The 230686-nt window shown below is 40.4% G+C and carries 183 protein-coding genes, 1 other RNA gene and 1 pseudogene (2 of these 185 cut by a window edge); 96 read left to right on the top strand and 89 right to left on the bottom strand.

What is annotated here, in order from left to right; all coding sequences use genetic code 11:
* Positions 1–615, bottom strand: partial view of a hypothetical protein gene (locus tag RCC89_16370; GenBank protein ID WMJ74730.1) — the beginning only. Its footprint begins 975 nt before the window's first position; the window shows 615 of its 1590 coding nt (coding positions 1–615); the start codon lies at positions 613–615; its stop codon lies beyond the left edge, outside the window.
* Between the two features lie 42 nt (positions 616–657).
* Here RCC89_16370 and RCC89_16365 point away from each other — a divergent pair, with 42 nt between their 5' ends.
* Entirely contained in the window at positions 658–1323 is a 666-nt protein-coding gene (locus RCC89_16365; protein ID WMJ74729.1) for a TlpA disulfide reductase family protein, read from the top strand.
* 40 nt (positions 1324–1363) lie between these two features.
* Here the strand turns inward: RCC89_16365 and rlmH are convergent, their stop codons facing one another.
* From rlmH to ilvB, 3 genes are all read right to left on the bottom strand, one after another.
* A complete protein-coding gene (gene rlmH / locus RCC89_16360; protein WMJ74728.1) occupies positions 1364–1837 on the bottom strand; it encodes a 23S rRNA (pseudouridine(1915)-N(3))-methyltransferase RlmH in 474 nt (157 codons plus the stop codon).
* A 350-nt stretch (positions 1838–2187) separates the two neighbouring features.
* Positions 2188–2478: an ACT domain-containing protein gene (locus tag RCC89_16355; protein ID WMJ74727.1), complete on the bottom strand. Its 291-nt coding sequence runs from the start codon at positions 2476–2478 to the stop codon at positions 2188–2190.
* Positions 2479–2522: 44 nt separating this feature from the next.
* Positions 2523–4235, bottom strand: a complete 1713-nt coding sequence (gene ilvB / locus RCC89_16350; protein WMJ74726.1) for a biosynthetic-type acetolactate synthase large subunit — start codon at positions 4233–4235, stop codon at positions 2523–2525.
* Positions 4236–4538: 303 nt separating this feature from the next.
* On the opposite strand from ilvB, the gene RCC89_16345 reads away from it, so the two are divergent.
* Positions 4539–6053 carry a hypothetical protein gene (locus RCC89_16345; protein ID WMJ74725.1) on the top strand — a complete coding sequence of 505 codons (1515 nt, stop codon included), beginning with the start codon at positions 4539–4541 and terminating at the stop codon, positions 6051–6053.
* On the opposite strand, the gene RCC89_16340 is transcribed toward RCC89_16345, so the two are convergent.
* Positions 6054–6941, bottom strand: coding sequence for a DUF6089 family protein (locus RCC89_16340; GenBank protein WMJ74724.1), 888 nt, complete (start codon positions 6939–6941; stop codon positions 6054–6056).
* 383 nt (positions 6942–7324) lie between these two features.
* Positions 7325–8455 (bottom strand): OmpA family protein, encoded by a 1131-nt coding sequence (locus tag RCC89_16335; protein ID WMJ74723.1) that lies wholly within the window; start codon positions 8453–8455, stop codon positions 7325–7327.
* 313 nt (positions 8456–8768) lie between these two features.
* On the opposite strand from RCC89_16335, the gene RCC89_16330 reads away from it, so the two are divergent.
* Positions 8769–9197: a hypothetical protein gene (locus tag RCC89_16330; GenBank protein WMJ74722.1), complete on the top strand. Its 429-nt coding sequence runs from the start codon at positions 8769–8771 to the stop codon at positions 9195–9197.
* Between the two features lie 118 nt (positions 9198–9315).
* The gene (ttcA, locus tag RCC89_16325; protein ID WMJ74721.1) at positions 9316–10134 is read left to right on the top strand and encodes a tRNA 2-thiocytidine(32) synthetase TtcA; all 819 of its coding nucleotides are present in this window, start codon (positions 9316–9318) and stop codon (positions 10132–10134) included.
* A 24-nt stretch (positions 10135–10158) separates the two neighbouring features.
* On the opposite strand, the gene RCC89_16320 is transcribed toward ttcA, so the two are convergent.
* From RCC89_16320 to RCC89_16310, 3 genes are read right to left on the bottom strand one after another with little or no spacing between them, the layout of a single operon-like run.
* On the bottom strand, positions 10159–10593 hold the full coding sequence (locus RCC89_16320; protein WMJ74720.1) for a DoxX family protein: 435 nt from the start codon (positions 10591–10593) through the stop codon (positions 10159–10161).
* 28 nt (positions 10594–10621) lie between these two features.
* Complete coding sequence (locus RCC89_16315; GenBank protein WMJ74719.1) at positions 10622–11839, bottom strand: glutathionylspermidine synthase family protein; 1218 nt, start codon at positions 11837–11839, stop codon at positions 10622–10624.
* Positions 11793–12428, bottom strand: coding sequence for a hypothetical protein (locus tag RCC89_16310; GenBank protein ID WMJ74718.1), 636 nt, complete (start codon positions 12426–12428; stop codon positions 11793–11795). Before RCC89_16310 ends, RCC89_16315 begins: the two co-directional genes overlap by 47 nt.
* Before the next feature lie 314 nt (positions 12429–12742).
* Between RCC89_16310 and RCC89_16305 the strand changes: the two genes are divergently transcribed.
* Complete coding sequence (locus RCC89_16305) at positions 12743–13732, top strand: hypothetical protein (protein ID WMJ74717.1); 990 nt, start codon at positions 12743–12745, stop codon at positions 13730–13732.
* Between the two features lie 11 nt (positions 13733–13743).
* Here the strand turns inward: RCC89_16305 and RCC89_16300 are convergent, their stop codons facing one another.
* The 3 genes from RCC89_16300 to RCC89_16290 all read right to left on the bottom strand — a co-directional run bounded on the left by RCC89_16300 (position 13744) and on the right by RCC89_16290 (position 16504).
* The gene (locus RCC89_16300; protein WMJ74716.1) at positions 13744–13950 is read right to left on the bottom strand and encodes an RNA-binding S4 domain-containing protein; all 207 of its coding nucleotides are present in this window, start codon (positions 13948–13950) and stop codon (positions 13744–13746) included.
* Positions 13951–14305: 355 nt separating this feature from the next.
* Entirely contained in the window at positions 14306–15166 is an 861-nt protein-coding gene (locus RCC89_16295; GenBank protein ID WMJ74715.1) for a hypothetical protein, read from the bottom strand.
* Between the two features lie 93 nt (positions 15167–15259).
* A complete protein-coding gene (locus RCC89_16290) occupies positions 15260–16504 on the bottom strand; it encodes an S-adenosylmethionine:tRNA ribosyltransferase-isomerase (protein ID WMJ74714.1) in 1245 nt (414 codons plus the stop codon).
* 213 nt (positions 16505–16717) lie between these two features.
* Here RCC89_16290 and RCC89_16285 point away from each other — a divergent pair, with 213 nt between their 5' ends.
* Complete coding sequence (locus RCC89_16285; GenBank protein WMJ74713.1) at positions 16718–17476, top strand: oxygenase MpaB family protein; 759 nt, start codon at positions 16718–16720, stop codon at positions 17474–17476.
* 119 nt (positions 17477–17595) lie between these two features.
* Here RCC89_16285 and RCC89_16280 read toward each other — a convergent pair whose 3' ends face one another.
* Both RCC89_16280 and RCC89_16275 read right to left on the bottom strand, forming a co-directional pair.
* Entirely contained in the window at positions 17596–18153 is a 558-nt protein-coding gene (locus RCC89_16280) for a hypothetical protein (GenBank protein WMJ74712.1), read from the bottom strand.
* 105 nt (positions 18154–18258) lie between these two features.
* Positions 18259–18954 carry a methyltransferase domain-containing protein gene (locus RCC89_16275; protein WMJ74711.1) on the bottom strand — a complete coding sequence of 232 codons (696 nt, stop codon included), beginning with the start codon at positions 18952–18954 and terminating at the stop codon, positions 18259–18261.
* A gap of 128 nt (positions 18955–19082) precedes the next feature.
* Between RCC89_16275 and RCC89_16270 the strand changes: the two genes are divergently transcribed.
* The 3 genes from RCC89_16270 to RCC89_16260 all read left to right on the top strand — a co-directional run bounded on the left by RCC89_16270 (position 19083) and on the right by RCC89_16260 (position 21561).
* Complete coding sequence (locus RCC89_16270; GenBank protein ID WMJ74710.1) at positions 19083–19355, top strand: hypothetical protein; 273 nt, start codon at positions 19083–19085, stop codon at positions 19353–19355.
* A 220-nt stretch (positions 19356–19575) separates the two neighbouring features.
* A complete protein-coding gene (locus RCC89_16265) occupies positions 19576–20115 on the top strand; it encodes a DUF4468 domain-containing protein (protein WMJ74709.1) in 540 nt (179 codons plus the stop codon).
* A gap of 171 nt (positions 20116–20286) precedes the next feature.
* The gene (locus tag RCC89_16260; protein ID WMJ74708.1) at positions 20287–21561 is read left to right on the top strand and encodes a hypothetical protein; all 1275 of its coding nucleotides are present in this window, start codon (positions 20287–20289) and stop codon (positions 21559–21561) included.
* A 737-nt stretch (positions 21562–22298) separates the two neighbouring features.
* On the opposite strand, the gene RCC89_16255 is transcribed toward RCC89_16260, so the two are convergent.
* Entirely contained in the window at positions 22299–22619 is a 321-nt protein-coding gene (locus tag RCC89_16255) for a hypothetical protein (protein ID WMJ74707.1), read from the bottom strand.
* Positions 22620–22746: 127 nt separating this feature from the next.
* On the opposite strand from RCC89_16255, the gene RCC89_16250 reads away from it, so the two are divergent.
* The 6 genes from RCC89_16250 to RCC89_16225 all read left to right on the top strand — a co-directional run bounded on the left by RCC89_16250 (position 22747) and on the right by RCC89_16225 (position 28531).
* Positions 22747–23124 carry a hypothetical protein gene (locus tag RCC89_16250; protein WMJ74706.1) on the top strand — a complete coding sequence of 126 codons (378 nt, stop codon included), beginning with the start codon at positions 22747–22749 and terminating at the stop codon, positions 23122–23124.
* Positions 23105–23557, top strand: a complete 453-nt coding sequence (locus tag RCC89_16245) for a hypothetical protein (GenBank protein WMJ74705.1) — start codon at positions 23105–23107, stop codon at positions 23555–23557. Before RCC89_16250 ends, RCC89_16245 begins: the two co-directional genes overlap by 20 nt.
* Before the next feature lie 64 nt (positions 23558–23621).
* On the top strand, positions 23622–25178 hold the full coding sequence (locus tag RCC89_16240) for a YdiU family protein (GenBank protein ID WMJ74704.1): 1557 nt from the start codon (positions 23622–23624) through the stop codon (positions 25176–25178).
* 218 nt (positions 25179–25396) lie between these two features.
* Positions 25397–25837 (top strand): hypothetical protein, encoded by a 441-nt coding sequence (locus RCC89_16235; protein WMJ74703.1) that lies wholly within the window; start codon positions 25397–25399, stop codon positions 25835–25837.
* Positions 25838–26071: 234 nt separating this feature from the next.
* Positions 26072–26524 carry a septal ring lytic transglycosylase RlpA family protein gene (locus RCC89_16230; protein WMJ74702.1) on the top strand — a complete coding sequence of 151 codons (453 nt, stop codon included), beginning with the start codon at positions 26072–26074 and terminating at the stop codon, positions 26522–26524.
* A gap of 417 nt (positions 26525–26941) precedes the next feature.
* The gene (locus RCC89_16225) at positions 26942–28531 is read left to right on the top strand and encodes a hypothetical protein (protein WMJ74701.1); all 1590 of its coding nucleotides are present in this window, start codon (positions 26942–26944) and stop codon (positions 28529–28531) included.
* Between the two features lie 502 nt (positions 28532–29033).
* Here RCC89_16225 and dinB read toward each other — a convergent pair.
* Entirely contained in the window at positions 29034–30176 is a 1143-nt protein-coding gene (dinB, locus tag RCC89_16220) for a DNA polymerase IV (protein WMJ74700.1), read from the bottom strand.
* A 65-nt stretch (positions 30177–30241) separates the two neighbouring features.
* Positions 30242–33211 carry a DNA polymerase III subunit alpha gene (gene dnaE / locus RCC89_16215; protein WMJ74699.1) on the bottom strand — a complete coding sequence of 990 codons (2970 nt, stop codon included), beginning with the start codon at positions 33209–33211 and terminating at the stop codon, positions 30242–30244.
* Positions 33212–34169: 958 nt separating this feature from the next.
* Between dnaE and RCC89_16210 the strand changes: the two genes are divergently transcribed.
* Both RCC89_16210 and tnpA read left to right on the top strand, forming a co-directional pair.
* Positions 34170–34736 carry a hypothetical protein gene (locus tag RCC89_16210; GenBank protein WMJ74698.1) on the top strand — a complete coding sequence of 189 codons (567 nt, stop codon included), beginning with the start codon at positions 34170–34172 and terminating at the stop codon, positions 34734–34736.
* A gap of 306 nt (positions 34737–35042) precedes the next feature.
* Entirely contained in the window at positions 35043–35507 is a 465-nt protein-coding gene (tnpA, locus tag RCC89_16205) for an IS200/IS605 family transposase (GenBank protein WMJ74697.1), read from the top strand.
* Positions 35508–35869: 362 nt separating this feature from the next.
* On the opposite strand, the gene RCC89_16200 is transcribed toward tnpA, so the two are convergent.
* The 5 genes from RCC89_16200 to RCC89_16180 all read right to left on the bottom strand — a co-directional run bounded on the left by RCC89_16200 (position 35870) and on the right by RCC89_16180 (position 41635).
* Positions 35870–36805: a DUF389 domain-containing protein gene (locus RCC89_16200; GenBank protein ID WMJ74696.1), complete on the bottom strand. Its 936-nt coding sequence runs from the start codon at positions 36803–36805 to the stop codon at positions 35870–35872.
* A gap of 179 nt (positions 36806–36984) precedes the next feature.
* The gene (locus tag RCC89_16195) at positions 36985–37350 is read right to left on the bottom strand and encodes a hypothetical protein (GenBank protein ID WMJ74695.1); all 366 of its coding nucleotides are present in this window, start codon (positions 37348–37350) and stop codon (positions 36985–36987) included.
* Between the two features lie 366 nt (positions 37351–37716).
* The gene (locus RCC89_16190) at positions 37717–39663 is read right to left on the bottom strand and encodes an OmpA family protein (protein ID WMJ74694.1); all 1947 of its coding nucleotides are present in this window, start codon (positions 39661–39663) and stop codon (positions 37717–37719) included.
* Positions 39664–39815: 152 nt separating this feature from the next.
* Positions 39816–40829, bottom strand: coding sequence for a PorP/SprF family type IX secretion system membrane protein (locus RCC89_16185; protein WMJ74693.1), 1014 nt, complete (start codon positions 40827–40829; stop codon positions 39816–39818).
* Positions 40823–41635 (bottom strand): hypothetical protein, encoded by an 813-nt coding sequence (locus RCC89_16180; GenBank protein WMJ74692.1) that lies wholly within the window; start codon positions 41633–41635, stop codon positions 40823–40825. The genes RCC89_16185 and RCC89_16180 overlap by 7 nt, the downstream gene beginning before the upstream one ends.
* A 91-nt stretch (positions 41636–41726) precedes the next feature.
* Here RCC89_16180 and RCC89_16175 point away from each other — a divergent pair, with 91 nt between their 5' ends.
* Positions 41727–46178: a PKD domain-containing protein gene (locus RCC89_16175; protein WMJ74691.1), complete on the top strand. Its 4452-nt coding sequence runs from the start codon at positions 41727–41729 to the stop codon at positions 46176–46178.
* Positions 46179–46509: 331 nt separating this feature from the next.
* Positions 46510–46953: a hypothetical protein gene (locus RCC89_16170; GenBank protein WMJ74690.1), complete on the top strand. Its 444-nt coding sequence runs from the start codon at positions 46510–46512 to the stop codon at positions 46951–46953.
* A 191-nt stretch (positions 46954–47144) separates the two neighbouring features.
* Here the strand turns inward: RCC89_16170 and pbpC are convergent, their stop codons facing one another.
* Together pbpC and RCC89_16160 are read right to left on the bottom strand one after the other, a co-directional pair.
* The gene (gene pbpC, locus RCC89_16165; protein ID WMJ74689.1) at positions 47145–49481 is read right to left on the bottom strand and encodes a penicillin-binding protein 1C; all 2337 of its coding nucleotides are present in this window, start codon (positions 49479–49481) and stop codon (positions 47145–47147) included.
* Positions 49482–49508: 27 nt separating this feature from the next.
* Positions 49509–55058 carry an MG2 domain-containing protein gene (locus RCC89_16160; protein ID WMJ74688.1) on the bottom strand — a complete coding sequence of 1850 codons (5550 nt, stop codon included), beginning with the start codon at positions 55056–55058 and terminating at the stop codon, positions 49509–49511.
* A gap of 214 nt (positions 55059–55272) precedes the next feature.
* Here RCC89_16160 and RCC89_16155 point away from each other — a divergent pair, with 214 nt between their 5' ends.
* The 17 genes from RCC89_16155 (at position 55273) to RCC89_16075 (ending at position 70559) form a co-directional block, all read left to right on the top strand.
* Positions 55273–56526: a hypothetical protein gene (locus tag RCC89_16155; GenBank protein ID WMJ74687.1), complete on the top strand. Its 1254-nt coding sequence runs from the start codon at positions 55273–55275 to the stop codon at positions 56524–56526.
* A 107-nt stretch (positions 56527–56633) separates the two neighbouring features.
* Entirely contained in the window at positions 56634–57140 is a 507-nt protein-coding gene (locus RCC89_16150; protein ID WMJ74686.1) for a transcriptional regulator, read from the top strand.
* Between the two features lie 75 nt (positions 57141–57215).
* On the top strand, positions 57216–58067 hold the full coding sequence (locus tag RCC89_16145; GenBank protein WMJ74685.1) for a DCC1-like thiol-disulfide oxidoreductase family protein: 852 nt from the start codon (positions 57216–57218) through the stop codon (positions 58065–58067).
* Positions 58068–58078: 11 nt separating this feature from the next.
* Positions 58079–58765 carry a DUF2071 domain-containing protein gene (locus tag RCC89_16140; GenBank protein WMJ74684.1) on the top strand — a complete coding sequence of 229 codons (687 nt, stop codon included), beginning with the start codon at positions 58079–58081 and terminating at the stop codon, positions 58763–58765.
* Positions 58735–59628: a hypothetical protein gene (locus RCC89_16135; protein WMJ74683.1), complete on the top strand. Its 894-nt coding sequence runs from the start codon at positions 58735–58737 to the stop codon at positions 59626–59628. The genes RCC89_16140 and RCC89_16135 overlap by 31 nt, the downstream gene beginning before the upstream one ends.
* Before the next feature lie 163 nt (positions 59629–59791).
* Entirely contained in the window at positions 59792–60172 is a 381-nt protein-coding gene (locus RCC89_16130; protein WMJ74682.1) for an SRPBCC family protein, read from the top strand.
* Positions 60173–60207: 35 nt separating this feature from the next.
* On the top strand, positions 60208–61149 hold the full coding sequence (locus RCC89_16125) for an SRPBCC family protein (protein ID WMJ74681.1): 942 nt from the start codon (positions 60208–60210) through the stop codon (positions 61147–61149).
* Positions 61149–61580: a DUF5519 family protein gene (locus tag RCC89_16120; GenBank protein WMJ74680.1), complete on the top strand. Its 432-nt coding sequence runs from the start codon at positions 61149–61151 to the stop codon at positions 61578–61580. The genes RCC89_16125 and RCC89_16120 overlap by 1 nt, the downstream gene beginning before the upstream one ends.
* Positions 61581–62113: 533 nt before the next feature.
* Positions 62114–63010, top strand: a complete 897-nt coding sequence (locus RCC89_16115) for an AraC family transcriptional regulator (protein ID WMJ74679.1) — start codon at positions 62114–62116, stop codon at positions 63008–63010.
* A 91-nt stretch (positions 63011–63101) separates the two neighbouring features.
* Positions 63102–64493, top strand: a complete 1392-nt coding sequence (locus RCC89_16110; GenBank protein ID WMJ74678.1) for a CmpA/NrtA family ABC transporter substrate-binding protein — start codon at positions 63102–63104, stop codon at positions 64491–64493.
* 1 nt (position 64494) lies between these two features.
* Positions 64495–65325, top strand: a complete 831-nt coding sequence (gene ntrB / locus RCC89_16105; protein WMJ74677.1) for a nitrate ABC transporter permease — start codon at positions 64495–64497, stop codon at positions 65323–65325.
* A 25-nt stretch (positions 65326–65350) separates the two neighbouring features.
* Positions 65351–66235, top strand: a complete 885-nt coding sequence (locus RCC89_16100) for an ABC transporter ATP-binding protein (GenBank protein ID WMJ74676.1) — start codon at positions 65351–65353, stop codon at positions 66233–66235.
* A gap of 102 nt (positions 66236–66337) precedes the next feature.
* On the top strand, positions 66338–66781 hold the full coding sequence (gene cynS / locus RCC89_16095) for a cyanase (protein ID WMJ74675.1): 444 nt from the start codon (positions 66338–66340) through the stop codon (positions 66779–66781).
* 26 nt (positions 66782–66807) lie between these two features.
* Positions 66808–67215, top strand: a complete 408-nt coding sequence (locus tag RCC89_16090; protein WMJ74674.1) for a nuclear transport factor 2 family protein — start codon at positions 66808–66810, stop codon at positions 67213–67215.
* A 161-nt stretch (positions 67216–67376) separates the two neighbouring features.
* A complete protein-coding gene (locus tag RCC89_16085; GenBank protein WMJ74673.1) occupies positions 67377–68141 on the top strand; it encodes a sulfite exporter TauE/SafE family protein in 765 nt (254 codons plus the stop codon).
* Positions 68142–68278: 137 nt separating this feature from the next.
* The gene (locus tag RCC89_16080; GenBank protein ID WMJ74672.1) at positions 68279–69667 is read left to right on the top strand and encodes a hypothetical protein; all 1389 of its coding nucleotides are present in this window, start codon (positions 68279–68281) and stop codon (positions 69665–69667) included.
* Between the two features lie 328 nt (positions 69668–69995).
* Positions 69996–70559 carry a hypothetical protein gene (locus tag RCC89_16075; protein WMJ74671.1) on the top strand — a complete coding sequence of 188 codons (564 nt, stop codon included), beginning with the start codon at positions 69996–69998 and terminating at the stop codon, positions 70557–70559.
* Positions 70560–70742: 183 nt separating this feature from the next.
* On the opposite strand, the gene RCC89_16070 is transcribed toward RCC89_16075, so the two are convergent.
* Positions 70743–72083 carry a sugar porter family MFS transporter gene (locus RCC89_16070; GenBank protein WMJ74670.1) on the bottom strand — a complete coding sequence of 447 codons (1341 nt, stop codon included), beginning with the start codon at positions 72081–72083 and terminating at the stop codon, positions 70743–70745.
* Between the two features lie 247 nt (positions 72084–72330).
* Here RCC89_16070 and RCC89_16065 point away from each other — a divergent pair, with 247 nt between their 5' ends.
* On the top strand, positions 72331–73083 hold the full coding sequence (locus RCC89_16065) for a LexA family transcriptional regulator (protein WMJ74669.1): 753 nt from the start codon (positions 72331–72333) through the stop codon (positions 73081–73083).
* A 135-nt stretch (positions 73084–73218) separates the two neighbouring features.
* On the opposite strand, the gene RCC89_16060 is transcribed toward RCC89_16065, so the two are convergent.
* Both RCC89_16060 and RCC89_16055 read right to left on the bottom strand, forming a co-directional pair.
* Entirely contained in the window at positions 73219–73572 is a 354-nt protein-coding gene (locus tag RCC89_16060) for a DUF3817 domain-containing protein (GenBank protein ID WMJ74668.1), read from the bottom strand.
* A 76-nt stretch (positions 73573–73648) separates the two neighbouring features.
* The gene (locus RCC89_16055; GenBank protein ID WMJ74667.1) at positions 73649–73882 is read right to left on the bottom strand and encodes a DUF3820 family protein; all 234 of its coding nucleotides are present in this window, start codon (positions 73880–73882) and stop codon (positions 73649–73651) included.
* Between the two features lie 583 nt (positions 73883–74465).
* Between RCC89_16055 and RCC89_16050 the strand changes: the two genes are divergently transcribed.
* The 3 genes from RCC89_16050 to RCC89_16040 all read left to right on the top strand — a co-directional run bounded on the left by RCC89_16050 (position 74466) and on the right by RCC89_16040 (position 76605).
* Complete coding sequence (locus tag RCC89_16050; protein WMJ74666.1) at positions 74466–75170, top strand: porin family protein; 705 nt, start codon at positions 74466–74468, stop codon at positions 75168–75170.
* Between the two features lie 116 nt (positions 75171–75286).
* Positions 75287–75940: an outer membrane beta-barrel protein gene (locus tag RCC89_16045; protein ID WMJ74665.1), complete on the top strand. Its 654-nt coding sequence runs from the start codon at positions 75287–75289 to the stop codon at positions 75938–75940.
* Positions 75941–75954: 14 nt separating this feature from the next.
* Positions 75955–76605, top strand: a complete 651-nt coding sequence (locus tag RCC89_16040; protein WMJ74664.1) for a porin family protein — start codon at positions 75955–75957, stop codon at positions 76603–76605.
* 90 nt (positions 76606–76695) lie between these two features.
* Here RCC89_16040 and RCC89_16035 read toward each other — a convergent pair whose 3' ends face one another.
* A complete protein-coding gene (locus RCC89_16035; protein ID WMJ74663.1) occupies positions 76696–77364 on the bottom strand; it encodes a TIGR02117 family protein in 669 nt (222 codons plus the stop codon).
* A gap of 259 nt (positions 77365–77623) precedes the next feature.
* On the opposite strand from RCC89_16035, the gene RCC89_16030 reads away from it, so the two are divergent.
* The 5 genes from RCC89_16030 (at position 77624) to RCC89_16010 (ending at position 81822) form a co-directional block, all read left to right on the top strand.
* Positions 77624–78469, top strand: a complete 846-nt coding sequence (locus RCC89_16030; GenBank protein ID WMJ74662.1) for an alpha/beta hydrolase — start codon at positions 77624–77626, stop codon at positions 78467–78469.
* Positions 78470–78592: 123 nt separating this feature from the next.
* On the top strand, positions 78593–79459 hold the full coding sequence (locus RCC89_16025; protein WMJ74661.1) for a DUF1571 domain-containing protein: 867 nt from the start codon (positions 78593–78595) through the stop codon (positions 79457–79459).
* Positions 79460–79524: 65 nt separating this feature from the next.
* The gene (locus RCC89_16020; protein ID WMJ74660.1) at positions 79525–80100 is read left to right on the top strand and encodes a GNAT family N-acetyltransferase; all 576 of its coding nucleotides are present in this window, start codon (positions 79525–79527) and stop codon (positions 80098–80100) included.
* Between the two features lie 302 nt (positions 80101–80402).
* Entirely contained in the window at positions 80403–81056 is a 654-nt protein-coding gene (locus RCC89_16015) for an outer membrane beta-barrel protein (GenBank protein WMJ74659.1), read from the top strand.
* An 82-nt stretch (positions 81057–81138) separates the two neighbouring features.
* Positions 81139–81822: a hypothetical protein gene (locus tag RCC89_16010; GenBank protein ID WMJ74658.1), complete on the top strand. Its 684-nt coding sequence runs from the start codon at positions 81139–81141 to the stop codon at positions 81820–81822.
* 116 nt (positions 81823–81938) lie between these two features.
* Here the strand turns inward: RCC89_16010 and RCC89_16005 are convergent, their stop codons facing one another.
* The 3 genes from RCC89_16005 to RCC89_15995 are packed head-to-tail and all read right to left on the bottom strand — an operon-like array spanning position 81939 to position 93527.
* A complete protein-coding gene (locus RCC89_16005) occupies positions 81939–85004 on the bottom strand; it encodes an OmpA family protein (GenBank protein WMJ74657.1) in 3066 nt (1021 codons plus the stop codon).
* A gap of 18 nt (positions 85005–85022) precedes the next feature.
* Positions 85023–85943 (bottom strand): type IX secretion system membrane protein PorP/SprF, encoded by a 921-nt coding sequence (locus tag RCC89_16000; protein ID WMJ74656.1) that lies wholly within the window; start codon positions 85941–85943, stop codon positions 85023–85025.
* 27 nt (positions 85944–85970) lie between these two features.
* A complete protein-coding gene (locus RCC89_15995; protein ID WMJ74655.1) occupies positions 85971–93527 on the bottom strand; it encodes a gliding motility-associated C-terminal domain-containing protein in 7557 nt (2518 codons plus the stop codon).
* An 871-nt stretch (positions 93528–94398) separates the two neighbouring features.
* Between RCC89_15995 and RCC89_15990 the strand changes: the two genes are divergently transcribed.
* Entirely contained in the window at positions 94399–96384 is a 1986-nt protein-coding gene (locus RCC89_15990; protein ID WMJ74654.1) for a DUF3352 domain-containing protein, read from the top strand.
* Between the two features lie 118 nt (positions 96385–96502).
* Here RCC89_15990 and RCC89_15985 read toward each other — a convergent pair whose 3' ends face one another.
* The 3 genes from RCC89_15985 to RCC89_15975 form a co-directional block, all read right to left on the bottom strand.
* Positions 96503–99379 carry an immunoglobulin domain-containing protein gene (locus tag RCC89_15985; GenBank protein ID WMJ74653.1) on the bottom strand — a complete coding sequence of 959 codons (2877 nt, stop codon included), beginning with the start codon at positions 99377–99379 and terminating at the stop codon, positions 96503–96505.
* Positions 99380–99679: 300 nt separating this feature from the next.
* The gene (locus tag RCC89_15980) at positions 99680–104320 is read right to left on the bottom strand and encodes an immunoglobulin domain-containing protein (GenBank protein WMJ74652.1); all 4641 of its coding nucleotides are present in this window, start codon (positions 104318–104320) and stop codon (positions 99680–99682) included.
* 420 nt (positions 104321–104740) lie between these two features.
* On the bottom strand, positions 104741–105760 hold the full coding sequence (locus tag RCC89_15975; GenBank protein WMJ74651.1) for a bile acid:sodium symporter family protein: 1020 nt from the start codon (positions 105758–105760) through the stop codon (positions 104741–104743).
* Between the two features lie 330 nt (positions 105761–106090).
* On the opposite strand from RCC89_15975, the gene RCC89_15970 reads away from it, so the two are divergent.
* Together RCC89_15970 and RCC89_15965 are read left to right on the top strand one after the other, a co-directional pair.
* Positions 106091–107296 (top strand): porin, encoded by a 1206-nt coding sequence (locus RCC89_15970; GenBank protein WMJ74650.1) that lies wholly within the window; start codon positions 106091–106093, stop codon positions 107294–107296.
* Positions 107293–107817, top strand: coding sequence for a hypothetical protein (locus tag RCC89_15965; protein ID WMJ74649.1), 525 nt, complete (start codon positions 107293–107295; stop codon positions 107815–107817). The genes RCC89_15970 and RCC89_15965 overlap by 4 nt, the downstream gene beginning before the upstream one ends.
* A gap of 7 nt (positions 107818–107824) precedes the next feature.
* On the opposite strand, the gene RCC89_15960 is transcribed toward RCC89_15965, so the two are convergent.
* The gene (locus RCC89_15960) at positions 107825–108004 is read right to left on the bottom strand and encodes a hypothetical protein (GenBank protein WMJ74648.1); all 180 of its coding nucleotides are present in this window, start codon (positions 108002–108004) and stop codon (positions 107825–107827) included.
* A 369-nt stretch (positions 108005–108373) separates the two neighbouring features.
* On the opposite strand from RCC89_15960, the gene RCC89_15955 reads away from it, so the two are divergent.
* Positions 108374–109249, top strand: coding sequence for a DUF72 domain-containing protein (locus RCC89_15955; GenBank protein WMJ74647.1), 876 nt, complete (start codon positions 108374–108376; stop codon positions 109247–109249).
* Positions 109250–109292: 43 nt separating this feature from the next.
* Here RCC89_15955 and RCC89_15950 read toward each other — a convergent pair whose 3' ends face one another.
* Both RCC89_15950 and RCC89_15945 read right to left on the bottom strand, forming a co-directional pair.
* Entirely contained in the window at positions 109293–109499 is a 207-nt protein-coding gene (locus RCC89_15950; protein ID WMJ74646.1) for a DUF3606 domain-containing protein, read from the bottom strand.
* A 122-nt stretch (positions 109500–109621) separates the two neighbouring features.
* Positions 109622–110344: an arginase family protein gene (locus tag RCC89_15945; protein ID WMJ74645.1), complete on the bottom strand. Its 723-nt coding sequence runs from the start codon at positions 110342–110344 to the stop codon at positions 109622–109624.
* Positions 110345–110763: 419 nt separating this feature from the next.
* On the opposite strand from RCC89_15945, the gene RCC89_15940 reads away from it, so the two are divergent.
* A complete protein-coding gene (locus RCC89_15940) occupies positions 110764–111186 on the top strand; it encodes a hypothetical protein (GenBank protein WMJ74644.1) in 423 nt (140 codons plus the stop codon).
* Positions 111187–111199: 13 nt separating this feature from the next.
* A complete protein-coding gene (locus tag RCC89_15935) occupies positions 111200–112015 on the top strand; it encodes a YoaK family protein (GenBank protein WMJ74643.1) in 816 nt (271 codons plus the stop codon).
* A gap of 203 nt (positions 112016–112218) precedes the next feature.
* Here the strand turns inward: RCC89_15935 and RCC89_15930 are convergent, their stop codons facing one another.
* Complete coding sequence (locus RCC89_15930) at positions 112219–113547, bottom strand: hypothetical protein (protein ID WMJ74642.1); 1329 nt, start codon at positions 113545–113547, stop codon at positions 112219–112221.
* 221 nt (positions 113548–113768) lie between these two features.
* On the opposite strand from RCC89_15930, the gene RCC89_15925 reads away from it, so the two are divergent.
* The 7 genes from RCC89_15925 (at position 113769) to RCC89_15895 (ending at position 124577) form a co-directional block, all read left to right on the top strand.
* On the top strand, positions 113769–113981 hold the full coding sequence (locus RCC89_15925) for a hypothetical protein (GenBank protein ID WMJ74641.1): 213 nt from the start codon (positions 113769–113771) through the stop codon (positions 113979–113981).
* Positions 113982–114069: 88 nt separating this feature from the next.
* Positions 114070–114477 (top strand): hypothetical protein, encoded by a 408-nt coding sequence (locus RCC89_15920; protein WMJ74640.1) that lies wholly within the window; start codon positions 114070–114072, stop codon positions 114475–114477.
* 137 nt (positions 114478–114614) lie between these two features.
* Positions 114615–115112, top strand: a complete 498-nt coding sequence (locus tag RCC89_15915) for a DUF3347 domain-containing protein (GenBank protein ID WMJ74639.1) — start codon at positions 114615–114617, stop codon at positions 115110–115112.
* A gap of 70 nt (positions 115113–115182) precedes the next feature.
* The gene (locus RCC89_15910) at positions 115183–118992 is read left to right on the top strand and encodes an efflux RND transporter permease subunit (GenBank protein ID WMJ74638.1); all 3810 of its coding nucleotides are present in this window, start codon (positions 115183–115185) and stop codon (positions 118990–118992) included.
* The gene (locus tag RCC89_15905) at positions 118989–120224 is read left to right on the top strand and encodes a TolC family protein (GenBank protein ID WMJ74637.1); all 1236 of its coding nucleotides are present in this window, start codon (positions 118989–118991) and stop codon (positions 120222–120224) included. Before RCC89_15910 ends, RCC89_15905 begins: the two co-directional genes overlap by 4 nt.
* A 12-nt stretch (positions 120225–120236) precedes the next feature.
* The gene (locus RCC89_15900) at positions 120237–121988 is read left to right on the top strand and encodes an efflux RND transporter periplasmic adaptor subunit (protein WMJ74636.1); all 1752 of its coding nucleotides are present in this window, start codon (positions 120237–120239) and stop codon (positions 121986–121988) included.
* 516 nt (positions 121989–122504) lie between these two features.
* Positions 122505–124577, top strand: coding sequence for a copper-translocating P-type ATPase (locus tag RCC89_15895; protein ID WMJ74635.1), 2073 nt, complete (start codon positions 122505–122507; stop codon positions 124575–124577).
* Positions 124578–124671: 94 nt separating this feature from the next.
* Here RCC89_15895 and RCC89_15890 read toward each other — a convergent pair whose 3' ends face one another.
* Positions 124672–126330 carry a tetratricopeptide repeat protein gene (locus RCC89_15890; protein ID WMJ74634.1) on the bottom strand — a complete coding sequence of 553 codons (1659 nt, stop codon included), beginning with the start codon at positions 126328–126330 and terminating at the stop codon, positions 124672–124674.
* A 766-nt stretch (positions 126331–127096) separates the two neighbouring features.
* Here RCC89_15890 and hflK point away from each other — a divergent pair.
* The 3 genes from hflK to RCC89_15875 all read left to right on the top strand — a co-directional run bounded on the left by hflK (position 127097) and on the right by RCC89_15875 (position 130882).
* A complete protein-coding gene (gene hflK / locus RCC89_15885) occupies positions 127097–128062 on the top strand; it encodes an FtsH protease activity modulator HflK (protein ID WMJ74633.1) in 966 nt (321 codons plus the stop codon).
* A gap of 2 nt (positions 128063–128064) precedes the next feature.
* Entirely contained in the window at positions 128065–129003 is a 939-nt protein-coding gene (gene hflC / locus RCC89_15880; GenBank protein ID WMJ74632.1) for a protease modulator HflC, read from the top strand.
* A 241-nt stretch (positions 129004–129244) separates the two neighbouring features.
* Positions 129245–130882, top strand: a complete 1638-nt coding sequence (locus tag RCC89_15875; protein ID WMJ74631.1) for a hypothetical protein — start codon at positions 129245–129247, stop codon at positions 130880–130882.
* Positions 130883–130943: 61 nt separating this feature from the next.
* Here RCC89_15875 and RCC89_15870 read toward each other — a convergent pair whose 3' ends face one another.
* The 6 genes from RCC89_15870 to RCC89_15845 form a co-directional block, all read right to left on the bottom strand.
* A complete protein-coding gene (locus RCC89_15870) occupies positions 130944–131711 on the bottom strand; it encodes a patatin-like phospholipase family protein (GenBank protein WMJ74630.1) in 768 nt (255 codons plus the stop codon).
* Between the two features lie 219 nt (positions 131712–131930).
* Entirely contained in the window at positions 131931–132971 is a 1041-nt protein-coding gene (locus RCC89_15865; GenBank protein ID WMJ74629.1) for a type IX secretion system membrane protein PorP/SprF, read from the bottom strand.
* A gap of 17 nt (positions 132972–132988) precedes the next feature.
* Positions 132989–136897 carry a gliding motility-associated C-terminal domain-containing protein gene (locus tag RCC89_15860; protein WMJ74628.1) on the bottom strand — a complete coding sequence of 1303 codons (3909 nt, stop codon included), beginning with the start codon at positions 136895–136897 and terminating at the stop codon, positions 132989–132991.
* A 789-nt stretch (positions 136898–137686) separates the two neighbouring features.
* Entirely contained in the window at positions 137687–139096 is a 1410-nt protein-coding gene (locus RCC89_15855) for a plastocyanin/azurin family copper-binding protein (protein ID WMJ74627.1), read from the bottom strand.
* A 281-nt stretch (positions 139097–139377) separates the two neighbouring features.
* Positions 139378–139656, bottom strand: coding sequence for a hypothetical protein (locus tag RCC89_15850; GenBank protein WMJ74626.1), 279 nt, complete (start codon positions 139654–139656; stop codon positions 139378–139380).
* 5 nt (positions 139657–139661) lie between these two features.
* On the bottom strand, positions 139662–140495 hold the full coding sequence (locus RCC89_15845) for a hypothetical protein (GenBank protein ID WMJ74625.1): 834 nt from the start codon (positions 140493–140495) through the stop codon (positions 139662–139664).
* Positions 140496–140627: 132 nt separating this feature from the next.
* On the opposite strand from RCC89_15845, the gene RCC89_15840 reads away from it, so the two are divergent.
* Complete coding sequence (locus RCC89_15840; protein WMJ74624.1) at positions 140628–142541, top strand: hypothetical protein; 1914 nt, start codon at positions 140628–140630, stop codon at positions 142539–142541.
* 68 nt (positions 142542–142609) lie between these two features.
* Here RCC89_15840 and RCC89_15835 read toward each other — a convergent pair whose 3' ends face one another.
* Positions 142610–143737 (bottom strand): hypothetical protein, encoded by a 1128-nt coding sequence (locus RCC89_15835; protein WMJ74623.1) that lies wholly within the window; start codon positions 143735–143737, stop codon positions 142610–142612.
* 291 nt (positions 143738–144028) lie between these two features.
* Between RCC89_15835 and RCC89_15830 the strand changes: the two genes are divergently transcribed.
* Positions 144029–144361: a hypothetical protein gene (locus RCC89_15830; protein ID WMJ74622.1), complete on the top strand. Its 333-nt coding sequence runs from the start codon at positions 144029–144031 to the stop codon at positions 144359–144361.
* Positions 144362–144452: 91 nt separating this feature from the next.
* The gene (locus RCC89_15825) at positions 144453–145346 is read left to right on the top strand and encodes an aldo/keto reductase (GenBank protein WMJ74621.1); all 894 of its coding nucleotides are present in this window, start codon (positions 144453–144455) and stop codon (positions 145344–145346) included.
* Positions 145347–145471: 125 nt separating this feature from the next.
* Here RCC89_15825 and RCC89_15820 read toward each other — a convergent pair whose 3' ends face one another.
* Positions 145472–145966, bottom strand: a complete 495-nt coding sequence (locus tag RCC89_15820) for a Smr/MutS family protein (GenBank protein WMJ74620.1) — start codon at positions 145964–145966, stop codon at positions 145472–145474.
* Positions 145967–146107: 141 nt separating this feature from the next.
* Between RCC89_15820 and RCC89_15815 the strand changes: the two genes are divergently transcribed.
* Both RCC89_15815 and RCC89_15810 read left to right on the top strand, forming a co-directional pair.
* Positions 146108–146623 carry a hypothetical protein gene (locus tag RCC89_15815; protein WMJ74619.1) on the top strand — a complete coding sequence of 172 codons (516 nt, stop codon included), beginning with the start codon at positions 146108–146110 and terminating at the stop codon, positions 146621–146623.
* Positions 146624–146776: 153 nt separating this feature from the next.
* The gene (locus RCC89_15810; GenBank protein ID WMJ74618.1) at positions 146777–147466 is read left to right on the top strand and encodes a T9SS type A sorting domain-containing protein; all 690 of its coding nucleotides are present in this window, start codon (positions 146777–146779) and stop codon (positions 147464–147466) included.
* Here RCC89_15810 and RCC89_15805 read toward each other — a convergent pair.
* The gene (locus RCC89_15805; GenBank protein ID WMJ74617.1) at positions 147447–148556 is read right to left on the bottom strand and encodes a glycerophosphodiester phosphodiesterase family protein; all 1110 of its coding nucleotides are present in this window, start codon (positions 148554–148556) and stop codon (positions 147447–147449) included. The two genes, RCC89_15810 and RCC89_15805, sit on opposite strands and share 20 nt — an antisense overlap.
* Positions 148557–148772: 216 nt before the next feature.
* Positions 148773–149918, bottom strand: coding sequence for a signal peptidase I (gene lepB / locus RCC89_15800; GenBank protein ID WMJ74616.1), 1146 nt, complete (start codon positions 149916–149918; stop codon positions 148773–148775).
* A gap of 340 nt (positions 149919–150258) precedes the next feature.
* On the opposite strand from lepB, the gene RCC89_15795 reads away from it, so the two are divergent.
* The 4 genes from RCC89_15795 (at position 150259) to RCC89_15780 (ending at position 154461) form a co-directional block, all read left to right on the top strand.
* Complete coding sequence (locus tag RCC89_15795) at positions 150259–151845, top strand: glycerol-3-phosphate dehydrogenase/oxidase (GenBank protein WMJ74615.1); 1587 nt, start codon at positions 150259–150261, stop codon at positions 151843–151845.
* Positions 151846–152450: 605 nt separating this feature from the next.
* Positions 152451–152762, top strand: coding sequence for a hypothetical protein (locus RCC89_15790; protein ID WMJ74614.1), 312 nt, complete (start codon positions 152451–152453; stop codon positions 152760–152762).
* Between the two features lie 68 nt (positions 152763–152830).
* Positions 152831–153697, top strand: a complete 867-nt coding sequence (locus tag RCC89_15785) for a M28 family peptidase (protein WMJ74613.1) — start codon at positions 152831–152833, stop codon at positions 153695–153697.
* Between the two features lie 68 nt (positions 153698–153765).
* On the top strand, positions 153766–154461 hold the full coding sequence (locus RCC89_15780; GenBank protein ID WMJ74612.1) for a DUF4918 family protein: 696 nt from the start codon (positions 153766–153768) through the stop codon (positions 154459–154461).
* A gap of 118 nt (positions 154462–154579) precedes the next feature.
* Here the strand turns inward: RCC89_15780 and RCC89_15775 are convergent, their stop codons facing one another.
* Complete coding sequence (locus tag RCC89_15775) at positions 154580–154831, bottom strand: BPTI/Kunitz-type proteinase inhibitor domain-containing protein (protein WMJ74611.1); 252 nt, start codon at positions 154829–154831, stop codon at positions 154580–154582.
* A 164-nt stretch (positions 154832–154995) separates the two neighbouring features.
* Positions 154996–155430: a DoxX family protein gene (locus tag RCC89_15770; GenBank protein ID WMJ74610.1), complete on the bottom strand. Its 435-nt coding sequence runs from the start codon at positions 155428–155430 to the stop codon at positions 154996–154998.
* A 165-nt stretch (positions 155431–155595) separates the two neighbouring features.
* Here RCC89_15770 and RCC89_15765 point away from each other — a divergent pair, with 165 nt between their 5' ends.
* The 4 genes from RCC89_15765 (at position 155596) to RCC89_15750 (ending at position 158566) form a co-directional block, all read left to right on the top strand.
* Positions 155596–156132 carry a DUF4136 domain-containing protein gene (locus tag RCC89_15765; GenBank protein ID WMJ74609.1) on the top strand — a complete coding sequence of 179 codons (537 nt, stop codon included), beginning with the start codon at positions 155596–155598 and terminating at the stop codon, positions 156130–156132.
* A gap of 67 nt (positions 156133–156199) precedes the next feature.
* Positions 156200–156700, top strand: a complete 501-nt coding sequence (locus tag RCC89_15760) for a hypothetical protein (GenBank protein ID WMJ74608.1) — start codon at positions 156200–156202, stop codon at positions 156698–156700.
* A gap of 63 nt (positions 156701–156763) precedes the next feature.
* On the top strand, positions 156764–157393 hold the full coding sequence (locus RCC89_15755; GenBank protein ID WMJ74607.1) for a protein-L-isoaspartate(D-aspartate) O-methyltransferase: 630 nt from the start codon (positions 156764–156766) through the stop codon (positions 157391–157393).
* Positions 157394–157420: 27 nt separating this feature from the next.
* Positions 157421–158566: a hypothetical protein gene (locus RCC89_15750; GenBank protein ID WMJ74606.1), complete on the top strand. Its 1146-nt coding sequence runs from the start codon at positions 157421–157423 to the stop codon at positions 158564–158566.
* 55 nt (positions 158567–158621) lie between these two features.
* Here RCC89_15750 and RCC89_15745 read toward each other — a convergent pair whose 3' ends face one another.
* Positions 158622–159101 carry a hypothetical protein gene (locus RCC89_15745; GenBank protein WMJ74605.1) on the bottom strand — a complete coding sequence of 160 codons (480 nt, stop codon included), beginning with the start codon at positions 159099–159101 and terminating at the stop codon, positions 158622–158624.
* 6 nt (positions 159102–159107) lie between these two features.
* Positions 159108–161012 (bottom strand): OmpA family protein, encoded by a 1905-nt coding sequence (locus tag RCC89_15740; GenBank protein WMJ74604.1) that lies wholly within the window; start codon positions 161010–161012, stop codon positions 159108–159110.
* Between the two features lie 252 nt (positions 161013–161264).
* On the opposite strand from RCC89_15740, the gene RCC89_15735 reads away from it, so the two are divergent.
* From RCC89_15735 to RCC89_15725, 3 genes are all read left to right on the top strand, one after another.
* Positions 161265–169739: a gliding motility-associated C-terminal domain-containing protein gene (locus tag RCC89_15735; GenBank protein WMJ74603.1), complete on the top strand. Its 8475-nt coding sequence runs from the start codon at positions 161265–161267 to the stop codon at positions 169737–169739.
* Between the two features lie 8 nt (positions 169740–169747).
* Complete coding sequence (locus RCC89_15730; protein WMJ74602.1) at positions 169748–170818, top strand: type IX secretion system membrane protein PorP/SprF; 1071 nt, start codon at positions 169748–169750, stop codon at positions 170816–170818.
* 136 nt (positions 170819–170954) lie between these two features.
* On the top strand, positions 170955–171419 hold the full coding sequence (locus RCC89_15725) for a hypothetical protein (protein WMJ74601.1): 465 nt from the start codon (positions 170955–170957) through the stop codon (positions 171417–171419).
* 93 nt (positions 171420–171512) lie between these two features.
* On the opposite strand, the gene RCC89_15720 is transcribed toward RCC89_15725, so the two are convergent.
* A complete protein-coding gene (locus RCC89_15720) occupies positions 171513–172577 on the bottom strand; it encodes a YihY/virulence factor BrkB family protein (GenBank protein ID WMJ74600.1) in 1065 nt (354 codons plus the stop codon).
* A 187-nt stretch (positions 172578–172764) separates the two neighbouring features.
* Positions 172765–173658: a sulfotransferase domain-containing protein gene (locus tag RCC89_15715; protein ID WMJ74599.1), complete on the bottom strand. Its 894-nt coding sequence runs from the start codon at positions 173656–173658 to the stop codon at positions 172765–172767.
* A gap of 334 nt (positions 173659–173992) precedes the next feature.
* Here RCC89_15715 and RCC89_15710 point away from each other — a divergent pair, with 334 nt between their 5' ends.
* From RCC89_15710 to RCC89_15695, 4 genes and pseudogenes are all read left to right on the top strand, one after another.
* Positions 173993–174607, top strand: a complete 615-nt coding sequence (locus tag RCC89_15710; GenBank protein ID WMJ74598.1) for a MarC family protein — start codon at positions 173993–173995, stop codon at positions 174605–174607.
* A 26-nt stretch (positions 174608–174633) separates the two neighbouring features.
* Positions 174634–175428, top strand: a complete 795-nt coding sequence (locus RCC89_15705; GenBank protein ID WMJ74597.1) for a hypothetical protein — start codon at positions 174634–174636, stop codon at positions 175426–175428.
* Positions 175429–175645: 217 nt separating this feature from the next.
* Positions 175646–178177: a carbohydrate binding domain-containing protein gene (locus RCC89_15700; protein WMJ74596.1), complete on the top strand. Its 2532-nt coding sequence runs from the start codon at positions 175646–175648 to the stop codon at positions 178175–178177.
* Between the two features lie 209 nt (positions 178178–178386).
* Positions 178387–178798 (top strand): annotated as a pseudogene (locus tag RCC89_15695) (GxxExxY protein).
* Between the two features lie 211 nt (positions 178799–179009).
* On the opposite strand, the gene RCC89_15690 reads toward RCC89_15695, so the two are convergent.
* The 20 genes from RCC89_15690 to RCC89_15595 all read right to left on the bottom strand — a co-directional run bounded on the left by RCC89_15690 (position 179010) and on the right by RCC89_15595 (position 202199).
* Complete coding sequence (locus RCC89_15690) at positions 179010–181001, bottom strand: sensor histidine kinase (GenBank protein ID WMJ74595.1); 1992 nt, start codon at positions 180999–181001, stop codon at positions 179010–179012.
* 414 nt (positions 181002–181415) lie between these two features.
* A complete protein-coding gene (locus RCC89_15685) occupies positions 181416–182054 on the bottom strand; it encodes a CPBP family intramembrane glutamic endopeptidase (protein ID WMJ74594.1) in 639 nt (212 codons plus the stop codon).
* Between the two features lie 56 nt (positions 182055–182110).
* Positions 182111–183952 (bottom strand): SLC13 family permease, encoded by a 1842-nt coding sequence (locus RCC89_15680; protein WMJ74593.1) that lies wholly within the window; start codon positions 183950–183952, stop codon positions 182111–182113.
* Between the two features lie 108 nt (positions 183953–184060).
* A complete protein-coding gene (locus RCC89_15675; protein WMJ74592.1) occupies positions 184061–188425 on the bottom strand; it encodes a CotH kinase family protein in 4365 nt (1454 codons plus the stop codon).
* Positions 188426–188534: 109 nt separating this feature from the next.
* Positions 188535–189635 carry an AraC family transcriptional regulator gene (locus RCC89_15670; GenBank protein WMJ74591.1) on the bottom strand — a complete coding sequence of 367 codons (1101 nt, stop codon included), beginning with the start codon at positions 189633–189635 and terminating at the stop codon, positions 188535–188537.
* Positions 189636–189848: 213 nt separating this feature from the next.
* Positions 189849–190334 (bottom strand): T9SS type A sorting domain-containing protein, encoded by a 486-nt coding sequence (locus tag RCC89_15665; protein WMJ74590.1) that lies wholly within the window; start codon positions 190332–190334, stop codon positions 189849–189851.
* The gene (locus tag RCC89_15660; GenBank protein WMJ74589.1) at positions 190327–190845 is read right to left on the bottom strand and encodes a hypothetical protein; all 519 of its coding nucleotides are present in this window, start codon (positions 190843–190845) and stop codon (positions 190327–190329) included. Before RCC89_15660 ends, RCC89_15665 begins: the two co-directional genes overlap by 8 nt.
* A gap of 530 nt (positions 190846–191375) precedes the next feature.
* The gene (locus tag RCC89_15655; GenBank protein ID WMJ74588.1) at positions 191376–191624 is read right to left on the bottom strand and encodes a hypothetical protein; all 249 of its coding nucleotides are present in this window, start codon (positions 191622–191624) and stop codon (positions 191376–191378) included.
* A 215-nt stretch (positions 191625–191839) separates the two neighbouring features.
* Positions 191840–192370 carry a hypothetical protein gene (locus RCC89_15650; GenBank protein ID WMJ74587.1) on the bottom strand — a complete coding sequence of 177 codons (531 nt, stop codon included), beginning with the start codon at positions 192368–192370 and terminating at the stop codon, positions 191840–191842.
* 13 nt (positions 192371–192383) lie between these two features.
* Positions 192384–192740 carry a hypothetical protein gene (locus RCC89_15645; GenBank protein ID WMJ74586.1) on the bottom strand — a complete coding sequence of 119 codons (357 nt, stop codon included), beginning with the start codon at positions 192738–192740 and terminating at the stop codon, positions 192384–192386.
* Positions 192741–192746: 6 nt separating this feature from the next.
* Positions 192747–192965: a hypothetical protein gene (locus tag RCC89_15640; protein WMJ74585.1), complete on the bottom strand. Its 219-nt coding sequence runs from the start codon at positions 192963–192965 to the stop codon at positions 192747–192749.
* A 243-nt stretch (positions 192966–193208) separates the two neighbouring features.
* Entirely contained in the window at positions 193209–194588 is a 1380-nt protein-coding gene (gene mnmE, locus RCC89_15635) for a tRNA uridine-5-carboxymethylaminomethyl(34) synthesis GTPase MnmE (GenBank protein WMJ74584.1), read from the bottom strand.
* A 2-nt stretch (positions 194589–194590) separates the two neighbouring features.
* Positions 194591–195109: a DUF255 domain-containing protein gene (locus RCC89_15630; GenBank protein WMJ74583.1), complete on the bottom strand. Its 519-nt coding sequence runs from the start codon at positions 195107–195109 to the stop codon at positions 194591–194593.
* 45 nt (positions 195110–195154) lie between these two features.
* On the bottom strand, positions 195155–196060 hold the full coding sequence (locus RCC89_15625; protein WMJ74582.1) for a metal ABC transporter permease: 906 nt from the start codon (positions 196058–196060) through the stop codon (positions 195155–195157).
* 25 nt (positions 196061–196085) lie between these two features.
* Positions 196086–197384, bottom strand: coding sequence for an iron chelate uptake ABC transporter family permease subunit (locus RCC89_15620; protein ID WMJ74581.1), 1299 nt, complete (start codon positions 197382–197384; stop codon positions 196086–196088).
* A 6-nt stretch (positions 197385–197390) separates the two neighbouring features.
* Positions 197391–198470, bottom strand: a complete 1080-nt coding sequence (locus RCC89_15615) for a hypothetical protein (protein ID WMJ74580.1) — start codon at positions 198468–198470, stop codon at positions 197391–197393.
* Positions 198471–198495: 25 nt separating this feature from the next.
* Positions 198496–199284, bottom strand: a complete 789-nt coding sequence (locus tag RCC89_15610; protein ID WMJ74579.1) for an ABC transporter ATP-binding protein — start codon at positions 199282–199284, stop codon at positions 198496–198498.
* A 67-nt stretch (positions 199285–199351) separates the two neighbouring features.
* Positions 199352–200299 carry a zinc ABC transporter substrate-binding protein gene (locus tag RCC89_15605; GenBank protein WMJ74578.1) on the bottom strand — a complete coding sequence of 316 codons (948 nt, stop codon included), beginning with the start codon at positions 200297–200299 and terminating at the stop codon, positions 199352–199354.
* An 11-nt stretch (positions 200300–200310) separates the two neighbouring features.
* Positions 200311–200988, bottom strand: coding sequence for a metal-dependent transcriptional regulator (locus RCC89_15600; GenBank protein ID WMJ74577.1), 678 nt, complete (start codon positions 200986–200988; stop codon positions 200311–200313).
* A gap of 98 nt (positions 200989–201086) precedes the next feature.
* On the bottom strand, positions 201087–202199 hold the full coding sequence (locus tag RCC89_15595) for a glycosyltransferase (GenBank protein ID WMJ74576.1): 1113 nt from the start codon (positions 202197–202199) through the stop codon (positions 201087–201089).
* A 52-nt stretch (positions 202200–202251) separates the two neighbouring features.
* On the opposite strand from RCC89_15595, the gene RCC89_15590 reads away from it, so the two are divergent.
* The 6 genes from RCC89_15590 to RCC89_15565 all read left to right on the top strand — a co-directional run bounded on the left by RCC89_15590 (position 202252) and on the right by RCC89_15565 (position 209664).
* Positions 202252–203070 (top strand): 2,3,4,5-tetrahydropyridine-2,6-dicarboxylate N-succinyltransferase, encoded by an 819-nt coding sequence (locus RCC89_15590; GenBank protein WMJ74575.1) that lies wholly within the window; start codon positions 202252–202254, stop codon positions 203068–203070.
* 242 nt (positions 203071–203312) lie between these two features.
* Positions 203313–203771, top strand: coding sequence for a MarR family transcriptional regulator (locus RCC89_15585; GenBank protein WMJ74574.1), 459 nt, complete (start codon positions 203313–203315; stop codon positions 203769–203771).
* Between the two features lie 75 nt (positions 203772–203846).
* Positions 203847–205163, top strand: coding sequence for a TolC family protein (locus RCC89_15580; GenBank protein WMJ74573.1), 1317 nt, complete (start codon positions 203847–203849; stop codon positions 205161–205163).
* A gap of 50 nt (positions 205164–205213) precedes the next feature.
* Positions 205214–206254 carry an efflux RND transporter periplasmic adaptor subunit gene (locus tag RCC89_15575; protein WMJ74572.1) on the top strand — a complete coding sequence of 347 codons (1041 nt, stop codon included), beginning with the start codon at positions 205214–205216 and terminating at the stop codon, positions 206252–206254.
* The gene (locus tag RCC89_15570; protein WMJ74571.1) at positions 206247–209369 is read left to right on the top strand and encodes an efflux RND transporter permease subunit; all 3123 of its coding nucleotides are present in this window, start codon (positions 206247–206249) and stop codon (positions 209367–209369) included. Before RCC89_15575 ends, RCC89_15570 begins: the two co-directional genes overlap by 8 nt.
* 1 nt (position 209370) lies before the next feature.
* Positions 209371–209664, top strand: a complete 294-nt coding sequence (locus tag RCC89_15565; protein ID WMJ74570.1) for a P-II family nitrogen regulator — start codon at positions 209371–209373, stop codon at positions 209662–209664.
* Positions 209665–209821: 157 nt separating this feature from the next.
* Here the strand turns inward: RCC89_15565 and RCC89_15560 are convergent, their stop codons facing one another.
* The 3 genes from RCC89_15560 to RCC89_15550 all read right to left on the bottom strand — a co-directional run bounded on the left by RCC89_15560 (position 209822) and on the right by RCC89_15550 (position 212482).
* Positions 209822–210910 (bottom strand): serine hydrolase, encoded by a 1089-nt coding sequence (locus RCC89_15560; protein ID WMJ74569.1) that lies wholly within the window; start codon positions 210908–210910, stop codon positions 209822–209824.
* A gap of 106 nt (positions 210911–211016) precedes the next feature.
* Positions 211017–211244, bottom strand: coding sequence for a ferredoxin (locus RCC89_15555; GenBank protein ID WMJ74568.1), 228 nt, complete (start codon positions 211242–211244; stop codon positions 211017–211019).
* The gene (locus tag RCC89_15550; protein WMJ74567.1) at positions 211244–212482 is read right to left on the bottom strand and encodes a peptidase U32 family protein; all 1239 of its coding nucleotides are present in this window, start codon (positions 212480–212482) and stop codon (positions 211244–211246) included. The genes RCC89_15555 and RCC89_15550 overlap by 1 nt, the downstream gene beginning before the upstream one ends.
* Before the next feature lie 542 nt (positions 212483–213024).
* On the opposite strand from RCC89_15550, the gene RCC89_15545 reads away from it, so the two are divergent.
* Both RCC89_15545 and RCC89_15540 read left to right on the top strand, forming a co-directional pair.
* Complete coding sequence (locus tag RCC89_15545) at positions 213025–215340, top strand: carboxypeptidase-like regulatory domain-containing protein (protein WMJ74566.1); 2316 nt, start codon at positions 213025–213027, stop codon at positions 215338–215340.
* Between the two features lie 8 nt (positions 215341–215348).
* Complete coding sequence (locus RCC89_15540) at positions 215349–216155, top strand: DUF4249 domain-containing protein (GenBank protein ID WMJ74565.1); 807 nt, start codon at positions 215349–215351, stop codon at positions 216153–216155.
* Between the two features lie 7 nt (positions 216156–216162).
* On the opposite strand, the gene RCC89_15535 is transcribed toward RCC89_15540, so the two are convergent.
* The 4 genes from RCC89_15535 to RCC89_15520 form a co-directional block, all read right to left on the bottom strand.
* Complete coding sequence (locus RCC89_15535) at positions 216163–216591, bottom strand: PAS domain-containing protein (protein ID WMJ74564.1); 429 nt, start codon at positions 216589–216591, stop codon at positions 216163–216165.
* Positions 216592–216826: 235 nt separating this feature from the next.
* Positions 216827–217684, bottom strand: a complete 858-nt coding sequence (locus RCC89_15530) for an SDR family oxidoreductase (GenBank protein WMJ74563.1) — start codon at positions 217682–217684, stop codon at positions 216827–216829.
* A 164-nt stretch (positions 217685–217848) separates the two neighbouring features.
* On the bottom strand, positions 217849–218889 hold the full coding sequence (asnA, locus tag RCC89_15525; protein ID WMJ74562.1) for an aspartate--ammonia ligase: 1041 nt from the start codon (positions 218887–218889) through the stop codon (positions 217849–217851).
* 215 nt (positions 218890–219104) lie between these two features.
* On the bottom strand, positions 219105–219992 hold the full coding sequence (locus RCC89_15520; protein ID WMJ74561.1) for a 3-hydroxybutyryl-CoA dehydrogenase: 888 nt from the start codon (positions 219990–219992) through the stop codon (positions 219105–219107).
* A gap of 194 nt (positions 219993–220186) precedes the next feature.
* Here RCC89_15520 and RCC89_15515 point away from each other — a divergent pair, with 194 nt between their 5' ends.
* The 5 genes from RCC89_15515 (at position 220187) to RCC89_15495 (ending at position 224682) form a co-directional block, all read left to right on the top strand.
* Complete coding sequence (locus RCC89_15515; GenBank protein WMJ74560.1) at positions 220187–221020, top strand: MotA/TolQ/ExbB proton channel family protein; 834 nt, start codon at positions 220187–220189, stop codon at positions 221018–221020.
* 13 nt (positions 221021–221033) lie between these two features.
* Positions 221034–221879 (top strand): TonB family protein, encoded by an 846-nt coding sequence (locus tag RCC89_15510; protein ID WMJ74559.1) that lies wholly within the window; start codon positions 221034–221036, stop codon positions 221877–221879.
* A gap of 4 nt (positions 221880–221883) precedes the next feature.
* Positions 221884–222087, top strand: a complete 204-nt coding sequence (locus RCC89_15505) for a hypothetical protein (protein WMJ74558.1) — start codon at positions 221884–221886, stop codon at positions 222085–222087.
* A complete protein-coding gene (locus RCC89_15500) occupies positions 222074–223009 on the top strand; it encodes a substrate-binding domain-containing protein (protein WMJ74557.1) in 936 nt (311 codons plus the stop codon). Before RCC89_15505 ends, RCC89_15500 begins: the two co-directional genes overlap by 14 nt.
* Positions 223010–223104: 95 nt before the next feature.
* Entirely contained in the window at positions 223105–224682 is a 1578-nt protein-coding gene (locus RCC89_15495) for a tetratricopeptide repeat protein (protein ID WMJ74556.1), read from the top strand.
* 130 nt (positions 224683–224812) lie between these two features.
* Here RCC89_15495 and RCC89_15490 read toward each other — a convergent pair whose 3' ends face one another.
* The 7 genes from RCC89_15490 to RCC89_15460 all read right to left on the bottom strand — a co-directional run bounded on the left by RCC89_15490 (position 224813) and on the right by RCC89_15460 (position 229227).
* The gene (locus RCC89_15490; GenBank protein ID WMJ74555.1) at positions 224813–226030 is read right to left on the bottom strand and encodes an ISL3 family transposase; all 1218 of its coding nucleotides are present in this window, start codon (positions 226028–226030) and stop codon (positions 224813–224815) included.
* A gap of 18 nt (positions 226031–226048) precedes the next feature.
* Positions 226049–226972, bottom strand: coding sequence for a glycosyltransferase family 2 protein (locus RCC89_15485; GenBank protein WMJ74554.1), 924 nt, complete (start codon positions 226970–226972; stop codon positions 226049–226051).
* Positions 226965–227672 (bottom strand): ATP-binding cassette domain-containing protein, encoded by a 708-nt coding sequence (locus RCC89_15480; protein ID WMJ74553.1) that lies wholly within the window; start codon positions 227670–227672, stop codon positions 226965–226967. Before RCC89_15480 ends, RCC89_15485 begins: the two co-directional genes overlap by 8 nt.
* Positions 227672–227881 (bottom strand): fructose-6-phosphate aldolase, encoded by a 210-nt coding sequence (locus tag RCC89_15475; GenBank protein ID WMJ75667.1) that lies wholly within the window; start codon positions 227879–227881, stop codon positions 227672–227674. Before RCC89_15475 ends, RCC89_15480 begins: the two co-directional genes overlap by 1 nt.
* A 23-nt stretch (positions 227882–227904) precedes the next feature.
* A complete protein-coding gene (fsa, locus tag RCC89_15470; GenBank protein WMJ74552.1) occupies positions 227905–228558 on the bottom strand; it encodes a fructose-6-phosphate aldolase in 654 nt (217 codons plus the stop codon).
* 85 nt (positions 228559–228643) lie between these two features.
* An RNA gene (ffs, locus tag RCC89_15465) (signal recognition particle sRNA small type) lies at positions 228644–228740 on the bottom strand.
* A 277-nt stretch (positions 228741–229017) separates the two neighbouring features.
* Positions 229018–229227 (bottom strand): hypothetical protein, encoded by a 210-nt coding sequence (locus tag RCC89_15460; GenBank protein WMJ74551.1) that lies wholly within the window; start codon positions 229225–229227, stop codon positions 229018–229020.
* A 397-nt stretch (positions 229228–229624) separates the two neighbouring features.
* On the opposite strand from RCC89_15460, the gene RCC89_15455 reads away from it, so the two are divergent.
* Together RCC89_15455 and ubiE are read left to right on the top strand one after the other, a co-directional pair.
* Positions 229625–229837 carry a hypothetical protein gene (locus RCC89_15455; protein WMJ74550.1) on the top strand — a complete coding sequence of 71 codons (213 nt, stop codon included), beginning with the start codon at positions 229625–229627 and terminating at the stop codon, positions 229835–229837.
* Between the two features lie 554 nt (positions 229838–230391).
* Positions 230392–230686 carry the beginning of a bifunctional demethylmenaquinone methyltransferase/2-methoxy-6-polyprenyl-1,4-benzoquinol methylase UbiE gene (ubiE, locus tag RCC89_15450; GenBank protein ID WMJ74549.1) on the top strand. Its footprint extends 428 nt past the window's final position, so only the first 295 of its 723 coding nucleotides appear in the window; it begins with the start codon at positions 230392–230394; the stop codon falls past the right edge of the window.

Here is a 230686-nt window from a genome sequence, read left to right as displayed (position 1 = left end):
CCAATGTTTGTTGGGAAATTCTTCAAACATCATTACCCGGTTGGCTACCAAATCCGCAAACTCGCCAAATCTTTCATCGTAGGGTACATAAAAAAGTTTTGGATTGGCATGAAGGATACCTGCTGCATCCGCTAAGGGAGGTACTACCAAAGCAGCGTATGGATTCATAGCAGAAGCTTGGTCTCTTAAGAAAAACTTTACCAGACCCAACCTATAGTTCTCAGGAACTACATATACTTGGTCTTTGTCCACACTTCTCAATACATATTGCCGTTTATTTTTGTCCTTCAGCCGGATATTCATAGTCTGTTGCCCGCCACCTCTTTTGACAGCATATAAGGAATCGCCCATTTCTCCTATATCAAAAACAGGCATTTTTACAGGTTCTGCCCAAAGAGGCCTATAGTGTTTTCCGAAGAAAAGGTTATGTAAGCCTCCTCTTTTGTAATGAGGGCCTGCGGCTACAGTAATGCTGTCTGGGGTATATACATCTGAGGTGTCTGATATTGCTAGTTGCTTGGGCAAGCTTTCATAATGCTCACATCCCTTTAGTGAAGTATAAAAAGGGAGTAGGAGCAAAATAAGTATTAAAGTGCGTTTTTGGGATAACTTCATTCCTCTTTCCATCCGGTACTATAAAATAACTGTGTGAAAAAGATGATTGTTCCGAAAAGGTTGACAGCTGAGGGGGGGCAAAAAATTATAAAAGAGTCAATAACATACTATAAACCATTTAGGTTAATTGTGAAAGATCAATGTAGTGGAAGGATGAAAACGAGGAGCTTTATTTTATTCAGGTTCGCCATTTTATCAGCATTTGCTTTTATAATGGCAGGTTGGCAGGTACTACATCCGGAAGATGATTCCGGTTTTGAGAAAGACAGAATGCCCTCCTTTACATACACAACTTTAGAAGGAGAAGAGTTTTCGAAAAGAGACCTTAAAGAAGGGAAGCGTTACATGATTGTTTATTTTAACCCGTTTTGCGATATATGCCTTGATGAAACTCAGGAAATTATAGAGAACCGCCATTTACTGGACAATGTACAGGTTATAATGGTAAGTCCTAATGAAAAAAAAGATGTTAATGCTTTTGTAAACAGTTTTAAGCTAGATAAATATGAAGAAATAACGGTACTTCATGATTCTAAAGATGTTTTTTACAAAGACTTTGGGGCAACGGGTTATCCTAATGTCTTTCTTTTTAATGAAAAGAAGGAAATGTTAATGTTTTTTGATTCAGGAGTCCATGTAAATGAGGTAATGGAAATTTATGACCAACAGATATTTTCCAGCAAGCAAGGTTCAAAAGAGAAAAGCTAAATTTAAAAAAAGCAAAAGGCGTGGTTAGTCTGCGCCTTTTTTATTCATGATGGTATTTTTCTCCTCTTAATATGGTAAAACCTCTATAAAGCTGCTCTGTCAGGAAAAGGCGGACCATCTGATGTGAAAAAGTCATTCTTGATAAGCAGATTTTTTCCTGTGCCCGCTGATATATTTCCTCTGAAAACCCAAAAGGCCCTCCAATGATCAATACCAGGTTGGCTGTACTCATATTCATCTTCTTTTGTAAATACTTTGAAAAACCTACAGAGGTAAACTCCTTGCCCTTTTCATCTAGCAGTACAACTTGGTCGTTATGCTCAATCTTTTGGAGAAGCATTTTCCCTTCCGCCTCCTTTAGTTGCTCAGGTGTCGTTTTTTTACCTTGTTTGACATCTGGCAGTTCTATAAGCTCTACCTGAATGTAGTGTTTAAGCCTGTTTAGGTATTTTTTAACTCCTTCTTTTAAATACGCTTCATCCGTTTTGCCTATGGTAAGGATTTTAATCTTCATATACGGTTTGTTCGGGTTTGGGCAAAAATAAGAAAAAATTGCCGTTGGGGGAGAAGGGGGGCTTGTGTGTGACCCCTTCAAGGGATTTTAACCACTTGGAGGGGGATTTTGACGGTATTTTTTTAACACAATATTTCACTCATAACTTAGCCATGCCGATAAAAAATCGGCACTACATTTATACCAGACCTGACGATTAGATTGCTTCGTCGTTCCTCCTATTATAATACCTCTCTGCAAAACTTCAAACAGATGCCGGAACGGGTCCGGCAACGTAATATTTATTCTTTTACAGTAAAAGGCAGATAAAATATTGGTTCATTATCAATGAAATAAACTGAATTGGTTGGTTATGCTACTGCTTTTTGCTCTATAAATGCAGGTGTTTTTACATGCACTGGAGAGCGTAGTTCAGCTTCTGCTACATCTACTACTTTTGCCAGTTGCTTTTCTATTTGCTCTAGTTTGGCTTCTTCGCCGTAAGCTTTAATGACCATTTCGTGCAAGCCTTGCTCTAACGCATCTTCGGCCAGTTCCATAAAGGTGATAGTAAAGCCACGACGTTCCAGTACCAATGCTACACGGATCATGATGCCTGGTCTTGGGTCTACAAGTAGTCTGAAAGTATGTCTGTTATCCATGTTTTATAAATATATTCTTTTAACTCGTTTATCTCTTTTAGATACTAGGTACTGCCTTCCGGCATTTCCATTTGACAGTCCGGCGGGGTAATGATCATATGTTTGGCCGATTTGCCTGCTGGGACAAATGGGTATACATTATCTTCTTTTACTACTTCCGCATGAATGAGGCAAGGGCCTTCATTGTAGTTAAATGCTTCTGTAAGTACTTTGCTTACATTGGATGGCGTGTCGATGTGGAATGCTTTTATCCCATACGATTCTGCTAGTTTTATAAAATCGGGATTGCCTACCAGGTCTATTCCTGAATACCGTTTGTCGAGAAATAGCTCTTGCCATTGCCTTACCATGCCTAGGTTCTTGTTGTCAATAACCAATATTTTTACCGGTAATTGATGGATGGCTGCGGTAGAAAGTTCGCAAAGGGTCATTTGGAAGCCACCATCACCAACCACGGCAATGACCATGTCGTCAGGTTTGCCTAGTTGCGCCCCTATAGCTGATGGGAAACCAAAACCCATCGTGCCTGCCCCTCCTGAAGATACCCATTTTTCAGGGGTATCTGTTTTGTAGAACTGCGCTGCCCACATTTGGTGCTGGCCAACGTCGGTGGTGACAATGGCTTTCCCTTGGGTTAATTTATAAGCTTCGTCTAGCACATGTTGCGCTCTCAGTTCCTTGTCTTTAGGGTAGCACAGTGGATATTCTTCCTTCAATGAGTCCAGTCTAGATATCCAAGAGCTGGTATTCAATGGTTGGATGTGCTTTAATAGTTCCTGAAGCACTACTTTGGCATCTCCAATGACATAGGCGTCAGGTTTGACAATTTTTCCGATCTCAGCCGGGTCAATATCTATATGGAGTTTTTTTGCGTCCGGGCAAAATTCCTTGTTGTTGCCATTGATCCTGTCGTCCCACCGGCTGCCGATGGACATGATCAGGTCACATTCTTGAATGGCAAAGTTTGCATAAGCGGTTCCGTACATACCGGCCATTCCCAAGGATAGCGGGTGAGTTTCCGGAAAAGCTCCTTTGCCAAGCAATGTATTGGTAACGGGTGCTTGGAGTGTTTCAGCCAAAGCTTTTACTTCTTCAGAAGCTTCTGCTATCAATGCGCCATGGCCAACCAGTAACAAGGGTCTTTTGGCTTCATTGAGCAGTTTTGCCATTTGTTGTATATGGTCAGGATTAGGCGTTCCTGGTACTTTATAAGCGTTGCTTTTATAGGACTCTTCTGTGTTGCCGGTAAAGTTGGCAGAAGTTATATCTTTAGGCAAGTCTATCAGGACTGGGCCAGGTCTTCCCGAGTTGGTTAAGTAGAATGCTTCTTTTACTACAGCGGGAATGTCGTTCGTTTTTTTCACTAGGTAATTATATTTTACCAGTGGCATGGTAGAACCAAAAATATCTGCCTCTTGAAAGGCGTCCATACCCAAAAGAGGGGAGATGGTTTGGCCGGTCAGCACGATCATAGGCACAGAGTCCATTTGTGCAGTCATGATTCCTGTAATGGTATTTGTTGCACCAGGGCCGCTGGTAACCAATACGACGCCAGGTTTTCCTGTTACCCGGGCATAGCCGTCTGCCATATGTGAGGCGCCTTGCTCATGCCTGGTGAGAATCAGCTTGATCTTGGAATCATATAAGGCATCGAAAATAGGTAATGCAGCTCCGCCTGAGTAACCAAAGATGTATTCAACACCCATGTCTTCAAGGCAACTGATTAAAATTTGTGCTCCGTTTTGCTTGCCGTTCATGCTTTATTTTCCTGAATTAATGACCTAAAGGTACTTTTTATTATGGATTAGGATTGTTTTAATTGTTTCGTTATTACGCATTCTGTGTTTATTGTGATGGTTTTAACGTGTTGTAATACAGTTTATTGTGAATTTTTTATTTACGATTTTAAAGGTATTTTTAAATATTTTTATAATTACGGTTTCTAAAGAGATTTTATGGTTTAAAATTCGTTTATTTGTGTGTCCGATTAAAGCTAGGAATAAATTTTTGTTACGATGTCAAGGCAAAATTCTCATAATCTATATGATTTGATTCAATCTATGTCAAGGAGCGAAAAACGCTACTTTAGGCTGCATAACTCTGTGTCTGGGGGTAATGACAATAAGATTATGATGCGCCTTTTTGATGAAATAAATGCCTGTCGTGGTAAGTATGATGAGAAAGCGGTAGTCGAAAAAGTTAAAGGTCTTAAGCCAGAGCAGGTTTCTAACATGAAGGCTTATTTGTACAACCGTATATTACAGGCCATGCGCCAGTTTAACGCATGCCGCATTTTAGATATTCAAATCAGAGAACAAATAGATTATGCTCAGTTGCTTTTTGAGCGGAGGTTGTATGCGCAAGGGCTTAACTGTTTGAGAAAAGCCCGAAAATTGGCCGCTACACACGATAATCCTGAGCAGCAACTGGAAATTATCAAACTGGAGAAAAGTGTTTTGATGAATACCATTGACCATGACACAGAAGCCAAGGTGGATGGGCTTATAAGTGAGGTGCGGGAGCTGATGAAAAAAATCAACAATATCTCCATGTTCTCCAACCTTTCTATAAAGTTAAACTCGCTATATACCCGAACGGGTTATATCAAAGACGAGGAAGACTATTTGAAGGTAAAGGCTTTTTTTGAGAACAGTTTGGCGCAAGCTAACCAGGTGTCGATGGGGGTGACAGAATATCTTCACCTTTACCGCTTATATGCAGGATATTACTTTTTTGTCCAAGATTTTGAAAATGGGTATCAATATGCCTGCAAACTTGCTTCTCTTTATCAAAAACAACAGTCATTGCGTGTGTCAGATACAGAGGGATACATTAAAGCTATCAATAATTTGCTTATTGCTCAGTTTAAGCTAAATAAATATGATGAATTTGTAGAGACTAATAAAATTTTGCAGTCGGTGGCGGATGATAAAAGCTTGAACATCAACGAAAGTACGAGAATTCGCTTGCTGAAGTATTATTACATGCATGAGATCAATAGGTTTTTTATGGATGGTAACTTTTCTATAGGCATCGAGGCGATTTTAGAAGATAACAATGAATTGCTTCAGCTTTTAGATTCCTTGGACCACCATTCTGGACTGATTTTAAGCTATAAGATCGCTTGCTTGTATTTTGGTGCTGGTGATTTCCATAAATCTCTTAAGTGGATTAACCGGCTTATCAATACACCTCACGACGAGGTTAGAGAAGACTTGCATTCTTTTTCCAGAATTATTCACCTTGTTTGTCATTATGAATTGGGTAACCGGGATCTAATTAGGTATTATGTTATTTCGACTTACCGCTACCTACTTAAGAAAAAGAACTTGCAGCAGTTTCAGCGTTACATTCTTTCTTTCTTAAAAGAGTTGACTCATGAAATTGAAGATAATCAACTTATTGAGAAGTTTCGTTTATTGAAAAGCAGATTATTGCCATTGGCGGATAATCCCTATGAAAAGCGGGCTTTTATTTATTTCGATATTATATCATGGCTGGAAAGTAAAATAGAAAAGAAAACGGTGGAAGAAATAATTGCCCAAAAAGCCAAGCTTCGCATGCGCAAGTGTTAGTTATTTAATAGTATAGCTTATTGCGAATGATACGATCAAAAACTGGTCACTTCTGTTGTTGCCTCTGAAATTTCCTTCGTCTGTGAGGCCAGGGATGTATGGGTAGCCATTTTCATCTACAGAAATGCCTCCGTAATTTTCTTCTATATATTGCATAAGCGCTTGGTCTTTTAACGCCGCTTCTTGCGAACGGTCGGTCAAAAAAGCTGCCAGTGGTTCATTGTGTTCATGAAGGTCTCCTCTATTGGGATAGACTCCCCCAACATCATCCAAATAATTGGTAGAGGTGAAGCGGTAGGCTATCTCAAACGCAAGGTTTATTTTCGGTGAAATATTATAACTGACTCCTGCGCCTATAATGCCTGCAATTGCCGTTCTCGAATATCTGGATGGATAGCCTTCTATCCCTTGTCCTTCTGTTCCTAAAGGCTGTAGCTGGACATTTGCTCCTTTGTACTTGGTGGTTGGATTGAAGTAGAAAACACCTATGCCGGCTTGGAGGTAGGGCGACAGCTTACGGTTGTACCGGTCTGTTAAATATACTTCTCCTGTCAGTGACAGTTCAGGTAAAACTGTTGTGAAGCTCAAGTTTCTGATTCTGTCTTCGATGTTTCTGCTGTGGGCATCATTTCCTTGAAGGCGGGTATAGAGCAAAGAAGTCCTGAGTGCAAGGTGCTTGTTGGCATTGTAGCGCAAAAAGATACCCCAGGCGGAATGTATGCCTGGTGAAAACAGACGTTGGTTCAAGTCTCCAAAATATTTTGATAGCCCAACAGTGCCTCCAATTTCTAAAATGGCCTTTTGCGCGTTTTGTGTGTAGGCGTTTTTAGGCAAAACTATTGAGCAGGCGATAACACCGATAAACAGCCAAATCTTTAGTCCATTCATATTTTTTTCCTACCGGTTGATGTTGAACAGGTTCGGTAGGGTATAGGTAAACTTGAAATGCCCCCATTCTGTTTAAAGGTTCAATAAAAATTATTTGTTGATTTGCCAGCCTGATCTGCTTTTATAAAGGTGTTATGGTTGATAGGCACTTTGGGGAATTGAGGGAGAAACTGTTGGGTGGTGCTGTCAAAAGGTGGAAGTTGAAAGTTGAAGCCCCCTGGAAAGTTTTGGGCGGAAACGGTTAGATGTATAAAAAAGAGAATTGGAAAGATTAAGTGTTTCATCATGGATTAAAACGGTTTGATGGTTGTGTAGGGGATTGGCCTTGATATAAACTAGGTCTTTGTTTTTACGGTTTATGTTTTTTTAAGGTTTAGTTTCTGTTATTCAATGATCTCTAATTCGACCCTCCTGTTTAAAGCTTGATTTTCCGGCGTATTGTTTTCAGCCAAAGGTTCAGAAGACCCTTTTCCTTCTATGAGAATTCTTTTGTTTGATACTCCTTGATTGCTTAGGTATTTTTGAACTTCTTGGGCGCGCTTTTCCGAGAGCTTGAGGTTGGCATCACGGCTGCCTGTGTTCTCTGTATGCCCGGTAAGTTTTATTTTTATGTCAGGATGCTCCAAGAGGAAACTGGCTAAACTGTCCAGTGTGTAATAGGAACTCTGCTTAAGGTTTGCTGAAGATTGATCAAAAAGGACATTTTTCAGAACTGTTTTTTCCACTGGCCTTAGCCTTATTTCCAGTACTTGGTCTTTCATTTCGTGATAAGTATACTGGTTGGTGTATGGCTGGTAGCCTCGCAAATATATAGACAAAGATATTTGGAACGGGTTTAAGGTGGCAAGTTGAAAATTTCCGTTCAAAGGGTCAGACCATGTATAGCCTTTGGTGCTTGTGTTTAATGTATAGTTTACCAAAGCTTTTAGAGGTTGCTCGGTAGCATGGTCAATAATTTTGCCAGTAATTAGGTGGATTTGTTTTTCGTCAAACTTATATTTTAGATTATGGGTAAAGGATATATCGTCTAAAAGCACCCCGTGTGTTGGATTTCCTGTCTTTCCGTAAACATAGAAACTGATGGTGGTTTCTTCGAGCTGTGCTGTATAGGTTAGTTCTTCGTAAGCAAACCCATGTTCAATTGTTTCTTTATTTACCAGTTTTTCAAAGACTTCCCTTCCATTTATAAGTACCCGAAACCAGCGGTCGTGGTTCAAGTTTCCTCTACGCCCAATGGCAAATCTTAATTTGTAGCTTTCTCCAGGATGAGTACTTACGGTTTGGCTGAAGTTGCTTTCGTGGTCTACCTCAGCAAAAAAAGAGCCTTCTGGAGCTTGCTCAATACCATATTTGTCATAATCTGCAGAAATATCAAAAACATAGCCCGTGGGTAGGCCAGGTGGCCTCCAGTTGCTCCAATGCTGAGCGCCGTTCTCAAAACTGCCGTTTTGGATAAGGCTTTCTGCATAGGCTGGCGTCAATGCAAGGATCAGTATGGCTAATATTTTCAGCATACTTGTAAAGATAAAGAAATTGGCCTGAATTTTGATAAGTGCATTGCTGGTTTATCCATGTGCGGAAACTTTGGAAGTTATAAAAATGTATGCTTTTTTAAAAAAAAATAGCTGTTGTTTTTCTTTTCATATGTTTAGATGCGTTTAAGACTTTTGAAAGATTTTGCTATTTTATTTAATAATACATATGGTAAGGTTGAATTGTACTTTATTTATTTATTAAGGTAATTTATTAGGTTGTTTTACTTTATTAATTGTATTATTTGTGATATTAAAGGTTAAAGGCTTATGTTTGTAAAAAATTAGATTATATATGGAACTGTTTGAGAGTAAAAAGACAAAAGGCATAAAAAGCCACATTGCCAATTTGGTAGCTATTGCTAAATCTGATGGAAAGTTTTCGGTAGGGGAAAAGAAGTTGGTTTTTCAGATAGGAGAGCGCAATGGTATTACTAAAGAGAAGGTGAAAAAAATTATTAAAAGTGATAAGCCTATAAAATTTAAAGTTCCAGACAATGACTCTGCCAGATTTGACAGAGTGTATGATCTTGTAGAAATGCTTTTGGCTGACGGGATCAATGAAGATGATGAGGTTCAGGCAGTAATCGATATTACCGAAAAACTTGGGTTTAGAAAAGCAATTTCCGGTGTGTTAGTAAATAAAATAATCAGGGGAGTAGACGATCCTGAAAAAACTAAAGCAGACGTAAAGGAAGAATGTGCTAATTTCTTAACTTATTGATCATGTGATCTGTATATAATTTTTTGAAAGGGCGGAAGCCCTTTTTTTATTGACCAGTAGGTGTTTTCAAATGTTTTTGTAAATTTATTTAATTTGAACCATTACATATTAAACACTAATGAGCCTTGAGTTAGATAATAATAAGCTTGTCAAGAAAATCAGGAAAGCTGTTTGGAGTGCGGCTAAGGATTTTTCAATGTTCGAGCCGGGAGATAAAGTAATGGTTTGTCTGTCTGGTGGCAAAGATAGTTACACTATGTTGGATATGCTGTTGCATATTCAGCAGGGGTATGACTTTGGAATTGTGGCTGTAAATTTAGATCAAAAGCAACCTGGGTTTCCGGAACATGTGCTTCCCAATTACCTAGAGTCTTTGGGAGTGGACTTTAAAATCGTAGAAAAAGATACTTATAGTATAGTCAAAGAAAAGGTGCCAGAGGGAAAGACCATGTGCAGTTTATGCAGTAGGTTGAGAAGGGGTAACCTGTATGCGGCTGCAAAAGAATTGGGGGCAACAAAAATAGCGCTCGGTCATCATCAGGAGGATATCATAGAGACGTTTTTTTTAAACCTGTTTTTCAGTGGAAAGCTTGAGGCCATGCCTCCCAAGTATGAGACCGATAACGGTGAGCATGTCGTTATAAGACCTTTGGCTTATTGTAAAGAAAAAGATATCCAAGCCTATGCGGATATCAGGCAATTCCCTATTATCCCATGTACGCTGTGCGGTTCTCAGCAAAATATGCAGCGCAAGATCATTAAACAGATGCTTGAAAACTGGGAGCAACAGTATCCTGACAGGAAAAAAATAATTATGAATGCACTGTCTAATATTTCACCTTCTCACCTGCTTGATCAAGAGCTATATGATTTTAAAAATCTTAGCCCTTTAGTCAGGAAAGATGATGCTAAATTAAGCTTGGACGATATGATATAAGCCAGGAGGTATCCCTCGTGCTGCTTAAAACCTGTATTTGTTTTTTGACGACTTTTTCTCAATAAAATAGTCGATGGATAGCTTGCCACTGCCAGTAATGAGCAGTGTGGCGTAAATCAATACATAGAGTAGCGGCAGCTCTTGTTTGGCAAATGGATCTGCTGCGTGAACTACAAAAGCGGCAACCAGCATGGTAATGATCAGGGGTATAACGGCCAGTCGTGTGCCTAGACCTAGAAGGATAAATATAGAGCAAAAGAATTCTGCAAATACTGTCAGGATTAATGAAACAGCAGGGCCAACGCCCAATGGATCCGCAAAAGTAAAATCACCCTCCAAAACCTTTATAAATTTTGGTGCGCCATGGGTAAGCATGAAAGCAGAAGCGGTAACCCTGAAAAACAATAGCCACAGGTGAAAAACTGTTTGATTATATGCAGTGCTAAAAATACTTCTCATCTATCCGTATGTTAATTGTTTTAAGTGGTTATTTGATAATGTGTCCGGTGAATTGGGCTGTGTTGCCTAATATCCTTCCACCACGACGGTAGCCTAAGCTACAGGCTTCATAAGTAAAGAACAAACCTGCCTGATAATAGTTTCCATGACTATCTTTAGGAAATTCGGTATATTCTTGATAGATTTTGTCATAAAAATCATATTCGCCAGCAAGTTCTTCTGTTACAAGCCCTCTTTCATTTAAAATTTTTACATTGGCACCTTCGCGGCCAAACATTACCTTTTCTACCTGTTGCTTAAAGTTTAGTTTGCGATCTCTAGTTTCCAATAATAAAGGATGATGCGGGAAGAGATCCCAAAGGACTTTCAGTATACCTTTTGACTGAAATAGAATGGTGTATGCCGGATTTACTATTACTGCCAGATCGTTTTCAGTAATGCTTGTGAGTATTTTTGCCAAGTCCGGTTCTTCTAAACCTATATATTCCCAAGGAACAAGTTTAAAACAGAAGTCGTATCGGTAGTATTCACCAGCGTTATTTTCAATGAAAATACCTTCTTCGGGTGAAAATTCCACTTGGTGGATATAATGGAAGTCGGCGTCAAAACCTGCTTCACGTGCAGCTTCCAATAAGACAGAGACATTGGTGTCGTCTTCAGGGCTGCCTTCTATAGTTGTAAATAGGATGGAAGGGTCTCTTTGTGGATGTCTGCCCAAGAGTCTTCTGAAGTGGTTGGTAAGGGACTCATAAAGGTTATTGAACTGCTTTGTGTCGTCCATGCCATTGGCTTTTAAATGTGCCCATTGCACAATGCCTGTTTCTGGAATTGCAGTAGGAGTGTCGGCATTAAATTCGATAAGCTTTATAGGTTGCCCATCTATGCCTCCTGCCAAATCAAAGCGTCCATACAGGTGCAGGTGGTCTTCCTCCCAACTGTGGTAAATCATCTTTTCCAGGTTGGAAGGTATTCCTAGCTGTGCATAAAGCTTTTTGTCAATGACGTACTGTGCGGCTTGCACAAACATATCATATAGTTCCTCCCCAGCTTTGTAATATGCTTCAGCTTCTTTTTCGGAAACAGTGACCATGTCATCGGTAATATAGGGCATGGTGTCTTCGCCCAGCATCCAGTTCCACTGCAAGTTTTTAAGTTGCTGGTCGGGGGCGGTAGGTAGTTTTTGAAGGTTTACCATGTTTTTAACCTCCAAACGACCTTCCAGTACTACTGTTGCCGCTTTTTCCAAAGAAACCTTTGCTTGAAGAAACAGGTCTTCTTACAGCAGAGTTTTTAAATGAGGTGTTGTTTGATTGGGCTTTTTGAAAAGTTTCCTTATTGGCATATACTCCAGGGTTAGGAGCTACAGCACCTGAACGCCCCATCATGGACCCCATGTTGCTTAGCAAAAGTAAGGTTCCAAGACCTCCAAAGCCAAATCCGCTTCTTTGTTGCCTTTGCGAGCTAGTATCAGGTTCTTGACCAGCGTTTGAAAGCTCTTGGCTCAAAGAGTCGATATTGGAGTTTGCATTTTCTTCCGCAGCCAGCTTTTTCATTTCTTCTAACGTTAGCGTTTCTGTGCGCCCGTCCAGATATGTTACATGGGCCATAGATTTGCCATCTGCGGATACCTCCTCGTCCATGATCTTGAACTCGCCCGGCTCTATTTCTTGTATGTAGGAGCGAATTCCTTTGGTATAAACTGTTTCGTACTCTTGTGAAGAACTGCCGCAAGACTGCATGAAGCCTCCACTGGCGATCACGCTAAGGGATATACTGCCGGCAATGGAAATGTCTCTTACTTTTTTTATAAATGTGTTTTTTCTCTTTATTGGCATGTCTGTAGGGGCAAAAGTTTAATTAGTAACAAATATATAAAAATATTTGACTTCTATAAATTCATTTTTTTGCATTAAATATTATAAAAAACACCATCTTTATTTTGCTAATGTTTAATAGCTAGTAGTTTAAGTATTAATAAAGTTGATATCTAAACTTGCCTTTAGAAGCGATCGTTAGTATACTACCTGGTTAATGTTAATATGATGTTTCAAGCTTTGATACATTGTTTATATTTTTACACGAAAGTTTTCAGGTTTATTGTGGGTGGAGTGCTTTTGTTTGACAATCGGTGCTTGTTAATTGTAATGTTGTGAGAAGATATAGTCGGAAAAGGGTTACTGTTATTCTTTTATATGCTATTATATGTGTGCTAGGTGTTGCTTGTGGCCCTGGTAGGCAAGAGTCAGAGGTTTTTCTTGAAAGTTCCTTGGTGACAGACACCATACCTTCAGCCTCTGGAATGGCTTATGTAAACGATACTGTTTATGTGGTAGGAGACGACTCTCCATTCTTATTTTTGCTTTCTCCCGATTTTACACCTATCGGAAAGCACCTGCTTCTGCAAGGCTATCCTGACAAGTTGCGGATACCTAAAAAAATTAAGCCCGACTTTGAATGTATTGCTGAATGGAGTCGAGATGGTCAGACTTCGTTATTGGTATTTGGATCCGGCTCTAAAGCAGAAACAAGGGATTCTTTGGCAGTTGTGCATTTGTCCCACCTTGACAATCCTGAGACATATTCGTTAACCAAGTTTTATGAATATCTTTTAGATGATATTGGTGAGGGACGGGACATGCTCAATATTGAAGGGGCAGTTGTGCATAATGATAGTTTGCATTTATTTAACCGTGCCAATAACCAAATTTATATTTTCGAGATGGAAAGTTTTTATGCTTTTCTTCAAGGAACTGATACTGTTGTTGACATTCATACCGTTCAGGTGACATTGCCAGAGGTCAGGGGCGTACAGGCTGGATTTTCGGGCGCGGCAGTTATTCCAGAAATCGATTATATTTTATTTTCAGCCTCTTTGGAAGCTGCTGATGACTGGATTGCCGATGGAGCTGTTTTAGGCAGTTATGTAGGCATGTTGAATGCCCAAAAACCTGAGGAGGTTATAAGTTTATCGCCTGTAACAGATAAAGATGGCCGGATATACTATGATAAAGTCGAGTCATTGGCTTTTCATGACTACCTAGATACAGGCGATGGGAAAGTGCTTGCCGTCGTTGACAATGACGATGGTACCTCGAAATTTTTGGAGTTATTGATCAAAGAAGGCTTTTTAAATAAGTAATTTGTTAATGGTTACCTGACTTGGATAGTCTGTCCATCAAACTCTACTGTATCGCCACTTCTTAACTTCTTTCTTTTTTGGGTTTCTACCTGCCCATTGACTAAAACTTCGCCGTCTGTGATTAGGACATTGGCTTCACCGCCTGTCCCTACTAAATTTGTAATTTTTAGGAGTTTGTTAAGTTCTATATACTCGTGGGTATTCAGTTCAAATTGCATCTGTTTTTTGGTGTTTTTAATTACCCTAAGCTTGAGCGATTGCAGCAAACTTTTCTTATTTTAAACCTGAAATATGCATTAGAACTTTCTATTGCGTGGCAAAATAACTTCAAATCAGACGCTTCACTCGCATTTGGTTTTTTCATAGAGCCACTATGCTTTGCAAACCAAATACGTTGATTTTTTGTTCTTTTGCCCCTCATAACGAAATCTAATGCATAATCCAGGTTAAAGCAAAATTAATCAATAAATTTAGCATTATAAGTTTAAAGTAGTGTTAATTTTTCAAACACAGGCTGGGGATTTTACTTAATGGGTTAAGGGGCTTTCTCTCAGACGAAATCTATTGTATAACTTAGGTTAAAGTATCTTTTAATTTGCTGAGTGCCTGCTTTACTTTATTGCTAAGGGAATATGGGTTGAAAAGTCTGTGGGTTTGTATTTTGTCGTTTTCGACCACATATATAGTTCGCTCATCCTTGCTTAGTGCGTCTTTGGGAGCATTGGTGAAATACTGCCCACTCCAATGAGAAATTTTGTTATTACCCATTTTTTTTGAATAATCTTGTTGGTCTTTGGTCATGCTCTTAGGGGTAATGTACCAGTCTAAGTGCAGAGCTTCGTAGGGAGCATAAAGTCTTACTCCTGTTAATAAACGGGTATATGTCTTTTCCGCTCTTAACATTCCAAAGGTTGTGTCTATTTTAGCAGGTTGGAAATAAACTGTTTTCCCGAAAATTATTTCTTGGGAAGGTTCTTTGTGCCAAAACTGGTCTACATGCCTTTTCCAGACGAATTCTCTTGCAGGATACTCTTCAGGAATATCAATAATCTTTAACATAGGCCCTACAATGTTGACTTCCGGGTAATTGTCTAAGAAATAACGGCAAATTTTGAAGAAGTCTTTATTTACCCCTTTCAAGCTTATGTCAGGGTCTGTTACGACATAATATTTACACTGTCTTCTTTTGTTTTCTGGATCTATAAACTTGCTTACCGAGTTTAAGTCATTGGCATGTTCAAGTTTTTGGTTGTAAAAAATTTTTGTGCCTCGGTCTTTAAGTGTTTGGTAATAGTCCAGCAGTGGCTGGTAGTCAGAGGTATTGTCTATGATAATTAAATCGGAATAGTCAACAAAAGGTAAAAAAGACTGTATGGTTTCTTTTAATACATTTAGTCGGTTATATGAAATAATATAAATTGGGATGTTTTGCATTGGTAGATAGAATAGCCATTAAGAATGCAAATATAGAAAGATAAGCCCTATAAAAGTGCTATCCTCATAAGTCATTCTAGTTTACGAAGGCTGTTAAGTTTTTCTGAATAATAAGGAGCCGTCTCCATAGCTCAGGAAGCGGTAGTTTTCCTTCAGGGCATGGTCATATATTTTTTCCCATTGTTGTCCAACAAAAGCAGCAATTAATAAAATAAGCGTGCTTTCAGGTTGGTGGAAATTAGTGGCCAGTCCGGTAATAAACTTCCAGCGATATCCTGGGGCAATCATTATTTCTGTGCGTGCAATGAGCGTGTCAGCACCTTTGTTGTCCAAAAAGCTAATAAGTATCTCCAAAGCTTCTGCTGGCGTTATGAGGTCTATCAGGTCATAAGGATCAAACTGCCCCACTACCAAGGGGCTGTCTTCTTTATACAGTCCGAGTTTGATTTTTAGCCCAAACCAGTACAAGCTTTCAATCGTTCTTACTGAGGTGGTGCCTACTGCAATTACATCCTTGTCGAGAGATGCTTTGAGCTTTTTAAGGAAAGACTTTTCTACAACTATTTGCTCACTGTGCATTTCATGTTGGGCCAGAATTTCTGCTTTAACAGGCTTAAAAGTTCCGGCACCTACATGTAGGGTAATATAATCAATATCGATATGTTGTTTTTGTAGCTGCTCAAATATACGAGGGGTAAAGTGAAGCCCAGCCGTCGGAGCTGCTACAGAGCCATTGTGCATAGCATATACCGTCTGGTAACGTTCTTTGTCACTACTGTTGGTGTCTCTTTTGATGTATGGAGGCAAGGGGACTAGGCCCGCCAAGTGAAGCACTTCTGCAAATGTTTTGTCTGAGGGTGTCCAGCTAAATTGTACCTGATATATTCCATTTGCTTCACCAACTATTTTAGCAGTTAGTTGAATTGGATCTTGTCCGTTGGGGAGGAGCGTGGTAAATTCTGTTTCTTTACTTTTTTTGAGACGCTTGGTCATGCAGTTCCATATAACTTTATTGGTTTGCTGTAGCGCCTGATTGATTTCAGTGTTTTGATTGGCAGGTTCAAGGCAGAAGAACTCTACAGGTTTACTGCCGCTGCCTGGGAATAGTAACCTGGCTTGCACCACCTTGGTGTTATTGAAAGCTAAAAGTGCTCTTTTGGGAATATAGTTGCCAAAGTTCTGGTATATATCATCTTTTATTTCTCCTTCTTCGTAAACGAGCAGTTTTGCACAGTCCCTTTCAGGTAAAGGGAAGTATGCTATTTTCTCATCAGGAAGCTTATAAGTGTAGTCCTGAATTTGAATGTCTGAAGGATGTTTTGTTTTCGGTAAAGCCATTTGTACAAAAATATGGTAGCTGTATTCAAACTGCAAAGAAAATTATGAATCAGTCACAAATCTTTTTAGTAAGTTTATTACTTGCCTAGTAAGTTTTGTGAAGATACGCTTAAGAGTATATTGGTCGAAACATAAAAAAGACCGTATAATACACCTAGAGTTTACAGACTTTAATAATACTAATATAATATTGCATAATATTGTTATAAGGGTATGGAGTTTTTTGTAAAAGAACAATCTATAGTAAGGAAAATCTGGGGCAAATCAGATACTGTGCTTTTTATATTTGCAGGCGCAGCGGCTGAGTTTGCGCTCAATAAGGCTGTGGACTGGCTATATTTTACAGGGCGGTTGCCTAAGGATCCATTGGGGCGTCTTTTTTCTACTGTTGAATATGCTCGTAAAATAGTATTTTCAGAAAGAGAGGAGGCGCTAAAGACTATAGATATGATAGCTTCTATTCATAAAAACGTGGAGGAGAAAAGGGGAAAGGAAGTCCCCGATTGGGCTTATCGCGATGTACTATTTATGTTGATTGATTATTCGATCCGCTCATGGGAATTATTGAAGAGAAGGCTGTCTAAACAAGAAAAGGAGGAGGTTTATGCAGTGTTTTATGCTTTAGGCGATAGAATGGGAGTTCCTGGACTGCCTTCTTCTTATAATGAATGGTTGAAGGCGAGAGCAGAACACTTGGATCATGACTTGGAAAGAAGTGCCTACACAAAAGATCTTTTTAAACAATATAGAAAACACTTGGGAGGGTTTAGGTTTTGGCTGGTTTTGCATGCACAGCGGATGCTGTGTCCTGCGAAAGTGCTAGAATTGCTGAATATGGGAAGGTTCTCTGTATTAAAACCTATAGTTTTTTTATATAGACCTATTTCAGAATTTAAAATAGCCTGGTATATGAAAGTGTTACTACTGCCTGTAAAGTACAGAAAAAGGATAAAAAGGTTGGACATTGAGTAGCATGTCTTTTTAAAAACAGGCAAATAAAGTTGGCTGTGATTCTAATAATTTGAAAATATTGGGTGGCAGGAGAAAAAGACAAACAGTTGCCGTTGTACTAGCAACTGTTTGTCTCGTTGTTAAAATCCTCCAGTTCCGCCACCGGTCGTTCCACCGCCACCGGTAGCACCTCCGCCACCTGGTGGGGGTGCGGTCGTTCCTGCTGTTGTACCGCCGGCAGTTGCCGTTCCTGCCGTAGTGGTACCAGCAGCCGTTCCGCCTGTAGCTGTTCCTGTAGTGCCCGGTTGACCTGTAGTAGCTGTTCCAGTGGTTCCCGGTTGTCCTGTAGTTGCAGTACCTCCCGGCTCACCAGTAGTCGCAGTCCCCGTGGTTCCCGGTTGCCCAGTAGTAGCCGTACCTGTGGTTCCAGGTTCTCCTGTGGTAGCAGTTCCAGTCGTACCTGGTTGTCCAGTGGTTCCTGGCTGTCCCGTAGTTCCTGGCTGTCCCGTAGTTCCTGGTTCACCAGTTGTAGCGGTACCTTCTGTAGTGGTGGCTGTAGCAGCAGTAGTACCGGCAGTTGTTGCTGCTGTTCCTCCGGTAGCTGTCTGTCCAGTGGTTTGTGCGTCGTCTTGTGGGGCACAGGATACTATGTAAATTAAGCTTCCTATGCCTATGAAAGTAACAAATAGTTTCCTCATGTTTTTACTTTCTTTGAGACAACTAATTGCTTTGCTAATTGTTTTCACTTTTTTGAACAAAAATTCCTCTGGCTGATATTGGTAGTATATGAGACACAAAGGATGCTAAAGGGTAATCCTGCCTAAATATTGATCTTCGGTATTTTTATATAATATTTCTAAATTCATATTAAGGCTCTTACAAACTTCTAGAAGTGTTGCCTCGTCTACAAACAGCCAACTAAAAGGTGGGTCTTTTTTACCTTCATATTCATATTGGTAGCTAATTTCACCGTAATAATGAGCGGTAGGTTTCTTCTGATCAAAATATAGGTAGTTAATGTCGCTACTGTCGAAAAGTATTTGCCCTTCAGGGTTAAGCAAGCCCTTAAGCTTTAGTAAAAGATCTGGGAGTTTGTTTAACGTTTCGGCAATGCCTATACCATTCATTATTAATAGGATGGTGTCAAATTTTTCTCCCGAGAATGTCCAAATGTCTTCTTGGCGGATGTCTTGGACGCCCATCCTTTGCATAATATCACAGCAAGAAGGGTTTACTTCCAGTGCTGTAATTTGGAGTCCGGTATCTTCCAACTCTATGGTAAATGCACCTGCGCCAGCTCCTACGTCTAGTACCTTTCCACGGCAAAGAGACAAAGCTATGTTTTCCAATTTGGAAAAATCTTCGCGATTGCGGAAAAAGACTTCTACTGGCATTTCTTCTACCGTGCCATAGCTTGTGTGCAGCAAAAGGTTTACGTCATCTTTTTCGCCAGAAAAATAATCTAAAAGGGCTTTACCGTAAATGTTGTTTGGAACCATGGTAATATGAATATTTACAAAGGTAGAAAATCAGAAATGATTTTTTTGTCTTTTAATTTTGTTATATAAACAAGTGGGTTTTTACATTGAAGTAACTTATAGTTGTTGCTTAAAAAAAGGAGATATTTATGAGTATGAAGAATGTTGATATTCAGGCAGGAAGAACATGTTCGTTAAAGTTGGATCCTGAGTCGTCTTCAGCTATTGAGTACGGAAAAGAAGTTTCAGGCAAAGTGGTGGGGCGTGATGTAGTGGACGCTGACAAAGGTACTTTGGATGAAATGTATCCAAACCAAAATAAGTTGCCTGTAATTGTGGTTGAGGATGAAGCCGGACTCCACTGGAACGTTCCTGAAAGGGATGTTGTGAAAATAGTTTGTGGAGACGAAGAGTTGTGCTAAAATATAGTTTGCACCAAGAAAAAAGAACCATCAGAGTGGATGGTTCTTTTTTTTGTGCTTTACTTAAGGCTTAGTGCCTTGGTGTACAGCATGAATGTGGATGGGGAAAACAAACTTGAAAAAACGTGATTGGAATTTTTGTTTTTATTTAGGGGATTTTAGCAGGATTTTTTATAACTTTAGGTATACTTGGGTATTTACGTTTAAATCAAATTTATTCATGAAAAAGATTCTGTCAACTTTTGTTTTACTCCTATCTGTTCTTGTTGTAAAGGCTCAAGAGCTGCCTATCAATGATGCTACAGAGAAAGTTACCTTTATGGAAGTGGTGGATGCTACTGGGCTTAGTGCAAATGATATCTATACGACAATGAAAACCTGGGCAAAGTCAAACGGCCTAAAAATTACAGAAGATAAAGCTGATGAAAAAGAGTTTGTGACTACAGGTATACTTCCTGCTCCATATGAGCGGGCAAAAGGCCGTACAGAAGTGAGCAACGTCAATTATAAGTTTTATTTTTATGCTAAAGAAGGAAAGTACCGATTCATAGCAACAGACTTTGTGCATGAAGGTTCTGATAAAACAATGAGTGGGGGCGAGCTAGAGAATGAAGCTCCTGAATGTGGCCCATCTGTAAGTAATGGTAATTGGAACTTGATCAAAAAGAAAACAAAAAATGGCATGGATGAGCTAATCGAAGACTTGAAGAAAAAGATTAAAGTAGCTCAAAATGATCCTACAAAGAATAGTGATTGGTAACAGGGTTGTTTGTAATAAATAAGTGTAGTCCGGTCTTTTGGAAACAGAAGGCCGGATTTTTTTTGAAAATATCAGCAGGAAGAAGAAATCTTACATGGTAGGGAGCGTTAGAGAAAAGTGCAAATTGGCTTTTTCTAGTTATATTTAAACCGGATTTTATAAATACTGTATATGGCTTTCTTTTCTGCTAAACAATCCAAAGGACTTCAAATTGTTTTTTTACTGTCAGTTTTTGGATTGCTTTTGGATTGTGTGTTAAATGATCCTTTCTACTTTGGAATGGCAAGGTTTGTCATTGGGTTGTCGGTATTTCTTGTTTTTCCTATCATTCTTAAAGATGCACGCTCTGCTGTATTGGCAACAGTTTTGTATATAAGCGGTTATTTTGCTCACAAGACATTTTCAGCTTGGGGTGACTTTTGGGAGTTCCTCCTTTATATTGTCAGTTACCCTCTAGGCCTTGCTTTGATTGGGGTTGCAGTAGCTTCTCGCAATATGCGGGTTTTCCTTTTTACTGTTATTTTAGGGTGTATATTAAATGGAGCTTACCATGGAGCGCAAGATTTTTATGAGTTTCTACTGATTCAGGATATTCCTATAGGTATAATACTATCAGTAAACAACATCATATTCTTTACATTAGCTTTGGCTGGTTATTTTATAATACACAATCTGGTTTGCGTGCCCCACAAGGGACTAGGGGCTGCCCAGTATATTTCCGGGAATAGCTTTTTTTTCATATTTGGTCTATTTTATTTGTTCTTGGCAGTGCTTTCTGCAGCTTTGATTAATTACCCGTATCAATACTCTAGTTTAGGAACGTTTTTGTCAGAGGTGGTTTTTGTATGCATGTTGGCTTTGTTGATACCGGTTACGGTATTCCTTATTAAGTTGGTTCAAGACAGGCATTTTTCCTTAGAGTTGCAACCAGGATGGCTGTATTTACTCAGTTTCGTCCCCTTTGTTAACTTTGTAACTTTGACCATACTGGCACTGGAAAAGCCCGTGAAGAAGAGTAGTGTTGATGAGCAACAAATAGCGTCTAAGAAAAAGAAGGTGAACCTTTTTGTAATGGTGCTGTGCGTGTTGGCTGGTTGTGCCACAATGGTGTACTTAGGTTGGCAACAGGTAGAATCAATAGAAACCGGGTTGGATGCCGGTGACTTTTTTATGTATATACTTACCGTGTTTTATATAGCTATTCAGTTGGTAAACCTAAAAATAGCTCAGACCTCTTTTGATGGGTTTAGGAATATCATTTTGGTGGCATTCGCTTATTACCTGTTTAAAGTGATTGCCTATGATTACGATTATATGCTCTTACTGCCTTCTTTACTGTTTACCTTCATGGCTAGCTTTGTTTTTTACTCATTTTTCTGGAAAATAGCAGCCCAGGGGCAAGAGAAGCACGAGGAAGCCCATGCTGAAGTAGCTGAAGTCGATTGAAAAGGGGCAATTAGCTATTGGGGCGACTTAAGGTATAGTAGAAATAGCATGATGTAAGTCAAAATTATGCCAAGTAGTACCGTAATAATGATTTTCCAAGGCCTTGGAATAGCGGTAGTGACCCATAGCGCATAAATACCTACCGGAAAAGATATGATGAGAAGTATTGCGACGGTTAATGGATTGTTGTATCCTTTAACCTTTGCGTGTTTAGTTCTTTTTTGCATGTCTATCTGGTTTAAACCTGAAATATGCATTAGAACTTTCTATTGTGTGGCAAAATAAACTTCAAATCAGACGCTTCGCTCGCATTTGGTTTTTAACCATAGGACCACTATGTTTTGCAAAACAAATACGCTGATTATTTGTTCTTTTGCTCCTTATAACGAAATCTAATGCATAATCTAGGTTTAATTTTCCCAAAAAGCACCACTTAACCATGATACAAAAGGAAAAAGGAAGATTAGTATTGCTAGAATAATGAGAATAATGACTATAGTTGATCTTTTCATAAGCTGCTTTTTGGGTTTAAAACCTAAAGGCAGTGGAAGTGTTTGAACAAATACCTTTTTATTGAAACTGTAATGGTACATGCTGTTCTAATTGCACAAAAATAACCGAAAGCTTTGAGCTATTATATTTATCTATTACAGGAGTGTGTGGGGGGCTGATAAAAAAACGGTTCAGATAGAATGTTTAAGGGTAAAAACGAAAGGGAGCTTTACGTCTCCCTTTTTTTATTCTTCCCCAGGCCCCCATTTGTCTACACCTGGTACCCTTTGTTTATTGGATCCTGTAGTACCAGTAGGTATATTTTCATATTCGGGCTGATACGGTAAGGTTCCAGGAGTACCTTCTGGTTCGTTTTTATTAATAGACTCAGGGTTCCCAACAGGTTTTTTTATTGGTTCTCTTTCAGTTTTGTGCTTACCCTTTTTGTTTTCTTTTTTGATCTTTCCTTCTCCGACAAAGTCTCCAGCTTCCTCTGCTTCTCCTGTGCTAAGGCCTTTGTTCCAAAGTTTGTCGTCTTCTGGTCTTTTATTGCTGTCTTTGTTCATAAACCCTCCTTTGTTTACTTCATAACATAGTGAAAAAAGGATTGATTCGATAGACGGGGGCTGGACTTTTTAACTTGAACAATTCCTTTGTGACTCTGTAATGATATGGGACAAACTATTTTCTAATATGCAGTTAAAACATACCGAAGACGAGTATCTACCTTATCATATATCTTGTGCGGATGTGTGTTATGGTGATATAATTATGGCACCTAATGTGTTTTATGCGAGCTATTTACTGTGGAACTGTATTAACGGATTAGTGCAACGGCAAATTCCTCCTGCACAGCTAAATGAGTTATTAGATAGATTGCATGAAAGGATAGGTTCCCATTATAGGTCTCCTGGGAGTGTGAAATTTGGACAAGGGTTTGGAGAACTTCACGGAGAATTAAAGAATGCAGAAAAGGTTTCTAATACTTCTAGCAGCATTTACTACCAATATATTTTACAGCAATTAGAAATAGTAAAAGCAATAAACCTAAATGGTGGTGATCAATCCTGAGTGGATTACTGCCGTGTCCAGCCTTATGGGGGCATTTGTTGCTTTAGGGGCAGTGCTTGTTGCATACTTTCAGCTCAAGGGCTTGAGGAGAAGTATCAATAATGAAAGCCTTATGGTAATAATTTCTTTAGAAAATGAAGTTTCGGTCAGGAAGGTTCGAATGTCTAAAGTGTTGTTTGAATTGAAAAAATCTCATGTTATGAGTAAAGATAGAGAACTGTTGAAAGCGGAACTGAATACAACAAAGGAGGATTACCTCAATGCCCTTGATCGTTTATGTTATGTGATATTAGAAGGTTTTTTGTCTGAAAAAGATTGGAAAAAAGTGTATCATACCTACCTTAACCATGTAACGGAGTCTTTGCAGGACTTTTTTGTTAGTGGCGCTTATCCTAATATTGTCGAATTAAAGAAAAAGTGGGATGAGCAGTGAGATGAATATGGCATTTTTATTATATAAATATATGTGGCTAGATACCGTTTTATAAGGTTTTTTTATGAATAAACTTAGTTCAAAAACATACAAAAATGAATTTGTCAACCTGTTTCCAGGTGATGAAAGTGGAGATTTAAGGCCGCGCCAGACGCCTGGGGTGTTTTATAGTAAGGTTCGTCCAACACCAGTAAAAAAGCCAGAGCTAATTGCTTGGTCAGATGATTTGGCGAATGTGCTGGAAATGGAAAAGCCTTCACATGAAGATATCCAGATATTGGGAGGAAATTTAGTTACCCCGTCAATGTCTCCATATGCCGCTTGCTATGCAGGGCATCAGTTTGGGCACTGGGCAGGGCAGTTAGGGGATGGGCGCGCCATTACTTTGGGGGAGTGGGAAACAAGTAAAGGCGAGACTTATGAATTGCAGCTCAAAGGGGCTGGCCCAACTCCATATTCACGCCGTGCTGATGGACGTGCCGTATTGAGGTCTTCAGTCAGAGAATACCTGATTAGTGAGGCCATGCATTATTTAGGTGTGCCAACTACACGGGCATTGAGCTTAGTAAGTACAGGTGAACAGGTCTTGCGGGATATGTTTTACGATGGCCGTGCTGCTTATGAGCCAGGTGCAGTAGTTATGAGGGTCGCTCCGTCTTTTTTAAGGTTTGGAAACTTTGAAATGTTGGCGGCAAGAGAAGATAGAAGTCTTCTGAAAAAGCTTATAAATTTTACTATAGATAACTATTATCCGCATATCACAGGGACAGACAAGATTGCTCAGTGGTTCGGTGAGGTGGTCGAGCGTACAGCAAGCCTTATGGTTGAATGGCTGAGAGTCGGTTTTGTGCATGGGGTTATGAATACAGACAATATGTCTATTTTAGGTTTAACAATAGATTATGGCCCATATTCTTTTCTTGATAATTATGATTTAGACTTCACGCCTAATACTACCGATTTGCCGGGCCGAAGATATGCTTTTGGCAAGCAGGCTTTTGTTGGTCAATGGAATTTGGGGTGCCTTGGTGGCGCTTTGACTCCTATATGCACAGAGACAAGTGAGCTGATAAAGATTATTGAAGGATATGAAAATATCTTTTATGAGAAATTTTACCAGATGATGGGGGATAAATTAGGGCTGGATCAGGTGAAGTCTGATGACAAAGAGCTTATCCATCTTGTAGAAAAGGTACTGCAAGATATTCAGCCAGATATGACCATGTTTTACCAGTTGTTGGCGGATGTGAGTTTGGAAACAAACGATGAGGGGGCGGTGGTTAGTCATTTTGAAAGTTGCTTGTACAAACCGCTTTCCTCTGAACAATCTAGCAAGTTGACAGAATTGCTTCATCTTTATATCAAAAGAATTAAGGCGAATCAAATATCACGAGAGGAGTCTGTAAAACGAATGAGAGCAGCGAATCCGCGATTTATCTTGAGGAACTACCTGTTACACCAAGCAATTGAAGAGCTGGAAGAGGGGAAAAATGACCTTTTTCGAAAGTTAGAAAAGGCCATCAAACAGCCGTATTCTACCGAATATGATGAGTTTTTTGTGAAAAGACCTGCGTGGGCTGATGAAAAAGCTGGTTGCTCTATGCTTTCATGTAGTTCTTAATGCAGAAGAACCAATGGTTTGATGCTCTTTTGTCAAATGCTTTTATGGCCTGCAATATGTTTTTCGTTTAAAGCAATATGAGGAAAAGTGCGTTAGTGACCTTTTTGTAAAGTTTGCAAGTAGAAGATTTAATAAAAAAGGTCTAATTTTTCTTGTTCTTTTTTTATAATTTTTATTATCTTAAAAGGATTTTTCAAAGTAAATAAACCATTTCTTATATGAAAAGAATTAAAAATTTCATGGCGACAGTATTGTCGCTTGTTTTTATGGCTTCTATAGCCAATGCTCAAACAATATCAGAGCAAGTTTCTATAATTTCTGGGGAACACGAAGCGCTTCTTGCAAAAGTTAATGAAGCTAACACTGGCTCGGTATCAGATTATAAAGCATGGATTGGAGAGGTGGAAGGTCTTTTTGAAAAAGTAAAGAAAAGCCAAGTAGCTCTTGGTAAAAAATTTAGACCTGCAGAAAAGAAGAAGTTTGAGGGGGCTTTGGCTGGAATGGAGAAAAGCTATGCTAATGCTGATAAACATTTAAAAAACCTTAAAACTGAAGCAGGTAAACCAAAGCCTTCCATTGGAAAATTGAAGCAGTCAATTAAGTTCTTTGTAAGTCAGATATCTGAGGCAGAGAAGAATAATCAGCAAATATCAGGTTAGTTGAAATCTAATTTAACTTAAATTTATTATAGACAGGTCTGGATGGTTTCAGACCTGTTTTTTTTGCTGAAATGTGCAGTAGATGGCTTAAAGTCAGTCTCTTGTCTTGTGGTTATTGTTTGCTCCTCATTATGAAACCTTTGGTGGTTTCAACCCTATATGTAAGAGCACTATTTTCGAGGTTTAGCAAATAACGCATAACCCAGACCCCGGTTAAAATAAGCCTTATGCTATGTGCGTTTTTTCTACATGAAAAGCACTGTTCAATATCTCCTTATAATATGTTTGGTCTTAATGGCTCGAATGCCTGCTTTTTCTGGACAACCAGTTGATAAAGATACTAATGCTCCATATGCCCAAAAGGGAGAAGCTTCATACTATGCAAAGAAGTTTGAAGGAAGGGTAACTGCTAGTGGTACTGTTTTTAGAAATGATAAGTTCACGGCAGCGCATAAAACATTGCCTTTTGGAACAGTAGTGAAAGTTACAAACCTGAAGAATAATCGTACTGTAACTGTGAAAATCACGGATAGAGGCCCTTTTGTCAAAGGTCGTGTCATAGATCTCTCCCAAAGAGCTGCAAGAAGGTTAGGCATGCTGGAAGACGGGGTGGTAAAGGTGCTTGTGGAGGTGGAAAAGCCGGCACCAGGTTACGCTATAAGTGACTCTGGTGTAAGGAAGAAATAGTCGTTACCTATACTTGTAAAGAATACATGTGTTTTTAAGTCAAGTTTTTGATGTTTTATGTTCCTTAACTGAGGGTAGGGGGGTAGCTTTTGTTTATTTTTAATTTTTTTTGGAGTAAAAAACTAAAAATAGTAATTTCGAAGTAGTTGTGTGTCCGATGTGTAAGGGTTAAACCTGAAATATGCATTAGAACTTTCTATTGCGTGGCAAAACAACTTCAAATCAGACGCTTCGCTCGCATTTGGTTTTTAACCAAACCACTATGCTTTGCAAACCAAATACGCTGATTTTTTGTTTTTTTGCCCCTCATAACGAAATCTAAAGCATAATCCAGGTTAAACATTTACTTGTTTTACCTTCTTCTCGTTTTTCCATATCTTATAAAAACGCTCTTAATAACCTCAAAATTTTATGTGTATGAAAAGGATTTTTACATTCTTGTTCTTATTAATACTTGCCAAAAGCTTATATGCCCAGGCTCCTGAAAAGATGAATTATCAAGCGGTTATAAGGGATGGTGATGGTGATTTGATTGCGGAAAAGGAGGTTGGAGTGCGTATAAGAATTCTCAAAGACTCAGAATTCGGGGGTGCTGTTTTTGTTGAAACCCATACAGTTCAAACCAATGCCAATGGATTAGTTTCTTTGCATATAGGGGATGGTGAGGCTGTGGAAGGTACGCTGGCAGATATTGAGTGGGCTGAAGGTGTGTATTTTATCCAGACAGAAACTGATCCTAATGGCGGAACTAATTATAGCATTACCGGAACAAGCCAACTGCTGAGCGTGCCTTATGCCCTTTATTCAAAGAAAAGCGGCGATAGCTTATTTGTTGAAAAGGGAGATGTTATCTATTCAAATAGAAAAGTTGGTATAGGTATGAATGAGCCGGAAGAGCAATTGCATGTGGACGGCAATGTTAAATCTAATGGGAGTATATCGGCTAGTGATGAGGTCAAGGCAGGTCGTTTAATTATAAACCCTGATCGGAGCGAGGGTAACTCTTTTATTGTTTTTGGAAGCGAAGACCATACAGAAGCTCCTAGGATGTTTTTTAGTGAAAGTACTCAACGTTTATATTTTGAGGATATGGAAGGAGTGAAAGTTTCAAGCGATCTTGATATTGAGGGGGATGTTCAAGCGACAGGTGATATACATGCCAGAGGTTTTAAGGTAGAAGGTGAACTTGAGGCAGAAGGGAATGTCAACTCAGGGAATAATCTTATAGCTCATAGAAAGGTTAAAGCTGGAGTAAGTGTCTCCGGAGAGCATTTTTATGTTAACCCTAAAGGGAATGGCCAATTTTCTCATGTGGTTTTCCGTAGTGACACAAGTATGGACAGTCCCCGGATGTTCCATAGCTCGATGGATGATAGGATACATTTTAGAGATATAAGCGGAATACGCCTACAAGGTGGGCTTGATGTTGATGAAGGTGGTGTAAGTGGTGAAGGTGATTTTACGACAACAGGACACTTGTTCATAAATACAGATGCTTCTTCAAATATTGGATATGTTATTTTCAGGGGTACCACACCTATTAACAATCCAAGAATGTTTTATAGGGAAGACCATGATCGTTTGGCATTTTCTGGAGCAGGTGAGGTAGCTGTGGATGGTGATTTTCTGGCTACAGGAACAAAAAACTTTATACAGGACCACCCCAGTGACCCTTCTAAGCAAATCAGATATACCGCACTGGAAGCTGGTGAAGCTGGCACCTACTGGCGTGGGTCAGCCAGGACGGAAAACGGTCGTGTGGAAATAGACCTCCCTGAACATTTTGGCTTGGTTACCAGTGAAGAAGGGTTAACGGTAAATTTGACCCCACGGGGAGGATGGGCACCATTATATGTTGAAGAGGTTTCTTTGACAAACCTAATTATAAAATTGGATGACCGTTTTTCAGACGGAGATGTGGAGTTTGATTTTATGATTAATGGTATCCGTCTTGGATATGAGAATGTTGAAGTTATAGAAGATAAAAAGTCAATAGGAGAGGATTAGTGCTTTTCCCCTCCAAAGGTTATACCCCCTTGGAGGGAAAAAATATTATATTCATGATTAGAGTATTGCTGTCTGTTATTTTCTCAGTATTGTTTTTGGGTGGCCTGGGGTATATGGATTTTGAAGTTATTACCCCTCTTCTGCCTTTACCGGAAGATATATGTTATTATCACTTGCATGAACCCCCTTTTTTAGTATCCCTTTTTTATCTGGACAGCACTGGTCATATAGATCCGTTTAATGGGCTACATTTAATACTATTATTAGTTATAAGTATAATATGTGGCAGTCATACAGCAGTTAGGGTTTGTAGGCTTGTGAGAAAAGGTTTTTAGTAGTTAAATAGTTATACACATCCCTTCATCGTATAATTAACCATGTGCTGCTAATGTCTGACAGGAAGGATAGCTGTCAGACATATCAGCCCTCCATCGTATCGTTATAACATCATCCAAAATTTTAAATTATCATCGAATCATCAGACCATCACATCATCAAAAAACTAAACAGCCCGTCCCACGCTGTCATCTCCGTATTTGTTTCTGATTTTGTCCAGTGCTTCGTAAAAACCTATTTTTTTGACAGGGTCGTCAAACAGGCTTATCTGGTAACTGCCATGTACCAGGTGACTGAAGCGCACACCTATCAGACGGATAAGCATACGGCGGCTGTGAAGCTGCGCAAACAGCGCTTTGGCCGTGTTGATAAGTATGTCGTCCATAGATGTGTAAGGAATGCTCATCTGGCGGGTGTGGGTATCGAAATTGGCGTATTTGATTTTTATGGTCACGCATCCGGTAAGCCAGTTTTCGCGACGGAGGCTCCAGGCCAGCCCTTCCACCATTTTGATGATGGTATTCTGAATCATTTTTACGTCTATGGTATCTGTTTCAAAAGTCGTTTCGTTTGATATAGACTTTCGTTCCGTATAAGGCGTTACAGGCGTGTCGTCGATGGCATTGGCGCGTTCCCAGAGTACAATGCCGTTCTTGCCATATAGCGATTGCAATACCTTTACAGGCATGGCTGCCAGCGTGGCCACATCCGTCACACCAAGGCTGTTGAGGTGCTCCGCCGTTTTGGGACCGAGCATGGGTATTTTCTTTATGGGCATAGGGGCGAGAAAGGCCTTTTCCGTGCCGAAGGGTATCTGCAGCTGACCGTCAGGTTTTGATTCGCCGGTAGCTACTTTCGATACCATCTTATTCAGCGACAGACCAAAGGAAATAGGCAGTCCGCTTTCTTTGACGATAAGCTGCTTCAGTTCTCCAGTCCATTTATAGCATCCGAAAAATTTGTCCATACCTGATACATCCAGATAAAATTCATCTATCGATGCTTTTTCAAACACCGGTGCTTTGTCTGCGATAATGTCCGTGACAAGCCGTGAGTACCTGCTGTACTTTTCCATGTCGCCATGGAGCCATATAGCCTGCGGACAAAGTTTGCGCGCCATTTTAGAAGGCATGGCTGAGTGTACACCAAACCTGCGCGCCTCATAGCTGCAGCTGGCCACCACGCCACGGTCGCTATGCCCCCCGATAATCAGTGGTTTTCCTTTTAGTTCGCTATGTTCCAGGCATTCCACCGAAACAAAAAACGAATCCAAATCCATATGAACAATATTCCGGTCGTTTGGCTGCATGAATAGTTAAAATAAAGGTTAAAACCTCCAAGGTTCCTAAAACCTTGGAGGCTTGTTATTAAGGGTTATACACCTCCAAGGTTTCCAAAACCTTGGAGGTGTATAACCTCTTTTCTCACCATCGGCAATTTTTCCATATACTCCACCTCCATGCTTGGGTGGCCGAACTCGTCCACGATTTTTCCCCGCAGCAGGTAGAAGCCCCGTCCCTGAAGCGGAAACCTTTTTAGTGATGGAGGAAAGTGCGTGGTGTCAAAAGTCTTGCCGTTTATGTCCAGAAAGTGCATAAAAGCCATGATATCCTTATGAACGGTATATACGTCTTTTGTTGTGACAAAATAGCCCGTCATGGTAACTTTTTTTCCGGTGTGCATCAGCATTTCCGATGCGGCAATTCCCTGTTTGTGTTCCTCTGGAAGCATATCAAAAGGGTGGCACAGCGGAAAACCCAGCAGCTCTATCTCGTCATACGCATCCTCATGGCTGAAACTGCTTAGCGGAGGCAGGTTCAGCGCTTGTTCTTCCTCAGCAAAGAGCTCCTGCGCCGGCATGCGGGTTTTCTGCTTGCTGAAGTACAGGGCTGATTCCAGCAATAAAACCTTTTTGCTTTTGCCGGTAAACCGCAGTCCGCCCGCACGGATAAGAATGTTCAACTGTTCCGGCGATACCGGCACACGCTTGATAAAGTCCGTCATGCTCTTAAAAGCTCCGTTTGCGTCTCTTTCGGCCGAAATGTGCAGCCCCAGCTTACGCTCAAAGTCCTTGATAAGCCCGAAGCCGATGTAAATCTGCCGGCCGTGCAGGGTCGTAAGTACATCGCTGTGGTTGACACACGGAGCCTGAATATCGGCACCGGCCATACGTGCTTCGTGTATGTAAAACTCCGTTCCGTAAAAACCGCCAAAATTGTTGATGACCGATACGCAGAACTCAAGCGGATAGTGCGCCTTCAGGTAGAGGCTCTGATAGCTTTCCACCGCAAAGCTTGCCGAATGCGCCTTGGAAAAAGAGTAGCCCCCGAAACTCTCAATCTGCCGCCACACCTCTTTGGTTAGCGCCTCGTCATAACCCTTTTCGCGGCACTTGGTAAAGAACTTCTCCTGAATGAGCTTAAATCCTGAGTGTCCGCGGTACTTGCCCGACATGGCACGCCTCAGCACATCCGCCTCTCCGAGGTCAAAGCCTGCAAAGTGATGCGCCACCTTGATTACATCCTCCTGATATACCATTACCCCGTAAGTCTCCTTAAGCAGTTCTTCCAGTTTTGGGTGCAGGTACTGTATGGTTTCAGGCTTGTGGAACCGGCTTATGTATTGCTGCATCATTCCCGACTGAGCCACACCCGGACGGATAATTGAACTGGCAGCTACCATTGTCAGATAGTCCTGACAATGCAGCTTGCGCAGCAGCATACGCATCCCCGGCGACTCTATATAGAAGCAGCCAATGGTGTTAGCCGCCTTAATATGTTCCCGTACCTTATCGTCCTTTTTGGCATTCTCAATGCTCAGGTCTACCGCCTTTCCCGTGTTTCTGCGAACCAGCTCCACGGCATCACGGATATGTCCCAGTCCCCGCTGGCTGAGGATGTCGTATTTGTAAAAGCCCATATCCTCGGCCACAAACATATCGAAGTGCGTTATCGGAAAACCCTTCGGCGGCAGGTCAGTGGCCGTATAGCAGGCAATCGGCTCCTCGCTGATAAGCACGCCCCCCGCATGAATACTAAGGTGGTTGGGGAAGTCCTGCAGGTTTTGCCCGTATTTAAAAATAGCCTTTACTATATCATCCTTCTCAGCCGACAGGGCAGGGTTACGGTGCGAGACAATCAGGTCTATTTCCGGTTTTGGCAGCCCGAACACCTTGCCCAGCTCACGGATGACCGAACGACCTTTAAAGGTGTTATACGTTGCAAGCAAGGCCGTATGCTTATTGCCGTAACGCTTAAATATATAATCCGTTACCTGGTCGCGTTCCTTCCATGAGAAATCTATGTCAAAGTCCGGCGGCGAACTCCGGTAGGGGTTTAGAAAACGCTCAAAGTACAAATCCAGTTCTATCGGGTCCACGTCCGTAATGCGCAGGCAATAAGCCACAATGCTGTTGGCGCCGCTTCCCCGTCCCACCCATGCAAAATTCCGGTTTATGGCATAGCGCAGAATGTCCCAGGTAATCAGGAAATAAGCATTAAATCCCAGACGGTTTATAATATCCAGCTCCTTTACCAGTCTTTCCTTTGCCACCTTGTTATAGCGCCCGTAGCGCTGCTCAAAACCCTCCAGTGCCAGCTTTTCCAGCAGCAGGCGGTCATCGTTCAGGTCGCCCGTCAGGTTTTTGCGGTTCTTGCTTTCGCCGTCAAAGAGGATGGAACAGCTTTCCGCCAGCTTCATCGTGTTCTGTATAATCCACGGAAACCGCCCGTAAGCAGCCATCAGCTTGTCCATCTGTAGCATTGCCTCGTCCTGAGGAGCCTGTTCCGACGGCGGCAGCATGCTTAGCAGCGTATTTTTGTCAATCGCCCTTAGCAGGCGGTGCGTGTTAAAGCCCTTCTTGTCGCGGAAAGTCACAGGGTGCAACATTACCAGTTTGCTCCTTAAAGAACCCTGCTGCATGGTCACCAGCTTGTTGAGCTCGGAGATTCTAATCCCAAGAAATTCATTTTCCCGCAGCACTTCCGGTTCGCGGCTTCCGAAAGGGTAGATGATATACACATCGTTAAATTCCGGTGCAATAGGAGGGAGCGGCCGCCCCACAGCATTATGCCGCGAGAGGAACGCGTTCAGTTCCGCAAAACCTTTGTTGTTAACAGCCAGTCCGGTATATAAGTGCTCACCGCCATTCCTGAACTCAATGCCCGCAATGGGCTTAATACCGTTTTTTATACACAGGCGGAAGAAGTCGAATGTCGCCGAAGTATTGTTTATATCCGTGATAGCCAGTACCTCTGCGCCCTTATCGATAGCCTCAGCCACCAGCTCTTCGGGAGAGAGCGTGCCGTAGCGGAGCGAGAAATATGTATGGCAGTTGAGATACATTTTGTTATTTTTAATAACAACAAATATACCAAAAGGAGGTGTGTTTTGTTAGTTTAAATAACAAAATAATTTTTAACATTCAGCAGAAGTGTGTATGATAAAGACGAAAAAACAGCCTTTCGAAGTGTCTTAGAGGGTGTTTTTAATTATTTGGGCGTGCCCCCGGCCACGCAAAACCGCCGCACAATCCGCCGGGGGCGGACTCTCCGCTATTACTCCTCGCCTCCTGACGTCGGCTGCGGGGTAACCGCTGCGAATTCCTCACACAAGACACGGGCTGCCTAGTTTTTAAGGTACAGCTTTCGGTTTCAACGCCATCGCTTGCCTTTGGCGAGTGATGCTTATCCGGTAGCCCTCCGGGCGGTTAATTAGTAGCTACCTGGTATGTGCATGAGCTTTTTGAGTCCTTTGGGTTGGCCTTTTTAATTTTCTGAACAGGTAGTTTTTCAGGACACCGCCTGTAAACCGGCCAGAGGCCTTCCGGATAGTGGTAACTCGCGAGGACGCGAGCTACAGCGAGAGGGCTGCCCGGTTTTAACCTGAAATATGCATTAGAACTTTCTATTGCGTGGCAAATAACTTCAAATCAGACGCTTCGCCCGCATTTGGTTTTTAACCATAGAACCACTATGCTTTGCAAACCAAATACGCTGATTTTTTGTTCTTTTGCCCCTCATAACGAAATCTAATGCATAATCCAGGTTTAAGGTACAGCTTTCGGTTTCGGCAGTAATTTCTGGTAATTCACATCTTTTACCTTTTTTATTGCAGAAGTAAGCTAAAATGGAATTAAATTTGAGTCTTTTCCCATGAATAAAAATAGCATAGATTCGGGGGGGTATTTTTTTAATGATAATCAGTGTATTAAGTTTGAAAGCGTAACATGTTGTAAACTGGGAGCTAGAGGATTCTGTGGATATGCTCTTTGTAGAACTTAAAAAATTAGGGGTAAATGCAAATGATTGAAAAACAACAAGCGATAGAGGTTCTGAGCAGATTAAAGGTAAAAGTATATCCACTTTTGTTTTTTATGGGAGCTCTGTATGGGACTCCGATATTTGCACAAACTGGTGCTGTTGAAGTTCAGAAGGTTGAATCTCCAAGGGTGGGTGGTTATTTAGGTGTGGTTACCTCTATGTTTGAAACTACTTTTGAAGCGCCAGATAGCAGGATACTTCCGCTACGCTCTATAGGTATTCCCTTCGGCGTTAATTTCTGGCTTCATGAAAAGCTGGCTTTTTCTATTGAATTTGTCCCTATACTATCCATACAGGCTGAAAATTTCAGGACGGAAGGCTTATTGGTGCATCCCGGGTTGATCTGGAATTTATCAGAGAAAACGAGCTTTTCTGGCAGAGTCGCATTTGAAAGTAATGGTCAGTTTGGGTTTACTCCTATAATTGCGCGCTCTTTATATACCGGCAAATATTCTTCCTATTCCATTGCTATACCGGTTCCTGTCCGTTTTGGAAATCAGATGCCCGCAAATATGGCCGTAGGGTTAGTGCTGGTATGGGGTTTTTAGCATAAAAATATTTTTTTAACAGGGGACACAGCCCTGAAGGGGCGTTATGTAGATTTTTATTAGTTGGTTTTGTTTTCAGAGTGTCATCTTATATGTCGCCCCTTCAGGGCTCATCGGTAATGAAAATGTTTGTTCTATAATCATGTCGCCCTTTCTGGGCTTGGGATATGTGCCTTGCCATCAAGAGTTATATAGTTCTTGTGTTGAAGAGTAATTTGGCAATACGTTAACTGTGAGTGTATTGTGTATGTTTTCTTTCTTCTTTATTTTTACAGGGATTGTTTTTTTTGTTTAATTTTTTTTAAAATGCCTGGAACTTTTTCTCAGATTTATGTTCAAGTTGTATTTGCTGTTCGTGGGAGAAACAGCTTACTCTTAAAACCTTGGCGTGATGATGTTTTTAAATACATGTCAGGGATTATTAAAGGGAAAGGACAGAAATCTATTATAGTAAATGGAGTGTCCGACCATGTTCATTTGTTTGTAGGGTTAAAACCTTCAATGCGTTTGTCTGATTTAGTAAGAGATATTAAAAGCATTACATCTGGATTTATAAAAGAACAGAAGTTTGTAAGAGGGAAATTTGAATGGCAGGAAGGCTATGGGGCTTTTTCGTACAGCCATTCCCATATAAATCAAGTTTATAATTATATTAAAAATCAGGAAGAGCATCATAAAAGAAAAACATTCAAAGAGGAATATGTTGAAATGTTAAGGAAGTTTGAAATTGAGCATGATGAAAAATATCTTTTTGAATGGGTAGGTACGTAATTATGTCGCCCCTTCAGGGCTCATCGGTAATGAAATGTTTGTTCTATAATCATATCGCCCCTTTCGGGGCTTTGATATATGTCCTTGGCATCTGAAAGTTGGCAGCCATTAAAGGTTCCAAAGTTCAGATGGAGAATGGATGAAGAGATATTTTTGGAGTGGTGCAGTAAGACAAAAAGTCCCGACGGGACGACATGATTGTAGCTTTTGGTTTAAGATTAGGCCTAGCCCTGAAGGGGCGTTATGGAGTTGCTAAGGCATATAATTGAGTTTTTTCAAGTGATAAGGAAAGGAAATAAAGTTTATTATTGTTCTTTCCCCGAATTTTAGCAGATAAGCTATCACAAAATCCCTTCCAATCATTACAGCTTTATCGTCCTTCTATGCTCCCAACGCTGTTTTGCCTGAAAAAGCACATAGGAAAGTCCCAGTATCAAAGCCACATCAATTCCAAACCGTAAAGCCGCGCCCCCTGCAAGCTCAAATTCTCCGGAAATCAGACAGACAGGTATCAGGCATGCACTAGGTATCAGTGCCAGTGCCACCATTACACCCGATGTAAAAATTGTTCTTTTGGTAGCCAAAAGCAGTACGGCCACAACTACGGCTGCTGCTGAAGAGAAGACGGACGACAGGGTGATCGACGTCCAGTAATCCACGAATGGATTGTGGAGTTGGTAATACTCTTCTTCGGGAAGCAGCGGGTTAGAATCCAAGAGCCAGAGTATGAAAGTTGTTAGGGTAGCTCCCAACATTAGGCAAAAATATCCTTGAAATGTATCTTTGATTCCATAGTACCAGTAAGGGTTTTTAGTTACCAGTCCCAGAGGTATGCGCATGATGGGCATAAATCCCGGTGCTACCAGCATACCACCAATTACTACATGGATGGTGCTTGTGGAAACTCCTATCATGGTGATAACGCCCGACATAGCCATCATAAACAGCGTATTGATGTTCATGTTGCTGTCTTTGCTTATTACCATCTCGGCTTCTTCCCATGTAGCATCCATACCGTCCTTTGCAATACGGGAGTCTGGCTTATTCGTAATTACACTGTCAGGCTCACTGGTGCTTAAGCTTACACCGTCCTTGCCTCCAATATTATAGTTCTCCAAAATGCGCATAAAGCTGTTCAGGGTGTTGTTCGTAACCTGAAATATCAGGATGTCTCCCGGAGGTTTTATAGATGCTTCTTTATGAAGTGAGATCGAAAGTAGCCCTTCTTTATCTTCTATATCTGATATTAATTTATTAATAACTTCTCTTGAGGCTGTTACAGTTAACTCTCTTGCCATAATTTGAAAATATCAGCTCTTTCTTTTTTAGAAGACTAACCTGACACCTGTAGATTTGTTACCGGTTGGGAGCCTGAGGTCAGAATTTAAGTAACTAAATAGCATATGGAACTGCTAATAAATGAGCTAAATTTGGATGCCAGGATGACGGTTAAAACGCTCCGTCAGAAAACATTTTTTTAGTCATCCAGTTCTAGCACCCTGATTGGTTCATCTCCACACCAAAAGTCAATTCTTTTTTTTGTTTTTAGAAAGCGCTCTTTTATGTTTTGGTCGTCAATCAACCGAATAGCTTCATTAATTTTATTTAAAGCGGTAGGACAATTTTCTAAGTACCTGTGGGCTAAAGCTAGATTGTAGTTAAAGTAGGCTCTATCGGCTTGGGTACTGGTAAATCTGTAGCCTTTTTCTAATAACGCAATGGCTTCATTGTATCTGCCTTCCTTGTTTAGTAAAAAAGAATAGTTTAGATATGTGGCTGTAAAAGAAGAGTCCAGTCTGAGGGCTTTTTTAAAGTACTGTATAGCATTGTCTGTTTGGTCCATTTCTCCAAATGTAATTCTCAGACAATTGGTGATAACCAGATTGTTGGGCTCTATTTAATCTGCCTCTAATAGAAGCTCATTAGCTACACCGAAATAGTTCAGTTTACAAAACTCTAGACTTTCTTGGAATAAAGTATTTGCTGATGAGTCTGAAATAGAGCTGGCTTCTCCGAACAGACTTATTCTGTTATTATCGAATCTAATATCGGTATTGTTTTCTGTTACTTCAGATGAGCAAGAGGTTAACAGTAAACAGAGCCAGATAAGTGTTTTTCTCATTTAAAGAAGCTGTAAAATCTTTCCAGAGGGATGAATACAGAAAAAGAGGCTTTGTTGAACCTCTTTTTTCTGAAGATTAGATTACTCTTATGGTTTTATCAATAGAAACTCCGTTCTACGGTTTATACTTCTGTTACGTTCGTTAGGTGTGCCGTCTGGGTTAAGGTTAGGAACCAACGGCTGGCTTTGCCCCATACCTTTGGCTATTAACCTATCTTTTTCTATCCCTTTTGATACCAGGTGACGTACTACATAGTCTGCTCTTTTCTGAGACAGTCTCATGTTGTATTTCTCAGTTCCTACATCGTCCGTATGAGAGGTTATCTCAACCTTGCTGTTTGGGTGAAGATTGAGGAATGGTAAAAGTATGGAGTCTAACGCTGCTTTGGCATCGTCGTTTAGCCTGAAGTCATCTGTGGCATATTGAACGTCGTCCAGCGTAAATGGTTTGTCCTCTACAGGCTTAGCGTCCAGTATAGGCTCTTCTATTTCTGGTTCAAATGGTTTCTTGACAAGCCTTTTGGAAATTGTTTTGGCAGAAGCCATTTCTCTGGTGTCGAACGAAAGTGTATCAGGTTCAAAGCCTTCTGGATTGATGCTGAATGTGTACTTTTTATTACGCTCAAGAGGTAATTTGTAGTTGCAGTCGTCTAAGTATATTGTATCTGTTATTTCAGCTTTTGTTTTTTTGTCCATGCTGTAGACATGCATTACAAGGCTGTCGCAGGTCATAGAGTCTTCGGGTGTTTCGATGGCTAATTCCAGCTCGCACTCAAAAGGAGGGGGAGGAAGAATTTCAAACATAAAGATGTCGTCGCAGCAGGTTTCATGAAAATATGGGGTTCCGCCTGGCCGGTTCGATACGAAAAAGCCTGTTTTCCCATCGTCGCTAAGCATAAAATCCAAATCGTCCTGAGGTGAATTTATAGGGAATGAAAGGTTTTGTGATGGGACAAACCTGCCATCCTCGGCCCTCCATGTTTTGTATATGTCAAAACCTCCTGCGGTAGAGTGTCCATTGGAGCTGAAGTATAAAGTTTGCGTCGGGACATGAAAAAACGGAGTGCATTCGTCCTCAGGGGTATTTATTCTGAAGCCAGCATTGGTAGGGTTGTTCCACGTTTTTCTTCTGCTGTTATATGTGGCGTACCAGATATCTAGTCCGCCTTTTCCTTTAGGGATGTCTGACACAAAATATAAAAACTCTTTGCCTGTAGTGTCTGTGACAATAGCAGGTTGGGTGGATGTATAGCCGTCCTGATTGATAGGTTCCGGCAGTAGTTCCGGTTCTGACCATTTGCCTTTTACCTTTTCAGTCATATAGATTTTACATGTGACTATCTCTTTATCATCTTTGTCGCACTTTGAAAAGTAGATCTTGTTTGTGATAGGAGAGTAGGTAAAGTTCCCCATTTCCATGTCAGGATCGTTTACTATATCAAACTTCCCTTTTTCTTTCCACTTATTATTTTTTTTCTCCGCTTTATAGATTTGTCGTAAAGGAATATTTGATTTGTCTCTGGTGCTAAAATAGGTTAATGAGTCCATCCGCAGCGACCCAAAAGCCAGCGTGGCGCTGTCTATTAGTATAGGGGAAAACTCAGTATGAGGGTAGTTTACCGATTTACCTGCATTCAGGACTTCTACATGCTCTGGAAATTCTTTAAATACCATTCCACTGTCACAACCTTGTAGCTCTTGTGTTACTAACCTTTTAAAGTTTTTATCTCCTAGCCTCGAACCGCCTTCTTTCCTAAAGGTTAAAATGTTTTTTTTAGCCTCTTCGTACTTTCCTTGCATTTTCTGCATCTGTGCTATATGAAAAAGTGTGTAAGGGTATTGTCCTGGTGCTTTTTCGTAAACATGTAAAAAGCTCTCTTCTGCTTTTCCGTAGTTTCTGGCTTTTTTGTGTAGCTCAGCCATTTTGTACCATGCGTCTAGGTCGCTAGGATTGTGCTGTGTTATTTCTTTATAATAAAACAGGGCGGTGTATATATCACCGGTTCTGTTTGCATGAGCAGCCCTGGCCTTCATTTTTTTCAAACTTATATTTGTTTCAATCAAATGACTGAAAGTTTGGGCTCTGCAGGTGAAACTCTCCATTACGAAAACTAATAGGAACCCTGTGATGAAGGTGAGTTTTATTCGTGTTTTTATGTTCAAGATTTTCATCTTTATATGCTGAGTTAATAGCGATGGCAAGGTATCGTTTTTTTGCTTGGATAGATTCCAGGTGTTGTGTAAATAATAGAAAATTCTGCTGCCGACCTATGTCCGCTGTGTTTGCTTAGTAGGGAAACATTAATGTCGTAGCTAAAGGCAAACTGCAGCCTGCCGTAAAGAAAACCTGCGGTTCCTATTACAGCATCTCCATTGGTGTCGCTTCCTCTGAACCCACCGCCAAGGATAATGCCAGTTTCATCGTTGAGCTGGTAAAGCGCCCTTGTTCCTGCTATAAAGCTCATAGCCCTTGCGGTGTGCATGTAAAAAATATGTGGTGTTACACACAGTTTGGAGGATGTGTTTATGGCGGCTTCTGCATTAAAACTATGCTTTAAAGGCAACCGGCGGTTTAGGGAAAATATGGCATCTTCAGGTCGAATGATATTGAACACAGCATATCCTGCGCTAACTTTAGTATTGCCAAAAGTCCTTATCCAGCCTGCTCCCGCATTGAAGTCGCCTAGCATATTTCTGTACCGTTCAAAAGTTTCCCCATGGCTCCCGCTATAGTCGCCTTGGGCATAATTCCATTGGTCAGGGTATGTCTGCCCTGCAAAATCATACCTTCTCGCAGTCATGCCTCCTTGGGCGCCAAGCCGGAACAGGTTTTGGCCAACTTTTAGTTGGTAGCTGATTGAAAATAGTGCCGCATGAGTACGTAAATATGCCATGTTGGCCCGGTCATCCATAAATATAACTCCAAAACTCAGTTCATTGGAAAAGTCAGGGATCTTTTTCTCTATGGCAAACATGTTAGTCTGTATAGGGGCAGATGCTATTTGCCACCATTGGGTGCGGTTGTTTGCCGTGAACCTTAAATCACCATCATAATTTCCTGTCCATGCAGGGTTCAGGAATTGGTTGTTGGTGTAATATTGTGATAGATGAAGGTCTTGTGCCTTTACAGAGCATGTATAGATTGAAAAAATAGCCATAAGAACTGTTCCTCTGGCTAAACGTTTTAGATAGTTTACCATGCCATTGGGTTACTTAAATAGAAATTAGCCATTCTTTCATATTGTCCGTGGGAAAACCGTGGACAAGGGCAGTTATAAAAACTCATAATGTTGCTTACATCTGGGTCGTAATAATCGCCATTCTCGTCTTTGCCTTTGTAAATAAACTGACAGTTGTCTGGGTCTATATAATCGTCCATGTCTTCTCCTGTATAAGGGTCTGCCGGAGTGTCACAGACTAAGTCACCGTCGGTTTCACAGTTGCTGCCATCTACTAGCTCGTTGCCTTCAAATGTTCTATGAAGACCAAAATAGAGTCCAAACAAATGGGCCAGTACCCGACTGTCGACGCAGTCTTTTAGCATTAGAATACTTGGGTTATCTATGCTGGATATTCCCCCGCGTGTTGCTCTTCCACAAAGGCTTGAGTCTGGGTTTGCTTTGATAAAGTACATGTTGATTCGTCTATCAATATTGTATATCTGTGCCAGCTCTTCTTGTGGAAGGGTTAAGGTTAGAGGATTTTCTTGCGAGCCATTATAGTTATGGTTTTCGATGTACCGAAATTCTGCTATGTCGAAATTTGCTGCTATAGGAGCAAAAAAATCATTTACACCGTTTACTGCTTGTCGTATAGTGTTTTCAGTTATACCAGGGTTACTGTCTTGGTTAAGTACAATATGAACTATGATTTTGAATGTTTTATTAATTTGCGTTAGGGGTTTTGTCGGGTCGTCATGTGTTTTTCCATGAGATTTGAATGTTTCTGTTGAAAGTGTTGTTATTAAAACGCTTAAAATCAGGGTTTTTAATAATGATAGTTTCATTATATTAAATTTGTACAAAAAACTTTTGAGCGAAATTAAAATAATTTTGTAGTTTTACCAACGAAAAATAAAAATAATCGAAACTTTCCTGATGAAAAAGAGTATACTACTTTTTGCCATTTTTCTTACATTATCTCTTAACAGCTTTTCTCAAACAGCCGATGTTACAGAAGGGTGCGTGCCTTTATCTGTTAGTTTTACGGGCCCCGACGATCTTGAATCTTATTATTGGGAGTTTGGAGATTTGGTGACTTCTCATAATCAAAATCCCTCAACTACCTATAGTCAGGCCGGAAATTATACGGCTGTCTTGAGGGAGCGACCTGGAGGGCCTATTATAGGCACAATACCTATTACAGTGCATGCCGCCCCAGTGATTGAAATAGATGTTGATAGATATGGGTGCAGGCCGTATAATGCCAAGTTTACTGATGTGACTGATTTGGGGGACGAATGGGAGATTAGTAAATATGTGTGGGTTTTTGGTGATGGGTCTAGGATGGAAGGGGAAGACTTGGAATATGTTGAAAACCGGTATGACAGCCTGGGTAGTTATAGTGTCAGTTTGCGATATGAATTTGCAAACTCAAATTGTAATGCGCATAGGTTTTTTGAAGATATAATAGAGGTGCTTCCTCCGCCTAAAGCAGACTTTTCTACCAATCCTGCTGATCCTATAACATGCCTTGATGAAATGGAGGTGTCGTTTATTGATGAATCTGAAGGTGTAAAGCCTCTTGAATATAGTTGGGAGTTTGGAAATGGAAATACTTCTGAAGACCAATGGCCTTTGAGCCAGACTTATGGTGTAGGTCATCATACCGCAACACTTTCTGTGGCTTATTTAGAAATTGGTAGGGATAATTGTGAGTCTTCTAGCTCTACAGAAATTAGTGTAGGTAGTCCTGAGCCTGAGATTATTGCTGAGAAAGACACGATTTGCTGGGAGGATTTTGGTATGTTTCGTTCTAATTCACCAGGCAACTATCAGTGGGATTTTGGTCCCCATGGCATCTATGAAGAAGGGAATAGTTCTTCTAGTGTGGTAAAAGTAGGGTTCTCAGAACCTGGGTATCATAAGGTGTACCTTACCGTCAGTTCAGAAGATGGTGTTTGTAGTGGAATGGATAGCGCAGAGGTTTTTGTTGACAAAGTTGATGTTGAAATGAGTATTGACCCTGACTTAGTATGTGAACTTCCGGCAACTGTAAATTATGAAGTGGTGGGCGATCGTGATGATCTCTCTATCCACTGGACTTCACCTGTAGAGGTTGAAGGCAATACGCTAACACATACATTTACCCCTGAAAGGTCTGAGTCAAATTATCATCTTAAAGAACCCTTTGTTCATGTTGCAATAGCACATGCGGTCTCTGATATATCTGGATGTGCATCTGAAGTTTCTGAAGCGATTTTTGTAGCTAAGCCCGTAGCGCGTATTTTGCCAGACCAAACAGGGGGGTGTGCCCCTCTTAATGTTGAGTTTAAGGATTTAACTAATTCTTCTGACAGCAAGGATATATCCAGTCTGAATCCTGTAATACATTGGGAATGGCATTTGGGTGATGGTACTGTAGTAGAACGTGACAATGCAGAGAACTTGACTCACACCTATACTGAAGCAGGGGAATATGAGGCTTTTCTTATTGTCGAGACAGAGTATGGTTGTAAAGATACGTCTTATGCAATTTTAATTGAAGTTGGGGAGAATTTGTCTGCTGAGATAGATTTTGAGATAAGTAAAACGGAGGTTTGCCCTGGTGAAGAATTGGAGTTTACTGTGACTGGGGAAACTTCTGTTGTAGATGCTTACAGGTTCAATACTGAAGGTGATAGAGGTGTATATGGCGCTGATGATTTTTCTGTTCCCTATGCTTATTTTCATGAGGCTGGCCCACAAGATGTTATCTTGGAAGTAGAATATAATGGGTGTCATTTTGAAATTGAGAAATTAGGCGCAGTTGATGTTATTGGCGCTGTGGCCAAGATCGACTATGAATACCTGTGTAGCGATCCTTTAGATTATACATTTATTAATAAAAGCGGTAATGCTACGTCTGTTACGTGGAACTTTGGAGATGGTACAACTCAGGAAACTTCTGATACAGAGACCTTGCATAGTTATGAGTCTTCTGGCGACTATTCTGTTTTATTGACAGCAAGCAATGAAAGTGGGTGTTCGCCTACAACCGCCCGGTTGCCTGTGTTGGTAAGGCAGGTTAAATCGGTCATAGAAGCAGACAGTTTACTATGTGCTAGGGGGGTATATGAATTTGAAGGGGAAGCCTCTGTTGACCATCATGTAGAATGCCATTCAGGTTATACGTGGCAGTTTCCTACACTAGACAAGCGCCCGCACACTTCGGGCAACAGTTCGACAGAGTTCTCTTTTTCAGAGCGTGGAGAGCATATTATCCACCTTATTACTACAGACATCAATGGCTGTAAAGATACGGCAAGTGCAATGTTTAAAGTGTTCGATATGGACCTTGAGCCTCTTGCGGATGATTATGAAATATGTAATCCTACAACTGTGCAATTTACGGGTAACTCTGTAGGAGATACCACTATTGTGGGTTGGCATTGGGACTTTGGCCATCGAGGCGAAACTTCAGAAGAACAGGATCCTTCTTTTGAATATACACTTCCGCCGGTTGGTATCCAAAACTATAGAGTTGAGCTGGAGCTTGTTGACGCATTAGGTTGTACAAAGGATACCGTTTTTTCTATTGCACATTATCGTCCTACTTCAAATATTTCGTTGTCTTCGAACGGAAGGATTTGTCTTGGTGATGAAATTGATATTACCGCCTCTGATTTTACCAGCAGAGGTAGCCATCTTGAGTTTGAGTGGGATTTTGGAGATGGAACAACTGGTGAAGGGCAGACGCACACCGTACTTTATGACGATTTGGGACCTTATGATGTTACATTGAATTTCGTTGAAGTCAGTTCTGGGTGCAGCGGTTCCCGTACCCGTACAGTTCAATTGCAGGAGTATCCTGTGGCCGCCTTTTCTTTTATAGAAGATACTTTGCCAGTATTTTGCGATCCTCAGAACTTTACTGCTATTTATGAAGGACAGAGCAGTGCCCCACATGATTACTTCTGGGATAATGGTAGAGGGGTGACGCGGAGCAATGTCCCTGCTTTTACAACTACCCTTCCTAAGGGGGAGTATGATTTCTCGTTGATTGTCCGAACTTCTTTTGGGTGTGCTGATACAGCTACCCGTTCGCTTAATATTTTCAGGCCTGAAGGGGATTTTGAAATGTCGACCAATACTATTTATCCTAATACTATATGTAAGGGCGATGAGATTACTTTTACCCTTATTGATACCTCTGATATTGACAGGTATGAATGGTATTTCGGAGATGGAACGGTAGCGGAAAATGTTCCTGAGATTACCCATAGGTTCGATTTTCACCCAGAGCATGGCCAAACCGTTGCCAGGCTTACTTTATGGGGTTTTATGAGGACGGGTTTTGAAGGTTGTACCAATATTCCGGAACAGAATATTTATATACGGCAGGTTGTAGCTGGATTTGACAGGCTTGATGGCCGAGATTCCACCTTGTGTTTTAATGAAGGGCCTTATCAGTTTACTAATACTTCCTTTGGTTTTGATGATTTGACCTGGGATTTTGGAGATGGAAACTCCTCTACAGAGATGAATCCTGCGCATCAGTATGAACACCCGGGGCATTATACAGCCACATTGCATATTTCTGGCGCATTAGGATCTACGCAAACATGCGTTGATTCTATGGAGCTGGATGTGATTGTTCATGCTAACCCTGAAGTGGAAGCTTTGGGGGATACTGTCTGTCAGGGAGAGGAAGTACAACTTGAGGTGCTTAATCCTAAAGAAAGTAGCCAGTTTTTATGGTCTCCGGGCAATTATCTTGAGAATAGAAATGTGCCAGATCCTGTTTCTTCAACTATGCACTCAATGGAATATAACGTATTGGAAACAGATAGTAATGGTTGTACCGGCACTGCAGATGTAATGGCAATGGTGGTTGAACCGCTTCCGCTTTTCAACTGGGACACAACTATTGTTATGGGCGATGAAATAGCCCTTCCGGTAGAACGTCCTGATCTTTATATGTTTGACTGGAAACCTGACGAGGGTTTGAGTTGTCTCGACTGTGATTACCCTCTGGTCAGACCTTTGGAAGACATTACTTATACGCTATTGGTTACCGACTCCATGGACTGCTTTACTTCTGAATTTGATTATGACATAGAAGTAAAACCTGAAACATTTGTAAAAATGCCAACTACCTTTACGCCTAATGGTGATGGAGCAAATGATGTTGTTTATGCTAATGGTCATGGCATTAAAGAATTGCTTGAATTTTCCATATTTAACAGGTGGGGACAGCTAATTTTTCAGTCCACAGATGTTAGTCAAGGTTGGGATGGCACTTTTAAAGGTAGGGTGCAAAATACAGATGTGTATGTATATAAAATCCGTGCTTTGACATGGAAAGATGAAGTGATTCAAGAAGAAGGATATATTAACCTTGTGCATTGACAGGGTTTCTTTAAAAAAGAGAGTTTTTCGGGGCTCTCTTTTTTTTTGGCATTTTTCTTGAACAGATACCTCTGCTATTTATGTTACGTTTGAGTCATAAGAGTATCGTTGCTATAGTGCATAGCCTCTTATTAAAAATTTTGCTGTTTAGGGCAATAGAATAAGCTTCTTAGTGTTAGTGTTATTAAGGCTTGATGTTTATTCCAGTCAATGGTGTCTTTGTTAAGGGCTGAATTAGATACATGATAATGATTTCGTTTCTGTTAAATACTTAAATTTAGATAGCATTTTTTCTAAAAGCACATTTGTTCATCTTAAAATAAATTGGATTATGAAGTTTCTTTTTCTAGTATTTGGCTTATTTTTTATTCAGTCAATGGTACATGGACAAAATGTTTTTGTAAGAGATGCGAAAGTGCATGAGATAGAAGGAGGGGTGATGGCGTTTGAGATATCTGATATAACTGCCGATCAAGGATCTGGCGAGGGTATAAGGGTAAACCATGATTCAGAGGAAGACGGTGATGATTTTTCGTACAATGTTTCTTTTTTTCCTAATCCTACTAAGGGAGGCTTTCAGGTGATTTTTAATAAACCTTACCATAATGTTGACGTGGTGATGAGAAATTATGCGGGACTGGTCAAAGACGCCCGTAAGTTTTGCGAGGTTCAGAGCTTTTATATGGACATAAAAGGGGCGGCAGGTTTATATTATGTTGAGCTGATGACTGATGAAGGTGATAAGATTTTATTGAAAGTATATAAAGAAGATTAAAGGGTTTCAGGGCTGATACTCAGTTTATAGGTATAGTTCAGTTGTGCTGAAAAACTTACAAATTTTTGAACCTCAATAGTTTCTTTTGGGCTACCCCCACAAGCACACATTCTGTAGCTGCAAGCTACAGTGAGCGTAGAGTTTTTTTAACCTGATGCTAGAGCGGATACCGTTTTCAGTAAGTAAGTGCGTTAGTGGTTCAATATTTCAAAAGCTACTTCTTTTAGTTCACCATCCATATCCATTACTGTAAGGGTGTGTTTCCCCTGTGTTGGTTGAAGGGCTATCTGGTGAACTTCTTTTGTTTCTCCAACATAGGTGGCATCTAAGTACCAGAAAATTTTAGCTTCAGGGTTGGTGTGGGCAACTTCGAACACAGTTTGTCCTTTTTGCTCATCTAGCTCTACCGGAATATGGATTTTAGTGCCTGGGTTAGGATATATGATATCCATAGATTTTGTATAGGCTGTAGTTTTACAGTCTGGCCTATAAGATGGTAATATGTCGTACCATGAGTTTTTTGGTTTGTAGTAGTATTCAATGACAGGAGGCAGTACAAACCAGCTTTTTCTTTTAATGTTACTGATAGATTCACAGTCGCTGGTCACTCTGTATGTTTCTGTTTGGTCTAGAAAGACATATTGGTGGTAAGGGCATGGGGAGGTTTGATTTCCCTTAAACTGTACCCATATGGTATCTATGGTTGTGCATATGTCAGATGCTTTAAATCCACTTTCTCTGCATAGCGGAAGTTGTTGCATATCATTAAATGGTTGCTGAAACCAACGTGGCGATTTTAAGAGTTTAAAAACATCAAACATAATGGGAGCTGCTGCGTCAAGGCCTGTCAGCTTTGGTCTTCCTTCACCATCGGCATTGCCGGCCCAAACGGCAACAACATGCTGAGGTGTACACCCGATGGCCCATGCATCCCTATGCCCAAAGCTAGTACCTGTTTTCCAGGCAATTTTATAGGCAGAGGCGTATTCTTTCCATCCACTTTCCTCCTCAGGACGGTTTACTTCGTTCATGGCTTCCAACGTAAGCCATATTGAGCTTGCATTAAGTATGGTCGCTTGTTTTCTCTCCTTGTTTTTAGAAGGGGATAAGGTGTAGGTTACTGGTTGATGATCCGGGTATTTTCCATAACTGCTATGGTAATAGTTTAGGGAGTATGCCATGTTTCTGTATATGGAAGCTAAGTCCCAAAGTTTTCCTTCGGCACCACCTAGAATAATAGAAAGTCCGTAATGAGCGGCAGGTCGCTGTAGGGTGGTCATGCCAAGTGCTTTTAAATTATGGTGAAACTGTTCAATGCCATAGCTTTGCAATTGTCGTACAGCCGGTATATTAAGAGATCTTGCAATGGCTTTTCTGAAAGGGACTGCGCCATCGTAGGAGAGATAGTAGTTCTTGGGAGCATATCCTCCAATGATGGTTGGGACATCCTTTACCAATGCGTTGGGAAGCAAGTGTCCATCATTGAGGGACATGGCAAACAATAAGGGTTTTAAAATGCTCCCTGTGCTTCGCGGTGCTGTGATCAAGTCTACATGGGGAGCGCGTACGGGGTTATCGGTTCCGGTTACATTCCCGCAGTAGGCCATGGTTTTTCCTGTAGCAACATCTATGACCAAAACTGCTGCGTTATGAATTCCATTGGCTACAAGGTTGTCGTGGTGAAACCTGAGAATTTCTGAAGTCCTGTTCTGTATTTGCGCATTTAAGGAGGATTGTATTCGCATACCTTTAGAACCTTCTTTTTCAGCCCTGGCCAGTAAGTGCGGGGCTATGTCAGGCAAAGGATGGGGTGGCCCCGGTACAGGTTCAGCAGAGGCTAGTTTCCAAGTTAGCTCGTCAATTATATCCTCTTCATATAGTTTTTTGAGCAGACGGTTCCTTTTACGGGTTAGTTTTTCTTGGTTCCTTCCCGGAAAAATCAAAGAAGGGCTGTTGGGTAAAACTGCTAAAGTGGCAGCTTCTGCCCATGATAGCTTGTCAGGACTTCGCCCAAAGTATCTCCATGAAGCAGCTTCGAGCCCTACTACGTTGCCGCCAAAAGGTGCATGAGAGGCATACATTTTTAGGATTTCTTTTTTTGAACTTGTACATTCAAGCTTTATGGCCAAGAGGGTTTCATAAAACTTCCCTATAAAAGTACGTGCTGGATTTTTGCGGCTCAACCTGGCTACTTGCATGCTCAAGGTGCTGCCTCCGCGGACTATTCTTTTGTATTTGATGTTTACATATATAGCTTTGGCAATAGCTCCAAAATCTACGCCTATGTGCCGATGGAAATTTCTGTCTTCAAAGGTTAGCAGCGCCTTCTCAAACCGCTCTGGAATAGAATCTGTTTTAGGAAACCTCCATTGCCCATCTGTGGCAATTCTTGCGCCTAGAAGATGCCCTTTCTGATCTTCCATTATGGTAGAGAAGGGGGCGTCAAAGCTAATCTTAGGTAAGAGGAAAAAGGTTACTAGCAATGCTATAAGGGCAACTAATAGAACCTTCTTCTTCTTGTTTTTCATAAAGCTATAAATAACTCCTTGTAAATTTTATTCCATATTTGATTTTGCACTTGGTGCTTCTCCTTTTCTCACTACCTCGACCCATTGACCAGGCACTACAGCGTTTACGGAACCATCGTACATTGCTTCAGCCAAAGTCATTGGGAGGTAAAACCTGCCTGAATAAGAAGCGTTTAATAAGACTTTAAAGGTTTTTTCTTCTTGTTCTTTTAGGTCAAAGAAAGTGTAAACCCTGTCGTCGCGGATATCTTGATAATCCGGTACATCAGATTTCAAGCTTTCGTCGCCAAATAACCTCGCATTATGAATCTCCCAACCAGAAGGGAATATCTGCTTTAAGGCGATGTTTTTGTAATTTCCCATCCCTTTGTGTGTAACTGTTACTTCGGCAATAAAATCTGAGCCTTGTTCAATATAGGATGGGTCAATGGCTTGTCCTGATTTAGTTTTCCAGTTTATCTTCAAAGCTAAATTGTTGCTGGCAGGTTCTTCGCTTCCTGTACTAGGTGTACCTGTCAATAAAACCCTGGCAAAAAGAGGCACTGAAGAGGTGTTTTTCACAGATACTTTTCCTGAAGGGTTCTCCTCAAGTGCTATGTCTGTTTGGGCAATTTTTCTGATCGTTGAGGCATGGACATTTTTCTGCCCGGGTGCAGAAAAGACATATTTCATCTCTTTGTCCGAAGTGCTATTGGAAGCATATTTTGAAACAGCCATTAAGCAAAATGCTGTTTCTTGTGTACTCATCCATTTACTAGAGGATAAAAGTTCGGCTATGCTCTTTAGCATTTTATGAGCTTCGGTTTTCATGCCTGTCAACGTCATTGTTTCTAGTATCATTGCCCTGTCTCTTGTTGCTGAACCATAGGTGTAGCTCATTTCTTTGTAATTACTAATATTAGTAGGAGCACCTTTTAGTAGCTCTTTGGCTACATCAGGGTATCCTGCTATTTGGTAAGCACTGGCAAGTCTCCAGCGGGCCGCTGGACTTAGGTCGTTGATTTCACGCAGCCTGTTCATAGCACCCATTTCTGCATCTCCGGCAAGGGAAAGGGTATATAGACGGTAAGCTTGTAAAAGGTCTGAACGTGTAGTTGTCGACCTCCAGTTTCTGGCTTGTTTTTTCTGATAGCTTTTCCAAGCATTTATAAAGCCATGAGGAAGGGTATAGCCTTTTTTCTGTGCCTCAAGCATGAAATGGCCAGCATAAGTGGTACTCCAATCATCATACGAGGAACTGCCAGGCCAGTAGCTCAAACCGCCTTCAGGCTTTTGAAAATTCCGAATACGTTCTATCCCCATTTTTATATTCTGCTCAACCCGCTTTTTCGTTTCCTCTGGCAATTCTATCAGATCTTGTACGAATAGTTGCGGGAATACAGAAGAGGTAGTTTGCTCCACACAACCATAAGGATATTGTATAAGGTATCTCATCCGGCTTTCTAGGTTAATGGCTGGAATGCTCGATACTTCAAGTACTCCGCTATTGCTACCTTTTACTCCAAAAGAAGCAAAGTTTTGTTGCCACTCTTTTCCGGGGTCGATTACCTCTTCTAGTATCTTGGTGACTGGTTGGTTAGGGTTCCTGATTTCAATATCTATATCGTAAGTAGCTTTTTCACTTCCACAGTTTGCTGTAACTGTTATAGTGCCGTTACCTGTTTCCGCACCAGCTTTTAGGTAAAAATAGACTATTTCATCACCAGGTTTGGAAAATCTGATGGTTTTCTTTTTGTCCCCAGCGTTTGACAAAAGCTTGTTGGACTGAATCTCTACCTGCACATTTTTCATTTCAGGGGTCATAGCGAATACATTGACCGGAACCGCTACTGTCTCTTCGGGGCCTAATACACGAGGCAAGGTAGCCAGTATCATTAAAGGCTTTCTTACAGGGGTTACTCTTTCGGCTTGTCCATAAGCACCGGACTTATTTCCTGCTACCACCATTGTTTTTACAGAACCTACATACATAGGCATTTTGAAACTATGGGTACCTGTTTTGCCAGCCTCAAGAGAAAATGGTCCAAAATATTTTACAACCGGTTTAAAACGATTGGTTTTTGACTTTTCAGCCCCTTTCAGCTCTCCATCTCCTCCAATGCTTAATACTTTTTCTATTCTCTGCCCGTGTGCTCCAATTACTTGGTCATACATATCCCAGGTGTTTACCCCCAGTGCTTCTCTGGCATAAAAGTGGTTCCAAGGCTGCGGGGTTTTAAAGCGTGTAATATCAAGAAGGCCTTCATCTACAACCGCAACCGTATAGGTCATGGGTTTTCCATGCTCCTCTTTTACAGAAACACTTACCGTTTCTTCTGGTCTAAGCTCGTCTTTCATAGCTATTACCGGGTTGAGCACCGTTTCCGGATTTTCTATTTTAAGAGGAATAATGCCGTATAACCTTATAGGAAGGTCGTTTCTGGTTTGAGCATGTGGTTGCACCAGGGTTACGTTCACATAAGCAGTAGGAGACATTTCGGGTGTGGCTGTAATGGTGTATTGGTTTTTCCCGTTTTCCGTTTCAACCCAATGTGTTTCTAATACTTTTGACCCAGTTTCGATGCTGACCAATGCTCTTCCTTGGCTGTTTCCAGGGATATTGAGTACAATTTTTTCTCCAGTTTTATAGCTTTCCTTGTCAGCAGAAAAAGAAAGTATAGAAGCGCCTCCTTGAAGTTTTTCCTGAGAGCTTCCAGCCCATCCTGGCCAATCCATGTAGAAGGTAGTTCCTGTACTATGTTTGCTTTGTTTGTCTGTAGCTTTAATATAATATCTTCCCCACTCAGGGTAATTAAGCCTTAATGTAAACTTGCCTTTGCCATTATTGGTTGTTATTGTCTGTTTCTGCAAGGCCTGACGGTAACGGTTGTCTGCATAGATAGAAAGATTGTCTTCAGACCTGTCCCACCACCATCTCCAATTGATTTTATATACCTCTACTTCAATCTCTCTATTATTAAGAAGTTTTCCATCAGGGTCGAGAGAAACTATATCTACGACATGGTTGGTATCTGTGAGCAACATATTTCTTGCTTTGTCTCCTTTGGGTATCCTTATTCCTGTAAAAGCAGTGTATGGGTAATAAGGAAGTGTGAATTTGTCGATACTGTAACCGCCACCTTCTTCATGAACCCTTGTTTTGAAGCTTGCGTTTAACACGCCTGGAGCATTGCCTTCTGCTTTTATCTTTGCTTTAATAATTGCTTCACCTTTATCGTCCAGTCTGTCTTTAAAAATCTCCATTGTTTCACTATTGAAGTTTTTGGCAGGGTCATCAAAAGAAAATTCTGGATAAGCTTCAAATTTTGTTGAACCTTTGTGTAAGGTCATGCTTATGTCTGTGTTTAGTTTTTTGGCAATAGCGCCATGCAACCATTTGACATTCATTTTAGCATCAAGACTATTGCTAAGTGCGGTTATTTTCGGGGTGTCAAAGTCTAGGTTGATTTTAAGCCGGTTTGGCATGATGGTTTCAACCTTTACCTGTCGAGTGAATTTTGCACCACCTACTTTTACTGTAGCGAGCCAATTGCCGGTCGGGGCGTCATCGGCAGTTTTGGTAGAAAACTTATAAAATCCTTTAACAGGGTTTGCGTTTACCATACGGCGAACAACTTGTCCCATAGGGTTGGTGAGTTCAAATACTACAGGGTGGTTTTCTGGGATGGTGTTGAGCTTATCTTCTAAAATAAATGCTAGATGTAAGGAATCTCCTGGACGCCATACACCTCTTTCTCCATAAATAAAGCCTTTCAAGCCATTTTGAACTTTGGCCCCGGCTACATCAAAATTGGTAACAGAAAGGGATGAGGGGTGATCTAGTTTTAAATAGCCAATTTGTTTGTCTTTTTTGACAATGACCATAAACGGCCTTTTCTTTAATTCTAGAGAAGCGATACCGGCGTCATTGGTGGTTAAGGTGGTAATCAGTTGTTGTTGGAAGTCGTATGCTCCAACTTCAGCACCCGCAATAGGAACGGTGGTTTTTAGATCTGTCACAAACAACTGGAAATCCCCGGATGAGCCAATTTTCCCTATTAACCCCAAGTCGGAAGCAAAAATGTTTTGGCTTACGCTCCTGTAACCTCCATAGTATGATTTGCTGCAGGGGTTATCTCTTTCCGTATGATTGTAGCCTGGTGCATAATAGCTTTCGTATGCATCCCAGTTCGAGCTTTCTTCTATAGAGAAATCTTCGTCCTCTGATTCAATGTCGGTTAAAGTTGCTTCGTCACTATTGTCTTCGCAGCTAAACATGCTGTCTTTTTTTCCAAAGCTTAGTTTTACTTGATACACGGCACCAGGCTCTGTGTTGATAAGTGACGACAAGTCAAGGTAATACTTTTTCCATCGGCTATAATCTGAAGGGTTAGCGTTGGTGAGTGGGACTGTTTTTGTTAAAACTACCTGCCCAACCCTGTTTAGCTGGTTGTTTTGGCTTAGGTTGTTAACCTGAAGGAACTGAATGATATTGTTTTCATAGATTTTGGTAATGGTTACCCTTACCGAGCGCAAGCTTACAGCCTCAAAAGGGAAATTGAGACCTTCGGTTGAAGGGAGTATAGCTCCTTTCCCGGAGAGCTTGACCTCAGGCTTTAGACCTTGGAAGTCAATTTGGGTACTTACACTTTTCCCTAATTGCCGCCCTTGTTTGTTTTTTATGGCACTGTTGACTTCTACTGTTCTGATACCGACTTGCTTCGTTGACGGGTAAACTTTGACAATGTTATTGTCCACAACAAGCCTTGGGTTTTGAAGATTGCTAAAGGAAATGAGGCCTTTTAGGTTTTGAGTAGCATCTATAGGGTCTGAAAACTCTAGCTTTGCATATTGCTCTTCTCCTTGTATGGCTAATGCAGAAACTAGTTTAAATTCACCCAAGGCCGGAACGTCATAGTTGAGTTCACCTTTATTGTCGCTGCCTATCGCTTCACCGTCCCATCGAATCTTGACTAAGCCGGAAGTTTCTTTCCGCTTTACATCTTCAATAAAGAACTTCCTGTATTTTCTGTCGTCTTTATGTTCCCAGTTAATGGTAAGCGCTTTACCATCTTGTGAGGCAGTAAGCACTTTTTCTATATCAGCATTTGGGGCAACGTCAAAACTCACCAGTGATCCTGTAAGTCTCATACGTGTCATGTCTGTATCGTCAGACATGCTAAGTCCTTCTGCTTGTACATCCACTGCCTGACGCATGGTTTCAAAACCAAACTTGAACTTTTTCTTATCGTCAGGCATGTTCATTACTTTGCCTATGTGAAATACAACTTTAAATTTTTTCCCTGAAGGAAGAACTTCATTGGGTTGAAACTGTACAGTGTTTTTATCGGCCCAGAAAGTTGTTCCTTTGATAGAAGGGGAGAAATCAAATAGGTCTTCAGCGGTTTTTCCTAATTGAGATTCGTCATTGATTACATCTGATGTAAAATGAATGGCAATGGGAGCTTCTTTGGAAATGGTGCCTCCTGTATAGGCTGAAATCCAGGTTTTAAACTCTGAACTTAAATCTTCCTCGGCTTCACTAAAAAATGTGTTTTGACAAGAAGTAAAGCTAGCAACAGCTGCTATAGCTGCCATAGTAAGCAGTTTGGCCGCCTGTGATTTTAACAATGATAACATAAAAGTCCTGTAATATTAAATGGTAATAGTTGGTGCTTTGTATAAAAGTGTTTTTGAGGTCGATAAATATAAGTAAAATTATGTTAGGCTGATGAAATTATTGCTGTTTTTTTGTTATGGAGAATCTTTATTGTACTCTGAACTAAGACGGTTTTTATGAGTTTTAGTTTCTATGAAATTCATATTTACGCTGATTTTAACTCTTGCTTTTTTTATTTGTGAAGGACAGCCTGTGCAACTTATAGAACTCAGTTCAAATAATGCGAAAGTATCTCCAATTAAAGATGATTTACTTATTGTTGAGGGTGATAGACTTGTAAGGTTCAGTCCGGAAACAGGTACTTCTTCTGTTTTGGCAGAGGAAAGAGGTCTGTCTTTGAAAGGTGTGCTAAAGGGTAGGTATGTATATTTTTCTAGTATCTCAAAGCGCTCATTTGACCTTTATTGTTACGACAATTACAAAGGAAGTTGCTTGAAATTAAAAACTTTTCGTAGTCTGGATAATTTTGTGGCTCAAGGGGGAGATATGTTTTTTATAGCAGATGATGGAGAAGTAGGCAGAGAGCTATGGAGAAGTAGTAAAGGTAGGTATCCTCAACTTGTCGCTGATCTGATACCAGGACAAGAGGACGGTTTTGATAGAAGCAATGGTTTATTAGTTTCCAGCGATAAGCATGTTTATTTTAAGACCAAAGATAATAGGTTGTGGAAAAGTAATGGCAGGAACCGTGGGACTAAGATCTTAGCGTGTTTTAACGAATATGGCCTGAATGCGAGAATCGGAACGCTAGGAGTGTTAGGAAGTAAACTTTATTTTTCAATAGAAGGATACAATAGGAAAAATTATTTCCGGGAACTGTGGACTTCAGATGAGAAAAGCAATGGTGCAATGAAAGTGAAAACCATTGATGACTTTTCAAATATAGGTGTTATTGACTGCTATACCAAAGGACATGATGGTTATGTGTATTTTTTTCACTATTACGACTACCATTCTGAACTATGGAAAACAAATGGCACAGCAAAAGGAACAGAAAAAATTAAAACACTAGGAGAGGGGGTGCCTTTTGAACTATCTGTAGTCAATGATAAATTGGTTTTTTACACATTAACAGAAGCGTCAGTTTTTGATATTTGGGTAAGCGATGGCACGGGCCAAGGCACTACTGTGCTTCAGTCGCTTCAAAATGTTCCAAGAAGTAGCATACCTTTGGCAGTTTCAGGAGATCGTTTTTGGTATGTAGATGATGGTAAGCTATGGGAAGCAGATCCCTTTGCAAAAAATATCAATGCCCTCGATGGTAAATTTGCGGCATTTTCGGATATATCAAATATTAAAATTCTTTTTCCTCACAAGCACGAGCTATATTTTACAGGTGAAACAAGTGCCGGTAACCTGTTTTTATACGTTTATAAACCTAAATAACCGAGATAATTTTTTTGAGTGAAATTTATGAATAATTAAACTTTCAATAAGTTTTGAAAGTTTAAAAACTTATTGTTAACTTTGGGGTATAATAAATAAGTAAGTTCATGAAATTTGAAGACGCAAAATCGGAGTTTATACAGGCCTGGGGTGTGCTAGCGACCAAGTGGGGCATAAATAGAACTATGGCGCAGATTCATGCACTTTTGATGATTTCACCAGAAGCTTTGAGCTCGGAGGAAATTATGGCAGAACTTACCATTTCACGAGGAAACGTGAATATGAATGTGCGTGAATTGATGGATTGGGGACTTGTGGACAAGGTGCATAAACAGGGGGAAAGAAAAGAGTTTTTTTGGGCGGAAAAAGATGTATGGAAAATTGCGCGACAGGTAGCAAAAGAACGTAAGAAAAGGGAATTGGAACCTATACTGTCCGTGCTTGACCGGGTCAGCCAAGTGGAAGGCGACCAAAATGATAAATCTGTGCAATTGTTTAAAAAGCAAGTTTCTGATATTAAGAGAATGGCATCCAACGCAGATAAAACAATAGATACTATGGTAAAAGCTGAAGAAAACTGGTTTTTCGGTTCAGTTTTGAAACTGTTTAAATAAAGTAGAAATTTTTTTGGTTTAAAGTTTCAATAATTTCTGAAAGTTTTGAATTGTTTAATATTAATACTTGATGATATGTATAGTTTAGGTAACAAGCTGATAATTTATGACAGCAACTGTAAAGTATGTTCTTCTATGAAAAAGGTGGTGACATGGTTGTGCAGTATTCCGGAGGAGAGGGTGCGGGCGTTGGCTGAACTGCCACCTGAGCACTATGTCAAAGTAGATTTGGCAAGGTTCCGGAATATGATGGCCGTAGTAGATACAGCAGGTGGGAGTACAATGTATGGGGCAGAAGGGGTTGCTTACATATTTTCTTGTAAATACAGATTTCTTAAATGGTTGCTCGACATTCCTTTGCTGTTTCGTTTGTTTGCGTTTTTGTACAATGTGCAGGCAAACAACCGCTATATAATGACCACTCCTAAAAGCACCTTTACCTGTGAATGTTTGCCGGACAGGATTTTAAGGTATAGGCTGTCTTATATCGGCATCGCTTTTTTGGTAGCTATTATTTTGACTGGTTTGCTGGCCTTGTCTTTCCGACAGTTTTTCTCTTATGTACCTGTAGGGGAATCCATAATGTGGGGCGTTTTGATTGCTGGCACAGGATGGTTGCTCCAGCTTGTTTTTGCAGGTGTTTTATTGGAAAGTGCTAAGTTTATTGATTATGCTGGACACTTAGGTACTATAATGGTTTATGGATTGCTGGTTCAGGTGCCATGGATTATTGTCAGCCGGTTTTCAGATCTGTGGATTGTTCCGGTGGTATCCCTTGTGGCTAGTTTTTCCTGTATGTTTTATATGCACATCGGTAGGGTTCAGTACTTGCAGTTATCAAAAATGTGGTCTCTGTGCTGGTTGCTGTTTCTTATTTCCGGGGCTGCTTTCGGTATGGTGCTTTTTTACAATTTTAATCCACTTTAAACCAAACTACTATGGATACTTTTAAGACACTTCCTATCAAATATTCTGGTGAATTGCATGACGTGCGCCTGGTGAATTTTTCTGTACGTAAAACAGAACTTGGTGAACATATAAACTATCCGCTCGATCCGGTGGAATGGGAGAATGACAGGGTATTGTTCTCTATGGTTGATGTTCGTCTCAGGCAGATGAAGCCAAGTTTTCTCCCTGAGGTATTTAATTTTGCTTACCGCCATATTGCTTTCCGGCTTCTGGTAAAAGATGCTCCTGTTAACGGAGGCGAAAACCAAGGTGTCTTTTTTTACAGGTCTTTTACAGACAAAGCTTTAGTTAAACTGGGAGGCAATTTTTTTACTAGCTATAAACTGGAAAAGGCAGAATTTACAGATAAGAATGGCGATACAGAAATAAGACAAGGCAGCAAATTTCTCAAATACCGGTTGGGGGAAGCGCTCGAAGAGCCTAATGAAGCTTTAGTGAACCTACAACGGAAAATTGGTGCGCTGGATCGTGCTTACAGTCTGGTAGACAATGAACTCATGGTAACACAAATACAGCGAGAAAAATGGCCGTTGTTGCCTGTTCTGCTTATTGATTTTCAAACCAACTTTTTTAAAACCGCCCGTTTCGAAGGGGCTTACCGGGTTCCTGAGACCATTTACTATCAATGGCTTCCGGCCAGAAAGGAGGAAATATGACTGTCGTAATATTAGGGGCTACAGGTCAAATAGGAGCATACTTGCAGAATTGTTTAGTCGCAAATAGGGCGTTTAATGTTCGGGGGACTTCCCGTAAAGGTGAGGCGGGAACTGTAAAATTTGATCCTTATAAAGATGACTGGGCTACGTTGGGAAAAATTGATGTGTTGATAAACTGCATTGGCTGCATTTTGGAAAGCCCAAACAATTCTTTTGAAAAAGTGCACCAAGGTTTAACAAGCTTGATCATAAAAAACAGGGAAAAGGTGGGTAACCCTCGGTTAATCCAGGTTTCCGTCCTAGGGGCTGATGAACATTCCTATAGCGACTTTCTTCGTACTAAAGGTTTGGCCGATAAAGAGTTGTTGAGCCATAAAAACTCGGTGGTGGTGCGGCCTTCTGTTGTTTGTACTCCCGGTACGGTCATGATCAAGAAGGTTCGGTTTTTGTCAGAAATAGCTGCTTATACCTTTGGTTGGTTGCCTGTTCCTGCTGGTTTCCCGACCCATAAGTTACAGCCTGTCATGGTGGATGATTTGGTATGGACAATTATGCATTTGTGTGAAAGCAATTATTGTGGCGTTCTGGAAATTTCAGGGCCTGAAGCTCTTTCTTATAAATCGCTTGTAAAACTGCTGTCTCAGGCAAAGGGGCGTAAAATTAAACTTCTCGAAGTGCCTCGTAGCGTGGCTGACCCAATTATAAGGAACTTATTGGCTGTATTGGTTCCGAAGCTGATTTCCAAAGGACAATATGATCTGCTATTTATGGATAACATAGCCAGTCCAGAACCGGCTCAGGCTCTAACAGGGAAACGACTCTCTGATACTATACCATTCTGGGAGAATGAATTTTCGAGATAGTTAGGGTGCGATTGATTTCAAGCTATTTTGCTATGCATTAGAAAATTCTATTTCAGGTTAAACTAAATAAATGATGCCACAGATAACTTTAAAAACTAAGATATGCGCACCAATTGACAGGTGTTTTGATCTGGCGAGAAGCATCGACCTGCATCAGCAAAGCATGAGCGAGAGCAGAGAAAAGGCGGTTGCTGGCGTTACCTCAGGGCTTATAAAAGGTGGGGAGGAAGTTACTTGGGAGGCGACGCATTTGGGTGTCCGTCAGAGATTGACTTCCCGTATTGAAATTTTTAGTCCACCTTTTCACTTCAGGGATGTAATGGTCAAGGGATTTTTTAAGACGCTAAAACATGATCATTTTTTTGAAAAGGCGCCGGAAGGTACCATTATGAAAGATGTCTTTTACTTTGAGTCTCCTTTTGGGTGGGCAGGTAAATTGCTGGACAAGCTTTTTTTAGCCACATATCTGCGTAAGCTATTATTGCTCAGGAATGAACATGTTAAAGCATCAGCAGAAGAAATGTTGAGTGCTGATATAAAATAGCAGGTGAATTTTTTAAAACTATTAATTATAAATGTATGAAACCAACTGATAGTGAGAAAACTATTCTTGTTATAAAAGGGATCTTTTATTCAAATCTATTGGCTTTTGCCGGTTTTGCGCTTGCGCATTTTATTATGCATCTCAATACAGGTGTGGGCGGGGTGCTTATTTTTTCAGAATTTGTGCTTTTGCCTATAGGAATGGGACTTGTGGCCGTAAAATACTGGCGCCGCTTTTCTGATAAAACGTCCTCATATTTTGTATGGTCTTTGGTGAATACCCTTACAGGAATTCTGCTCAGTGCCGTATTTATGGGCGAAGGTTATATTTGTCTGCTTATTGTGAGTCCGCTTATTCTGGGATTTATGTGGGTTGGGATAGCATGGGGAAAATATATGTATAAACAAGGCCGGGGAAAAATCAGGGCTAGTACATTTCTTCTGCTTCTGGGGATATTTGTTTATGATACTTTTTCTGAACACCACTATGAAAATATGGTCGGTGACGAAATGGTGGTAAATGCACCTCCTGAAGTTGTTTGGAGGTATATAGGAGCGCACCCTGAAAATAAAACAGAACCTGAATACTGGCTTTTTAAAATAGGGTTGCCTTATCCTATTCAGTCAACGGCAGGTGGAGATTCGATTGGAGTATGGAGAAAGTGCATTTTTAGCAATAATGCGGTATTTGATGAGGTGGTCTCTGAGTATGAAAAATACGCTCGTTATACTTTTGATGTGACCAAACAACCTGACGACCCTGAGATTGTAGGTCATATAGCTATTACCCGTGGTCAATTTATTTTGAAAGAAAACCCCGATGGCTCTACACTTCTGACAGGGATCAGTTGGTATAGGCTCAACGTATTTCCGGTTTGGTACTATGACCTTTGGGCAGAAGACATTACCAGAAAAGTACATATTCGGGTAATGGAGCATATAAAAATATTGGCAGAAAATGATAAAGAGAAAATCTGATGTTCCATTTTGTGGTCAAATATTTAGGTTGGTTTAAAAGGTTCCCTTTGTTCCCTTTGGTTTTTGACAGCTTGATGTGGATATGGTATATGTTGTTCCACAGGGAGGTGATTCAGGCTATAGAGGCTGTTGAAGAAACGCTTTTAAAACAGAAAGACATTTCAATCGGTCTGCATAGGTATGGCGGGCGTGAATTCCGTTTCAATGGAAAAGAAGTTGGACATATTCACAGCAATGGCCTTCTTGATGTACTTCTCTCAAAAACTGTCAAAGCTAAGCTAGTTCATCAGGGATGGGTAGTCGATCATCACGTATTCAGTAACTCCGGATGGGCTGGGTTTTCTATCAGAAAGTTGAAAGATGTTGAGCATGCAGTTTGCTTGCTCAATATGGCAATTGCTTTAAGAGCGGTGAATAATGATATAGTCTAAACAACAGTTGAAAACCAGTATTTTTAAGGATTGGATGACCCTTAACCTGAAATATGCAGGTTTTTAGGTTAAATGTTGACCGCTCTTTGTGTCTTCTTCATTTCAATAAAAGCCTGTAGGTGTTTTTTATCCCCATAATTAACTAAGAGGTTGCCGCTATTACTATTGTGGTAAGTGGACATAGTATTGTTGCTCCTATTAATATAGGACGAGAGTAAAGCTCATCTCTTTTACTCCATTGTCAACTTTATTAGAGTGGGTTCTTATATAATTTATATGTGAGGTGCTTGGTTTAATGATGTGTATTGGGTTTGTTTTTTAACGTTGTTTTGTTTTTAGTTGACGTTTTTTTGGTTTAATATTTTGTTTTTTTAACCTTAAAGATAAAAAATTGCACTTTTTTACGTAAATAAGGTTTGTGTTTTACCATTATTTTTAAAAATGTTATATTGATCCTACACAAGGGAGAAATTGTCCTGTCTTTAAAAAGTTAAAATATATAATTTTAAAACATACAAAAGCTCATGGGAACTGTGAAAGAATTTCCTGTATATAGAATCGATAATTTTGAAGATTACAACCAGTGTCAGCACTGTGGTAATAGCTTTTATATACGTGAGTTTGGGAAGCATATTCAAGAGCATAATTTTTTGGATAAACCACACGGCCATGACTTTTATATTTTGCTATTGATAACAAAAGGTAGCGGTATTCATAATATAGATTTTAAAACATATGATGTGAAGACAGGGGCTATGTTCTTTATCAAACCTGGTCAAGTACATAATTGGGAGCTGTCTAAGGATATAGATGGGTACATTATCTTCTTTACCAAAGAATACCTTTTGACAGAATTTCATTTTAACCAATTACAAAGACTTCCTTTCTTTTACACAAGGGTTCATGAACCAGTGATGATGTTGGATGAAGATTCTGTAAATACAATTTGTGCTACCTTTTCGAACATTGATAATGAATACTTGGGAAAGGGGAAATTCTATCATGATATAATCAAGCTGAATTTGAAAATCCTGCTTTTAGAGATTGAGAGGAGGTATGAGGACAATAGCACAGTAGAGGGGGTTTCTAAGTATCAAAACAATCAGTTTTATCGGTTTGAACAACTTGTGGAGGAGAATTTTAAAGATCATAAAACAGTGTCAGAGTATGCAGAAATGATGAGCCTTTCGGTAAAGCAGTTGAATGGTGTGTGTAAAAAAGTCTTGGGGCGTACCCCTGGCGATATTATTCAGGAAAGGATCATATTAGAGGCGAAAAGATTGCTTATTCATTCCGATTACCCTGTCTTTTCGATTTCTGAAACGCTTAATTATACCGATAACTCATATTTTATAAGATTATTTAAAAAAGCCACTAGTATGACGCCGGAGCAGTTCCGAAGTCGTGTTACCCTGCATAATGTAGCATAAGAGTGTGTAGGAGCATGGGTTAGCCAAAGGTAGTGGTAGGATTGGTCACAGGATAATATTAAATATTTGTACCACTTAAACCCATTGAACTATGTCAATTAATAGTCTCGATAACCCTTATGATTCAGAATCAAAGCTTAGCCACGGTTCTGGATGTGGCTGTAGTTCTTGCTCCCCTTCACGTGCAGATGCTGACATCCCTCAAACACAAGAAGAAATCATTGACCGTGCTGTTGAAAACGCTGTAGTGCGTTCTGTTTTTCCTAACGATATGGAGCGTCGGCAGTTTATTAAAGTAGTAGGAAAGTCTACATTCATGGCTGCGTTGGCTGCTATTTTTCCTATGGACGCTCTCAAGGCTGCTGTTAAAGAGTCGAACGGTAAACTGGAGAAGAAAAACCTTAAGGTAGGTTTCGTTCCTATTACTTGTGCTACCCCAATAATTATGGCGCACCCTATGGGTTTTTACAGTAAGTATGGCCTTAATGTAGATGTCATAAAAACTGCAGGTTGGGCTGTGGCAAGAGACAAATCATTGAACAATGAGTACGATGCCTGTCATATGCTCACCCCAATGCCATTAGCTATTACCATGGGTGCGGGTTCGGTTAAAGCTCCTTTTTTGATGCCTGCTGTCGAAAATATAAATGGTCAGGCTATTACGCTTCATGTAAAGCATAAGGACAAGCGAAGTCCTAAACAGTGGAAGGGCTTCAAATTTGCAGTACCTTTTGAGTACTCCATGCATAATTTTTTATTACGGTATCTGGTTGCTGAAAGCGGACTGGATCCTGATAAAGACATTCAAATTCGTGTCGTTCCTCCCCCTGAAATGGTGGCAAACCTGCGTGCAGGTAATGTTGATGGATATCTGGCTCCAGATCCATTTAACCAAAGGGCGGTTTTTGAAAATGTAGGATTTATCCATATGCTCACCAAAGAGATATGGGACGGACACCCTTGTTGTGCGTTTGCATGCAGTCAAGAGTTTGCCACATCTATGCCAAATACCTATGGTGCTATCTTTAAAGCTATTGTCGATGCTACTCATTATTCGGCTAAGCATGAAAACAGGAAAAGTATTGCCGAAGCCATTTCTACTACAAACTATCTTAATCAACCTCAAACAGTGGTGGAACAGGTGCTTACTGGGCGATATGCCGATGGGCTTGGCAATGTTAAGAATGATCCGGATAGAATTGGATTTGACCCTTTTCCTTGGAATTCAATGGGGGTTTGGATCCTTACCCAAATGAAGCGCTGGGGCTACATAAATGGCCATGTGGACTATAAAAAGATTTCGGAACAGGTATACCTAACTACTGAATGTGCTAAGTATATGAAAGAGCTTGGGTATACGCCACCTTCTTCAAACTATAAAACTCACTACATCATGGGTAAGAAGTTTGACCCTCATAAGCCAGAAGCTTATGTGGATAGTTTTGCGATCAAAAAGAAAGTTTCACTGACAAATGCTGAATAATATGAAGAGAGAAACAATAAATGCCGCTATTATCAGCTTAACGTTATTTGCCTTTGCTTTTATCCTTGGTGAAGTATTTACCAGTAAAGGGAAAAAGGAAACAAAAGAGTTGACAGAGTATGAAATTTTGATGGGAGCCTCAGAGGAGAAGGCTTCTTTGCCAGGCCCTATAGCAGTTTTTTCGAGAGCTTGGCAAGAGCTTAGCAATCCTTTTTATGATGCAGGGCCCAATGATAAAGGTATTGGAGTACAAATCTTTTACTCTTTGGGGCGGGTCTTGCTTGGGTACTTCTTGGCTATAATAATAGCTGTCCCTGCTGGGTTTCTGATTGGTATGTCACCGATTATGTATAAAGCTTTAGATCCTTTTATTCAGCTGTTAAAGCCCATTTCTCCTCTTGCCTGGATGCCTTTGGCGCTGTTTATTATTAAGGATTCTGCCATGTCTGCAATCTTTGTGATATTTATTTGCTCTGTTTGGCCAATTCTCATGAATACTGCTTTTGGGGTGGCGTCGGTTAAAAAAGACTGGTTGAATGTAGGTCGAACCTTGGAGATGAACGCCTTTCAAAAGGCTTTTCAAATCATATTGCCTGCAGCGGCCCCTACTATTTTCACAGGTCTTAGAATATCTATAGGGATTTCGTGGCTGGTAATCGTGGCTGCTGAAATGTTGGTAGGTGGAACAGGAATAGGATATTATGTATGGAATGAATGGAATAACCTGGATTTGGCAAGTGTGATTTTTTCAGTGCTTATGATTGGTGTAGTGGGCATGTTGCTCGACTTTCTTATCAATCGTGCTGGAAAGCTTTTCGTGTATACAGAATAAGATTTGAACAAAAACTACCTGACTTATGAATAATGAAAATTATTTGAAAATAGAGAATTTAGCTAAACGGTATCCTGCAGAGAAAAAGGGCGAACAAGGGTTGACGGTCTTTGAAAATATAAACTTCTCAATAGCAAAAGGAGAGTTTGTATGTATCATTGGGCATTCTGGTTGTGGGAAATCTACTATATTAAACAGTTTGGCTGGGCTTGACACTCCAAGTGAAGGATTGATTATGATGGAAGGTGTCAAGGTTCAAGGGCCTAGCTTGGATAGAGGTGTTATATTTCAGAACCATAGCCTTTTGCCTTGGTTGACAGTGTTGAAAAATGTTACTATGGCTGTAAAAGCTCGATGGCCTAAATGGAAAGAAAGTCAAGTTTTAGGTCACGCACAGAAATATTTGGAAATGGTAGGGCTAACAGGGGTGGAAGGGCGTAAACCAAGTGAACTTTCTGGTGGTATGAGGCAACGTGTGGGTATTGCTAGGGCTTTTGCCATAGAGCCAAAACTTCTTTTAATGGATGAGCCTTTTGGGGCTCTTGACGCTTTGACACGTGGGGTTATACAGGATGAACTTGTCCGTATTTGTTCCGAAGTAAATCAGACCATTTTTATGATTACACATGACGTAGATGAAGCGATATTACTGTCTGATAGAATTTTGCTAATGACCAACGGCCCTTATGCAGAAATTGCAGAGTCTGTCAAAGTGGACATTGCAAAGCCACGTGACCGTGAAGCTGTATTGAATGACTCCCGATATTATGAAATCAGGAATCATGTGATTCAATTCCTTGTGAAGCGCTCTAAAGATTTGGCTGAGGAGGCCCGGAAGCAGCGGGTCGGTAAGGACAGCCAGCCTAAGAACCAAAATAAAAGCTACAGCTTTCCCTCTGCTGCAATGTAATTAATTTTTATTTTTAATTACTTGTGAATCAGTGTTTTTAAATATTGGTTAGAGGAGGGGTTTGCCTTAACATTAAGTAAACTATTTTAAATTGTACATATTATGATGACTAAAACAGAAATGACAGAAGCCATAATTTTGGCTAAAGCAAAGAAGAAGTTGACTTGGAACCAAATTGCTGGTGCTGTTGGCCTTTCAGAGGTGTTTACGACATCTGCTTGTCTTGGCCAAAACTCTTTACCTTCTGAATATGCTGCCAAGTTAGTGTCTTTTTTAGACCTGAACTCTGATGTAGAGGCGGCATTGCAGGCATTCCCATTGAAAGGGAACGGGCAAGAAGTCCCTTCTGACCCATTAATTTATAGATTTTTTGAAATTTCTTATGTATACGGTACTACACTGAAGGAGATTATACATGAAAAATTTGGTGATGGTATTATGTCTGCCATAGACTTTTCTATGGATGTAGAAAAGCTCGAAGATCCAAAAGGGGATAGAGTAAAGGTAATTATGAATGGAAAGTTCCTTCCTTATAAAAAATGGTAATTTTTTAATCATAACCTCAGAATACAATGAAATTGGTGCCTCCATTTACGTATGAAACTGCCAAGGCAAAGGTGAAAGCCGCAGAGAGTGCTTGGAACAGTAAAGATCCTGAACGTGTTGCGTTGGCATATACAGAAGATTCTGTTTGGCGAAATAGAACCGAGTTTTTTCAAGGTAGAGACGCTATTAAAGAATTTTTACTTCGGAAGTGGGCTTTAGAAAAGGATTATAGGTTAATGAAGGAGCTCTGGGCTTTTACTGACTGTAGGATATCGGTTCGATTTGAGTATGAGTGGCAACATGCGTATAGTGGGCAATGGTACCGGACTCACGGTAATGAACATTGGGAGTTTGATGAAAGTGGGTTGATGAAACGCCGTGATATGAGCGCCAACGATATTCCGATCCAGGAATGTGAGCGGCGTATAGCATAGGGTTTTCTTGAGTCAGGTTATATATAGTCCGGTAGAGGGAGTTCTGCCGGGCTTTTTTTATGCTTGTAAAAATAACTTTGATAAGAGGCAAAAGAGGATAGAAGCTATTTAAACGATAACCTTTTTAGGTGGTTTTAAATAATAAGGTTTAACGCTTGCTTATGATTAATGGGCTTATCTTAATTTTTGGGGCATTCCTTATTTTTGTCTTGAGTACTTTAACTGGAGGTGGAGCCAGCCTGCTGCTCATGCCTCTAATTGCTTTTGCTGTTGGTGTGCGATCCGTGGCGCCTATAATGACTATTGGTATTGCCATGAGCAGTAGCTCAAAAGTGTTTTTCTTTTGGAAATATATTGACTGGAAACTGTTCAGTTGGTTGTTCCCTTCCACCATCGCTGGTTCTGTGTTAGGAGCTAATATGTTGGCGATTGTACCTGTAGATTTTCTCCAGATTGTAATTGGCCTTTTTTTAGTCTCTACTATCTATCAGCTTAGGGATAAGGGGACTGCAGGTGGTAAGAAAAAGTTTAAGGTCTGGTATTTTGTACCTATTGGTTTTATTATAGCTTTTTTGTCTGGGCTTATAGGAGGAGTAGGTCCTTTGATGAACTCAGCTTACCTCAGCTATGGTATTTCTAAAGAAGGACTAATTGGTACCAGGGCCGCAAATGCTGTTATTCTTCATGTTTCAAAAATTATAAGTTACACATGGTTAGGGCTAATTACTGAAGAGGTACTTGTTTACGGTCTCCTTACAGGTTCGTCTGCTGTTCTGGCTATTTATATAGGGAAATTAATATTGGCACGTATTTCCTATGCACATTTTAGGGTTATGGTAGTTGGTTTGATGGTTTTAAGTGGTTTAATAATGTTATGGAGCCATCGAAATATAATCTTGGACTTTTTGACCATTTTTTCCTTATGAATCAAGATTGTGGATCGGTTTACTAGATGTAGTGAGGGTGTTTTGAACATAACCTTTTAGACCTTGTTTTTTTATTATAAGGCCTAAATTCTCAATGTGGGGGAGAGGTGGTAGTAAATACTTGAAAAATATAGCCTATGCAACTATCTGTTTCGAAGAATGTGCATATTGTAGAGCCTGGAGATTTTGAGCCAACAGACCATTGGTATCCACGTGTGTTAAATTCAAATATCCATCCACTTGTTTCTTATTTTCTTAATCTTTCTACAGAGCAAATAATAGAGCGGTATAACCGCTTGCACCCCCAGTCTGATAGTGAGCTTTTAAAAGACATATTGTCTTATAAGCCTAGTTACCTGAAGTGGGCTGGTACTGATTTGATGTATGTTGTAAATAAGCTAGGGCAACGGAGGATTGCTTTGATAGAAACAAACTCTTGCCCTTCAGGTCAGAAAAGTATGCCTCTGTTGGATTTGAATGTAGAACAAGGAGGGTATAAAAGGTTAATAGAGGGGACTTTTAAACCCATGGTTGACAGTTGGCCGGAAAGTGGGGCTTTGGCAGTAGTGTATGACAAAAATGGGATGGAGAACATAGGCTATGCAGCTACCATTGCAGAGGTTTTCAACGAGCATGTTTACTTGGTTAACTGTAGCGACTTCAACGAAAGTGTAAAGTTTGAAGACGGTGTCATGTATGTCTGGGTCAATGCTTCTGGGTGGGTGAAAATTAGAGCCGCTTTTAGATATGTCACTCAAAAACCTTGGGAGCTAATCCCTGAAAAGTGTGGCACTTTGCTTTTAAATCCTTTAGAAGCTTGCCTTGCAGGTGGGAGGAACAAAGAAATGGCTGAAAAAGCTTATCTAAAGTTTAATGAGGTAAATGACCCTCTGGGGCTGCAAATCCTGACTCCCGCTACCTTTCTTAATGTGGAGTATAGTCAGCTACAGGAGTATTATCAAATGCTTGATAAGGCTATGGTCATAAAGGTGCCTACTAGTAATGCAGGACAAGGGGTAATGACTGTAACTAATGATAATGAGTTTTTGGATGCATTAAACAGGTTAAAATCTTTTCAGGATAATAACTTAATAGTTCAGCAGTTGGTAAAAGCAGCACCTGCTCATGCAGCTAAAAATGAGAAAACATGGCACCATGTGGGTACTGTGCCTGATCTAAAAGGCAGGAGCTATGCATTTGATATCAGAATGATGGTACACTATACCGAAAGAGGAATGAAACCTTTGGCTATTTACTCAAGGAGAGCTCGGGCACCTTTAAATATGGGTACTACTAATAACTCATGGGATGTTTACGGGACAAATTTATCTATAAGGCATGAAGATGGCTGGAGTTACGAAGATGAGCGACTTATGTTGTATGATGTTAGGGATTTTGGTTATATAGGGTTGGGCTTGTATGAGCTGATATCTGGTTTTGTGCAAAGTTGCATGGCTGTTTACGCTATTGATAGACAGGCTGTAGAAATGTTTTCTGAAAAAAGTAGGGTGTATAATGGAAAGTAGGTTTGAGACAGGCTCTTAAGTGGATGGTAGAAAAGCAGCTTAGGTCAACGGTTGGTTAGTTTAGTAACTTTTATTGGTTGAATATTTTGAGAAACTATTTCCTTTGACAAATAGAACAATGTCTAATATTCCGGCAATACAATTCCGGCTGCTGTAATGGGGAGGATGCCCCTAAAAGTATACAAGTGGCTGATTGGCAGTTTTTGTTACCCACAAATGGTTTCTGAATTTTGTAGATGATATTTTTTTGTTGTATGTGGTGTTTTTTTATAGTTTGTTATAGTATATTTATCCTTTGTAATATTAGATTCATCATAATTATAAAAAAATGAAAAGCATTTGGATTACTTGCCTGTTAGTAACGAGTTTATTTTCTATGGCTTTCGGCCAAGATAAAAGAACTACCGGTCATATTATAGATTCTGAAGGAAAAATCATAGAGGGGAAGTTCGGTACTGTTACAGCTAAAAAAGCTGTTTTTTATTCCAATGAGAACCTTAGAAAAGCACGTACATATAAACCTAAGCATATTCAAGGTTTTGTGTTGAACCAAGAAAATTCTCAGCCGCTTAAATTTGAGTCTGTAAAGTTCTCGAGTGTGGTCGAGCCAATGATGTATTCAGGTGATATATTTATGGGTGTAATATCTAAAGGTGAAAAAGTAAACCTATATTACCTTAAAATAGGCGATGGCGAATTCGGGGTTCAACGAGTGGGGATTGATGAAAAACCTGTTTCAATGGATGGGAAAAGGCTTTTTTGGAAGAAAAAAGGCGCTAAGTTTTTTGAAGATTGTCCTTCAGTGGCCGAAAAAATTTCTAATGGAGAATTAGGGGTAGAGGCAGATGATATAGTGAAGATAGTGGAAGAGTATGAGAATTGCGATAAGTAAAAATAGGACGTGCAGGGAAAATGCCCAAAATGTTGCCTTAAGCGACTTTTTTTGAAGCTTTTGTTGCGTAATACAAAAGTTTATATTGCATATTTCAGTTTAAAGGATAAGAAAAGAGGAACAGTTTAACTGTTCCTCTTTTTTTATTGCTATTTATTAAGGTAATTAGGTTTTTCGGAAACTTTAGACTTTTTCTTCCTCAGGTACCTTTCCTGCAATCCCTAGCTTTTTCTGAATATCTTCTAATGGTACCCCTTTGGTTTCAGGCATTACCTTCCATATAAAGAAAAACTGCAAAGCCATCATAGTCGCAAAGAAGGCGAAGACAGCCCCTGCGCCAAAGGCGGCAAGGGAAATGGGGAACAAGTTGGCAATAATGGCAGCAAAAATCCAGTGCGTAAGGCTACCAAACGATTGTCCGGCTGCTCTGACCACATTAGGAAATATCTCAGAAAGAAATACCCAAATAACAGCGCCATGGGACATGGCAAAGAAGGCAATAAATGCAAATATAAAAGGCGCTACACCTGCATAGTCGTCTATAAAGAAGGCTCTGGCAAGAAAAGCTAAGGACAAGGCCATGCCTATTGATCCAATGTACATAAGGGTTTTTCTGCCTGCACGGTCTATTAGTATCATTCCGACAATTGTAAAGAGCATGTTTACTAAACCGATTCCTGAGGTGCTGAGCAGAGACTCTTCAGAAGCTAAACCTGTCATTTCAAATATCCGTGGTGCATAATATAACACTGCGTTAATACCGGTTACTTGGTTAAGAAAAGCAAAAATGAAAGTAATTACCAGTAGTTTGGAGTATCTGGGAACAAATAGTTTTTCGTCTCCTTTGACATCTTTAGCTGAATATTTAATTTGTTCGAGCATTTCCTGCTCATTACCAGGGTTTACCTTGTTCAGTACTTGTAGCGCAGCGGTTTCATCGTGCTTTTTCAATACCAGCCACCGTGGGCTTTCTGCAATGACAAAAGCAAGACCTGTAAAGGCTAGTGCAGGCACAGCTTCTATTGCCAACATATACCTCCATGAGTTAGGTGAAACACCTTCTAGTGCATAGTTGCTCAAAAAAGCAATAAAAATTCCCAATACAATGTTAAGCTGGAAAAGCATAACCAGTTTTCCTCGTGATTTGGCGGGGGAAATTTCAGAGATGTACATAGGGGCTGTAACCGATGAGGCTCCTACACCAATACCTCCAATAAACCTGAAAATCATAAATGAATAAATCTCAGGGGCCATTGCCGAACCTAGAGCAGAAATGGTATAAATTATACCTATAAAAATCAAAGTTTTCTTTCTTCCGAACCAATCAGCAGGTTTTCCTCCTAAAAGTGCGCCTATAACGGTTCCATACAATGCAATGGCCACTGCTAGCCCATGCATCCAGTCAGTAAGATCCCAGCGTGCCTGGATAGCTTGCTCAGCACCTGAAATTACTGCGGTGTCAAATCCAAACAAAAAGCCACCCATGGCAGCTACTATTGCATAAAGAACAACTGAATTTTTCAAGATTATTTTAAAATTAAGGTTTAAAGTTAAAATAGGGACGTGCTTAAAGTTTTTGTAGTTTGAAAGGTGTCTTTACCTTCTATTGAGCTATAAAAAAACGCTTTGACGCAGTCCTGGTTAAAAGTAACTATAAATTTAGTAAAAAAGTACAAAGAGGAGGGTATAAAGTCCTACAAATTGGCCTTGTTTAAAATAAGGTTTACAATTAATAAATAAATTAGGAGTTTTTTGTTATTATTGCTAACAAATGCTTGTGCATAAAAATATACGGTTTCTTCGGGTACAGGCTGGTTTGACTCAGCAGCAATTTGCCGATAAAATAGGTTTAGGGCGGCCGTTGATCGGGCAGCTTGAGACTGGTAGAGTTGTGCCTACATTGGCACATTTAGAGCGATTTTCTTCTTTTTTTTCAGTGTCATTAGATCAATTGGTTAAAGAAGATTTGGAGGCACAGCGGGGAGATGGCTTTACGGACGATAAACTTAAGATACTGACTATAGCTGTTGATAAAGATGAAAATGAACTCGTTACACTGGTTCCTCAAAAAGCTTCTGCTGGTTATTTAAATGGGTTTTCTGATCCCGAGTTTATTGCAGACCTGCCAAAGGTCAGCATTCCGGGTTTAAGAAACGGTACTTTTCGGGCTTTTGAAATATCAGGAGACTCTATGTTGCCCTTGTTGCCAGGTTCTATTGTTATAGGTAAATACCTCCCTGATTTTGATCTGTTGAAGGATGGGCAGACTTACCTTGTGGTAACCCAAAGCGACGGGGTGGTGTATAAAAGGGTTAAGGTTGATCGTAATAATAACAAGTTTGCTTTAGTCTCTGACAATCCTGCTTACCCTCCTTACAGTTTGCCTTTTGCTGAAGTCCTTGAGCTTTGGGAGGCTTCTGCTTATATTTCTTTTACCTTTCCATCGCCAGAAGTGTCTTTGGATAGTATAGCTGTAATGTTGCAGGAAATCAAAGGAGAAATAGCTAAAAAAGCTCCAGAGTAATCCGGAGCTTTTTTTACTCTAAATTATGCGATAGATTTTGTCATGAGTGAACGCAGCGACTGATTTTGAGCTATTTTGCTACGCAACAAAAGTTCTATTGCATATTCCAGATTTAATGAGGAAATCGGTTAGAGCTTATGAAACTGGCGCTGTTGCAGGGTTTTGAAGCTCTGCTATTAACTTTCTTTCTTCTTTCAGTAGTTGTCTGTCCAGTATAAACGTCCCGCCAGGGAAAATAGAAGCCAAGAAGGCAATGAAGCTCCAAAGAAAGGTCTTGTTCATTTCCATTTTTACCACCGCCACCATAGCCATGAATGCCATGAATAGTAAACCGTGGGCCCATCCAGTATATTTTACAGCTTCAGGCATGTCAGCCATGTATTTTAAAGGCATTGCAATAAAAAATAAAGCAATTGCAGAAATACCCTCTGCAATTCCTACATATCTCAGGTATCTTAGAAGTTTGATGTTGCTGTTTTGTTCTGCCATGGTGTTTTGTTTTTTAGTTGTCTTTTCGGTTCTTTTTGCTTTGACTTACAAATGCTGTGCCATGCCTGTTAATAGGTCAGCTTTTGTTTGCTTTTTTTAATGGTTCAAGAAGGCTCTCTAACCCATTTGTTTTGATAATGTGGATGGTAGACAATAGCATGCCAAGTCTACCGCCAGGGAAACCCTCTCTGGCAAACCACTCAAGATATGTTACAGGTAAATTGCATAGGGTTGTACCTTTATATTTGCCGAAAGGCATTCTCATTTTTACTATATCCTCCAGCGCTTTAGGGTCTGTTTCGGGAAACATGGTTAGTCGTTAAATATGTTGGTTAACAAAGCTTTTCCTTTTTTAATTCACAGGTAATCAAATATAAGAATTTTCTTTTAATTAGGGACTGCTGAAAAACGCCCAAAATATTGACCTGCATATATATTTGTATAAAAAATAGGAGGTATAGGTGCAAGAGTTTTTAGGTTATAATATTTGGTGTAATAGTAGGGTTTTGTTGTTCCATTGTTCTGTTTAATACATGTTTTGTGCGATTTGTATTTGAGAATTTTTATGTCTTGAACAATCATATCTTGTACTTGTTTTTTTATTAGTGATATACAATTAAAGAGAGATGGATAAGATGGGAAGAGTAAAATTGTATTTGAAAGTGATGTCTTTGGTTTTAGGGATTGTTTTTACCAGCAATTCACTGTTTGCTCAGAGACAACAATCTTCAATAGGTATTAATATTTGGTGTAATAGTAGGGTTTTGTTGTTCCATTGTTCTGTTTAATACATGTTTTGTGCGATTTGTATTTGAGAATTTTTATGTCTTGAACAATCATATCTTGTACTTGTTTTTTTATTAGTGATATACAATTAAAGAGAGATGGATAAGATGGGAAGAGTAAAATTGTATTTGAAAGTGATGTCTTTGGTTTTAGGGATTGTTTTTACCAGCAATTCACTGTTTGCTCAGAGACAACAATCTTCAATAGGTATTAGAGGGGGAACTAATATGGCTGCATCAGCCGGAGAACGGAATATATTTGGCGATAACAGCCTTCGAGGATACCATTTAGGCTTTTATACTCAGATAAATATAGCCGGTTTCTTTGGTATTCAACCAGAGTTCTTGTTTTCCAGACGTTCTTTTGATGCGCCAAGAGGAACACATGTGCACCCTCCAACAGAGGAAGCATTTCCTTTTTACAGACAAAGTTTTGATTACCTAGACATACCAATTTTCTTACGCTTTAATATTGTAAAAGGGTTTCACGTATTGGCAGGGCCCCAGTTGTCTAATTTTCTTGGCTCTCAGGAAAGATATATTGGCTTTCGGGGAAGAGAATATATTCAGAGACATTTAGGGGGAAATTATATGGACCTTTCGGGTGTCGTAGGACTGGCTTACGAGTTTAGAGACGGACTTAATATTGGCGTGCGATATGGGTATGGTTTAGGAAGAATCCATAGTATTACAAACTTTGAAGGTGGTAATGTGCCACATCAGACTCAGGGTATGTTTACTGTGGGGTATACTTTTGGGAGAACTCCATACCATGGTACCTATCATGACGACTATTATTTCGATGGGGAATAATATTCTTAACATAGCCGCACTTGTATGGCAGGTGCGGTTTTCTTGTGCTTGAGACGGATAAACAATCATATATATGGATAGTTCTTTTAAAATAGGGCATTGATAAACAGGGGGAGATGAGTGTAAAGCAAATATTAGGTGTGATATCCTTTTTGGTGGTTATGAGCTTTGGTACTGCTCAGACGCAAAGTATTGGCTTTGGATTAAGAGGGGGGATAGATCGTGGATATGAGTATGGAAATGTGTTTGGACAAGGGAACTTAAGAGGTTTTCAGGGTGGTGCTTACGCCAGGTTTGATTTCATAGGAGGTGTGTTTGGCATTCACCCTGAAGTTTTGTTTTCTAGACGCACTTTTTCTGCAGACAATGGGCCGTTTTTATTTCCAGATACAGAAGAGCTTATGCCTAACTATAGGAGAAACTACACCTTTGTAGATGTACCTGTTTTTCTTCGGATTAATGTTACCCCTGGGTTTCACTTTTTGGTTGGGCCACAGGTTTCGGGGCTTTTATATTCTCGAGAGCATTATTATGAACCAGAAGGTAGATCGCATAGCATATACCATAGTGGATATGAAAACCGCTTAGATTTATATGGCGTTGCTGGTTTGGGCTATGAATTTGAAAGTGGGTTTAATGTAGGATTTAGGTATGGTGTTGGCTTAGGGCAGATACATGGCGGTGGAAGTTCGGGAAATGCAGGCTTGCTATTTGATAGACAGGCACAGTTAGTAGTAGGTTATACGTTTTTAACGAGAGGCAAAGAGTAAAATTAAAATAGGATATGAGGGGAATGATAAGAAGTGGTCATATAGTAAAATGTGTTGCGCTGTTAATAGTGGGGGTCTTGGGTAGTTTGACAGTCTCTGCTCAGCAAACAGGCTTTGGTGTTAGAGGAGGTGTTAATGGTATGGCTTTCGAGAACCAGAGTTTGCTTGAGGAGGAAAGTTTGCGTGGCTGGCATGGAGGTGCATACCTGAAACTTGGTATAACGGAAAGCTTTGGTCTTCAGCCGGAACTTTTGTTTTCGAGGTATGGGTATTCGGCGGGCGCTACAGAAGCACAAGCAGAGGCTTCTTATGACTATCATTTAAATTACCTAGACCTTCCGGTGATGCTAAGGTTTCACATTACTCCTGGATTATATATTCTAGGTGGGCCTCAGTTTTCTTATATGTTGCAAGCCCGAGAAAGGATAGGATGGGATCAGTTTGCTGAGGAGTTTACCGATATTCGAGAAGAGCGCGGAGATAATATCGATGTGGGGGCTGTTGTTGGTATAGCATTTGAATTACCTAACGGGCTGAACATTGGAGCAAGATATGGTTTTGAGTTTTCACGAAGCTATTCACTTGATCACTTTACCCAAGAGCATGGCAGGCGCATTGGGCAGATCCATTTAGGATATACCTTTGGAGGCCGAGGGGACTTATAGGAATGAATTATGGGGCAAAATAGCAGAATCAGTACATTTGTGGAGGAGTTTCCCTTCATAAATGTACTTTTTAAATACTGTAAACCTATATTATTTTACTCTATGATACATAACAGATTTTTCAAAAGGAGCCCATACGGCAGTCCGCACCCCAGAAGCTTTTAAAGCCGAATTTGTCCAGTTGTTGCAGGTGTTAAGAAATGAATACACTCCTTCCCCTTCATAAAAAAAATCATTATTGCCATAGTGGTGGTTGTAGATGGGAATATAACTTCCTGCTTGATCTGTTTGAAATGATCTTTCTATAAAATCTACTAATTGTTGGAACTCTTTGAGGTTTAAGGTCAACTTGTAAACTTTTTCAGACTCGATTGGCTGATAAGTCAATCCTTTAATATGCATGGCAGAACCTTCAGAGTAGAAAAGGGCTTTTAGACCTGTAGAAAGTCGGAAATCTGACCAAGAAGGGGTTTCTGCATAAAATGTTTTATCTCCCCAGCCAAAAGCGATATACTTATAAGCTGTGTTCTTGTTCGGAAACAACTTTTTTAGCCAATTGATAGTTGATGTTTGAGCTGGAAGCGTAATGTCCGTGTGTACGCCATTTGTGCTTACATAAACAGGTATTCCTTTGGGAGAAGCTTGATAGGTGTTGTTCACTGAGATTACAGAAAATATAGTAGCGTACGCCAAATAGCTCAGAACAGCCAATGGAACGATCAGCAGCGAAACAGTTATTTTATTTTTTAAACGGTTCATGTTGTATGTAAAACGAAATTAAATCTAAAACAGGTTCCTTCAGGAAATTATTTTATGTGGGTTATTGTTTTACAATGAAGGCTATTTTACGAATCTGTAATGTTAGCTTTGTTTAATTGGGTTAAGAAGGTAGAGTGTAAGTACTTTTTGCCTCTTAATATTTTATATGAAGGAGCAATAATTGATTAGTATTAAAAATGAATGAAATAGCTGTTCAATCAGTTCGGGGTCATCTTCTTCAGGCACTATAAGAAAGCCTTTGCAAGCGTTTTCTTTAAAAGCTTTGGTGTCGGCTTATCGGGTTTACTTCAGAATGGCATTTCGTATGGCACCTGAAAAAGCGGCAAAAAGGGCTTTGAGCTTGTTTGCAACACCTATAAACCAGAAAGTAAGAGCTAAAGAAAAGCTGTTGCTGGAAAAAGCCTCACGTTCTTATATAGATTTTGAGGGTATGAAGATATGTGTCTATAGGTGGGGCAAGTCTTCCAAAAAGGTTTTATGTATTCATGGATGGGAAGGTAACGGAGATAATTTTGGAGGTATTGCAGAGCAGTTGGTGAAAGAGGGGTTTGAGGTTGTAGCCTATGATCAACCTGCGCATTACCGTAGTACTGGACGGTCTTCTAACCTATTACAATTCTCTCGGCTTTCCGCTTTTTTGATCAAAAGCGAAAAACCTTCATGTGTCGTGGGACATTCTTTTGGAAGTGCTTCCGGTATTGTAGCATTTCATGACCATCCTGACTTGCAGGTAGAAAAGTTTATTATGCTCAGTGTTCCTGATAAACTAATAAGTGTGGTAAACGATTACGCCCGGCTAATGAGGTTTACTAGAACACATAAGATGCATTTGCTTAATTATATGAACCGGGTTTTCGGGCGCCAGGTCGAAGATATCCAAATGAACCGATACATTGGTGCTTGCAATTCCCAGATGCTGCTTATTCATGATAAGTATGATAAGGTGATTCCTTTTTCATATGCCAAAAATGTGGCTCGTGGCAATGATAAAGTTAACTTATTTCCTATTGCTCATGCAGGTCATTATAGGATGCTATGGGATCCAAAAGTGATAAGTGAAGTTTCAAATTTTGTCAAAATTTAGGTAATACAGTATATTGCCCTTTGTTTTCGCATTTGTTTCGTATTGGATTTATTTTTATAATAAATTATTTTAGTATAGGATTCTATCCTGTTTTTCGTTCTATTTGGAATGATGAAGTGTACTATGAATAGATTGAATTTGATTTTAAGATTTACTGTTTTTTTGTTGTTTATTTACCCTCTTTGTGCCACATCTTGGGTTTCAGGCCAATTGACGGGGCCGGAGATTATTGAAAAAATGAGGGCAGGTATAGATAAAATTGAAACCCTTAAGTTTAGAATGAATAAGAGAGAGCGGGTAGGAGGTAAGATCTTGACTAGGGAACAAATGTGCAAATACAACCGGAAACCTCATAAGGTATATACAAAGATACTTGCCCCTTCTGAAGGCATAGAAGTGCTTTATGTAGAAGGAGAAAACAAAAACAAAGCATATGTCTACCCTAATGGCTTCCCGTATTTGACTCTAAGTCTGGATCCTTATGGGAGTAATATGAGAAAAGATAACCACCATACAGTACATGAGGTAGGTTTTGAATATATCAATGATATTGTTTCAGATATAGCGAAAAAGAAAAAAGACAACCCTGAAAAATACCTGAAATACCTTGGGGATACAGTAGTCCATGGCCGTAAATGCTTTAAAGTATTGATTGACTACCCTGACTTTGATTTTTACCCTTACAAAGTTAAACCGGGAGAGAATATTACCGATATTGCCTACAGGTTATTTATAAGTGACTTTATGATTCTGGAAGAGAATAACTTAAAGGATTACAAAGATGTTAAGCCGGGGCAGGTAATTAAAATACCTAACGCATATGCTCGCAAAACATACTTGTATATCGACCAAGAATATTACCTCCCGGTTTTACAGGTAATGTATGACCATAAAGGGTTATATGCGGAGTATGATTTTGTTGACTTAGAGGTAAACCCCAAACTGGCACCAGAAGAATTTACAAAAGGTTATAAAGAATATAATTTTTAAATTATTAAAAACATTTTTGTTTGAGCTTAGTTGTCAGATGATTGAATTTGATAACTAAAAAGATAATGTACAAAATTAAAACAGCACAAGAATCAGAAATAGAGAATTTAATAGCTCTTATAGCGTTGGCTTTTAGTTCCGACCCTTTTAACCGATGGGCTTTAAAAGATCCCAAAGACTATATAACACTGTTCCCTTTTTTCGCTCGTGCTTTTGGAGGAAATGCAATTAAGCGTTCAACAGCTTTTTATATTGATGGATATGCGGGGGCGGCTTTATGGATGCCTCCTTCTGTTGAGCCTGACTTTGAGACTTTGACCGATTTGGTTGAGAAAAATATCCCTTCTGAAATTAAGCCTGATTTGTTCAGCATATTTGAACAAATGGGTGAAGCTCACCCTTCTGAGCCATGTTGGTATTTACCTATGTTAGGAGTTGACCCTGTCCGCCAAAATCAAGGGCTTGGTTCTGCGCTGTTAAATCATGGGTTGGCACAAATAGATGAGCAAGGTGGAATGGCTTATCTGGAAGCTTCAAGCCTGCGGAGCGTCCCTTTGTATGAAAGGCATGGTTTTAAGGTTATTGGAGAAATTCAATCGGGTAGTTCACCTATCATGTATCCTATGATTAGAAAACCTTAAAATGGAATTATGTGATAGATTGCTTCATGAGGGGCAAAATGTTATTCTTTTGGGTCGCAAATCATTGCGGCGCTATAATCAAGACACAAATATGAGCGAAGCGACTGATTTAAAATTGCTTTGCAACGTAATAGTTCTATTGCATATTTTATGTTAGTTTGTTGGTTTAGCTTTGGAGGAAGTTTTTTGCGACATAATACGGTTTGGGTTAAGTGTATGGGTGTTTTTTTTATATGATTTTTTTTAAAATGGTTTTGTGGCACGGTGGTTGATATTGATCAGGAAAACCAAAAACAAAACCAATGAAAAAACTTTTTTTAGTACTCGCAGCTATTTTTCTAGTTTCTTTAGAATCATTTTCGCAAATAGGTCAAGGGCAATGGATGCTCGGTGGCTCTTTGAGCTTGAATGGTCGAAATTCAAGTGCTGAAATGGATGGGACTAATTCTTATTTTAATGCGGGCTTGAGCGCGCGCGCAGGATATTTTGTAAGCGATAATATTGCCATAGGAATGTCCCCAGGGTATTCTTTTTTGAGAAGTGCTTCAGATGACCTTATCGCATGGGATGGGTATATGGAATCTAATGTTTATACCAGGCACTTATATAATGCATCTCCGTTTATTAGGGTGTATAAACAACTTTTTAATTCACGGGCCTACCTGTTTGGACAGGGAAGTTTAGATTTTTTTCATATGAGATCGAGTAGCGGACGAGATCAAACTTCTTCCAGGACCATTGCCAATAGTATCGGTGCTTCTATCGCCCCGGGAGTTAACTTCTTTGTCCATGATAAAATTGCTTTGGAGGTTCTATTTGGCGGCCTTTCCAGCCGATATGAAAGATCTATAAGAAGTGGTGATAATTTAGTTAGTGATGTGGTTGAGAGAGAGTTTCAATATAATTTCAGTTTAAATTTACGGTCTTTAAGATTTGGGTTGATATTTTTCCTTTAACATTTAGAACTGCGGTATACCTCTACAAGTGGATTATGCTACTGTAGTGTGTTATTGACGGGATAAAACTAAAAACAAAACCATGAAAAACTTTTTCTTATTACTCGCAGCTATTTTTCTAGTTTCTTTAGAATCATTTTCGCAGATCAGCCAAGGACAATGGATGCTCGGTGGCTCTGTGCATATAGATGGTCACAATTCAAGAGTCGAAACGGGCAGGACTGGCTCGTCTTTTGATGCGGACTTAGATGTGCGTGGGGGATATTTTGTTACCAATAATATTGCCATAGGGCTATCTCAGGGATATTCTTATGAAAGAAGAACTTCAGAATATAGTATAAGATGGGCAGGGGCGGAGGACTTTGAAGATAACATATATAAATCCACCAGTCACTCTTTCCTCACCTCGCCGTTCGTAAGGGTTTATAAACAGCTTTTTGATTCACGGGTTTATCTGTTTGGACAGGGAAGTGTAAATTTTAGGCATGCTAGAAGAATTGGTGGAAGTGAAACATTTATAGATAATACTTTAGTAGAGCAGTCTTCACATAGAGCTGTTGCCAATAGTATAGGAGCTTTTATCGTACCGGGTGTTAACTTCTTTATCCATGATAAAATTGCTTTGGAAGTGCTATTTGGGGGGCTTTCCAGCCATTATGAAAGATCAACATTTAGTGGTGATAATATTGAAGAAACTAGGAGAGATTTTTATTATAACTTCGATTTAAATTTACGGTTGAATTTTGGACTAGTCTTTTTTCTATAGGGGCTAACCTTTAAATGTAGACCCGTATAAGGTTGGCTCTAAAGAAAAATGTAAAAAGCATATTAAAAATAAAAGCCCTTCAAAAAATGAAGGGCTTTTATTTTTAGGCGCGTTTTTTATTTTAAACTTTCAACTTCCTCTCTGCTTAGCCCGGTGGATTTCATAATGATGTCTATACTTACCCCACTTTTCAATAACTCTTTGGCAATATCTTTTTCTTTGGCAGGGATCTCATCTAGCGTTTTTGACTCACTTTCTTCTTCCATAGGTTCTGCTTGACCTTCTTGGGAAGTGTTAGGGTTTGCCTCGTTTTTGTCTTCTAAAATTACATTATCTTCTTGAGTTTCTTTAACCGGAGTTTCATCTTCTATGCCAGTGTCACCTCCAGCTTCGCTTGTGTCTATGGCTGGTGCTTCTTCCACCACTTTCATTGTTGGTTGTTGATCGTCTGGACTATGAACATTTTCCTGTTTCATTTCAGTCTCAGACGTGTCTCCCTCTTCTTTTGTTTGGTCGTTTTCATTAGACCCAGGTGCGTTACCATCCCAATGATCTTCTTCCTCTAAATTTAAATTCTCATAACTACCTTCTGGTGAATCATGTGGCTTGGCCTCTTCTGAGTTTTCAATGTCAGCTTCTTCTGCTGGGCGCACCCTTTCTTCTGTATCTTCTATTTCTTCAGATGAAGGCTCCTTATGCTCCTCCTGGTCTTCGGTGTTGCTTTCTGTAGGCATATTAACCTCCTTGAAAATAGCGTCTTTGTTTGCTGGCGTTACTTTTTTAGGCTTGCTTTTATCTTCCTCATTGCTGACTACAAGAAACTCGGTCCTTCTGTTGAGCGCATGTTCTTCCTCTGAACAAGGCACGACATAGTCTCCTTCACATTCACAATGGTTTATAAGCTTACTTTCACCGTAACCTTGTCCATAAATCCTTTCCGGTTCAATACCTCTGGAACGAACATATTCGGCAGATGCTTTGGCCCGCTTATCTGAGAGTGTTTGGTTATAAGATTTGCTGGCGCGACAGTCGGTATGTGCTCCAAGTTCAATCACCAGGTTATGGTTTTCCAGCATCAATTCAACTACTTTGTCTAGTTCCTCTGCTGCATCTGGTCGTATGTCCCATTTGCCAAGGTCAAAATATATAGGTTTTAGGTCCAGAAGCTTTCCTATGTCTGTACCTATCTGTATTTTGTCCATAGCCAGCGTTAGCTGTTCAGAGGTGTCTTTGACCAATGTTGTAAATGGTACAGTTTTGGACAAATAGTTGTCGCGTTCAAGCTTAATCTGAAAGTCTATGCTATCATTGAGGAGTAGGTCTTTTAGTACTTTCTTAAAAGAGCCATCTTCTAACGTAAGGGTTTCAAATATACTTTTGCCCGTTTTTGTATCATTAATTTTTACATGTACACTGTCCAGTGGTTCTTCGGTCTCTTTATCCGTTACCAATCCCTTTAGTGCCAGGTCTATCATGCTCCATAGGTGAAGGTCTTTTTGGATTTTTTTCTCTTTGACCAAGAAGGTGGTAAATTTTTTGGTAGTATCTCTATAAGCCTTTTTAAGTCCAGTAAGTGCATAGGCACGATCGTAGTCAACTTCTAATAAAAAACTACCTGTAGAATCAGATAACGTTTGTGCTATCACTTGGCCAGTTGAGTCTTTTAGAATTACATTTGATTCAGGGAGTATCTTTCCTGTATGTTTGTCAAAAACTTTTCCTGCCAATTGCAGCATTCTCTGTGCAGTAAACATATAGATGTCATCTCCGTGTCCTCCTGTATTTCGGTTTGAACTTAAGAAACCTTTTCTGCCATTGTCCCATACGAGTACGCCAAAGTCGTCTCTTTTTGAACTAATAGGATAGTTAAGGTGTGTAAGCTCTCCATCTTCATACTTAAAGAGGTCTAATCCTCCCAAACCAGGATGACCATCGGAGGAAAAGTAAAGTACGCCTAGTTCGTCTACAAAGGGGAAAAACTCATTGCCTTTGGTGTTAATTTCTTCACCAAGGTTTTCTGGTTCAGACCATTTTCCGTCTTTAAAGGTTACTTTATAAAGGTCAGAGCCTCCATAACCTCCTGGTCTGTCGGATGCAAAGTATACTGTTTCTCCATCAGGGGCAAAAGCAGGATGAGCAGTAGAAAAATCGTCTCCATTGAATGGGAGTTCTTGGATGTTTTTCCAGTCTTCCTCATCTTTTTTTGTAGCCATGTATATTTTAAGCCTATTTACACCATCTTTGCCTCTTCTGGCTCTACCTCTGGATAAGTTGTTTCTTGTGAATAGGATTATATTTTGGTCTGGGTTAAAAGTGGCCGGGCCGTCATGGAATTTGCTGTTGATGGCCCTGCTAAAAGGCACAGCCTCAAATTTTTTATGAGGGTTGGTATACTTTTGGAAAATGTGGCCATGATACCCTACAGTGTAGGAGTCGTTGCTGGTTATTCTTGTCTCGTCGGAGTGGAGTTCTTCATTATATTTTACAAAAGAATATTTGTCAGAGTCTTTCCCTTCCTTTGATTTGTCAGTAACGTAGTCTGTCTGTTTTTCTACATAAGTTGTGTCTAGATAGTAAAGGTTTAAAAACGCGGTGTTATCTTGTCCAAATACCCTTCTGATACCCTCTTCTCTTTTCCTTGATGAGCAGAATACAATACCGTTTTGGTAAAAAACTGGACTAAAGTCGGACTGGGGAGAGTTAAAATTGACACTTGAGACTGTATATAATGTCGAGTCTTTATATAAGTTGCTGATATTGTCTAAGTATGTAGTTTTAAACTTCTTTCCTCTGGGATCTTTATGTCCTTTCAAGTCAGCATAAACCTTATAATATTCAGCGGCTTTTTCATAGTTTCCAGTTTGGGCCAGGGTTTGGGCAAATTCAAGTATAGAAGCATGGTCTTTGTCTGCTATTCCGGTAGTGTCGCTAAAATATATTTTGTATACACGTTTGGCATTGGTCATATCGCCCACACGGAAATATGAGTTTGCAAGATTTTTGTATACTTCCGGTGGAGCCTCTTTTTGATACTGAAGCGATAGTTCATACTGTTCTATGGCACTGGCAAATCTCATATTTTTATAATGACTGTCTGCTAGCCTGAAAGGATTTCTCTGCCCAACAGCCTGAAACGAGATAAGTATCAGAAGAACCAGTATATATTTATATGTACTATTCATAGCTTTTTAATTCCTGCATTAAAAATGTCTTGGGGAAACCATTTTACGCTTATCATAACCGAATTCATAGCGTAACATTATTTCATGGGTGCCATTGTTGTAATATCTCAACTGAGAGTGTGTATAATCAAAAGCATACCCTAGTCTGAATTGGTCTAATAACTGCATTTCCAGTATCAATACAGGGGCAGTTAAGCTCCTGTAGGATATACCTACCGAATATCTGTCGTATAACCAAAGGTTTGCATTTAGGTCTACTTGAATAGGCGCACCGTGCACTTGTTTGATCAATGTTGATGGTTTAAGTTTTAAGTGCTGGTTCAATGTGAATACATATCCACCCATTAAGAATATATGTCTATATTGTCGGGCAGAATAGCTTCTATCTAAGTCTAATCTATTGGTTAGCATTTGTGGTATGGAAAACCCAATGTAATACTTGTCGCTATTTAAAAATAAGCCAATGCCAACATTAGGTAAAAACCTGCTTAAGTCTTGAGAGAAAGCTAAGTCGCCACTGTTCCCAAATTCATCTAATTGTACACTTGTAAAGTTTGCCTGAAAGTTTGTAAACCCTGCCGATACCCCTGCTGATAATAAGGTAGATTTGGTTAATTGGAGCCTATAAGCATAACTAGCATACATGCCGGTATTGCTGAATACACCAATTCTGTCATTGAACAAAGTGATGCCTGCACCCATAGTTTCATTTCTGAAAGGCATGTCCGCACTAAAAGTAGCTGTTTCAGGAGCTCCAGGTATGCCAATCCACTGTTTTCTTCCTAAGGCATTGAGAGAAACCACTTCCCTGCTACCTGCATAAGCTGGGTTTACCAGTAGCATGTTGAACATGTACTGAGAGAACAAAGCATCCTGCTGAGCTTTGGCTAAAGCCGGAAAAAGGACTAAAACGAGTAGTAAAAATATAAGTTTTTTCATCTTCTTATTTTTTGCGCCCTGTCAGGATTATCTGTTAATGGTGATGTATTTAAAGCCTTTATGTTCGCCATCATTGATGTCGTAGCGTAAATAATAGGTTCCGTCCGGAAGCCCTTTCCCAATGACTACGCCTCGGTTGGCTTCGCCTTGCCAGTCATTTTTATAGTCATTGTTTTCATAGACGATGTCGCCCCATCTATTGAAAATAGTGATAGATATTTTGGAAGGGACATCAGTTCTGATTACGAATGCATCGTGGATACCATCATTGTTTGGTGAAAATCCATCAGGGACAAAAACAGTGTTAGGGTTTACCTCAATAAATATAGTATCGTTTTTACAGATGGATTGGTTACACCTTCGAATGCTGCTATAGTCGCAAACCGATACGACCACACTGTCGCTTCCTATGTAATCATAGTAGGGGTCATAATAGAAGTTACCTGCAGTATCTATTGAAAAAGTACCATTAGCAGGCATTTGGACAACCTCTCGGTCTACAAACAATGTATCATTGTCAGGGTCTGAGTTGTTGTCAAGTACATTTCCTTCAAGTGTTTTGTTTCTGAAAACAGATAAGTATTGGTTTTGTACTATTGGCGCCCTGTTGGTGTCAAGCACTGTAATGTATATGTACTTGATATCACATTGGTTGAACTGTGACGTATCACATATGGTTACACCGGCTGTGTCTATACCTACAAATCCTGGGTCAGGAGTATAGGTGTAGAAGTTTGTAATACTATCTATGGCTAATGTTCCGTTGCTAGGTTCTACCGCAATTTCGCCTTGTATCACAAGTCCGCCACCATTTCTAGAAAAGTCTGTATACAAAACAATTGAGTCTTCTACTGATTGCATGGCACAAATAGTGTCGTAGATATTGGTGAGGCCTGGTGTAAGGCATGGGTAAATGCCTGTAGTGTCTGAAATGGCATAGCACACTTTAGAGTAGGCTATTCTCCTGAAGTAATATTGTCCGGCTGTAATGAGACTATCTACATGAATTTCTAATGTTTCATTATTGGCTTCAGGAATGTTCATCCAAAAAGTAGCTGAAACATCATCATCATCCATAGCAAATATGGTTGTGTACTGCCACCTGTAGTTTAATGAAGTTCCTCCACTTGCAGGTTCTCTGCTTTCTATAAATATGGTGTCCTTATCACAAATTTGCTGATCTTCACTAATAGAACCTGGTTCTACAGGAGTATCTACAAACACACGCGCTGATGCTTGGGAAGAGTCTTGGCTACATGCTCCTGTGGAGGTCACAATTCTCCTGTACCATGTGGTGTTTTCTATGGCGCCTGGAGCATAATCTTTGTCTGTGGCGTCTTCTATTACTTCCCAGTTTGTTTCGTCAGGAGAAGATAGCCATTGATAAGTTACCTCTGTAAAACCTCCGGCAGGTTCAGTACCTATAATTTCTGGTGCTGTAGAGCCCAAACATATACGGCTACCTGAGCCAATAGAGTTTGTAGAAGGGTCAATAGGGGTGTCTACCTGCACGTATGTTGCCTCTGTAGTATCTGTACATACCCTAGAGTCGACGATACGTCTATACCAACCAGAAGCTTCAGGGGCATAAGGGGTAAGCTGCTCATTTGTTTCCCCTTCAATATTGGCCCATGAGACACTGTCAGACGCATGTTGCCATTGGTAAGAATATGGAGTAGTACCTCCTTGGGCAGCGGAAGCATTTAAAGCAATTTCTTCTCCTAAACAAATGTCATCATGGTCTTCTATGGCCCCAGCATTGAGTGACGGGTCAATAAATATTTTAACGGTAGAAGTAGAAGTGTCATTAGCGCAAGCTCCTGTTGATGTAATAGTTCTTCTGAACCAAGTGGTTTGTTCAGGTATGCCAGGCCATAAATCTCTTCGGGTAGAGTCTTGCAGAATATTCCAGTTAAGGCTATCTGTAGAGGCTACCCATTGATAAGAAACTGGTGACAAACCACCGGTAGGAGTACTACCTATGATCTCGTTTGCCTCCGATCCAAAGCACAGCTCTTGAAGTTCCTCAGGGCCAATTGTATTGGTAGATGGGTCTACAGGGACATCCACTTGGACAAATATTCCATCAGTAGTGTCTGAGCAAACCCTTGATTGTACAATTCTTCTGTACCATCCAGAGGCATCTGGAGCATAAGGAGTAAGTTGCTCATTTGTTTCTCCTTCAATATTCGTCCATGAGGTATTGTCGGTAGCGTGTTGCCACTGGTAAGAGTAAGGTGTAGTTCCCCCTTGGGCAGCGGAAGCGTTCAAAACAACTTCTTCTTCAAGGCAAATATCGTCATGGCTTTCTATAGAACCGGCAGTGAGCGTAGGGTCTATGAATATTTTTACCGGATAGGCTGAAGTGTCATTAGCGCATGCGCCTGATGAGGTAACAACCCTACTAAACCAAGTTGTTTCATCTAATGTACCAGGTAGTAAATCCTTTCGTGTTGAGTCTTGTAAAGAAGCCCAGTTTATACTGTCGTTAGACATGATCCACTGATACGAAACTGGTGATACCCCTCCGGATGGTGTACTTCCAATAATTTCAGCAGCTTCTTCGCCTAAGCATAGTTCTTGACTGTCCAGTAATGTGTTTGATCCCGAACTTATTGGAGTGTTTACTGTGACGGCTAAAGCTTCTGTGGTGTCTTGGCATACTGAGGAATATACTATTCTCCTAAAGTAAGAAGAGTTATTAAATACAGTTGAAGATAAATTTTGATTCGTTTCATCGCTAAGGTTACTCCAAGAATTACCATTAAAGGATCTTTGCCATTGATAGGTATATGGCTCCGTGCCTCCTGACGCAGGAGTAGCTTCCAGTTCAATGGCTGTTCCACGGCATATATCGTCTACCTGTTCAATAGTTCCAGGAGAGAGCGCAGGGTCTACAAAGACTCTAACTATCCCTGCTGAAGTATCAGATCCACATGCGCCGGTGGAAGTTACAATCCTTCTGAACCGGGTAGTTTCAGGTAAAACACCAGGGTTTAAGTGTTGACTGTCAGAGTTAGGTACCTCTGTCCAATTGTCAGAGCCTTCTGGTGCTGAAATCCATTGATAGGTCACAGGTTCAAGTCCACCGGAAGGAGTAGAGCCTGCAATCTGACTGGCTTCGGTTCCATAACATAAGTTTTGGTCTCCAGAGATGGTATTGCTTGAGGAGATGACAATAGGGTCAACTCTTATAAACACCGTTGGGGTAACATACTCGCAAACACCGGTTCCTGAAGTGACCCTCCTTCTAAAATAGGTGGAAGAAGTAAGTCCTGGAGAATCATATTCACTTTCAGTGGCACCTGATATAGATGACCAGACATTATTGTCAGAAGATCTTTCCCACTGATAGGTATAAGGTTCAAGCCCTCCTTCAGGCGGTGTTACTGTAAAGGTAGGGAAGGTGCCTTCACAAATATTATCTGGGTCAGCAGTAAGTGTTCCAGGGTTAAACTCGCCATCAAGCCTTACTCTTACAGGTGCCGTGGCCGTATCGTTATCACAGGCTCCTTCTGATATGGCTATACGACGATATAAGACATCCCCTGTAGAAATTTCTGGCAGATAATCTCTTTCATTAGCACCTGGAATATCTTCCCATATACCTTCTTCGTGCGATATTTGCCACACATAACCTGGTGATGCCAAGGAGCCGGATGCATCTGTACCTGTTATCGTTTCAAGGTCAGCCTCTTCACAGGCTATCTGATCTGACCCTGTAATTTCATTGTTGTCTATTTTATAATGTACATCTAATACTACTTCTGCAGTTGCAGAAGGTGTGGTGCATAGCTTGTCAGGGTCTGCATAAACAATAACACTTATTTTATCTTGATCTTCCCATAGTTCTTGGTGGGTGTAAACACTATCAGGTTGACCAGAAGGTAATAAGAATGGTTCATCATTGTAATACCAGTCAATTCTTCTATCTTGTCCAGCATTTTCAGTAGAGACTGTAAATGTTATTTCGTCTGTGCTGCACACTTCAGGCGGTGCAGGAGTAATCGTTGCTTCTGTAGTCAAGTTTGGAAGTACCTGAACTTCATAAAAGTTGGTTGTGTCAGAGTCGCATTCATTCATAACAATTCTCCTAAACCTGGTGGTTTCCTGAATGTCCTCTGCTAAATAATTTAGGTTGTCGGAATTAGAGATATCTGTCCAGGATGTAAAAGGCTCTACTGCGCTTTGCCAGATATAGGTGTATCCTGGGCTGCCTCCAGAAGGGCCCTCTTGGTTTCGCACCCATACATCACTGCCCATACAGACAGTTGTATCTCCTGGTTGTATGGTTCCTGGCTCTAACGTACTGTAAACCTCTAAAGTTATAGGCCCAGCATAGGTAGTGTCGCAATCACCATCACCATTAGTTGCCCTTCTTCTAAACCAAGTATTGTTTTCTATAGGTTCTGGAAGATAATCTATTTCGGTGGCCTCTTCAATGTTGTCCCAACTGTTGCCATCAAAGGATATTTGCCATTGATAAAGGATCTCTGAGCCCGTACCTCCTGATGCCGGTGTAACGGAAGATATAAGACCCGGTGTAGTATCTTTACATACTTCTGGTTCCGTGGCTTCTATGCTACCACCATCCATTTGTCCAGTTGTTTCTACGAGATAAGCATCTGTTGCGGCGGAACACACCCTAGAGGTTACTTTCCTTCTGTAAAATATTTCTTCTTCAGAAACAGAAGGCGCTGAACTCATAGGCCCTGGGGTATTTGACCCTGAAATATTTACCCAGTCTGTTTCATCAAAAGAATATTGCCAGGTGTAGGTAAGTGGGTCTAGACCGCCAGATGGAAGTTCATTGTTAAGTAATTGGGGCGAGGTACCCCTACATATGGTATTGTTATATGCTTCTATGCTTCCTGGATCTAATTCTGGGTCTAAAGTTACTACCGGTTCGTCCTCTAATGTCCTAGTTGCGCAACCTGTTATGTCGGCTTGTACAGTAAGAGTATTTTCTCCATTTTCCAGGTCATCAGTCGAAAGAGAAACTTGTAAATTAGTTGCTGAAGCTTCGGTATTGGTACTGCTGCCTATGACAGTTCCATCAAGAAGTGCCGAATAAGTAACGCCAGGCGCTGCATTAACTATGGTAATATACGTTGTATTGCCGTCTGAAGAACATAAGATATTACCGTTGACTGACAATGAAACAGAAGGGTTTGGGACACGGATAACTTCTGCCGTATTGTCTAGGTCAACAGTCGAACATCCACTGATACTTGCTCTGAAACTTACAGTATTGGTGCCAGTTGTTAAACGAGACATTGGTATTGCAATAGGTAAATCTGTTGCGGAAGCCTCGGTATTAGTAGCAGTTCCTGCTGGTGATCCATCAATTACCGCTGTATATGTGACTCCTGGGTTGCTGTTCAGTATAATGACTGTGGCCTCTGGTTGATTAGAGCATACTAAGTCTCCTTCTACCTCTAAAGTCATGTCAGGCTGAGGTACTAAATTGACTTCTGCCAAGTTTTCCATTAATACAGTTTCACACCCATCGATATCTGCTTCAACGGAGATTAGGTTTGACCCATTGACAAGCGCACTGGTAGGGATAGTAATAGGTAAATTAGTCGTTGATGTGTTTTCGTTAGTGCTTGAACCTATCTCCACATCATCCAGAAAGGCTGTGTAGGTAACGCCAGGAGCAGCGCTTCTGACCACTATAGTTGTATTTGGATTGTTTGAGCATACGGTATTTCCATCAATGGTCAGCGATGCAGAAGGGTTTGGAACCTTATGTATCACAGTATTGTCGCTTAAGCCTACTGTTGAACAACCATCAATTTCGGCTGTCATAGTGATATTGTTGTCGCCTTCGTTAAGTAGGCTAATAGGGATTTCAATGATAAGCTCGCCTTCTGTTTCCCTGCTTCCACTGCCTAATGAGGTGCTTCCTCTGTAGGCAGTATACAGGACATTGGGTTCTGCGTTATCTATAGTAACAATTGCTTGTTCTTCATTGGAGCAAAACACGCCACCCGAAAATGAAACTTCGCTATCTGGGTTAGGTACTTTAACAGCCTCCGCCGTGTTGGCTAAAATAACAGTACTACAACCATCAATGTCAGCCCTTATTTCTATTTCATTTGTGCCCAAGTCAAGGTTTTCGGTAGGGAAAGTAATATCTATAGTGGTAGGGGAACTTACAATGTTTATGTTGCTCCCTAATAGTAGATCATTGTAATAGGCAGAATAGGTTACATCAGGTTCTGCATTTTCTATGGTAATTCGGGTGTTTTCTTCCGTACTACAAAACGTCCTGCCACTTACCGATAAATCGTCTGCAGGAAGTCCATTAACAGTTATCGCAACCGTGTCAAGGCATGTTTCATTTTCAGACCCTAAGGTATCCCTAAGAATAAATTGATATAAGCCTGGTACATCCATTCCGGATACTTCGCCGGAATAATTTCCTATGGTGGCAGTAGATGGGTTAGAAGGGTGGGTAAACCACCTTTGGTGTCCTGTTGCTTCATTAAGGTTTATTTCTCCATCTGGGGTACAAGTAATGGCATCATCTCCTGCTTCGGGTTTGGTACAGGTAATTCTACATTCTTCTACAGAACTGCTGCAGTCGCAGCTTAAAGTGGCACTTCCTGCCCGGTTAGAGGGCGGGGTAGGCCCGCAGTAATACAATTGGTCTGAATTCGTTAGGACACTGTTCCATGCTCCATAATCTTGAATGCTTAGGGTAGCACATTCTCCGGGCAAAATACTGTCTCCACGGAAGATATTGTCAGTATTGTTGGCTACCATTGAGTTGGTTACCTCAATAACAGAGCCTGCATGGGGGAAAATTGGCCCCGCATCAGAGTTAATTCGAAGGTCTTGGGTCGTTATAATTCCTGAGTTGCTTATGGAACCATCGTTGACAATAAAGGTGCCTCCGATATCTATGGTAGCCGTTCCACAATAGTTGTTCATGGCATTGGAACCTCCTTGTACAGTCATGTCTCCTGCAACAGTTACTGCACCTGTGTTAAAGAGCCTACCGTCCGTTTGTAGGATAACAGATCCCGAAGAGTTGAATTCGGCACCTCCAGCTACAAAAATAGACCCTCCTTGGTTTGAAGTGATGCTTCTGGTGTTGATAACGGAATGCTGGTCCGCAACAAAGAAAACAGGCTGTCCAGGGGTGATATTGTTTTCTAGCTCCAAGGTTGCATGCTCTCTGGCTTGGAACCTTGCCATTTGATTAAGGTTAATTGAACCTACTGTAGCGCCAGTGGCATTAGTGATAAATGAAAACGTATCTGCGCCAACCGTTACCCCTGTAATGCGGGTGTTTTCGCCCCAGGTTTCAATGGTGTTGTCTGTACCTCCTGATGTGATGTTGACTGATGTAAAAGTTACGTTAGGGGCGCAGACTTTAACAGTTACATTAGAAAATGACGAACTGAATGTAAAACTGGAACCACCTGTAATGCATATTTCTTGATCGTTAGCTGTTGCTGTAATAGTAGCATTGTTTGAATAAGTATTTCCCGGCGTACAAGAGTCGCATTGGGAATGTGCTTTTGTAGTAACTACCAGAGCAAGAAAAATAAAAAGTAATCTAGTCAGTTGCATGTCGAGAATGGCTGAAAGTATTCAAGTTCTATCTGTTTTTTTTTTTTTTACATCCCCAGCCGAGTACCATTACGATCTGGGAGTTGTTTTTTAGTGTTTTATTTACACTTTTAAGTAAATGCGTTATCATTCCAAATATTTCCTTTTAGGCATGTTCTGTAAAGGGTTAATGTCGCTTGGTTGTAATTGGCAGTATGGCATTTTACCTAAATGTAAACTTATGATTAATTTTCTAATAATTGTCCATTTTGGCCACTGTAAAGCTACACTTCCTTAAAACCATACAACATTATCTTAAAAAATGTAAAAAAGATAAATTACTTTTTAGATACCAATGCTTTGCGTATTGCCGGTTATATTTTATTTGATTTTTCTGAACCTCATTAGTTGAGAGGCAGAATAAATACTGTCTTTTTTGATAAAATTTTTCTTCTAACCTGAAAGTGAGAAAATTGTTATAATAACATGGGCAAATTTTTTAACAAATATGCTTTTGTAATATTGAATGTCAATGAGATTATTTCCTCATCTTTACGCAATTGTTTTATTTTTAGTTATGATATAAATATTTTGTGCATGTTTCTGCACGGCTGGCGGTTGGAATGATTACGAAAAAATGTTCTTTTTTATTATATTTTCATGTATGATAATTTTATTTTTTAAGAAAAAAGCAAGAACCATCTAAGTCGTTTACTTGTTGCAGGTTGCTTTACCATATTTAAAATGCAAAATTAGCTGATAGTTTGTTAGATGTCAAGTCGGGAATAGAAAAATATGTAAGATTGGAGAGGTGTTTTAAAATCCACTTTTGTTTGTTGTAAATTGATATAATGTTTATATTCAAAGTTCCTAAAATGTAATATAGTAAATCATGAAAAAAGTTAGCCTTTACGTCCTGCTTCCCATTTTCTCTTTATCATGTTTGTTTTATTACATTTTTTACCTGTCGCCTTCTGATAACTTTCGTGCCATATACCTGGTGCCGGACAATGCTGTGTATATTATACAATCGGATGAGCCAGTGAAAAGCTGGAAAAAAGTGCGTAGCAGTGATATGTGGAAACATATGCAGCAACAGCCTTATTTTGCAGAACTTACCTCTAGTGCCAATAGCTTAGACTCATTGGTCAGGGACAATGAAATGCTTTTTGACATGCTTGGATCCCGGAGTGTGACGGTCTCTGCCCATGTTTATGCACCACGCAAATATGATTTCCTGTTTATTGCTGATTTAGAAAAAGCTAGTAAGCTTAAGTTTGTACAAGACTATTTCACCAATCTGGGTGGGGGGGGATACAAAATTACCGAAAGGGACTATCATGGTCATAGGGTTTATGAATTTTATGACAAAGAAGACCACTCTACCTTATACCTTACTTTTATTCGTAACTTACTTGTTTGCTCTTATGTGGGGAAGCTAGTAGAAGCATCAATCGATCAGCAGGAAGAGCCGGTGATTGGACGGGATGTGAATTTTGTGGAAATGAAACAGCAGGTCAGCAAAAATGGCTTGTTTAACGTATATGTGCAATACTCCCGACTTAATGAATTTATGAGCTGTTATTTGGCAGGCGAGGACGAATATGTCAATGCTTTAAGTAATGCTATTTTCTATACTGGTCTGAATGTTAACCTGCAGAATAATCAATTTATTACCAAAGGCTATACAAATATTAATGATACCGCTAGCTCGTATCTCAAAGCTATGTTGCTGTCAGGAAAGGGTAACATTGCTGCTGCTGATGTAATTCCGCAACGCACCGCTTATTATTTAAGTCTTGCTGTAGATAACTTTGATGATTTTTATGAAAGGTTTGTAAGTCTTCTTCAGGAGAATAAACAAGACTATCAGGAATATGAGGACAATGTTAACAGGATTGAGAAATTTTTGAAAATAAATATTAGGGAGCATTTTATAGGTTGGATGGGAAACGAGGTCGCTTTTGTACAAACCCAACCTAAAGTTAATGGTAGAGAAAATGAGTTTTCTGTTATCATTAAGGCTTCTGATAGGAAAGACGCTGTGGAAAACCTAAGTTTTATAGCTAAGCAAATCAGGAAAAAAACACCTGTAAAGTTTAAGGAGATTGAATATAACGGATACCCAATTAATTACCTATCTATGAAAGGGATGTTCCGTTTAGTGCTTGGTAGTTTTTTTGAAAAGCTTGACAAGCCTTACTATACTGTAATTGATGATTATGTTATTTTTAGTAACCATCCGCAGACATTGAAAAATATCATTGATGATTATAAGAGCGGAGAGACTTTGGGAAATTCAGCATCTTATAAGGAGTTTTTTGAATCTTCATTTGATCAATCGTCAAATGTTTTTGTTTATGTGCAACCGCCTATGTTATACAAAGGACTCCAAGGGTTTGTTTCGCATGAAACGTGGGTTAACATAGGAAAAAACAAAGATTATATCACTTGTTTTCCTCAATTGGCTTTTCAGATGAACGAGAAAAAAGAAATGTTTGAAACTAAGCTTGTCTGCTCTTTTGCTAAACCTGAAGCCAAGCCTTTGTTTTTTCAGGCTAATGATAAACAGGTCAATGTGCCTATGCGGCCAGTTAGTGAAGAAGAGGAAGAAGATGATGATTCTGACGAGATATACTTAGATGACTTGGACGCTAAAAAGTATACAGAAACTTTTGATAATGGTACCCTGAAGCTCAAAGTTAACATTAAAAACGGGATCAGGCATGGCAGTTACCATGAGTATTATCCAGACGGGACCATTAAGGTTAAAGGTCGCTATAAAAATGATTTACGTGATGGTACTTTTAAGTATTATAATAAAAACGGTAAGCTGGTAGAAAAGAAATCTTTTTCGAAAGGAGAGGAGGTAGATTGATTTTAGGTGTAGCCTTTGCGGGTGTTGAGCAAGGTGCTTGATTTTAGTAAAAAAGCAGGTTTTGTCAGCCTAATATGTCATAGAAAAGGCCACCGTTCTTGGCAGCCTTTTTTTTAAACTACTGAATGACAAACTTGGCCTGTTTGGCTTCGTCCCCTGAATGTAGTATCAGGTGATATATGCCTGTAGGGAGTTTAGATACGTCTAACCTCTCCACAATATTATTCCCATTCGCCTCTAATACCAGCGAGCCAAGACTGTTGTATATAGCGAAACGTTTGGACCCTGCTTTCCTGTATTCTACATATAGCTCTGAAGTGGCTGGATTAGGGTAAATATTGAACTTGCCTTTCTCGCTAAGGTTAACACTTGTTACGCAGTCTTCTTCATTTTCTACAGCTTCCGCACCTGTTTCCCCGCTAACACAGTTTCCACAAACATCTTCATAGGCATCACCGCCTGGGGTTCCATGGCAGTCTAAAGGCTCTGATGTGGTGATTTCAAACGGGGTGCTTTGTGTTTCAGCGCCATTGCTGCTTCTGATGACTACATAATAAATGCCTGCATCATCTTCAGTAGCTTCTTCTTGGGCATAAGTAGAGTTTGTCGCACCCTCTATAGGTTCGTCGTCTTTATACCATTGATAGGTAAAAGAACCACTGCCTGTAACTGACACATCAAGAGAGAATGGTTCTCCAATAGTCACTTCCATATCAGAAGTTATACTTGTAATTACAGGACATAAAGCGCCTGGCTCTATACCTGTGTTACCGCCAGCACATATCCCACATTCATCGAGATCAGCTGAACCGTCAGCATCTCCGTTGCAATCTATTTCTTGGGAGGCAGTATTTACAACTACTTCTATATCGTCGCTTCTGGTTGAGATGTCATTATTGTACACTTCTACATGATAGGTTCCTGCGTCATTTGTATCGGCATTTTCAATGGTGTAACTGCTTGCTGTGGCGCCATCAATTAGGTTTCCATTTCTGAACCATTGGTATGTAATGGATTCAGGGCCGCTTGCCGTTACCTCTAAAGTAGTGGATTCGCCCTCAGCTATTTCAACGTGCGTGCTAGAGATGCTTTCTATGATAGGCGCTTTGCATGTTTCGCCAGGCTCTATGCCTGTATTACCACCCGCACACACATCGCATTCGTCTACTTCAGCAGTTCCCTCGGGATCTCCATTGCAGTCCACGTTGTTTTCTGTTTCGAGCTCTACCGTAATTGTTGTCAGTGATTTTCCAGGAACTTCCACCTCTTCTTCAAGGTTTACTGAACCTAATTCATTGAAATAGCTTCCTTCTGTTGATTGATATGCATTGGTTTCTCCTAGTATCAAATCTTCAAACTCAAGCGCTAATGTTTCTGGGGAATCGCTCAAATTGGAGAGGATGAAGGTCGCTTTGGTATTGTCAGGGCTGAGGAAACCTGTTACTTTAAGTGTAGAAGTTCCTCCCCCTATAGCAATTCTTTGATAGCCTTTGTCCACAAATTTTGAAAAATGTTTGACGGTATGATAGTATGGGGTAATCTCATAATCTCCTTGGGTGTCCACTTTTATCATGGCTTTGTCATTGTTTTCATCCCACATCATATCCCAATAAATATAGGCAGACGTATTGGCTTCTATAAGGTTTAGCTGTATCATGTGAGCGGTTTCCAGCCAGTCATAATTATCACTAGAAAACTCTGTCATGAAGTTTGGTTTGTCAGTAAATTCATCCCTGACCATATTCAATAAGTCAATATTGATGTTGTTAGGGGAGGAGAAGTTGTAAAGGTGGTATGCGTAAGCCTCAAGGTACGGTTTGCCTTCGACTGTTTCAGTCATTGACCTGTACGTGTTTTGACTGTGATCCCATAGTGCTACGCCAATGTTTTCTGTTTCAGGGCCTATCATTTTAGGCACATAAGGCCTGTCTTTGATTTTTTCATAAACCGACTCCAGACCTTGGGCGTAAGAAGGGTATTCGTCTGTTTCTTCAGGTCTCCATCCAGTAGTAGTCCATCCGGGATCTTCATACCCAGGCTCATTCTGGATACTGATGTATTCTGGGTCAAAAGGCAGGTTGTCCAGTATGTCAGACCAGTACTCAGCATATTCGTTGTAAATAAATTGCCCATCAACCTTTTTTAAAGTGCCTTCTTCCAACTGGTCATTACTTTTCAATGAAGAAGGAGGCCCCCAACTGCATAGTAAAAGGTCTACATTGGGGTTGTATTTTTTTGCCAGTGCTGCTAGTTCATTTGTTGCGGTATAATGTGGTTCAAACCAATTGACTTCCATTGCCTGCGGAGATTTATTTGAAGGGTAGTTTTCTGGGTAATACCAGCTTTTAAACCTAATCATATCAGCTCCTAGGTCATCAAATAGTAGCTGGGTCATTTCGTCTTTTCTGGCACTGCGCGTTATTCTGTCGCAGTGCCAAGTAAGCGCTCCTCCAAAACCGACCATAGTTTGATGTTTTTCGGATATATCCACATTCAAAGCCCTTGGCCCGGTGGACGATGCTAAGGGATCTTCAATAAAAAAATCATCAAAAATAAAAGTACCCTCATCTGTGTAGTGTATTTTTAGTTGTAGGTTACTCTCGTTTGCTACAAATGTCCAGGAGAACTGTTGCCACTCTGTGGTAATGTCAAAATCTCTTGACGCATATGAGGTGTTTTGTTGGACGATTCGGACACTTGAGTTGCTTGATATAGTTTTTGCCCAAAATGTTAGTGTGTATTCTTGCCCGGAAACCGATGCCCAACCCACATGGATTGACTGAGCATCCCATGCTTCAGTACCAGGTTGGATTACCTCTACCCGCATGGCGCCGGAACCAGTATGGGTATCTGTGGTTTCATGAAAGAAGTTGACAGAAGATGTGCCATCAGAAAGGTTTTGCCAATCAGTGAACCCGTCTTCAAAATCACCATTGTTGATAAGGTTTTGAGCTTTTGCGGATGTGAAACCTACGCTTAGGCAAAGCAATAGCATTAGGGCTTGTCGGTGTATTAAAAAGTATAGGTGTTGCATAAAATATTTATTGGTCAACATTATAGCATTTATAAAAACAAATAATAACCTTGTAAGGTAATGGAGTTGTAGAAAAAAATCTTTAAAAAAAACAAGTAAGGGGACATACCGTCAATGTTAGTTGAGGGCGAAGCATTGTTTTTTATTGTCAGAGCTTTAGTCTGGCAGTTTCCGCCTGCGTCGGGTGAACTGTTATATTAATAGATAAAAAAAAGGCTGCCGTTTACGGCAGCCTTTTTGCATGAACTTTATTGTAATGAATTACTGAACAACAAACCTAGTCTGTCTGACATCGTCTTCTGATTTTAGTATCAGGTGATATATCCCTGCAGGGAGATTTGATACGTCTAACCTCTCAACAATATCATTGCCATTAACTTCTAAAACAAGTGAACCAAGATTGTTATACACAGTGATATGTTTGGTGCCTGCTTTCCCGTACTCTACATGTAACTCTGAAGTTGCCGGGTTAGGGTAAATGTTGAAGCTGATTTTCTCGCCAGCGTTAATACTTGTTACGCAGTCTTCTTCATTTTCTACAGCCTCCTCACCAGTTTCCCCACCTACACAGTTTCCGCAAACATCTTCATACGCATCACCGCCTGGGGTTCCATGACAATCTAACGGTTCTGTGGTAGAGACTTCAAACGAGGTGCTTTGGATTTCAGCGCCATTGCTGCTCCTGATGACTACATAATATGTGCCTGCATCGTCTTCTGTGGCTTCTTCTTGAGCATAAGTAGGGTCTGTTGCTCCCTCTATTGGTTCGTCATCTTTATACCACTGGTAAGTGAAAGAACCACTACCTGTCGCTGACACATTGAAAGAGAAAGGTTCTCCGATAGTTACTTCAGTATCAGATGTCATGCTGATGATCTCTGGACATCTCGCACCTGGTTCTATACCAGTGTTGCCGCCAGCACATATACCACATTCATCAACAAAAGCAGTGCCTTCAACATCTCCGTTGCAATCTAATTCTCTGGAGTCAGGATTTACAATTACTTCTATGTCGTCGCTTCTTGTAGAGATGTCATTGTTGTACACTTCTACATGATAGGTTCCTGCGTCATTTGCATCAGCGTTCTCAATGGTGTAACTGCTTGCTGTGGCACCATTGATCGGGTCTCCATTTCTGAACCATTGGTATGTAATGGATTCAGGACCGCTTGCCGTTACCTCTAAAGTAGTTGACTCGCCTTCCGTTACCTCAACATGCGTACTAGATATGTTTTCTATAACAGGCTCTTCGCACGTTTCACCAGGTTCTATACCGGTATTTCCTCCTGCGCAAACACCACAGTCATCGACAAAGGCAGTGCCATCTTCATCACCATTACAGTCTTCGCTGCCACCTTCTTGAAGCACATTAATGCTTATACTTGAACTTCTTTCGGCTCCATATTCAGAACTTACAATAACGAAGTAGGATCCGCTTTCATTCAAGGTGGCATTTTCTACTGTATATGTACTTTCATCGGCTCCTTCTATTAAGATATCGTTATGGTACCATCTGTAAGAAAGGGTGCCAGGACCGCTCGCAATAACCTCTAAGGTAAATAGATCACCTTCGTTTACATTCTTTGAAGTGGTAGTGAATTGCTCTATTTCGGGTTCTGTGCATGACTCATTTGGTTCTATGCCTGTATTTCCTCCTGCACACACATTACAATCATCAATAAAGGCAGTACCATCTTCATCACCATTACAGTCTACATTAGGATCAGTAACATTTATTGTTATTTCTATCTCTTCGCTAACATCTTCTCCAAACTCATTAGAAACCACCACATGATAAGCTCCTGCATCATCTTCACTTGCATTACTTACAGTAAGCAAGCTTTCGTTTGCACCTTCTATGGCTGTCCCATTTAAGAACCATTGGTAAGAAAGCGGGTTTGTTCCATTGCTCACTACCTCTAAAGTAAACGCATCGCCTTCATTTACCTCTGTGTCAGAGCTAGCAAAGGATGTGATTTCTGGCTGTAAACAAGAAGAACCTGGATCAATGCCTGTCTCACCTCCGGCACATACATCACATTCGTCTATTTCTGCTGTACCATTCAGGTCTCCATTGCAATCATATAGGTTTACATGTATGTCTATTTCATTGCTTTGGGTGCTTCCATTTTCATTGCTGATTACTACATAATATGATCCTTTGTCGTCAGCAGAAGCTTCATTAACAGTATATGTACTTTCGGTTGCACCTTCTACAGGCTCGCCATTTCTATACCACTGGTAAGTGTGAGGCCCTGGGCCACTTGCCGTAATTTCTAGTGTAAATGGATCGCCTTCGTTAACTTCTGTTTCTGAAGCTGAGAGATCCTCTACTTCAGGCAGTGCACAAGAAGACCCTGGTTCAATACCTGTCTCACCTCCGGCACATACACCGCATTCATCTTCTTCGGCAGAACCATTGGTATCCCCATTGCAATCTACGCTGTTGACCGTTACTTCAAAATCTGGGCTTCTGGTTTCGCCATTGTCATTTGAAACAATTACATAATAAATACCCGCATCCTCTAAACGTGCATCTTCTACATTAAATGTGCTTTCTGTGGCTCCTTCTATTGGCTCGTCTTCTTTATACCATTGATAAGAAAGAGGCTCTGGTCCAGAAGCAATTATTTCAAGTGTGAAAGGGTTTCCGGTGGTCACTTCAATTTCAGTTTCCTCTGGGTCTTCGATATGAGGTTCAGAACAGGAATATCCAGGCTCTATACCAGTGTTTCCTCCTGCGCATACATCGCATTCATCTATTTCTGCGGTTCCTTCTGGATCTCCGTTACAGTCAACTGGTATAAAGGTTACAGAAATATCATCGCTTTGAGTGTCTCCATTGTCATTTGAGATTACCACATGATACACGCCTGCATCATCTTCGGTGGCACTTTCTATTGTATAGGTGCTTTCGTTAGCACCCTCTATTTGTGATCCATCTTTATACCATTGGTAAGAAATAGGATCTGGTCCAGAAGCTGTTACTTCCAGTGTTAAATTATCACCGGCCAATACCTCCTGGTCTGTATTTGAAATTTCTGTTACTGTAGGGTTTGAGCAAGAATACCCCGGTTCTATTCCAGTGTTTCCTCCTGCACACTCTCCACAATCGTCTATGGCTGCTGTCCCGTTCATGTCTCCATTACAGTCAACAACATCAGTAGTAACATCAAAGTAGTTGAGGTTGATAGCGTCCGTGTTGAAGCGTATTCTCAAAATGTGCTCTCCTTCCGGAAGTTCTACGTCATTAATGGTTATAGTCTGCCAGGTTTGCCAGCCGCCAGTGTTAGGTACATCTACTGTTTCAATAATTGTTTCACCATTGAGTTCAACGCTAAAGTTTTTGTCTGACTCATTGGAAGCTACCCTAAATTCAAAATCATAAGTACCTTCTGCTGTAACTTCCACCGAATAGTTTAACCATTCACCTTCCTCAGTCCAACCGACGTTATAACTGCCTTCGCTGTCCATCGCTACTTCTATATCTACATCGTCATCACGATAGGCGCCACCTGTATTTCCTGGACTTGTATCGTAATAGGAGACGTCTTGTCCCCCGATATCATAATCTTGGGCTTGTATACGACCTGGTAATTGAACAGGAGCTCCATGGTAAGGGCCTTCTTGCCACATTCTTAGCTGAACCGGTGTGCTGGTAGTGGTTCCGTGGCTGTTGTATATTACTACAGTGTATTCACCAAAGTCAGATTCACTTACCTCTTCTATGGTAAAGTTTCTGCTGGTGGCACCGGAGATATCCTCGCCATCTCTTTGCCATTGAAAGTTTAGATCTTCGCCGGTAGCACTAACGGAAAAAGAAGCAGATTCGCCAATTCTTGCTATCTGCATTTGCGGTTGACTGGTAATATTAGGTTCTGGAGTACAAGGAAGGAAAGTGTTTTCTGGATTTTGCATGTGGTATTTTACCAGTTCCCCAGATTGGGTCACGCTGTTGTAGTCTCTGGAGTCGCATGAACCAGGAGTTAAAGCCGCAGAGGTTTCATCTTTGTGCGTCCAGCTCCAATTACACCAGCTAACTGTGATTCCTGCCGGGTTGTTGCCATTGAAAACATCCATATAGGCATTGGTAACCTCTTCGTTAAAGCCACCATCACCGGAAGCGGCACTGGTTCCCCATTCTGTAGCAAAAATAGGAATTTGACTAAGGGTATTGCTCAAGTCGTTTAAGCGGTCGCCGTGTGTGCCTGAGTAAAAGTGAAAAGAATACATGACATTGTATGCCAGATCCCCTTCCAGCTCGTTTCCGATTACGTCCCAAGGGGTACCGCTCCAATTGGGGGTACCAACCATGATTACTGTTTCTGGGTCGTTGGCACGTATAATTGGAATTATTTCTTCAGCGTATGCTTTGGTGTTCTCCCAAGTCCCTTCAGGGCCGTTAGGTTCGTTACAAATTTCATAAAGTACGTGATCTTTTCCAGCATGCTTGGAAGACATATACTCCCAGAACTCTTTTGCTGGCTCTAGGTTGGTTAGTGGGTTACCATCAGACAAAATATGCCAATCGATCATACAATACATGCCACGCCTGCCTGTTTCATCTACCCAATTGTCTATCCAGTTACGCCAGTATTCGGGGTCTTCAAGATAACCTCCTGATTCAACATACATGGCCAGACGGAATATACTTGCGCCCCAATCATTTTGCATCACATCCAGGGCTTCTTCTGTAACACATAGTCCATACCATTGTGGCCCATGTGTACTCATACCCCTAAGTTGTACAGGGTTTCCACATTCGCTGCTCAATTGGTTGTCTACCAACTTGAGCTTTCCATTATAGTCTACAGGGGTTTGAGCTACTGAAACTAAGGCACTAGCGAAAAATATAAAACTTAAAAAGAGTTTATTTTTCGCTTTAATGTAAAGGTGTATCATATGGAATGATTTTAATGGATATATTTAAAAATAATATATAGCTTAAAATTTTACAAGGTTAAATTTAAATATTTATATTTTAAAAATATTGGAAAAGTTATAAATTTATTAAGTAAGGACTTACTTCTTCAGACAGCAAACCTACGTCGGTTGTTATAAATTTATATTAACCTTTCCCCCTTGATAAGGGTGTTTACTTAGATGCTTTTTGGGAAATTTACTCTCTATAATAAGTTTAGTAGTGTTTTTGTTTTACGTAAACCAGACTCTTTTGTTGGTTTGAGGTAAGTTTTGAGAGTAATTGAGTGATATACACCGTTTTTTATTGTGGTATTTTTTTAAGGAAAAAATGCTATTTTTCTGTTATATACATGTTTGAACAAGTAATTTTTGTTAAAAAAAACTTGTTTAAATAAAGTATTATGCTTGTAAGGTTTTTTTTCTAGCTATTTTTCTGGCCACTATACTTGTGATCAGTAACTGCATGGCATGGTAAACCATGGTGGGTAGGAGTACTACTCCAATAATGGTGGGGTCAGGAAAAAGCACTTTTGACATGACCGTGCCATGTACAAGAGATTTTTTTGATCCGCAAAAAATGGTGGTAGATTGATCAGCTTGGCTAAACTTTAGTAGTTTACTAATAAAATGCATAATCCCATAAACAAGGAAAAAGAGGGCTAACATAGCACCTCCTAACAAAAGTAAGTCCGATTTGCTTATCCCAGAAAACATATCTTGGGCAAAAGAGTCGCTGAAAGAGGTGTAAATGATGAGTAGGATGACAAATTGATCAAAAAATTTAAGCTTTGTTTTTTGCCGCTCGGCAAAGGCGCCCCAGTACCTATTGAGTATTAAACCCAAAATAACAGGAACCAAAACCTGGATAAGTAAGCTGCCAAATACATTTAAGAAATCAAAAGCTTCAGGGTTTGCTGTCAGAAAAACACCCATCCAAAGTGGGGTAATGATGATTCCTGCCAAACTTGATATGCTGGCATTAAAAATAGCTGCCGGAATATTGCCTCCAGCAATGGAAACCATTACTACAGAAGATGAAACGGTGGAGGGAAGTGCTGCCAAATAAAAAATGCCGAGCCATAGGAGTTCATGCTCCGTTCCTTGATACAATGGATAGGAGGGTAGGATAATTAATGGGAACAATAAAAATGTACTCAACTGGACTACAATGTGCACTTTCCAGCTACTAAGCCCAGCCCTAAGCTTCTCGGGACTTAGCTTTAATCCATATAAAAAGAAGATTCCCGAAACACCATATCTGGCAATTTGGCTCAGTGAAAAAGTGCCTTCCTGAATTCCTGGTCCAGGCCAAAATCTCGCAGCCACTATCATTGCTATGAGTGCCAGTAGAAACCAGTCCACGCCAAACCTTGCAGCCAAAGATGAAGTGTTCTTAAATTTTTCGGTTAAACTTTTCAATGATATTCCAGTATGTTTGGATTTAAACCTGAAATGTGTGATAATTCTCTGTTTATTAGTGGAGTAACTTAAAATTAGTGGCCTATGTCATATTTGTGTCTTCGCCATAGCGCTGCTACTTTACGACTCAAAAACGCTGATCTATTGTTTCTTTGCTCCTTATGACGAAACCTATCGCATAATTCAGTTTCAAATTAGCTGTATTTTTTAGTGAAATGAAAATTTCCTGCTAAATAATCATTTTGCTTGGAAAGATGAATTAACAATTTCTTAACTTTGAGTTAACATTTTCTTAATATTGGTACCATTCAATATATTCTTTCAGTTTTAATGAATAAGTGCTTTTATCTTTTGATGTTACTGGCTTTGGTCTCTTTTGCGGCAGAAGCTCAGCAGACTCCTTCTGCTCCAATGACTTCATTTAAACGAGGTATGGAGGTGGTAGCGCCAGATAGCATATTTTCAATCAATTTCAGATTCCGGATGCAAAACCGGGCTGTGTATAACAGTGTTTCAGGAAGCGATTTGTCGGCATCAGAGCTTGAGGCAAGGGTGAGAAGGTTACGTCTCCGCTTTGAAGGTTTTATGTATCACCCCAAGCTGACCTACTTAATACAATTATCTTTTTCCCGTGGCGATATGGATTGGTCTGTGCGCCATAACTCACCTATCAATGAAAGCCCTAATGTGGTGAGGGATGCGGTTGTGTTTTATAGGCCTAACAGAAATTTAATACTTATTTTTGGGCAAACCAAACTTCCTGGAAATAGACAAAGGGTTATATCTTCTGGTGACCAGCAATTTATAGATCGGTCTATTGTAAATGTGCTATATAATATTGATCGTGATTTTGGCTTTCAGTTTCATTACCTAAATAATATAGGGAGGTTTCATTATATTTTAAAAGGAGCTTTAACAGGAGGCGATGGTAGAAATGTAAACTTTACCAACCCAGGACTTTCCTATACGGGGCGGTTAGAACTCTTGCCGTTAGGGAATTTTACCAATATGGGTGATTTGTTTGAAGGAGACTTAGCAAGGGAGGAAAGCCCAAAAATTGCTTTGGCTGGAGGGTACAATTTTAATGAAAGGGCTCGTAGGACTGGTGGGCAAATTGGTTTGGACCTTTTTGAAGAGCGGGATATTCATACTTATATTTTTGATGCTTTGCTTAAGTACAGAGGCTTTGCTTTTTATACCGAGTTTATGCACAGAAATGTCAACGATCCTGTAACGTATAATCCTGAAGGACAAGCCCGACATATTATTACGGGAAATGGCAAGCTTTTTCAAATGAGTTATCTTTTTAAAAATGACTTTGAAGTGGCTGGACGTTTTGCCAGTGCTGACCCTGGAGAAGATGTGTCGTTATTCGCTTTTGCGGAAGATGTTTATACTGCAGGCGTGACCAGGTATATAAGAAATCATAGGCTAAAAGTTCAGGCAAATGTCTCCTTTCACAATCAAACAGGGGCTTTGGCAGAGCATATGAGGAACTTCTGGAGCGCTGGGGTGCAGATGGAGTTAGGAATATGAATGCTGTTGAAAACTTTAGGCAAGTGCTTCTTGAAGAGTTTTCAGGACTTGAACAATATGTTCAAAAATCTGCCTTATTAGCTGAAAAACATAAAGCTACTGATTTCACACCATTCTTTATTCGAAACGCGCTTTTTACTACAATATGGTCTTTTTCAGAATTTTCTTTGAGACGGTACTGTGAAATATTGACAGAAGATAATCATGGCTTGGCAAAACGGGTGCGTAAGCTAAATCGTATTTATCAATTCCATGAGTTTTTAAAAAATGACCTTCAGTTTGAGCTAGGGCATGTGCAGGGGGAGTGGGAAAAGTTGGAGCTGTACAAAGGTGTTAGGAACTGTCTTGTTCACCATCCTACCAAAGTTAAGGACGTGCATCCCCGTACCTATGAATTTATTAAAAATGATGCGCGTATTTTGTTCGAAGAACCTGATTTTTTCCGAATAGTGGAAGTTAGTCTTGTTTTTGACTTATTGGATGTGTCTAAAAAATACCTTCTAGGGATCATGTTGCGTTAATTACGCGTTAAGCCACAATGATGGGCAAGTGCTTGATCTTAAGTGCGACTCTGTGCAAGGCTCTAGTCACCTTGCATAGCGTTAATCCTTCAAAGGTCTTACTTATGTTTAGGACATCGTTGTTGATGATTAGTTCCTGCGCCGCTACTGCTTCTGCTTTGACCGCACCGGCACCTATTTTGGTCACCTTGGTATTTTGCAGGTGGTCGTGTTGGTCTTATTACGGTGTGCTGTTTTGGCCGTGGCTTAGGTCTTACTGCTTGTTTAGGGACTTCTTTTTCCGGGATTTTATAGAAAGGTACAGAGGAATTTGTGGCAATGGCTAATCGATGGCATGAGCCTAAAAGAAGTGGGAATAAAAAAAGTATAAAAAAATGTTTCATGGGCTGTTTACGTTTTTAAAGGATAAACAATAAGTATGCCAGTATATAGGCAGTTTTAATCTGGATTATGCATTAGATGACCAATACACTTCCTGTTAATAATGTTTTGTTCCTGCTTTAGAAAGTAACTAAATTCACAGCATTAGTTTTGCAGCACTTTTAAATTTTATAAAATGAAATTTGGTAAGGTAGATAATCCTGAAGAAGTAGATTTTTCGCTTCCTAAAGATCACCCACGAACATATGATATCTTGCAGAAAAGTAGGGGAGGTTCCGCATTTGAAGTGTATGTGGGATGTGCAAAGTGGAACAGGACTGATTTGAAAAATTTCTATCCAAGAGGTACAAAAGATGAACTGGGTTATTACTCTACACAGTTTAACAGTATTGAGCTAAATGCTACTTTTTATAATGCCCCTTCTAGCGCACAAGTTGAAACCTGGAAGAATAAGACGCCAGAAGGGTTTAAGTTCTTTCCCAAATTGACTAATTCAATAAGCCACTATAAACGCCTTATTGATGTCCGACAGCCAACAGAAGCTTTTTGCGATGCGGTAAGTAAGTTTGAGGAAAAACTGGGTATGGTCTTTCTGCAAATGCACGACAATTTTAAACCTAAAGACTTTGACAGGGTCGAAAAGTTTGTTCGGGAATTTCCCAAAGGAATTCCTTTGGCGCTGGAAGTTCGTAATCAAGAGTGGTTTAGCAATCAGGATATTGCGGAGCAGTTTTACCAGCTACTTGAAGACAATCACATTACAAACATTATTGTGGACACAGCTGGGAGAAGGGATATGTTGCATATGCGTTTGACATCACCTACGGCCTTTATAAGATACGTAGGAGCGAACCATGCAAGTGATTATACCCGTCTGGATGAGTGGCTGGAGCGGATTAAGGTTTGGAGAGATCATGGTTTAAAAGAACTATTCTTTTTTGTTCATCAGAATGTGGAGAAGGAGTCCCCACTTTTATCTGCTTATTTTATTGAAAAACTGAACCAAGCCTTTGACCTGGATTTGAAGATTCCTGAAACATTAAATAAGTGAAATAGAAAAAAGCCCCTCTTTATAGGCAAGGGGGCTTTTGGTTTTACTTTTTATTTAAGAAAGTTTTTATGTTTTCAATTTTATCGCCAACCATATAAATGGCCTCTTCAATATCTTCTTGAGTTACGCCAAATTTAGTGGCATAATATTTTACCTCTTGAGCGTCAAACAGGTTTACATGCTTTCTGGCTTCTGGCCCTTTTAAGTTTTTGTTCTGCCTGACCTTTTCCATATTATTATTGTTCTCCATACTCCTCCTTTTTATATTGAAAACAATTTTGCTTTCCTTGAAAGTTTCTTAATACCTGTAGCGCATCAGTGTCTTTTGCTCATTCCCATTTTAAAGGTTAAAAAGATGCCTAAAGATAATTATTAGGCACTTTTTTCGGGGAAAAATCCATCATCGTCAGTGTTAGTAGGGTGGAGGGGAACAACATTATTTTTCGCTTGTAGTGCCTCAAGGATGACTAAATTAGCTGTTTGGTTCAATTGGCAGGCTTCTTTGTTTTTAGGCACAGGAAGTTCCCCGCAAATATCTACGCCTACAATGGTGTGCTTTCTTAAAGTATGTAGAATGTCACTTAACTGTGCTAATGTCATACAACCATGGTCCCAATCTGTTTTTGCAGATTCATCCTTTAAGGCATCTTTGTCTATGCTTATATAAAGAGGCAAGGTTGGTGTAAGTGCATTTAATTTAGGTAACAGTGAACAGTTTAATTCTGAGGTGGGTATGTATATGATTTTGTCTGAAAAAGATTGGCTTTTTAATAAGTTTGGATATCGGTCGTGTACTCCGATCATTAAAACAGAAATCAAAAGAGGGTTACTTTCCAAAGCTTTGGCAACCCAGTTTCCACAATGCAAAAAATCTGAAGTTATAGCGTCAGAATGGTGGTCAATAAGTATAAGTGAAAAAGGTTCTTTGATTTTCTTTATCAGAAAGTATGATAGATAATGATAGTTGCCACTTCCTAAAAAGGTGATGCCTGTGTTGATTCTATCAATAAACGATTGAATATTTTGCTGAAGGTGTACAGGGGGATACATGTGTTTCCTCAATGACAATGGCAGAGGATATATCCCAGAAGCCATATTTTTCAGAGTTGTCTGTTGTGTATAGCTCTGGTCGGTATCTAAAATATTGATATGAGCCGGATCAAAACCCATTAAACCAAGTATTAGTATAACTGAACAATGTGCAAATATACCTGAAGAATCTGAAAAAAACGCCATTCAAAGATGGAGGGTGCCTTATTTTTCGATTGCTAAAAATTTTATAATAATTTGCTAGAGTAAAAAAAACTTGTTTTTTTGTAACCTTAAATGAATTAATCTTGGACTAACGTTGTTCCTGACAAGGTTATAATACTATAACAAGAAGCTCTTTTCCTTAAGTTCTTGAAAGAGGTAAGGCCGTTATAAGGTTCAGTATTCCGCCTCGATTTTCCATCATTATTTTATTGGAGATAAAGGAAGTCCATGTTTGGACTTCTATAAATTAACATAGGTATATGATTAATAGGTTTATTTTATTTTTATTGTTCCCCATTCTTTTAACCTCCTGCTCTGACCATCCTGAAGAAAAAATTCTGGGCAAATGGGTTGAAGTCAAGTCAGAATATGAGGATTATGAGGTGAAAAAGCTGCAAGATCACGGTCATAGAGAAATTAGGAGACATGAGACAGAAGTATGGGTTTTTCGCCCCGATCACTCTTTTGAGATCACTAATAAGGAAGGAGCAGTTGCCCAAGGCGATTGGACGCTTTTAGGAAGGGGACATATCTTAAAGTTAAAGTACTCTGACGGTGAACCTGAGGTGTATGATATTACTAACCTTGATGAGGAGGCGCTGGAATTAAATATCGATATTGGAATGGAGATTAAAGGAGTAGCCCGGCTATTCTTTCAGAAAAGTAATGTGATAAACGATTAAAAACAGGTATTGAATGTATAGAAAAATAGGAAAATACAGAACATTTAACGATAACATCCGATTGGCTTCTTACCTGTCTACCACGGCAGGTATTGTCAATGTAGCCAGTATTATGGCATTTTATGTGTTGACAACCAATGTAACAGGCCATATGGCTATATTGTCAGAGGAAATAGCTAAAAATCATTGGCATCAAGTATTTATTCTCGCCGTATGGTTGTTTATGTTTATTTTTGGATCTTTTGTTTCTACCTTTTTTTCCCTTGTAATTGGAAAGAAAAACCCAAAGCCATATAATTATGCTACTATCTTATTTGAAGCAATACTATTGTTCGGAATAGGTATTTATGGCATGTATTTTTATCAGGAACGCTTGATTGAGGCCGAATGGCTTTCAGCTATACTGCTTTTTTCCATGGGTTTGCAAAATGCTTTGGTGACACACATATCTAATGCCGTAGTGCGTACAACTCACTTAACAGGACTTTTTACTGATCTAGGAATTGAACTGGCCGCATTGTTCAATGCAGATACAGATAAAAAGGTGCTTCAAAAAAAATTAAAGCTTAGGTTTACCATTCTTTTCTTTTACTTCATCGGGGGCGTCCTAGGGGGGTATGCATTTCTGCATTATGGTTTTAAAGTGTTCTATTTAGCAGCAGGCATTTTATTGTTCTCACTAGGTTATGACAACCTCAAGTACATTGTCTTAAAAATCAAACGTAAACTTTTGAAAAAGGCATTAGGGGCTAAAAGGTACGAAAAGGTCAGGGAATCTTTTGCTTTTAGTGGTTCAGACGCTGACAGAAACATTTTGAATAGTAAATAATAAAGTGACGTCTCAGTACAGTAGTTGGTAGAACAAGATATGCCTTGTAGAAACCACTATTGTACTGAGCTTTTTCTGGTCTGAACGGTATGTCCTGTTTTAACCTTGAGAAACGCAATAAGATCTCTATGCTTTGCGACGCAAAAGTACTGATTTGTTGTGTTTTGCTCCTCATGGTGAAATCTATAGTTTAAAATTCAGGTTTAATGTCTCATCATAGGAGGTATCATTCTTAAAAAAACTTGATATGCCATGGTGTTTTGTGCTCCGTAGTAAGATATCAGCTCAGGACTTGTTCTATGAAAAGTTACTGTGAAACCGCCATCTAGCCAGAAATGCTTGTTTTTTAGAAGATAAACGGAGGCGCCGGGCTTTATGGCTCCTATCCAAACGTTTTCGTATTCATCAATATGATGGTCGTTGTGTCCATTATTGTTATGATGGTCATTGACCCCGATGCCTAGTTCATGAAAAGACTTTTCCAACAGTTCAGCTCTGACAAATAAGTTGAACCTTGAGGCTTGAAGTGCTGATTCCAATAAAAATGAGTTGGAGGGAAGGATGTCATCAGGTACAGCCCTGTCCCAGCTTCTGTTAAGCCCATATACTAAGGAAGAAGAAAGTACACTCTCGGTGTTCAGCCATACATTGTGAAGGATAGAGGCCGTTAAGCGGTTTACATCCCTTTCCGGTTCATGTACTTCTGGTGAATGGAGGTAGCTATATGATGCCTGTAGTGCCAAAGATTTGCCCAGTAAATAGTTTATCCTGCCGCTGAAGGAGTCAAACCGTGGCTCGTCAAACCATAATCTATCTTCTCCTGGTTCCCTGCCTGTAAACCATGAACCTTCTATTCTCAACCTTTTGTACCGAAAACCTGTTGTGGCTACACCATAAATAATATGTGTGGCATCTTGCCAGTGGTGACCTAATGGAGAATCAGGAATGTTCAGGCCAGATGGCCGATGCATGAAGGCAGGAGGGCCTAAAGCCGGTTCGCCGGGATAGCCAAGGTAAACATAGCCATCTATATCTTCAGTAAAGGCATAGCTGTACGCAATTGATAGCTCCGAAAACAGGTCATGAGGGTGTTGTCGGTCTATTAATGGCTCCCCTTGATAAGTTTCTCCTGTTTGATAAAGTAACGGATAGCCATTTCCTCCCATGATCAGTGGGTCGGCCGACAACATACCTCTTACAGATAGTAAACCGCGCTTGCCAACTTTTCTATTAGCCATTCCCATCACCCATGTGGGCATAAAAAATTCGTTGGTACCTCGGTAATCAGGATTGTGTGGGTTTTGAAAAGTATAAGCAGGAAATATACCATAATGTAGCATCATATTCCACGCTCCTGATTGGGTAAAGTTCATGTACATGGGAGAGTTTGTTGGGTGCCATGCAGTTCCGGAACCATTGACCGTCATAGGTAAGTTTCTGGAGAGGAAGGAAGGGGCTTCATCCATGTCATGCTCATCATGTGCATGGTGATCGTCATGTTCCTCGTCATTCCCATGGGGGTGTTGAGCCATTCCTAACTCACATTTGCATATACACAAAGTCAACAACAAAAAAAAATACGCCTCTTTCATTTACAGGGAATTGTTTTATTTTGAGTTAACTAACAGGTTGGTTGTGTAATTGTTTGAGGCAGTTTATAGGATAATTAAATTCTATAACACAAATCAAAAATTATGTAACAGATTCCTTTTGCAGACTTGTTACATTTGTAGAGTATAAAAAAATATTAGCAATGAAGACTTTAAAATTTAAGACCAATATTAACTGTTCTAGCTGTGTAGCAAAAGTGTCTCCGTTTCTTAACGAACTTAGCGGTGTCGAGTGGCAGGTGGATACAACTGATCCAGATAAAGTGTTAACAGTAAAAGGTGAAAATATTAGCTCTGTAGAAATTCAGGAAAAAATCAAACAAGTTGGGTTTACCTCTGAAATTGTAAACGTTTGATATTTTTTGATGATTCATATCATTTTGTATATTGCATCATGTCAAAACCTTAATGTAATTATTTTACTTGCTTTGCGTTAACAAACAAATGCATAAACTTTTATCCATATCGCTCGCAGCACTCATTTTGTTTCTGTCACTGAAGGTTACAGTAGCAGTACATTATTGTGAAGATGAGATCGCACAGGCTGCTTTAGGTCTAGGGATGCCTGATCAATTGGGCTGTGGTATGGAGGAAAGAAAAGGTAATTGCGAAACGCCAACATTAAATAAAGACTCCTGCTGTGATGATTTCATAGCAGAGGCTTTTCTTGATACTGAATATAGCTATACGCACAAAGTGCTTAGCTTTGATGTTTTTTACGGAATTATCCCTTCTTTTCATGAGGCTATAGTGTCGAATTTAGGCTCATGGCAGAAGGCTACAGTTCATTATAAGCCCCCTCTTGAAATATCTTCTGTTATCCGTCCTTTAATACAGGTTTTCATAATTTAAAAATCACCCACTTGAGTGCTATATAGAGCTGTTGTTCTACTTTTAAAATATTTGTGGAGGCATTTCCTATTTATCTATATGCGTTATATGTCTTTACAACCTGGGTAAAATTTAAATTATACTAAAACTTTGAGATTATGAAAACTGTCAAAAGGTCGATAATATTTGTGTTCACTTTAGTGCTTTCTTCTTTCTTTTTACATGCCGAAGTATTGCTGCCTTCAGAATCGGTAAGCAAGTTGCTGCAGCAGTATTATTCACTAAAAGACGCATTGATTAAGTCGGATGCTACACTTTCAGCTAAGGAGGCGGAAAAAATGCTGCATTTGACAGAGAAAATATCTGCTTCAAAAGTACCAGATAAGGAGCTGGTTGAAAAGCTTAAGGTAAGCCTTAAGAAAATATCAGAAGCATCTGATTTGGACATCCAACGAAAAGAGTTTAAACCTCTGTCTGAAAATATGCATGCATTTATTGCATTTTCAGGCTATAAGCATAAAAAGGTCTATGTACAGCATTGTCCAATGGCCTTGGGAAATCAGGGCGGAGTCTGGCTTTCTAATGAAAAGGAAATCAGAAACCCTTACTTTGGCGATAAAATGCTGAAGTGTGGTGTGGTACAGGAAGAGTTGTAATATAGTCATGGACTAAAAGTACAGTATAGTGCTTTAGGTGTATTTTTTCTATGACTTTAAACCTGATTTTATGCTTAATATTCTTATCAAGTTTTTTCTGGAGAATAAATTGGTGACGGTTTTGGTGCTTCTTGCCTTTATTGGCTTGGGCATTGTTACCGCTCCGTTTAATTGGGATACAGGCTTTCTCCCCCGTGATCCGGTGGCCGTTGATGCTATTCCCGATATCGGTGAAAACCAGCAGATCGTCTTTACTGAATGGATGGGGCGTAGTCCGCAGGATGTGGAAGATCAGATAACCTATCCGCTTACAACTTCCTTAATGGGATTGCCGGGGGTGAAAAGTATTCGAAGTACCTCCATGTTCGGCTTTTCAAGTATTTACCTCATTTTTGATGATGATGTGGAGTATTATTGGAGCCGTACAAGGGTTTTGGAGAAATTAAACGCGCTTTCTGCCGGGCTACTGCCTTCTGATGTCCAGCCAAAACTTGGGCCTGATGCCACGGCTTTGGGGCAGATTTACTGGTTTACTTTGGAAGGGAGGGATGAAAACGGAAATCCTGCCGGAGGCTGGGATCTGCATGAGCTGCGGTCAATTCAGGACTTCTATGTGAAGTATGGACTGTCCGGTGCAGAGGGGGTTTCGGAAGTGGCCTCTATAGGTGGCTTTGTTAAAGAGTATCAGGTAGACCTGGATCCTTCTGCCATGAAGGCGCATAATGTCTCTATGATGCAGGTGGTAGATGCTTTACGCAAAAGCAATGAGGATGTGGGGGCAAATACGGTTGAGATCAACATGGTAGAGTATTACGTTCGTGGCCTTGGGTATGTTAAAAATCTGGACGATATCGAACGGGAGGTGGTACGGGTGGCCAATGATGTTCCAATCCGGATCCGTGATATTGCCCGCGTGAATATCGGACCTGCACCCAGGGGGCATGGAGGTTTCCTGGATAAAGGTGGTGCGGAGGCGGTAGGGGGTGTGGTAGTCGCACGCTATGGCGAGAACCCTATGAAGGTCATAGAAAATGTAAAAGAGAAAATAGCAGAAATATCCCCGGGGCTGCCATCTAAAAAACTGGCAGATGGCAGGACTTCCAAAGTGACTATTGTTCCTTTTTATGACCGTTCGCAGCTGATACAGGAGACCTTGGGTACCTTGTATGAGGCCATCAGCTTGCAGGTGCTGATTACCATAATTGTGATTATTATTATGGTTTTGCACCTGAGGGCTTCATTGATCATTTCGGCCATTCTTCCCCTGGCGGTGCTGATGACCTTTATTATGATGCGCTACTTCAATGTCGACGCCAATATAGTCGCATTGTCTGGTATAGCCATTGCCATCGGTACCATGGTGGACCTGGGCATAATTCTCAGTGAGAACATTCTCAGGCATAAAGAAGAAGCTCCGGCAGGCCAGTCCACTCTGACCACCGTTTATAATGCCACAACTGAGGTTGCTTCGGCCATCGTTACGGCAGTTTCTACCACCATTATCAGTTTTGTGCCGGTATTTACCCTTCAGGCCGCCGAAGGCAAATTATTTTCTCCTCTGGCATATACCAAGACTTTTGCACTGGTAGCTGCTTTGTTTATTACTCTTTTCATTCTTCCTTCTTTGGCGCACTGGTTGTTTTCAAAGAGAAAAGGAAAAAGGAATTACCGTTTATATTTTCATTGCCTATTGCTGGCGCTTGGTGTAGCATGTGTTTGGGTTTTGCCATGGGCTGGGCTTTTTCTAACAGCTTTAAGTTTCAATATGTTGATGCTTGACCTTCCGGGAAAAATGGGCATTTTAAAGAAGAATGGTGGATTCAGGCAATTTCATAAAAAGCATTATAAAACCATAACCAGTCTTCTTGTGGCCTTGGTTGTTAGCTGGCTTCTTGCGGAACAGTGGATGCCTTTAGGGGTGCGACATGCACAGGTTTTTAACTTCCTGTTTGTGTTGTTTGTCGTGGGGCTGGTACTTGGGGTTTTTAAGTATTTTATCAAAATCTATCCACTATTGCTTCATTGGGCGCTGGCAAACAAAGGTAAATTCCTGCTTTTGCCTGCCTTTATTATGCTGTTGGGCTTTAATGTCTGGCTTGGATTTTCTAATATCTTTGGTTTTGTGGCCAGCGGTTTTGACAGGCTGAACATGAATATCAGGACTACAGGTGTGTGGACTACACTGGCGCATGCCTTTCCGGGCATGGGCAAGGAATTTATGCCGGCCCTTGATGAAGGTTCTTTCCTGCTTATGCCTACTTCTATGCCACATTCTGGTGTGGAGGCTAACCGTGTTTATTTGCAGGCTTTGGATATGCGGGTACAGTCTATTCCTGAAGTGGATATGGTAGTGGGTAAAGCCGGTAGGGTAGAAAGTGCCCTGGACCCTGCACCTATAAGCATGTTTGAGAACGTGATTTTGTACAAGCCTGAATACAAAACCGATGAAAATGGTTATCGAATCCGTTTTGCTGTAAACGATGAAGGGGAGTTCCTGCGTGATGAAAACAATGAACTAATTCCTGATCGCAGAGGTCAGTATTACCGTCAGTGGCGTGACCATATCAACTCGCCGGACGATATCTGGAGCGAGATAACCCAAGTAACTTCTGGTATTCCCGGTTTGACTTCAGCGCCGAAGTTGCAACCTATTGAAACCCGCCTGGTTATGTTACAGACCGGCATGCGTGCGCCTATGGGTATCAAGGTTTTCGGTCCCGACTTAAAAGTAATAGAAGATTTCAGCTTGCGCCTGGAGGACATTCTCAAAGAGGTGCCTTCTGTAAAATCGGAAGCTGTGTTTGCGGATCGGAGTCTTGGGAAGCCTTATCTGGAGATAGAACTCGACCGGGTGGCCATGGGCAGGTATGGGCTGAATATTGGCGATGTGCAGATGTATATAGAAGTTGCCCTTGGGGGTATGCCTTTGACTACTACCGTGGAAGGGCGGGAGCGCTATAATATCCGTGCCAGGTATCCCAGAGAGCTGCGCGATGACCCGGAGGCTATTGGCAATGTGCTTATTCCTACCATGAATGGCCCCCAGATCCCCCTTCGGGAAATAGCAGAAATTGTATACCGCTCAGGGCCTATGATGATAAGGGGCGAAAATACCTTTCTTACCGGTTATGTACTACTGGACAAAAAAGCGGGTTTTGCGGAAGTGTCTGTAGTGGAAGAGGCCAGAAATTATATTGAAAGCAAGATTGCAGCCGGGGAACTGGAAGTGCCTTCAGGGGTAAGCTACCAGTTTTCAGGAAGCTATGAAAATCAGGTTCGGGCAGAAAAGCGACTGGCCTTTGTTATACCAGTGGTGTTGGCCCTGATTTTTCTCATCCTTTATTTTCAATTCCGATCGGCGACTACTTCCCTAATGATTTTCTCTGCCATTGCTCTGGCTTTTTCAGGTGGGTTTATGATGCTGTGGCTCTACGGGCAGGGTTGGTTTATGAACATTGATGTTGGTGGGACAAACCTGAGAGACCTGTTCCAGATGCGCGCATTTAACTTAAGTGTGGCTGTATGGGTGGGTTTTATTGCTTTGTTTGGTATTGCTACAGACGATGGTGTAGTTATTGGAACCTATCTGAACCAAAGTTTTGAAAGAAACGCTCCTTCAAATATTAAAGAAGTAAGAAATGCGGTGCTGGAGGCCGGCCTTAAAAGGGTACGGCCTTGCCTGATGACTACTGCTACTACTTTGCTCGCTTTATTGCCTGTGCTTACCTCTTCCGGTAGGGGGGCGGATATCATGATTCCTATGGCTATTCCTGCTTTTGGTGGTATGGCCGTAGCATTGGTTACCCTATTCCTGGTGCCGGTATTGTTTGCTTTGCGGGAAGAGCGGAAGTTTAAGAACGATAAATCTGTGAAGTTATGAGAAGGTTATTTTTTATACTATTACTATGTTTTCCGGTAGTTTCCAGTGGGCAGACACTGGAGGAGTACCTGATTGTGGCCTCCGAAAATAATCCGGGACTGAAAGCTGCTTATAATGACTATATGGCCGCTATGGAGCAGGTGCCGCAGGTTGGAGCGCTTCCTGATCCTGAACTTGGCTTTGGCTTTTTTATACGTCCTATGCAGTTCCCCATGGGCAACCAGCGAGCAGATTTGCAACTAATGCAGATGTTTCCCTGGTTTGGTACACTCCGCACCCGTCGGGACGAGGCTTCTAAAATGGCCTTGGCTCGTTTCGAGGTGTTCCAGAATGCTAAGAATGAGCTTCACTATCAGGTGAAAAATACTTGGTATGAGCTATATCAGTTGGAAGAAGAAATAAGGTTTACCAATGAAAACCTCGAAATACTGAAGTCTTTTGAGCGCTTGGCCATGAACCGATACAGGGCTGGAGCTTCTGGAATGGCGGATGTGCTGAGGGTGAAGATGCAGATAAAAGAGCTGGAAGCCCAATTAGAATTACTGGATGACAACAAAGTTCCGCTGCGTACGGAGTTCAACCGATATCTTCATAGGGATTTAGAAGAACCTGTATCAATTACCGATACCTTGTCAGTGGCCGATTTGCCAGTGGGGTGGCGTACCTGGGCGGACAGTATGATGCAGCATAACCCTATGCTCAGAATGCTGGATGCGGAAAAAGATGCTCTGGAAGACCGCAAGCGGATGGCCAGGCTGGAAGGGAGACCGATGTTTGGTGTAGGCTTGAATTATATGGTTTTTAGTCCCCTTACTGAAAATGGAGCTGCCGTTGGAGGCCATAATATGGTTATGCCTATGGTCAAAATGTCCTTGCCGGTTTATCGCAGAAAGTATAGGGCCATGGCCAATGAGGCAGATTTTGGTCAAAAAGCGGTGGAACTTAGAAAAGAGGATATGCAGAATGAGCTGATGACGGAGTGGTCTCGGAGTGTTCGTGATCTCGAAAATTCTGAACGTAAGATCAGGCTTTATCAGGAACAAGAGGCTTTGGCACGACAAACCCTGGATATCCTTCTTACTTCTTATGCCTCGGACGGACAAGATTTTGAAGAAGTGCTGAGAATGCAGCAACAATTAATAGATTATCAGTTAAAGCTCGTTAACGCTCTGGTAGACCAGCATGCCACGGTGGCCATGTTGGAAATGCTGGCAGCAACAGGGCTGGACTAAAAGAAATATACCATGAAAAATATAGTAAAGAACAAAAAGAGCCTGTTTCCCTTACTGCTGGCTTTAGTAGTGGGGGCTTTCATTGGTTGGTTGATAAAGCCAGCCAGCACCGACGATCATGCGGGGCATTCTGAAGCGGCCGGTGCAGAAGTATGGACTTGCTCCATGCACCCTCAGATCCGTCAGCCGGAGCCGGGGCAGTGTCCTATTTGCGGGATGGATTTAATTCCAGCCTCTTCCTCCAAGTCGTCCCATGCAGACCCAATGGTCTATGAAATGTCTCCTGAGGCAGTGGCGCTTGCCAGTGTACAAACTTCTGCGGTATCTGGTGTTTCACCCGAAGGAGAAGTTTTTTTAACCGGAAAAATAGCCTCAGATGAAAGGCAACTTGCAAGTATTACCGCAAAATATCCTGGGAGGATTGAGCAACTTGCTGTGAATTTTACAGGCCAGCAAGTGGTGAAAGGGCAGAAGCTTGCCACTATATTTTCGCCGGAACTGCTAAGTGCGCAACAGGAGCTGTTGGAAGCCGTGAAAGTAAAGGACCTATATCCGGAGCTTTATAGGGCGGCACGTGAAAAACTGCGCCTATGGAAGTTGAGTGATCGGCAGATCAGCGAAATTGAGCAAAGTGGCCGGGTAAGAGACAATTTTGATGTGCTGGCTGACAAAAGTGGCATTGTAACCAGTAGAAATATTGCCAAAGGAGACTATGTAAATGTAGGCTCAACGCTTTTCAATATTGCAGACCTAAGTAAGGTGTGGGTGTTGCTGGATGCTTATGAAACGGATTTGCCTTTTGTGAAAGCAGGTAACCCTGTTTCCTTTACGCTTGCTGCTTTGCCTGGTAGAACCTTTGAGGCCAAAATAACTTATGTAGACCCGGTTATAAACCCTCAAACACGTGCGGCCTCTGTACGTGCCGAGCTTGTTAATAAAGATATGGAACTGAAACCGGACATGTTTGTCAATGCCCGTATACGTTCCTCTGTAAAACCTGTTGATGAGGTGTTGGCCATTCCCCGAACCGCATTGCTTTGGACAGGAAAGCGTTCGGTGGTGTACGTGAAGGTGCCGGGAGCAGAACCTGCGTTTGAAGTGAGGGAGATAACCCTAGGTTCCCGTATGGGCGATATGTATCTGGTCAAAGAAGGTCTGGAAGCAGGGGAGGAAGTGGTGACTAACGGTGCTTTTGCTGTAGATGCCGCTGCGCAACTTAATGGAGGTTTCAGTATGATGAACCGCCCGGTCAATCATGCCGATGATGCCACCCCAGAGTTTAGGCACCATTTGAATGCATTGACCGAAAAGTATATGAACCTTAAAAATGCTTTTGTGGAATCAGATGCTGAGAAAACAGCCAGTCTTGCAGGGGAAATTGAAGATGAATTAAAAAAGTTTGCGGCTAAGGAGCTTGATGGCAGTGCTGCAGAATTTTGGAACAATGAAGGCTCAAAGATAAGACAATCCCTGCACGCAATTGCACAAGGCGGAGATATTGATGAGCAGCGCGTCCATTTCTCAGGCCTTTCCGATGCCTTGATTAAAGTTCTAAAAGCTTTTAAATACAATGAGCAGGTCATTTATGTTGCCCAGTGCCCTATGGCCATAGAAGACCAGGGAGCTTCGTGGCTCAGTGAGTTTAAGGAAATAAAAAACCCATACTTTGGTGAGTCTATGCTCATGTGTGGTGAGGTGAAGGAGAGTGTAAAGTCTATAGGCGAAAATAAAGGTCAAGCGCCTGCATCTCAACACGTGCATTAGGGGGATGGTTTGATATTCGAGAGTTATTGATTGCTGATTACAGACCACAGGCCACGGGACTACAGACTCCTGGCTTAATTGATGGTAAATATTAGTATGAGAATAGCAAAAACATCGGAGATAACTTGTCCCGAATGCGGCTTTCATAAAGAAATGGAAATGCCTGTAGGTTCATGTCGTTTTTTTATCAGTGTGTCAGTTGTAAAAAAAGCTTAAACCATTGAAAGGCGGTTGTTGTGTTTTTTGTTCTTATGCCTCGGTAAAGTGTCCTCCGGTTGGATTAGTAGGTGGATATGACTGTTTATTATTTGTTAGGGAAAATAATTTTAAATCAGTCGCTTGGCATTAGTGTCTTCACTATAACGCCACTATGCATTGCTACACAAATGCAATGATTTTTTGTTCTTTTGCTACTCATGACAAACCCTGTTGCATAATCTGGGTTAAAAAAGTAATCTATTAGGAAAGCCTATAACAAATTTTTTATTGTAGTACTAATTTTTAATAATAGAAAAAATGGATCATAGACATAATAAAAATCACCATCACGAACATCAGGCCTCAGAACCACAAAAACAGATGGAAGAAGAAACCATGCATGGTCACCATGGAGAACATCATACCAGTGGTCATGGTGGTCATGAAGGGCACCATGAACATATGATTGAAGATTTTAAACGACGCTTTTGGATTTCACTAATTATTACCATTCCTATTATTGCTTTATCAGAGATGATTCAGCATTGGTTTGGCTTTGAAATTGCCTTTCCGGGAGACAGGTTTGTGCTGGCGGCCTTAAGTACTTTTGTGTTTTTCTATGGAGGATGGCCTTTTCTGACAGGTCTTTGGGACGAAGTAAAGGAGAATGCCATTGGGATGATGACCTTGATAGGAATAGCCATTACCGTTGCCTGGGCGTATAGTTTTGCTATTACACTTGGTTTGGAAGGAATGGATTTTTATTGGGAAATGGCTTCCTTGATTGTGATTATGTTGTTTGGACATTGGATGGAGATGAAATCCGTATCCGGGGCTTCCAGGGCGCTTGACCTTTTGGTGAAAATGATGCCTTCTACGGCGCATTTAATAAAAGATGGAACAACACAGGAAGTGCGGGTGGATGAGCTGAACAAGGGTGACCTGATTATGGTAAAACCCGGTGAAAAAATCCCTGCGGATGGTGTCGTCGTGGAGGGGGAAAGCCACCTGGATGAAAGCATGTTGACCGGCGAGAGCAAACCCGTGAGGAAGGGCAAAGATGATAAAGCCATTGGTGGCTCTGTCAATGGTGATGGCTCCCTGAAAATCAAGATTGAAAGTATGGGCAAGGACAGCTACCTGAATAAGGTGATCAAGCTGGTGGAAGATGCACAGAAAATTAAATCGAAAACCCAGCACCTGGCAGACCGTGCTGCTAAAATATTGACTTTTGTGGCGCTTATAGGAGGTTTCCTGACTTTGACTGTCTGGCTTCTCTTGGGCTTTGAATTTGTTTTTGCACTTGAGCGGATGGTTACCGTTATGGTGATATCGTGCCCACATGCCCTTGGCTTGGCGGTTCCTTTAGTTGTGGCGATATCTACCACTATGTCCGCTTCTAAAGGGTTGTTGATTAGAAACCGTACGGCCTTTGAAAATTCCCGGAAGATTACTACCATCGTTTTTGACAAAACAGGTACACTTACCAAAGGGTCGCACGAACTCTCAAAGATTGTTTCTTTACAAGAAGAAATAGAAGACAATGAAATTTTGCAGTTGGCCGCCGGGGTGGAGCAGCACTCCGAACATTATATAGCGAAAGGGATATTGGGCAAAGCTAAGGAAATGGGGCTTTCTGTTCCCTCGTCTGAAAATTTTAAATCCATATCTGGCGTCGGTATTGAAGGACTTGTCCAGGGAAGAAAAATCAAAGTAGTTGGCCCTAATTATTTAAAAGAGCAAAAAATGGATATACCTTCATCGGTTGAGGGAGAAGGAGCAGCGACTATAGTGTATGTCTTGGACAATGAAAAGCTCATAGGATACCTTGCTTTTGCAGATGAAATAAGGGAAGAATCCTTTGGTGCTGTAAAAACTTTAAGAGAAAATGGTATAAAAAATCTGCTTCTTACCGGAGATAATGAAAGAGTGGCCAAAAGTGTAAGCGATGAGCTTCAGATGGACGGATTCTTTGCCAATGTACTACCGGATAAAAAACAAGAGAAGGTAAAGGAGTTGCAGGGGAAGGGTGAATTTGTGGCCATGACAGGAGACGGGGTAAATGATGCACCTGCACTCGCACAGGCCGATGTCGGTATAGCGGTAGGATCAGGTACAGATGTGGCAGCTGAAACGGCGGATATTGTTCTGGTTAATTCCAACCCTCATGATATAGCTTCTTTGATTCTATTTGGAAAAGCCACGCACAAGAAGATGGTCCAGAACCTTGCTTGGGCAACGGGCTACAACGTACTTGCCATACCACTGGCAGCAGGAGTTTTATATACCCAAGGCATCGTTTTAAGCCCTGCTGTTGGCGCTGTATTGATGAGCCTTAGTACCATTATTGTGGCCATCAATGCACAGTTTCTGAAGAAGCAGATGGGGTAGATTTTGTAAATATAGAACCAGAATTTTGTTTAGTGTGCCTATCGTATCGCTAAGTTTTGGTAAATACTTTAAAAAAATGTTTTCATAGTTAGAATTAAGCTGTTCCCAGTGCTTCAATTTCCTTTTGTATTTGATTTGCGAAATGATGGTAGCTACCTAAAATGTTGGAGTAGTGTTCATGAGCCTTTTTATAATATTGTAATGCATCAGAAAAGTTATTGCTGCTTTTCTTCAAAGTAGCCAGCGCATAGTAGGTATGACCAAGTTTTAAATGTGCTCCTTTAAATTTACCCTTGTAAATTTTTAAGGATTCTTTGTAAAGTTCCTCCGCTTTGTTATCGTTTCCGAACTTACTTTGAAGGTAAGCGTAACTGCTTAGTACTGTTGCGTAATCAACATGCTCTTGCTGTTTTAATTCTTCATAAACATCCAGACAAAATTCCAGATAGTCTTCTGCACCTGACAGATCCTTTTCAGCAATTAAGTTTAAACTTAATCCATTTAATGAAGAGGCGTATGTACCGCTTCTTTGTCCTCTGAAACGTTTTTTAATCCCTAATGCCAGATTATAAATATCTTTTGAATCTTTGTATTGAGAAAGTTTGTATAGTACAGACGCTAGTTGGTGGTGTGAAGAGGCCGTTTTGATATGATATTTCCCATACCAATCGGTCCTTCCATCCACGGATTTTCTAGCATAAATAAGTGCTTCTTCATAATCCATTTTATCTTCATAAAACTGACTGACCATGTCGTAAAGCATAGTAGCTGTAGGGGAGCTGTTGTCAAGTTTTAAATGTAACAAAGTAGTTAACCCTTCTCTAATTAATTCCTCAGCTTCTTTGTATTTAGACAGTCCCAGAAATATGTTAATCAAATCAATTTTTGAATCAAGTATATTTTCTTCAGAATGTTCTAATGACTCTTTAATCCTCAAACTTTGCAGGCAGTAATCTTCTGCTTCATAGTAATTTCCTAGCTGGATATGCAGATTTACTAAAACATCTGCCACTTTGGCGTATTCTATATGTTCTTCTCCAAATGCACTTTTAGCATAAGATTTACAAATCTGAAGTAATGAATCTGCAGAGGAAAAGTCTTCAGCTGCTAATTTGCTTTGAGCTAATCCTTTTTGTATCCACAAGAGTTCATATTTGCTTTTCTTGTTTTCTTCAACATATTCATAGTGGTAAAGAGCTAGTTTAAATAGAGAGTCTGCTTTTTGTAAGTTTCTTCGCCTTTTTTGATTGTACCCTAACCATCTATAGTGTGCCGTTAGCTTACTGTCATTAGAATAATCTCGCTCTAGAAGAACATATAAAAGGGAGTCCGAAACAGAATATTTGCCTTGATTAGAATTTATGTAAGCTTTGTACTTTATAGCATCATAGTAGGTGTCATCGTCTCCTGACTCGGTATTTTCATATGCCTCAATTACTGCATTTAGAGCATGTTCTGATTCCTGATATTTATTTTCAAGGTATAGCAAGTAACCTAATTCATTCATACAATCTTGATATACAGTACTACTTCTGTCACGGTTTTTTCTTGAATACTCCAAAGCCTCATGTATTATCTCTAGTGCAGCAGTTCGGTCATTTCTAAGATTCTGTGCTTCACTCAGGAGAATGTGTTGCATTTTATAGTTGTACAAAGGCGTGTGTTCTCCATAAAGAACTTTGGCTACCGACTTTTCCGGTGTAAAATTAAGCGAGAGTATACTTAGTGAAAGTAACGCATTCTTTAGTAGCATCTTTAAAAAGTACTGCTGACTGTGTTTGTTTTTTGTCAGCAAAACCATGAAGGTGAGAATTATAGCAAGGATTATTGATGGAATTGCTGTTATTATATAAAACTGGTAAGGTAGGGTAGATGAAGGGTTAATTTTAAAAATCAGTGAAATCAGAAGCATGGATATGGAAAAACCACTGAAAACAGCAAGTAATTTCCAGCCTTTTATTGTTTCCTTCGGTTTAAAAATAAAATAACCACCAAAAAAGTAAAATAAAGAACCTAACATTAAAATAAGTATCTGATAGATTAAAAGGTCTTCCCCAATGTTAGCTATTATGTTGTAAAGGATTGCGAGGATAAGGAGAACTCTTAGGGCTATAACTATTTTTTTTTCATTTTGTGGTAGATTCTAGAGTCTTAGATTTACTGTAAATATACTGCTCTTTTAAAGTGTTTCTATAATATTTTAAATGAAGGTTTAGCGGTCATTCCAAGAGTTGCTTTTGGAGGAGAAATTTTCTGCAGGTTTAACCTATAGTAGTAGCACATCTGGTAGGTTTAGAAGTGGAGTAAATCGTAGTGCTGTGGTTCCGGTAGTGCGGTCTCTACTGGAATTGAGCGTTTTTTTTTACCTTCTTGAATATCCCGCTGCATAGATTTTCGTCACTAATTTTCTGAAACCTTCATTTGTGGCAACTTTTTTGTGTGTATTTGCTGTTTAAACATGAGGTTTTACATTTTTTTGTCACAAATTCCTTTTTATAAATAAATAAACTCCGAAATTAATGGATCAAGAGCAAATACTTTATCTGAAATACCTGATAAAAAAATATTGGGGAAAGTCCCTTATTATTATTATTATTTTAGTGGGAGGATTCACTTCTGCCCATTCAGTAGAACCGGAAGAAGAAGGTGTGGTGCTGCATCTTGGCAGGTATGACCGGACTGTGCAGCCAGGGTTAAATTTTATTATTCCTTTTGGTATTGAAAAAATGTATAAAATACCTGTGCAGCGACAGCTTAAGCAAGAGTTTGGCTTCCGTACTACTTCTGCAAATACTCAATCTTCTTACTCCAAAGCAAACCTTTCGGATGAATCAATGATGCTGACAGGCGATCTTAATCTTACTGATGTCGAATGGGTGGTCCAGTATCGTATTGTCAACTCGCATCAATATCTCTTTAAAGTTAGGAATGCCGAGAAGACTTTGCGTGATATGGCCGAAGCTGCTATGCGAAAAACTGTGGGTGACCGTACTGTAAATGAGGTGTTGACCATTAAAAGGCAGGAGGTGGCTTCCAATGTTGAAGTTTTGCTCCAGCAAATGTGCAATGAGTATGAAAATGGAATACGCATAGACCAGGTAGTGTTGCAGGATGTAAACCCGCCTAGTCCGGTAAAGCCTTCTTTTAATGCTGTAAATCAAGCGCAACAAGAAAGGGAGACTTTAATAAATAAGGCTGAATCAGAATATAATAAGGTTATACCACGTGCACGTGGTGAGGCCATGGAAACGATACAACTTGCAGAAGCTTATGCGCTGAACCGTATTAACCGCGCAAAAGGTGAGGCTGATAAGTTTAATTCATTCTATAGCGAATATATTAAAGCCCCGGAAGTAACGAAAAAGCGGATTTATCTTGAAACCATGGAACGTGTTTTACCTGTCTTGGGGAACAAAATTGTCCTGGATGAAAAAGGTAACAACTTACTGCCTATGTTAAACCTTGACCAGAAAAAGCAAAAATAGATATGAAAGTTAAATTTATAACGCTGATAATACTTACTGTTGTGGCTGTTGTAGCTGGTTTTAACAGCTTTTTTATACTAGATGAGACCCAGCAAGCCATAGTTACCCAGTTTGGAAAACCTGTCGGGGAACCACGTGTCCACCCGGGGGTGAATTTTAAGACTCCGTTTGTTCAGAAGGTACAGTATTTTGATAAACGCTACCTTGAATGGGACGGTGATGCAAATCAGGTTCCAACAAAGGATAAGAAGTACATTTTTGTGGATACTTATGCAAGATGGGAAATAGTGAACCCTCTTCAGTTTTTTATCCGCCTCAGAGATGAAAACTCAGGTCAGTCAAGACTAGATGATATTCTTGATGGGGAAACCCGTAATGCAGTAGCCAGCCATTTATTGCTTGATATTGTACGTTCAACAAACAGAGAACCGGAAGTAGAAGAAGAGTTCCTTGAAGAAATAGAAGTGCTTGAAGAAATAAGTGTCGGAAGGGATGCCATTGAAGCACTGATTCTTAAAAAGGCGAATAAAAGAACGGAAGATCTTGGCGTTAGAATACTGGACTTCCGCATAAAAAGAATGAACTATGTGGATGAAGTACGCGAGAGGGTATATGACCGGATGATTAGTGAGCGAAACCGTATAGCCGATCAATTTAGGTCAGAAGGTCAAGGTGAAGCAAGAAAAATTGAAGGTAACAAAGAAAAGGATCTGGCACAGATACAATCTGAAGCTGTAAGAGAGTCAGAAACTATTAGAGGCCGTGCCGATGCGGAAGCTACTGCTATTTATGCAGCAGCTTACAATAAAAACGCCGAATCAAGGAAGCTTTACAATTTTCTAAGGTCAATGGAAAGCTTTGAAAAATCTATGGACGAGAAGTCTACTCTTATTCTCTCTACTGATAGCGAATTGTTCAGGTTTTTGAAGAAGGTTGATTAACAAAGACCGGATCTGAAAATTAAATTTAGGATGATAAGTTTAAAATACTTGTCATCCTTGTTAAGGGGCAATATGGGTATGTCAGGAATCTTATCAACCACTGCTCTCCGTTTTCCTCCCTAGCCAATGGTGGCTTTCTTTTTGTTTTGTGCAAAAAATACAGGCATTGTCATAATAAAAGTTCCGAAAACAGCATTTTAGCTTTAACTTAGATTCCCTGTGGCGGAGACCGGTCTTTATTATGCTTATCACACTTGTCGTTTGGATTTACATATCTTTTATAACCTATGTTTTAGGGGCTGTTTTCTTGCGCTCTGGGTATAAGGGTCGAGGGGTGCAAAAACCTGTGGAGTTTTACATGCTAACAGGGCTTGCAGTGTTGATGGTCTTGTTGAACTTTGTTTCTTTGTTTGTGGGCATGGCATGGATTGCCAACAGTTTACTGTTTCTTTTTTGTGTTGGATACTTATCGTTTAATTTTTCTGATATAAAAAAGTTTACGTTTGTTTCAGGCAGCAAATGGTTTTGGGCTTCTGTTCTTATTTTCTTTGTTTTTGCGCTATCACAATCAATTAGGACTCCTTTTGTAACCGATACAGCACTATATCACGCTCAGACGATTCAATGGTTTGAAAATTATCCTGCGGTAAAAGGCCTGGCAAACATTCATGGACGGTTTGGGTTTAACTCTTCTTATCATTTAGCCACTGCTTTATTTAGTTTTACAAGCTTTTTGGGAACCCCACTGCACAATGCCTTGCCATCTTTTTTATTTTTTATTTTTTCTGTTTTTTGTCTCCGTAAAATCTTTGCGAAAGACAAAAGGGATTTTGCTATATACTTTTTCTCCGGCATCCTGCTGTTGATCATGATATTTTACCGCCCTTGGGTTTCTTCACCCTCTCCAGATTACCCTACCACAGTTTATGTGTTATTGACGCTTTGTTTACTCATGGATTGGCTTCAATCACGAGACGCAGTGGTGTTGAAACTTATTCTTTTGTTTGCTTTTGTATTGATTACCATTAAAGTATCCTCTATTGCCATTTTAACAGTTCCACTGCTAATGATCTTTTGGCTTGAACATACCCAAAGGAAGCGTTTTTTTCTTTACTTAACGTTGGTTGCAGCTTTAGTATTAGTTCCTTGGCTTACCAGAAATGCAATAATTTCCGGTTATTTAATATACCCATTCCCTTATATTGATATTTTCTCTTTTCAATGGAAGGTGCCTTATGATTTGGTAGTAACTGAAAAAGAGTGGGTGAAGAGTTTTGCCCGTACAGCTTCTTATAATTGGGAATGGGCCAGTAAGCTCCCTTTTCAGGAATGGTTTAAGATTTGGTGGCAAAACAAAACATTTGTGGAACACACGATATTTCTTGTTATGCTCATTTCGCCGGCTATTGTCTTGTTTCGTGTTAGAAAAAGTCAAATAAGCACAATACTAATATTATTGTATTTGCTTTCTTTTGCAGGGGTGGTCTTTTGGTTTTATATGGCACCATACTTTCGCTTTGCCCATGGTTTTATTATTAGCTGCTTTCTTGTAGTTACTTATATGGCTTTGTATAAATTTAGGAGGGTGATGGCTATATCCTGTTGTGCTGTTATGCTTGCTTTCTCTGCTTGGTCTATTTATAAAGAACTGGAAGGAGTAAGCCTGTTAGAGCATGTTTTATATCCTCAACCTTATGAACAAGTTTCGGTAAAACAGGTGCAGAAGCCTGGCTTTGACCTTTACCTTCCTGAGGAGGGTGATTTATGTCACAACCACCCTTTGCCTTGCACGCCCTATGAGCAGGAAGGTTTGAGCTTGATCGGAAATAAAATAGGGGAAGGGTTTTATGTAGATACTAAAGCACGGCCCAAAAAATAGATTTTATTTTTCATAATTCTTAATGCTGGTTGTTGTAAGGAGATTAAAATACATTAGCATTTCAATGTGAGTTGATTAACTTTGATATTTTATCCATATTTTCATTCGCATGCTTATAGCCCACTTCAAACATGTCATCGGCTTTCATTACATCTATCAGGTGAAAGTTCTTCATTTTGGGTGGTTCTAGAAATAAATGGCATTGTTTGATGCTCTCTTTTATGTTGTTGTTTACCACCACATCGATGACCCATTCTGTATAATGGACTAAAGAGTCTGGTGGTATATTGGTTTTGACCAAGTTAACGTTTACACCTATTATTTTTTTGTAGTTTTTGACGGGCTCAACGGGCAGGTTGTTGACAATTCCTCCATCTGCTAATTTTTTTCCATTGTATTCTACAGCCCTGAACAATGGAGGCAAGGAGCAGCTTCCTAGTAGGGGAGGTATAATTTCTCCTTCTGAAAACGCAATGTTTTTTGGATTTTCAACATCGCATGCGCTAATAAAAAGAGGGGTTTCTAATGCCTCAAATGTTTCTGCTTTAAGATATTTCCGGAAAATTTCTTCTGCTTTGCTCAGTTTAAGCAAACCAGGGCTCCATGTTGGCCTTAGAGCTTTTAGAATGGAGGTTTCTTTAATTATTTGGAGGGTCTCTTTAGGGGTGTATCCATTACAGTAAAAAGCTCCCACTATGGAACCTCCACTTACTCCGGAAATTACAGCAGGTTTTATATTGTTTTCCTCTAGTGCTTGTAAAATACCTAGTTGTGCAATGCACCTAGCTGCTCCGCCAGACAGCACGAGGGCAAAGTCCTTATTGGTCATGTTTCTTGATATTTTTCTGATGTAAAAAAACATCTTGTGTCAAAAAAAGTTTACAACGGGAAATAGGAAGTGTATACTGTGTGTCAAAAACAGCTTCAAGTCACTCATGTCTCCTATATTATATCAAAACCAACACGGATATTCTTTGTAATACTTTGGGTTTAAGTCTCCTGTTATACAGGTTTAAGGGTGAGTTTTGTATGCTGTATTACCTTCCCGCTAAAACCGTGGACATGGGAGCTTTCTTCTAGGTTTACCACGACGTGGTGGCCAGTCTGTAAGGTATGTTAGGTTAATCTCATGGCTGCCTCCTGTTTGTGCGCCAGCAAGTTTTGATACTGTAACATCATAGCTGTATGAAATGCTGAGATTATCAATTTTGAACCCCAAAAGTACAACCATTGACTCATTGTTGTGAAGGTACTCACGGTATCTTTTTAAATATGGTATCCCACGGTACCACACACCTGCAATAATATTATCATACAGTGCATATAACCCTATATCTGTTTGGTCAGACCTTCCTTGGGTCTTATAGTGAAAAGTAGGGGTTATTGAGAAAGTTTTTTCTTCTAAAGATGCTGTTGATTGGTTTTTTCTCAAGACAATTTTGTAGCCCCCTGTTACAGCCCATTTGACAGGCAGGTTGCTTAGGTCTCCATAAAAAGACTGGTTGGGTGTATTCATGTGATGGGCAGAAAGTCCTACCCAAAAGTTTTCATGGTACAGTATGCCACCTGAAGAGAGATCTGCATAAGTGACAGAACTGCCATCTAAAGGTTCATTGGTGGGGTTGTCCAGAAAGCCTGCCACAGAGTATTGGTCTGGGAAAGTCAATAGCGCATAGTTTAGGCTTCTGGAAACAAAAGACGCTTCCAATCCTGCTCTAAAGGTCAGTTTTTCAGAAATTGGTAATTCGTAAGCATACTGTAGGCCAATATGACTGGAATTGATAATGCTGGCGCCTTGCCAGTCCCTAAAGGCTATAATCCCGACTCCACTTCTTTGCTTTTCAAAATAATGGTCGGCAGAAAACATCGAAGTAATGTACCTTGCATCTAAAGAAGGCCATTGCAAGCGCTGGTGTAGTATAAAGCGTGTGGCGTGTGCACTTCCAGCAAATGCAGGGTTTTGATAAAGTGGTGTAGCGTAAAATTGAGAAAACTGAATGTCTTGGGCATGAAGGTGCTGGCATAGTGCGCAAAACAGTATGCTGAACATTAATAACGGTGCTTTTATAGCCTTTGTTGATTTAGCCATTTACTACATGTAATTGATTACCTTATCAATGTTACACTCCCTTGTTTTTTATAAGGCCCTCTGTATTCTTCTGAGTTTCCTTCATAGGTAATTCTCCATGGGTATACTCCTACCGGCATAGGGTCTCCCCGGTAATACCCATCCCATGCTTCATCAGGGTCTACGCTTTCAAAGATGATTTCTCCCCAGCGGTTAAAAATGAGCATTTGGAAATTTGTTACATTTTTATGGTACACGGTGTATTTGTCATTGCTGCCATCGCCATTGGGACTAAATGCATTTGAGATGTGCAGGCTCGGTGGACAAACTTCCCTTACTTCTGTTTCGAGGGTCGTTTCGCAACCAAATTCATTGGCAAGTGTTACCTGGTATAGACCTGGGTCTTTTGCTTCCAACGTCCTGGATGAGTCTTCATGTCGATGCCATAGATAAGCATCGGCTTCTCCTGGGTCTAAGGTGACAAACTCATCTTCTTCTCGGCATACCATATGGTTTCGCCCTAAGTCGCCTGTAGGGACAGGATGCACTGTTACAGAGGCTTGCTCTGTTGTTGGGCAGCCATTGCTCACCGTAATTTCAGTGGTAAAGTTTTCTATTGCGGTAGTGTAAAAGTCATGGCTATTGGATACTACCTGATTGTCTTTTGTCCACTGGAAGGATAAGGAGGAAGGGTCAAGATCATCTTCGTTAATCAACTCCACTATCATTCTTAAATCTTTGTTGACACAAGTGGCCGTGTCATTTACCGATATTATTGGATGGGGAACACCCTTTAAAACCATACTATCCGTAGCGGTACACCCTTCTGGCGAAGTGACTGTGACCTGAAATTCTTGCTCGCCAGGTTCCGTTAAGACGTTTAGTGTATGTCCTTCATTGCTTGTACTGCCGTTGTCTGAGTTCCATAGATAAGATGCTCCTGGAATGTTAGTGGTTGTAATGGTGGCCTCTTCACCTTCACAGGTAGTCATATTAGGGGTTTCTAGTTCAGGAAATGGGTGTATGGTTATAGTGGTTTCGTCGGATTCAGGCAAACAGCCTTCTTCTTCGGCAGTTAACGTTAAAGTAAATACCCTGCTGAGTATATCATTTGGAGCTACCGTATAGGTTGTGGAAGCTTCATTTAATGGTGAAAAAGAACCTGCACCACCTGACCATATAATGTTAGAGGCATTTGAAGCTGTTCCTTGCAGGGTAAGTTGTTCTTCGTTGGCGCAAATCTCTACTGGAGGACCTGCGTCAACATTGGGAGATGGGTATATTTGTATGGTTACCTGGTTTGAGACATCAGGGCAGACTTCGCTTCCTGTAGTACTCAATGTCAGGGTGACTTGTCCTGTATTTGCTTCATCTTCTGTTGGGTGATATATTGCATCGACCACATTAGGAGATGGAGAGAATGAGCCATGTCCTCCTGACCAGATGCTTTCTGGGGCATTTGTGATAGTGCCTGAAAGGTTTACTTCTGCATTGTTAGCACATACATTAGTGTCTGGCCCAGCATCGGCGGTAGGCAGTAAGGCAAACCTTATCTCAACTTCATCATAGGCAGGATCGCATAAAGAATCTCTTGCTACTGTTAGTGTCAAGGTTAAGTATTCATGTTCAGTTTCTCCTGGGGCTAGGGTGTAAGTGGTGGTCTGTTGGTCATTAGGGGAAAAGCTTCCAGAGCCTCCAGTCCAAGTGACAGATTCATGGTTTTCTGCAAAACCTTCTAGGTTAATCATTGTAACGTCGCTGCACAGCAATTGGTCCTCACCTGCATCTGCTCTAGGCTCAGGAACTATGGTAATGCTGACGGTATCAGTTATGACAGGGCAAGGAGCAATTCCCGTTGCTGTAAGAGTTAGCGTTGCTATGCCATTAGACTTTTCCTCTTCAGAAGGTGCGTAAGTAGGTGAAATAGACGATGCATCAGGTGAAAAATTTCCGCTTCCACTCCATTGTAAACTAGTAGCATTGGCAGAGTCTGCAGATAAAACTACCTCTTGTTCGGTAGCACAAATTGATAGATCGTTTCCTGCATTGACTATTGGAGGGGGAATGACTTCAATGGTATTTGTTGCCGTGTCAGAGCATCCTTCTTCTGTTGTATAAGTGTAGGACAAAGTGAAAACTCCCGCTTCTTCGGGGTTAAATGTGCCTGACTCGGTAGTATGGTCACCGAAATACGTCCCTCCTTGAGGTGTTACATTTTCAATGGTAACTGGATTGCTCCCTTCGCACAAAGGTTCTTGGTCAGGAAAGCTAATTTCAGGCATGTTTTGGACAGTCCAAGCTAAAGGTACAGTATCTGTTCTGATGTCTTCAAATGAGGAGATAGCATAAACCGTATCTTGATGCTGGACTGTTATGTTATGATCTATGATTAGATTGGCGTTGTTCGCAGGTAATTCTGTATGCCAAGCGATTACTTCTCCGTATAGACCATTTTCTGTTATCAAGGATTCATAGTTGCTTAGGTCAATGTTTTCAGCCTCTAGAGTATTTAATTCAGTTTCGCAGACACTGGCGTTGTATGCTCTTGGTGGACAAGTTTCTTCTACCACATATTCCAGTTCTGTCGGGCATGGGTTGTCTGAAATCGGCATTATGGTAACGGTATAAGTTCCAGACCTGTTTACAGTGACCACTTGTTCATTTTCGCCGGAAACAATGCCTGGGCCAGACCAACTGTAAGATTCGAAGCCTTCGGGAGCCTCTATGGTACGCTCTTCTGTGCCACTGCAGATTGGCTGGGTTTGGGAAAGGTTTAGTGGAGCACACTCAGTGTCTACATAGGCATATCCTAAATGAGCGCCAGGCACACAGTCTGCCGCCGTAAATTCTATGGTAACCTCTTGCCCTATGTATTCATTTAATACCATAGATACCGTAGACCAATTCTTGTAGTATATATCCAGATTGTTTCCCCGGCAGCCATTTCTTGGGTGTGGATTATAATGGGCAGCGCCGTCATTCACATTTTCTGGCGGACAACCGATGTTTTTTTCATCCATAGCCCAGTCCATGCCAACACAGGTTCTAATATAGTCAGGTAAATTAGGCTCTACCACTACAGAGTAGCCTGTACACCCAATTTCTTCGCCGTCACTCCCGATGAGCCGTGCATTGAAATGTGGCCTGTGCAAACCTCCATGTCCTCTAGCGTCAGCAGGGTCGTCTAAAACAACTGCATATCGATAAGTGAAAATCATGTTAGAAGAGTCAACGGTAAAGGTTCGTCGTAGCGTAGCCAAATGTCCTCCTCCTATGGTGTTTCCCAGTCGGACAGCGTTTGTTCTGCCAGGGGCTACTACAGGCAGATCGGGAATTAACGGATCTGTCATATCCGGAGTCATGATACAGTGTTGGTTAAAACCTTCTTCCCAAGGACCAGGGATCGCCACTTCGGGAAAAGCCTGATTGCCTATATGTCTGTTTCTCAATGCTCCTTCCCATTCAACAAAAGTTCCTGTTTCAAAACCCATATTATAGCAAGCTTCGTCCGACTTTAGTCTTAACCCTGGTCGTGGGGTAGGGGTGGGCTTCTTTTTATCTTTTGGGGCACGCAGAAACTTTTGATATGCCTCTTTTCTTGAAGAGCGCATGTTGTTTATGTACTTGTCTAGGTTTTCTTCGGTAATTAGGCCCTTGAAAACGTGAAGGAAAAATAATATTTTTTCTTTGTGCAGTTGCTCGGATGCGTAGACGTAAAAGTCGTGTTTTTCGCTTTCTGGAATGTGGAGGCTTGCTAGCTCTTTTGAGGCTTCAAACCACAGGTCTTCTGCCAGTATTCTTAAATCTGTTTCTTCATGTGAATGTTCTTGCGCATTAGAAGAAAAGCATGATGTTAACAGAAAGATGGCTAACCATACTCTTGCAAATTTTCTGAAGACTTGTGTGGCCTCTTTTGCGGAAAATTTGATAGAAGTACACTTCCTCATAAGTTAACTTGTTATAATATGTGCAAGAAAATAAATTTTTTACATATTTCTGAGATAAAAATTAGATTTTTTATAAATATATAAAGATGTAATACTCTGTTTTTTATAAATAAGTTATATTTTACATGAAGAATTATTTGATGTAAGTATTTGTAAGCGTTTTTTTTAAGTGGTTTTTATTTATAAAAAACGGGTTTTTGTGTAAAAATTGGCCTTTTTGTGTAAGGTTAGTGTATTTTTTACATAAAAAACTATTCGAAAATCCATGATTTTAGAATGGCAAACAGTCTTTGAGTAGCGAGTACTGGGTGTTCAACCTGAATTATTTAATAGATTTCATCATGAGGAGCAAAATAATAATAAATCAGCACTATGGATAAGATACAAATGTGAGCGAAGCAATTGATTTGAAGTTATTTTGCTACATAATAGAAAGCTCTATTGCCTATTTTAGGTTAAATAAGGGCGCACTGAAAATATGTCCTAAAGTTTAAATTTATGACATTGTCCGTACTTAGGGCGCGCTGAAAAACGCTCCAAACATTGGTCTGTTAATATTTGCATAAATTATTATGAGGTATAGGTGCAAGGGTTTTTCGGTTATTTCTTATTTTTTCCGTGTACAGTAAATTGAGAAGTTTTTAATCAATATTTTATGGGGCTAGCCACAAGCGCACAATCTACTTTATGGCCTTACATTCGTAGTATTCCAATACGTCTTCATGTAAGGCCATGCGTATCTTGCACGCTTGTGACTTTTTCAGCAGGCCCCTACTTAATAAAAGGGGATTAATCTCTTTCTTTTACTTTAACTATACCTTTCATATAAGGGTGTGGAGAGCAAATATATTCATATTCACCTTCTTCGGTAAAAGTATGAGTGTAGCTTTCTGCATGCTTGAGCATAGGTGACCTAAAAGGTTCTGGTCCATCTATAACAAAAACGTCATGTGCTCCCGAAAACTCTCCTTCGAGAAAAGGGAAAACATCTTCATTTATCCATGTTACTTCTGTGCCTGGCTCCACTTCTATAACTTTGGGATAATAAGAGTTGCCAATTATTTGAACAGTTATTTCACTAGTTCCGGGAGGGTACTTTTTAACTGGGTCTACATCTTTAGAGCCAGGTTCAAAAGGAGATATAGTTCTTTTGATATCTTCTCTTAATTCCTCCCATTCGTTTTCAGTATAGACAGGGCCGTCTGCAAGTTCAGGTGTTGTTCGGTCGGCATCTTCTTGAGCATTTAAAATGCCGATAGCACCTTTGCTGGCGGATCCAAAAGCGTGGGTCACGATGGTGTAATCCCCTTCGTCTGGCGGGATCCTGAATTCCACAACCCATGTGTCGCTAGGACCAGAAGTTACTGTTTGGCCACCGGTAAGGATGTTTTCTGGATTGCCTTGCCAGTAGGCATAATCCCAAACAATGCCCACTAAATGCAATGTAGATAAGAGGTTAGGTCCTGCATTCATGAAGTATATACGGACATAATCCCCCGGACGTCCTTTGATGGGGTCTCTTACATATCGGAAAGGCTGACCATTAAAAGCCACGTACATGGGTTTCCCTTGACCTTCTACTGCATCTTTGCCATTGGCATAAAACTCATGTTGTAATAAGTAGATTTCAAGATCAGGGTCCTTTTCTAGGACTTCCTCTAAACGGTACTTTTGTTTAGGTTTTACCACAATCATCCCGTACTGTCCTAAAAGTGTATGCATGGGCGTAGCATGTCCTGCTGGCGCACAATGGTACATATAAACTCCTGGATAGGTAGCGCGAAAAACAACAGAAGCTTCTTCTCCGGGAGCTATATTTCCTAAATATTCTGAGGTCTGAGTGTATGCAGCATGAATAGATAGGCCATGGGGGCGCGATCCAGAGTTTTTTACTACCCACTCAATTACCTCTCCCTCTTCACATGTAAAAGTGGGGCCAGGGATTTTATCATCAATAACAAACCCTTTGTAAACGACGCCATTGCCTAAATATACCTCGCTGTCATCTTTCATATCAATGGTAATGGTCTTATCAGGCTCTGTGTCTTGGGGGACAAAGCTTGTTGGGGGAATGGGAAGTTCCTGGTCTCTCTTTTCTATGTCTGGGAAACGCTGCCTATTGTCCTGTGCGCTAAGCCCAGGTAGGTTAAAAAAGCATACATAACATATTAGTGCAAAAATGTGCCTAGCTGTTTTCATTGAAATAAGCATATAAATATAAAAATTTAAAAAAGTGTCCTAAAAGCTAACTGTTCTGCTTGTTGTCTGTTTGCTTTTTTCCCTGCTTTTATGGATGATTTATGTCATTTAACTTTTCCGGTAGAAACGGGTTTATGCGTACTTGTTATGATATATTAGTTATTATTTGGGTATAGCAGTGGTGAAGAAATATGGTTAATGATACATGAGCGAACCGTACTAGGAAAGGCTTGGGGGTAGGTTGTATTATATTTAGTTTTTAAGAGCTATGAGGCTTTTTTCTAAGAGTCACCACTATCACTAATATTATCTCCGCCGATATTGGTTTGGCTTGGTGAATCTTTTCTTTTTTCCTTTGTCATGATTTCCATACCTTTTTGTTTGTTTTTCCAGAAGTTTCTGATCAGTAAAGCGCCGATAAAGGGTAGAGCCCATATAAAAACCCTATGCACTTTGCGTCTTTTTTCATTAAAGTAGTTCGCCTTAACGATGCGGCTATCAACATAAACATTGAAGATGACATAAGTAATTAACGTGAAAACCAGAAAGTATGGAAGCATAACTGTTATTTTAATTGGAAATGAATATGGTCGTCATGCCTTACTGCATGGCAGCCATGGAACCTGATCTTTTCATGCTTTAGTCCCATTCTTTCTTTTAAATGTGGTTCAATAAAAATTTTACCAATATTACTTTCTTGAAGCAGTAGCTCTATGATTTTCTTCGTTCTTTCTTGGTCAAAGGGCATATGTGCCTTGTTATTTTGTGGTACCAGATAGCGTAAAGAACTATACTGTATAAAGCCTTTTGAGGCACATTCGGTTGGTGTGTCCTGCTCTCCTGTTATAGGCTCTTCAAATACACCATACCCTATATAAGACGGCGCTTTGTTCAATCGCTTTCCTGAATGCAGTTCTCTGTAGAAAAAAGCGAGGTCAAGTTTCTTTCCGTCATTATGGCTCCAATGTGGGAGCAGAGGGAATTTGTCTATGAAAGGAAAATTCGCATCCAGATAGGATGTTACTGTTCCTGGATACAAAACATGCATTTGGCTTGCTACATGTTCGGTTATTTCTAGTAGTTCTGGTTTCACATAATGCCGGTTTAAAAAACAGGTGAAAATGCTCAATGGTTTTAAGTGGTCATTGCTGTAGACTGGAAGTGGAACCCTTCCTGATAATCCAGCCAGAAAAGGTACCAAGGTCAGGCTTGCAAATAAGTAAAGGGTGATAAAAGTAAGTGGTTTAAGGGCGGTACTGTAAAGCTTATTCAAAAGCGACTTGTCAATTAATTCAAAAATAGGTAGGCATATAAGTAATACAATACCTCCAATTTGTGTGGTTGCGGTAAGGAAAATAATTGCTAGTATTAAGCCACAGGTTTTTAATATATGTTTCACTGGTTTGAATATCTAAAGGTTTTCAAAGTTAAAGTTTTCAGTGGCATTATCAATGTTTACGAAGGATTGATGGCAGGTTCTCGTTTAGGGTTATTTTTTTAAACAAAGCTCTTTTTAAATGATTTTTATACCATGAAATTAATTCCTTATATTCTACTCTTTTTATGTTCAGGAGCGGTAGCGCAGACAAAGATTTCCCTGGACAAGGATATGGTCATCAATATAACAGGATGGGGAGATGCAGGGCTATTAGTGGATGAACAAGATGCGGCAGGTGACCCGGCAGCAGGAAAAGGTGGTAAAGTAGAAACCCGATGGCTTCCAGGTTGGAAAGATTGGTTTTATCCAAGTTCGGCAATCATAGATTTAAAAACAACCTATGAGTTGACTGAAATATGGCTTTTTCATGGTAAAGGGTATGGGAGCTTTTCTGTTCACACAGGTAGTTTAAAAGATTGGGAGTTTCAATTGAATGATCGCATGATGGAGTTTAACCAATGGACTAAACATGAGGTAAACGCCACATGCAGATACCTGAAGGTTACCATTGATGAAAAAGGGGCTGTGCCTGAAGAAATCGTGTTGTATGGAAAACGGGTAGGGGAAGAATTTAAAGAGCCTGATCCTGTCAAGCATGAGCGTCCTTTGATGAAAGACTTTATAGGTATCAATGGCTTTCCTGATGACCCACTGGAGGTGTCGCAGGTAGGTGGTTTTGTGAGGGAGTACCATAATTGGGACTGGAATGAGTTAGAGAAGGGAAGGCTCCGTTTTTCGCCTGGTTATCCTGATTTGGATTATGATGCCTATTATAAGAAGATGAAGGAGGCAGAAATACTGGTAGCCCCATGTTTGAAACAAAGCCCTTCGTGGATGACGGCACACCGTGAACACAAGCCTGTACCTGCTGGAAGAGATGCTTCTGAGCCTTATTCTTATCGCGAAAAAGCTTCTTACATGTTTCAGTATGCCGCCCGCTATGGTTCTGTAGAAGTGGATGAAGAGTTAATTTTGTTGGATGATGGACAGGAGAAAAAAACGGGCTTGGGATATTTAAAATATTATGAGGATTGGAACGAGCCGGATATGTGGTGGAATGAAAGGAAAGGTTATTTTACGCCTTTTGAATATGTGGCTATGGCCAGTGCCAATTATGATGGGCATCAAGGGCGCATGGGAAAAGGTTTCGGCGTAAAAGCCGCTGATCCGGATGCTGTTTTTGTTATGGCTGGACTTGCTGCCATGCGATTGGACTATCTAAAGGCTATGAAACTTTGGTCGCAGGCTTACCGGGGTGAGGACTTTCCGGCTGATGTGATCAATTTGCATCACTATTGTAATGACGTTGGTGGGCAAGGACAATCTTCGGTTGGTGTGTCTCCTGAAGAAGATGGGTTTAAAAAGCGGTTGGAGCGTTTCGTTGATTACCGTGACAAGCACCTCCCGGGAAAAGAAGTTTGGGTGACAGAGTTTGGCTATGATGTCAATCAGCAGTCTATCCAACGAGCTCCTGCGATAGGTGGTTTTTCAGGCGAGGAAGTTCAAGCCATTTGGTTGATACGTAGTTATCTGGCTTTAGCGGCAGCCGGGGTGGATAAGGCTGCCATGTATATGGTCAGAGATGACCCTAACCCTGACACCACAGGCCGGTTTGTAACCAGTGGGCTTATGCAGGGAAACCATGAAAGAAAACGTACAAGCTGGTATTACCTCAATACTTTTGGGTATTTGCTGGGTGATTATGTTTTTGAGCGCGAGGTGAGCTCTGATAAAAGTGGGGTGTGCAACTATAGGTTTACCAATCCCCAAACAGGTGACTTTGTGTATGTGTTGTGGAGCCCTACCAGTAAGGGACTGGAAGTTAAAAATCACTCGCTTGTTTTACCGGATAATGCCAATAGTTATTCGGTGGTAGAACTAGAACATAAAAGGCCAAAAGGGAAGGTGCTTGTATCTGAAAATGATGATAAGCACATTAAGGTCAATGTGTCTGAAAAGCCTATTTTTGTTAAGGTGCGTGTAGGGGACGAATATAACAAAAATTAAGGTGTTGGACACATTTGGAAATAGTTTTGCTCTATTCCCCTTAGGTATTTTACTGCATAAATAGTTATTTAATTTTCGAAGAAAGCGTATATCGCTTCAAAAAGCTGGTCCCTGATTTCATTATTGACGGCAATGGCTATGGTAATGGAAACGAGTAGGCCAAGGAAAGCATATAAAAGGTCTTTGCGTACAATTTTGATAGTTTTTGATAAACTTCTTTTTGTTTTGTAGCTTGACTGCAAGGTCATGGCTATTTCTCTTCCTGCCATTAGCCCCAAAAATACCCAGGTAGTGGACATGGGGATATTGCTTAGAAGCTTAAAGGTGTATAAGATAATGGCATAAGTAAGGTCGATAATAGAAGCAGCTCTTACATCTTTTACCTGAGACTTTTCAGTAATTATCTTCTGAATCTTATCTCCTCTAAAATAAAATAAGATGCCTAAACCGGCTGTGATGTAGAATAAAAAGAACAGCAATTGGTTTAATGTAAGGCTTCTGGGCAAAGAAACGGCTATGTTGGCACCGTCCTGCATAATCCACACAGACCAAAGCGAGCCGCTTATCAGCCACTGAATGGCAATCCAATGTTTCCCGGGCTTTCCTTTGGTAAATTTTTTAATAGGTTTGGCCAAGATAAACCATAGGGCGAGTGCAACAAAAAAAGCCAGCAAATAACCGACCATGCTTTTTTGTACCATTCCCTGTATGCCCGTCCAGTTGGCACTGTATACACTCAAGCATAAAAATGTAGTTGATACAGGCATTCTGAACCTGGTAAGCAATAACAGGACTAGCGGAGCCGCTAGTTGTAAAAATGAGAAAGACTCTGGGGCATCCTGAAAACCTTTGGAAGACAATCGTTCATAGCTCACATCTCCTTCATATATGGCCCAACTGATGGAGGTCGTGACCACAAATATACCGGCAATAAATATCCACAAAACCCACCAAGGTTGTTTCTCATTGGATGCCAAAAATGTGCCAATAGACTGTATACTATCATTGGCGATGGCAGAATAACCGGCAAACATAAAAGCCAGCCACATCGCTATATGGGGATAGGGGTGTAGAAGTGCAGCCAAAAGGAAAAGGGCTATCAGCATTTGCAGAAAGGTCTTTTCCTTAAATAGGAAGACTTTCAGTACCCTATACCGGAATTTTTGTGTTCCCTCTAGCGTGGATTTCCGTGCCATTGATTAGATATATGAATGTACTGCATGGATTTGCAATATGGGACTTTTTTTGATTTTATTACAAAGGGTTCTATGGGCATAAAGTACAAAGGTTTATCTAGTGTTGCGATTTATAATCTTTTATAAATGCTTGATAGTATGCTTATATAGATATTGATATACTGGAAAATAGTTTGATTTTTTACATGCTTTGTTTTTCTCGTTCTTTTTACAATTCTCTTATATTTTTTGTGTTTGAGAATTATTTACACTGATCTTTTGTTTTACAGGCAACCACAATTCCCCTTTATCATGAAAAACTTTATAATATACATAGGCCTAGGCCTGGTGATGTTCTTTGTCGTGCCTGCAGATTTGTCGGCTTCTGAACATTCTAGCCAAACTACATCCAAATTGAAAACGCCAAGAGATTCTTCTACTAGCAAAAAAGAAAAGAAGTTTAATAAGGAACTGTTTAAAATAAACAAAGAAAAACAGAAACTTCGGAGATTGAAGAACAAAGTCGAAAGACGAGAGGCTTATCTTGTACGCAAGGAAAATAAGCTGTATCAAAAAATTAACAAAGAACGTATGAAACAAGGCAAAAAAGACCTTTTGGTGCCTAGTCAAGATCAGCAAAGGTAAGGTTGTCGTATTTTTTTGTACTATAAAGGCAGGTTGGCTTTTTGATGTATAAGGGTTAACTTGTCTTCATAGGAGTAAATTTTTTTGTTCAATGCAGTACAGTACTTTAGGAAACTCTGATATTCAAGTCAGTGAAATCAGTTTTGGTTGCATGTCTTTGGGAAATGATGGGCGGCTTAATGCGGATTTGTTGCATCAGGCATTAGACTTAGGGGTCAATTATTTTGATACAGCAGATGTTTATCAACAAGGGATGAACGAAACTTTTGTAGGCCAAGCCTTTAAAGGCGTTCGTGATAAGCTAGTGCTGTCTTCTAAAGCAGGAAATCAGGTAAGGCCTGACGGTAAAGGTTTTGACTGGAATCCTAGTAAAGCGCATATTCTTAAAGCTGCGGAAGATAGTCTTAAACGTCTTCAAACAGACTATATAGATGTTTATATGCTTCATGGAGGAACCATTGACGATCCTATGGATGAAACAATGGAGGCTTTTGAGTTGCTGAAGGCACAAGGGAAAATACGTGCCTGGGGCATTTCTTCCATCAGGCCCAACGTAATCAGGGAGTATGTGCGAAAGGCTGATATTGCTTGTGTGATGATGCAGTATAGTTTACTAGACCGAAGGCCTGAAGAAGCTTGTTTGGAGTTGCTAAAAAATAATAACATTTCTGTGCTAGCCCGAGGGGCGCTTGCAAAAGGGCTTTTGGCTGGGAAACCCGAACAACCTTATTTAGGATATTCTGAAACGGAGGTAAAGAAAGTGGCGGAGAAAATAAAGAATATTGCTTCCCATGACTGCCACCCGTCTGGGGTAGCTTTAAGGTTTGCTTTGCACCACCCAGCGGTTGCTACTGCTGTTGTCGGGATTAGAACCTCAGAGCAGCTAATAGAAGCTGTTGGCGCGGCAAACTGTAGTGTGTCTGAACAAGATATGATAACACTGAAAAGTGTTTTGGACCCTAACTTTTATGCTCAACACAGATAGGGTAAAAGTAAGCGTCTTTTGTCCAGATGTCATTGTTGTTAAAGTCATGGCCTTTCCTCCATGACTTTCTGTTTTTTTTCATGCTACCTAAAGCGGTCTTAGAAGTTTTAGGTAGTATGAAAAAACTATTTTTCGCCATTTTGCCTGAATTTTACCACAGTTACCGCGTCATTGGCTTCTTTTTTTAGCGCCTCTATTTCCTTATACTTTTTGAGTACAGCATGTACTGTGTCTCTTAATACACCATTTCCCCGGCCATGGATTACTTTGGCTTCTTTAATACCCAATAATAAAGCGTCATCTACCCATACCGTTAATTCATTCATTACTTCCTCTTTGGCTTTTCCTCGCACATCAAGTTCAAAACGAAAGTGCATCAACTTCTCTTTGGTATCTATTCCTGAGTTAACCACTAGGTTTTTGACATTTTCTTTTGATTCAGGATAAAGGCCTTCCTCTGTGGGTTCTGGATTTTCAGCGGGTTCTACTTTGTTCTTTTTAACAGTCATTTTCATGGGGCCAATGGCTATCTCAAGGTCTTTGCCTTTGTCTTTCAATACTTCTGCTACAGTGTCTTGTCCTGTTATTTTTACATAACTCCCTGTTTTAAATTGATCCATAAGCTATTTGTTGAATAGTTAATATTAACAGAAATCGGTAATGCGCCCATTTGTTCAAGAAGCATTCTTGTTTTTTGGCTCCACCTGCCAATTCAATTAGAACATTTCGTAATTGGCTGGGTTCTTATAAAAAGTACCAGAATGGAGAAGGAAAAGTATATCACCGGTTCAAAAATTTTGACAGCAGTCTATGGAATGACGGTGGTTTCAGGGTATGTGGCAGACTGGAACCGGACGCATCTTTTTAATCCCCGCTGGACACCACATTCCAAATTTCATGATGCACTAAGTATACTCATGGCAACCATGAATGGAGCTTCTTCGCTTTATTTTTTGCATAAAAAAAGTGGGGACAGGCTTTCGCAACTTAATACTTCTGTGCTTTTTACTGCCATACCTTGTGTTTCTATGGGACTTGCTTATGCTTTTCCCGGAGCAAAAGGGCTTGAGGCGGAATTTCCTAAGTTGGTGCCCAAAATAGGGAAAGTGTATTTAAGTGAATGGGTGGTAAGTGTTACAGGGTTGGCGTTGCTCGCTATCGGTTATGCGATGGAAAAAGAAACACGTAAACGTGCTTTTAGGAAGAAGCTGCCTGTGGCTGAGTTGTTCAAAAAGGTGAATTTACAGAACCTTAAGCTCAGATTGTACCATAATTAGATTTTAAAAGACTCAAATCCCGGTTAAAAGGAAATTTGTTGGCGAAACAAGTAACGTCTGCAAGTTTAGCCTACTGCGTCTGTTGGTTCATTTGTTGACTTTGTTTCATCAACGGATCCTTTTGCATTGGCTGGGATGATAATCTTGTTAGATATGATCTGTAGATGCATTTTGCTGTTGTTTTTGGTTTGTTTTATAAATAACTCTCTTGCACAGGAGCTAAGGTTTTTTGAATTTCACCATCCCGTATGTGCTGAAAACGATTGGCGAGATTCATCTTTTATAGCCGCCACTTCTGATCCGGAGGTCATTGAAGAGGTTATGGAAGATTTAGGTAAACCTGTTGATCAAAGGAGGTTTATTATTGGTAACATAGAGGAGGGGCATGGAGGATATAACTTTAATGGGCCACATGCTTTCCTATGGCACTTTGTCCCAGGCGAGTGGAGCCTGACAGAGGTGGCTATAGAACTTTGTGATGGATGTCCTTATACTATGGTAGATCAGGAAATTGATTACTGGTTACATACTGTAGAGCAGTTTTGCCCTTGGAGCAGCTATGTTCGAAAAGAGATAGAAACTCCTGTGGCGGTTTCTAAGGCAGAGGAGGAACGAATAAAGGTTTTTCCCAATCCTGCCCACAATGAAATTAATATTGTTTCTGAGGGAGAGGATATTAATGAGGTAAGTATTATGGATATGAATGGCAAGACCTTGATAAATAGGTTTTACCACACATCAGAAATTACTATGGACTTATCTGCTTTGCCAGAAGGCTTGTATATTTTGCAAATGAAATTTAATGGCAAGCATTTGCGTAAACTTATAAATGTAGTTCACTAAGGGACTTATAACCTAGTTTTTCCAATACAAGCTCAGCGGGTGCATGATCAACAGGCAGTGGTAAGCCTGCATTTAAGTGATAGTAAAGTAAAGCGTCATCTGTTCGGTTTGTAAACACTCCGTCTGCCAATGGAGAAAATATCTGCATTTGCTCGTTGGTATCGAAAGAATAAGGATGGATTTTTAGCCCAGCTTGTTTAAGTAGGGTAGCATGTATTGGTGAAAGGAGGTTGGGGTAATAGTTAGGTCCACCACTTATGCTAGGACCTGCTATGGTAGCGCCATGTGCTTTGCCAAAGCACAGCCAATCTTTGAAAGTTTCCAGGTTGTCATCTGGAATATCGTCGCCTTCCAGCCCTCGCCATAGTAAGAAGCAAAGGGGGACATGTGCAGAAAATAACTTATTGAGTGTTTTTAGGCTTTCTTTGGAAAAAGTTTGAAGGATAATGCGTTCCACAGAATTGCCCTTAGAAATTCTGTTTCTTCGAACAGAAATATTTTTTAGTTTCTTTGGGTCTGTATTGTACCAGCCTAGTTTTAATAGTTCTGCTTTTAGATCGTGTTCAATGCCAGGAAATAGTTCCGGTATTTTTGTTTCGGCATAGACCCCTGGACGGTTGCCGTTGTCCGCAGGGTCGTTTTCGTACACCGTTCTGACCCTGCCACATGTATCTTGATATAAAAGTCTTTTCCCAAAAATATCACGTTTTATGCGTTTCCCTTCTGCTATCATAACTACATCTTCTAAAGTCAGGATGTCTTGGTTTTCAAAGGCTGCACATGCACGGGAGGGGTAACGCTGATTGAACCAGCTTCCTGCATCTAAGGTCAGTAGTTCCTCATAAGTAAAGGCAGAAGCAGGCTCGTCTTTTCTGTCAGGAAATTTTATAGCAATGTCCGTAGTCCTTTGCAAGTTTTCGTCATGAAGGGCTATCAAATATCCGTCAAGGGTTCGCTGAAGGTCTATTTCCAAATAATCAGCGCCCATATTGCGTGCCCAACGCATGGCTGCTTCGGTCTCCTCGGGTGCCCAATAAGTGGTTCCTCTATGGGCAATAATTAGCTTTTTATGTATAGAAAGGGCTTTCATCTTTCCTATCAAGAAACATATATCCGATTAAACGGAAATCTGCTGCTGCAGGTTCCTTATATACTATGAATGAAATTAGGAACAACTGGTGTTTTATGGTGATATGATGGTTAAGATGTATATTCCCCGTCAGCGACCCCAGACCTGACGGCGTAATTATAAAAAAAGTGGGACGTAAATTGTTACGTCCCACTTTTTTAGTTATTCAGAAAAAAGCTAGTTAATCGGCCTAAATATCTTATGCCACCTGACCTTATCTAAAAAGCCACCATGCGGATCTAATGAGAACCAAGTAAAGGCTGCTTTGCCCACTACATGGTCTTCTGGTACAAAACCCCAATATCTTGAGTCAAGAGAGTTATGCCTGTTGTCTCCAACCATAAAATAATAATCCTGTTTAAAGGTGTATTCTTTTACCTCTTGACCATCTATAAATAATTTGTTTTTCTCAACCCGAACATCCTTATTGTGGTCATACAGTTTGATGATATCGCCATATAAGGCCAGATTTTCTAAGTTAACTTTAATTGTTTCGCCTTTTTGAGGGACCTTTAAAGGGCCAAACCAGTCATTGTTCCATGAAAACAGCTTAGCGTTTTGTGGGAATATGCCATCCCCTCTTTCGCCTTTCGCATATGGTTTAAAACCTTTTTCCCCATTGCTGGAAGCCTCAGCAACATTTTTGACAATAGATAGCTTTTTCAGGTCTGCTGCTTGCTTTTTATTTAGGTGCATTAGTTGAACATGCAGGTTCTTCTCTTTTCTCAAATAGTATGACTCCGAAATTTTAAACTCCCTTAACTCTTCACGGTTCAATGGGTACTGTGAGTATACTAAATAAGTAAACTGTACATTTTCAGGATCTTCACCTCTTTCTCCATTAATAAAAACCTTTTTGTCTTCTATTTTTATTTCATCGCCAGGCAGTGCCAGGCAACGCTTTACATAGAAAGTCTTCAGATCTACAGGGTAGTCTATGTTGTCGTTAAGCTCTTTGGTTGGTACATTAAACACGACCACATCGTTACGCTCTACTTTGCCAAAACCAGGAAGCCTATATTGTGGCAACTTGATCCAGTCAAGATAAGATTGGATGCCAAGCACAGGTATTCTTTGGTGCGTAAGCGGAAGTTGTAATGGAGTCTGTGGAGTTCTTGTTCCATAGTGGACTTTACTTACAAAAAGGTAGTCTCCAACAAGAAGGGAACTTTCCATTGAAGAAGTAGGAATTACAAATGCTTCCATAAACATCCACCTAATAAGAGTGGCTGCTACTACTGCAAAAACAATGGAATCTACCCACTCACGGGTTTTTGATTTTTTCTTCTTGTTTTCACCTTTTTTAAAGAAATTGAATGCCATGGGTTCTGTTATAAGTATTTTAATTAAAAAAGTAAGGCAAGATTAATGCCCTTTTTGAACTTTTAAAAGGTTCTTGGGTAATATTTTATTTTGAATTAACACATCTTTAAGCAAATATATTCCAGTAAAAGGGAAAAAATACGTTTTTTTATAAAGAAAAATTACTATTGAGCTTGGCAAGGAGATAAATAAGGTGAAACATTGATAGATAAATATCTAAATCTTGCGTATATTATCATAGATATGGGCGCCAACAGGGCAAAAGCATTTTTTAACAGGGCATGCTTAATTGTCAGAACCTCTGACTTGTTCAGTATGTTATAAAGCAAACCACCATTTTATGAACAGGGAGTCAGCAAAAAATGCGCTCAGGCAAGACATTTGCTGGGACATCATAGTTATTGGCGGAGGTGCCACAGGATTGGGCGTGGCAGTCGATGCCGCGCTAAGAGGGTACAAAACCCTTTTGCTTGAGCAGGCAGATTTTACTAAAGGAACTTCTAGTAGGAGTACCAAATTAGTCCATGGCGGTGTGCGGTATTTAGAGCAGGGCAATGTCTCCCTGGTATTAGAAGCCTTATATGAAAGAGGTGTCCTTTTGAAAAATGCACCTCATATTACCAGTAACCAGACATTTGTCATCCCTACTTTTTCTTTCTGGAAAAGTATGTTTTACGCCACCGGCCTTAAGTTGTACGATTGGCTGTCTGGCAAACTAAGTCTAGGATCCTCCAAAATGGTCGAGGCTGCAATAGTAGAGAAGCAAATGCCAGGTTTAAAAACCGAAGGCCTGAAGAAAGGCATATTATACCATGACGGCCAGTTTGATGATGCTCGCTTGGGCATTAACTTGGCCCAAACCTGTGTCGATGCTGGAGGGACCGTGGTAAACTATATGAAGGTGACAGGGTTGGCCAAAGATGGTCAGGGAAAATTGTCCGGTTTAAATGCGCTTGATATCGAGTCAGGCGAGGAATATCAATTGCAGGCCAAAACCATAGTAAATGCTACCGGGGTGTTCTCAGATTACATTCTTTTCATGGACTGCCCAGGCCGTAAACCTGCCATACAACCAAGCCAAGGAGTGCATATTGTGCTTGATAAGAAATTTTTGCCGTCTGAACATGCACTTATGGTTCCCAAAACCAAAGATGGCAGAGTTCTTTTTGCGGTGCCATGGTATGGCAAAATAGTGGCAGGAACTACCGATACTTTGGTCGATAAGCCTTCCTCAGAACCCCGCGCCTTGCAAGAGGAAGTTGATTTTATCATCGACACATTAGGAAAGTACCTGGTGGATAAGCCTGAGCCTAAAGATGTATTGTCTGTTTTTGCAGGAATGCGTCCCTTGGTACGGCCAGAAGCGCCGGGGCAAAAAACCAAAGAAATTTCTCGCAGCCATAAAATTACCATTTCCAGCAGTGGTTTGGTTTCCATAAGCGGCGGCAAGTGGACAACCTATCGGAAAATGGCAGAAGATACAGTCAATGTGGCTATTCAGCAAGGAGCGCTATCTCCTTACCCTTGTAAAACCTCTCAACATCCCATTCATGGGTACACCCAGTCACCTGCACACGATTGGCTGCACTGCTATGGCGCCGATGCTGACAAAATCCGGAGCATTATGGAGGCAGAAGAAGGGACATCAGAAAAGCTCCACCCCAATTATCCGCATGTTAAAGCTGAAGTGGTTTGGGCAGCCCGTCAGGAGATGGCACGAAATGTAGAGGATGTGCTTGCCCGACGTTTGCGCATTTTGTTTGTCGATGCCAAAGCTGCTATAGATATGGCACAGGTAGTGGCAGAAACACTCGCCCAAGAACTGAACAAAGATACTTTATGGGTGGAAAATCAAAAGTCAGGGTTTATCCAACTTGCCCAAGAATATTTGCTCGAACCTTACAATCCTCAAGTTTCTTCAGTATAAAAATTGGGCGGCTGCCCCGGGGCTTAAGCAAATGGTAAAGCTAAATGCATACACTGGCTAAGCCCCGGGTCACCAGGCTCTCCGCTTTTACTCCTCGCCCTCCTGTCGTCGGGACTGCGGGGTAACCGCTTCGATCCTTGCCGCGGAAGGCGCTGGTGGTTATACTGGCTTTTGCACCTTGTAAAGGAACAGCTTAACATGTAAGGCGCGCTGAAAAACGCCCAAAATATTGATCTGTTGATATTTGTATAAGAATTAGGAGGTATAGGTGCAAGGGTTTTTCGGTTATTTCTTATTTTTATGTGCACATTAAAGTGAGAAGCTTTTAACCCAATACTTTTTTGGGCTAGCCACAAGCGCACAATTAACTTTATGGCCTTACATTCGAAGTATTCCAATACGTCTTCATGTAAGGCCATGCGTATCTTGCACACTTGTGACTTTTTCAGCAGGCCCTATGTAATTTTGGCGTTTGATTATATATGTCACTCATTAACCTGTTTTTCCTGCCTTATTTATTTTGCAAAACGCATAAGATAAATAAATCTAAAGTTGAAAAATCAGCGCTTATCGCTTACTTAAGCGAAATTCTCCCGGAATACAGTATGGAGGGGTGGTACGACGATAGAACCTTTTCCTTTTACAGGATCTACAGTCCCACACAGATGAATATTTGTGTCCAGGGCAAAATTAGTATCGTGGAGCATGAAGGGTCTTATGAAGTACAGTTGCTGATGTATAACAAACTCTATTTGTTGCTTAGCTATGTTGCATTTCTATTTCCGGTTATTCAAGGGGGCAATATTCCTGTAGGTATAGTGTTTGCATTTTTTACTTTTCTTATTGCAGGAGTTCCTTTTTTTATACTTTCCTTAAGAATCTACCTGACTATTTGTAAGGCAGGCAAGGTTTGTTAAGTTCTAGAACTTTACCCTAACACTCCTAAAAAAAATCCTCTTATATTAGAAAGGAGAAATGATGAATTATGGAAGTTCAGGAACTGACGCAAACCCGGCTGTATAAAGATGTTTTAAGGTTAACCAAAGTAACGCCAGCCAGGAATTATTTAAATATAAGCGTATTGAATGATCTGTCTGATTATATTTATCAGGAGTTTAGTCGGCTTCACTGTCAGACATTCTTTCAGGAATTTACTGTAGATGACCGGTGCTATAGAAATGTTATTGCTTCTTTTGGGCCAGAAAAGGGAGCGCGGGTGGTTTTAGGTGCCCATTATGACGTAGCAGGCAATCAGCCCGGTGCCGACGATAATGCCAGTGGCGTGGCAGGTTTGTTGGAAATAGCTCGCTTGCTTCATGTGTCTGAACCGCTGAAGCATAGGGTAGATCTAGTAGCTTATTGTCTGGAAGAACCTCCGTATTTTGCCACAGATCAAATGGGCAGTGCTTTTCATGCCAAGTGCCTAAGAGAAAATAATATCGACGTAAAAGGCATGATATGTTTGGATATGATCGGATATTTTTCTGACAAGCCCAATTCCCAAGGTTTCCCTAAAGCAGAATATGAATCACTATATCCATCGGTTGGTAATTATATTCTGGTTGTGGGCCGTAACGGGCAGGAAGAATTTACCAAAAAGGTCAAAAAGCTTATGCAGGACTATAGTCAAATAGAGGTGCATGATATAAGCTTTTCAGAAGCGGAAAAGTTGGCCGGCTTTTCTGATCACCGTAATTATTGGAAATACGGATATCCCGCAGTCATGATCTGTGACACGGCTTACTTGCGCAATCCCCATTATCATAAATTTACAGATATTATAGAAACCCTAAATTTTGAGAAAATGGCGGAAGTGGTGAAAGGAGTTTTTGGCGCCGTAGTGAATTTATAGGTAGAAAGGGAAAAAATAAAAAGGAATAATGACAGTAATTGCCCTTCTTCAATATTTTTACATTTGTTATGAAATCATTTGCTGACAAACTTATTGCATATAACGAGTTGCTTGAATATACAGGACCTCTTCCTGCAAACATTCGAGTCATGAATCCTTTTCAAGAAAGTGTTCAGGCTTTGGAAATTTCCTCTGCTTTTTACCAAAAATTTTACAGTGACAACCAGCCCCGTCGTCTTATCATCGGGATAAACCCCGGCCGTTTTGGCGGTGGAGTTACGGGTATTCCATTTACCGATACCAAAAGGCTCCAAAGTGAATGTGGTATTCCGTATGAAGGAAAAGATACTTATGAGCCTTCGTCGGTATTTGTCTACGATGTCATTAATGCCTACGGTGGGGCAGAGGCCTTTTATAAAAAATTTCTGGTACATGCGGTTTTCCCTTTGGCCATTACCAAAGTAGGAGAAAACGGAAAAGAAACCAACTTCAACTATTACGACAGCCGTGAATTAAAAGATGCTGTATATGATTTTACCGTTCGGCACATCAAAAGGCTTATAGCAATGGGTATGAACACCGAAAAGTGCTACTGCCTGGGAACTAACAAGAATTTTAAATTCCTGCAAAAGCTGAATAAGGAACACCACTTTTTTAAAGACATCATCCCTCTTGAACATCCCAGATTTATCGTTCAGTATAAATCTCGTTATAAGCAGGAATATATAGATAAGTATTTGGAGGTGTTGGGGCGTCCAAATTAACTCTCGCCACACCGTGCGAGAGTTCCCTTTATATGTTTCTTAAAACTGCTTCATCAGCCAGAGTTTTTTTATCGCTGAATCCTTTGGCTTCGGGTTGAAATGCACCCTCCACATTCACTCAGTCGCAATGGCAGCTGTTTTGGCACTCTTCCATACTTTTGAACGGTCTAACACCTTGGCAACCTCCCCATAAAAATTCTACACACTCTCCTCTCTCTTTGTCAAAATAATAGCCTGGGTGATTGCCAAAGCAAGGTCCAGTTTCTCCCTTCAAATTGCATTTGTCATTTTGAATGCAATCTTTTTCGCAGCTTGTAATAGACAAAAGGAAAAAGAGCGCTAATGTGAAATTGGCAAATAGGGTTTTCATTGCTTTTTAAAAAGTTTGATGGTTGAAAAAGTTAATGAAGTGCTTTTTAAAGTTATAGTCAAGTTTTTTATAGGAAAGGTGGTGTTTTTAATAGATGAAGCTGCTGTCAGGTTGTTTCAGGTGAAGAGTTATTCACGCTTTATTCTTCACCTGTTTACCCAAAATTACCTTAACCGTTCACAAAGTTTATGGTCAAGGCCATAAAGTCCGCTGCCGTTAACGATCAGGAATATGCTTCCTAAAAGCATAGACCAATCGGTGCGGATACGGTTGGCCATAAACCAAAACCCGTCTTCTGTAAGTACTGGTAATTGGGTGTAAAAAATCGCAAAAACCATAATTATGGCTGTTACAACTGAGGCAATTCTGGTGGTAAGCCCTATTAGGATCAGTATGCCACACAGGATTTCTAATATTCCAACCAATGGACCTGTAAGTTCAGGTAGAAAAACTCCTAAATCGTCAAACCTGTGGGAGCCTCTAAGTTCGGGGTATAGGAATTTTTGGATGCCTTCTGAAAGAAAAACTGTGCCGACCAGTAGGCGGATAATTATAAAGGTTGGATTGGGTGCTGTACTTAATATTTTTTTTGTATTCATTTCTGGTAAAATCAGTATGACTTATGTTCTTCTTAATTGCAAAGTAATAATAAATCGAGTAATGTCCACTACTATTTTAAGTAGATTAACATAGACTGCCCAAGGTTGTATTTGTCATTAACTTTACAAGGCTGAACCTGTTTTTATAAAAAAGGGGAGATGTTTATGAGGAGTTTGGTAAGTGTTATAGGCTTGTTGTTTATATTTTTATGTTCATCATGTGTAAAAGAAGTGCACACGTCTGCATTAGATGATTGGGATTATGAGCAGTATAAAACTTATGCTTGGATGATACCCACAGATGATCAGTTATATAATGCGATCATCCATCAAAATATCCATAACTTTGTAAATAAGGAGATGCACGACAGAGGTTTTATTGCCGACTCTGTTGATCCTGATATTCTTATTGACTACCGCCTGATGGTCGAAGAGCAGGAAGTGCAGACAGTCCAGCCTTTTTTCCCGGAGTCGCCGTATCCGCAAAGGTTTTGGCAGCCTAATAATTCAATGTTGTCCTACGAGCTTCAAGAGGGTTATTATGAAGAGGGCGTTTTTTACATTGATATTTATGACCTGGAACGTGAGCGGCATATTTGGAGTGGTTGGACGGTAGAGCCAATGATGGACGATACTTTTCATGAAAAAAACCTTTTACGGTCTGTTAGAAAAATTTTTCGGCAGTTTCCGGTCGATGACTGAGCGATTATATGCAGTGGTTTTTCAGGATATGTGTAACTTTGTCTTCTGAAAATTGAACTTGCTAAACATGCAACCATTTAAACTAAGTATAAACTATCAAGCAGAAGACTTGCAGAAGGCTTTTGAAACCCACTTTTTTACCTTCCACCCGCATCGGACACGGCTCATGCTTTACCTTGCTCTTGCAATGATTGCTTTGGGTATTGTATTGGAGTTTGTTTATGCCAACGGTGACTCTTTTACCGCTCATTTTTTACTTATCTACGGTACTTTTGTCCTTTTTTACTATATCTGGAAAACGAAATCCATGGGGAAGCGGTTGTATAAAAAGCTGCCAGAATATCAAGCGCCTATTGTTTACGAGGTTTCCGATCAAGGGTTGTCTATAGAGACTCATAAGGGTGCTGTAGAGCATGACTGGAAGGATATGAACCGGGCACTTGTTAAAGATGATATCATCCTTGTATATCCCAACGACAGTGGGTTCCATATTTTCATGAAAAAGCACCTTAAAGGGGAGGAGTTTGCTAAGCTGAAAGGGCTAGTAGAGAAGAAAGTACCCAAATAATGCCGGGCGTTCACTTCGCCAAACAAATTTTATAAGTGGTAGTTTGAATACAAAAAAGCACCTATGAGAACTACCAAAGCAGATATGATCCAGTTTCAGCTTAAAGACCGTGGGATAACAGACCCAGCGGTGCTAAAAGCGATGGGGTCAGTTGACAGAAGCCTGTTTGTGCCTGATGATATGCAGGACTTGGCTTATGAAGATGGTCCTTTGCCCATTGGTCATGAACAGACCATTAGCCAACCATACATTGTAGCATATATGGCGCAGGAGTTAAAATTAAACCCTGAAGACAAAGTGTTGGAAATTGGCTCTGGATGTGGCTACAATGCTGCCATTCTTTCTCAAATAGTTTCTGAAGTGTATAGCATCGAAATTGTTGATTGGCTCGCTGATTTGGCCAAAGAGAATTTACAGAAGGCTGGTATTTCAAATGTTTATCTTCAGCACAAAGATGGCTTTGAAGGATGGCCGGAGAAAGCACCCTTTGATGCCATTGTCCTTACGGCTGCCCCTCCAGAAATTCCAGAGCCTTTGAAAAAGCAGCTTAAAGTTGGTGGTAAAATCTTGGCTCCTGTAGGGGAAGAGGTGCAATATTTAAACTTTTGGGAAAAAATAGGAGATCATAAATTCTCTAAACATAAGCTTCTTCCTGTGCGGTTTGTACCCATGACTGGTGAAGCGCAACGGTGATTTGTATCAATCCATAAAATCTTAACAATGAGCAATAAACAGGAAAAAGCACATAGACTTTTGATGGACTATGCCCGAAGGACTGGCATTGTAGAAGGAGAAGGGGGTATTACCCAGCGTTACTTAGGGACAGATGCCTTTGCCGTACAGGGCTTTTTTGCCCTTGCGCATATTTATGACAATAAAGAATATGAAAAACTAGCGGTAAGGTTGATTGATGCTGTTCATGGTGTGCTCGGGAAGTTTCATAAGGAAGATTCCCGAAAAGGATGGATTAGTGGTTTGTCTGAGAGTGAAGGAAAAGAACACCCAACAGTTGGCGGGTTGAGGATCGGGAAGGAAATGCCAGAACGAGGTCAGGATGAACCTTTCAATAGCCGTCTTGAATGGGACCGTGATGGACAGTATTTTCATTATATTACCCGATGGATTCATTCGTTGCTTCTGGCTGAAAGGGAAACGGACAATCGGCAATATGCTATACAGGCTCTTGAACTACTAAAAGCATGCGAAAAATTCATTGATAGGAGCAAAGGTCTTCGGATGTACTGGAAGATGAGTACCGATTTGTCCCGGCCTTTGGTTTCAGCCTCGGGTGCACATGATCCGCTCGAAGGTCTCATTTGTGCAGAAAGTATCTTGGATGTTTTACCTGAGAAAGAAAAGGAGCTTGGCCAAATGTTGGACGACCTTAATAAATTATGTCATGGGCAGGAGTGGTCTACAGCAGATGCCTTGGGGACTGGCAGTCTATTGCTCAACACGCTACAAGCATCCGCTCTTACTCTTTCTGGCAGAAAACTAAACGAATCCATTCAGCCTAAAAAACTTTTTCAGGAATGTTTATATGGACTTGGATATTTTATGCACAGCGAAGAAGTCAAAAGTGCCCCATTTGGTAGATTGGCTTTCCGTGAGTGCGGTTTGTCTCTTGGGTTACGGGCTATATTTGCGTTAAAAGACCGGGTAGGAGAGGTAGGGATATCTCTAAAAAAAATAGAGCGTTATATGGTTCTAGCAGACGAAATTGAAAATAGTTGGCTAGATGAAAAGAATCAAAGACATGGCTCCTGGAAAGACCATCTGGATATTAATGCGGTAACTTTGGCATGTAGTATTATAGCTCAAAACCATCCCTATGTGTTCTGTCCTGTCAAAGTAACTGTTGGTTAGCTTTACCAGACTATAGTCAAAGAACCTTGTAAACGACTGCTTTGCAAGGTTCTTCCTAACCTTCTTTTGCTATTTTAGCTGTAATTGTTTTGGAGAGCTGTTCCATTTCTTTTTGATTTATGTTAATATCAATTTTGGTGGAAGAACTATTGTTAAAGGTAACTTCAATTTTTGTATCTATTCCTTTTAAATTTTTGTTGTCAAGAAAATACCACAAGGGGTAACTATAACTTTTACTCTTAAACGATTTAATATGAGATAGTTCATATTTTTCAACTGATGAAAGGTTAGGGAGTAATGAGGTCCTTAAATGATATAAATGGCTTTCGTCAACAAGTAAATCCTCTTCTCTTGTTAAGAAGATAGCTGTGGCGAAGCATGTGAAAAGCGTAAAATTTAATAAATTACTCTCAAAGTTCCATATTAGCAGGGTAATTATTGCTGCCAAGGACATAACAGTTCTTTTGATCCAAAAATGCTTACTTTTGAAATTAGTTGTGCTAACTATAGTATTGGTTTTTATTTGATCGTGCATAGAAATTTATTTAATAGTGAGTTCAGTTCTTCTGTTTAACTGTCTTCCCTCTCTTGTTTCGTTGGTGGCAATTGGTTTGGTTAACCCATAGCCGTTAGTTTCAAGCCTGTTCTGGTCAATACCTTTTTTGGTCAGGTAGTTGAAGACAGCTTTTGCTCTTTGTTTCGAAAGCTTTAAGTTGTATTCAGCATCACCTTCAGCATCTGTGTGGCCTGATATTTCTATACGCACATCTGGGTTTGTTGTTAAAAAATTGTATACCCTTTCTAGTTCAATTTCAGATTCTTTTCGCAGAGAGTAGCGGTCAAAATCGAAAAATATGTTACGCAGGGTAATTATTGTTCCCTTTGCGATTGGGTCGAGGCATATTTTTTCCTCTATTTCTTTATATGATGCCAGGTTTGGAATATCTATGTTTTTTGAGAAAAATGCATAATCTTCTGACTCTACTGCAATGCCATAATTTCTTCCTGAAGGGAGTATGACAATGTATTTACCCGTGCTGCTATTTGGGGTATATGTTCCTACAACTTTTCCAGTGCTATTGTCTGTTACTGTTATTTTAGAAAGCAAGGGCTGTTGAGTTATGCAGTCTAGTACCAAACCTTTCCATACAACAAGTGGGGCAAGAGACACATCCCTTTCCAACATATAAATATCTTTTTCTCCAAAACCATTTTCTCTGATGGAAGAGAAGTAAGCTCTTGAATTGTCTGCCGACCAGACAAAGTGAAAATCGTCACCTGCGGTGTTAATTGGATACCCAACATTTTTTGCATTTGATAAAATTTCTCCTGTTTCTAGATCAATTTTTACTGAAAATATGTCAAATCCACCCATAGACCTGTGTCCTCTGGAGCTAAAGTATAAAGTTTGCCCATCTGCATGAATGAAGGGAGATATTTCATCGTCAGGGGTGTTGACTTGTGGTCCCAGTAAAATGGCCGGGCCAAAAGTCCCGTCTTCTTCTCTTTTTGACATATAGATGTCTGTTCCTCCTACACCCCCTTTTCTATTGCTGGAAAAAAAGATAACATCATTATTAGAAGAAATACTTCCGCTTGATTCCCATGCTGGAGAGTTTATGTTAGGGCCAAGGTTTTTGGGGGTAGTCCATGTAGAGCCGTCCAGTGTGCTGATAAACAAATCTCCGTTGCCAGAATTGGCTTTGTAAACCATCATTTGTTGGCCGTCTGCCGAAAGCGCTACACAAGCTTCATGTTTGGCGGTGTTAATTTTATCCAAACTTACCGGGGGGAGCCATACCCCATCTTCTTTTTCGGACATATAGATGTCTTCAAAATACATAAGGTCTTTAGGGTCAAGGCGTCCACCTGTACTAATGGGTTTGCGTGAGGTAAACATCAAAACCGACTCATCAGCAGAGATTAAAGGGTTGTAATCTGGATATTCAGAATTTATGACATACCCTAGATTGGTAATTTTTACTGCTGTAGAGTCCATGATTAGATTTGCCCCGTTTTTACAGTAGGTTATATACTTTTCTACTTCGGCTATTTTTTCACGTTCTGATGCTTTTAGTTGTTTTTTGTAAGCTTCAAAAGCGGAAATGGCATTTTTGAACTCATGGTTTAGGTGATAAGCCCTACCCAAGTAAAAATCTGCATCCTCAAATCCTGCACTGGAAGCTATGGCCATTTGAAGATGTTTTAATGCTTTTGAGGCTTGCTTTGTATATAAATAACATATTCCTATGTTGTAATTAAGCTTTGCGTCAGTTCTTTCGGTGCTGTCTATTTTTAAGAACTCTTTGAGTGCATCTTGGTAAACCTCTTTTTTGAACAAGGTCACTCCTTTTTTTAGGTGAGCTCTATTTTTTTTAGAAATGTCTTGTGCACATAAGTTGCTGAACAACAATGTTAGTACAAGTAATAGGATATGCTTTTGCATGTTTTTGTAATTTTCGTAATGCTAAATAACAATCAAAAGATGAAATGTCCAATTATCTTGTATTTATTTCCTTGTATCTTTTTCTGTTTTCTTATCTAAAAATTCATAGTTTATGACTACTTTAGCGTCTGTTATATGTTGTTGTTAATTATGTTGAGAGAATTGCAGTATTCATATTTTTTATTAAAAAAGTTATATTTTTTAAGTTTGAGTGCGTTGTTCAATAATGCACTTGTAAATAGCAGGCACGGGATGTCGCTTTTTAAAGCTTTTACTTTTTTTGTTTTTCTTACATGCTCTTATGTTGGATATGGTGAAGAAAAACCTTTGGGTGACTGTAGCCTTACTGGTGAAGTTGCTTCGTCAAAAGTTACCTGCTTTGGCGCTGAAAACGGTACGATAGAAATCTCTAGTTTGTCAGGAGGAAGCGGTGTCTATGAGGCTTCTATAGATGGAGGAGAAAGTTGGCAAAGTGTATTGGTTTTTGACGATGTTCCTGTGGGTAGCTACCATGTTATGGTGCGCGATGCCAATCAAATAGCATGTAGTGTTACGCTAGATGCTGAGGTGGAGATTGCTCAGCCAGCTGAGTTGGGTGCTAACTTGGAATATGCTAACCTTAGTTGTCATAATGAAGAGGATGGAGAAATCTTGTTGTCAGACCCTGTAGGAGGAAGTGGTAGTTTTGGGTTTTCGATTGATGGTGGGGTTTCATGGCAAACGGAAGGGGTTTTTAGTGGTTTAAGCCCGGCGGTATATGACGTTATGGTCAAGGACATGGACGATGAAAATTGCGTTAAAACTTTAAATGATGCAGTAGTATTATCACGTCCTGATCCTTTAAACGCTATAGTGTCGTCGAGCAACATCAACTGCTATGGGGCTTCTACTGGAGAAATTAGCTTTACTGCGCCCTCTGGTGGGAGTGGTGTGTACGAATATTCTATAGACGCTGGTGCTACTTGGCAATCGAATCATGTTTTTTCTGGCTTGTCAGCAAATGAGTACCAGTTGAGCATGCGTGATAAAAACGCACCAACGTGTATAAAGAACTTTTCAGCTATTGCATTAACCCAGCCCAATCAGTTAGATGCTGATGTGTCTTTTCAGAATGCCCTATGTCATAATACTGCATCAGGTAAAATTAATATACATTCGCCATCTGGTGGAGGAGGAGCGTATCAGTACTCTATCAATGGTGGGGAAAGTTGGCGTAACTCTGGTGATTTTAATACTGTTCCTCATGGAAACTATCACATAATGATCAGGGATGCAGCCACGGTATCTTGTAGCCAAACTCTTAATCCTAATCTGGAAATAGGGCAGCCCGAACCATTGGATGCTGGTGTGACTGTCACTGAGGTGGATTGTTTTGGTGAAGAGTCCGGCAAAATTGAATTTATATCACCTGAGGGTGGTAGTGGCAATTACGAGTTTTCTATTGGCAGTGGATGGCAGAGCTCGGGTTTGTTTGAGCATCTCTCTGCTGGCACCTATCAAATCAGTGTCAGGGACGCAGAGGCGACATCTTGCTTGAAGGTGCTAGATAGTCAAATAAAAGTTCCTACTGTTGCAGAGTTAACCGCTTCTTTGTCTTCAAAAATAGTTATATGTTATGGAGAAGAAACTGGCCAGATTAGGTTGAGTAATGCTTCAGGGGGCTCTGGCACTTATAGATACTCTATTAATGGCGGGGAAACATGGTTTCCTGATGGTCTTTTTGACGAGCTTCCTGGTGGTTTTTATCAGGTGTTGCTTGGTGATGCTGAAAACCAAGCGTGTGTAAAAGTAATGGACGATGCCCTCCATATTGTAGAGTTGGAGGAGTTGAATGCAACTGTTTATTCTGAAAACTCCGGCTGCAACGGAGTAGCTTCTGGTGTTATAAACATAAGTAACCCTACAGGTGGGGGAGAGCATTACCAGTATTCTATTGACGGTGGTGAAAATTGGCAGATGTCCGGTAGCTATACCAACCTTCCTGCCGGAACATATGATGTTATGATGAGGGATGCGGTGGTCACTTCATGTGTGAAAATGCTCCAAGAAGGACTGGTTGTTGAAGAGCCAGATGTGTTAGATGGTAATGTTTCTGTGGATGATGTCTTATGTAACGGAGGTAGCACTGGCAGCATTGCTGTAGATAATTTATCTGGCGGTTCTGGTTCTTATGAATTTTCCAATGATGGCGGGCTCACGTGGCAAGTATCTTCGGCTTTTGACAACTTGTCGGCGGGTTCTTATAAGGTAAGTATTAGAGATGCCGAAAATCCTGGTTGTAGAAAGGTTTTACAGGAAAATGTCACAGTTTCTGAGCCTGAACCTCTTTCTGCGGGAGTGTCTTCTTCAAATATTAACTGCTTTGACGAATCTACCGGAAATATCACTTTTTCATCTCCTTCAGGAGGGATAGGGGTTTATGAATTTTCTATTGATGGAGACTACTGGCAAGAGTCGATGTCTTTTGAGGGCTTAAGTGCGGGAGTGTATTCTCTAGCCATGCGTGATGAGGTATGTACATATTCCTTTGATGACCCGGTAGAAATTTTGCAACCTGAGCAGTTATCTGCAACTATCAATCCCATACACATTTCTTGCTATGGGGGTAATAATGGAAAAATTCTTTTTACTGATATAGCTGGCGGGGGCGGGACGTATCAGTTTTCTAAAGATGGTGGTGAAAGTTGGCAATCGGTAGCTCAGTATAATGACCTTCAGCCAGGAGTGTACAATATTCACATCAGGGATGGTGTTACTCCTGCCTGTAGGGTGGTGTTGGACGAAGCTTTAGAGATAAAGGAGGTAGAAGCTTTGTCTGCTTCTGTAGCAAAAGACCATGTTTCTTGTTATGGAGAGGAAGATGGTTCTATTTCTTTCCATACGATATCTGGTGGTTCTGGCGAATATGAATTTAGTATAAACGAAGGGGTGTGGGTGCCTGGTGCAGAATTTTCTGATTTGCCCTCTGGAGAATTTGCCGTCAACGTTCGTGATGCAAATGATACCTCTTGTGTACTTTCTCTTGGATTGCTGGATATAAATGCTCCTGAAGAGCTTTCGGCATCTGTAGATGTTGTAGAGGTAAACTGCTTCGGAACCAACAGTGGCGCAATCCATTTTTCCATGCCGACAGGAGGCAGCGGAGCTTACGAATATTCGGTTGACAACGGTCAACACTGGCAAGAAGGGACGTCTTTTGAAAACCTTGCAGCGGGGAACTATACGGTATATATAAGGGACAAAAACGAGCCCGGTTGCCAGCGGGAACTGGAGGTGGTGAGCCTTTCCCAGCCAGAAGAGCTTGCTGCGGTGGTTGACTATGAACATGTAGATTGCTATGAAGGAGAATCTGGGCAGATCGTTTTCTCCAGTCCGACCGGGGGCAGTGGCGTGTACGAATATTCTGTGAACGGTACCGATTGGCAGTCTTCGGGTATATTCCCTTCTCTTGGAGCGTCTGTCTATACCCCGTTTATTCGTGATGCAGAAAACCCTGCCTGCCAAATTGGTTTGGGCAACGTGGAACTGTCACAGCCCTCTGTATTGAACGGTTCTGTGGAAGTGTCGCCGGTGACTTGTGATGGTGGAGACAATGGTTCTTTGCTCGTTAGCGACGTAAGCGGGGGAAGTGGCAGTTATGAGTTCAGCATTGGGGAGTGGCAATCAAGCAATGAATTTATGGAACTTGAGGCGGGGGCTTATGAAGTTTTCCTTCGTGATGAGGCAAATCCTTCATGCTCCATAAGCTTGGGAAGCTATGAGATAACCGCACCTGAAGCTTTGTCTGTTTCTCTGTCTTCCAGTGACAACAATTGCTATGGGGGCAATGAAGGATCTATAGCAGTAAATGTTTCGGGCGGGAGTGGATCGTACCAGTTTTCGGTCGACAACGGAAATTCTTGGCAAGAAGCGGCTGTTTTTGAAGGTCTGCCTGCCGGTATCTATAACCAGGTTTTTGTGAGGGACGCAGAAGACCATGCTTGTATGACAGAAGGGGAAAGCACGGTCATAGCGCAACCCGAACCAATGACCGCTGAAATTGAAGCGGTAGAAGTTAACTGCTTCGGAACCAACAGTGGCGCAATCCATTTTTCCATGTCGACAGGAGGCAGCGGTGCTTACGAATATTCAGTTGACAACGGTCAACACTGGCAAGAAGGGACGTCTTTTGAAAACCTTGAAGCGGGGAACTATACGGTATATATAAGGGACAAAAACGAGCCCGGTTGCCAGCGGGAACTGGAGGTGGTGAGCCTTTCCCAGCCAGAAGAGCTTGCTGCGGTGGTTGACTATGAACATGTAGGTTGCTATGAAGGGGAAACTGGGCAGATCGTTTTCACCAGCCCGACCGGGGGCAGTGGCGTGTACGTATATTCTGTGAACGGTACCGATTGGCAGTCTTCGGGTATATTCCCTTCTCTTGGAGCGTCTGTCTATACCCCGTTTATTCGTGATGCAGAAAACCCTGCCTGCCAAATTGGTTTGGGCAACGTGGAACTGTCACAGCCCTCTGTGTTGAACGGTTCTGTGGAAGTGTCGCCGGTGACTTGTGATGGTGGAGACAATGGTTCTTTGCTCGTTAGCGACGTAAGCGGGGGAAGTGGCAGTTATGAGTTCAGCATTGGGGAGTGGCAATCAAGCAATGAATTTATGGAACTTGAGGCGGGGGCTTATGAAGTTTTCCTTCGTGATGAGGCAAATCCTTCATGCTCCATAAGCTTGGGAAGCTATGAGGTAACCGCACCTGAAGCTTTGTCTGTTTCTCTGTCTTCCAGTGACAACAATTGCTATGGGGGCAATGAAGGATCTATAGCAGTAAATGTTTCGGGCGGGAGTGGATCGTACCAGTTTTCGGTCGATAACGGAAATTATTGGCAAGAAGCGGCTGTTTTTGAAGGTTTGCCTGCCGGTATTTATAATCAGGTCTTGGTGAGGGACGCAGAAGACCATGCTTGTATGGCAGAAGCAGAAAGCACGGTCATAGCGCAGCCCGAACCAATGGCCGCTGAAATTGAAGCGGTAGAAGTAAACTGCTTTGGAACCAACAGTGGCGCAATTCACCTTTCCATGCCGACAGGGGGCAGCGGTGCTTACGAATATTCGGTTGACAACGGTCAACACTGGCAAGAAGGGACGTCTTTTGAAAACCTTGCAGCAGGGAACTATACGGTATATGTAAGGGACGGCAACCTGAATACTTGTGAGAGAAAGTTAGGAAGCGTAACTATAGCTTCTGTAGATGCTCTAGAGGCTACGGTTGAGGTGAAAAACAGTACGTGCAATGGGGTGCAGGATGGTGAAATTATCATTGTCGATCCTGTAGGTGGCAGTGGTGTATTTGAATATTCTACGGATGGTGGAAACTCATGGGGTGCACATGGGAATTTTAATGATTTAGCTCCTGCGGAATATCAGGTGGCTATAAGAGATGCTTCAAATACTGCCTGTGTGCGAATATTTGATCCTGTTGTTGTAAGTCAGCCTCAAATTTTAAATGCTTCGGTAAATCAGGTGAATGCAACTTGCTATGGAGGGGATAATGGACAAGTTGTATTTGAGAACCCTTCGGGAGGTAGCGGTAATTATGAGTACTCGATTGATGGTGGGGACACTTGGAACGGCAGTCCGAACTTCTCAAATATTTCTGCAGGAAATTTTGTGGCAGTCATTCGAGATGCAGAAGCCAATAATTGTGCAAGGTCTTTAGGTTCTTTTGGCATCGAAGAACCTGAGGAACTATCTTTTAGTGTTGAATATTTTCCTTTGCAATGCTATGGGGAAGCCACTGGGGTAATTGAAATAAACCCTTCTGGAGGAAGTGGAAAATACGAGTTTTCTCTTGATGGCGGAGAGACTTGGGGAATGGAACCTGTGCATGCTAACCTTTCGGCTGGAGCGTATACTGTCAATGTAAGAGATGCAAAGAATCAAAATTGTTACACTTCACCAGAAACAGTTAGCTTGGTTCAGCCGGAAATATTGTCTGGAGACCTTGAAGTTGACCATGTCAATTGCCATGGGGCAGCCGAAGGCGCTGTTTCAGTACTTGCTTCTTCAGGAGGAAGTGGTTCTTTTAAATATTCTATAGACGGAGGTTCCAATTGGCAGGCTTCAAACCACTTTTCAGGGCTCAATGCTGGAAATTATGAAGTGCTAATTGCTGATGCTGATGTGTCCGAAGGTGCGTGTTACACTTCGTTGGGTGAAATTGAGGTGGAAGCGCCTGAAGCGTTGCATGCTGAAGTAGTTAGCAACCATATAAATTGCTTCGAAGGTTCTGATGGAGCAATAGAGTTTTTATCACTTTCAGGAGGTAGCGGTGCTTATGAGTTTTCAATTGATGGAAAAAGTTCTTGGGCTACAAGCGACTTTGCTGACTTGGAAGCTGGCGATTATGAGGTTTGGATTCGCGACGCCAACTTTAATACTTGTCAATCCTCTTTGGGAACATACTCGTTGCACCAACCAGAAAAACTTTCGGCCACTGTTGAAGTAGAAGATGTTTCCTGTAATGGGTTGGAGAATGGAATGATATCTTTAAGTAACATTACAGGTGGCAGTGGAACTTTTGAATTCAATATTGATGGTGAGTGGCTGGGAGAACAAGAGTTTAAGGGATTGACCCTAGGTTCTTATGAAGTAGAAATACGGGATGCTGAGAATGATGTTTGTCAGGTATCTTTAGGTGTGTTTGAGGTGGCTGAACCTGAACAACTGTCAGCTTCGGTAGAGGTGGTAGACATTCCTTGTGAAGGAGGCGAAAAGGGCGAAATCAGTTTTACTTCGGTCTCTGGAGGGAGCTTTAACTATGGATATAGCATTGATGGTGGGGAAGCTTGGCAAGGTGAGGAGGTTTTCGAAGGGTTGTCTCCTGGGGCATTTAACCTGTTAATTAGGGATGAAGAAGATAAGGAATGTCAAACTGACTTAGGGGAATATGTAGTTAACTCTTATGAACTTCACGCAAATATAACAAGTACAGCAGTAACATGTTTGGGAGCTGAAAATGGCGAAATATCTGTTATGGCTCCTTCAGGAGGTAGCGGTCAGTATGAATTTAGTTTGGATGGTTTGCTGTGGAGCCCTTATGGTACTTTTGAAGGGTTGGCTTCAGGGGCTTATACTGTTTATATGCGGGATCCAACCGACCATGCATGTATTGCTGATTTCTCAGGAAACATTGTGCGAGAACCGGAAGCATTGAGTGCTAATGTAGAGTTCTCGGGTATTTCTTGTCATGGTTATGATGATGGCTTAATCTCTGTTGTTAGTCCTCAAGGAGGAAGTGGGCAATATAGATACTCGATAGATGGCGGGGCAAACTGGTCTTCTGCATCTTCTTTTTCAGGTTTAGAGCCAGGAAACTACCAAGTCCACATTAAAGATGCCTCTGATGCCTCATGTTTTGAAATTCTTAAACAGAGTATTTCATTGGAAGAGCCAGAGGTGGTACAGGCTACCGTTCTGAGCAATAATGCTTCGGGCTGTGAGGGCAATTCAAATGGGGAGATCGAAATTGGTGATGTGTCTGGTGGTGTGCCCCCATACATGTATTCTGTAAATGGCAGCTCATGGGCTGAATATCCTATTTTTGAAAACCTTTCTGGTGGTACTTATTCTGTACAGATTAGGGACGCTTCTGGTTGTTCGTATATTTTGGAAGATGCATACGAACTGGAGCATATAGACCTTGTCTCCGCTCCTAAAATAGCTTTTCATCCTGCAAATCAAAGGGTTTGTGAAGGTGGTGGTGCGGTGTTTTCTGTAGATATAGAGGAAGGGGCGGGTGATGTTACTTGGCAGTGGTTTGCCGAAGGCCTTGAAAACACCGACACCCTGTCAGGACTCTCCCAATCGGAATTGGTAGTTGAACCTGTACTTCCGGAGTTGGACTCTACTGTTTTTTATTTAATGGTCACTGGAGACTGTGGAGTGGCTTATAGCGATACCGTGATGCTTAATGTGGATAGACAGGAACCCGCCTTGGTAACAGGAGGCAATAGCTATTGTATTGATGAAAAAGTTGATTCTTTACAGGTAGTAGGGACTTTTACCTCTGTGCTGCATTGGGAATATGCAGACGCTACAGATTTGGCTTTCGAAGAGGTGGATGTTACAGATGATAGGTTATACCCTTACGGTGGAGACCAAGATGGAACCGTTATTTTTAGGGCATATGTGCAAAATGGCAATTGCGCTCCTTTTTATACTGAACCAGCATATATTACTTATTTCCCTGACTTTAATGTAAGTGCAGGAATGGATACTTCCATTATTTCCGGTGGCAGTGTACAGTTACAGGCTACAGGGGGAGTCTCTTATCAGTGGGAAGATCATGAAAGTTTGAATAACACCAGTGTGGACAATCCTATTGCCAGTCCTAAGGAAACAACGGTATTTTCAGTGGAAGTTGCAGATACCAATGGCTGTTTTGCCTCGGCAGAAGTAACAGTGTTTGTAGAAGAACTGCATATTCCTAATACTTTTACCCCTAATGGAGATGGAGTCAATGATGTTTGGCGCATTCGCAATATTCACTTTTACCCTGAAGCGAGCATTGAAATATTCAACCGGTGGGGTGTCATCCTATACCGGGAATCAGGAGTCTTTTCTGGTTGGGACGGAAGGTCGAATGGTGCTGAAATGCCTGCCGGAACTTACTATTATACTTTAAAAACAGCGCCAGGTTCAGAGCCTGTTTCAGGATTTATTACTATTGTTAGATAAGCAGAATAATGAATAAGCTTAGATTTTTGTTTTTGCTCCTATTGCCTTTTTCTGTCGAGGCCCAGCAGGTTCCTATGTTTTCGCAATACCTTTGGAACCATTATTTAATAAACCCTGCTGTTGGGGGTGCTGAAAATTTTATGGAGGCCAAAGCCGGCCATAGAAACCAATGGACAGGCTTGCCAGGTGCACCGAGAAGTATTTATATGACAGGTCATAGCCAAATTGGCAAAAAGACTATAAACCGGGAGAGTGTAGATGTTGTTCCGTCGGAAGATGGTGAGTATAAAGAGCCTGGGAGGTTGGGCAGGCTTTTAGGATACAAAAGGCGTGAAAATGCTACTGTTCCTTCTGGGTATAAGGTTAAGCCTCACCATGGAGTAGGAGGTATGGTTATGCTGGACCAAGCTGGTCTTTACTCTAATGCTTCAGTCCACGCATCTTATGCATACCATATTCCTTTGACGCCTAAAGTATACGCTTCTATGGGTGCATTTATAGGGGTGCGGCAGCACCGTATGGACTGGAGTCGTGCTGTGTTGGAAGAGGATGGGGATATGGCCATTGCTTATAACAATAACATGCATGGGTTAGTACCAGATGCCATGGTTGGCATGATGGTTTACGGCGAACGGTTTTATACTGGCTTTTCTATTAATCAGCTTTTGGCTGGAGAGGCTGCTTTTGGAAACCAAGTGCAGCCACATGTGACCGGGGTATATAATATGGAAAGGCATTACTTTTTTACTGGTGGCTATCGGATGAGGATTAGCGACGAAGTGGCCCTGGTACCTTCTACATTGGTTCGTTTTTTCCCTGGAACGGTTCCTGCAGTTGACCTTACTGTAAAAGCAAATTATATGGACCTGTTATGGGGTGGAGTTTCCTACCGTACTGCAGATGCAGTTGTCTTCCTTATTGGCTTTACCTATGCAGACCGGTTTGATTTTGGGTATTCTTATGATATTTCCATGCTTGATGGGAATAGGTACCATAGACCTAATTCTCATGAAATAATGCTTGGTCTCAGAATCATCAATAGGAAGTATGGTAATGCCAGACCGAGTTTTGTATGGTAATACTGGGGGCTGGAAAATATAATTTTTGTGGTTTGCCTGTGAGGATACCTTTTTGAAAATGGTCGCACTAAACAAAAGCTTCATAAGCTGGATTCTTTTAATATAAGAGTTAGGATGAAAGTTTTGTGTGATGGTGTTGGATGAGAAAAGTGCGTATTTCAAAGATTATTTAGTAGAACTTTTACAAGGAGGATTTGCCCCGGTAGTTACGCTGTTAAAAGAGTTTCACTATGAGAAAGCAGGGTATGTCCTAGATGGGCTCCCATTTTCTGCATATGGTTTGCTTGAGCATTTGAAATATCGGCAAACTGTCCTTTTACATTTTATGGATGACCCAGAGAATAATCAAGATGTGTGGCCCGAAGCTTATTGGCCAAAAAATATGAACCCTGAGACTAAAGAAGACTGGGAAACATCCATTCTTCATTTAGAAGGTCAACTAGATAAAATGATCAAAATAGTGAAAAGTAAAGATGTTGACCTGCATAAGGTGTACGGCAATGGCAAGTCGGTCGCTTGGGCAGCTATGACTGCTTTTCACCACAATGCCTACCATATCGGGCAAATAAAAGCAATAGGTAGACAGTTAGGGGTTTGGTAGTTATGGCATGATAACAATTCGTTTTTCGTGCACAGTGGGTTCGCAGATATAGCATGAATTAGGGTAGTGGCAAGGCATGCCTTGCCGCTACCCCTAATTATCACTTTTGTCCCTAAAATCATTAGGCTTACGAATTTTCCCGCCCGCTCTACGAGTTTTTTTCCTTTTGGCAGGCTCTCTTTGTTTGTGTTTCTCCTCTTTTTCTTCTTCTTCTTTTTCCTCGGTTTTAGCCACATGGTCTGCATGCCAGGCGCCTCTTTCGCCCATAGGGTGTGGTTCTCCTGTCGTAGTGTCTTTACTGGTTTGGTGTTCCAGTTCAGAATTTATCTCTGCGCCTATCAAAATGCTGATGGCCGTAAGTTGGAACCATAGCATGAGGATAATAACTGCAGCTACTGAACCATAAGTGGCATCAAAGTCTCCAAAATTGTCTACATAAAGCGAGAACAGCAGAGAACCTGCAATCCAAAGACAGGTAGCGAAAACTGCTCCCGGACTTGTCCATCTGAACTTTGGATTTTCCCTGTCAGGAGATACCTTATAAATAACACCAAAAGAAAAGATGACAATCGCAAACAGTAAAGGCCATCTCACAAAAGAAAGTATTCCCGTAAGGGTTTCAGGAAGTCCTAGTCTGCCGACTACTGCTGGAAATCCTATGACCAGCACTGCGCTAATAAGGCCTACTACTATACCGCCTAAGGTTACGGCAAATCCTAATAAATTATTCTTAATAAAACTTCGCTCTATTTTCTCATTGTAAGCAATGTTTACTCCGTCGAAAACGGCTTTCGTACCTTGGTTGGCAGACCATAAACTGACCAAGATACTTATGACCAAGGCCCATCCCAGTCCCTGCTCCGATTGTTCCACCAGGTTTTGCAGTCCTTGTGAGATAAGCGTATGTGCTTCTTGTGGTAAAGCACCTGCCAATCCCTCTATATGTTGTTCTACCTCCTGAGGGTCGAAAATCAAACCATAAATGGCTATTGATGCTGCTATTAACGGGAAAAGTGCCAAAAAGAAGTAAAATCCAACTCCCGCTGAAACTACATCCAGATAGTCGCTCGTGAAATTGTCTTTTACCCTAATAAGTACCTCTTTCCATCCTTTTGCAGGTATCTGCTTTGGTCTTTCTGCGTGCCTTCCTTTCTCCATTGTTTATTTTTTTTCTCTATATAATTAATCAACCTTGATGAAATGGGATTGTTAAGACGGTGGGGGAGTGCTAAAGGATTGAACTCTGAAAATTCAATGTAAGAGGTGTTCAGGGAGGTAAAATACGCTCCTAAACCCGCTCCGGCATCTGTTAACTATAGGCAGGTAAGCAATAAAATACCATAAATTAACTATACAAAAACTGCTGTGAGTAAATAAGCTTTTCTTTAAGAGAAGCGATCTCCTGCATGGTTGCATTAAGAGGAGGCACTGTTGTTGGCGTGTCATCTTCAGGATATCCTAAGAAGTTTAAGAGAGGGTTTACTATTTTTAGTGTGGTGCTTAGCTGAGTGTCGTTTAGGTGTTCTTTCCAATAACCGAACTTTCCTGTTTTTAGATGCTTAGGGTTCTGTTTTTTTAATGTACTGAAACTAACAGCATCTTCTATAAACAGCTTTTGGTTCTTTGTTAAATCTATTTCCAAGTAGTCCAATAGACCTTGTAATTCCTGCTGAAAGTTTGTTTTTAAACCCTCAAAAAACAAGAAATGTATATTATGTGTCTTGCTCATTCTTAAATGGTCCCATACATGCCAAACCCATTCGTGCATTAATTTTTCTAGGTTTTTATTAAGAAAACTTTGCGGATCTTTTTCTTCTTGAGGAAAATATTTGAGCATGTAGAGCGATGTATAATATTTTGAAGCTGAAATAGCCCTGTCCCTCGGGTCGCGGATAATGTATACTTTTTTGTTAAAGTGTTTGAAAACGTCAGCACTTCTTTTGCAAATAGGCGAATGTGTCCAGACATGGTTTGTTTGAGCAAGGTATTGGGGCATGTTTTCTATCGGCATTCTGTAGATGCTGCTTATCCTGTGACTGACTTGAAGGTCTGTAATGTCTATCACATCTATTCTAGCCTGTTCGGGGAAATTAAGGTCCCAGGTTCTGGCAAGGTTGTAGATTGGTTGTTTTTCAATATAGCTGGTGTGGTCATGGTCTGACAATTTTAGAATTTGTTGAATGATTTGCCAAAGCCAAAAATTTCCACACTTAGGTACACCGCCTTGTAAGATTTTCATATAAGACTTTTATCGTTTGTCTGAAGCTCTTATAAGAAACTAACGGGATGTGTGAAACTAATGTTAATAGAATGCCGTGCTGCCGTTTTTGTATGATGATCTGATCAATCATTCAGCCACATAATGTGTTCAGTCTTATGTATTAGATTTCTTTATGAGGGCAAAGAACAAAAAAACAGCGTATTGTATTTTCAAAGCATAGTGGTTCTATGGTTAAAAACCAAATAAGCAGATGCGGCATTAGTTGCTTTTTTTTCCTCCTGTTCTTTTCTTTCATCCCCAACATTATTTATACCTTTGCTGTGATTTTGAAAAAATAACCCACAACTGGTATATGTTAACAGCGATTATTAGTTTTCTTGTAATGCTAAACCCATTTGCTCTTTTTCTTTACCTAAAACCGGTAATGAGTGACCTGACCGATGGGGAGTTTAGGTTTGTGTTGTTCAAAGCTACTGTTATGTCATTTTTTACCTTGTTGGCGTTCCTGGTATTCGGAGATGTCGTTTTTTCAAAAGTTTTTCGCATCAACTTTGACTCATTTCGGATTTTTGGTGGCATAGTTATTTTTTCATTTGCTTACATGTTCATTGTCCAAGGGAAAAAGGCTTTTATACAAATGAAGGGAGATCTACATGATTTGGCCTCAGAAATAGCCTTGCCTTTTATGGTGGGTGCAGGTACCATTTCTTTGACAGTACTTATGGGAGAGGAGCTTGAGATATGGGAAGGAATTTTGTCCTTGGTCATAATATTGCTTGTAAATTATGCAATCATTATGGGTTTGAAATTGATTCGTAACAGCCTCCACTCTAAAGTAATTCGTCAGGCATTTGATAAAAACATGGAGCTTCTGTTGCGTATCTTTGGCTTCTTTATCGGTGCCATAGGTATTGATATGGTAGTGACTGGAATAAGTAATTTGTTGTCTGCAGGGGTGCTAGGGTAGCGGTTTGCTTTTTACTGCTTTATGGTATGAGAAATTTTTGTGTGGCACATATATTACTTGCGATAAGTTGTTTTGTGTTTGCTTGTCAGTCTAAACAACAGGTTCCGCTTGACATGCGTAGCTTCTCCTACGTAAACCAGAATCCTGTCTTTCCAATACATGACCTTGAAGGTTGGGAAAGTGGCGTATATACATTAACTCAGAATATAGAAAATATACAAGAAGGCCATACTCCTAACTTAAATACTGTGACTGTAGATCATGAGACTAATAGCATTTATTTTAAAAGTAGTATAGGTTGGGCTTCTTATTATTTCTCATTTGGTTCAATCGGAAAACTTTCTTCTCAAGTGGTAAATTCATGCTATTCATGGGTAATAGATTTCTCCTACCTGGATTCTTTAGGTTGTTTATATCAAATATCTAACTTAAAACACGATGGTTCCGATACCACTATCTATAGCCTGGATAGCCTAGGAAGGATAGTGCAGGTTGATGGTGTTGAATATGGCGATTTACGGAAAGAAAATTTTGTAAAGGAGGTATACTATTCTGGTCGGAATTCTATTCCTGATTCTATTTATACATTCTATTTAAATTTAAGAAGTAAAACAAGGAAAGAAATATTCTATCACCGCCATGATACACTCGACTCAATGGTCGTTGAGGTTTTTAAACGCATACCATATTACGCAAGGAGTCGCTTTGTAAATTACTTTGACGCTAATGGTCAATTCAGTAAAATGAGAATTATAAAAGACGGCTCTTTGTTTCCTCTAAAAATGGATGGGTTGGGCTTTGTGGTTAATCGACAGGATTAAGCTGCTGATTAATAGGAAGTTTTTCCTTGTTAACATATTTTTTACTATGGAAGACAGGTGGCGAGAAACTTAATAATATTCATAGCAGACATGCTAGAGTTTCTCTTCCGTATAAAGTTGTAAAGTGTCATTGGATATTAAGTCCTTTTTTATCAACTTGGGAATTATCTTTTGGTAAGAAAAAACTGTACTCTTCTAATTCGGGAAACTTCCTCATATGAACTTAAAAACATTTGCAACCATCCTTTTGAGCGTTCTGTTTTACAGTTCCTTTGCTCAAAATCAATTAAGAAACCCTGGTTTTGAAGAAAGTGAAAGCGACTGGAATCTTTGGGGTGGAGAAATCTCTTTAACCGCTAAAGAAGGCAAGCGCAGCCTTAAGGTTTTTAACCGCGAGCACAAATGGTCGGGTGCTGACCAGATTGTTTTTATGCCTGAGGGAGTAGTAGAGTTAGTTGTTAGTGGATGGATGAAGGTGGACAGTGTAAAGCGGGGCAACCAGCCATGGGAGCAGGCACGTATTTCAGTAGAACTCCTAAATGAAGCAGGTGCTTTGGAAGGTGGCTATCCGCCTGTGGTAGGACAGCGGACTGGTACAAGAGATTGGACTTTTTACTCAAACACCTACCCAATTTCCACGGCCGTCAGAAGCGTAAAAGTATTTGTAGGTTTGGGCAATGCCAGCGGAACGGCCTATTTTGATGAGCTTACTGTACAGTTTAAAGACAAAAATGGCGACTTTCTGGATGCCGAACTCCCTTCTGGACCTGTAGATGAAGGAAACTGGTATGCATTTGAGGTTCAGCCTGCACTTAATGGGAGCCATTATGTAGACTGGTCGAACCTTCTGGATGCGCCCGCAGGTAAACATGGCTTTTTGCAGACATCTGGAAATAAAGTGGTTTTTGAAGACGGCACGCCTGCAAAGTTTTGGGGCGTTAACCTGGTAGGGGGAAACTGTTTTCCTTCAAAAAAAACTGCCGATTCACTTGCCACGCGTCTGAGCAAGATGGGCTGTAACCTGGTACGCTTCCACCATATGGATGCTCCATGGGCAGACCCTAATATTTTTAATAGTGGCGCCGCGGCTGAAAAACTATCTCCTGAAAGCCTGGACAAACTCGACTACCTGATTCATGCTTTGAAGAAAAAAGGTATCTACACCTTTCTCGACCTGCTGGTGCATAGGGATTTTAATGGTCTTGAGGGTGTTGAGCATGACCTGCCAGACTTAGGAGGAAAACAGGTTGGATATTTTCACGATAAAGTTATTGAATATCAAGTAGATTATGCGCAGCAGTTGCTTTCACATAAAAATCCTTATACCAAACTTCATTATTATGAAGAGCCTGCTATAATTGCGTCAGAATTTATCAATGAATCCTCTGCTTTTTTACACTTTGGAGGGGATATACTTAATGAGCCTTACCGGAAAATGGCTCAGGAAAAGTTTGAAAAAGAATACCCTGGAAAAAAGCTTTCATCCTTCGGCCTTGATTATGGTACTGGTAATTCGTCACCTTCTATTAATGAGAAAGACAATACCCGAGGTGACGTGAAAGAAAGCATCGCTTTTTACAACAACATAGAAAGAAAGTATTACCAATATATGTACGACCAGCTCAGGGAGGCCGGTGCAAAATACTTGCTTGCAGGGAGTAATTTCCCAATACCCGTTTTGGCCAACCAGTACAACAATACCAAACTGGACTTTATCATTACCAATGAATACTGGGACCATCCGCAAATCTGGAAAATTGATAACGATTGGTCGCGGATTTTGTATGCGCCTATTGAGAACCTGAGTATGCTTAAGAATCCTCAGAAGAACATCATGCTAAACATCTCAAAGTTCCGGTGGGCTGATAAGCCGCTTATGGTTACAGAATACAATATTTGCTATCCTAATGAGTATGCGCTGGAGGGCTTTCCTTTTGCAGCAGCTTATGCTTCCCTGCAGGGTTTTGATGGCATGATGGAGTTTGATTTTGACTCTACCATGCCAGGCGGAGATGAGTTGCACCCTTTTATGATGTCGCGCTTGCCAGAACAGGTAGCGCAATGGGTAGTGGCAGCACCTATGTTCCTGAGGGGCGACATTAAGCAGGCGCCGGGACTGGTAACTGATTTTATAAAACCGGAACAATGGCAGTCTCTTCCGCTGTACAGCGATTTCCTTGACAAGAACTTTTACCTGCCTTTTGTTACCAAAGTAGCCAAGACAACAGACTCAACAGCGGTACAGCCTATCGGAGATTTTGCCTCTTTTCACGATGCTGACAAGAAGGTAATTAAAAGTGAAACAGGCGAGCTTGCACTTGACTATGGCGCGGGTGTCATGCAGATAAGAAGTGAAAATGTTCAAGGGGTAACAGGTGGCCTGAAAGGGCAGAAGTTCAGTTTCCCTTTCATGGATGTGGAAGTACAAAACTCCTGGGCATCTGTCCTGGTCGTTTCGGCTGATGGAAAACCACTGTCGGAATCTAAGAAGGTTTACCTTGTTACCACAACTCCAATAAAGGCCACTGGTCAAAAATACAATTACTCGCGCAAAGGAATCACTGATGCTGGCAAACTTCCTCTGCTTGTACAGGAAATGGAAGGACAGGTGACTTTTAAAAGAAAAGCAAAGTTCAGGGTTTACCCACTTACCATTCACGGCGACAAAAAAGCGAGGGTCAGGCTCAAAGACAATAAATTGGATACTTCTAAAGGAAAGACTTTTGTCTATGAGGTGAAGGTGAGGTGATAAAACTGTGATTTTTTTTGTCTTAACTATGATTTTTGTGATTGCCCTGATGGACTATGATTTCCTTAATCATGGTAATCATGAGAATCTGAGTAATCATAGTTTAAGACCATTGTAATCAAGTGAATCAGCGTAATCATAATTAAAGACGATTTGCATTTTTAATCATTTTAGTCTATAATTATAAGGTAATCATATTTTTTACTATCATGATTAATCCAAAGTATCCGGACAGTGCGCTTACCGGGAAGATTATAGGTTGTGCCATGGCGGTGCATCGTGAAATGGGCAATGGTTTTCAGGAGGTGATTTATCAGCGTGCGCTTGAGATAGAGATGGCGCTTCAGGGACTTAAGTTCAGCCGGGAACACGAAATGTCCATATTCTACAAAGGAAATAAAATAGGGAAGAGGCGTGCCGACTTCTTTGTTGAGAATAAGATAATGGTTGAGCTGAAAGCAATCATAAAGTTAGAAGATGTGCATCTGGCGCAGGCTATTTTATCTGGAAGCTTATAAACTTCCCGTTGGTCTGTTGATTAACTTTGGAAATACAAGTTTGCAATACAAGAGAGTCGTAAATAAGAAATGTCAGAGTGGTCATATTAATCACTCATTGTAATTAAGATTAATCGGTTTGAAAGTTGTTTTAGTTGATAACCTTCTTTTGATAAAGGTAAACACATACTTAGTGCTGTAATACTTGTGGTTTTTAATATGTTCAAAAACAGTCACTTCATTATTCTGATACATTATCGTAAAGTGATTTTCATTAGGCTCTCTAAATTCTTTAAATATGGTTATTTTACGATCACCTACAAATAGTTTGTGTTTTAGGCAACCTCCTTCTCTGGAGTTTCGGGTGTGGCTTGGCTTAGGGTTAAATGTGGAATTATAACCTTGAACTCGGTTCCTTTTCCTTCAGTGCTATTCATTGTGATTGTACCGCCCAACTTGTTTACTGACAGCTTGACAATATGTAAGCCAATGCCAAAACCATTTGAACTTTCATTTACCTTTGTAAACATGTCAAAAATAGCTTCTTGGTAACCTTTAGGAACACCGAGACCATTATCTTTAAAAGTGAAAATAATCCCCTGTTTGGTTGATTTTACTATAATTTTTAGCATTGGCTGTGCTTTTTCCGGGTCTCTGTATTTGATGCTGTTTTCTACAAAATTTTGAATAATGGAATATATCAGGTTTTTGTCCATAGGGATGGTGTTGCCTGCTTTGTTTATAATATCCATTTTCATTTCCGAAAACCCTTCTACATTTTTAAAGCTGAGGATTACCTCCTTGATCAGGTCCTCTATGTGTACCTCAGTTATTTCCAGAGGCTTTTCACGCTGTAGTTTGGTTAAGTCTAGCAGGTCATGGAGCAGTATATCCAGCCTTTTGGTGCTTTTCATGATATGGGTAAGGTACTCTTTCGAACGAGACGGGTCGTCTTTGAGCGCTACCGAAGTAAGGCCCATAATAGATTTTAAAGGCCCTTTGATATCATGAGAAGCTTTATATACAAATGAGTCTAGTTGCCGGTTTTTTTCCTGCAACTCCATGGTTCTTTCATTGACCTTTTCTTCCAACTCTTTTTGAGCCTGGTCTTTTACTTGCTCTTTCTCCTGTATCAATATGTTGATTCTGTGACCGACCGATAAAGAAAGGAAGAATATTTGCAATAATACACCGCCATTAAACCCATATGCCGTTAAATAAACACCTAATTCAAACCAGCGTAGGGTGTGTAAGGTGGTAATAAAGAAGCCTGTAAAGAAAAAGGCAAAGGCCATCATATAGTACCTGGCAGGTTTGTACTTTTTATAATAATAGGTGTAAATTCCTATGGTAAATATGGTAAAGGCTGTAAAAAAGTCATAATAGTAAGTGAAGCTGTATACTATATTGTCAGGAATTGTAAGAGATAGAACGAAAAGCACAATTCTGATGGCGATCAAGGTGTTTAACCATTTGTTGAACAGTGGTAAGAGCGTCCGGATCAGGAGAAAAGCTTTTGCGTACAATACAATGGACGCCATGATAACCAGTTGGAAAAACTGGGTGGCATATTGATTTAATTCAGGGTATTCCGGCCAGAATAATTGAAACCCAGTACCGTCCTTGCTCATGGCATGTAATCCAAAGCCAAAAATATAGGTGGCAAGGAAGAAATAAGACTTTTCTTTTACAGAAAAAAACAGAAATAGGTTGTAGAACAGTACCGATAACAAAATTCCGTAAAATAAAGCCAGGCAGAAATATTCTATAGTAGCATATTGGATAAAGCGCTTACTGGTACGCACAACTCCTATTACAGCCACTGGCTCTTCTATATATACCTTAAAGTAAATGGTAAATGGTTCATCTTCTGGAATGTGAGGGATGTTGAAAACAAAGTTCTTATGCACATACTCTTTTGAAGAGAAAGGGTATTGGTCACCTCCCGTTTTTTTGATGAAATTTCCATCAGCATCGGGAATGTACACTTCAAAGGAGTCTATTTTAAAGTCATAAAATTCCATTAGCCAGTCTTTGGTTTGGGATGACTGGTTAACAATGGTGAATTTGCCCCAATAGTAAGAGTTAAAGTTAAACTTGCCCGCAATTTTGATAGTGTCTCTGAAAAACTTGTGCTGGTATTCTTCCTTCATTACATCTTCAAGCGTTAAAGTGCCTGAGGGATCTTCAAGCAGGTCTAGATAATTGCCATGAAAGAAATGCTCCTTGTTCAGTGTTTTGTCAGAAAGCACGATTGGGTCAGCCGTACCCCAAAGTGGTAGAGCGGATAGCACCAGAAAAGTTAAAAGTATATATCTTTTAAGCATTATTAGCTGACCGTTTAACTAAAATATACGGGCATGCGCAAAAAATGGGTGCATGATAAATCAGGGAGTTTATGGTATTATTGTGGGAATTATTTGTAAATAATTGATAGTAATTTGCTTAATCTTTTAAATAAAATTTGATTTTTTTATGCTTAAACCTGGATTATGCATTAGATTTCGTTATGAGGGGCAAAAGAACAAAAAATCAGGGTATTTGGTTTGCAAAGCATCGTGGTTCTATGGTTAAAAACCAAATGCGAGATGAAACGTTTGATTTGAAGTTATTTTGCCTCGTAATAGAAAGCTCTAATACATATTTCAGGTTAAAATAAAGTTGGTGTTTAATTTCTCATTACCTAAAATGGGAAGTCGTTGATGGGGTGCTAGACGGTAAGAAGTGGGTAAAGTATCAGGTTATGATATAAATAACACGGGCACATTTAGCAGAAAGTGAAGGAGCATGCAGGCATAGAGGTTTCTTCTCCAGATGTAGAGTATATAAATGAGTATGGTGCCTATGCCTTGGTAGAAAAGCCATTGATATCCGAAAAAGCTGATATGTGGTAATAAGAAAATAATGAAGCTGAACAACACTGCTAACCATAATTTTCCGGTCAATTCTCTTATACGTTCAATAGAGTATCCACGGTATAAAATTTCTTCAGTGATAGCGGTGGTAAAGACCAAAGCGAAGAGCCAAGGCAGTGAAAGTTTACTCAGAGTTTCTATGCCGGTATTTGTAGGTTGTGGTGCTATGGTATTGGCTACTACATTCCAAGTCATGGCTACTGCCCAAAATATCAAAGCCCATAAGATGTCTTTTTTGTTAGGCTTGATAAGTAGGATAGAGCTTAATAGTTTTCTCTCAATGATTAGTATAAATACTAGTAGGGCTATGACTGCAATCCAGTTCCAATAAATAACCGATGTTGGCCCACTGGGTTTTAAAGATTCGTCAATGTTACCTAAAGCCGATGGAGTATATGTGGGAAAGTAGGCCAGTAGAAGTCCGACGGTTGTAAGTAGGGTTTTCTTTTTGATATTACTTTCCAAGGTCATCTGCTTTTTGTAACCATCTTTATTAGCTTATAGGTACTTAATTGATAATCTTAAAAAGGAATAATTAACGGAATCATGATAATGCTAAGAATTAGAATGAGTATGGTAAATGGTACACCCATTTTAATGAAGTCGCCAAACTTGTAGTTCCCGGGCGCTACCACTAAGGTATTAACGGGAGAGCTTACCGGTGTCATAAATGCTGAAGATGCTGCCAAAGTAATAGCCATGGCAAATGGATAAGGTGATATGCCTAGTTCAGAGGCCATAGCCAGTCCTACAGGAGCCATTAAAACCGCAGTTGCTGTATTGGATATAAAAAGGCCGAGTACTGCTGTAACTAAAAACAAGGCTCCTATGCCTACTCTAGGGGCACTGTCACCCACCAAGACCAAAAGAGCATCTGCTGCCAATTCCACTCCGCCGGTTCTTTGCAAGGCTATGGAAAATGGAAGCATGCCTACAATTAAGACCAAGCTTTTCCATGAAATAGAACTATATGCCGTATTCATATCTACCACTCCAAATAGCCCAAGTGCAAGGCAGCCCAGCATAACAGCGTGGACGTTTTCCATCACTCCGCTTACCATTAAGCCCACAGTAATGAGTAAGATAATCACGGCATGGGGTGCCTTGGAGCGCGCGGGCAGCACCTCTTCAAACTCTGCCGGAAGGTTTAGAAGTATAAAGTCTTTGATGTCGTTTTTTGACCGTTTGATATCTTCCCAGAAACCGGCAATAAGCAAGGTGTCTCCCACTTTCAATTTTTCCTTAAAGAGGTTTTCTTGTATTGCCTGACTGTCCCGCCAAAGACCTACTGCGGTAAAACCTAGCTCGCTGGTCATGTGCAACTCTTGGATAGAGCGGCCTACATAATGGGAATCGGCTGGCACCATGGCTTCTACCATTCCCATTTCTTGTGCAGTAGTACTTAAATAAGAGGTAGATGCGTTTAGTCTGATAATCTCTGCGCCATACTCTTCTACAAGCTCTGTAATTTCCCCTTCCTCTAAGCGAACGTCAAGCAAGAGTATATCTCCTGAGGCAAAAGGCATTTGTTTTACAGGGCGGTGAAAGATACTTTTTCTGCCTTCACGACGCTCAACGGCAAGGAGGCTCACTCCTTTTTCGTCAAGATTAAAATCTTTGAAATTTTTCCCTATAAGCTTCGAGTCAGGTTTTAGCCTTACACGGTATTCTTTGTCGGAAAGCTGGTATTTTTTTATCCAGTCTCCTAAAGTCGGTTTGTGTGGTTTTTTCCCATCTGAAGTATTCTCAGGTAGCCATTTCTTTGCGTAAAGCATATATAAAGTAGCCATGACCAGTATGGCAAGTCCGAAGGGTGTGATGCTGAAAAATTTAAACCCTTCATGTCCCTGTCGTTGTAGTTCGGAGTTTACGACTAGGTTAGGGGCTGTGGCAACAAGGGTCATCATACCACTGGTCAGGGCCGCAAAACTCAAGGGCATCATAAGTTTGCTGGGCACTATACCGGTGTTGTTGCTTATACGAAGAACAATAGGTATGAAAATGGCCACAATAGCTGTGCTGCTCATTACAGAGCCTATAAATCCTACGGCAAGCATAAGCATTATTAACAGGCGTGTCTGATTTCCTCTTGAGTGATCAAATATCCAATCGCCTATTTGTCGTGCAACGCCTGTACGCACCAGTCCCTCTCCAAGAATAAAAAGCACGGCAATTAGTATAATATTGGGGTCGCTAAAACCTGTTAAGGCCTCGCTGACGGTAATGATACCTGTGAAAGGCAGTGCTACGATCATAATAATAGCTACTGCGTCCATACGAGGTTTGTTTTGTATAAACATTATTATGGCCGCCACCAAAAGCCCAAGAACCAGTATCAAATCATAATTAATATTGCCGCTCATTATACCAATAAGTTATATTGGTTCAAATATAAGAAGTTTTTGATGATCCAGGTTGAAGGGGAGATGAAATAGGCAGCTTGAAAAGCTGCCTATGAGGTGTTATTGTTGTTAAGGGGTGTCGATAACTAGAACTCTTTCCACCCCGGTACTTTCCTGTGTCTGCCATTTGACAAAGTAAATTCCGGAGGTCTTGATCATGTTTTTCATGCCCCAGGTTTTCTGCTCTGAATCCTTATAATAAGTTTCTGTGAATATTTGCCTGCCCTTTATATCTGTAATGGTTATGGTCACTTTGCCGGTGTAATTACCGGAAAAAACAACCTTGAAATTTCCATCAGAAGGATTGGGGTACAGCTTTACCCCTCCATCATTAGTGTCCGTTACAGCAGTTAAGTCCTCCTCCTGAGTTTCTTCAACATTAACTGAAATATCATCAATGCGTAATTTAGCTCTAGGGCCTGAAATGCCTGTGATATGGTGATACACCCAGCGCACTTGTATATATGGTTGGTTTAATGCTTCCTCCGGTAGCTCTATGTTTTCAAAATGTTCGGAGTGCCCGTCTGTGTTTGTTAAATATATTACAGGTTCTCCTTGATGGATGATGTCTCTAAATTCAGTTGTGTTGCCAGCTCTGTATTGTAGGCGGATGGCATAGATCCTGCGGTTAGAAAGCTCAGTCCCTGCCTTGAATGAAATATAGGCTTTTTTAACATTTAGTGTGTTTAAAGCTAAAACAGCCGCTCCTAGATCACGACCTTCCGCATTGGGCAGGACGTCATTGGATGTTCCGGTGTTTATAAATGCAAAGCCATTGTCATTCAAACCTTCTATCCGGGTTCTTCTGTCCAGATTATACGAAAAAGCATATGGGTCTTCCATAGGAGTCGCAAGCCCTGGGTCTACGGTTCGGGACTGCAGGAATACCATGGATGGGGGATAGGTGCCCGCCTCAGAATTATTGCTCCATGCGCTTAAAGTATAATCAGCCTGAGCCAATATATGGGCTCTAGGGAATTCACCTCCTTCTGTAAGAGGTTCAAAATAGGCAGTCAGGCTTACTGCCTCCTGTAAGGTAATTGTGGTGTCTTCGTTTGAAGCGCTGTTTCCGTTCCATCCTGTAAAGCGGTACCCTGCTTCGGGAATGGCAGAGACGGTAACAGGTACATCCTTAAAATAGGTTCCTGTCCAAGGGTATACTTTCTCATTTATTCCTGGAACTTTATTGTTTAGTCTCAGAGAGCTAATCTTAATTTCGCCCCCTCTCTTTTGGTGCACATCAACAGTGACGGTGGTCGTGCCCGAAAGCCCGAAATAATCTAGGATATGTTGCTGCTGGTTCGGTATTCGGTTTTCGGCAAAGTTCCTTACAACTTCTATCTGTTCTTTCCAGTAGTTATAATCATAAGGCGATTGGAAGCGGTGAATCTGCTCCTGGATGACAGGTTCCAGGGCACTTTCAAACTTAGTGATTTCTTGCTGTATCCTTTCAGGCTTGAAACTTGTGTTCATGTGGTCAGCCAAACGGTTTATAAATTCGTTTTTGAATTCAGGGTTCTGTAGCAAGGTTCGGAAAAGGAAAGTTGCCCAATCTTGATTAGGCCATTCGGTGCCGCCTTCCAATGTGGCCATTTCAAGGGTATTGTGTTCAGGGGAAGAGTCAAAGCCAAAGCCAAAGTCTACATCCTGCAGTATCCAGCGCCACCTGCCGTCATGTCCCGGCAAGGAAGCGTTTATATTCCCATTGTGGAGTCTCCAATACAGAATGTTGTTGCCTGGCCAGTCGTGATTGCCATAAAAAACTTGGGCAAGGTGGTAATCAATATAATTAGCAATATCAATTTTGGATTTTACATGCTCATATACTGCATCATTGTTAATGTCATTGTTTCGGATATAGTCCAGAAGAGCAAGGTAATCATCTGCATCCTTCTGCTTCCCTTCTTTAAGGTTGCCGCTAAATTGTAGAATTGTCACCATTTCAGGGTCAACCTTGAAATGTGAAGCAAGGAAGCTTTTATCAATTCTTTCTCTGATGTTATATAACCCCCAGTATTCCCCATTTAGGTATGCCGCAGATAAGCGATAAGCCTGTGTGGACACAGAAGTGTGTTCTATAAGCTTGTGCGCTAAGGCATCCCTGAAATAGGTGAAGGAGTTTTCACTTCCACTTTGACGGAGAATTAGTCTTCTAAACTCATTGAGATCATCCCGGCCATTTATTTTCTGTGTTAGTTCTGGAAATACCGGATATTCAAGTGTGCGGCTGGAGTATTGGTTTCTAAAGTGGAAACGGAAGGATTTTTGGGTCATGGCCCGTGACCATCCCCCATGCACCCGAAGGCCTGCATCCATTTTAAAGCCTCCTGCATTTTCAGGTTCAAAAAACTCTACACTGGCGGATCTTTCCCAGTCCATTCCACGCTGGTTGTAATTTGCTGGTGTGGCACCGTCCGGTACTTCGTCCGGATGGCCTGTCTGCCAGTCTTCAAAGGCTTTGCCCGGAACATAAATTCCTGTTTCTTTGCTGAACAGGTGCATGCTGTCCGTAACTATCGACCACACCGTTATCTGATATTTTGTTGCCAGTTCTTCTCCTATAAAATAGGTGTTCGTGACAATTGGGCCAGGAGCATGGCCTTCTTTAAACAGCCTTGCCCTTACGGTAGTGGCTTTGCTTATATTTTCTTCTGGAGCATACCATGGAACATAGTTTAAATAAGTGGTTCTGATATTGGAAAACAAGTTGGGCTCTCCGCTTCTGTCGGAGATGCTTATTTCAGAGGAAAAGACAGGTGAGTTTTCGTCAGGTTCCGACCCGTTTAAAGTATACCGGATCACATATTCCGATCCTGCATGTATGGTCAGGGCAACAGGCTCCTGGTAAAAACCGCCATTGACAGAGAATGATGGTACTTCTGTAATGAGGCCAGCATAGGAGGGTGTAGAATTATTGGAAGCGCCTGGCGAGGCATTGGAAAGGTAAGCCCATTCACCGTTTCCGTCAGGAAGTCGCCCATAAGACCTGTCTCTTTGAAGGGACACGGCAGACACATGATCTATTTCTTCACCATCTGGCGAGGAAAGCCTTATAGGCTCACCTTGTGAACTTATTCTGAAGTTGGTATGTGCTTCACCATTCGGAAATATAGTATCTTTTCCCGAAGCAAATACTAGAAGGTAATCTCCTGGGTTTATTATCACCCCTGGGAATATCCATTTGGTCGGGTTGTTGTCGTTGTCTGATAAATAATGCCCTCTGAGATTAAGGCTGCCGTCTCCGCTGTTATAGATTTCTATCCAATCTTCTCTATCTCCTTCATAATCTGCTATGGTATTTCCATTGGAGGCCATAAATTCATTGATGCTCAACTGTGCAGTGCCTTCATAAAAGACGTGGGGCCCATGAAAGTTATCAAAATAATAGGTGTTGGTATAGTTTGTGTTTGGAGCAATATTTAATGTTATCCGATCTATCTCAGAATTAGAAACTGTTATGTCTGGACGCCAACCAAAGTCAAATACTAAGGTCTCCCACTCATTGGTTTTTGAGGTATATGCTTTGTAGTCGGAGTGTACCCCATGTGGATACCCTTCAATGTTTTTATCTGAATTGGAGAATATGATAACTACCTCAGTTCCGGGAAACTCGCTGTAAAATTGCAAGGTCATCTTTTTGCGATTTGCCAGAAATGGTTCCACATTATTTATACGTACCAGTGGATCCATAATAATTTCATCAAACTGTTGGCTGGAGCGCTGATATCTGGTGACTTTCTGGCTAGTGTTTTCTCCTGTGGTTGAAGGGTTTTCATATCCTCTGGTTAAGGTGCCGGTGCTGGTATAGTCAAGGAGAGAAATGTCTTTGTTGTTTTCGAACAATATCCTTGAAGGTTCAGGGGTAATTCTTTCAGGGCCAAAAAAGTTGTCAAAATAGTAAGTCCTTCCTTCTGAAGTTGTTTTTTCTGGATCAAAGAGGATGCTGAATTGATCTATTTCAGAGTTTTCTACACTAGCGTCAGGTCGCCAGCCGGCATAAGTAAAAGTGAGCGTTTCCCATTCGTTCGTTTTGGTAGTAGTGGCTGAATAGTCGGAGTGCCTTCCTACGGGATAGTCGGCTGAGGCTTTATGGGCACTTGCAATACTTATTTGTACTACAGTACCAGGATGTTCACTATAAACATCAAAAGTAAATCTTTTTGCTCCTGTTAAATATGGACCCACATCTTTAGCCGGGGCACCTGAGTTTAGCACGAACACGCAGTACTCTTCATTGCTTCGGGTAAAGCTGCTCACCTTGGAGCTATTGTTATATCCATCGGGAGCTGGGTTGTCTACTCCTCGTTGATAAGTACCCGTGGTATAAACCATTCTAAGTGATGCCGGACTTTCACTGTCGTCATACAGTGACTGGGCATATAATAGTGTGAAAGATGTTAACAGCAGTAAAAAAAATGTAAAGGTTCTTTTCATAATATGACTGTTTAAATGATATGAAATGCCACCGTTGGCTTAGGTAAATGTGGCATTAAATCGTAAAACAGTACTTTACATTTTTCTTTAAAAACTTTGCAAAAACTTTTTACAAAGGAATAGAAGGTGTTTTGGTGAATTTTTTTCGATATTCGTTTGGAGAGCATTTTTCGGACTCCTTGAAGACCCGGTTGAAGTGGGAAACATTAGAATAGCCTACTTTATAAGCAATGTCATTGATTTGCCTATCGGTTTCAGTCAGCAACCTTTTGGCCTCCTGAAGTCGAATATGATTAAGGTATTTTTTAAAGGTAGTATTGGTGTAGGTTTTTATCAGATTGGAAATTTTGGCTTCAGAAAACCCGAGTTCTTTTTGAATGGTCTCTTGGTTTAATGCAGTATTTGGATAATGATGTGCGATATAGGTTAATATTTTTTCAGCCTCTTCATCTGACTGGTTTCCGACAGAAAGCTGTTTCAGGTTAACCACATTTTCCGGAAGTTTTCTTAATCTGATTGTAAGAAATATAACAGTATAAAGTACAAGGGTTATAGTGGTGCCGTATACGCCCGCCTTTAAATTATCTTTTTTGCAGGTAATGCGATATATGTCTATGTTTTCTCTTTCACCTGGAGAAAGAAGCTGGCAGTTTTGGATATTAAAAGAATTGACTCTTTCGTATAAAGGTTTGCCTATTTCTGATTCCGTGACTTTTCTTACCATAAACCACCAGGCAGGGGTTTTGAATTCATCTATATATAATCTATATGTATTTTGACTAATCGAATAATCTAACTCCTGCTCCATTTGTCTGTAGCTTAGGGCGTCTAAGGTATCTGTATATTCCGGTACATTAAGAACAATATGAATTGGAATTCTTCTGGAGCGCTCTGCTTTCAGTTCTACTTCCAGATAATCATAATCTGAAAGGTCATAAAAATGTCGGTGACCTTTTGTAAAGAAAATACCGTAGTAGGGGAACTGAAAACCGTCATTGAGGGTGTAACTGGTGGATATAGTGTCTTTTTTTACGTCAAAATAATGGATTTCGGTTGTACCACCCTTTTCTTCATCACTAAAGTAGCCGATTTGAACTTTTGCAGGATAGATCTGAAGGTCCTCTTTGTGCGAAAACACAAAAAAAAGTACTCCTGCAAGTATAGGAAGTATACAAAAGAAAACCTTCGGCTTAAACTTATAATTTGACATCAAAAAATCAAAGCTGATAATTCGCAATTTAACACTATAAAATGGATAATAGGAATAAAATGTATGCTTTTATCCTGATTGGGGATAAGTGAAAAGAAAAAAGTGGGAAATGAAAAATGGTAAAAAAGCCCGGTTTTCTGTTTATTGCCACAAGGGTAATGTATAAAGTTTATTGAAATTACTGTTAGAGTAACTTCAATAAACTTTTTGTCCCTATTGGATCAATATTTTTATTGGTTTAACTTCATTGCCACTGCTTACCGATGCTATATATATACCAGGTGGCACGTTCAGGTTTATTCTGATAACTGGGTCATTTGATATAATGTCAAAAGGGAATGTTTTGCCGGAACAGTCGGTCAGAGAAAGTATTCTGTCCGCACCGGGGAAAGAGATTTCATTGCTGGCCGGGTTGGGGAATGCAGCAAGATCAACTCTTAGGGAATTGTTTGTTCCTGTTTCAACCTCTTTCTTTTTGTAAAATGAATAACTAGTCATTAAGTCAGAATCCTGAGGATTGCCTATTGCTGCGGAATTCTTAAATATAAAAAGTTGCATGACAGGGTAGGAGCCTCCTGGTATCCACCATTCATAGATGGTATCATTGCTATATGTTACTACCCCTTCTCTAAATTCTCCTGAAAAGGCATTATCATTTCTAACAGTATTATAACGAATGTTTTTTATCCTATTAAGCATTATTGTAAGTGCCTGTAGGTGTTATTATTGCCCCCCCCCATCCATCAACAATTACACTGTCTTTAAAAGTCTCACGTTTTCCTAATTTATTGGAAGATTCTAGTTGTAGTAATTGGTAAAACTCTGACTCTGATGTGAAAATATCACCGTATGTGACAGGAAACTTGAGTTTTTGCAGAGGAGGGGTCAGAGGATCGTCAAATACATAATCTTCCATAGGACCACCATGGCTTACCCTGCCAGAAGCCGAAAAGTTTTCCTGAAATAAGCCATCTTCAGTTACTTTAAAATAAAATTTTTCATCCCATAGACCAAACCGTTGTACTGTAGTAGCATCTGGGTACTTTTCTGCTGCACCGAAATGGTTGGGAGGAAAAAAGTTCATAGGAAACCCGGGATTATATGGTAGTTCAGAAAAGTCCCATACCTGGTCTTCTCCTTCCGATCCGGGTGAGGCATATTCTCCATGAACTCCAAAAAATACTTCAAATTCATCTCCGGGATTCATCACATCTTTTTCGGTTAATTCTGGTGGCTGGGAATTCCCAGAAAAATACATGGATAAACAGGTTAAAAGAAAGACTAGCTTTTTCACAGGTGTAATATTTTTTTCGACAAATTTAGCTCTAAATGATTTAATAAAGCTAAAAAAAATGTTTTTTGAAATAATATTAGTGTACAACTGTTATGAGAAGAAGGGTTGGTGTTCCACCGCAAGAAACCGGCCTTTGAAGTCAATGGACACTGGAAGCAACTGAAACTTTGTGTTCTTCACGCTGGCCGGTCACAACTGCCTTTCAAATTCCGGTGGTATTGATCAAGCACTTTTTCAAGGATATTTTTGATAAACTGTCTTTCAGCATTAGACAGTCCAGGCAAAATGGTTTTGGCATTGCTGCCGGTATGCAGTAGCAGTTCTACGACATCAGGCCCCGTGATGCTGGGTAAATTTCCTTGAAGTGACTGACTGCTTCTTCTTACGCCTACTCTCTTAATGTCCTGCAGTCTGCAGTGAAGAAGATTATTACCTAAAGGAAGTTTTCAGATGGTTAAATGATCTCTGTCTATAACGACCTTATACTTTCCAGTGATGTTAAATAGGATCCAGGCAGTTGTAAGTACAATAACCGGTACGCTGTAATAAAACCAGTCTGTCAGAGAGACAATAAGGGCAGGTAAAAGAAGGGCAAGCACTTGAAAGATCATCAGGCTGCGGTCAATGGTTTTTCCGGTAATAATTGTTCGTCCGTTCTCATTAGTTACCGTTACATCTTGGAATTTCTGAATCATGATTTTAAAAAATGGTCAGCCAGACTTGAAAATAATAAAGTTTCAAAATAAACTCCTGTCAATTATTGTATAAAAAGGAGATTGAGTAAATATACACATATGTTTCTGCGGCTGTCCTTAATGCCATACCGGCATTACCCGTATAAAGAGACATGCTTTGTGTACAAATATCTGACATTTTTATTGAAAGAATTTGTTCAGAGAGTCTTCGGCCTTTAAGCCCACCTCCTTAAAAGCAGTTCATGGTAAAATCTTCTTTTGACGTAGTCGTAATCTTTTTTGTTGTAGGTGGTTAAATAGTCTACAATATGTGTATTATAAACTGACTCAGCCTCTGAAGGATGCACACCACGTTTGTTATATTCAATACTGTCTTTGTAATCAGTTTTTATTCTTGACAAATGAGCAGATGCTGATCTGTCAGGTTTTTCAAAAGGAACAAGCATGTCGCACTGCTCTAGGTATTTAGAAGGGTCTATTTCCGCGGCTTTCATGGTAAAGGATAAGCGTTCCTTAAAGGTTTCCATAAAATCGGGGTGGGTCTTTTTGTTATACCTGAAAACAAAGAAGGTAAACTTAGTTAGCGGATTGGCAATGACCAGATAGCGTTCCCTTCTTATAAAGAACACATCTGCATACCATAGGGTCAGCGGGTCAACCTGATCTTCAGCCCATGGCAGATCGTCATAGACTCCTTTGCCGATGTACCGCTGAACTTTTTGGGATTGGTAGAGGTGAATGGACATATCTTTTTAAGTTTCAGACAAGATTTACAGCACAAGGTTGACCAAATCTTTTTGTTGTGAAGGATTTATTAATAATAATATTGTCCCTTGAGTGGGCATACTTTTGTTCTTGTATGGCCATATCTCCAATTGGTTTCGAAAAATCGGGGTTTATGTTATTGTATTGTTCTAAAATACCAGAAGGGGGAATAGATCCTGAAAATGATTGCTCAACAACAACCGAAATCTGTTGAATCATTTCTTCCTTTTTATTTTGAGGTATTTTAGTGTTCTTAAATATATCTTCTAAAGATTTCTTGAGCTCCTTTGCATTGTTTTGTTTCTCAGGGTCAATTTCGGAATCTTTAAGTTTACCAGAAGAGGGAGACATACTTACTTACTTTTTCTTCTTTGAGTCAATATTCAGAGCTTTATCAAGAATGCTACTATTTTGTGCAATTTTATTAAGTGTGATAGAAAAATAACTTCCTGCTCTTTTCCAGTACCCCCCAATTGCATCGTTCATATTGGACGGGTATTGCTCGAAATCATTATAATATCTTTCGCCACTCAAGTCATTAATAGATTTTAATCCTTCTATATAATCTTTTAACATGGCTTTTTTTGTTTAAGTCTACACTAAATTAACAAAAATGATGAAAAAAAGATTGCACGAGCTGCAATTTTTGCATCATTGTTTTTGTTGCTAACGAATTATTACAATTTATATGCTTTTACGAGTATTGTTTTGATCTTGTTTTTCTTGTTAAATTAAGTTATTTATTTTCAATTATTTATCTGTTAAGTCGAAATTTACACTTTTGTGTTTATAATTTAACATTTGAATATAAAGCAAAAGCTACTTTCCTATACAAAACTTGCTAAAAATATTGTCCAATAAATCCTCGTTGGTTATTTCTCCCGTAATTTCACCGAGGTAGTGCAGGGCATTTCTGATGTCCATGGCTAAGAAGTCACCGGTTACGCCATTGTCTATGGCATCCAATACGGTCAGTAAGGCTTGTTTGGTATTGACAAGGCTTTCGTAGTGACGGAGGTTGGTAACCATTGTATTGCCTGTCTTGAAATCTTGGGCGTTTACCCGGCCAAGGATTTTATCTTTTAATTCATCCAGCCCTATACCGTCACGTGCTGAGATATAGGTGATGTCTTCAAAGTCTTGAAAAGCTTCAGGTTTTCCTTTGTCAGCATCTATTTTATTGCCCGCAGCTATAAAAGGTATATTTAGGGCTTGTAATTCTTCAATGTCTTTGGAAAGCTCCTCTTTGGTGGTACTGTTTACATCAAAAAGGTAGATAATTAGGGAAGCTTTTTTCATTTTTTCACGGGTACGCTCTATACCCATAGCTTCTAGTTTATCTACCGTTTCTCTCAGACCAGCGGTATCCGTAAAGCGAAAAGTAATGCCTCCTATATTGATTTCGTCTTCAATGAAATCTCTTGTTGTTCCTGGTATATCCGATACCATGGCTTTTTCTTCATTGAGCAAGGCGTTGAGCAAGGTAGATTTTCCCGCATTGGGTTTGCCAGCTATGACGGTAGGGACACCATTTTTTACCACATTGCCCAGGTCAAATGAGGAAATCAGGGCTTCGGTTACCTGCTTGATATCCGATACAAGTTGTTTAAGTTTTTCCCGGTCAGCAAATTCTACGTCTTCTTCAGCAAAATCAAGCTCCAGTTCTATCATAGAGGCAAAGTGGATGAGCTGTTCTCTCAACTGCTTTATCTTTAAAGAAAAGCCTCCGCGCATTTGATTGAGTGCGGCCATATGTGCAGCTTCTGAATCTGAATTGATAAGGTCTGCTACAGCTTCTGCTTGAGCAAGATCCATTTTGCCGTTCAGAAAAGCACGTTTGGTAAACTCGCCCGGTCTGGCAGTTCTGGCTCCAGTCCGTATTAGTAGTTGTATGATTTGGCGTATTATAAACTCAGAGCCATGACAGGATATTTCGGCTGCGTTTTCTCTCGTAAAGGAGCGGGGAGCCCGAAAAATTGAGACCAATACTTCGTCCAAGATCTTGTCTCCATCACGTATTGTTCCAAAATGCACCGTGTGGCTGTCTTGTTCGGACAGGTCTTTCCCGTAAAAGATTTTATTGACAATATCAATGGCTTCTTTACCAGAAACCCTTATAATCGCCAAAGCACCGGACCCTGAGGGGGTGGCTATGGCGGCAATGGTATCTTCTGCTTCTGAGAAATAATGGTGGTTCAAAACTATTCTAATTCAAATTGTGACTGATACTTTTCAAAGGTAGTATTTTTATAGTGATCTTCCCCAAAAAACAACAGTACTTGGTGTAATACATCAGCTTCTAAATAGCCAGGAACAGGCGAAATGACATTTTCCTTGCTGTCGAGGTAAACAGTTGTTGGATATCCTGTGGCATTAAATACCTTTTGTGCCAGTTGCTGTTCTGTCATGGTTTTGCCTTTGTAAATTACTTTTTTAGTGCTTTCTGCATTTAACTTTACAGCATAGTAATGCTCATTAATGTCAGAAACAATTTGGGGGTCGGTCAATACTTTTTTGTCCATGGCTTTACACCAGCCACACCATGAGGTATATACATCAACAAAAATCTTTTTCGGTTTTCTCTTGGAAGCTTCTACGGCTTCCTCATAACTCATCCATTCAATCTGCTCTGCTTGGGTGGCACTTTTTTTTCTAGCACAAGATGCAATTATAAAAAGGGCAATGAATAGAAAACAGGCAGTCTTTAATATATTGCTCATAATTTTTTCTTTAACGTTAATACATAAACGATAGGTATTCTGACTTTATGCTTCGGCTTTGAGGCTTTCTGTCAAATCAGGTTTGTCTATAACCTCTGTAATTTGTGTTCTGTTTCTTTTTTTTATCAGTGTAAAAATGAAGGCTGCCAAGAACAAGGCTCCTGCTACAGTAGTCATGGCTCCGGCAATTGAACCGTTAATGGCAGTGGCCAAAGCATAACCGGCTGCTGATGCAATGATACCGAAAAGTACTGTCAGTGCCAACATGGTCTTGAAGCTTTCGGTCAGTAAATAAGCGGTAGCAGGGGGCGCCACTAAAAATGCTACTACCAATATAGCACCAACAGCTTCAAAAGAAGCTACTGTGGTAAATGATACGGCTCCCATAAGCAGGTAGTGCCAAACACTTGCTGAAATCCCTATCGCTGAAGCATAAGCTGGGTCAAAGGTGGTGATAAATAACTGCTTGTACCCTAATGTTATAAAAGCAATATTCACCAGCAGTGTAAAACTTAAAGTCAGCACTGCCAAAGGTACTTCAAATCCAGGAAAAATTTCGGTAGTGTCGAGTGGTATAAACGCAATTTCGCCAAACAGAATACAATCTTGGTCGATGTCGACATTGCTTGCAAAAGCTGATATAAGTATAATGCCCACAGCAAATAAGAAGGTAAAAGTGATCCCAATGGCCGCATCGGTCTGTACTTTTGCTTTTCGGTGGATGAACTCAATGAGCATGGTACTTAAAACACCAACCAGACCTGCTCCGATCAGCATTGGCAAGGACTGAATGGTGCCGGTAAGTAAAAATGCTATAACTATGCCAGGCAAAACAGCATGGGAAATAGCATCTCCGATCATGGCCATTCTTCTTAAAATAAGATAGCAACCTGTAAGGCCACAGGAAATAGCTACAAGCGCACCCGTAAGTATAATGTAAAATTCATCCATTGTTATAGTGCCTAAATTTTTTGCCTCAAAAACTTCCTTTATATGGTATATCTGAGTCGTGTGGGTCTTTTAACGGGAACCCAAGCTGCTGCTCTAGTTTTTGTTCAAGTTCTGGTGTTATAATGTGTTCCATGGTTTCTGCATCGTCGTGTACATGATCAGGCGCTATGTTCATATACGTCGAAAGGTACATTTCCCATAATCGGTGTAGTCTGGTAACCCTTTTGCCGTGCCCAAACCCTTCATTGGTAAGCATCCATTTGTTTTTTTCCTGCTTTAGGTATCCGTCAGATTTTAGCCGGTATAAGGTGCTGTTCAATTGGCTACGGTCCATATCTCTCTTGTTTAACAAATCTTCCTGTGTGCGTGGTTTAAAAAAGTCTTTCTCTGGTTCACCCAAGTGGAAAAATACCTTGAGCACATTTTCCTCCATAATCTTTTTTCTGTTTTCCCTTTGTCTGGACAAGCGTGCCAATATTCCCTTTCCAGGGGCTAGGAGAAATGAACCCAAAGCAATAAGGGATATTATAACAACAATCCAGGGGCCGGTAGGCATAGTCGGGTACACATAAGAAATATAGGCTCCTGAAATGCCTGAAAAAGCACCCATAATCGCTGCCAACAAAATCATGACAGGGAGCTTGTGTGTCCAAAACCGGGCGGCAGCGGCAGGGCTTATGAGCATGGCTGCCATTAATACTACCCCTGTAGCTTGAATGCCAATAACTACCGCTAAAACGGTTATGGTCGTAAGTATAAGTTCGTACAACCTGATGGGCATTCCTATGGCTCGGGCAAAATTTGGGTCGAAAGAAACAATGGTCAATTCTCTAAAAAAGACAATGACTGTGAGAAGTATCAAAGAGCCTGTTGTTCCGAACACCAACAAATCGTTTTCTTTCATGGCAGCGGCTTTGCCAAAAAGAAAAGTATCCAAGCCAGATTGATTGCCAGCTCCCGATTGTTGAATAATGGTTAAAAGCAAAACTCCTATACCAAAAAAAACTGATAGCACCAGGCCTGTGGTGGTGTCTTCTTTGAGTTTGGTTTTCCCATTAATAAAATCCATGGCAATGAGCGATAGCCATCCGGTAGCAAAAGCACCGATTAGCAGCATCAGTGGATCTTTTTGACCCGATAGCATAAACGCAAGACATATACCGGGAAGTACTGCATGCGCTACGGCATCTCCTGTTAAGGATCGCTTACGAAGGAATGTGAAGCAACCCGCTACTGCTGAACTTGCCATCAATAGGGTAGAGCCAATAACGACATACCGTACATTGGGATCACTCAGTGATAAAAATGTGATTAGTTTATCCATGCAATGTTACAGTTTTGCTACAGGTTTTGGGTCATTGTTTTTAAGATGGATATTAGCCCCATTAAGGGTGTTTTGCAGTTTTTGCCATGGGGTAAATGCTTTGTGTTTGTCTAATATTAACGCCATAACTACAGCAACCACTGGGGAGGCAAAAAACATCATACGCCCTGCTTCTGTGGAAAGGAACATGTGTAGTATAATTACTATTGGCAAGAATAGGCATGGGCCATCGAGATACTTTATCCATTTATTTCTTTCATTCTTTCCTCCGGTAAGTCCTATGAAGATGATCAAAGAAAAGATACTGTACACACTTAGTATTTCACCGGCTCCTCTAATGGAAAACAGCCTGAAAAAGGTGTGTTTGAAGTTTTCGAAATGGGCAAAAGCGTTGTTAAGACTCTCTGTGGCGGCAATGGTCAGATGTAGGTCAATCAGGTGCCTTGTGCCAAATGCCAAAATTCCTCCTAAAACGAAAAGGGGGGCTTGTTTGATAAAAGGAATAGTGTTCCTTCCGTAAAATAATATGATTGGGGCAATGAAAATGAAAGACTCTTTGGCTAATGGCCCTAGAACAATAGCGGTCGCCAACAATGCAGGCGACTGTTTTTTCATTCCATAAACAGATAATGCAATGACAAGCAAATAAAAGCTGTCGGTCATTGGTATTGCAGCCATCACTTGCACCCATCTGCTGCTTATAACAGCTATTAGTGCAATTAAAGAGCTTATTACAGAAGCTTTATAGGCCAGGCATGTTAAAAAAATGAGGTAAGCGGCTAAGGAAAACAAAAAGGAATTGATCAAGTAAAAGCTAAACTTTAGTGGCCATTGGCTTTCCGAACGGTTGGGCCACAGTTTTTCATAGACTTTGTTGATAGGTATGGCAGTGGCCGCTGCCAGTGCAGGTACCACCACTCTATAACGGTGGGTTGCAGTAACATCAAAGTTTCCTTCTCCCATTTTTAGGTAACTGGCTGCATCTGGTATACCACTGTAATCAAAATGTAAATAAGTTAAATAGTTGTTCCCTAATACAGCACCGAAGCATATTAGAAAAACCAGTATATGTTGTTTGAAAGACATAGCAGTACAAATATTAAGTAGGGTTTCAATCTTCCCTGGTAGGGAATTCTTGGTTGGCCAGCAGGTCTCCAAGTTTGGATAGTACGGTCAGTGTGCCACCATAGGTTTTTTGTAAGAGATCTGGCGTAAACACTTTTTGAGTCGGGCCAGATGCGACCAAGCGCATGTTTAACAGTACTATCCAGTTAAAATAGTCCTGTGCGGACTGTAAGTCATGGTGTACGACAAGTATAGTTTTTCCGGCAGCAGCCATTTCTCTAAGCAACGTTATAATGGTTGCTTCTGTAGAGGCATCTACACCGGCAAATGGTTCGTCCAAGAAGTAGATGTCGGCATCTTGTGCCAAAGCCCTTGCCAGAAACACCCGCTGTTGTTGCCCACCGGAAAGTTGGGATATTTGCCTGTCTCGATACGCAGACATACCTGTTTTTTCCAGACAGTCATTGACTACATCTCTGTCCGCTTTTCGTGGTCTGGCGAATAAGCCGGTTTTATTGTATCTTCCCATCATGACCACATCTGCTACTGAAGCAGGGAAGTCCCAATCTACCGATTCGCGTTGTGGTACATAAGCTACTAGGTCCCGCTTTTTATTTAACGGGGCGCCGGCAATTTTAACATACCCACTGCTGATCGGTATCAGGCCCATGATAGATTTTAGAAGCGTGGACTTACCCGCCCCATTTGGCCCGATGATTCCACCCAAAATACCGCCAGGAAGGGTGAGGTCTACTCCCCACAAGACAGGCTTCTTATTATAGCTTACGGTTAAGTCGTGTACCTCAACTGTCGGGTTTTCGGTATGTATGATCATGGTGTTTTTTTTAGTAAAGACCGCTCTTAGATAACATTAAATCAATTGATATTAGTTTTCTCAATCTTTATTTTAAAGCTTCAGTAATAGTTCTGACATTATGTTCTACCATGCCCACATAGGTGCCTTCGGGAGTGCCTTCTTCTCCAAGGGCGTCAGAGAACAGTTCACCACCTATTTGGACATCGTGACCTCTTGCTCTAGCGCCTACTACTACGGCCTCTACTGTGCTTTGTGGAACAGACGACTCTACAAAAACGGCTTTAATTTCTCGTTCTACAAGCATCCTGACAATTTCAGTAACCTCTCCAAGAGAAAGGTCGGATAGGGTGGAGAGCCCTTGCATGCCTTCTACCTCAATATTATATGCCCTGCCAAAATAATTGAACGCATCGTGTGCTGTTACCATCACTCTCTGTTGTCTCGGAATTGACCCTATTTCGGTTCTTGCCCAATGATCTAACGTATCTAAGACGCCCAAATAGTTTTCTTCATTATTTATAAATCGTTGCGCATGAATGGGAAATCTTTCTTGCAGGTCTTGAGATATAGTACTTACAACTTCTTTCCATAAGGTGACATCAAACCAAACATGTGGGTCTGCCACCCTATCGTGATAAATGATTTGAGTCCTGTCAATTTTCTCGGCTACTGCTATTACTGGTTTCCTGGCACCTGTTTTTGCTAGTATGTCACTCATTCTACCTTCCAGGTGTAGTCCATTATAGTATACTACATCAGATTCCATAATACGTCTTCTGTCCCTGTCTGTGGCCCTGTAAAGGTGCGGGTCTACCCCTGGACCCATCAACGAAGATACTTCAGCTACATCGCCAGCTACTTGGCGTACAGCGTCTGCAATAAGGTTGGTGGTTGTAAGGATGGTAATGGGCGAAGGGGCGGCAGCCGCTGGGGCATCCTCTTCTGTTATTTGCCTACGCTCGTCAGGACTGTCACACGAGGCTATGCTTATAAATAATATAGCTGGCAATAAAAGCTTTATAAACTGGTTCATGTGTTTGCTCATTAATCTGTTACATAAATGTTTTTGGCTACTTCACTGGACACATTTAATGTTTTGTTTTCGTCTATGGTTATCTCAAGTGACTGGTCAAAAGCGATACGTTCTAGTATTTTAATTTTGGCGCCAATATAAATACCTGTTTTGTCCAAAAATTGAAGAAAAGGGGAGGAGGTTTCCTTTAAACCTACTACCACATTTGGTGAATCTACTTCTGCCTCTGATAAGGTTATTCTTGGCTTAGGAGTAAATTCGCCAGCTTCATTAGGAATAGGGTCTCCATGTGGATCGTATGAAGGAAAACCAAGGAATTCGTCCAGGCGTTTTATAAGCAACTTGGACTGGATATGCTCAAGTTGTTCTGCAATCTCATGTACTTCATCCCAGTTGAATTTTAGTTTTTCCACCAAGAACACTTCCCATAAACGGTGTTTCCTGATTACTTGAAGCGCTTCCTTTTTTCCATTTTCAGTAACTGTTACACCTTGGTACTTAATATAATTGATCATTTTCTTTGCCGACAGCTTTCTTAGCATATCACTTACAGAAGCAGGTCTGGTTTGCAAAACCTCAGAAACAGCATTTGTGTTTACTTCTTTGGTGCCATGTTCTGATAAATGGTAAATGGCTTTTAGGTAATTTTCTTCTGTATGGCTTAGTGTTACTGATTTGCTGTTACTCATTATTGTTACTGCCGCCAAGGCTTTGAATTTTTTTACTCTATATTAATAAATTTTATATGCAAAAATACATATTTTATTAGATTAATCTAAAACTCGGTTTAGGGGTTTAGTAAGTGGTTGATTGTCTTGTATAACTTTTGTTCCTCTGTTTTCCACAATACCTGGTTAGTGTCGCCTTTATCATAAAAAGTTGTTGACGACATAAGCCCCAGCACATGATTTGGGTCAAAATTATGGTAATCTAATAGAATGGCAGAATTATATGCTTTGCTTAAGCTTTCCCATTTAGGATTTTTGTTAATCAGCATCGGTAGTTTGTGGGCGGTATATTCGAACAGCTTGGTCGGAAGCCTATTGCATGTGCTTTTGTTTGGCCTATAGCTAAGGAGTCCAAAATCGGCTTGAGAGATTTCTTTGATAATTTTTTGATGAGGTACAGGTTTGTGATCTGTTATTAAGTTAATAAATGGTACCCCTTCTATTTCTTTCCGCAAAGCTTTGGCCGTTTGCTCCTTGGCTGACCATCCTATAATTGTTAGCCTTATGGAATTATTAACTTCGTACAATTTTTTTGCAAGGTTCACTGCTTCAAAAATTCCATATTCTAATGATATAGTGCCTGAGTAAAGTAGGTTTATGGTCTTACTTTTTTTAACAGGTTGTATTGCCTCTTCTTCTAAGGGGCGATATTTGTTTTCTATAACGGTGTACTTGGTCCTTAAGAATGGTAGCTCTTCCTCATAACATTTTTCTGCTAAAATAAAGTGGTCTATAAAATGGCCGCACAGCTTTTCTTTGGCTCTAACATAGCAAGCAAGAATATTTCTTATGACCAGGGGGAATGTTTGGGTATACTTTATATTAAAGTAATAATTTTCCTGCACATCATAAACTAGCTTAGTTTTATGAAAAAGTTTGTAAAAACATGCGGCTATTAGAAGTTCATGGGTACAGGCTACTACTAGTTGAGGCTTTATTTTTACCATAAGCTGGTAAATTTTCCAAGGAGCAAAAAATCTGTCAAATGATAATCTGGTAAGCTGGAATAGCGGGTATAGGTAAATATTTTTATGTATGTTTTTATTTTTTCCTTCATGCCCTGCTACATGTACTTCGTAATAATCTGCCAATGATTTTGCAAATTTTTCGTACATTCGGGCTTCATTTACGGGCTTAAGGACAGAAGCCAGAAAAATCTTTTTTCTGTTCATGGATTTTTAATAACTGTAGCTAATTTTCTGTAATATATAAATACTTTTAAACATGCAAGAATTACAAGACCTTATAGAAAGAACCTGGAATGACCGCAGCTTATTGCAGTCGCATGAGGTAGAAACCGCAGTTCGTACGGTAATAGAGGAGCTTGACAAAGGTATCCGTAGGGTAGCAGAGCCAGCCGAAGATGGAAGCTGGAAAGTAAATGAATGGGTTAAAAAAGCTGTTATTTTATATTTCCCGCTTCAGAAAATGAAAGTTACCGAAGCCGGTCCTTTTGAATACTATGACAAAATGGAGCTTAAGCGGAATTATGATAAATTGGGCGTAAGGGTAGTGCCTCCTGCCGTTGCCAGATATGGTGCTTATGTTAGCAAAGGGGTTATTATGATGCCTTCTTACGTAAACATTGGTGCTTATGTTGACGAAGGTACTATGGTAGATACTTGGGCTACTGTAGGTAGTTGTGCGCAAATAGGTAAAAATGTCCATTTGAGTGGCGGTGTTGGAATTGGTGGCGTACTGGAGCCTGTTCAGGCTGCTCCGGTTATTGTTGAAGACGGGGCTTTTATTGGCTCTAGATGTATTGTTGTTGAAGGGGTTCGTGTTGGGAAAGAAGCTGTGCTTGGTGCTAACGTTACTCTTACTGGTAGCTCTAAGGTAATAGATGTGACAGGAGAAAAACCAGTAGAATATAAAGGTTATGTGCCTGAGCGCTCTGTTGTTATTCCTGGCTCTTATAGTAAAAAATTCCCAGCCGGTGAATTCCAGGTACCTTGTGCTTTGATCATAGGTAAGCGTAAGGCAAGCACAGACCTTAAGACTTCCCTTAATGATGCACTAAGAGAAAATGATGTGGCTGTTTAAATTTTAAGGTATATTTATATGATGTTGATTATTTGAATAAACAACTAGTTAACACCACAAGAAGAGAAAGTCTGCCATTTTCGGCAGGCTTTCTTTGTTTTACCCCAGTTTTTAGGGGGGGATATGAATTATATGGGTGGAAAGGGAATGCTTTTTTTCAGCCGAAGAATTGTAAAAAGCAGCCCCTTGTCAAGGCTTCTATCAACAAACATTTTGTACCTTTGCCTTTCATCTGGTTTGTTATGGATTCGCAACGTAAAGAGTATATAGAAAAAATAGGAAGCTTCTTGGAAACAGCAGGTTCGGCGCCTGTTGCTGGAAGAATTGTTGGCTTTATACTTACCTCAGACCCTCCGCAGGCTACTTTTTACGATTTGCAAGAATTTCTTGGGGCCAGCAAAAGTACCATTAGCGCTTCTGTTAACACTTTGTTAAAACAAAGGGTCTTAGACTTTATTACCTTGCCAGGTGATAGAAAAAGGTACTTTGTCATTAAACCAGACTCATGGCTTACTACCATTAAACATCATAGCTTTTTTATACATGATTTAAGGCTTCTGATTGAAGAGGGCTTGGCTATACAAGGAGGAAAGCAGGAGGACTTTGTAAAAAACATGCGAGATATCTGTGAACTCTATAAAGAGCTTGAGGAGGAGCTACCCAAAATTATCAAACGATGGGAAGAAAAAAGAAAAGTATAAAGGTGAAAGTATAATTTTTTTTCGTTACTTCGTTCGGTTGAAACCGAACCAAATTTTCTAAATTTTGCTTAATAAATGAAAAGATTATTGGTGATTTTCGTTGCAGTGATTTTGTTTTCAGAAAGATCTACTGCTCAGAATGATACTTTATTCTTAAATGTGAATGAAGCTGTAAGTCTGTCGCTTCGGGAGAATCGGAACATTCAGATCAGTCACCTTGAGATCGACATGGCTTCTTCAGGTGTTCGTGAAGCACGTGGACGTCTTTTGCCAAGGGTGGAGGCTTCAGGATCTTACAACTATAACATTCTCCGTCCAGTTATATTTCTTCCACCAGGAAGTCCATTTGGAGAGGTCCTGCAACTGGGAGCTGACCATTCTTTTAGTGGCACACTTTCAGGGAGTGTCCCTATATATTCTGGGGGGATTTATCCTGGAATTAGACTTGCAGAAACGAATGTACAGTTGGCAAGAGAGTCTGACCGGGAAACCAGGATCAATACAGTGGCTGAGGTGAAAAGGAACTATTACAATACACTACTGGCTCTTGAGTCTGTACGTGTTATGGAAGTTACACACCAAAATGCATTGCAGAACTTTCGGCAGGTCCGTCAGCAATTTGATCAGGGTGTTGTGTCTGAATATGAGTTGGTCAGGGCTGAGGTGCAATTGCAAAGTGTACTTCCTTCTTTGGAGCAGTCTATTGATAATTACCAAGTTAATATGGAAATGCTAAAGTTGTCAATTGGTCTTGCTCCTGGCACTGCGATGGTGCTCACAGACAGCCTGAGATTGGAAAGGGCTGATGTGGAACTGGAGGTATCGGTGGAGGACAATCCTTCTTTACGCCGGTTGAGATATCAAAATGTTTTAGCTGAACAGCAGGTTTCTTTGGCTCAATCTGCCAAACACCCTACCTTATCTGCTTTTGCCAATTATCAAATGCAGACACAAGCGGAACATTTGGATATTACTACCTATGACTGGGTCAATACTTCCATTACTGGATTGCAGCTTAATATACCAATTTTCAATGGTTTAATGACTAACCAGCAGATAGAGCAGGCGCGGATAGGGAAAAAGCAGATAGAGCAACAACGGAAAATGACGGACGATGCAATTAAGACGCAAGTCCAAAACCAACTGTTTCTTATGAGACAAGCATGGAACCGTTATCAGGCGCAACAAAATTCAGTGCAGTTGGCCGAACGTGGGCTGCGTATTGCGCGCACCAGGTACACCGGGGGAATAGGTACTTTGTTGGAGCTTAATGATGCTGAACTTGCCTTAACGCAGGCAAGGTTGAACTACCTACAGGCAATTTATGATTATAATATTGCGCATGCAGAATACGAAAGGCTGACAGGCAGGGCAAATATAGATATTAATTAAAACTTTCAGTTATAGGTCTCATGGTTCATGTTTTTAAACTAAGTAATTTTTTGCTTTTGATAGCATTTGTGGGATTCTTTTCTTGTCAGCCACAAAAGGAACAGGAGAAAGAGGAAACCAAAGAGCAGGTTGTGCCTGTAGAAGTAATGCCTGTAAGAAAGGAGAACATGCCTTTTCAATCAGTCTTCACCAGCACACTGAATGCATGGGAGCGCAGAAACATAGCCGCTCAATCTGCAGGAATTATTGAGAGGATTTTTGTTTGGGAAGGCGATAAAGTGAAAAAAGGACAGGTGCTTGTTCAGATGAATGACGCTTCCCTCAATCAGTCTCTAGTACAACTTCGTGCAGCAGAAAAGAATCTTCGCCGTATGGATACTTTGTACCGCGAAGGGGCTATTTCCCTTCAGCAATTTGAAAATGCCAGAGATCAATTTGAGAATGCCCGGACCAATCATAATTTAACCAGTAGAAACACCCAACTAAAAGCTCCTTTTGACGGAACTATTACTGCTAGATTTATGAATGAGGGGGAGGTTTTTACTATGTCACCAGTGGCTACTGGTGTGCCTGCGATCTTGACCCTTCAGCAAATTGATCAATTAAAAGCGACTGTAAATGTCTCTGAAAGGTTGTACCCACAGTTAAAACGTGGGCAGCGCGCTGTAATACGCTCAGATGTTTATCCTGATAAAACATTTAAAGGCGAAGTGTCTAATATCTTTCCTGTGGTAGACCCTTCTACAAGAACTTTCACAGTAGAAATCAAAGTTGATAACAAGGATGAACTTTTAAAACCGGGTATGTTTGCCCGAATAACGCTTGATTTGGATGAAAACCATACATTAATGGTGCCAAGAAGTGCCATTATCAGGCAACCTGGGACCCAAAGGTTTTACGGTTTTATTATTGATAATGGACAAGCAGTTAGAAAGACGATTACTACAGGAAAATCCTTTAATGAGTGGGTGGAAGTGTTGGACGGTTTGTCTGAAGGTGATACCCTTGTTACTACTGGTCAGGGAAGGTTGCATAGTGGAACTCCGGTCAATGTTGTGTCTCAGTTTAAAGCCGAATCTGTAAATGAATAAACTTACCAGTTTTGCGGTACATAGGCCGGTAACTACTTTAATGTTTTTTGTGGCAGTATTTGTCCTTGGCGGTACTGCTTTCTTGAGGTTACCAGTTGATTTGTTCCCGGATGTAGATCCTCCGGTCATTACTGTATTTACTTCCTATTCGGGTGCAGGTGCAGAAGACGTGGAAACAAATATTACCCGTGTGCTGGAAGAAGGTTTGAGTACCCTGACTGGACTGGATAAGATTACTTCTACCTCTGAAGATAATTTCTCTTCTGTGGTATTGGAGTTTACCTATGAAACGGACTTAAACGAAGCTGCCAATGATATTAGGGATGCCATCGCTCGGCAACAGCGCTTACTTCCTGACGATGCAGAAAACCCTATTATTTTTAAATTTAATACAGGGCTTTTTCCAGTGGTCGTCCTATCTGCCACTGCTGATGAGAGCTTTCCTGAGCTTGACAGAATCATTGAAGATCGGGTTGTGACTGCCTTGAACCGTATTCCAGGTGTTGGTGCGGTTAATGTTTCCGGAGGGCCTGTTCGCCAGGTTCGAGTTGATTTAGACCCAAACCGTCTGGAAGCTTTTGGGATGACTGTGCCACAGATTACCCAGGCTTTACATAACAATAACCAGAATATTCCTGCCGGAAGCATCAATATGGGGCGGATGGAGTACAACTTGCGTGTTGAGGGCGAGTTGAATGATCCTGAGGCTTTCCGAAATATTATTGTTGGGCAAAATGAAGGGCGCTTGATATATCTTTCTGATGTGGCTACTGTGTACGATGGCATGATGGAGCGTACCATGCATGAAAAGATCAATGGAAAAGAAGGCGTACGGATAAGGGTGCAGAAACAAGCCAACGCTAATACGGTAAGTGTGGCCAGGGAAGTTTTTAAACGTTTGCCTGAAATACAGGCCCAGCTTCCTCCAGATGTGGAGTTAGGAACGGTGGTCGACACTTCTACCTTTATAGTAAACTCTATTTCTAACCTGGGTCAAGTGCTTATCTTTGGCGGGGTTTTTATTATAGTAGTTGTCCTTTTCTTTTTGAAAAGATGGCGGTCTACCTTTATTGTTTTTCTGACCATCCCTTTTTCTTTGATAGTTGCCCTGATTTACTTGTATATATCAGACAACTCCTTAAACCTTATCTCTTTATCTTCACTTGCTATTGCTATGGGCATGGTGGTAGACGATGCGATAGTAATATTGGAAAATATTACCAGCTATACAGAAAAAGGAAGTAGACCTAAAGAAGCGGCGATTTTTGGCTCTAATGAAGTGGGGCTTGCTGTAGTGGCTACCACCTTGACTGTGGTTGCGGTATTTCTTCCGCTGGCTTTTCTGACTGGAATGACGGGTGTGTTATTTAAGCAGTTGGGGATAATTGTAAGCTTGACAGTAGTAACCTCTACCGTGGCGGCATTGACATTGACACCTATGCTTGCTTCACGTTTATTGAAGTCTAAAAAACGTCAAGTACAGGAAAAGAAACCATCTAGATTTGATGTTTGGAGCGATAGCGTGTTTAAAAGCTGGGAAGATGCTTATGGCGGTTTTGTCCAAGGTGCATTAAAATACAAGAAGCTCACTTTGTTTGCCTCTTTGGCAATATTCATAGGGTCATTGTTCCTTGTTCCTTATATAGGGACAGAGTTTATTGCAGAGTCTGACAATGGACGTGTTACTTTAAATATAGAATTGGAAACTGGTAGGCGTTTAGAGGAATCGGATAAAATTGCCGCCCGTATTGAGGACCATCTGAAGAAAACCTATGGTAAAGACCTTGAAGTGATCAGTACCAGTGTAGGTCGTGACGATCAGGGAGTACGTATGGGCAATGCGCAGCAGGGTTCTCATATCCTGAACCTCACCTTGGGTTTTGTTGAAAAGGGGTTGCGCGATAAATCTGTTTTTGAAATATCTGAAGAGATACGTGATTTTGTTTACAGTATACCGGGAGTGATTAAGGTGAACCTTGGCTCAGGTGGTGGTCTTGGAGCTATGTTTGGTGGTGCAGGAGGAAGTGGCAAGCCTATTGAACTTAAAGTTATTGGTCACGACTTTGAAACAACCTCTTTATTCTCAGATTCTTTAATGAGGTTAATACGGCAAGTGCCGGGTACAAGAGATGTCGAAAGCAGCCGAGGGTCAGACAGGCCACAGCTGAAGGTGGTTTTGGATCGAGAAAAGATGGCATTGGCTGGCTTGAACGCCTCCACAGTAGGTAACGCAGTACGGCATTTAGTGGCAGGTACAGCTGCTACTAAGTACCGTGAGTCTGGTAATGAATATGATGTGTTTATCAGGTACAAGCCTGAATTTCGGTCTTCTATCAGTGATATAGAGAATATTTCCATTGTTAATGCGGCTGGACAATCTGTAAAGCTAAAGGAAATAGGACGGGTAGAGGAGGAGTTTGCTCCTTTGGTGGTAGAAAGGTTGAACAGAGAGCGGGTTATTACACTTTCCGCAGGGTTGCATGGAAGGGCTTTAGGTTCTATTACTAGTGATATTGAGAATTTGATTGAAAAAGTAGATCTCCCAGCAGGTGTATACCTGGAGTTTGGCGGGCAGGTGGAAAATCAACAAGATGCTTTTGGAGATATGTTTATGCTGTTATTATTGAGTGTCATGCTGGTGTACATGGTCATGGCAGCTCAATTTGAATCGTTGGTTGACCCTTTTATTATCATGTTTTCACTTCCTTTTGCTTTCTCAGGGGTGCTGCTAAGCCTATTCGTGTCCAATACACCTTTGGGTATTTTAGCTTTGCTAGGAGGGATTATATTGGTAGGTATAGTGGTGAAAAACGCTATTGTGCTAGTAGACTATATCAACCTGATGCGTAATCGGGGCATGTCTATGAATGAGGCGATAGTAGCGTCGGGGCGTTCTAGGTTAAGACCTGTGTTGATGACAACATTTACTACTATTTTGGCTATGTTGCCTATGGTCTTTAGTATAGGTGAAGGTTCTGAAATATGGCAACCAATGGGTATCGCTGTTACTGGTGGATTGATTTTCTCTACTCTTATTACCATGGTATTGGTTCCTGTACTATATGCTATAATGAAAAGAAAAAACAAGGCGAAGATGAATTTACAAGACCTTTGATATGAAAGCTGTTTTTATTGTATACAATCAAGGCATGACCGGAGAGGTGTTTGAAGCTTTGGAAAGTCTTGGCGTTAGAGGGTTTACACAGTGGGAAAGCGTACGAGGACGTGGCTCTGAAACTGGCGAACCTAGAATGGGTACCCACACATGGCCATCACTAAATAATGCCTTGATGTCCATAGTTACCGAAGAAGAAGCCCATCAACTTTTAGAAAAGGTGAAAGAACTTAATAAGGAAATGCCTGAACAAGGTATTAAGGCTTTTTCATGGAAAGTTGACGGGATGGTTTGAAGTACGGTTATCACCTGTAGCGAGACGCTACTATAAAATGTTAAGTCGTAGCTGGATGCTACAACTATGGGGGCTCTTTTCTATGAGCTAATCAATAGAGCGCCAAAGGTAAATTTGCGGATTGAGAAGAATGCTCCACCGCAAGTTAACAGCAATGTTATGCAGGGCTGTGTTTTACCAGCGCTTTGATCAGCTTCTTGATCATAAAATCCAGGCCCTTGCTCATATAAGAAGAGTTATTGAAAGTTCCGATAATATATGACTCCGTCAAAGGATGGTAAAACATAAATGCCCCGGACACCCCGACACAGCCCCAGCTATAGTAGGTTTTGGGCAGAAGGAAAGGGATTGCTTTTAGCTTCCAGACCGAATAGCCGTAATTAAAAGCAAGGGTAGGAAAGCCCTTCCAGATATCATCTATAATCATTCTGTTTAAGGTTTCTTCTTTGACGATCTTGTGGTTTATCAAGGACTTCATGAAGGTATAATATTCCTCAAGTGGGGCAACGATACTGCCGCCTGCATAGTCGATCTGGTGAACATTGGGAATATTTGCAATATCAATATCGTCCAGAAGCAATTTCGCCATTGGCAATCCAGGTTCAACTTTGGGTTTGGAAAACCCATACATATACGCATGGTCCATGCCTAAAGGCTCAAAAATAAGCTCATGCATCACCTCGTGAAATTTTTTTCCGGTGATGTTCTCCACGATCAGTCCCAAAAGGTAGTAGTTGGTGTCTGTGTAGAAATGCCTCTTGCCCGGAACGGCTACCGGTTTTAAGTTTTCTTTGCCCCACAATACAGCATCTAAGGGCGTAATGGAGAAATCCGGATCGGTTTTAAACTTTTCCCATAAATGATAAAACACATCATTGAGCCCTGAGGTCTGCATCAAAAGGTGCCTGATGGTGATGTCCTTTGTATAGTCTTTTCCCTTATAAATATGAAGGCCATTAGTTAGCTCAGGATCAAGGTACCGACAGATGCTGTCATTATAGTCCAGCTTGTTTTTCTCGTACAGTATACCGATTATGGTTGCCGTAAACAATTTTCCCACACTCGCCATATGGTTGGGCTGCTGGGGGCTGACCTCTGTATCTCCGTTTCCTTCCGCAATATTCAGGAGCACGTTCAATTTTTCTGAATGTACAAAAAGATAAGCATTTTTAACTTTGGGGTCTTTTTGTACCTGCTTTCTAAATATTGCCGCTATTTGCGACTGAAGGGCGTTGGCCTTTTTCATTTTTATTGGATTTATGGCGGTTTAAAAATGTTATTGAACTGTTAATTGTACTATTAAACTTGCAAGAAAAAAGTTAGACCTGTAAAAAGAAATCTAAAAAACTTTATCACAACACCTTCAGTTTAATAATCCTCATTGGGCAATTAGCTGCGGCTTGCTCATTCTCTTCATATTCTGTCATATTTACCGTAGTGGTATAAATGCCTTTCTTTTCCCTTCCATTAATAAGGTTGCTTTTGCCATCAGCTCTGGAAATTCGCCATCTTTCAGGGGCAGCTTCTACACATCCATTGCAGCCTATACACTTATTTCTATAATAGGTAATCTGTAGCATCAGGAGTTTATTATTTTATAAAGCTTGTCAGATGGCCTTATTTTTTCTTCTACGGGTATAGAAAAATTTACTCCTTTTTCTACTTGATCTACACATTGGTCATTTACCCTGATTTCTTTTACAACTGTCTTATATGCTCCGGTAGATGGTCCTGTGATCAGGATTTCATCCCCGCATTTTAGAGCGTGTGTGTCTAGTACAAATTCTGCTACTTTAATTTTGCCGAAATACTTGATGTTTCTCCCTAAGTAAATCTTCTTTTTCGTTGCTTTAGAGCCGTAAGAGTCATTCCATTCACCCATCTTTCTGCCTAGATAGTAACCGTCCCAAAAGCCCCTGTTGAATACTGTAGCCAACTCATTTTCCCAAGTTTGCACCTTTTCTTTGGTATATGTCCCATCTGCTATAGCATCTACCGCTTCCCTGTAGCACTTGACAGTGGTAAGCACATAATCAGCGGCCCTGCCACGTCCTTCTATTTTTAATATATTCACTCCTGCTTCTAGGATCTTGTCCAAAAAACCTATTGTACAAAGGTCTTTGGCGCTCATGATGTATTCGTTGTCAATCGCTAATTCATAGCCTTCTTCTTTATCGGTGACGATATACTCCCTTCGGCAGTTTTGTATACAAGCACCTCTGTTTGCTGAAGCATTGTGAGAATGCAGGCTTAGATAACACTTTCCTGAAACAGCCATGCATAAAGCTCCATGGGCAAATATTTCTATTTTTACCAGCTCGCCTGACGGGCCTTTTATTTTTCGCCTTTTAATTTCTTTGGTAATATAGGCTACCTGCTGAAGGCTCAATTCACGAGATAATACCATTACATCAGCAAAGGCAGCATAGAACTCAACAGTTTCTATGTTGGTAATGTTGGCTTGGGTAGAAATGTGAAGGGGCATCCCTATTTTTAGCGCATGTGCCATGACTGCATGATCTGAGGCTATAATTGCAGAAATTCCACTTTCTTTGGCCTTTTCTGTTATTACTTTCAATAGCTTCAGGTCGTGGTCGTACATGATGGTGTTGAGTGTTAGGTACGACTTTATGTTATTTTCTTTACATATACTGGCTATGTTAGGAAGGTCTTCTGTGGTAAAGTTGAAAGTGGAGCGTGACCGCATGTTTAGTTGTTCTACTCCAAAGTAAACAGAGTTGCATCCGGCTTTTATTGCTGCACTTAAAGATTCATAAGAACCTGCCGGTGCCATAATTTCAACACTTCGTTTGTCCATTTTTATTTTGGTATTGTACTGCAAGGGCAACTATTAGAGCTTGTAAAAATAGTATTTTTACCACCATACTTGCAATATCTTGTTCTGTCGATAAGTATCTTTACAAGTTCTCTTTTTTGCATTTGCTTTGCAATGCTTTTTATCATCATTGAAAGAATTATCCATAAAATTATTTTTTTTTCAATGGTTTTCTAATAACTGTTGGTATATCAGTATCCTTTGAGGCAAAGAGTGAGAATGCTAGCACCACTTAAAACTTAATTATGAAAACAGGCACTGTAGCGTTTCTCTTGTGCGTTTGTTGAAAAAAACTAGTTCGGTTAGACTAGAACTAAGATAAAAATTACTTATCTTTCGGTACTGAAAAGTTAGTCATCTTTTTGCTACAAAAAAGTATTGTTTTTATTTGTTATGTGTTGTGAATCATTGATAATGCATGTTGAGGTCTGATTAATCGCCAGCGCTGTTTCTGTTGCTAATAATTTATTTTAGAGAAAATACAAAAATGTTAAGGTACCTGGTAGTCTTGCTGGGTTATTTCCATGAAAAAATTATACATTCTATTTTTTACCCTTTGTAGTGCAATTTCTTTTGCTCAGGAAAATTATACTGTAAGTGGAATCGTCAAAGACGGTGAGTTGGATTTTGAATTAAGTGGAGCAGGGGTTTATATCCAAGAAATAAAGAAAGGTACATATGCCAACGAAGGCGGGTTTTATAAGGTGGTTTTGCCACCTGGTACTTATACTTTTAGGGTCACGTCTTTTGGTTATGATACTTTATGGCAAAAAGTGAATGTTGATAAGGACCTTAACCTAGATTTTACGTTACAAGGAGAAGACTTTATGCTCGAAGAAGTGGAAGTAGCGGGAGAAAGGACGAATAACAACAACATTACTTCAACGGAAATGAGCACGGTGGAGATGGATATGGCAGAGATACAGTCAGTCCCTGTTCTTTTTGGAGAAACCGATGTTATCAGGACCTTGACATTGATGCCCGGTGTCCAAACTACTGGCGATGGTTTTACAGGACTTTTTGTTCGTGGGGGTGGTACAGATCAAAACCTTATATTGGTTGATGATGCCGTCGTATATAACCCCTTTCACTTACTAGGTTTTTTCTCTGCCTTTAATGGTGATGCGGTTCGGGACTTGAAATTATACAAAGCAGGTGTCCCTTCTTTGTACGGAGGGAGGCTTTCTTCTGTGTTGGATGTGCGTATGCGGAGTGGAAACAAGGAGCGATTTTCGGGAAATGGCGGTATTGGTCTTATTTCCAGTCGACTAACGCTTGAGGGGCCTTTTGCTCAAGATAAAGGTTCTTTTATAATTTCTGGTAGAAGGACGTATGCTGACTTATTTTTAAACTTAAGTCCTAACGAGTCACTTAGGAACTCTACACTCCATTTTTACGACTTGAATTTTAAAGCAGATTATACCTTGTCTGACAAAGACAGGGTTTCCCTCAGTGGGTATTATGGAAGGGATGTTTTTGGCTACTCTGATAATTTTCGTATGGGCTGGGGCAATGCGACTTCTTCTTTAAGATGGAGCCATATATACAATAGCAAATTGCACCATACTACGACTTTGTCTGTTAGCAACTATGATTATAACATAAATTTTAATCTTGGTGATTTTGGTATTGAACTAAATTCTGGAATTCGGACATACAATGCTAAAACTGATTGGGACTGGCAGCCAAATAAAAAACATCATGTGAGGTTTGGTTTTAGTACTATGTACCATGACTTTCGAATGCCATCGTTTAGCTCAAATATTGAAGGTCTTGAAGAGGCTGCGGTTCCCTCCAGAAATGCTTTAGAACATGGTGTGTATATTCAAAATGATCATGTGATCAGTCCTAGGTTAACTCTTTCATATGGGATACGCCTTTCTATGTTCAACCTGATTGGTCCTTCGGAAGTTTATGGATTTGATGAGGGTAGGAGAAATGTTACAGATACTTCTTTTTATAATAGGGGAGAGGTCTATCACACATATTTGGGGCCAGAGCCAAGGCTGTCGGCAACATATATTATAGATCCAGAAAATTCTATCAAAGTCTCTTATAACCGCATGCGCCAACATTTGCACTTGCTCTCTAATTCGAGCGCTGCGTTCCCGTTAGATTTGTGGGTGCCCGTGAGCAATGTCATAAGCCCTCAGATTGGCGACCAAGTTTCTGCTGGATACTTTCGGAATTTTAAAGAGAATATGTATGAAACTTCTGTTGAAGTATATTATAAAGACATGCAAAATCAGATAGACTACAGGAGTGGCGCCAATTTGTTCTTTAACCCTATAGTCGAAACAGAGCTGCTTTTTGGCAGGGGGTGGGCCTATGGTGCTGAATTTTTGGTCAAGAAACGCAAGGGAAGATTAAACGGGTGGATTAGTTATACCTTGTCTAGGTCGTTAAGGCTCATAGAAGGTATTAACGAAGGGAACCCTTATCCTTCTAATTTTGAGCGGATCCATGATATTTCAGTTGTGGGGAACTATCAAATCAATAATAAGTGGCAATTTAGTGGTAGCTGGGTATATGCAACCGGTACACCGGTTACTTTTCCGGCCGGAAGATATACGTATGAAGGTAGAACTGTTAACTTTTATACCGGAAGAAATGAATACCGGATGCCTTCTTACCACCGGATGGACGTTTCCTTTACTTACCAACGTCCTAGAGAAGGCCGCTTTAATTCGTCTTGGAACTTTTCTGTTTACAACCTGTATGCAAGGCACAACCCTTTCTTGATTGATTTTAGGGAAAATGAGCAAACAGGAGAAATGGAGGCTGTTCAGGTGGCGTTGTTCCGAATTATACCCTCTGTAACCTGGAACTTTAATTTCTAAATGAAAAAATGAAAAAACATCTTTTATTTTATATACTGACGTTTCTGGCTTTTTTCTCTTGTGAGAAAGTTGTAGATATGGACTTAAATGAGGAGAGTCCTAGGGTTGTCATAGAAGGTCAGGTGACCAACAAACCTGGGCCATATACTATAAGAATAACTCAAAGTGGAAGTTATATGGGGGGTGATAAATTTGAGAAAATTGTAGGTGCCAATGTAAAGGTTTATGACAATGCTGGGCAATCTGAATCACTCGTGGAAGAAGAGCCTGGTTTGTACAAGACCACAAACCTTGAAGGGGTAGAAGGAAGGGTTTACCATTTAGAGGTGGAATATGATAGTGAAAAATATACAGCATCTTCTAGTATGCCTGTAAAGGTGCCTATAGACAGTTTGACTCTTCATCACCGGGAAGAACAGCTTTTCAATTGGCCAGAATACTATATCAATATGCACTTTACTGATCCTGGGCACACCCGTAACTACTATTATTTGAAAGTTTATAACAACAATATGCAAGGAGAACCTTCTCCGCACTTTGTCGTTTTCGACGATCTTTTGTTTAATGGAAGAAGCATTTCTGATGATATAGGTTTTTCAGATTTTGAAAAAGGAGATACTGTTCATGTCGAACTTTTGTCTATTGATAGGGAAGCTTACGAGTATTATAACAACCTTAACGCTATCTTGAACAATGCCGGAGGAAATCCTTTTCAAGGTGCTCCTCAAAACCCAACAACCAATATCTCAGGGAATGCTTTGGGGTTCTTTGGTGCTTATGCTATTGACAAAGCTTCCATATTGATAGATTATTGATGCCTCGTCAAGTGTAAGGGTTACTGTTCAATATTAAGACTTTTTTGAGTTTGGTTAGGCTTACGGAATCAGTTACGTCTGTAGAGATTCCAAAGACGTTTACTTTTCCTGTATTGGGGTTGATGATAGGGAATTTGTATGTTTTAAAAATGTAAGTGCGACCATCTTTTAAAGAGAAAATTTGATTAGGCAGCTCAACTTTTTTGCCGGATAGCACATCTTCATCTGATTTTTCAATAAGCTTGATCTCTGACTTGTCTTTTAAAAAATCAGCATCTGTCTTGCCTATGATTTCACAGCTTTTGAGATTAAAAAGTTGTGCCTCCTGCTCGTTAATAAATGCATATCTCCTAAGCTCATCTTTAATGAAAACCGGAAATGGCATATTGTCGATAAATATCTTGAGGAAGTTGGTTGAGTTTTTTTTTGCTTCCATTGTTAAAAAGGTTTAAGTAAAAGAATGGCATAGTTATTAATTATTTGAGATTTACGTTTACGTTCTGTTTTTATGTTGGGTTGTGTTTTTAGGCGTGTTTGATGTAAAGAGAGTGTTTTTTTTATAGATAGGGTTTTATTTTAAGGTTTTTTTGTATTATATGTGTATTTTGTATGATTTCATGTTTGTTTTTGAAGAGGTTTTTGAGAATTGCTTGTGTTGATAGCTTTGTGTTTTAAAGCCATTTTACATTGGTGAGCTTTTCTGAAATGTCCCAGAGTTTATTGGCATTTTCTTGCGTACAGTATGTTTTTTTTACAGAAGCTGGCTTTTTCTTAGCAAAATATTCGCCACTGAGCTTATTAATATCAGGAGCAGTGGCCAAAAAAATGTTTGTTTGTGCTCCTTGTTCTGGAGTTAATAAAAAAGGTCTTCCTAAAGTAAATAATAGTTTCATGACGCTGTTGCTTTCTAAAGCAAAACCTGTCTTAACGACTCCTGGATGGACAGCATAGGTGGCTATATGATCAATGCCGTGACGCCTTAACCTTCTGTGCATTTCTTTAGTAAATAGTAAGGTATATAATTTGGCGTTTCCATATGCAATGACAGCATTATAGTTTTTCTCCATCATTATGTCATTAAAATCTGGCTGTGCATATTTATGTGCTGTAGATGAAAGATTGATGACCCTTGCCTGTGTACTGTTTCTAAGCTTTTCGAGCAATAACCCAGTAAGTGCAAATGGAGCCAAGTGGTTGATGGCAAATGTTTTTTCAAAGCCCTCTTCCGTAAGTGCTCTTTCTTTGTTCATGATTCCTCCTGCATTGTTAATAAGGACATCAATCCTGGGGAATTGCTCTGCTATCTGGTAGGCCATTTGCTTTACCTCCTGCAATGATTCCATGTCAGCTTGGAAAGTGAAGGTTTGAGTATTGCCTGTTTTACTTATTATTTCAGCTTTTGTATTTTCTAGCTTCTTTTTGTTTCGTCCATGAATGATTACCTGGGCTTGTAATGCCGCCAGTGATAGTGCTGTTTCTTTCCCTATTCCTGAAGTGGCACCTGTAATTAGGCATATTTTATTTTTCATAGGTGTTTCTGCTTACTGAATTGAAAAATCATTTAAAGAAAACTAAATTAGTTTCCCCACACTTTTCGCCCATTGTTAAACATGTTTTCCAAGGTATAGGTTTAGGTGTCTTAGTTTAAATGAAAAAAGGATAATAAAAAAGCCCCTTGAAAAAGGGGCTTTCTTTACATAAGGTTGATATTGTTTTCTTTACATTTTTTCTTCATTTCATCTGGCCAAATACTTGCTTGTACTTCTCCAATATGGGCCTTTTTGAGCAGGAACATGCAAAGTCTGGATTGGCCTATGCCGCCGCCTATAGAAAATGGAAGTTCATTATTTAGCATCATTTGATGGAATAGGAATTTCTTACGTTCTTCTTTACCACATATTTGGAGTTGTTTTTCCAAAGCTTCTTTGCTAACACGTATTCCCATCGAAGAAATTTCAAAAGCCCTATTAAGGACTGGGTTCCATAACATGATGTCCCCGTTTAGGCCTATAAAACCGTCATTGTTTGGAGTGCTCCAATCGTCATAGTCTGGGGCGCGGTCATCGTGTTTTTCCCCATTAGACAAAGTATGCCCAATTCCCATGATAAATACCGCACCATGTTTTTCGGTAATTTTATCTTCCCTTTCTTTAGGAGAGAGGTCTGGGTACATTTTTAAGAGTTCCTCCGAATGGATGAAGGCTATTTCTTCTGGCAAAGTAGGCTTAATAGCCGGATAAAGCTCATGAATATGAAACTCTGCACTTGAGATAGCAGAGTAAATATGCTTAACAACCTTTTTCAAGAAGTTGATATTTCTATCTTCTTCATTGATGGAAAGCTCCCAATCCCACTGGTCTACGTATAAGGAATGTAGGTTGGTCAGCGTTTCATCTGCTCTGATGGCATTCATGTCTGTGTAAATGCCATAGTGCGGTTTGATATTAAGGTCCTTAAGCTTGATCCTTTTCCATTTGGCCAAGGAATGAACCACTTCTGCCACAGAGTCGTCCATGTCTTTGACGGGAAAAGAAACTGGCCTTTCCCAACCTCCTAAATCATCATTAATACCTGTTCCTCTAAGAACAAAAAGTGGGGCTGTTACCCTACGAAGTTTTAGTTCTGCCGCCAAACTATCCTGGAAAAATTCCTTTACCTCCTTTATGGCTATCTCTGTTTGATGTACATCAATAGGAGAGGAGTAACCTTTTGGAATAATTAACTCTTTTGACATTTTTAGTATTGTAGGTGAATTTTTAGTCAATATTATGTCAAAACTACAAAAAAATGTCAATAGCAGTGCCTTTTCCTTGAAAGATTCAAAAATTATACCGGTTTATCAGTTTTTGAAGCATTTTTATAGTTAACCAAGTGAATTATTTTCTTGCTAATCTTGTAGTATTCTTGCTAATTAAAGCCTAGCTACTGGCAGCGGAAACGCACGGGTTGTCAACGAAACCTTTCAGCTACCTTTACATTCTTGCTATTTTTATCGTGTACGTAAAAGCCTTCTCCTGTTTTGACTCCATGGTATCCTGCCTCTACCATATTTACTAAAAGTGGACATGGTGCATATTTAGGATTTTTAAAGCCATCGTAAAGGACATTCATAATATATAAACAAACATCAAGTCCGATGAAGTCTGCTAATTGGAGTGGCCCCATAGGGTGTGCCATGCCTAGTTTCATAACAGTATCTATTTCCTTTACACCAGCTACACCTTCGTAAAGGGTGTAAATAGCTTCATTGATCATAGGCATGAGTATTCTGTTCGATACGAAGCCGGGGTAATCCTGCACTTCTACTGGCGATTTCCCTATATGGGTGGAAAGATCCATGATAGTAGATGTGGTAAGGTCAGAGGTGGTATATCCACGGATGATCTCAACCAGTGCCATGATAGGTACAGGGTTCATAAAGTGCATTCCTATGACCTGCTCTGGCCGCTGTGTAGCAGTGGCTATTTTGGTAATAGAAATAGAGGAGGTATTGGTAGCTAAAATGGTATTTTTAGGGCAATACTCGTCTAATTTTTTAAAAATATCCAGTTTGACCCCTGATTTTTCTGTTGCGGCCTCTACCACTAGGTCAGCATGCTCTACACCTGGTTTTAATGAGGTAAATGTAGCTAAATTGTTTAGGATATCTGTTTTTCGTGATTCTTCAAGCGTGCCTTTCTTAATTTGCCTGTCCAGGTTTTTTGATATTGAGGCGATGGCGTGTTGTAACCTGTCTTCGGAAAGGTCGATTAGGCTAACTTTATGACCAGCCTGAGCGAAAACATGTGCAATGCCATTTCCCATGGTTCCTCCGCCTATTACTGAAATATTCTGCATATTTTACGTTGTTTTTATGTGAAACATGAAACCAAATTAACGACTTTTAAATTATTAGGTTAAAATAATGTAAAATAGACTTATTTACTGCTATTTTTCTTTGGATTGGTTCTAAATAACTTTTACATTGCAGTGTTATTTAAAACAATTCTAAATTGAATGGATTGAAATAAATGTAAAAAATCTATAAATAGATGAACAAGAAAAAAGTTAACCTTCCTTCTAATTTTGCTTTAATTGTTATTCCGCTGGCTATAGCTATTTGTTATACTTTGTTTTTTACAGTTTTTGGACACCCGTCCAACTTTGTAGACAACGACCCCGATAACCATCCACTTCCCGGCAACTATTTGGGAATTGTTTATAAGGGGGGCTTGGTAATCCCGATGCTAATGGCATTTATATTAATGGTCATTACGTTTTCCATAGAGCGTTTCATTTCATTGAAAATGGCTGTGGGTAATGGAAAAATTGCTGATTTTACACAAAACCTTAAGAAGCATATAACCTTGGGTGATTTAGAAGGGGCGAAAGAATTATGCGACCTTCAACAAGGCTCGGTTGGGAATGTTGTCCATTCTGTTGTAGAGAAAATGCAAGAAGTGGCCAAAGATCCTACAATGAACACAGATCAGAAGCTTCAGGCTGTACGGGAGGAGCATGAAGAGTCCACTGCTTTAGAAATGCCTATGTTAGAAAAGAATCTTAATATTCTCGCCACATTGGCTTCTATTGCTACTTTGGTAGGTTTGTTGGGAACGGTATTTGGTATGATCAAGGCGTTTGCTGCACTTGCTACCGCTGGGTCGCCCGATGCTGTAGCGTTGGCAAATGGTATTTCTGAAGCACTTATCAATACTGCTTTAGGTATTGCAGGTTCTACGTTGGCTATTGTGGCTTATAACTTCTTTACAGGAAAGATTGACAACTTGACCAATGCGCTTGATGAAATAGCTTACAGCATTTCTAAGCAGGTTTCTTCTAATATTAAGAAAGTTACAAACAACCAAAAGGTAGCTGCTAACTAAAAAAGGGTTTAGAATGAAAAATTTTCAGTTGACAAATAAAAGCATGGATGATATTGTTTTTGAAGACAGAAACAAGTCATATGGTGCTTATGTCCTGAGAAAACTTTATGACAAGAACGTTCTGACCGGTTTGGCTATCTCTGTCACAGCCTTTACAGTACTCTTTGTGGCTATTTTGTCAAAGAATTTCATAGACAAAGAGCAGGTAAAAGAGGATAAAGTAGTGGAAGTTACTATGGACATGGTAGATCTACCTGATGTGATGCCGGAAATAACACCACCTCCACCGCCTCCGCCACCGCCACCACCTGCAGCAAAAAAGGCACCAGATATTAAGTCGGTCAAGTTTGTTCCTCCTAAGGTTGTTCCAGACGATATGGTTGAGGAGGAAGAAGTGCCTCCTACGATAGATGAAATGGAAGATGCTGCTATTAGTGACAAAACACTGGACGGTGACTCTATAGATGTAAATCCTATAGAACATACAGATGGGGTAGAAGGTGGAGTCATTGGCGGTGAAGAGTCTGATGATATGGAAGCGCCGGTGAGTTTTGATGCGTCTTACCCTGGTGGTAAGGAAGCTTTTGGTAAGTGTATCCAACAGAAAATACAGTATACGAGCTTGGCTATCAGAAACGAAATTGAAGGGGTTGTATATGTTAGTTTTACTATTACTCCTGAGGGCAAGCTGGCCAATATTCATGTTAAAAAAGGACTGCCTGGTTATGGTTTGGACGAAGAAGCTATTAAAGCTGTAGAGGAATGCGGCTTTGGATGGCAGCCGGCTATGCAAAATGGAAGACGTATAGCCAGAAGTATGATTATTCCTGTGAAATTTACTTTACCGGATAGATATTAAGACAATGAAAAATTTTAACCCACTTTTGATAATAAGCATTTTCATGCCTTTGTTTTATATGGGCTTGGGCGTGTACCTGCTTATTAACCCTCAGACTTTAGGATACAATGTTCAGCCTTTAGTTACCATGGTCTTTGGAGGCCTTTTAATTGCTTTTGGAATCTTCCGTGCTTGGAGGGTATATAAGTCTTTTTATGACAATGCATAAGGTTTGGTATATCATACCCTTTTTGCTTTTTCTCTTTTCTTGTGACGATGGCCAAGGAAAAAAAGAAAAAGATTCTCCAGTATCAGGGCGTTTGCTTCTTTTTGCTGATGAGTCTTTTCGTCCAGTTGTGGATGCTCAAGCTGGTACTTTTCAGGCATTGTATAAAGATGCAGTAATTCAACCTCACTATGTGTCAGAAACGGAAGCTATCAATAGTTTGCTAAACCGTAAAACGGAGGTTGTGGTAGCTGGAAGGTCTTTGACTGATAAAGAAAGGAATTTTTTTAAAGAGTCCCAGCTCATGGTTGCCGAGAATAAAATTGCCTCCGATGCTGTTGCTTTTTTAGTGCATAAGGATTCTCCTTTGGAATCTTTGAAAATTGAACAGCTTTCCGATATATTTTCAGGAACGGCGACTTCTTGGGCGCATATTGATGCTGCGCTTGACGATCAGGAAATTCATGTGGTTTTTGATCAAAGTGGGTCTGCCAACTACCGATTGCTTAATGACTCTTTACAGTTTAGTAAAAATGATATTAAAGTGTTTGCAGCAGGCTCTAATGCCTCTGTAGTAGACTATATCCATAAACACCCAGAAGCTATTGGTGTAATAGGGGCAAACTGGATAAGTGATTTGGATGACCCGGAGGTTCTTGACCGACTGAACCATGTAAAAGTGTTGGATATTGAAGCACTGAACAGCAATGGGGAGTATGAGGTTTTTAGCCCCTTTCAGTCTGACTTGCTTAGCGGCAGATACCCTTTTTTAAGGGATATTTACCTTATAAACCTGACTAGTAGGGCTGGCTTGCCGACTGGGTTTGCATCGTTTGTTTTGAGTGATAGAGGACAAAGAATTGTTTTAAAAGATGGACTTATGCCTGCGGTTGTTCCCGGTAGGGAGGTGCATGTCGTTAGGTAGTTAACAAAAATTTAACAGATCCTTAACAGTAATTGATAAGGGTCATATACTGGTTTTCGTAGCTTTGCTTAAGCAACAACAAAAAAAGGTTAGAAATGGAATTCAGGAAACTTACTTTAACATGCTCATTAGCTTTGTCCTTGTTTTCAGTGGCCAATGGTCAATCTGTCCAAGAAGGAAAAGACTTTATTTTAAACGAGCAGTATGAAAAAGCAAAAGGAAGCTTTTATTCTTTAATTAAGGAGGATTCTTCAGAACCTGACTTTTACTATTATTTGGGAGAAACATTCTTATTGACCCAGCAAATAGATTCAGCCAAATGGGCATTCGAAAAAGGACTTTCTTTGTCGGAAAAGTCAGCTTTGAACCACGCTGGATTAGGGAAAGCTACTTTTTTCGAAGATGAAGCATCAGCTAAAGCAAGTTTTGAAAAGGCTTTGAGACTTACCAAGTCCAAAAAGCCAGAGGTATTGCTTTCTGTTGCAGAATTTTATGTGCATTCCGAATATAAAGACCTTACCTATGCTCAGGAACTACTGGATAGAGCGCTTAAGTTTGATGATAAAAATATAGAGGCTTGGTTATTGTATGGAGACCTTTTTCTTCAGCAAAATGATGGTACTAAGGTCATGGAAAAATATAACCAGGCCATTTATTTAGATAGCAATAACCCTAAAGCATTATATAAACTTGGTCAGTTATATAGCAGGGCCAGAAACAATGAGCTTGCTATGGACAACTTTAAGAAAGCAATAGATGCCAATCCTGAATTTGCACCTGCCTATAAAGAAATTGGAGAGCTGCACTACAAGGCTAAGAAGTACGATGAAGCGATAGATGCTTATAAAGTTTATTTAGAAAAAGCTGGAGACTGTGTAGATAATACTTTCCGTTATGCATCTTTCTTATTTTTAAATAAAGATTATAAGTCTGCTAAGGAGGTTTTAGAACCACTTGCCGACAAGGATAATGTAAACCCTGTAGCCTTTCGCTTGCTTGCTTATGGTAGCTATGAAACTGAGGACTTTGAGAACGGGCTGGCCTATATGGAAAAGTTTTGGGAGACGGGTTATGAAAAAGTACTTGCTAATGACTATGAATATTATGCTAAGCTACTCCGTAAAAATGGCAATGATTCATTGGCTGTAAATAATTTCTATACGGCTATAGAAAAGGATAATAATAAAGTTAACCTGTATAGTGAGATAGCTGATATAGAAATGGCTAATAAAAACTTTGAGCAGGCAGCCCAGGCCTATGCTTCTAGAATAGAGAATGGTGGTGGTACTGCCCAGGATTATTTAAGTTTAGGTAGGGCTTTTTATTCAGGAAAAGACTTTGAGCAAGCTGATTCTGTTTTTGCTAAGCTTATTGAACTTAGACCTGAATTGACTATCGGTTATATGTATAGGGGAAGGGCCAATGCCAATATGGATCCAGAGTCGGAAGAGGGGCTGGCAAAACCGTACTATGAAAAAGTGATAGAAATAGCGGGCGAGAACAAAGAAAAGCACAAAAGAGATCTTATAGAAGCTCATTCCTACCTTGGGTATTTATATTTAATCAATGATGAAAACGCTGAAGCTTTACACCATTGGAAGGTTGTAAAGGAGCTTGACCCTTCTAATAAGAATGCGGAACAGGTCATTAACAGCCTTAGTCAAAACAATTGATGTCACTTTTACAAGCCTTATAGCTTAGGGGGGGATAGCAAAACTATAAGTCCGGTTTTCCCGGACTTTTTTGTTTTTCGTAAAACTTAGAAGTACGCTTACATGCGTGAACTCGTATCTTTTTTAGGCCCTATGTGGAATACTGTGGGTAATTGAATTTCAATTTAGAGGAAATAAAGTAAATCATGTTGATAAAATTTGTAATATTCCGATATCCACGAGCTCTTCTTTTAGCTAGTTGTATTTTGCTGTTAATCCCTTCCATGACACCATTGGCAATCTGGGACTCGACATAATTGGTAATTCCTTGCCAGTGGGACTTTATTGTGTTTACAAACTTCTTGAAGGCATACAAGCCTTCCTCTTCAACAAGGTCACACCAGTAAGCCAAGAAAGCAGAGCCCTCTTCTTTTGTTTTAAACTCCCAAAAGCTCTGAAATAAGGTCTTTAACCGATAAGCCTTCCCAATAGTTGGTAACAGTTCAATAAGTACCTGCCGGTCCTGCTTCTGTTTAGCGCTAAGTTTGTGTGTGGACTTTAATAGCGTGTATTTGTGTCCTTTAAGTATTGAGTGTTCTCGGACTTCTCGCTTACGTACATCGTCCATAGCTTCATTAAGCAGTTTGACTACATGAAATTTATCAAATGTTACCGAGGTGTTAGGAAAATGTTCGAGCATGCCTGCGATAAAACCTGTAGACATATCAATGCATGCGTCGGTAATTGACAGATGTTCAACACCCTTTGCTTTTAAATGGTCTTTAATTCTTCCGATAGTGTGCCGATCCTTGCCTGGAGTAACATGAATCACACGGCGAGTAGCCAAATCTGCTGCTACGGTCACATAATCATGTCCTTTTCTTACAGAAGTCTCATCAATACCCAATTGGGTCACCGAGCTTTGATCATCTGCCCGATAGGCAATTTGTATCCAGTAGTTAAATATATTCCATATGCGCTGTGGGTACTCATTCACTAAATCAGCTGCTTTGTTCACGGGCATCTCTCGCTCAATCAAAGCCATGCTAAAAGCCTCAAACAACAAAGTAAAACCACTTCCTTTTCTAGCCCACGGCACTTCCACGGTTTTTACCTTTCCATCCGTTGTTTTGATTCGAGGGACTTTGCAATGAAGATAACATTCATGTTCAAAAAAATTGAGGTGACGCCAAGTCCTATATTGAGTATCATGAACTTTACTTTCTGGTTCAAATACGAAACCACGCTCAAAGCTAATGGTTATATGAAGTTCTTGTTTACCATTGGATGCTTCCTGAAACCTAACATCGGTTACCGACCAAGGCTTTGTTAACTGCAAAGCCAATTGAAATATTTCGATACTGTTCATTTTGTAAAAATAACTACATTATATCACCTTTCCACAGTAAATCATATAGACCCCTTTTTTATAAGACTCTGTAAAAATGTAGAGTTTGTAAAGGTCAAAAAGCGTGAGGTTGGGGCTTTCTGATAGTAAGTTCTTTTCTATAAGCCCTTTAATATTTTTCATGATGAAGTGGAACACATTGAGCATTCGTGCTTTCTTTAGCTTAGTAAATGCTTTATATAATGCAGCATTGGTGCCAAACCCTTCTTTAGAAATTTGGTAAAAGTTTTTGACTCCCTCTATTGTTTTCTTGAGGAAATCACGGTTGCTGTCTAAGCCCATGTGAAAGACAGGATTGTTGATATATTGTATTTTAATACCCCGGCCTTTTAGTTCAAAGCCAAATTTCGTATCCTCATGGCCATAGCCGTGAATGTTTTCATCAAGCTTTATGCTTCTGAAAACGTCTTTTCTGATCATGAGGTTGTTGAGCATAAAATGCTCATAAGGTTTTTTTTGTCGCTGTTCTGGATTGTATAACTCTCTCTGCGAACCTACAGTCCAATGTAAAGTGTATTCTGGTCCCGGTGGGGTAGAGGTGTACATTCTGCCTCCGATTACGACAGGGAATTTTTGGAAAGGCATATACCTGAGAAGAAAGCCAGGTAAAATGCCGCTGTCGCAGTCAAGAAAGATTATATAGTTGTATGAAGCTTCTTCTGCTAAAGCATTCCGAATGGCAGATCTCCCAATGTTTTGTGGAAGTTCCTTATATCTGACGTTGGGAATGTTGGTTATGAACCTATTGGTTTGTTTAATGGAAGGCCTGGAAGCATCATCAAAGCATACGATTTCATGAAGTATCTTTGAGTTATTGGCATCGTCAGCCAAGCTCCTTACCAGTTCCCGGACATCTGTGTTATAAACAGGGATTAAGATCGATACGCCTTCATGTTCAGTCATAACGGAAACTGAACGTTTCTGTTGATGAATCTTTTAAAGAGCCGTTGGTAACCTTTAACACCCTGGAAGGAAACTTCTCGAGAATTTCATAGTTATGGGTTGCCATCAAAATAGAAGTTCCACTGCGGTTGATGTCAACAAATATTTTTATGATTTCTAAAGCTACTTCTGGGTCTAAATTTCCCGTTGGTTCGTCAGCAATAAGGATAGCAGGTTCATTGATCAAAGCCCTGGCAATTACAACCCGTTGCTGTTCTCCGCCTGAAAGCTGATGAGGCATTTTATTTCCAGCGTTACTAAGGCCGACTTTTAAAAGCACTTCAGACAAACGGTGTTTAATTTTTCCAGAGTCTTTCCACCCGGTTGCACGCATGACAAATAGTAGGTTCTCTGCCACAGAACGGTCATTGAGCAGTTGGAAATCTTGGAAAATGATACCTGTTTTTCTTCTTAAGTCAGGGATTTGCTCTTTTTTAATTCCAGCAAGCCTGATGCCGGCGACATTAACTTCGCCTTTAGCTAAAGGGAGGTCTGCGTATAAGGTTTTTAGCAATGAACTTTTACCGCTGCCAGTCCTTCCTATCAGGTAAACAAATTCACCTTTTTGAATTTGAAAGTTAAGGTTTTCAAGTACTACTACGTCATCCTGATATATGGTGGTATCTTTGACTGTTACTACCGGTTCGGATGAAAAAGCCATTATAGTTCTAATTTCTGTAATTTACCAAAAGGAAGTTTTTCAATTAGTTGAAGAAGCTGCTCTTCTTTGTCTCCTAAACCATACTTGTTAAGTTGCTGTGGTTTTAAAGGTCTATCTGCTCTGAAATAGGCGATAAGGACAAAGTTTTCATCCCTGAGCTGTATATAGTCAGGGATTTTAGCTTTTCCTTTCACCTTAATGATGTACATTTGACCTAAGGAGTTGCTCATGATTATAGACCCTTTTTATGATCGTTAAGAAACTTTTCGAGACCTATATCAGTCAAAGGGTGTTTTAGTAAAGATGTTATTACGTTTAAAGGGCAAGTAGCAACATCTGCACCTATTTCAGCACATTTGAGCAGGTGTGTAGTGTGTCTTACAGATGCAGCTAGCACCTCTGTTTCGTAATCGTAGTTGGCATAAATTTCAACAATTTGCTCAATAAGGTCAAGTCCGTCATGTCCAATATCGTCAAGTCTGCCAATAAAAGGAGATACATAAGTAGCGCCAGCCTTGGCTGCCAATAAAGCTTGTCCGGCACTGAAAACTAAGGTGCAGTTTGTTCTGATGCCATTTTCAGAGAAATATTTTAAGGCTTTTACCCCATCTTTAATCATAGGTACTTTGACCACGATCTTGGGATCGATTTCTGCCAGCTCTTCACCTTCTCTGACTATTTCATTAAAATCTACTGCAATTACCTCAGCACTTACATCGCCATCTGTGATATCGCAAATAGCCTTGTAGTGGCTATATATATTGTTTTTTCCGGTTATGCCCTCTTTGGCCATGAGAGATGGGTTAGTTGTAACGCCATCTAAAACGCCAAGGTCATGAGCTTCACTAATCTCATTAAGATTTGCTGTGTCTATGAAAAATTTCATTATTGTTCTGTTAAAAAAGGTTGGTAAAGAAAGGTTTTGCTTAGTTACGCAAAAGTAGGCTTAGAGTTGCCTTAAAACAAAATAAAAAAAGGCAAACCAATATCGCACCGCTCAACCACTTACCCTTGCTTCCTTCCGGACCTGGGGGGGTTCAGCAGGAGCTGGTCGTATTGATTTGCCGGGACAAAGGTAGTATAAATAATTTATACTACAAACTTTTTTGCCTCCCTTTGTTAATTTTTAAAGTTTTTATTTTGTAAGGTTTTTATATTCAGTAAGGTATAGCTTCAGGCGTTTTTTGATGTTTTTTTAATACCCTGCTTTATAACAAGAGCATAAAAAAGTAAAACCTTTACTAAAACTACTTTGATAAAGGTTTGCTTAGGTGGCAAAAAAGATTTGTAGTCTAGGTTACTATTTATTGCCACCCAGTGAAACCTTTTCCATAACTATCAGGTTTTACCCTTTGTTTTTGGACTTAGATTTATTTAAAAACATTTTCCTTCTTTTTACAGGAGGTCTTTGCTCATTCTTCTTATTACTTGCTTTTTTGGGGTGTTTTTGTTCCTTTTTGAATTTCTTGATGTCTTTTAAGTCATCTTCATATCTCTTGTATCTATCCCGCTTTATCCGTAGCGAAGACAGCATTTTTTCCAATAGAGTTCCCATACTTTAATATTTAGTTCCGTCAATCCTTCTCTATATATCTAACAACAATAGACCTTGATTGATTCTTTTTCTTTATTATATCACCCCATGCTTTTGCTTACAGGCTTCATGATCTACATGCTTTAGCTAAAAAAGTGAATTTTCAAACTATTATTTTTTATAAAAAATATGCTCCTTGCAGACGTTCTAAAAAGATCGGTTCTAATATTAAAAAAATATTAAATTTTCTTACAAGGAAAATAAATTCTTGGTTAGATACGATATAGGTATGGATGAAGCAGGCTTTCGTGTGCTTGTCTGAAGAATGTTGAAAAGTGGATAAATTTCCTTAAGTAAAAAGAACATTTATGCGCTTTTTTTGATTATACATTTAAGCCAAAATTTTCATATAATATATATGTCAGCAGTAAAAAAAATCCAGTATCGTTGTATACGCAAACCTTCTTATGAGGGTTTTGAGGAGAAAAAAGTGTATAAAGGAAGGACTTTTAACAATCTCTTTGAAATTTCCAGTGAGTGGGCCAGCCATAAGCCAACGTATCTTATTGAGAAAAAAGTATTTGATCAGTTTTTTGAACTGATGGAAACAGATGAGCTTGTTGTAAAGTAATAAACTTACAAGGTTTATAATATACAATAGGGACTTGAATCGAGCCTAAGCTCTTGTTTTTTAGATGTTGAAGCTTTGCTTCCTATCTAGAAACTTTATTGTGTATAAAAATTTAATTAAAAGGTTGTTGTAATAGTTATTTAAGCTATCAGCAGCCTTTTCTTTTTTTATATGCCCCATCCTCTACATGATAGAAAAGCGACAATCCTAGAGTTGTTTTTCTATCAGTACTCCTATGCCATTTTTTGATCTCTAGCGTTAGGGTCTCTACCTGTTAAATTTGATTTTACTTGATTATGACTTAATTCGCATTAATCGATCAAGAGAAATTGAGAATTTACAATAAAACCTTAAATTTTTTACTTAATTTTGAGTTTGCTGAACCTTAAAAAGCATACTTGGGGATAGGGGTGCTGTAAATGCCTTATGAAGTACTGAGCCTAGTAGCTTATGGTTAAGCTACCTACGATTCGCTTATTAAAAAGTTGTATCACCAGTGGGCTGGTATTAAAGGATTAAGGTTTGGGCAATATATTTTATATTAAAATTGAAAAATGACCGTTACACCGTATAAGGATTCCACAGAGGGGAAAAAAGTGCAGGTGGCAAGAATGTTTGACAACATTTCCCATAAATATGATTTTTTAAATCATTTTTTGAGCCTGGGAATTGATAAAGGCTGGAGAAAGAAGGCTATTAAAATGCTTAGCCATGAAAAACCTGAAACAATACTTGATGTAGCGACCGGGACGGGCGATTTTTCAGTTGCTGCATTGAAGTCAGGCGCAAAGCATATTACCGGGGTTGATATCTCTGCTGGAATGCTTGAAGTAGGAAGAAAGAAGGTGG

The organism is Cytophagaceae bacterium ABcell3, from assembly GCA_030913385.1.
In the GTDB taxonomy this organism is placed as follows: domain Bacteria; phylum Bacteroidota; class Bacteroidia; order Cytophagales; family Cytophagaceae; genus ABcell3.
This window is presented reverse-complemented; position numbering and strand designations above follow the sequence as displayed.

Bases quoted from the DNA above. Each gene is read 5' to 3' on its own strand.
- RCC89_16125 (WMJ74681.1), top strand. From the start codon at position 60,208: ATGAAACCAACTGATAGTGAGAAAACTATTCTTGTTATAAAAGGGATC.
- RCC89_15550 (WMJ74567.1), bottom strand. From the start codon at position 212,482: ATGGACAAACGAAGTGTTGAAATTATGGCACCGGCAGGTTCTTATGAA.
- RCC89_15785 (WMJ74613.1), top strand. From the start codon at position 152,831: ATGGAAGTTCAGGAACTGACGCAAACCCGGCTGTATAAAGATGTTTTA.
- RCC89_16010 (WMJ74658.1), top strand. From the start codon at position 81,139: ATGAAAAACTTTTTCTTATTACTCGCAGCTATTTTTCTAGTTTCTTTA.
- RCC89_16290 (WMJ74714.1), bottom strand. From the start codon at position 16,504: ATGGCTTTACCGAAAACAAAACATCCTTCAGACATTCAAATTCAGGAC.
- RCC89_15875 (WMJ74631.1), top strand. From the start codon at position 129,245: ATGCTTATCACACTTGTCGTTTGGATTTACATATCTTTTATAACCTAT.
- RCC89_15935 (WMJ74643.1), top strand. From the start codon at position 111,200: ATGTATAGAAAAATAGGAAAATACAGAACATTTAACGATAACATCCGA.
- RCC89_16265 (WMJ74709.1), top strand. From the start codon at position 19,576: ATGAAAAAGATTCTGTCAACTTTTGTTTTACTCCTATCTGTTCTTGTT.
- RCC89_15510 (WMJ74559.1), top strand. From the start codon at position 221,034: ATGAAAAATTTTCAGTTGACAAATAAAAGCATGGATGATATTGTTTTT.
- RCC89_15475 (WMJ75667.1), bottom strand. From the start codon at position 227,881: ATGTACATCATTAAGGTGAAAGGAAAAGCTAAAATCCCTGACTATATA.
- RCC89_16225 (WMJ74701.1), top strand. From the start codon at position 26,942: ATGAAAAGGATTTTTACATTCTTGTTCTTATTAATACTTGCCAAAAGC.
- RCC89_15925 (WMJ74641.1), top strand. From the start codon at position 113,769: ATGAAGACTTTAAAATTTAAGACCAATATTAACTGTTCTAGCTGTGTA.
- RCC89_15675 (WMJ74592.1), bottom strand. From the start codon at position 188,425: ATGAAAAGAACCTTTACATTTTTTTTACTGCTGTTAACATCTTTCACA.
- RCC89_16085 (WMJ74673.1), top strand. From the start codon at position 67,377: ATGATTAATGGGCTTATCTTAATTTTTGGGGCATTCCTTATTTTTGTC.
- RCC89_15895 (WMJ74635.1), top strand. From the start codon at position 122,505: ATGGATCATAGACATAATAAAAATCACCATCACGAACATCAGGCCTCA.
- RCC89_16355 (WMJ74727.1), bottom strand. From the start codon at position 2,478: ATGGATAACAGACATACTTTCAGACTACTTGTAGACCCAAGACCAGGC.
- RCC89_15585 (WMJ74574.1), top strand. From the start codon at position 203,313: ATGGATTCGCAACGTAAAGAGTATATAGAAAAAATAGGAAGCTTCTTG.
- RCC89_15455 (WMJ74550.1), top strand. From the start codon at position 229,625: ATGTCAGCAGTAAAAAAAATCCAGTATCGTTGTATACGCAAACCTTCT.
- RCC89_16100 (WMJ74676.1), top strand. From the start codon at position 65,351: ATGAATAATGAAAATTATTTGAAAATAGAGAATTTAGCTAAACGGTAT.
- fsa (WMJ74552.1), bottom strand. From the start codon at position 228,558: ATGAAATTTTTCATAGACACAGCAAATCTTAATGAGATTAGTGAAGCT.
- RCC89_15520 (WMJ74561.1), bottom strand. From the start codon at position 219,992: ATGCAGAATATTTCAGTAATAGGCGGAGGAACCATGGGAAATGGCATT.
- RCC89_15560 (WMJ74569.1), bottom strand. From the start codon at position 210,910: ATGAAAAAGGCCAACGCCCTTCAGTCGCAAATAGCGGCAATATTTAGA.
- RCC89_15805 (WMJ74617.1), bottom strand. From the start codon at position 148,556: ATGAAAGCCCTTTCTATACATAAAAAGCTAATTATTGCCCATAGAGGA.
- RCC89_16080 (WMJ74672.1), top strand. From the start codon at position 68,279: ATGCAACTATCTGTTTCGAAGAATGTGCATATTGTAGAGCCTGGAGAT.
- RCC89_15565 (WMJ74570.1), top strand. From the start codon at position 209,371: ATGAAAGCTGTTTTTATTGTATACAATCAAGGCATGACCGGAGAGGTG.
- RCC89_15735 (WMJ74603.1), top strand. From the start codon at position 161,265: ATGTCGCTTTTTAAAGCTTTTACTTTTTTTGTTTTTCTTACATGCTCT.
- RCC89_15970 (WMJ74650.1), top strand. From the start codon at position 106,091: ATGAATAAGTGCTTTTATCTTTTGATGTTACTGGCTTTGGTCTCTTTT.
- RCC89_15620 (WMJ74581.1), bottom strand. From the start codon at position 197,384: ATGGATAAACTAATCACATTTTTATCACTGAGTGATCCCAATGTACGG.
- RCC89_16330 (WMJ74722.1), top strand. From the start codon at position 8,769: ATGGAACTGTTTGAGAGTAAAAAGACAAAAGGCATAAAAAGCCACATT.
- RCC89_16145 (WMJ74685.1), top strand. From the start codon at position 57,216: ATGTATAGTTTAGGTAACAAGCTGATAATTTATGACAGCAACTGTAAA.
- RCC89_15995 (WMJ74655.1), bottom strand. From the start codon at position 93,527: ATGCAACTGACTAGATTACTTTTTATTTTTCTTGCTCTGGTAGTTACT.
- RCC89_16045 (WMJ74665.1), top strand. From the start codon at position 75,287: ATGAGTGTAAAGCAAATATTAGGTGTGATATCCTTTTTGGTGGTTATG.
- RCC89_15705 (WMJ74597.1), top strand. From the start codon at position 174,634: ATGAGAAATTTTTGTGTGGCACATATATTACTTGCGATAAGTTGTTTT.
- RCC89_15825 (WMJ74621.1), top strand. From the start codon at position 144,453: ATGCAGTACAGTACTTTAGGAAACTCTGATATTCAAGTCAGTGAAATC.
- RCC89_16335 (WMJ74723.1), bottom strand. From the start codon at position 8,455: ATGCTGAAAATATTAGCCATACTGATCCTTGCATTGACGCCAGCCTAT.
- hflK (WMJ74633.1), top strand. From the start codon at position 127,097: ATGGATCAAGAGCAAATACTTTATCTGAAATACCTGATAAAAAAATAT.
- RCC89_16295 (WMJ74715.1), bottom strand. From the start codon at position 15,166: ATGCAAAACATCCCAATTTATATTATTTCATATAACCGACTAAATGTA.
- RCC89_15645 (WMJ74586.1), bottom strand. From the start codon at position 192,740: ATGTCTCCCTCTTCTGGTAAACTTAAAGATTCCGAAATTGACCCTGAG.
- RCC89_16260 (WMJ74708.1), top strand. From the start codon at position 20,287: ATGGCTTTCTTTTCTGCTAAACAATCCAAAGGACTTCAAATTGTTTTT.
- RCC89_16270 (WMJ74710.1), top strand. From the start codon at position 19,083: ATGAGTATGAAGAATGTTGATATTCAGGCAGGAAGAACATGTTCGTTA.
- RCC89_16255 (WMJ74707.1), bottom strand. From the start codon at position 22,619: ATGAACAAAGACAGCAATAAAAGACCAGAAGACGACAAACTTTGGAAC.
- RCC89_15945 (WMJ74645.1), bottom strand. From the start codon at position 110,344: ATGGCTTCTGGGATATATCCTCTGCCATTGTCATTGAGGAAACACATG.
- RCC89_16120 (WMJ74680.1), top strand. From the start codon at position 61,149: ATGTTCCATTTTGTGGTCAAATATTTAGGTTGGTTTAAAAGGTTCCCT.
- RCC89_15985 (WMJ74653.1), bottom strand. From the start codon at position 99,379: ATGCTATTGCTTTGCCTAAGCGTAGGTTTCACATCCGCAAAAGCTCAA.
- RCC89_15740 (WMJ74604.1), bottom strand. From the start codon at position 161,012: ATGCAAAAGCATATCCTATTACTTGTACTAACATTGTTGTTCAGCAAC.
- RCC89_16150 (WMJ74686.1), top strand. From the start codon at position 56,634: ATGAAATTTGAAGACGCAAAATCGGAGTTTATACAGGCCTGGGGTGTG.
- RCC89_15515 (WMJ74560.1), top strand. From the start codon at position 220,187: ATGAACAAGAAAAAAGTTAACCTTCCTTCTAATTTTGCTTTAATTGTT.
- RCC89_15905 (WMJ74637.1), top strand. From the start codon at position 118,989: ATGAGAAGGTTATTTTTTATACTATTACTATGTTTTCCGGTAGTTTCC.
- ilvB (WMJ74726.1), bottom strand. From the start codon at position 4,235: ATGAACGGCAAGCAAAACGGAGCACAAATTTTAATCAGTTGCCTTGAA.
- RCC89_15700 (WMJ74596.1), top strand. From the start codon at position 175,646: ATGAACTTAAAAACATTTGCAACCATCCTTTTGAGCGTTCTGTTTTAC.
- RCC89_16185 (WMJ74693.1), bottom strand. From the start codon at position 40,829: ATGGTAAACTATCTAAAACGTTTAGCCAGAGGAACAGTTCTTATGGCT.
- RCC89_15630 (WMJ74583.1), bottom strand. From the start codon at position 195,109: ATGAGCAATATATTAAAGACTGCCTGTTTTCTATTCATTGCCCTTTTT.
- RCC89_16025 (WMJ74661.1), top strand. From the start codon at position 78,593: ATGAATAGATTGAATTTGATTTTAAGATTTACTGTTTTTTTGTTGTTT.
- RCC89_16140 (WMJ74684.1), top strand. From the start codon at position 58,079: ATGGATACTTTTAAGACACTTCCTATCAAATATTCTGGTGAATTGCAT.
- RCC89_15795 (WMJ74615.1), top strand. From the start codon at position 150,259: ATGAACAGGGAGTCAGCAAAAAATGCGCTCAGGCAAGACATTTGCTGG.
- RCC89_15860 (WMJ74628.1), bottom strand. From the start codon at position 136,897: ATGAGGAAGTGTACTTCTATCAAATTTTCCGCAAAAGAGGCCACACAA.
- asnA (WMJ74562.1), bottom strand. From the start codon at position 218,889: ATGTCAAAAGAGTTAATTATTCCAAAAGGTTACTCCTCTCCTATTGAT.
- RCC89_16210 (WMJ74698.1), top strand. From the start codon at position 34,170: ATGATTGAAAAACAACAAGCGATAGAGGTTCTGAGCAGATTAAAGGTA.
- RCC89_15625 (WMJ74582.1), bottom strand. From the start codon at position 196,060: ATGGATGAATTTTACATTATACTTACGGGTGCGCTTGTAGCTATTTCC.
- RCC89_16340 (WMJ74724.1), bottom strand. From the start codon at position 6,941: ATGAATGGACTAAAGATTTGGCTGTTTATCGGTGTTATCGCCTGCTCA.
- RCC89_16130 (WMJ74682.1), top strand. From the start codon at position 59,792: ATGAGCGAGAGCAGAGAAAAGGCGGTTGCTGGCGTTACCTCAGGGCTT.
- RCC89_15750 (WMJ74606.1), top strand. From the start codon at position 157,421: ATGAGCAATAAACAGGAAAAAGCACATAGACTTTTGATGGACTATGCC.
- RCC89_15830 (WMJ74622.1), top strand. From the start codon at position 144,029: ATGAAAAACTTTATAATATACATAGGCCTAGGCCTGGTGATGTTCTTT.
- RCC89_15820 (WMJ74620.1), bottom strand. From the start codon at position 145,966: ATGGATCAATTTAAAACAGGGAGTTATGTAAAAATAACAGGACAAGAC.
- ntrB (WMJ74677.1), top strand. From the start codon at position 64,495: ATGAAGAGAGAAACAATAAATGCCGCTATTATCAGCTTAACGTTATTT.
- RCC89_15980 (WMJ74652.1), bottom strand. From the start codon at position 104,320: ATGATACACCTTTACATTAAAGCGAAAAATAAACTCTTTTTAAGTTTT.
- RCC89_15955 (WMJ74647.1), top strand. From the start codon at position 108,374: ATGAAATTTGGTAAGGTAGATAATCCTGAAGAAGTAGATTTTTCGCTT.
- RCC89_15460 (WMJ74551.1), bottom strand. From the start codon at position 229,227: ATGGGAACTCTATTGGAAAAAATGCTGTCTTCGCTACGGATAAAGCGG.
- RCC89_16090 (WMJ74674.1), top strand. From the start codon at position 66,808: ATGAAATTGGTGCCTCCATTTACGTATGAAACTGCCAAGGCAAAGGTG.
- RCC89_15665 (WMJ74590.1), bottom strand. From the start codon at position 190,334: ATGCTTAATAGGATAAAAAACATTCGTTATAATACTGTTAGAAATGAT.
- RCC89_15835 (WMJ74623.1), bottom strand. From the start codon at position 143,737: ATGGCACGGAAATCCACGCTAGAGGGAACACAAAAATTCCGGTATAGG.
- RCC89_16285 (WMJ74713.1), top strand. From the start codon at position 16,718: ATGGAGTTTTTTGTAAAAGAACAATCTATAGTAAGGAAAATCTGGGGC.
- RCC89_15865 (WMJ74629.1), bottom strand. From the start codon at position 132,971: ATGGCTAAATCAACAAAGGCTATAAAAGCACCGTTATTAATGTTCAGC.
- RCC89_16240 (WMJ74704.1), top strand. From the start codon at position 23,622: ATGAATAAACTTAGTTCAAAAACATACAAAAATGAATTTGTCAACCTG.
- RCC89_15915 (WMJ74639.1), top strand. From the start codon at position 114,615: ATGAAAACTGTCAAAAGGTCGATAATATTTGTGTTCACTTTAGTGCTT.
- RCC89_16310 (WMJ74718.1), bottom strand. From the start codon at position 12,428: ATGCCAATAAAGAGAAAAAACACATTTATAAAAAAAGTAAGAGACATT.
- RCC89_15965 (WMJ74649.1), top strand. From the start codon at position 107,293: ATGAATGCTGTTGAAAACTTTAGGCAAGTGCTTCTTGAAGAGTTTTCA.
- RCC89_15670 (WMJ74591.1), bottom strand. From the start codon at position 189,635: ATGTCAAATTATAAGTTTAAGCCGAAGGTTTTCTTTTGTATACTTCCT.
- RCC89_15580 (WMJ74573.1), top strand. From the start codon at position 203,847: ATGAAAAGATTATTGGTGATTTTCGTTGCAGTGATTTTGTTTTCAGAA.
- RCC89_15690 (WMJ74595.1), bottom strand. From the start codon at position 181,001: ATGCTTAAAAGATATATACTTTTAACTTTTCTGGTGCTATCCGCTCTA.
- RCC89_15720 (WMJ74600.1), bottom strand. From the start codon at position 172,577: ATGGAGAAAGGAAGGCACGCAGAAAGACCAAAGCAGATACCTGCAAAA.
- RCC89_15930 (WMJ74642.1), bottom strand. From the start codon at position 113,547: ATGGCTCAACACCCCCATGGGAATGACGAGGAACATGACGATCACCAT.
- RCC89_16250 (WMJ74706.1), top strand. From the start codon at position 22,747: ATGCAGTTAAAACATACCGAAGACGAGTATCTACCTTATCATATATCT.
- hflC (WMJ74632.1), top strand. From the start codon at position 128,065: ATGAAAGTTAAATTTATAACGCTGATAATACTTACTGTTGTGGCTGTT.
- RCC89_16135 (WMJ74683.1), top strand. From the start codon at position 58,735: ATGGCTTCCGGCCAGAAAGGAGGAAATATGACTGTCGTAATATTAGGG.
- dinB (WMJ74700.1), bottom strand. From the start codon at position 30,176: ATGCAGCCAAACGACCGGAATATTGTTCATATGGATTTGGATTCGTTT.
- RCC89_15530 (WMJ74563.1), bottom strand. From the start codon at position 217,684: ATGAAAAATAAAATATGCCTAATTACAGGTGCCACTTCAGGAATAGGG.
- RCC89_15590 (WMJ74575.1), top strand. From the start codon at position 202,252: ATGCAAGAATTACAAGACCTTATAGAAAGAACCTGGAATGACCGCAGC.
- RCC89_16300 (WMJ74716.1), bottom strand. From the start codon at position 13,950: ATGCAATTTGAACTGAATACCCACGAGTATATAGAACTTAACAAACTC.
- RCC89_16320 (WMJ74720.1), bottom strand. From the start codon at position 10,593: ATGAGAAGTATTTTTAGCACTGCATATAATCAAACAGTTTTTCACCTG.
- RCC89_15600 (WMJ74577.1), bottom strand. From the start codon at position 200,988: ATGAGTAACAGCAAATCAGTAACACTAAGCCATACAGAAGAAAATTAC.
- RCC89_16110 (WMJ74678.1), top strand. From the start codon at position 63,102: ATGTCAATTAATAGTCTCGATAACCCTTATGATTCAGAATCAAAGCTT.
- RCC89_15850 (WMJ74626.1), bottom strand. From the start codon at position 139,656: ATGCTTCCATACTTTCTGGTTTTCACGTTAATTACTTATGTCATCTTC.
- RCC89_15490 (WMJ74555.1), bottom strand. From the start codon at position 226,030: ATGAACAGTATCGAAATATTTCAATTGGCTTTGCAGTTAACAAAGCCT.
- RCC89_16055 (WMJ74667.1), bottom strand. From the start codon at position 73,882: ATGTTTCCCGAAACAGACCCTAAAGCGCTGGAGGATATAGTAAAAATG.
- tnpA (WMJ74697.1), top strand. From the start codon at position 35,043: ATGCCTGGAACTTTTTCTCAGATTTATGTTCAAGTTGTATTTGCTGTT.
- RCC89_16050 (WMJ74666.1), top strand. From the start codon at position 74,466: ATGGGAAGAGTAAAATTGTATTTGAAAGTGATGTCTTTGGTTTTAGGG.
- RCC89_16345 (WMJ74725.1), top strand. From the start codon at position 4,539: ATGTCAAGGAGCGAAAAACGCTACTTTAGGCTGCATAACTCTGTGTCT.
- RCC89_15940 (WMJ74644.1), top strand. From the start codon at position 110,764: ATGATTAATAGGTTTATTTTATTTTTATTGTTCCCCATTCTTTTAACC.
- RCC89_16170 (WMJ74690.1), top strand. From the start codon at position 46,510: ATGAAGTTTCTTTTTCTAGTATTTGGCTTATTTTTTATTCAGTCAATG.
- RCC89_15870 (WMJ74630.1), bottom strand. From the start codon at position 131,711: ATGACCAATAAGGACTTTGCCCTCGTGCTGTCTGGCGGAGCAGCTAGG.
- RCC89_16275 (WMJ74711.1), bottom strand. From the start codon at position 18,954: ATGGTTCCAAACAACATTTACGGTAAAGCCCTTTTAGATTATTTTTCT.
- pbpC (WMJ74689.1), bottom strand. From the start codon at position 49,481: ATGAAAAACAAGAAGAAGAAGGTTCTATTAGTTGCCCTTATAGCATTG.
- RCC89_16280 (WMJ74712.1), bottom strand. From the start codon at position 18,153: ATGAGGAAACTATTTGTTACTTTCATAGGCATAGGAAGCTTAATTTAC.
- RCC89_16040 (WMJ74664.1), top strand. From the start codon at position 75,955: ATGAGGGGAATGATAAGAAGTGGTCATATAGTAAAATGTGTTGCGCTG.
- RCC89_15770 (WMJ74610.1), bottom strand. From the start codon at position 155,430: ATGAATACAAAAAAAATATTAAGTACAGCACCCAATCCAACCTTTATA.
- lepB (WMJ74616.1), bottom strand. From the start codon at position 149,918: ATGGCATTCAATTTCTTTAAAAAAGGTGAAAACAAGAAGAAAAAATCA.
- RCC89_15815 (WMJ74619.1), top strand. From the start codon at position 146,108: ATGGAGAAGGAAAAGTATATCACCGGTTCAAAAATTTTGACAGCAGTC.
- RCC89_15595 (WMJ74576.1), bottom strand. From the start codon at position 202,199: ATGAACAGAAAAAAGATTTTTCTGGCTTCTGTCCTTAAGCCCGTAAAT.
- RCC89_15715 (WMJ74599.1), bottom strand. From the start codon at position 173,658: ATGAAAATCTTACAAGGCGGTGTACCTAAGTGTGGAAATTTTTGGCTT.
- RCC89_15710 (WMJ74598.1), top strand. From the start codon at position 173,993: ATGTTAACAGCGATTATTAGTTTTCTTGTAATGCTAAACCCATTTGCT.
- RCC89_16200 (WMJ74696.1), bottom strand. From the start codon at position 36,805: ATGGCAAGAGAGTTAACTGTAACAGCCTCAAGAGAAGTTATTAATAAA.
- RCC89_15505 (WMJ74558.1), top strand. From the start codon at position 221,884: ATGAAAAATTTTAACCCACTTTTGATAATAAGCATTTTCATGCCTTTG.
- RCC89_15810 (WMJ74618.1), top strand. From the start codon at position 146,777: ATGATCTGTAGATGCATTTTGCTGTTGTTTTTGGTTTGTTTTATAAAT.
- RCC89_15615 (WMJ74580.1), bottom strand. From the start codon at position 198,470: ATGTCTTTCAAACAACATATACTGGTTTTTCTAATATGCTTCGGTGCT.
- RCC89_16000 (WMJ74656.1), bottom strand. From the start codon at position 85,943: ATGAAAAAACTTATATTTTTACTACTCGTTTTAGTCCTTTTTCCGGCT.
- RCC89_16005 (WMJ74657.1), bottom strand. From the start codon at position 85,004: ATGAATAGTACATATAAATATATACTGGTTCTTCTGATACTTATCTCG.
- RCC89_15890 (WMJ74634.1), bottom strand. From the start codon at position 126,330: ATGCTACTAAAGAATGCGTTACTTTCACTAAGTATACTCTCGCTTAAT.
- RCC89_15760 (WMJ74608.1), top strand. From the start codon at position 156,200: ATGCAACCATTTAAACTAAGTATAAACTATCAAGCAGAAGACTTGCAG.
- RCC89_16060 (WMJ74668.1), bottom strand. From the start codon at position 73,572: ATGGCAGAACAAAACAGCAACATCAAACTTCTAAGATACCTGAGATAT.
- RCC89_15775 (WMJ74611.1), bottom strand. From the start codon at position 154,831: ATGAAAACCCTATTTGCCAATTTCACATTAGCGCTCTTTTTCCTTTTG.
- RCC89_15545 (WMJ74566.1), top strand. From the start codon at position 213,025: ATGAAAAAATTATACATTCTATTTTTTACCCTTTGTAGTGCAATTTCT.
- RCC89_15900 (WMJ74636.1), top strand. From the start codon at position 120,237: ATGAAAAATATAGTAAAGAACAAAAAGAGCCTGTTTCCCTTACTGCTG.
- RCC89_16180 (WMJ74692.1), bottom strand. From the start codon at position 41,635: ATGAAACTATCATTATTAAAAACCCTGATTTTAAGCGTTTTAATAACA.
- RCC89_15990 (WMJ74654.1), top strand. From the start codon at position 94,399: ATGAAAAAAGTTAGCCTTTACGTCCTGCTTCCCATTTTCTCTTTATCA.
- RCC89_15680 (WMJ74593.1), bottom strand. From the start codon at position 183,952: ATGAGCGGCAATATTAATTATGATTTGATACTGGTTCTTGGGCTTTTG.
- RCC89_16065 (WMJ74669.1), top strand. From the start codon at position 72,331: ATGCTTGTGCATAAAAATATACGGTTTCTTCGGGTACAGGCTGGTTTG.
- RCC89_15495 (WMJ74556.1), top strand. From the start codon at position 223,105: ATGGAATTCAGGAAACTTACTTTAACATGCTCATTAGCTTTGTCCTTG.
- RCC89_16020 (WMJ74660.1), top strand. From the start codon at position 79,525: ATGTACAAAATTAAAACAGCACAAGAATCAGAAATAGAGAATTTAATA.
- RCC89_15730 (WMJ74602.1), top strand. From the start codon at position 169,748: ATGAATAAGCTTAGATTTTTGTTTTTGCTCCTATTGCCTTTTTCTGTC.
- dnaE (WMJ74699.1), bottom strand. From the start codon at position 33,211: ATGTATCTCAACTGCCATACATATTTCTCGCTCCGCTACGGCACGCTC.
- RCC89_16245 (WMJ74705.1), top strand. From the start codon at position 23,105: ATGGTGGTGATCAATCCTGAGTGGATTACTGCCGTGTCCAGCCTTATG.
- RCC89_15640 (WMJ74585.1), bottom strand. From the start codon at position 192,965: ATGTTAAAAGATTATATAGAAGGATTAAAATCTATTAATGACTTGAGT.
- RCC89_16075 (WMJ74671.1), top strand. From the start codon at position 69,996: ATGAAAAGCATTTGGATTACTTGCCTGTTAGTAACGAGTTTATTTTCT.
- RCC89_15780 (WMJ74612.1), top strand. From the start codon at position 153,766: ATGAAATCATTTGCTGACAAACTTATTGCATATAACGAGTTGCTTGAA.
- RCC89_15650 (WMJ74587.1), bottom strand. From the start codon at position 192,370: ATGTCCATTCACCTCTACCAATCCCAAAAAGTTCAGCGGTACATCGGC.
- RCC89_16195 (WMJ74695.1), bottom strand. From the start codon at position 37,350: ATGGACCAAACAGACAATGCTATACAGTACTTTAAAAAAGCCCTCAGA.
- RCC89_15610 (WMJ74579.1), bottom strand. From the start codon at position 199,284: ATGATCATACATACCGAAAACCCGACAGTTGAGGTACACGACTTAACC.
- ttcA (WMJ74721.1), top strand. From the start codon at position 9,316: ATGAGCCTTGAGTTAGATAATAATAAGCTTGTCAAGAAAATCAGGAAA.
- RCC89_16365 (WMJ74729.1), top strand. From the start codon at position 658: ATGATTGTTCCGAAAAGGTTGACAGCTGAGGGGGGGCAAAAAATTATA.
- RCC89_15540 (WMJ74565.1), top strand. From the start codon at position 215,349: ATGAAAAAACATCTTTTATTTTATATACTGACGTTTCTGGCTTTTTTC.
- RCC89_15920 (WMJ74640.1), top strand. From the start codon at position 114,070: ATGCATAAACTTTTATCCATATCGCTCGCAGCACTCATTTTGTTTCTG.
- RCC89_16015 (WMJ74659.1), top strand. From the start codon at position 80,403: ATGAAAAAACTTTTTTTAGTACTCGCAGCTATTTTTCTAGTTTCTTTA.
- RCC89_15555 (WMJ74568.1), bottom strand. From the start codon at position 211,244: ATGCTACAGATTACCTATTATAGAAATAAGTGTATAGGCTGCAATGGA.
- RCC89_15500 (WMJ74557.1), top strand. From the start codon at position 222,074: ATGACAATGCATAAGGTTTGGTATATCATACCCTTTTTGCTTTTTCTC.
- RCC89_16175 (WMJ74691.1), top strand. From the start codon at position 41,727: ATGAAAAAGAGTATACTACTTTTTGCCATTTTTCTTACATTATCTCTT.
- RCC89_15485 (WMJ74554.1), bottom strand. From the start codon at position 226,972: ATGACTGAACATGAAGGCGTATCGATCTTAATCCCTGTTTATAACACA.
- RCC89_16160 (WMJ74688.1), bottom strand. From the start codon at position 55,058: ATGGCAGCTATAGCAGCTGTTGCTAGCTTTACTTCTTGTCAAAACACA.
- RCC89_15755 (WMJ74607.1), top strand. From the start codon at position 156,764: ATGAGAACTACCAAAGCAGATATGATCCAGTTTCAGCTTAAAGACCGT.
- RCC89_15535 (WMJ74564.1), bottom strand. From the start codon at position 216,591: ATGGAAGCAAAAAAAAACTCAACCAACTTCCTCAAGATATTTATCGAC.
- RCC89_15855 (WMJ74627.1), bottom strand. From the start codon at position 139,096: ATGAAAACAGCTAGGCACATTTTTGCACTAATATGTTATGTATGCTTT.
- RCC89_16155 (WMJ74687.1), top strand. From the start codon at position 55,273: ATGAAATTCATATTTACGCTGATTTTAACTCTTGCTTTTTTTATTTGT.
- RCC89_16235 (WMJ74703.1), top strand. From the start codon at position 25,397: ATGAAAAGAATTAAAAATTTCATGGCGACAGTATTGTCGCTTGTTTTT.
- RCC89_15745 (WMJ74605.1), bottom strand. From the start codon at position 159,101: ATGCACGATCAAATAAAAACCAATACTATAGTTAGCACAACTAATTTC.
- RCC89_15570 (WMJ74571.1), top strand. From the start codon at position 206,247: ATGAATAAACTTACCAGTTTTGCGGTACATAGGCCGGTAACTACTTTA.
- rlmH (WMJ74728.1), bottom strand. From the start codon at position 1,837: ATGAAGATTAAAATCCTTACCATAGGCAAAACGGATGAAGCGTATTTA.
- RCC89_15950 (WMJ74646.1), bottom strand. From the start codon at position 109,499: ATGGAGAACAATAATAATATGGAAAAGGTCAGGCAGAACAAAAACTTA.
- RCC89_16190 (WMJ74694.1), bottom strand. From the start codon at position 39,663: ATGAAGGCCAGGGCTGCTCATGCAAACAGAACCGGTGATATATACACC.
- RCC89_16035 (WMJ74663.1), bottom strand. From the start codon at position 77,364: ATGAACCGTTTAAAAAATAAAATAACTGTTTCGCTGCTGATCGTTCCA.
- RCC89_15910 (WMJ74638.1), top strand. From the start codon at position 115,183: ATGCTTAATATTCTTATCAAGTTTTTTCTGGAGAATAAATTGGTGACG.
- RCC89_15655 (WMJ74588.1), bottom strand. From the start codon at position 191,624: ATGATTCAGAAATTCCAAGATGTAACGGTAACTAATGAGAACGGACGA.
- RCC89_15840 (WMJ74624.1), top strand. From the start codon at position 140,628: ATGAAATTAATTCCTTATATTCTACTCTTTTTATGTTCAGGAGCGGTA.
- RCC89_15790 (WMJ74614.1), top strand. From the start codon at position 152,451: ATGGAGGGGTGGTACGACGATAGAACCTTTTCCTTTTACAGGATCTAC.
- RCC89_15765 (WMJ74609.1), top strand. From the start codon at position 155,596: ATGAGGAGTTTGGTAAGTGTTATAGGCTTGTTGTTTATATTTTTATGT.
- cynS (WMJ74675.1), top strand. From the start codon at position 66,338: ATGATGACTAAAACAGAAATGACAGAAGCCATAATTTTGGCTAAAGCA.
- RCC89_15605 (WMJ74578.1), bottom strand. From the start codon at position 200,299: ATGAACCAGTTTATAAAGCTTTTATTGCCAGCTATATTATTTATAAGC.
- RCC89_15480 (WMJ74553.1), bottom strand. From the start codon at position 227,672: ATGGCTTTTTCATCCGAACCGGTAGTAACAGTCAAAGATACCACCATA.